A 230,686-nucleotide genomic window follows, 5' to 3' on the forward strand; every position below is an offset into this window, starting at 1 on the left:
GGAAATTCTCGACGAGACCGTCGTTCTGATGCGCGAAATCGTCGAGCGGAACCAAATCGATCCCGAAGATATCTGCAGCGTGTGGATCACGCTTACCCAGGACCTGGACGCGGCCTTCCCGGCCAAAGCGATCCGGGAGCTCGAAGGCTGGGAGATGGTGCCTTTGATGTGTTCCGTGGAGGTGCCGGTGAAGGGCAGCCTTCCGCGCTGCGTCCGGCTGATGGTACAGGTGAACACCGAAAAAAGCCAACGCGAAATGAAACACGTGTATTTGAACGAGGCCCAAAAATTGCGCCCGGATTTGGCAGCTCCCAAATCCTAACTTTTTTTGGAAGGATGCTTGCCAGGACAGGTTTCATCCTGTATAGTGTAGGTTAATGGTTCGAGCAACAGGGAGTCCTTTGCAGGAATCGAAACAGGATTGAACCGGGATGGAGATTCCGGTTAATCATGAGACGAGTAGAGTTTAGTTGAGCTTAGTTGAGTATAGAAGAGCCGAGTCCATATGAATCGCAACTTGGAACGTGTCGGGCATTCGTTTTAACGCCCCTTGAAGGTTTTTTGTCCGATTGCAGGCAATAGATCCGCAAGGCGCCGTTGAAGCCGATCTGCTGACGGACCCCTCTTTCCATATACTTAATGAACGTCAAACCCTCTACTTCGGTAGAGGGTTTTTTGCTGTCCAACATCAAAAAAACTCGATTCGCTGCCGACATGAAGTCCTTACAACCTGAAGGAGGGAATATGGCCAATGATGAATCCGGGCGTTGAACAGGTTTTGAAGCTGTCCCGCGAATACAATTTGATCCCCGTCGTAAAAAGGCTGCTTGCCGACATGGAAACCCCGATCCGAATTTTCCAGCGGTACGCCGGGCGCGACTGCGCGTTTTTGCTCGAAAGCGTGGAGGGCGGCAGCAGATGGGCGCGATATTCGTTTATCGGCACCGATCCGTTTATGATGATTTACGGCAAAAAGGGCGAAATCGTGCTGGAGCGCCAAGGGAGCAAGGAAACGATGAAAGGCAGGCCGGTGGAAGAGCTGAAGCAGCTGCTTCGCCGGTACCGCAGCCCGAAGCACGAAGAGCTGCCGCCGTTTACAGGCGGGGCGATCGGATTTTTCGGATACGATCTGCTGCAATATTACGAGAAACTGCCGGCGCATGCGGTGGATGACCTGGGCATGGACGACATCCGGTTTATGTTCTGCGATTCGGTCATCGTATTCGATCACGTGAAGCAGCAGATTTTGCTGGTAGGCAACGTGCATGTCAATCCGGGCGACACGGATGAGGACATCCGCCGCAAATACGCGGAGCTCGACGGGAAGCTGGACCGAATCGCGGAGCAGCTGCAAAGCCATGGGCCGCGGGAGAACGTGAACGGTCGTCCGATTCCGGCAGACATCCCGCTCGGCGACATCAAATCCAACATGACCAAAGAGCAGTATATGGCAAACGTGGAGCGCGCCCAGGAATATATACGGGCAGGGGACATTTTTCAGGTGGTGTTGTCCCAGCGTTTCCACATCGAAACCGAAGTTTCCCCGCTGCATGTATACCGGGTGCTGCGGACATTGAATCCGTCGCCTTACATGTACTACTTGAAAATGCATGAGGAGATCATCGTCGGCACGTCGCCGGAAGCGCTGGTCAAGGTCGAAGGCGACCGCGTGGAGACGAGGCCGATAGCGGGGACGCGCCCGCGGGGGAGCGACGAGCACGAAGACGAACGGCTGGCGCAGGAGCTCCTGGCGGACGAGAAGGAACGCGCCGAACATTTGATGCTCGTCGATTTGGGACGCAACGATCTGGGGCGCGTCTCGAAGTTCGGAACGGTCAAATGCGACATGTTCATGGAAATCGAACGGTACTCCCACGTCATGCATATGGTCTCGAACGTTTCCGGCACGCTTCGCGACGATAAGGACTTTTTTGACGCTTTCCTTTCCTGCCTGCCGGCCGGAACCGTCTCCGGCGCTCCGAAGCTGCGGGCCATGGAGATCATCGCCGAACTGGAGCGGGAAGCCAGGGGAGCTTATGCGGGAGCGATCGGGTATCTCGGATTTAACGCCAATATGGATTCCTGCATCACGATCCGGACGATCATTTTCCGCAAAGGAAAAGCGTTCGTTCAGGCCGGGGCGGGCATCGTGTGGGATTCGGTGCCCGAGAGGGAGTACGAAGAAACGCTCAACAAGGCGAAAGCCCTGCTGAAGTCGATACGCGTGGCCGAAGCGATGTTCCCGCAGGCCGATCAGGCGATGCCGGAGCAGCTGAATCAGGATTATTTTTATGAATATACGCCATAAACCCGAAGGAGGAGATGAGGTATGAGTACGGGCGGATTTATCCCTGCATGCTTAAACCGGTTGATCGAAGGGCGCGATTTGACGCGCGAGGAAGCGCGGCAGCTGATGTCGTCCATCATGGAAGGCAGCGTGACGCAATCGCAGATTGGCGCGGTGCTGATGGCGCTGCGGATCAAAGGCGAAACGGTCGATGAGATTACGGGCTTCGCGGAAGCGATGCGGAACGTGGCCAGCACGGTCAAGGCGGACAACGAAAAGCTGCTGGACACCTGCGGAACGGGCGGGTCGGGCATCCACAAATTCAATATTTCCACGGCGTCGGCCATCATCTCTTCCGCGGCTTCGGTGCGCGTGGCCAAACACGGAAACCGTTCGGCCTCCGGACGCGCCGGCAGCGCGGACGTGCTCGAAGCGCTCGGGGTGAATATTCATCTGAGCAGCGAGCAGGCGAAACGCTGCCTTGATGAAATCGGCATTTGCTTCTTGTTCGCGCAGCTGTACCATCCGTCCATGAAACATGCGGCGGCGCCGCGGAAGGAGCTTGGGGTCCGGACGGTGTTCAACATGCTGGGGCCGCTGACGAACCCGGCCGGAGCGGATCGGCAGCTGCTCGGGATCTACGACCGCAACCGGACGGAAACGATCGCGGAGGTGCTTCGCGAGCTCGGCTCCAAACGGGCGCTTGTCGTAACCAGCCACGACGGGCTGGACGAAATCAGCATTTCGGCGCCGACCCAGGTCTCGGAGCTGCGGGACGGCGCGGTGCGGACCTACCAAATCCACCCCCACGATCTCGGTCTCGATGTGCATCCGCTGGAGGCCGTTCTGGGCGGGGACGCGTTGCAAAACGCCAGGATCGTCGAGTCCGTGCTTCAAGGCGAACGAAGCCCGTACAGGGACGTTGTGCTCGCCAACGCCGGAGCATGCATTTATGTGGCCGGCCTTGCGGACAGCATCGCCGAAGGCGTTCATGCCGCCGCGAAAGCGATCGATAACGGAAGTGCTTATGCTAAATTGCAGCAATTGATTCAAATGACGGGAGAGCTGAGTTATGTATCTTGATCGAATTGTCGTGACGAAACGGGAGGAAGCAGCCAAGCTGGCGGAACGTTTATCGGTAGACCATGCGCTGCAAGCCATTGCGAACATGCCCGCGACCAAAGGTTTTGCGCGGGCGCTGACGGCCGGGAGAAAGCGGGACATGGGGCTCATCGCGGAAGTGAAGAAGGCATCCCCTTCCAAAGGGCTGATCCGCCCCGATTTCGATCCGGTCCGGATCGCGCTTGATTATGAAGAAGCGGGAGCGGACTGCCTGTCGGTCCTGACCGACGAGCCGTATTTTCAGGGCAAAGGGGAGTATTTGCAGGCGGTGCGCGAGGCCGTGAGCCTGCCGCTGCTCCGGAAGGATTTTATCATCGACGAGCTTCAAATTTATGAAGCCCGGCTGCTCGGCGCCGACGCGATCCTGCTGATCGCCGCCATTCTAACGCCGGAACAGATTTCATCGTATATGAGAACGGCGGCCTCCATAGGCCTCGATTCGCTGATCGAGGTGCACAGCGAGGAAGAGATGAAGCAGGTGCTTCGGCTTGACCTTGCGGACGGCGCGTTGATCGGCATCAATAACCGCAATTTGCACACGTTCGAAACCTCGTTGACAACCACCGAGACGCTGAGCAAGCTGGTACCGGACGGCGTGCCCGTCATCAGCGAAAGCGGCATTTCCGGGGTGCCCGACATGGAGTTCCTCAAGAAAACAGGGGCGACAGGCGTTCTTATCGGGGAGTATTTCATGCGCCAGCAGGACGTAGGGGCTGCGGTTCGGGATTTGATGGGCCCCGTTACGGAGGAAGGCGGCGTGTACCGAACATGAACAAAACGAAGGTAAAAATTTGTGGACTTCAAAGCGTTGAAGTGCTAAAATCTATGAATAACCTGCCGATCGATTATATCGGCTTCGTATTTGCCAAAAGCCGGCGGCAAGTATCGCCCGGCGCGGCAGCCGAGATGGCCGAAACCGCCAAGGCTTGGGAGGGCGTTCCCGCCCCGCGCACCGTAGGCGTATTCGTCAATCCGGACATGGAGCGGCTTGAGGACGTCATGTCCCGGGTCGCGCTGGACGTGATCCAGCTTCACGGACAGGAAAGCCCAGATTTTTGCCGGGAGGTCAAAAACCGTTTTCAAGCGGAGTTGTTCAAAGTCGTCTCCGTCGAGCCCCAGCACCGATCGGACGGGAATCCGATCCTTATTCAGGACTATGCAGGGGCGATCGACGCGCTGCTGCTGGACACGTTCGAACCCCAATACGGAGGCGGATCGGGGACCACATTTGCTTGGGATAAAATCCCCGCATATCAAAAATGGACCCGGAAGCAGGGAATTCCGCTGCTGGTGGCAGGGGGGCTGAACGCTTCCAACGTCGCGGGTTTGGTACGGGATTATGCGCCGGACGGCGTCGACGTATCCAGCGGCGTGGAAACGAACGGAACGAAAGATCTCGAAAAAATTGCAGCTTTTGTGGAAAGGGTGAAGCAGGCATGACTCAATTGCCGGATCAAAATGGACGTTTTGGCGAATTCGGAGGACGGTTCGTTCCGGAAACGCTGATGAATGCACTCATAGAGCTCGAGGAAGCTTATCATCGCTATGCGGAGGATCCTTCCTTCCAGGAGGAGCTTTCCTATCTGTTGAAGCAGTACTCGGGAAGGGAAACCCCGCTATATTATGCGGAGCGGCTGAGCAAACATCTGGGCAAGGCCAAAATTTATCTGAAACGCGAGGACCTGAACCATACCGGGGCGCATAAGATCAACAACGCGCTGGCGCAGGGCGTATTGGCGAAACGCATGGGCAAAAACAAGGTGATCGCCGAAACGGGAGCCGGCCAGCACGGGGTGGCCACGGCCACCGTCGCCGCGCTGCTCGGCATGGAATGCAAAGTGTTCATGGGCGAGGAAGACACAAAGCGCCAAGCATTAAACGTATTCCGGATGCAGCTTCTCGGGGCCGAAGTCGTACCGGTGACCTCGGGATCGCGGACGTTGAAGGATGCCGGCAACGAGGCGCTCCGGTATTGGGTGAGCAACGTCGACGACACCTTTTACATTTTGGGTTCCGCCGTCGGGCCGCACCCGTATCCGATGATGGTGCGCAACTTCCAGCGGATCATCGGGGACGAGACGCGCCGCCAGATTTTAGAAGCCGAAGGGCGCCTTCCGGATCATGTCGTCGCGGCCATCGGCGGCGGCAGCAATGCCATCGGCATGTTTTATCCGTTCATTGAGGACAAGGGCGTGGCGCTGATCGGAGTTGAAGCTGCGGGCAAAGGCGTCGAAACGGCTTTTCATGCGGCAACCATGAGCAAAGGGACCAAAGGGGTGTTCCAAGGTTCGATGAGTTACTTGCTCCAGGATTCGTTCGGACAGGTTCAGGAGGCATTTTCGATCTCCGCGGGCCTGGACTATCCGGGCGTCGGACCCGAGCATTCGTATTTGAAGGATATCGAACGGGCCAAATACGTGCCGGTTACGGACCAGGAGGCGCTTGACGCGCTGCAGCTGCTGTGCCGTACCGAAGGAATCATCCCGGCGCTGGAATCCGCGCACGCGATCGCGCAGGTGGTCAAAATGGCGCCAAGCCTCGGCAGCGAAGACCTCGTCGTCATTTGCTTATCCGGGCGCGGGGATAAAGACGTTGAATCCATTATGGCGTACACGGGAGGGAAACAGGCATGAACTTGATCGACCAAACCTTTTCCAGATTAAAGGAAGCGCGGGAGACCGCCTTGATCCCTTTCCTGACCATCGGCGATCCCGATGTGGAGACGTCGGTGGAGATCATCGCGCAATTGGAAGCGGCCGGAGCGGATATCGTCGAGCTGGGCGTCCCTTATTCCGACCCTCTGGCCGACGGACCCGTCATTCAGCGCGCTTCCCAGCGGGCTTTGAAGCATCAGGTCAACATCAGATCCTGCATGGAAGCCGCCGTCAAAGCGCGCAGCGCCGGGGTAAAGCTTCCTTTCATCCTTTTTACGTATTACAATCCCGTGCTGCAGTTCGGCTTGGACCGGTTTTTCGATGAGGTGAAGAAACATGACATCAGCGGTCTGATCATACCGGATCTGCCGGTGGAGGAATCGGCGGAGCTGCTTCGCCGGGCGGAAGCCGCGGAGATCCATGTCATCCCGTTGGTGGCGCCGACCTCGAAGGAAAGAATCAAGAGCATCGTGGCGGGGGCCAAAGGGTTCATCTATTGCGTTTCTTCGCTGGGCGTGACGGGGGAACGGTCCAGTTTCTTTGAAGGCGTCGAGGAGTTCATCGGCCAGGTCAAAGAATTTACGGACACGCCGGTCGCCATCGGTTTCGGAATTTCGAACAGGGAACAGGCCGAGCGTTTCTCGCGCATCTGCGACGGCGTTGTCGTAGGCAGCGCCATCGTGCGAACCATCGAAGAAACCATCCCCCTTCTGCAAAATGCGGACACTCGCCAAGATGGCCTCTTGCAAATACGCAAGTTTGTGTCACAATTAAAAGCATAAATTTGCTGAAAGTGAGTGGTTATTGTGAGACCTAAATCCCAAATTGGAAATCTTCCCGTGTATCAGCCCGGAAAACCGATCGAAGACGTCAAACGGGAACTCGGCTTGGACGAAGTCGTCAAGCTGGCGTCCAACGAAAACCCGTACGGCGCATCGCCCAAAGCAAAAGAAGCTATCGTGGCCGAGCTTGAACATATCAGCCTTTATCCGGACGGAGGCGCCGTCGAGCTGACTTCCGACCTTGCGAAGCACCTCGGCGTGAATACCGACCAAATCATTTTCGGCTGCGGCTCCGACGAGATCATCGCATTGATCTCCAGGGCATTCTACGTGCCGGGCGACGAGACGATCATGGCCGACCAAACGTTCTCCGTGTACAAGAGCAACGCGGATATCGAAGGGGCGGTCACCGTTGAAGTGCCGCTCGTGGACGGGAAACATGATTTGGATGCGATGCTGGCCAAGGTCAACGATCGCACGAAAATCATTTGGGTGTGCAACCCGAACAATCCTACCGGCACGCTTCTTTCGGAGCAGGAGGTCACGGCTTTCCTCGAGAAAGTGCCTTCGAACGTCATGGTCGTCCTTGACGAAGCTTATTTCGAGTACGTGACGGATCCTTCTTACCCGAACGGCATCCGATATATCGAAAAGTATCCGAACGTCGTCGTTTTGCGCACGTTCTCCAAAATTTACGGTTTGGCGTCGCTGCGCATCGGATACGGCGTCGCCCAGCCGGAGGTCATTCGTTTGATCAATCAGGTACGCGAACCGTTTAACACGACGCGCGTGGCTCAGGCCGCGGCGAAAGCGGCTTTGAAGGATCAGGATTACATTGCCAAATGCCGTGCGGCGAATCGGGCCGGCATCGAACAGATCCAGGCCGAATTCGACCGCCTTGGACTCGATTATTTCCCGGCTCACGGCAATTTCATCATGGTGGACGTGCGCAAGCCGGCCGGAGAAGTTTTCGAAGCCATGCTCCGCAAGGGCGTGATCATCCGGGCAGGCCACAGCAAATATCCGACCCATATCCGGGTGAGCGTAGGCACTCCAGAACAAAATAAAGCATTTATTCATGCCCTTGAGCAGGTCTTAAACGCGGAAACAGCTCATGTGCAATAGGATGCGAACAATGAAGTGAGGTACCATGACGACGAAAATCGCTATTTTCGGAGTGGGACTGATCGGCGGCTCCCTGGCCCTTTGCTTTAAAGGCAAGCCGGGGATTACCGTCGTGGGCCATGCCCACCGTCCCGCATCCGCGGATAAATATATAAGCCGCGGCGTTGTCGACCAGGCCACGCTGTCGATCGAGGAAGCGGCACTTGATGCCGACTTCATTTTTTTGTGCGTGCCTGTCGGCAATCTCGACGAATACTTGACGAAGCTCAGCACTCTGCCATTAAAAAAAGGCTGCATCATCACCGACGTCGGCAGCACGAAGGCCAGCATCGCGCTTGCCGCCGAGAAGCTGGCTCTGGAGGACGTTTATTTCATCGGCGGCCATCCGATGGCCGGCTCGGAACGCTCGGGGGTCGAAGCGGCGACGCCGCTTTTGTTCGAAAACGCCTACTACGTGTTGACGCCGCCGCCGGGTTTGCCTGAAGAAGTGTATGACTCGCTGGTCCACCTTCTCAGCTACACGCGGGCGCAGATCGTAAAAGTCGATCCCGTGGAGCATGACCGCATCGTGGGGGCGATCAGCCATCTTCCGCATGTCATTGCCGTTGCGCTCGTCAACCAGGTGTGCGACTACAACAAGGACAATCCGTTGTACCGGCAGCTTGCGGCCGGCGGATTCCGGGACATTACGCGGATCGCCTCGAGCGATCCGATCATTTGGCGCGACATTTTATTGAATAACCGGGACGTCATGCTGCAGATGCTTTCGGATTGGAACAACGGTATTTCGGCATTCGTCAACCTGCTGAAGCAGGAGGACGGGGAAGGGATCGTACAAGCCTTCGCCAAAGCGAACGACTTCCGGAGCGAGCTCCCGGAGCGCCGCAAAGGCATGATCGCTTCGACGTTCGACCTGTATATCGACGTTCCTGACCATCCGGGCATTATCGGCAAAATCACGACCATCCTCGGGGAAAACCATATCAACCTCAGCAATATCCAAATTATCGAAAGCAGGGAGGATGTGCCGGGCATCATGCGGCTGTCTTTCCGTCAGGAAAGCGATATGGAGCGGGCCAAAGAACTGCTGAACAACACGGATTACAGCATTTCGCTGTAATCCGGTTTTTTTATTTCTTTTTCTAAGGGCGGAAAAAACGTCTCAAAACGTGATGTACGGTACAATTTTTTCTTTATTTATAGCTTTTGAAATGAAGTTTGAATATAGGGTTGACAAAATGAAAACGGATACATATAATAAAAGTACAGTATGGTTTCTCTCCACTCCTATCCAAATAAATGGTTGTTCCGGAGTGAACAACGGACCGCGAATGATTCGCGGTCTTTTTTTTGTTTTTCTGCTAACCCGATGATTGTCCAAAGCGTTTTACATATCGTGAGCGGGTGTAGGATTTTTGATCGGTTCGGTCGCGGCGAGGTTAAACGTGGTTTGCTTTTTTGGCCGAAAGCTGTTTCCGAAAAAAATATGTATGTTCTAGTAACATTTTGCGAGGTTGTTCCGTCTATTGATATATTGGAATCATTTTTTATTCGGCAGAATTCCGGTTTCGGCGGGGGAAACGGACAATTTGCGCGCGGCTTTCCTGACGGTTATACTTGAATGTGCTACAATGATAGTGATAGTTTTGTAGAATCGTTGGGGAATTTGCCAATACATAGTGTTTGCGTGTCATGGACCGCCGACAACAAATATCGACCGCAACTTTTCGGATCCTGTTCGGTACTTATATACGACTGAATCGAACGGGGAGGTTTTGTACGGGCGAGGAGGTTACATAAAAATGACGGATTCCCAAATGATTAGGGAAATCAAGAAGGGCAACGTCGAGCTCTTCTCCGAATTAATGCGCCGTTATCAACGGAAAATTTTGGCTTTTGTTTACCATATGCTTCGAAGCTCCCACATGGAGCTCATGGCCGAGGACTTATGCTCCGAGACATTCTATAAGGCATTTCGCAGCCTGCATTCCTTCCGGGAAGTGGATGCATCCTTTTCGACCTGGTTGTATACGATCGCACGGAACACCGTGCTCAGCGAGCTGAGAAAACAAAAGGGCGCCCATGTTCCGATCGAGGAAAGCGGGGTGACGCCCGTTGCGCCGGCGGAGATTGCTCCGGAACAAGCCGTTTTGCGGAATGAGAAGGTGGAGCTTGTGCGCGAGGCCATCAACAATTTGCCGGAGAAACAGCGGTCTGCCTTGATCCTTCGGGAATATGACCAGCTCGACTATCAGGAGATCGCCGATATATTAGGACAAAGCGTCAGTTCGGTCAAATCCTTGCTGTTCAGAGCCCGATCCAGCGTGAAGGTACAGCTGGAACCGTATTTTTATGAGCAAAACTATGAACAATACGAAGGGATGAAAAGCAGATGACTTGCGATGAGGCTCAAGAATTATTCGGGCTGATATCGGATTTGAATGAAAATGATCCCAGATGGCGGCAGCTGGAAATGCACATGACGACCTGCAGCGATTGCGCGGCGGAATTCGATTTGTGGATGGAAAGCCACAGCTACATTTTGGAATTGCAAGAGGAAGCCTCCGAAGAAAAAGCGGAGGAGATCAACCGGAACGTTATGGACCGGATTTACCGGGAATCCCCGTGGCTCATTCCGGACAAGGGCAAGCCGTTTGACGTGCCTGCGGCGACGAGGAAACGGTTGTCGTTATGGATTACCGGCTTCGTGATGGTGTTCCTGTGCAGCGCGCTTTATTTCCTGCTTATGGATAAGCCGCATCCGAAGGAAACCGCCGACGCCGCGACGGGCATATTGCCGACGGGGATTGCCGGCAGCGCGGAATTAAGCCGTTTCAGCTACAATATTCCGGCAACGAACAGCGGGATCATCGAACCGTTTGTCGTCAGCATGGGACCGACGCATCCGCAATATTGGATGATTTTATCGTTGCTGGGCGTTGCGATGGCCCTGCTGTCGCTGCGGCGGCTGAGCCAAATGCGCAAATAAAGCGTTTGGATGCGCGAGAAGGCCGCGCGAAATCCGGAATATGCCTTTTCGCAGCCCTGAAGCAGCAGCGAGGCATTGGCGGACGGCGCGAGCGCCGAACGGATTTTCCCGCTTTTCCGCTTATAACATTTATACCGCTCGTTTTTCTTCATGCCAAAGAATAACTTGGACTTTCGTTCGGGTTATTTTTTTGTTTTTGCCGAATAAAAATTGTAATAATTCCCATAATGGTAGTAAAACGGCGAGGCGATCAGAGATGAATTTAGCGGATATGCTGACATATGCCGACATCGGCCAGCTGACGACCATTGCGGAGCATTACGAATGCGAGTGCAAGCGGAATTCCAAACATGAACTGATCCAGAGCATTTTGGTTATGCTAAACCGTAGGGAATTTATCGAGCAGCAGGTCAGCAGCAGTTCGGCAAAAGATTTGCGTTTTCTCAACACCCTTTTGTTTGACGGCCGCGGCTCCTACAGCCTGGAAGAACTGCTGGCCATCATCGGGCAAACCGCTTTTGATGCCGATCCTTCGGACAAGCAGCAGAAGGCGGAAAGTCCGCGCGAAGCCATCGCCAGGTATAAGCGAAGCGGGTGGCTGTTCAACGGCACGACCCAAAGCACGAGATTCCTGTTTCAGATGCCGAACGATTTAAAGGAAAGGTTCAGGCAGGAACTCGGCGCCATGCTTCGCAACCGGGTCAGGCGGTCCGGAGAACCCGGGGCCTACCGTGAGGAACAAAACTTGTATGCGGAGGATCTGCTGTTATTTTTGCGGTATGTCCGCGATCAGGAAATCGAGCTTAACCAGGAAGCGGCCATGTATCGCCGCCAGCAGCAGCAGGTCATGGACATGCTTCACGTAAGCGAACCTTTGGTCACGAAAGGCGGGTGGCGTTTCGGATACGGAAGATCATTCACCTCTTACCCGAGCCGGTTTGCTTTGCTGTACGATTTTGCATTCTATCAGGAGTACATTGCCGAAGAGGGAGGGCGCTTGCGCTTAACCCCGAAGGGAACGGAAATGATAGACGGCGGAATGAAAGAAAGCATGGTGCAAATTTTCCGTTTCTGGTTAAGGCTATATAAACAAGCGATCCCCAACCTGACTTCCCTGGTTTACTGGACAAGCGAATGCGCCAAGGAATGGGTGACCGTCTCATCGCTGCATCAGGCGATCGGCTGGTTGATCAAACCTTATTACTACGACACCGCGGAATCGATTCTCAATGAGCGGATTTTGAAGATGATGCTTCATTTGGGACTGCTGCGGATCGGAGAAAGCCAAGAGCAAGGAGCCGTGGTCCAGATGACCGCTTGGGGACTGAAACTTGCGGGGAAAAGCTTCGTTTTAGGCGGAGGGAATGCTTCTTTCGTCCATTGACAAAAGCTTGTAAAAGTTGTTAAAATCACTCCCAAAGTTAGGAGTGATGAGAAATGTTATTGCGTTACGGTCAGCATATGCCGAAGCTGCAGCCTTCCGTTTACGTGGCCGAAGGTGCCAAAATCATCGGGGACGTTAGAATCGGAGCGGACTCGAGCGTATGGTTCAATGCCGTTCTCAGAGGCGACATGGCGCCGATCGTGATCGGTGAGCGATGCAACATTCAAGACGGAACCGTCGGACATGTGAATACGGGTGAGCCGCTCATCGTCGCTGACGACGTATCCGTTGGACATTCCGCCATCATTCACGGATGTACGATAGGTAAAGGTACATTAATCGGCATGGGGGCCATTGTACTGAACGGTGCCGAAATTGGAGAATATGCTTTAATAGGTGCAGGCAGTCTCGTTACTGAAAACAAAAAAATCCCACCCTATACGCTATCCCTCGGTTCTCCAGCAAGAGTGGTCCGCGAATTGACGGAAGCGGATTTGCAGCGAATGTACCGCACGACTCAAAACTATGTGGAGAAGGGGAAAGAGTATAGGATGTTCTAAACAATGTTTGGAGGTGCATCCTATGGATAAAATGAAAGCTACGTATGAAGTCATGTTGGGGCTTGCTGCTGAAATGGTATGGGACGAAGCGTTGCGCAAACATCGGAGCGAGGAGCTCTATCGCGAAATCGATCGGGCGCTGGCTACCGGAGACGAATCGGCTTTCCGTAATCTAACGGATGAACTGAGGTTGTTGAATTAAACCGAGCGCATGATATTCGATCTATGCGACCGGCGTGGAAGGCAAGTTGGTTCCACCCTAAAAGCCCGTCACAAAAAGAAATGCAGGCAGCTTTCCGTTCGGGAACGCGGGACGTTTACCCGAGCGGAGAGACCGGCGTTTCTTTTTTTCTTCAGCCGAGGCATAATATGAAATATAATGGAGAAAAATGAGGGAAGGGTGAAACGAATGAAATTCAGCGAAGTGGACGAGTCGTCTTGGGGGGAACTGCAGCCCTATTTTGACACTTGTCTCATTCCCTATACGGGATTGACCGGGAACGAAAGCCCGGTCGAAGCCACGGCAGCCCTTGAACGTCTAAGGGATTTCATGGACCTGGTCGAAATTCCGTTTAAGGGAAGAATGATTACATATCCTGCATTCCAATACGGACTGCAGCGGGAAATGTCGCTTTTGAACGAAGTGTGCCGCAACGTGAAACAGGCGGGCTTCAAACATGTCGTCATCATGTCAGCGGACTGCAGCCTCCCGGCAAGCGATCTGCCGGAAGCCGATTTGATCTTGGCGCGACCAGCGATAGAAGCCGAGAGCGGGAAAGAATTGGCCGGTATCGTGCAGGGAGAAATTCATAAATTATGGAATTCCGGAACCGAAATGTAATTGTGACAGAAATTCAACAATTTAATTGGTTAATTCTTCAACTGTAGAATAAAAAGATCTGGTTATTCTTGACGGTCTTATAAGGCTAATATATTATTATTATGTCCTAGTAAGTCGTGTGATGATAATCATTGAAAGCACTTAAAGAATTGGTTGACAAAGGGGGTTGAAGACATTATGAGCAACCAAAATGACCACCATGAACCATCTGAGAAACCACCCGGGCGTAAAGAAATGTCCCGTCGACAATTTCTTGCTTATACTTTAGGTGGTGCAACCGCATTTATGGCAATGGGCCCAGTGCTCCCGATGGTGCGGTTTGCAGTTGATCCGATTCTGCATAAAAAAGGTGAAGGCGAATTCATTAAGGTCGTGGAAGAAAGCAAAATTACGGACGAGCCTCAGGAATTCTCTTTTGAACTCCAACAGCAGGATGGATGGTACGCGAGCAAGGCTACATTGACGGCCTGGATCCGTAAGGATGAGCAAGGGAAAATCTATGCGCTGTCCCCGATCTGTAAGCACCTGGGGTGCACGGTCGGCTGGAACAATGACAAAAATTTCCCTGACGAGTATCACTGCCCATGCCATGGCGCACGTTACAACAAACTCGGCAAGAACTTGGCTGTAGCGCCTAAACCACTCGATACGTATAAACTGAAATTGCAGGACGGTTGGGTGTATTTGGGGCAAGTAGAGCCAAATACTGAAGTGAAATAGGAGGCGTAGATTCGGATGTTTAAGAGTGTCTACAACTGGATTGATGAACGTCTTGATGTCACGCCGATTTGGAGAGACGTTGCTGACCACGAAGTGCCTGAGCATGTTAACCCGGCGCATCATTTCTCCGCATTCGTATACTGCTTTGGCGGATTGACGTTTTTTATCACGGTCATTCAAATCCTGTCAGGGATGTTCCTGACCATGTATTATGTACCGGACATCATTAACGCGTACAACAGCGTCGAGTACCTGCAAACGCAGGTGGCGTTCGGCCAAATCGTGCGCGGTATGCACCACTGGGGCGCGAGCCTTGTTATCGTCATGATGTTCTTACATACTATGCGCGTGTTCTTCACGGGTTCTTACAAAGCGCCACGTGAAATGAACTGGGTCGTTGGTATGCTTCTGTTCTTTGTTATGCTGGGTCTGGGCCTTACCGGTTACCTGCTTCCTTGGGATAACAAAGCTTACTTCGCTACGAAGGTTACGCTCGAAATCGCGAATTCCGTTCCTTGGCTCGGGCCAATCATCAAGGAATTCCTGCAGGGCGGTACCATCGTAGGCGCGGAAACGCTGACACGGTTCTTCGCGCTGCATGTATTCTTCCTCCCGGCCGTATTGCTCGTACTGATGGTGGGACACTTCATCATGATCCGCAGACAGGGCATTTCCGGTCCACTATAATAAGAAGGGAGGAATATCGATGGCACACGGGAAAAATTCGAAAGAAAAAGTTGTGTACGTAGGAGACTCCCGCGTTAAAAAGGGCGCAGGGTTCGTCACTCCTCCGGACTACACCGCGTATCCGGGCAAATCGGAAGCGTTCATCCCTAACTTTCTGCTGAAAGAATGGATGGTCGGCGTTGTCGTGCTTGTCGGATTCTTGGTACTTACCATCGCAGAGCCTGCTCCGCTGTGGTTCCCGGCGAATCCAAGCGCTTCGATCATTCCGATGCCGGACTGGTACTTCTTGTTCCTGTATCAGTACTTGAAGATGCCATACGCATCCGGCGATTACATCGTGCTCGGAACGATTGGCGTGACGGGCGTTGCCTTCGGTTCGCTGCTGCTTGCTCCGTTCCTTGATACGGGCAAAGAGCGCCGCTTCTATCGCAGACCGATCGCTTCGTCGCTTATGATTCTTTCTTTGATTGCGTGCGTATACCTGACGAACAGCGCCTGGACTCATTACAAAGCCGAGCTGGCTGAAACGGGCCAAGTCCCTGAAAACATCCAGCGCGAAGAAAAAGCGGCAGAAAACAGAGCCAAAGGCCTTCCAACGACAAGCGGCAATCAACAACAAGAAATTGCGATCGTCGATAAAGAAAACCCGGCGATGGAATCCTTCAAAAAAGCGGGCTGCATTTCTTGCCACGCTGCCGATTTGAAGGGTGCCAGCGGACCATCGCTGCGTGGCGTCGGCGACAAACATGATAAAGCAGCCATCCTCAAAATCATCAAAGAAGGTTTCGAAGGCAAAATGCCGGCGATGTACGACAGTGCAATCGCGGCAGGCCTGACGGACAAAGACATTGACAATTTGGCGGATTGGCTCTCCAAACAAAAGGCTGAAGCAAAATAAGCCGAAATATGTGATCCAAAAACCTGATCGTGAAAGCGGTCAGGTTTTTTTGGAAAAAAACGGCGAAAGGAGGACCGCCAGTTGTCTGTTTCGTTTTTTTGGAGCCGCGCTTTTTTAACCAACCGGGTGATTTTATGGCTGCTGTTTTGGTGCAATTTGATCGGAACCGTATACGGGTACATATGGTATGGAGACCAGATCGAATTTACGTTGGCCCACAACGCGTTATGGCAGGTTATTTTTGTCCCTGACAGCCCGACGGCAAGCCTCTTTTTTACGATCAGCGTGTTGTTTCTTTTGTATCCGCCGAAGTCGTCCTTTTTCGCAGGTTTCAGGCTTTTGATGGAATCGCTGGCCGTTGTGACCTCCGTCAAATACGGGGTATGGGCGGTGAGCATCATTTTTGCCGGGGCTGCCCAAGGGGATCAGTTGGTGTGGCAGGATTGGATGCTGGTTGCATCCCATTTGATCATGGCCATCGAAGCGCTGCTGTTCGTGCGGTTTTTTCGTTTTGGCGCGATCATGCTTATTCCGGCCGCAGCCTGGACGTTTCTTAACGATATCGTGGATTATACGTTTGGCGTCTACCCGTGGCTTCCCCGAGTCTTGGAGGACGATCTGCAAGGAGTTCAGAGCTTTACGCTCGGGCTTACGCTGTTCAGCGTTTTGCTCGCCTGGCTCGTGCTCCGTCTTGGCAAACGCAATTCTACATAGCTTGTTCTACCCGCATCCCTTCTGCCATACATTTACGGTAGGAGGGATGTCCTATGCTGCGGAGCATACCGTTAAAGCCCAAAACCCGTTGGTTCATCCTATGGCTCCTGGCCGTTGTGCTGTCATTGCAGCCGGTTATCGCGCATGGCCGCTCGGCTGACGACCAGGCTCCCGCAAAGCCGGAGGACGCTGCCCGGCAGGCGGCTCGCTTAAGCCAGGTGACGGAGCAAATGTACAACCATGTCCTTCAAGGCGACATTAACCAGGTCGGCAGGGAATTGCAGGAGGTGAACGCGATCTTCGAGTCCTCTTCTTTTCAAAAGCTGACCAGCGTGGAGGGGATTCATGCCCTGTCCGAAAGCATCATCGAAATGAAAGAAGCGGTGGCGCGGGTCCACCTCGACAAGAAGCAATGGCTTACGGCATCGGCCAAGCTTAGAATGGCGGCCGACAGTCTGAACAACCCCAAACAGCCGATATGGATGCAATATTACAAGGTGATCCGCGAGGAACTGAGCCAGATGAGGGCAGGATTGGGCAAAGGCGACGTATTGGCCGCCAAACAGGCATACGACCGTCTTCAGGAGCATTACGAGCTGATCCGTCCGGCGGTCACCATCCAGCGTACGCCCTCGGACGTGGCGATGGTGGATTCCTGGATTTCGTACATGGGAGGTTTGGTGAATGCCGTCCAGCCCAAACCCGCCGAAATCGAAAGCATGATCGGGCAGGGCGAGGAAATGTTCAACGGGCTGTTCGGCAAGAAAAAAGACCATCCGGCGTTGGCGCCGCTTGATCAAGTCGATGGTTCGTGGCCGTGGATGTTTTGGGGAGGGGCTTTTATTGCCGCCATTCTCGCTTATACCGCATACCGAAAATACAAAGGCGAAAAAAACAGCTTTAAAAAGGTGACGCCAAGGACGTAATGCTTCAAAAAGCTCCCTGAACAGCAAGTTCGACAGGAGCTTTTTTTGTTTTGGAGGGCATGCAACCAAACGCAAGCGGAAGCAGCAGGCTTTTGGTGCTATTACGCTTACAGCCGATGAGTCGCCGGGCTTGCCGGCGCCAATTCGTCAGGTCTCTTTGAAGCCTTCGCCAAGCACGTCATGGACGTCATTGATAATGACAAACGCGCGGGGGTCGATCGATTTGACGATTCCGTTCAGCCTCCGGATTTCGTGTCTTGCGACTACGCAATAGGCCATATGCTTCGCCTGTTTCGAATAAGCCCCGATGGCCGGAATCAGCGTTACCCCGCGCTCCATTTCGGCCGTGATTTTGTCGGCGATTTCCGGCGCATGGTCGCTGATGATGGTAAAGGCTTTGGCGGCATATGCCCCTTCTTGAATGAAATCGATCACCTTGGACGATATGAACACGGCGACAAGCGTGTATAATATTCGTTCTCTGGGGATAAAGAAAAGGGAAGCGCCGATAATGATGATATCGATTCCTAAAATGACCTGGCCCATGCTCCAGCCGAACTTGCGGTTGCAGATCCGGGCCACGATGTCCGAGCCGCCCGTCGTCCCGCCGAACCGGAACACGATGCCGAGCCCCGCGCCTAACGTGACGCCGGCGTACAGGGAAGCGAGAATGTAGTCCCGTTCGGTTTGGAACGGGGTGATCCAACCCCAGCCTATCATTTTTTCGAACACCCATAAAAAGAACGTGAGCGCGGCGATGCCGACGCCGGTATAGATCATTTGCCTGCCGCCCAACACTTTGAGTCCGATCAGGAACAGCGGAATGTTCAGCACCAGCGTCGAAAGCGCGGGCGGTACGGCGAAGGCGTAATTGAGCAGGACGGTGACGCCCGTAACCCCGCCTTCCATCAGCTGGTTCGGAATGATGAAATACAGCAGCCCAAAAGCATACACGGCGGTCCCGAGGATGATCGGCAGGACCATTTTCATGGGAGACAACCATTTCGATAATGTCATGAAACCCCTCGCATTAACCAAAAGTAGGAAGAACAAGCTCTTCGCTCCAACCATAGTATACCTTTTTCCAGGCGATTTAAAAAAGATTTGTGTTCATTTCGGCTTTGCGATAACATATGGAGTAAACTGATACCTTGTCTAATCGGGGTGAAAAATGCAGATTTAAGGGGGATGGTCCATCCGAAATGGAAAAGACACTGGCTGAAATGCAAAAGGAAGTCGACCGGTATATCTCCCAGTTCAAAGAAGGATATTTCAGTCCTTTGTCCATGCTGGCGCGGATGTCGGAAGAGGTGGGCGAACTGGCTCGCGAGGTAAACCACCGCTTCGGGGAAAAACCGAAAAAAGCCACGGAGGAGGAAAACTCCATCGAGCTTGAGCTTGGCGACATTTTGTTCATCACGATCTGTTTCGCCAACTCTCTCGGCATTGACCTGACGGAGGCGCATGACAAGGTCATGCATAAATTTAATACGCGGGACGCAAACCGTTGGACGAAAAAGGACACCGAATAAGCCCGTCATACATATGCTGTACAATAGCCTGTAATAACAGGGGGGAGTACGGCAGGATGAAATCCGAACAATTCGTTCGAAATGCTTACCAGTGCATTTTGCAAAATGATTTCGAAGGGGCTCTTCAGTGGTTTGAGGCAGCTGCTGCGGAGAATCCGGCGTCCGCTGAAATTCGTTACCGGTGCTCTGTGACCTATGCGCGAAGCGGAAAAATCGACAAAGCGCTCGAACATGCACAAAAGGCCTGCGAGCTGGAACCGGATAAAGCGGAATACGCCCTCAATCTTCAGCATCTGCAATCGATGCGAATCGTGCAGGATGCCAAAAAGGTGCTCGACTCAGGCGATATGGCACCCGCCAGCGAACTGTATCAAACGGTGTCCGTGCTGAAGGAAGCCGTACGCCTTGACCCGCTCTACGCGGAGGCGTACATTTGGCTTGCCGTGGCTTACAGCCAGCTTAACGAGCATGCGCTTGCGATCGCTTCATTAAAAGAAGCCATGGCTCTGCAGCCGCAGGATGACGGACTGCAAAGCATGCTTGACCAGTTCAAAAGCCGATTGAGCACCTATTTGCACGATTCCACTACGTAGCAAAGAAAAAAGCGGGGGGAAAAGCGCATGTCAAATCGAATCAAAGTTGCAGTCGCCGGGGCTGCCGGAAGAATGGGAAAAGAGGTCGTCAAGCTGGTTCTTGAGGATCCGGATTTGGAGCTGGCGGCAGCGGTCAACCGCTCCCAGCAAGGCACCGATGCCGGAACCCTGGTCGGTCTGCCGGCCTGCGGGGTCCAAGTGACAAACGATCTGGAGTTAGCGTTGGTAGAAACGAAGCCGGATGTCCTCGTTGATTTCACGACACCGCAATTTGCTTATGCCAATACGGCACTTGCGGTTGCTCACGGCGTTCGTCCGGTCATCGGGACAACCGGGTTCACCCCGGAGCAAATCGAAGAGTTGGACAAGCAGTGCCAGAGCAAAGGCATCGGCGGCTTGATCGCGCCGAACTTTTCGGTAGGCGCCCTTTTGATGATGAAATTCGCCGCGCAAGCGGCGAAATACTTCCCGCATCTGGAAATTATCGAGTACCACGGGGACCAGAAATTGGACGCTCCGTCCGGGACCGCAGTGAAAACGGCCGAATTGATCGCCCAGAACCGCGAAGAAATCCGCCAGGGAAATCCGAAAGAGGAAGAGACGATTGACGGAGCCCGCGGCGGTTATTATAACGGCTTCCGGATCCACAGCGTCCGGCTGCCGGGCGTGTTCGCGCAGCAGGAAGTGATTTTCGGGGGCTTCGGCCAAACCCTGAAAATCCGTCATGATTCCTATGAACGGGCAGGTTATATGCCTGGGGTGAAAATGGCGATCGAAAAGGTTATGGGTTATACCGGCATGGTTTACGGATTTGATCATTTTATAGAGTAGCTTCCGAAGGAGTGGGACAGGATGAAAATCGCATTTATCGCACACGACCGCAAAAAGGACGAAATGGTCAATTTTGTGACGGCCTATGAAAATGTATTTGAAGGACATGAGCTGTACTCCACCGGGACGACCGGCAAACGGATCATGGAGAACACCAATCTGAAAATCCACCGTTTTATGTCGGGGCCGCTCGGCGGCGACCAGCAGATCGGGGCGCTTGTCGCCCAAAACGAAATGGATTTGATCATTTTCCTTCGCGATCCGCTGATGGCTCAGCCGCATGAACCGGATATCAATGCTTTGCTGCGCCTTTGCGACGTGCAGGGCATTCCGCTCGGAACGAATATCGCGACGGCGGAAATTTTGGTGAAAGCACTGGACCGCGGCGATTTCGCATGGCGCGAGCTGGTACATAAATACAAGCCGGGTGTTGAGGAATGAGCGACAGGCTGGACATTCTGGTCTTCGGCGCTCATGCGGACGACGCTGAAATCGGCATGGGCGGCACGATCATCAAGCATGTGGACGCCGGTTACCGCGTGGGCATCTGCGACTTGACTTATGCCGAGATGTCTTCCAACGGCACCGTGGAGGGGCGCCGGCAGGAAGCCGAAGCGGCAGCAGGCGTGCTTGGGCTGGCGATGCGGAGCAACCTCGGATTGCCGGATCGGGGGTTGTTCGCCACTCCGGAGCACGTGCGCCGGATTACCGAGGAAATACGACGTTACGCTCCCCGGATCGTGTTCGCGCCTTATTGGGAAGACCGGCATCCGGATCACGTCGCTTGCAGCCGGCTGGTTGAGGAGGCGGTTTTTAACGCGAAACTCCGCCGCTATATGCCCGAGATGCCTGCCGTGCAGGTGGATCAGCTGTATTTTTACTTTATAAATGATATGGGCCGGACGGACGTCATGGTGGACATTACCGCCGAGCAGGAGAGAAAAGAACAAGCGCTTCTATGCTACCGTTCGCAGTTCGAGAGCGGGCTTGGCGAAGAGGATGCCGTTTCGACCCCGCTCAATCAAGGTTATATCGAACGCGTCCGTTCCCGGGACAAGCTGACCGGCCAGCGCAGGCTTATTCCGTATGCGGAAGGTTTCGCGGCGCGGTCGCCGTTCCTCGTGGACAAATTCATGTAGAGATGCCTTTCAATCAAAGTCAGGACTGATCTTCAGCCATGTTGCGGGGGGTCAGTTCTGACTATTTCACGCTTTAGGAACATACGGGTTCATATACTTCTCTTCATAAGGGAGGCAGGCAGAATTGAGTCAACCATTAAAAATAGGAATCACGTGTTACCCTTCCCTTGGCGGTTCCGGGGTCGTTGCCACCGAACTCGGGAAGCTTTTGGCCGAAAAAGGGCATCAGGTCCATTTTATCGCGAACAGCATACCGTTTCGGCTGGGAGGCACGTTTCACAAAAACATTTTTTATCATGAGGTGGAGGTCAGCGATTATTACGTATTCCGCTATCCGCCGTACGAAATGTCGCTGGCGACGAAAATGGCGCAGGTTGCCAAAATGCAGCAGCTGGACGTTTTGCACGTCCATTATGCCGTTCCGCATGCCGTTTGCGCATTCCTGGCCAAACAGATGGTGGGGGATCAATTGAAAGTCGTTACGACGCTCCATGGCACGGACATTACCGTTTTGGCCCAGGACGAGTCGCTTAAGGACCTGATCCGCCTGGCCATCAACGAAAGCGATGCGGTAACGGCCGTTTCCCGGGATTTGATCCAAGAGACGCGCGAGGTCCTCGACATCAGCCGGGACATCGACCTGACCTATAACTTTGTCGACAAACGGATATATTATCCGCGGGACATCAGCTCGCTGCGCGGAGACTACGCGGAACCGCACGAAAAAATATTGATGCATATTTCCAATTTCCGGCCCGTTAAACGGGTGGGGGATGTCGTGGACATTTTTGCGAAGGTCCAGGAGAAAGTGCCTTCCAAGCTGCTGCTCGTCGGGGAAGGTCCGGACCTGCCGAAGGTTCAATGCAAAATCCGGGAGCTCGGCCTCGAGGAAAAAGTGTTGTTCTTAGGTAAACAGGACGACATCGCGCAAGTGATTTCCCTGGCGGACGTGCTGCTGCTCCCGTCGGAAAAGGAAAGCTTCGGTTTGGTCGCGCTGGAGGCGATGGCTTGCGGCGTGCCGACGATCGGTTCGATTGCCGGCGGCATTCCGGAGCTAGTCGTCCATGGCGAAACCGGATTTCTGGCGCCGATCGGCGACACGAAGCGCATGGCGGATTACGCCGTTCAGCTGTTGTCCAACGATGCGCTTGCAGCCACGTTCAAGGAGGCCTGCGTCAAAAGGGCATGCGAACAGTTCTGCGACGGGCTGATTACCCAGCAGTACGAGAAAATTTATTATCGCGTTCTTGGGCGCGAGGTTCCGGAGCTCGATTCGGTGTGCGGCTGATCCGGCTTCGGACGAGAGGCAGGGAGGAACGATATTGGTACGATGGAAACAAGCCGATCCCGCGATGGCGGAGCAGGGCAAACAAGTGATTTCAAAGCTGCTTGAGCATGGTCATGAGGCTTTTTGGGTCGGCGGCTGCGTCAGGGACGAGCTGATGGGCAGGCCGGTCGACGACATGGACATTACGACCTCCGCGTTGCCAGAGGAAGTGCAGGACGTATTTGAACGGACCGTCCCGACGGGCATCCAGCATGGAACCGTTACGGTCCTGAGCGGGGACTGCGCCTTCGAGGTGACCACATACCGTGTTGAAGGAGCTTATGAAAAGCATCGGCGGCCTGCCGAAGTCGCGTTCGTGCGGGATTTGCGGGAAGATTTGAAGCGGCGGGATTTTACGATAAATGCGATTGCCAGGGATATCGAAGGCAATGTCGTGGATCCGTTTCACGGCATAAACGACCTGGAGGCCCGCATGATCCGCTGCGTAGGCGATGCCAAAGGACGCTTTCAAGAGGATGCGCTGCGCATGGTGCGCTGCATCCGGTTTGCCTCGGTGTTCGGATTCAACATTGCCTACCGCACTTGGAAAGGGCTGCTCGAGGAACGGGAAAACATCCGCTACGTAGCGATGGAGCGCTTCCGCGTGGAGCTGGAGAAGCTGATGGCCGGCAGCAAGCCGTCAAGAGGGCTGGGATTGCTTTACCGCAGCAAGCTGCCGGCTTATGCCAAGGTTCCTTTTCCCTATGCGGCCGAGGCAAGGCTCATCCGCCTGATCGACGATCTTTCTCCCGAAGAATCGGTGATCCGATTTGCGCTGCTGTTATATGCCTGCGCTGTGCCGGCTGAGAAAGCGAATGCGTACCTCCGGGATTGGACCTTTCCCAATACGGTCCGGGAGCGGATTGTCGGGATATTAAACGTCGGAGAAGCCGTCGAAGCCATGGACCGTACTTCCCCTTCCCGTCTGGAGTGGATCCGGATCGTGCTTCGGTTCGGGCGGGAAACCTCCGAATCTTGGCTGAGGCTGGCCGATGTGCTGAAGGCGGGGGAAGCCGCTGGGTGTTATCCGCAGGACGTATTGGAAAACGGACGGGCGTGGATGGAAGAAATGGCCGTATACCACATGTCCGAGTTGGCCGTCACGGGCAAAGACGTGCTTGCGTTGTCCGGGCGGAAAGGCGGGCCGTGGTTGGGCGAACTATTGAACGGGCTGCTTGTACGCGTTAGTTCGCGCGAGCTGCCGAACGACCATAACCGATTAATCGAAGAAGCGAAACAGGTGATATCAACCCATGAGTGAAAAAGAAACGCTGCTTGATTTGCTGCTCGCCAGCCCGCAGGAGTTCGTTTCCGGCGAGGAAATCAGCCGCAGGTTGTCCGTCAGCCGCACGGCCGTCTGGAAGCAGATCAACAAGCTGAGGGAAGCCGGGTACGAATTCGAGGCCGTCCCGAACAAGGGCTACCGGATCGTCAACAAACCGGAACGGATCGACACGCTGACGCTGCTGAAAACGTTAAAGACGAATACCGCGGGCAAGAAGCTGAAAGTGCTTGAAACGACGGTATCCACGCAGGAGGAAGCCAAGGCGCTCGCCGAGGCCGGGGCGCCGGAGGGAACGCTGGTCGTTGCCGAGGAGCAGACGGGGGGCAAAGGCAGGCTCGGGCGGAAATGGTTTTCTCCCAAAGGCAAAGGCATATGGATGAGCCTGGTGCTAAGACCGAAACAGCCGCTGCATTACATGCCTCAGCTGACGCTGCTGACGGGCGTCGCGGTGTGCAGGGCGGTACGGCGGACGACCGGCGTCATGGCCGGGCTGAAATGGCCGAACGACCTCCTGGTCGACGGCCGCAAAATCTGCGGGATCCTCTTGGAATCGGCGGTGGAGGACGAATATGTCCGTTACTGCATCGCCGGCATCGGCATCAGCGCGAACCTGGACCCCGGCGATTATCCGGATGAGCTCAAATCGGTCGCAACCTCTTTAAAAATAGAAGCCGGCCACCCCGTCGACCGCGTGCAATTGATCGCGGCGGCGATGGAAGAATTCGAAACGTTGTACCGGCTTTACCAGCAGGAAGGATTTGCGCCGATCGCCTCGTTGTGGGAAGCGTTGTCCGTCACTTTGGGCAAACGGGTCACCGTGGGGGCCGCATCGGGTCCCGTAACGGGCCAGGCACTGAAGCTGGACCCTCACGGCGCGTTGGTCATCCTGACGGAGGACGGGCGGGAATTGCCTGTTTTTTCCGGAGATGTCGAACTTAGACGATGAAATTTTGCGAAGGATTTGATATACTGACATGTAGAGGCGGTATCGGCAAGGGACCGAACTGCACTCTGCATGTGCAAGCAATCACAACAGCATAATGCATACGTTGGATTCTGCTCTGAGCCGAAGGGACCGAGACAGAAGGGACGATCGCAAGTGACTCTTTTTTGCCCTTTCGGAACTTTTTAGTGATCTGCTAAAAGGTTTTTTTGTTTTTCCAACACTATTCCGAAGGAAGGGGCTGCAAACATGGCAGTGAAACATCCGCTCAACATCGTTAAAATGAAAAAGATGAAAGAGGAAGGCACGGCGCTCAGCATGGTTACCGCTTATGATTACCCGACGGCGCGCCTCGCCGAAGAAGCGGGCGTCGACATGATTTTGGTCGGCGACTCGCTCGGCAACGTCGTGCTCGGGTATGATTCGACGCTCCCGGTCACCATCGACGACATGGTGTACCATACGCGTTCGGTCGTCCGGGGGGCGGGCAATACGTTCGTCGTCGCCGATTTGCCGTTTATGACATATCACGGGAGCATCGACGAAACGCTGCGCAACGTGCGCAGGCTGATGCAGGAAGGCCATGCCCATGCCGTTAAAATGGAAGGCGGCAAAGAAATCAGCGCAGCGGTCGAAACGATCGTTGCCGCGGGCGTTCCCGTTTTGGGCCATATCGGCCTTACGCCCCAGTCGGTGAATCAAATCGGGGGGTACCGGATTCAAGGGAAAGACGAAAAGGATGCGCAGCGCTTGCTGGAAGACGCCAAAGCGCTGGAGAAAGCGGGCGCGTTCGGGGTCGTCCTGGAACTGGTCACCGAACAGGTTGCGGCTTATATCACGTCGCAGCTGTCCATCCCGACGATCGGCATCGGCGCGGGCCGGGGCGTGGACGGCCAGGTGCTTGTTTTCCATGATATTTTCCAATATGCTTCCCCGTACCGCGCCAAGAAATTTGTAAAAACCTTCGGGGATGCCGGAACGATGATCCGCGAGGGTCTGGCTCAATACGTCAAAGAAGTGAAAGAACGTTCTTTCCCGGATGAGAGCCATGTATTTACGGCAGACGATCACGTCGTCGACAATCTATACGGCAGAGGCCGGGAAAAGGTGAACAACGCATGAAAGCCGTCAGAACGATTGCAGAGCTTAGGGAAGAAATACGAAGCTTGAAAGCGGCAAAGGATGTAGAAACGGTCGGGTTGGTGCCGACGATGGGATATCTCCATGAAGGGCATGCCAGCTTGATCCGGGCAGCCAAGGAGAAAACGGGCATCGTCGTCGTCAGCATATTCGTCAACCCGATCCAGTTCGGGCCGGGGGAGGATTTTGAAACATACCCTCGCGACGAACAGCGGGATTTGGCCGCGGCGGAACACGCCGGCGCCGATCTTGTATTTCTTCCGACCGTGGACACGATGTACCCGCAGCCGACCAAAACGAAAATCGCTGTATCCGAGGTGACCTCCGGACTTTGCGGCGCGTCCCGCCCCGGACATTTCGACGGGGTGACGACCGTGGTGGGCAAGCTGTTTAATATCGTGCAGCCGGATTACGCGTTTTTCGGCATGAAGGACGCGCAGCAGGTGGCCGTGATCCAGCAGATGGTTTACGATTTGAACTTTAACGTGACGATCGTGCCTTGCCCGATTGTACGGGAAGAGGACGGGCTGGCCCTCAGCTCGCGCAACGTGTACCTCAGCCCGGAAGAACGGACGCAAGCGCTGGTACTTTCCCGTTCCCTTCGCGAGGCGAGAGAAGCGGTCGAAAGCGGCCGAATCCGGACCGCGGGCGAGGTCAAACGATTTTTGACCACCCGAATCAGCGAATCCCCGCTGGCCGTCATCGATTACGTCGAAGTTGCCGCATTTCCGGCCCTTGCGCCGCTTGCGGACGGCGAGTCGGTGATCGAACGCAACGAATCCGTATTGATGGCGCTGGCCGTCAAATTCGGCAGAACGCGCCTGATCGACAATTGCCTGCTCCATTCGAAAGGGGAATGAGACATGTTCAGAACGATGATGAAATCCAAAATACACCGCGCCACCGTAACCGAAGCGAACCTTAACTACGTAGGCAGCATTACGATCGACGAAGACTTGATGGAAGCCGCCGACCTGCTCGAGAACGAAAAAGTCCAGGTGGTCGACAACAACAACGGCGCCCGGCTCGAAACGTACGTGATCCCGGGTCCGCGCGGGAGCGGCGTCATCTGCCTCAACGGGGCGGCGGCACGGCTGGTGCAACCGGGGGATACGGTCATTATTATGTCCTATGCCATGATGTCCGATGAGGAGATCAAAAACCATAAGCCGAGAGTGGTGTTCGTCAACGAGTCCAATCGGCCGCTGACAACGATGAGCAAGGAAGTGCACGCAACCATCATCTAATGTTTATGAAGACAAGGAATGGCAGGCTCCGCGGAGAATGAAAACAGCCCGTTCAACAAAAAATGAATGCAGGTGACCGCACTGATTTCATTTTTAGTTTAAGGGTGGGATGCAGCGATGTTCCAGCATGTTTTCGCGGAAATGAACCACATGTTAGATGAAATCATGAAACATTACCCGACGGCGGAGGAAACCCAGAAACATCAGTTGATCCAAAAATGGAATATGCTGAAGACGATGAGCGACGGCATTATTGATGAATGGTTATCTTTTGAGGAAAAAATGGGGGAATTCCGCCAGCATGTCGAGGTGCCTGCCACCTTGTTTTCAGATCAGAGCTCGCCCGAATTGGAAATGAACGCATTTGTGCGCGGGCAGGGGTATTTCAGGTTGTTGATGTACCGCCAAGCCGCGCAGCAGTTTGCCCAAGTCATCCGTCAATATCCCGACAGCCTTTTGGCCCGGATGTATCTGGCCATGTCCCATTTGCACCTGGACGAAACGGAAGCGGCCCAAGAACATTTCCAATGGATTTTGCCGCTCGCCAACAGCCAAAAGCTGAAAGCGATGATTTACAATGCTTTGGGATGCATTGCCGTGAAGCATGGAGCAACAAGCAAAGCCCAGGAGTTTTTTACCATTGCGCTGCAGTGCGATCCGACGCTGCCCGATCCGCTGATCAATTTGAAGGTGTGCCAGCAGAACCGCGGCCAGCTTCAATACGGCAGCCAGCTTATATCGATGATGTAGAAAGCAGCAAAAAGGCCGATGCATCATGCGCTTCGGGAAGCGCCTTGTGCATCGCCTTTTTGCTGCCCTTTAATTTTCAAATGTGAAATCTTCTGTTATGCTGGTAATTGAGACTGGAACGAAAGGATTAATTTTGATCATGAAATTTGCCGTACTGGATTTTGAGACAACAGGCAACCAGTCCGCCGATGAGATCATTCAAGTTGGACTTGCCATCATAGAAGAAGATTTGACGATATCCCGCGTGTACGGTTCCTACGTCAAACCGACGGTGGAAATCCCGCCGTTTATTACGGGGCTGACCGGTATAACCGAAGAGGATGTGGCGGATGCGCCGCCGCTGGAAGAGATGCTGATGGAGCTTGTGCCGATGCTGGACGACGTCGTCCTGGTCGGGCATAACGTCGCGTTTGACTTCAATTTTTTGCAAAACGCGCTGGACAGCTCCGGATATCTCCCGTTTTCCGGGCGCATTCTCGACACGTTGGATTTTCTTAAAATATGCTTTCCGTCCCTGACTTCCTACCAATTGGGCCAGGTCACGTCGCATTTCGGCATCCAGCATGACCGGCCCCATCAGGCGGACAGCGATGCATTGGCGACGGCTTATGTATTTTTGAAATGCCTGTCAGAACTCAGGGATTTGCCTCTCATCACGCTGCAGCGGCTCACCGAACTGTTTGCCGACGAAGACAGCGATTTGGGATGGTTTTTTGACGGCCTGTGCCAGGAAAAGGAACAGGAGCCGATTCAGGACCTGAACAGCCATACATTTTACCGTCAGTTTGCGTTAGCCGTCGAAGACTGGACGGAAATGAAACCGCCGCGGGACGAAACGGACGACAACCCTCTCGCCGGGGTGGAGTTCAAGGAATATTTGGGCGAAATTCAGAAGCGTCTTAAGGCTATTATGCCCCAATACGAGGAGCGCGAACCGCAGACGATCATGTTCGATCAGGTGATGAACGCGCTGAACGAGGACAAGCATTTGTTGATCGAGGCGGGAACGGGTACCGGCAAATCGCTGGGATACCTTATTCCTTCCATTTACCAAAGCGTCAAGCAGCAGCAAAAGGTGATGATCAGCACGCACACGATCAACCTTCAGGAGCAGCTGCGGGAGCGCGACGTGCCTTTGTTGACGCAGGTTGTGCCGTTCCCTTTCAAGGCGGCGGTCTTTAAGGGAAGACAACATTATTTGTGTTTGAGAAAATTTGAACATAAAATAAACAGAAGAGACTTTTTTAATCCCAAGGAAGATACGATTACCGCTGCGCAGATGATCGTATGGCTTGCGCAAACCGAAAACGGCGACGACGAGGAGCTGAATCTCGGGGGAAGGGGCGGCGACTTCTGGGAAACGGTGAGCAGCGATTCGGATTCCTGCCTGGGCCGAGCCTGCCCGTGGTTCCGCAAATGTTATTATCACCGCGCGAAACATGAGGCGGGCATCGCCGACGTCGTCATTACGAACCACTCCAAGCTGTTCACAGACGTTAAAGCGGGTCATCAGCTGCTGCCGTCCTATGAGCGCCTCGTCATTGACGAAGCCCACCATTTGGAGGATGTTGCCGGCAAACATCTGGGGCTGCACATGAAATATTTCAGCGTCGTCCACACCCTTACGCGTCTGTACAAAGATGCGCGGAGCGGACAGCTTATCGCCCTCCGCCAACAACTGCAGTCGTCCGGCCAGGAGCGGGCCGGCGACTGGATCGCGGCGATCGATCGCATCAGCGAAGATTTGGTCGACGTCAAGGAAACTTGGGACAAGCTCAGCGAATCCCTGTTCGCCCTGATGCCGGAAAGGAATGACGCCGCGCCGGGAGAATCCGGGCAATATGTGCTGAGGCTCCAGCCGTCGAAATGGCCGCAGGAATGGGAAACATTGAAGGCGATGGAGAACCAGATCCATGTGAAAATGAGCGAAATCGTCCGCCGCGGCGAAAAAATGCTGGCTGAATACAAGGAAAACGAAGACGATTACAGCGCGGACAGCCTGATAACGGATCTTAGCGGCCTGTTCAAGGACCTGGCTGCCGAACGGGACGATCTGCGGACGTTCATGAATCTGGACGATGCCACCGTCGTTTATTGGATGGAGGCAAGCAGCCATTTCCGCAGCAAATCGCTTCAGCTGTATGCGGTTCCGGTGGACGTCAGCAAACAGCTCAAGGAGTTGTTTTTCGATAAAAAGAAAAGCGTTATATTAACGTCGGCTACTTTGTCGGTGGACAAGTCCTTCCAATACATGATCGATAATCTGGGTCTGCAGGAAGACCAGGAGAGCGGCAGGCTGGTATCCGTGCAGCTTCCTTCCCCGTTCAAATACCGCGACCAGGCATTGCTGGTCATTCCGCGGGATTTCCCGAGCGTAAAAGGAAGCGTCGGCGATCCGGTGTTCGTGGACACCCTCGTGCGGTCCCTGGCCGACGCGGCGATCGCAACCCATGGCCGAATGCTGGTGCTGTTCACCTCGTACCGGATGCTCCGGCAGGTGCATGAACCGCTGAAAAACGCCCTTGCGGGCAGCGATATTACCGTGCTCGGCCAAGGCGTGGACAGCGGCAGCCGCACCAAGCTCATTCGCCGGTTTCAAGACAGCAGCGCTTCGGTGCTGCTCGGTACGAGCAGCTTCTGGGAGGGAGTCGATATCCCCGGCGAAGCGTTGACCTGCCTGGCGATCGTAAGGCTTCCGTTCCAGCCGCCGAATCACCCGCTGAACGAAGCGAAAGCCGAACTTTTGCAGCGCCAGAAGAAAAATCCGTTCATGAAGCTTTCCGTGCCGCAGGCGGTCATCCGCTTTAAGCAGGGCTTCGGCCGCTTGGTTCGTACGGCGAATGACCGCGGAATCGTCATCGTTTACGATACGCGCGTAATCGAGTCTTACTACGGGAAATATTTTCTCTATTCCTTGCCGGGGCCAAAGATGGAGCATATGAATACGGAAAAAATGGTTCCCCGTATATCTGAATGGCTTCAAGAAGGTTAAAACGACCCTTTTCATAGGATCGAACGATAGAAATTAAGCTGTTAAATAGGGGGAACATGCATGAAATCGGAGAAAATTTCCGAAGCGGTCGTCCGCAGATTGCCTGTATATTTACGTTATTTGAATGATTTGCACAAGCGGGAGGTAGCGACGGTCTCCTCCCAGGAGCTTGGCCAGCGACTGGACCTGAACCCGGCTCAAATCCGCAAGGATCTTGCGTATTTCGGGGATTTCGGCCGGAAAGGGATCGGATACGACGTTTCGTACCTGATCGAAAAAATCCGCCACATCCTGAACCTGGATCAGCAGATCAACGCGGTGCTGGTGGGCGCCGGCAACCTGGGACAGGCGCTTTCCAACTACAACTTTTACCTGCGCGAAAACATTAAAATCGTGGCGGTCTTTGACGAAAATCCGAAAAAAATCGGCAAAAAAATCAATACGCTGACGGTGCAGCCGATGGAAGAGATCACGGATACGATCAAAAACCGGAATATCCGGATCGGCATCATTACGGTGCCCGCCGTCGAGGCCCAGAACGTGGCCGACCAGCTTATTGGCGCCGGGATCGAGGCGATCCTGAACTTCGCGCCGACCATTCTGAAGGCGCCGGCCAACATCCGGATTCATGCGGCGGACTTTACGACCGACCTGCTGAGCTTGGCATATTATTTGGATAACGGAAAGGAAGGTTCTGCCGATGACGGAGAACAAGACAAAGAATAAATGGATCATTGCGAACGGCAGCTTTGCCGTGCCTGACAAAGACAAGCCCGTAATCCAGGGCTGCATGGTCATCGAAGGCGACCGCATTGCCTATATAGGGGAAGAAATGCCGGAGCTTGAAAACGAAGTTCCCGTATTCGACGGGACGCATCTGTTTTTTATGCCCGGATTGATCAATACGCACGGACATGCAGCGATGTCGCTGCTGCGGGGGTACGGGGACGACCTGGCCCTGCAAATTTGGCTGCAGGAGAAAATGTGGCCGATGGAAGCCAAGTTTACCTCCTCCGACGTCTATTGGGGAACGGCGCTGTCGGTGCTGGAAATGCTCAAGGGCGGGACGACGACCTTCCTGGACATGTATGACCATATGGACCAGGTCGCCAAGGTGACCGAAGAGTCGGGAATCCGCGCGTCCCTGATGCGGGGCGTCATCGGGTTATGCTCCGAGGACATTCAGCGTCACAAGCTGAACGAGGCGATCCAGTTCGCACGCGATTGGAACGGCAAGGCGGACGGCCGGATCACGACGATGATTTCGCCGCACGCGCCGTATACATGTCCTCCGGATTTCATCGAGAAATTCGTGCAGGCTGCGTTTGACCTGGATTTGCCGATGCATACCCATATGTCCGAAACGATTGCCGAGGTTGAGCAAAACGTTCGGGATTACGGCTTGCGTCCGGTCGCCCATTTGGAGAAGCTCGGCGTATTTTCAAGACCGTCCCTGGTCGCCCATGCCGTTCACTTGACCGATGAAGAAATCGGCATTTTGGCGCGCAACAACGTGGCCGTATCTCACAATCCGGGCAGCAACCTGAAGCTGGCGAGCGGCGTGGCCCGCGTGACGGATCTGCTCAAAGCGGGCGTAACGGTCTCGCTCGGCACCGACGGCGCGGCCAGCAACAACAATTTGGACATGTTCGAGGAAATGCGTCTTGCGGCGCTCATCCACAAAGGGGTGTCCGGCGACCCGACGGCGGTTCCGGCTTACGAGGCCTTGAAAATGGGAACGGTATACGGAGCGCAATCCCTTTTCCTGCAGGACGTCGGTACCCTTGCGCCGGGCATGAAAGCCGATTTTATCGCACTAAATACCGATCAAGCCCATTTTCTTCCGCATACCGATCTGATTTCCCACGCGATCTACTCGGCTAGCGGCAAAGACGTCGAACATGTGTGGGTGGACGGCAAGCAGATCGTGAAGCATGGCGCGTGCCTGACGATGGACGAAGAGCGCATCCGCCGGGAAGCCCAAGCCGCGTTCGAAGGTCTCTTGTCGCGGTAAGAACGGCCAAAGATAGGGGAACTTATGCTAAAGAACAAAAAGAAATGGATTTTTCTCGGCATCGTCGCGTTTCTGCTGATCGTGTTCGGGCTTTACCGTTATTACATATACGTAACGCAGGATATCCGCGCGCAAGAGACGGCGGCCATTCTGAAGGCCAAACAGGAGACAAGCCTCGTGAAGGTGACCGAAGCCCAAAAATCGGTATGGGATACGATCTGCTGGGCGATCGAAGGGTTGGACAAAGACAACCGTCCGATCATGGTGTGGGTGACGATGGACGAAAACGGCAAAGTGAAATCGGGCGAGGGCGCGGTGCATGAAGAGCTGCTCTCAAACGGCATGTCGGAAAATCAGATCAAGGAAAAAGCGACGAAGGAAATTCCGGACGTCAAAAAGCTGAAGGCCGTGCCCGGGATGTACAACGGCGAATACGCATGGCAGCTTTTTTACTGGTCCAAGGATCATTATTATTATCAATTCTACCGGTTCAGCGACGGCCAAAGCATCGGGGGACCGTTTACGCTGCCTAACCGGTAATCCGTCTAAACGCATTGATGCGAATCATTAGCTAATAAATGGAAAAGAACCTCATGAAAATGGGGTTCTTTGGCGTGCGCAGGATAATATTTTAAATACTTTCACACATTACCTTCGATTAAGTATATACGATGTGATATACTCTATATTGTGATTCAAAGATATACTCTCTGAAAATGGTGTGACCGTCGTGTTTAATGCAGATCGAAGAAGCTTGGAATGACCGTGTCTTAGAAGCTTTGTTTAAAGCTCCTTTGCCGCGGTTGTCTATTTTTCGTATGATATAGATAAGATAAGTTTTTTAGAATAAGAGAGGAGGACAACGTTTTGAAACTGCGTCCAATACCAATTGCGCTTACTGTTGTCATATCGGCGGCGGTGCTGTTCGGCGGATGGTTCGTTTATCGCCAGACGACGATGCAAGGGCCGCTGCAAAAAATCGTTCAAAATTATAAAGGCGTCAACAACGCCCAATTCGATATTACCCGCAATCAGATCAATCTGAAACTGGATTTGAAGCCTGACACGAACTTATCGGGACTTGTAAACCAAATTACGACCAAAGGAAAATCGGTGGTGGGCAACCGCAAGCTGAAATTCGATTTCGTGGACCATTCCTCCGAGAAGCTGAACCGTTTCTGGAATTCCGCGATGTTCTCCGTCGCCGAAGCGATGGACAACAAGAAATATACCGAAATTCCGGCCAAGCTGGAGCAGCTGGCCAAAGATTCCGGCATCAAAACCCAAACGGAGATGGATACCGACAACGTGTATATCAGCCTTAGCGACGGCGATTCCAGCAAGTTTATCGTGCTGCCCCGGAACCCCGCGAAGATAGGGGTGTGGGAATAATGCCAAGATGGACCAAAGAGGTGCTGGTCGGTTTCGTTCCGGTATTGCTCATATTTTTGGCTTATATCGGCGTCAATATCATTCCACTGATCATTGCGGCGCTGCTGATCGGCGGGCTGCTTTTCATGGCGAGCGTTCGCGGCGGACTGGCCGTAGGAGCCGGGGCGGAGCGCAAACGCAAAAAAAGAGGGCCCAAGAAGCTGACGTTCGAAGAAATCGGCGGGCAGGATCATGCGAAGCAGGAGCTGATGGAGGCCCTGGACTTTTTGATCAAGCATGAAGAAATCCGCAAGCTCGGCATCCGTCCTTTGAAAGGGATTCTGCTGACGGGACCTCCGGGAACCGGGAAAACGCTGATGGCGAAGGCGGCCGCGCATTATACGGATTCCGTATTCGTGGCTTCGTCCGGCAGCGAATTCGTCGAAATGTACGTCGGCGTCGGCGCCGGTCGCGTGCGCGAGCTGTTCCGCGAAGCGCGCAACCGCGCCGTGAAGGAAAACAAGCAAAGCGCGATCATCTTCATCGATGAAATCGACGTGATCGGCGGCAAACGCGAAGGCGGCCAGCAGCGCGAATACGATCAGACGCTGAACCAGCTGCTGACCGAAATGGACGGGATATATTCGTCCGACAGTCCGAGAATTTTGCTTATCGCGGCAACGAACCGCAAGGAAATGCTCGACAGCGCGCTGCTCCGTCCGGGACGTTTCGACAGGCATATCCAGGTCGACCTGCCCGATAAAAAGGGGCGCGAGCATATTCTCCGGCTGCATGCAAAAAACAAGCCGCTTAAAGAGGGCGTCGACCTCGGGAAAATCGCCGAGGAATCCTTCGGTTTTTCCGGGGCGCAGCTCGAGAGCGTCATGAACGAGGCAGCCATTTACGCGATGCGCGAAGGCTTAAAAGAAATCGAACAAAAACATTTGTCCATGTCCATAGACAAGGTGATGATGGGCGAACGCACCGACCGCGAATCGACGCTCGAAGAGAAAAAACGGGTTGCGATTCACGAGCTTGGCCACGCGATCATGGCAGAGCTTGTCCGTCCGGGCAGCGTCAGCCAGGTTGCGCTCAGCCCGCGCGGCAAAGCGCTTGGTTACGTGCGGCATAATCCGACCCAGGAACAATACCTGTACACCAAAACGTTCCTGGAGGAGCAAATTATGATCGCCCTGGGCGGCGCCGCGTCGGAGGAGATTTTCTACGGCGGACGCAGCACCGGCTCGAGCAACGACTTCGAGCAGGCGCTGAACATCGTGCAAACCATGATGAAATCCGGGTTGACGTCCCTTGGCATCGTCGATTTGGACATGGTGACGAAAGAAGAGCTGATGAAAGAAAACAATGCCATTTTGGAAGAGCTCATGAAACGGACGCGGACGATGCTGGAGGAACGCCGGACGATTTACGAACAGTCGCTCGATATCCTGCTGAAGGAAGAAACGCTGTCCGGAGACCAATTTCGTCGACTATTTCGTGAACATTCCCAATTACCAGCATAATTTGTGATGCTGGTTCTTTTTTTTTACTTTTTTTCTGTGCTAAGTTATTATTATAGTTTGGGTCACCATGTACCCTCCTACATTAAAGATACGGGTACGACATAGAAAATTCGCAAACAAGTGGCCATAGGAAGGTGGAAGAGAAACATGTACTTTAAAAAGATTGGCGTCATCGGCGGGGGCACGATGGGTCAAGGCATCGCCGAAATGCTGGCGACGCGCGGCCTGGACGTGCTGCTCGTGGAGAAAACGCCGGAAAAACTCGATTATTCGTATTCCATGATCGAACTCAGCTTGGACAAACAGCTCGAAAAATGGGCCATTACCCAAGCAGAAAAAAAATTGATTTTGGGCAGAATTCATAAAGTGGTGCATCTTGCGGAGCTCGGCACATGCGACATGGTCATCGAGACGATCTCCGAAGACCTGGACGCCAAACGCGTCGTATTCTCGCAGCTGGACCAAGTATGCCCTAGCCATATCATTCTTGCCAGCAACACGTCTTCGCTCAGCTTGACGGAGCTGGCCAGCTCGACCATGTATCCGGAGCGGGTGATCGGCATGCACTTCATCCATCCGGTAAGCAAAGTCGACCTGGTCGAAATCATCCGCGGTTTGAAAACTTCCGATACGACATTTACGGAAACCAAACGTTTCGTTGAGGAAGTCGTCCATAAAAAAGGCATCATGGTCTATGAATCCCCTGGTTTCGTTTCCAGCCGGATGATTTGCCTCATGATCAACGAAGCGCTGCATATCCTCCAGGAAGGCGTGGCTTCTCCAGAGGACATCGACGACGCGATGCGCATCGGATACCAGTTCCAATACGGACCGCTGGAGATGGCCGACCGTTTCGGCCTCGACTCCGTCCTTGCTGCGCTGGATCGGATGTTCCGGGAATTCGGCGAGCTGAAGTACCGTCCGTCGATCGTGCTTAAAAAGATGGTGCGCGCGGGGCATTTGGGCGTCAAAACAGGCGAAGGCTTCTTCAAGTACGACAAGGATGGTGACCGGGTATGAAAATTTTAGTCATTAACGCGGGAAGTTCTTCCCTTAAATACCAGCTGTACGACATGACCGACGAATCCGTGCTTGCCAAAGGGCTGGTGGAACGGATCGGCATGGATTCCTCCATCGTAACGCACAAACCTGCGGGACGAGCCGACGTGACGGAAGTGAGCGAAATTTTGGAGCATACGACGGCGATTCGCAAAGTGCTCGGACTGCTGACAAACCCTGAGCACGGCGTGATCGGTTCGATCGACGAAATCGACGCGGTTGGGCACCGCGTCGTTCACGGCGGCGAATATTTCGACGAGTCCGCGGTCGTGGATAGCGACGTGAAGTCCAAAATCCGCCAGCTCTTCGACCTGGCGCCGCTTCATAACCCGGCTTCCATGATGGGAATCAAGGCCGCCGAAGCCAACATGCCGAACATTCCGCAGGTTGTCGTCTTCGATACCGCCTTCCATCAATCGATGCCGGAACATGCGTACCTGTACGCCATTCCGAGAGTGCTCTATAAAAAACATAAAGTAAGACGCTACGGCGCGCACGGCACGTCGCATGATTACGTCAGCCAAGCCGCGGCGGAATTCTTGGGCCGTCCAATCGAAGATCTGAAAATCATCACCTGCCATATCGGCAACGGAGCCAGCATCACGGCCGTGAAAAACGGACGTTCCATCGATACCTCGATGGGCATGACGCCGCTTGAAGGCTTGATGATGGGCACGCGCAGCGGCGATTTGGACCCGGCGATCGTGCCGTTCGTCATGAACAAGGAAGAATTGACGGTCAACGAGGTCAACTCGATGCTGAACAAACATAGCGGACTTTTGGCGATTTCGGGCATCAGCAGCGACATGCGGGAAATTACCGAAGGAATGCAAAACGGCGACGCCAATTCGAAGCTGGCATTCGACATGTACGAATACCGTCTCCGCAAATACATCGGTTCGTATGCCGCCGTCATGAACGGCGTCGATACGATCGTCTTCACGGCAGGCGTCGGAGAGAATTCGGTTGTTTTGCGTGAAAAAGTATGCGAAAATTTGACTTATCTGGGCGTCGAGCTGGATAAGGAATTAAACGCGATCCGTTCCGGCGAACCGCGCCGCATTTCTTCGGCCGATTCCAAAGTGGAGGTTCTGGTAATCCCGACCAACGAAGAGCTTGTCATCGCCCGGGACACGAACCGCCTCGTACAAGGATTGAAGTCGTAGACGCGATATCATCGAATTCAAGCAAGTTATTGTAAAGGGAGAGATTTAGGCATGGCCACCAAAAGTGTGATTCGTGACGTGAACAAGCACGTAGGAGAGACCGTTACGATCGGCAGCTGGATTCATAACAAACGTTCGAGCGGAAAAATCCAGTTTCTGCAGCTGCGTGACGGCAGCGGATATATTCAGGGCGTCGTCGTGAAAAACGAAGTTTCCGAGCAGGTATGGAACGATGCCAAAAGCCTGACGCAGGAAAGTTCGGTATACGTCACCGGCGTCATTCGCGAGGAGCCGCGCAGCCAGTCGGGCTATGAAATGACGGTAACGGGACTTGAAATCATTCACTTGACCGAAAATTATCCGATTACCCCGAAAGAGCATGGCATCGATTTTCTGATGGACCATCGCCATCTGTGGCTGCGTTCGCCGAAGCAGCGCGCCATTTTGGTCATCCGCGGAGAAATTATCCGCGCCGTTCAGGAATTTTTCGATCAAAACGGATTCACACTGGTCGATCCGCCGATTTTGACTCCGACGTCCGCGGAAGGAACGACGAACCTGTTCCACACGAAATATTTCGAAGAGGACGCCTATTTGACGCAAAGCGGCCAGCTTTACATGGAAGCTGCGGCCATGGCGCTCGGTAAAGTCTATTCCTTCGGGCCGACGTTCCGCGCCGAAAAATCGAAAACCCGCCGCCACCTGATCGAGTTCTGGATGATCGAGCCGGAAATGGCCTTTACCGATCATGAAGAAAGCCTTCAGATCCAGGAGCAGTTCATCACGCATGTCGTGCAATCCGTCGTGAAAAACTGCAAGAAGGAACTGGAAGCGGTCGGACGCGATATTTCCAAGCTGGAAAACATCCAAGCGCCGTTCCCGCGCATTACGTATGACGATGCCATCAAATTCCTTCAGGAAGAAGGCTTCGACATTCCGTGGGGCGAAGACTTCGGGGCACCGCACGAAACGGCCATCGCCGAGAAATACGACAAACCGGTATTCATTACGCATTATCCGGCGGGAATCAAGGCGTTTTACATGAAACCGGACCCGAACCGTCCGGAGGTCGTGCTGTGCGCCGACATGATCGCGCCGGAAGGTTACGGCGAAATCATCGGCGGTTCGCAGCGGATCGACGATCCGGTCCTGCTGGAACAGCGTTTCAAGGAGCATGACCTGTCGATGGAAACGTACCAGTGGTACATGGATTTGCGCAAGTACGGAACGGTGCCGCATTCCGGATTCGGTCTGGGGCTGGAACGTACGGTAGCTTGGATCTGCGGACTCGATCACGTTCGCGAAACGATTCCGTTCCCTCGCACATTGTATCGCCTCTACCCTTAATAAAGAGAGGTGAAGCTCATGGACGGCGCAGGATGGAACGCATGGGCCGAGGGTGCTTCCTTCGGCCTGGGATCCGGCATGGCGGTCATTCCGTATGTGCTGCTCCGGCATTACCGCAAATTGAAGCTGAGCGATCAAGAGGTGCTGCTGCTCATCCATCTGATATCTTTCAAGCAGGTGGAGCACAAAGATTTCCCGACGCTGGAGGAACTTCAGGAGGTCATGGGCGTCTCGGCCCAAGCCATCGCCCAAAGCCTGCAGAAGCTGCTGAAAGCAGGGATGATCAGCATCGACGAAGAACTTGACGAGCTCCGCAACATTCAATACGAGCGGTACAATTTGTCCGGCTTGTTCGAGAAGCTGGGCGTGCTTTTGGTAGATCAGCGTAAAAACAGGTCCACTCCCGCGTCACGCCCGCATTCGGACACCGGTCCGGAGCAGGAGGCGGGCAAAAATCTGTTCGTCGTGTTCGAGAAGGAATTCGGACGGCCCCTGTCGCCGATGGAACTGGAGGCCATCTCCGGATGGATCGATCAGGACCGTTATCCGGAAGAATTGATCCGCATGGCGCTGAAGGAGGCCGTATTTGCCGGGAAGGTGCATTTCCGGTACATCGACCGGATTTTGCTGGAATGGAGCCGCAACCGGGTCAAAACGGTCAGCGATGCCAAAGCTTATACGCAAAAATTCCGCAACGGCGGACGAGCATAACATGACGGGCCGCATGCGGCGGGCGTTTTAATGGCGAGATGTTTTGAAATTCCACGTAAAGCGTGCCTTTCCGGTGCATTCGGAGGGCACGCTTTTGTGGTAAAATACATAGGAAACAAAAGTAAGGACTGATCGAAAATCGATGTTGGGAGGACATCCATGAAAAACATATTAATCTTGGGTGGAACGCGCTTTTTTGGCAAAAGGCTTGTCCGTTTGCTATTGGACGAAGGCTTTAAAGTGACGATCGCCACCCGTGGGAATACAAACGACGAATTTGGCGACCAGGTGGAACGCATCCAGCTGGACCGCAACGATAAAACTTCGCTGATGAAAGCGGTCGAAGCGGGGCAGGAATGGGATACCGTCTTCGATAATATCTGTTATTCTCCGCAAGCGGCCAAGGATGCCTGCGAAGTGTTTCAAGGCAAGGTTAGGAGATATATCCTGACTTCGACGTTGTCCGTCTATGACCCGGCTCCGCGTAAACATAAAGAAAACGACGTGAATCCTTATATTTATCCGGTAACGCTCGGCGGAAAAGACGATTTTTCCTACGGGGAAGGCAAACGGCTGGCGGAAGCGGTATTTTTGCAGCAGGCCGATTTTCCGGTCGCGGCGGCACGTTTTCCGATCGTGCTGGGCGAAGACGACTACACGGGCCGGCTGGAGTTCCATATCGATCATATCAAGCAGGGGCAGCCGATCGGCATCCCGAACCTGAAGGCGGAGATGTGTTTCATATCCTCCGGCGAAGCGGCGTCGTTCCTCGCCTGGCTGCGAAAGCAGCGCGTCGAAGGAGCGATTAACGCATGCTCGCAAGGGGTAGTGAAGCTGTCCGAGCTGATCGGGTGGATCGAAAAAGAAACCGGTAAAAAAGCGGTAATCGCCAAACAGGTCCGCGATGAGGATAAATCCCCGTTCGGCGTTCCCGATTCGTGGGTGATGGATACGAGCAAAGCGGAACGATTGGGCTTCGAGTTCCAGCCGCTCCGTGCTTGGCTGCCGGCGCTGATCGGCCGCATGTCTGCCGAAAGATGATGAAACTTCGCCTTGTTTAAGCCTTTTCCTGCGGGGAAAGGCTTTTCTTTTTGCAATCGTACGGGGAAATCTATCATGCTAAAAATTTTTTGAAAAAGATGCAGGGTTGGCAAAGCGGTTGTCGTCTATTGTTACGGGGAAGGGGGAGAGAAAGATTGACGAAGCACGATTGATCGATCAAATCAGGCGCGGCGACCAGGCTGCTTTCCGGATGCTTGTGGAGCAATACTCGCAGCATGTGTTCCAAACCGCCTATTCCGTGCTCAAAAACGCCAAAGAAGCGGAAGATGCGGCACAGGAAGTTTTTTTGCAGGTCTATAAATCTCTCCCGGAATACCGTTCCCAAGGGTTCAAAACATGGATTACCCGTATTAGCGTGAACAAGGCGATCGACGCCAAACGCAAGCTAAGCAGGCGGCGGGAAGAGCAGATGGCCGATGGAGAGCTCATCGAGCACTTGCCGTCGGCGGAAGAGGATGTGCTGAGGCAGCTGGTCCGCAAAGAAAAGCAGAAGCTGCTGGAGAGAAAAATGGACGGTTTGCCTGCCCAGCACAGGGACATTTTAGTTCAATTCTATATAGAGGAAAAAAGCTATGACCAGATCGCCAGGGAGCAAAACATTGCGGTAAAAACGGTAGAATCGAGGCTTTACCGGGCACGAAGCTGGATTCGGAAGCACTGGAAGGAGGAAGAATGGGATGAATGACAACCGGAAAGCGATGCCGTCCGTCGAGGCATGGGCCGCATACATCCGCGGGGACGAGTCGGTACGGGAGCAGGTGGAGCATATGGAAACGCTCCTGCTCGAAGATGAACAGGCGCTGGAGCTGTACATGCAGGCGCTGGAGCTGGAAGGCTCCGAACTCCCCGTTTTGGCGCAGCCCGAGCGGTTTGCGGACAATGTCATGTCGCGGATCGCGGAGCCGCAAGCCAAGGTCGTCAACATGGAGGCAAGGAACGACAGGCGCCGCTGGTACGAACATCGCTTGTTCCATTATGCTATAGCAGCTTGCCTGACGCTGATCTTCCTCTCGGCGGGGTGGTTCGATAAGCTGACGCCCGGTCCGGAACATGTCAAAAAACATGGCAACGAGGCATCCTTCAGCGAAGAGCTGGTTAAAGTTACGACGGGCTGGATCGACCGGCTAAAGCCTCAAGGCCGTTAAAGATAAAGACCGTACCGTTCAGGATGCCTTGGGCATCCTGAGGACGAACATTTTTTGAAAGGACAGATGAATGTGGAACCTTACCGCAATAAAATGACAGCCTTTATCCTGAATTTCATCCCTGGGCTGGGGCATTATTATATGGGCAGAAAAGGAAGAGGATTCGTTTATCCGTTTCTGTTTTTCGGGGGAATCTTGTTCGGTTTTATGCTGGCCGTCGCCAACACGCACGAAGCGGGTTTCTTTATCGTTTTGACCGCGATTTGCGCGATAGCGCTGTGGCTCGTCTGCATGCTGGATTTGGTCGTGTTTTTGCTGCGGCTGCCTGCGTTCCCGCCTCAAGGTTATGATCCTAACGGATACCACCCTGGCGGCCATCCGCCGTATGCCGATCTGAACGCGCCGCCTGCCGGCATGTTTGCGGGGCAGGATGAAACGGGAGGCGGCTATGCGTATCCGCCGTATCCGCCCCGTACCGGATCGTCCCAGAGCCCGGAAAGCGAACGTTTTTATACGATTTTGCTGTCCTTCGTGCCGGGACTCGGCCATTTGCACATGGGACTCATGCAGCGGGGACTATCGTTTTTGATCGCCTTTTTCGGCTTGGGCACGATCATGTTTTTCCTGACCGGACTTACGAGCCATACGATTTTCCTGTTGTTCCTCGGCGTGCTCCCGATCATCTGGCTGTACTGCATGTTTGACGCCGTTCAGCTTATACACCGCAGACAGGCGGGGGAAGCGCTTCGCGACCGTTCGCTGTTCGACGATATGGAGGCGGGCCGCGAGGAAGGCAAACGCAGTAAAGTGATCGCGACGCTGCTGTCCGCTTTTCCGGGCGCGGGGCATATGTACCTCGGACTGCAAAAACGGGGGCTGCAGCTGATGGTGATTTTCCTTGGCAGCGTGTATGTTTTGGATGTGCTGCATTTGTCCCTGTTTCTCTTTCTCATTCCGCTAGTCTGGTTCTTTTCGTTTTTTGACGGGCTTCAGCAAACGAGCCGTTATGGACGCGAGCCGCTCGTGGACCGTCCGATCGTCGAAGGCATTTCCGACCACCAGCGTTGGCTGGGCATCGGGCTGGTGCTGCTTGGACTGTATTACGTCGGATCCACGATCTTGGTCCCGTTCCTTGACCGGTGGTTCCCGGAGTGGTTTATCGAATATAAAATGCGTTATTTGAAGCCTGCGATCGTGTCGATCCTGCTCATTGCGGGCGGTATCAAGCTGATGACCGGTTCGAATAAAAGCCGCGCGAACAAAAATAGGAAGTTCCACTAAATGAGACCGCTGCGGAAACTTACATTCGACTGCTTGTCTCACCGGGGCTGCCCGGATTATCGGCATGATCGCGAGTACAAAATGACAATATGACGTTTACAAAGGGGGAGCGGCGGCTTCCCTTTTTTTGTTCGTATTTTTTTATTTAAACCATGCTTACGTTTGTGCATCTTTCGGACGATCTGCTAAGATGTGAAGGGATTGACAGATCGCCGGAAATGAACGAACAATAACTTGGAGTGTGAGCGTGATGGAAATGGCAACGATCGAAGATTTTTTGAAGCTGGATTTACGGATCGGCACGATCATAAAAGCGGAAAACTTTGCGAAAGCCCGCAAACCCGCAATCAAACTTGAAATCGATTTTGGCGACTTGGGAATCAAACGTTCGTCGGCGCAAATTACCCGAAGATATTCGCCCGGACAATTGGTGGGGAGACAAGTGGCAGCCGTCGTCAACTTTCCGCCCCGCAGGATTGCGGGTTTCGATTCGGAAGTGCTGGTCCTTGGAGGCGTTCCCGGGGAGGGGGACGTCGTGCTCTTGAAGCCGGATTTGGTTGTGCCCAATGGAACGCCGATTGCCTAAACGGCTGGAACACATTAGGGGAAGAGGCTCCGCTATGGTATAGTAAAGACATGAATTCAGGACAGAAACGGAGCGATTGACAGGATGGCCGAGAACAAACAAAACAAAGCAAAGGGAGCGGCAGGCGACCGGGGAACGGAACAACGCGATTTCAACCCGGCGGGCGTCCGCCGAGCCAAGCGACAGGCTGCCCATCCGAAAGAAACAGGCAAGCATGGAAAATCGGTAGAAAAATGGCATAGAGCAGCCCCAAGCAAAAAAGGGCTCTCCCCTAAAACTGAGCCTTCCGCGGAATCCGTGAAGGCAGGAGAAAAAATCGTCGTGACGATCAAACGGATCGGCATTAACGGGGAAGGCGTCGGTTACTATCGGCGGAAGGCGGTGTTCGTGCACGGCGCGCTGCCGGAAGAGGTCGTCAAAGCGAAAGTGACCCGCGTCGAGCCGGGTTATTTGACCGCGGAAATTCTCGAAATCGAAAAAAAATCGCCCCAGCGCAAAGAGCCGCCGTGCCCGATTTATTACAAATGCGGAGGCTGTCAGATCCAGCATATGACTTATGAAGCGCAGCTTCAGGCCAAAGAAGAGATCGTCCGGGAATCTTTCCAGCGTTACGCCAAGCTGGAGACGCTCCTGATCCGCCCGATCATAGGGATGGATAATCCGTGGGGCTACCGGAACAAAGCCCAGCTTCAGGTGGGGCGCGAAGGCAAAGACATCGTTGCCGGCCTGTATGCGATGGGAACGCACCGGCTCATCGATATCAGCGGATGTCCGATTCAGCATCCGGTGGTGAACCGGGTCATCGAGCAGGTCAAGGAAGTGCTGGAGGAGCTGGATATCCCCGTTTACGATGAACGGACGCGCGAAGGCGCAATCAAAACGATCGTGGCCCGCGTCGGGCAGACCAGCGGCAAGGTTCAGCTCACGCTGATTACCGCGACGGACCGGCTGCCCGATTCGAGAAGGCTGGTCGGGCACCTCCGGGCGCGCCTGCCGATGGCGACGACGATCGCGCATAATATCCACAAAGGGAAGTCGCCGCTCGTGTTCGGCAGCAAAACCGTCATTTTATGGGGCGAAGAACAGCTGGAAGAGTCTCTTGGAGACGTGCGGTTCGCGTTGTCGCCGCGCGCTTTTTTCCAGCTGAATCCCGAACAGACGGTGAAGCTGTACAATGCCGTCCAGGAAGCGGCCGGCCTTAACGGTTCCGAGCTTGTCGTCGATGCCTATTGCGGGACGGGCACGATCGGGCTGTGGCTTGCGCCGTTTGCGCGGGAAGTCCGGGGGATCGAGCTGATACCGGAGGCCGTGGCGGACGCGCGCGACAACGCCAAATCGACGGGCGTGGACAACGCGCATTTCTACGAAGGCCGCGCCGAACAGCTGCTGCCCGAATGGGTGAACCGCGGCATCCGCCCCGACGTCGTCGTCGTCGATCCGCCGCGTACCGGGTGCGAGCGTCCGCTGCTGGACGCCATCATCAAAGCCAAACCGAAGCGGATGGTGTACGTATCCTGCAACCCGGCCACTTTGGCCAAGGATTGTCAGGTGCTCATCAGCGGCGGCTACAAGATCGAGTGGGCGCAGCCGGTGGACATGTTCCCGCAGACGTCCCACGTGGAGTGCGTTTGCTCCTTGGTTTTACAAAGGTAGCGGATGGCAGGTTCACTGATCTTCGTTTGTCTCAAATAAAGTCATAGAAAAGGCCTCTTCCTACATCGTGGCGTAGGCGGGGCCTTTTTAAATTTATTCCTATCTGAATATCAACAATTGCCTGCAATTTTTTCATTATACTTACCGAATCGCCCCTTACCTGTTAATGACTATTACATAGGAAACAACGTATTCAAAATATACGAATCTATCAGAATAATAGTACAAGACTTTCCTCTTGTTTTTCATAGTATAGAACTATCCAGATAGAGGAGGTGAGGATCATGTCTCATAGCAGAGGCTCTAGAGGTCAGCGAAGCGCTGGTAATCGCAGCGTAGGGAATCGTAGCGTTGGTAACCGCAGCGGAGGAAATCGTAGTGTCGGTAACCGCAGCGCGGGGAATCAAAGCGCAGGAAACCGGAGCCGCGGAATCCAGGAATTTCTTGAAAATTTAAGCCCGGGAACTAGAATTAGAATTCAGTTTGACGGTGGAGGAATTCAAGGCGCTTTCCGGGGGACTTTTGAAGGCATGGATGGTTTCGGAAATGCTCTTTTTACCGATTTGAGAAGTTTGACAACTGGTATTCGACTTCGCAGACTTACTAGAATCAATATAAAAGATATTAATGCGATCTCGACTTAATTCCGTCTCACAAGAAATCGCCACGTTGCTTGAACAGCACGTGGCGATTTCTTTTTATTTGAATGTTATTCTGAAAAATTCGAATGATCGTTGAAGTAAACCGCCCTATGAAGCTGCAATGAGGCAGACCGACGAAATGATTCGTCAATATTTCCGCATTATTTTATGATGTTAGTTTTGAATGAGAAATATACAAAAAAATTTTGTTGAAACCGTTTATGCGAAAAAGGCAAGGTCGAAGGGGAAGTAGAAAAGACTAATGGGTGGAGGAATCATGAGATTCGTGGTATGCTAAGCTATTCACGATTGTTGTTGCTTATGCAAATAGTCCAATCGATATCCATCCCTGATTTCATTCCCTTTTTGGATGATTTCATTATTTGTACCGCTCGGAATCACGCTTGCACTTCAAATGATTCCATCGTCTGTCATTGAAGACTGCAGAATAAGGGCGAAGGAAATTGGAAAGAACGGGAAGCCGAAAAATTGGGTGGCTGGGGCAATATTGAAGAAGTCTGAACTTAAATCGAAAAAAGGCGGTGCCAACGATGAACTTTGAATCGGTCATGCAGGAGCTTGAAGCTCTCGGCAAGGAACGGCTTAAGAAACAGTACATGTCCAATGGAGCGCATGAGCCGCTTTTTGGCGTAGCGACGGGCGCCATGAAACCCATTGCTAAGAAAATCAAAATCAATCAGCCTTTAGCCGAGCAGCTATACGCGACAGGAAACTACGACGCGATGTATTTTGCCGGCATCATTGCGGATCCGAAAGCGATGACCCCGGCGGATTTTGAGCGTTGGATCGAGGGCGCCTATTTTTATATGCTATCCGATTACGTGGTGGCGGTGACCTTGGCGGAAACCGATATTGCCCAAGAAGTCGCGGATCAATGGATCGTAAGCGGCGATGAACTAAAAATGTCGGCGGGATGGAGCTGCTATTGCTGGCTTTTGGGCAGCCGGCCGGATGCCCAGTTCGCCGAAAGCAAAATTGCCGGCATGTTGGAGCGGGTGAAAAAGACGATCCACGATTCTCCAGAACGGACAAAATCCGCGATGAATAATTTTATGTACACCGTGGCTGTATCCTATCTGCCACTCCATGAATTGGCGGTCGAGACCGCAAAGGCCGTTGGCCCGGTAGAAATGAAACGCGACAACAAAAAAAGCAGCATCCTAAACGCTTCCGAAAGCATTCAAAAAGCGGTTGAAAAACAGCAGCTCGGTTTTAAACGCAAATATGATGTTAAACATCCAAGCGAAGTGTTCATGCTTTTGGTTGGATCGCGGGAAAACACGCCAATTGAAATACGTATCACTTGAAAATATCGAAGATGCAAGAGAGCGCCTAGTTGCGTTCTCTTTTTTATTTGCCTCTCAAGGCTCGCTTCCCATGCGAATGGCGAGGGGAACCTACGGGTGCCATTTGTTTTTAATAAATATCCTAAAGTTCCCATTAATTATATCTAAAAAATATATTTATTTATTATATTATTTTGATATAATAAAACCGATCGAACGAATAAGGAGGAATTTTATTATGTTGAAAAGCGGAAACGTGACGGTGATGGCAGCGGATATGAAAAAGGCGGTGCAATTTTACGTCGATACTCTGGGACTGGAGCTGCAGCACGAAGGGGATGGGCATTTTGCCCAAGTCGCAGCGCCGGGATTAACGATCGGACTGCTGCACCTGGCCGGAGATCATGGTTCCGAGCCGGTTAAATCGGGCAGCATGTCCATTGGTTTTGAAGTGGACGATATGGAGTCAGCCATCCAAACCCTGAAATCCCGCGGCGTCGAGTTCCATGATGCGGTGGAAGGTAAAGCGGCCCAAGTCGTGCACTTTAGCGATCCGGAAGGGAATACCCTCTATTTGGTTTGCAATCGTTAAGCCGAAAGGTTGGCGCAACCGTTGCTTCCCTGCCGCCAAATGCCGCTGACAGCGGTTCAGACCATTCGGAGGATTCACCTCACCGGCCGCAAACGGATGCGGCCCGGGAAAGCCGCGGCGACCGCGGCTTTTCTGTTTTTTCAGGCAGCCGTATGTTATACTGTTGATTGCTTACAAGCAGTAGAACTTACAAGGGAGGCCATTCGTTTTGTACGAATTGTTCATACTCGGCGAATTGATGAATAACCCGATGCACGGCTATTTGCTGCATCAGATTTTGAACGGAATTGTCGGTCCTACGCGAAAGGTGAGCTGGGGGGCGATTTATCCGCTGATCCACGGCATGGTGGCGGACGGGCTGATCGAGCAGGTTCCCGATGAACAAGCGGAAGGCGCCCGACAAGGAAGAGGAAAAAAGATCAAAACCTATAAACTTACGGACGAAGGCAGAATACGTTTTTTCCGGTTGATGGAAGAACCGATTCCATATTCGCCGGATTACGAGCTGCATTTTTATACGAAACTGAAAAACTTCGGATTGATCAGCAAGGAATTGCAGTTTTTGATTTTGCACCAATACAAGGACTACTTGCGGTACGAAATTCGTCACGAGGAAGAACGGTTGGAATATGCGAGCAAAGACGAACGGATTCCCGGCGGGGAGCAGCAATATATTCAGATCTTTTTCCGGCATCGGTTGGAAAAGCTTCGATTTGATGAAACGTGGGTTATGCAGTTAATCGAGAGCCATCGGGCCGATGGACAAGGGCTTGAGCGGGAGTGAACGCCAGAAAAGCTAATGCGAAGCATATATAGCGTCTGGAACGAAGGGGCGAGCTTATGCAGGCTGCGTCCTTTTGTTTTAGCGGGGGCGAATCTTCGTCTTGCATCAGATAGGCAAGCTGCTTTTATCGATCTTTTATCGAACGCCAACCGATGGCTCGGCAAATTGTATTTTTTGAGTGGTCCGTCTTCGCTTAAAGACCGATTTTTTAATCCTGATTATGGCTGGAGGTGCCAAGTTGTTCCCCATTTCCCTGCAAGAAATTCCCCACGAGATTCTCAATGCACTCGGCGCGGTCGGCAAAATCAGCTTTCCCAGGCAGGGGCATACCTCGGACGTCGGGATCATCGATACCGAAAAAGGGCGTGTTGTCCTAAAAAGAACGAAGGGAACACACTACAACGAATGGCTGAAAAGAGAATCGTTCATCTTAAAATGTTTGTTGCAAACGAATCTTCGCGTCCCCAAGGTCTATCAATATGTAGAGCGGGAAGATAAAAATCAGGAAATGCAGAGCTGGATCTTGATGGAATGCCTTCCGGGAGAAACGCTTCGCCGAACCTTAACCCATGAAAACGATCCTTCCGCCAGATATGACATTCTGTTTCAGGTTGGAAAAAGCCTGCGGAATCTTCACATGACTCCTTGTCCGGAAGAACTGAAAAACGAGGAAACATGGCTTGATCGTATGTTCAAACAAGCTGAACGCCATTTGGGGCATTTCGAGGTGGACGGCAGTCCGGCATTGCTTGAAAGTTTAAAAACCGCAAGGCCGGCGAAAATTGAACAAACGTTGATCCATGGCGATTTTACCATTGACAATGTATTGGTGCACGAGGGCAGCGTATCCGGAATGATTGATTGGAGCGGCGCAGCTTTGGGAGATCCTCGATACGACGTGGCCCTGGCGATCAGACCGAAACCGCATGTTTTTCAAACGCCCCTGGACTATCGCGCTTTTTTTGACGGTTATGGCAACCGGATTACCAAGGAAGAATACGAGTACTTTGCGAACGGCCTCTACGCCTTTTTCTAATGCCAAAATAGCGATTCGAAATTAAAATAGAAGAAGGTAAGCATACCTATTTGTAAACCGACCCAAGGAAGCCGAATATTTTATGTGGAGGTTCAACGATGAAAATCATCCCCCATTTCGTTCCGATGCTTCTTTTCATTCTTGGCATGAGCTTAACGGGCTGCACTAGCACTGAAAGCCAAGACTGGCAAGAGAGTCCGACTTTTGAAATCCCCTATACCGCAAGTGACGGAAAAAAGAGCAAATACGTCCTGCGGGGCGAAGAAGACAGGCTTGGCTTTTTGATCGACTCCTATTCCGAGGAAGATGGGAAGCCGGCTGAATTTATGCCCATTGTTGCAGGGCAAGGCAATAAATATATGTGGCATTTTTGGGGAAGTGCCGAAGAAGTGGCGGGAAAACTAAAAATCATCGGAATCAATGAAAAGGGAGAAAAACATCAAATATTGATTGCCTCCGACGGAAAAACATGGGAATATCCCGAATTTGGGGTGAACCCCCACAACGGCGCCGATACGCATGTTCCCTCTTTAATGGAGTTTCCAACCGCAGGCTTATGGAAGCTGGAAACTTACATCGGCGATCGGCTATTTGGAAGCGTTGTCGTAAACGTTCAAGATGGCCATTGAAATGAAGTTCGTAATCCTCTCATGCTGAATGGGAGTATCAAGAATGAATTCCAATAATTTACAATCTATAGAACATCTATGATAATAACGGTATATACTAGAATTTGAGAGGTGTTCTATGAATCAGGTTTATATTACAAGCGTTGGAAAATTCCTGCCGGGATCTCCGGTAAGCAACGATGAAATCGAGGATTATATCGGCAAAATCGGGGGCAAACCTTCCAAAACAAAACGGATCATTCTGGAGAAAAATCAAATCAAATACCGGTATTATGCGATGGATAAAAATCAAAAAAGTTTATATTCGAATGCCGAAATGGCTGCTTTGGCGATTCGCGACGCGCTGGAACGGAATACGAACGTAACGGAACGGGAGATCGGGTTTCTGGCGGCCGGGACGACCAGACCCGATTTGCTTTTGCCCGGTTTTGCAAGCATGGTGCACGGCGAAACCGGCTTGCCCGCGATGGAAATTGCCTCGCATTCCGGTTTATGCGTAAGCGGAACCCAAGCGCTTAAAAATGCATACGTACATATCAAATCGGGCGAGCATGACGCCGCCGTCTCTTGCGGAAGCGAGTTTTACAGCCGAGAGTTTAAGCATACCAAGTTTGAAGCGCAGGGGATCTACACCAACAGCCGCGTTCCGTTCGATACCGATTTTTTGCGGTTTATGATATCGGATGGAGCAGGGGCGGCCGTCTTGCAAAACACCCCGAACCGTACGGGCTTATCGCTGCGCATCGATTGGATGGATAACAGGTCCTTTGCGAATCAATACGAAGTCTGCATGTATTCGGGCATGAATAAGGAGGACGGACTTTCGTCCTGGCATGATTACCCTTCGATTCATGAAGCGGCGGACCGCGGTGCGCTTAATTTGCGGCAAGACGTCCGGCTGGTTAATGAAATCGTCAAAGTAGGCGTCTTCCGTTTCCTGGAGCTGATGGAGGAGGGGCGATTCGATCCGAAGGACATCGATTGGATGCTTTGCCATTATTCATCGCATTTTTTCAAGGATGAACTGTTCCGGATGTTTGAGCTTGGCGGCGTGAACATTCCGGAGGAAAAGTGGTTTACGAATTTGTACACGAAAGGGAATACGGGCGCGGCTTCGATTTATATCATGCTGGAGGAGCTGTTGAACGAAGGGCATCTTGCCGAAGGGCAGCGGTTGATGTGCATCGTTCCCGAAAGCGGAAGATTCCAGACCTCGTTTTTCATGCTGACCGTCGTGGGGCCTTCCCCGGAAGCCTAATGAGCTCGTACAGGTTTGACGGGCGGCCGTCTGCAGGTCAAGCATACAAACATCAACGTAAGGCTCATGCTGCGTTCTGCAGCGTGAGGTAAGCATTGGCTTGCTCGAATTCATGTTTGAATTTAGTTGAACCGCATAAAGTAATGACCTTCATCTTCGGATCCTTTCCCAATAATTGGCTGTGTTAGTTTCCGCTAAGCTGTCCATATCCATATTACCACATTAGAAAATGAACTCCGCCTTTGTTACAATAATCATCATTAAGAAGGAATACTCTGAAAATCGTTTTCATAGGGAGGTTTTCCAACATGTCCGCGCAATCGCTGCACAAGGGGCAACCGATTATCGAGCGAAAAATCCGCTATGATGCAACCGTTGCCTATCATGACTGCACACTTTTGAAGATGGAGCTCCCGAAGATCGTGCTGCTGCACCAGGTAGACAAGCCGTTTACGATGCCGGCCGGCGCAAGCGAACTCACGATACCGGAAGGAACGTATACCTTTGCTTATTATTGGATCGATCGGCCTTATAACCTTTATTTTTGGAGAGACCGCCAAGGGAACTATCTCGGCTCGTATTTTAATCTGGTGAGGAACACGACCGTTACCGATGAGGCCGTATCTTTTGAAGATTTGATCATCGATCTGCTGGTCCTTCCGAACGGGGAGCATTTCGTTTTGGACGAAAACGAACTGCCGGAGCCGCTGCATCAATTCGAAAACGGGTTTGTGCATGAGGCGCTCCATGCATTAATCGGCCAGAAGGATGCCATCCTCGAAGATGCCAAAAAGGAAACCGAACGGCTAGGAGGAGAAATGGATGGCTGAATCCAACCATGTCGTTCCCGTCATTTGCAGCGGAATCGCTGCCGTCCTATTGAAAAAAATCGATGATGAATACAAGGTGCTTTTATTGAAACGAGCCTCTTCGGTGCTGAACGGTGCATGGTGCTACATCGGCGGAAGCATCGAGGAGGGGGAAAAAGCATGGGAAGCCGCTTTAAGGGAAATTCGCGAGGAAACGGGGATTAGCGAGGTCTCGCTTTATACCTCCAATGCATTTGACGAGTTTTATTCTCCGGAAGGGAATTTCATTTACAAAGCCCCCGTATTCGTCGGATACGTCGCAGGCAGCCAGAACGTCGTTTTGAACGGCGAACATAGCGAATATCGCTGGCTCACTGGGTCGAATGATCAAAAGGGATATGCTTGATGACGCCTTTGATTCAGACGACAAATGACGATGATCATAGGAGCCATCAAAGTAACGGCTGCCCTGGGCAAGGAGGGGTTCAGCCGTTTTTTTCATCCATGTTCTTCAGCCGTCGTGGAAAGCGCGCCGCGGGCGTCATAACCTTTTGTCCCTTAGATCGCGCGGATTGGCGGATAGCGCATCCCATACGCTCATCAGTTGAGTGATGGCAGCGTCAATGGTTTCGTATGGGACACCGTCCCGGGCTTGTAAGGAAATTCCTCGAAGAAATGTTTCAAATAACGTCACCAGCATGGGGATATCCGTTGAATCGGGCAGCTCCCCGTTGACAACGGCCCGTTCGATGCAATCTTTCAGCCAACCGTGAACCTTTTCCCGTTCCTTGGCCAGGATCTCCTGAATGTGATGGTGCCCGGGAGAACAGTTTACCGCGGACAAAATCAACAGACAACCCAAAGGATGGGAGTGCTCCGTCTGCATCCGCGCCGATTGCCGCAAACCCTGTTCCATGGCTGCTCTTGATGTCAAGCTCGTATCCCTGAAACATTCCGACACTTGTCCATAAGTAGAGAGATATTTGTCCACCGCTTCGCGGAACAACGATTCCTTGGAATCGAATGCCGCGTAAAAACTCGCCGCCGATATATTTCCCATCGCAGCGCGCAGCTGAGCGAGTGAAGTGGATTCATAGCCGTGTTCCCAAAAAAGCACCATCGCGGCGGCAACCGCCTCGTCACGGTTAAATGCACGCGGGCGTCCCGTTCGTGGCATAAGAAGACCTCCTTTATTTTTTATATACTAATCGATCCATAAGTTCTTGACAAGGGAGCAAGGTTGAAATTAATATATGGAATGATCGATTCAGAATTCGTCATAAGTGAGGATGTTGCAAAAACTGAAGTAATTCACAAATGGTCTTTCTTCATTTCAAAGAAAGGGATGTGTTGACAGATGATAACGTTTAGAGATAAAACCTATCGCTGCACCTCCGAAATCGTCCTCAGCTTAGTCAGCGGCAAGTGGAAAATAGCTATTTTAAACGAACTGGCCAAGGGGCCGATCCGGTATAATGAGCTGCGGCGACTGCTTCCCGACGCGACGCAACGCATGCTTACGATGCAGCTAAGAATGCTTGAAAGCGACGGACTCATTAGCCGCAAGGTGTATCCGGTGTCACCGCCGAAAGTGGAATACGATTTGTCCGAGTTGGGCAAACAACTGGCTCCCATGCTCTTGATTTTGTGCGATTTTGGCACCGCTTATATCGAAAGCTACCCCGATGAAGTATCGCGCACCAATCAAAGGCATGCCTAAGAAATGTATTCAACGCGGCTCGTTGTCCGTTACTTGTTCACCATACCTGATTGATTAGCTGAAGGTACTGGAAGTTGAAGAGGTACCCAGGAAGGGTACCTCTAAACCTGATGTTCCTATATTACATGCTTTCCCCGTATTGGCCGCTTAGCCCTTTTTCCTCTTTAAATGCACTTGCGCTGCGGTCTCCTCGCTCCAAACGATAGTTGATAAAAGCCAGCACGGCTGCCAAGACGGCAACGATTCCACCGGACCAGGACAGATCAATAAGCTTCATATTCGTCGTGACAAACCCTCCCAAGGCGGATCCCATCGCAATGCCAACATTGATGGATACGGAGGTTAAGGACGAAGCCAAATCCCTGGCTTCCGGAACATGCCGACCGGCCCAATCAATGAAGTACAACTGCATCGTTGAGTTCATTAGGTAAACGACGAGAGCCATGCATGAGATGCTGATAAGTCCCCCGACAAGTGAGCCGGATGAGACAAAAAGCGACGCGAGAATGACGGCTTGAGCCAGGAATACGAAGCGTATTTTTCCCGTCCCATGACGAGCCGCCAGCTTTCCGCCAATTAACGTGCTGAAGATGGATACGACGCCATACAGCAAAAAGACGAGGCTGATATACTGTGCCGGAACCAACAGCACATCCTGAAGCAATGGGGCTAAATAGGTATAAACGCTATAAGTTGCTCCAATGCTTAACGCAGGGATAAAGAAAGCAAGCACAATTCTAGGATAGGCGAATAATCTGAGTTGTTTTTTGAGTGAACTCCGAGCTCCTTTTAACCCCTTAGGAATGGTTGCATAACTTGCCAACAGAGACACGATTCCCAATAACGTGGTAAACCAATAGGACAAATGCCATCCGCCCCATTGCCCGATGGAAGTGCCGAGGGGGACGCCGAGAACGCTTGCCACCGTAAAGCCCGTAAAGATGATGGAGATCACCGGCCCTCTTTTTTCTGGAGGCATCGTTTCGCTGGCCACCGCCATCGCGAGTCCAATCAAGACGCCCGTAACCACGGCCGTGATCACTCTGGACGCCAGAAGCAATCCGTACGATCCCGATATAGCCGTTATCATGTTCCCGAATATAAATACGCCGATCAAAGCAAGGATGAGCGGGCGCTTGGAGAACCGGCTGAATAAAGCCGTAAAGATCGGCGTGCCGATGGCAAAAGACAAAGCAAAAGCCGATACCAGGGAGCCTGCGGCCGAGATGGCGATCTTCATGTCCTCGGCCACTTCGGTTAATAATCCGACCATCACAAATTCACTGGTTCCCAGTACGAAGGTCAATAAAAATAAATTGAAAGTCAACAATTTTTGCTGCTTATTCACGGTAAATCTCCTTCCTGCTCCTGATCCGGATGACTGAATATCATCTTGTATATTTCGAAATAGCTTGATGTAGGGCTGCCGAATATGGACGTCAACAGCCATGGAGGTTCCCTTTACGGCACCGGCATTGCCGCTTTCTTGCGGCCGATATAAAAGCGTTGTCCTCTAAAAAGCTGACCGAGATCGACCGTAAACTCGCGGCCGTTCGCCAGGATATTTGCCAAAATAGAGAGGCTCAAGGTCGATCGCCTTCCCCCAAACCATCCGCTTCTCTTTCAAAGTCAGTTGATATTCTTGCATTTTCTCGCACCCCACACACCATTTTTTTAAACGACCGTGCCGTTTGTTGAAATCTGGATCGATCGTTCTGTTTGTAGGTTATCAGGTTCTATTACGCTTGAGTAGTACGCACTATTTTGTATGATCGGAACATTTTTGTAAGGTAGTATACATTTTGATACCGGGATTAAAGGCAACCGCACGCTATGGATCACCTGGTTGGGTTTACGCTCTTGTTATTGCTATTAGAGGGGAGGGAGCTTATGGGGGAACGTGATTTTTGGGAATACCATTTGGTCAACGGAAAATAAAAAAGAGGGGATAGGTCCCCTCTTTTTTGGCTGAAGATCAGCCTGTGTCGGTTTGAATGGAGCGATGAGCGGTTGCTCACGGAACGGACGTCATATAGTCGCCTTTCCCGATGAATGTAGCCGCCTATCCCTCACGCCTTATGGCTGCCAATTCACGTTAATGGTCGCGGTTCCGCTGGACGGCGCGGTGAAGGTGTGGTTGCTGCCGCCTTCCCACGTGACGGTGGAGCCTTGTTTTTTCAAAAACTTGAACTCGATCGTTTTGCCGGCCGGAACGCTGACGTCATAATACCAGTTCGGATATTGGTAAACGACCTGATTGTACATCGGCCCGATTGCTTTTGCCGGGTCCCAGTTCCCCAGCTCGCTGACACTGCCCGTCAGGTACACATTTTGCCCAAGGGCCGTCGTCGCGTTGTTGACCACGAAACGGACGCTGACCTGGTCTCCGGACAATACCTCGAAGTTGTCATACACATTGCTTGCCGTTCCAGCGGCGTTTGCGACTTTAATGTTGTAGTTGCCGCCTGCGACGGCCGGAATTTTCACTTTGATCTGCGTGTCTTCCCAAGACGTGATGTCCGCCCCGCTCACCGCCGTCGTACCGAAGTAGACGGTGCCTTTGCTAGAGCCGAAGCCGCGGCCGTCGATCGTGATCGTCACGCCCGGCTTGGCCATCATCGGCCCGACATGCCCGATGGTCGGCGTCGCCGTTGCCGCGGTGTACTGCCACACCGCCGTGCCGCCTGCCGCAAGCGTGAAATTGGAGGCGGCCCCGCCGGAGCCTACCGATAACGTGTTGCCGTTCAGAAGGCCGCCAAGGACGTCGTTGTAGCTGCCTTGCGGCAGGGAAGTGACAAGTCCCGAAATGGAAGCCGGCGCGTTCAAATTGCGGTTGACGGCAACGACGGCAACGTTGCTGCCGAATTTGCGCTCATAAATGAGCACGTCGTTGTTGATCCAGCGCTCCTGCGTCGATCCGTAGGCGATGGCCGGGTTGGACTTGCGCAGCGGCGCCAGCTTTTGAATGACCTGATAGGCGGTCGTCGACGTGGAGAAGGAAGGGATTCGCGCCCGGTTGTCCGGATCGGTCCCGCCCGACATGTACTGCTCGGTACCGTAATAAATGGCGGGGACGCCGCGCGAGGTCAGCGTGAACGCAAGCGCTTGCTCCAGCTTCCGGCGGTTTGCATTGCTTGCGTGGAAACGCTCCATGTCATGGTTGTCGATGAACGTCACCTGGTCATCCACCTGGGCGTAATCGGCTGCGGAGCCCTCCAGCATCGCCTTCAGGCCGTACATATTGTCGGTGTTGTCCCGGAACACCTGCCGCACCTTTTGGGCAAAACGGAAATCAAGCAGGCTCATGCCGGATTCGTTGGCAAACTTATGGTTTTCCGGGCTCACTTCATTTACGCCCAGGAACCATTCGCCGAAGGTAAAGACCGGCTTATAGTTGTTGACGGCAGCCATAAAGCTCTTCTGCCAGCCGAACGGCATATGCTTCACCGCATCCATGCGGATGCCGTCGATGCCGAGGTCCAGCCACATTTTGATCGCGTCCTTCAAGTAGACGTCCACGGTGCTGTTGTTATGGTTCAGGTCGGCGAGATCGTACAGGTTTTTATATATGCCGTTTTCGGTCGTGGAAAAGTCCGTGCCGCCGTTATGGTGGAACAGGTTCTGCGTATCGTTCGTGTATCCCCCAAGCAGCGTGCCGTTATCGTACAGCCGGCCGTTTTCCGCAAAGGAAGGCTGGTCGGACGAGGCGGGCGACGTATGGTTCGGGGCAAAGTCGATAATGACTTTGATGTTTTTTGCATGCGCGGCGGCGATCAGGTTCTGGAAGTCCGCAATCGTGCCGTAGGCCGGATTCGTCTTCTTGAAGTCCCGGGCCCAGTAGCCGTGATAGGCCGTGTTGTTTACGCCGGAATAATTGATGATGCTGTAGATGTTTTCGACCGGCTGGGAGATCCAGATGGCGGTAACGCCCATACCGGTCAGGTAACCGTCGTTGATTTTGTTGATGATGCCCTGCCAGTCGCCGCCGCAATACAGCCGGAGGTTCGTGCAGGTTCCGTCAAACGCCGCGCCGGTCGGATTGTTGGCGGGATTGCCGTCCGAAAACCTGTCGGTGAAAATTTGATAGATGACGTCGGTGCTGAAATTTTGCTTGTTGGATACCGAGGTATCCGGCGCCGCCTGGGCAGGGCTGAAAAGCCCGAACGTCAGCGATAATCCCAGGGCAAGCGCAGCTGTCGTTTTCAGAAATTTCTTCATGTTATACCTCCTATGTAATCGTTTGAATTCCAGGCTTGTCCGCTGTCGCCGCCGGATCACCTCCTAAAAAAGGGCGACAAAAAACCCCGGCTTCTCCATCGAGATACCGGGGTTGTTCCATACCGGGTGTGCGGTTACGGAATGCATGGCCCTTAAATTATATCGAGTATTGCGTTCCTCCATCATTGTAGATGAAAGCGAATACAACTGTCAATAAATAACAATAAAATTTTTTGGGCGCTTTCCCGCGATTTTTTTCTAAGCGTAGATATCGGGCGCAATGTGGGAATACATAAAATGTACCTCCAAAATAACAATCGCTACGAGGTTTATGATATGAAGGAAATTACTCTCTCTTCTTTGACTGTTGAGCTGATTGTCGGATTTTTTTTGTTGTTTATCGTCGTTAAAATCGTCGGAAGAAAGCTGATCCGGCAGATCACGCCGTTTGCCTTCATCGCGTCCATCGTGTTTGGGGAGCTGCTTGGCAACGCCTTGTTTGAACCCGGCATCGGGCTTATTCACATTTTATATTCCATTTTCTTATGGGGATTGCTGCTCATTGTCGTGGAATACCTTGGACAAAAATCGTTGTTTTTCCGCGGGATGTTCGAGGGCAAGCCGTCCGCGCTCATTAAAAACGGCGTCGTGGATTATGAAGCACTGAAAAAAAACCGGATGAATCTCAATCAGCTGCAAAGCCTGCTTCGCCAAAGCGAAACCTTTTCGATCCGGGAGGTGGCCTTTTGCTACCTGGAGGTCGATGGTTCCCTCAGCATTTTGAAAAAGTCCAAATATCAGAAAACGACGCAGGAAGATTTGAAACTCCAGGAAACCCCCGTTTATGTCCCGGTCACGCTTATTCGCGACGGAAACGTATTGTGGGACGAAATCCGAGACGCGGGCTTTGACGAAGCCTGGCTGCACAAGCAGCTTCAAACCCAGCATATTTCCGATTATCGGGAGGTTTTGATCGCCGAATGGCTGGAGGGGGATGGCATTTTCGTCCAAACCTACGCAGGTGGCCGAAGCCGTTAAAAAAATCCCCGTCTTACTTCGGGCATCCTCTAGGTTATAATGGAACCGAAAGCAGAAGAGGAACGAAGGGGATGGGGAAAATGACTTATCACATGCTGTGCCTGGACATCGACGGAACGCTGCTGAATTCGACCCATGAAATTTCTTCAGGGACCAAGCGGGCCATTCGCGCCTTGTCCGGCGACGTTCGGGTCGTGCTGGTTTCCGCAAGGATGCCCAAGGGCATTGCGTTTATTCATCGGGAGCTGGGTCTGGACACTCCGATCATTTGCTACAGCGGCGCATTGGTTGTCGAAACGGAGGAGGAAGGCTCCTACCGTGCGCTTTGGAACAAAACGATGACTATGGCTCAAATCGAGAACATATACCGGCAGGCGAAGCTCGGACGAATCCATTCCGGGTTTTACAAGGACGACGACTGGTATGTCGACAGCCTGGACGAGTGGGCGCTGCAAGAGCGGGATATCGCCAAAACCGATCCGGCCGTCATTGACTTCGAAGCCATGTTCCGTTTGCCGGCAAGTTCGCTTCATGGGGCCCACAAGGCGTTATGCATGGGCGGGGCAGATGAGATCGGGGCGCTGGAAAACTCTTTGAAAAAGCAGTTTGCGGAAGAGCTTGCCATCTACCGGTCCAAACCCACCTACCTGGAAATTATGGACCGTACCGTTTCGAAAACGTTGGCCATCCGGTTTTTGCAGGAACGATGGAACGTGGCGCGGGAGCAGGTCATCGCGGTCGGAGACAATTTCAACGACATGGACATGCTGGAATATGCGGGCCTTGGCGTAGCCATGGGAAACGCGCCCGAGTCTGTAAAAAACGCGGCGGATGAAGTCACGTTGTCGAATGATGACGACGGCGTAGCCAAAGTAATAGAAAAGTATTTTCATGTCTAGCGGCCAGCGGGGGTGTCCTCCGGATGAACCAGGGGCCGGTGCTTCAAAAAAATGAGGCAGTGCCACCGTATAAGAGAAATCCTATCAATGATGAGACCCTCTCAATCGCTATAATACGACAAAAGGAGCAAATTTTGACAAGGTGTTACCTTTGGAGTATTATGGAAACGTTATCAGTTAAGGATTTCTGCCTTAGTTAATTGGGCGATGTATTCCCAATCACCTTCAAAAAGATATGTGGCATTTCCATACATTGCACTTTCACAAATACTATAGGTTTAAGGCTTTAAAACCAAAGATAATGTATCCTCTATAACCATTCACACCGACCGTTCTAAAGTCTGGATAATAGATAGCAATAGTAGAAAGCCTTTCTTAAATAACATATTTGCCGCGCTCAGATGCCTTTTGAAGCATTCAAATGTTCCTGAAATTTCTCCCAAGGCATAACCCATCGTGGTAGTACTTCCTAGTTAAGGGTAATGAGCTTTTGTGGAACCTGGAATGTCTGCATACTGTTGGCCTCCATCAAGGATTGAGCCCTGTGCTTGCGGCAACCGCGGTTGCTGGGAGAAGTATGCTTCGGAGACACGCGTTCTCCGGAACATCCTGACGGCCGAACCTGGCGACGCCTCGGATGTTGAGTGGATCAGCCGGCGCATTGCAGAAGGCGACGATCTGCAGAGGATCCATAATCAACTCTATTCCCAAGTCAGCCATTACCGGGAGATCTCACTCGGGCATTGGGCGGAAATCCTAATGCCCGCCTCACTCCCTTTTCACAAGCCCGGTATAATACAACTGCCTATACAAAAAACAAGCCCGGATCCATCGTGGCTTGTTTTTTTTGTATAGGCAGTTTGATTTCGCTTTTTTACTAGGCTATAACCCCAGCCGTTTTCCTAAAGGAGTCGGCATACCGTCAATCGTGCTCCTATTTTTCTCCTGCCAGTAGTCGTGAAGCCCTTGTTCGCCTTTACGCTCTGCCCATCGATGAAGCGTGTCCCTCTCCTTTTCATAGGTCATGAAGGGGACGGCATATCCGCAGGACGTCTGCACTTTATGCACATCGACCGTTATAATCTGCCGGGCTCCGAGCATCGGATCAAACAAAGGGAATAACGTCTCCCACTCGCTACTCTCCGGTAAAACCACCGTGCCAGTTCCGTACAGGCGTATAATGTTCGCCGGCCCTTCAAACGCACAGAACATGATCGTGATCCGGCCGTTTTCTTCCAGATGGGCACTGGTTTCATTGCCGCTTCCGGTCAAATCCAAATACGCGACCCGGTGCTCGGACAAGATCCGGAACGTGTCATAACCTTTTGGCGACAAATTGACGTGCCCCTCCTTCGATAACGGCGCAGTACCAACGAAAAACATATGTTGCTTCCGGATAAAATCCATATGCTCAGGCAGCATAGCCGGAAATTGTTTCCCCATTTGATTTCCCTCCATTCATAAGCTGTCGCTTAATTAAATTCATTGTATGTTAATCCGCTGCATATTAAAATTATATTTTTACCGCGTAATCATACATTAAAGTTATGAGTGTTTGTGTTATGGGGGCTACCTGGTATTGTTTTTGGTTACCGGAAAGCCCCTTCATATAGAAGGGTTAGTTATTGAAGGCAAGAAGTATTTCTTAGACGAAGGCATCCATTTGTTCCCAGAACCGTCAGAGGAAACAAAGGAGTATATGAAGAAAATCCGGATTCTCACGAATCAACATCTTCTGAATGAGGACAAGACAGACCTTAAACACTCGGCAATAGTCGAACAATCAATAACCTACTTTCAGCGCTAGAACAAGTGAAGAACCATAGGCACGGCCAGGTCATCCGGCGCTTTTCTCTTCCGGAACGCTAACGGCATCCAGAACCGCTGGGGCGGACACGGCCATAAGACGGTGAAGAATCGGCACGCTGCTGCTCCCTACAATCTGGACGAGCAGAGCAGCCCTGTACCGGCCACCCGGCACGGTCAACATCCGGACGTCATAGGCCACTTACAGAAGATGTTCTATCTGAGATTGATTCAATGTGTTTATCAACTAATGGTTTGAAAACCAGATAAACAGTGTATCCAATAGAGGCCCCTAGAGTATTTAAGATAACGTCATCTATTTCAGCAACTCCGAGTATAGTAATAAATTGGAATATTTCTATAGACAAAACTATTCCAAGTGAGTACACAAATACCTTCCAAAAGTTAGACTTTGGCAAAAGTAATGCGATCAAGAAACCCATAGGTACAAATAAAATTATGTTGGCCATAAAATTAAATAATCCAGGCCCACCAATATCATATAAAATGTATAACTTAATTGCTGACCAGATCGTTCTAAAGGGGGTCAGTTGTATATGCCAGTATCCTTCTTTTATGAGTTCGAGCCTGTCCTTAATTCGGTTTATTAATACATCCGTATTTCCAGTAAACTTTACACCAACAAGAATAAAAATCAAGAATAAATACAAACGAAAAATCCACTTAATTTGTCTTTTCTTAATCTTCATTTCAACCTCCATCAAGTCATTTGTTATATATATAAACAATAGAAATCAAAAAAAGTTTAAAAAGCTATAACCGGCCTATGTTTCAAAAAGCATGCTTTTTGAGACGGTGGAATAACCGTCTTTATTTGCGTGTCAAAATACCTCAAAATTAGTTTTGAATCGTCTCTCTTAGAAATAGGACTTTTTGATACGGATATGGGGGGATGGGGAATTGAAGTTTGCTTATGGACGTGTAAGTGCTAAGGACCAAAATCCTGAACGGCAATTTGTCAAGTTTCGGGATCTAGGTGTTGAGGATCGCTTTTTATTCGTCGACAAGCAGAGCGGCAAGGACTTTGAGCGGCCTCGTTATCAGGTCATGCGAATGATGCTTCGGGAGGGAGACCTTGTTTATATGGATGGACTGGATCGCTTGGGGCGTGATTACGACGGAATTATAACGGAATGCCGACATTGTGTGCCTAGATAATGAGGCTTTGTTTGACAGTAGAAAATTCAAGACAATGGGGGACATCGGTAGGCTGCTGGAGGATCAATTTTTAAGTGTGTTGGCTTACGTGGCCGAGCAGGAACGGAAATAGAACCGACAGCGCCAGGCAGAAGGGATTGAAGTTGCTCGAACGGAGGGGGTGACGTTCGGCAGGCCAAAGCAGGAAATTGACAACAAGTTTGTTCAAGTATATAAGGATTGGAAATCCGGTACATTGACCGCGACTGCGGCCATGCAACAAATCGGAATGAAAAAGGCGACATTTTACCGACGTGTCAGGGAATACGAACTACATAGAGATTAACGGCAATTCGGATTTTTATTGAATGAACAAGTGTTGATGACAGCTATATTCACCCTGAAATGTTTTGCTTTGTATGAATATTTTTTATAGGGAGTTACAGCCAACCAGATGTCATAAAACCCTGGCTAAGAGATTTGCATGCGAAAAATCCGGTATTTCCTACGCTAAGGAACTACCGGGTTCTGTGTCTTGGATACGGAGTGGCCAAGTGTTATACGACTTTCCCACCTTTGTAGACATTCCCAGCGATACGGACAAAATTTCTTCGGATTGAATAAAAATAATAGATTTTATTTATTAACATACACACCATAATCTTCAATTAAAACCTTGTATTAGCAGTTAATTCTTTATCATTCTGTGAAATTTCAGAATCATCTAGGTTAGAATAATCATAGGTATTATTCTTAATAAATTCACCAAAGTCATTTACAATGAGAGAGGTATTCTTTTCAATTTGATCTATTTTTTCAGATGTTTTCATTATCCCCCCCACTGTTTCTACGCTTGGATTGATATATACGTTTGAGGGTTCTTCCGTTTCTGCAAAAGATTTTGCACCTACAATACTACCCATAACGATAATAATCCCGACAATTGTTCCAAGCAATATAGTAGACTTAGCTTTCATCTTCATTAATTACTCCCCTCTCGTATGTTTTACTAAAGTGTAAAATATTCATTCCCCTTCATAGCATAAGCGCTCGGATAGTTAGAAATTACAACAATATAGGTTCCTGCCAGTACGTTATTAAATGTATAGAAAAAATTTGTACTAGTGTAATTTTTACTGATTCGGACTCCACCACTTATCCAGTTATTTGTAGCAACGTCAACAAGTGTGTAATATACATCACAATTACCAGGAATAGATCCACCAGAGTATGGATACGGAACTAGCGTAAGAGTCGGCTTTTTTCCGGGTGGTAAATAAAAAGAAGGAGTTTCTATGGTTGGATCAGCAAATGCGCTTAAAGGAAGTGTGAACATTGCAGCAACTAAAGAGACAGATAGTAGCATGTGATTTCATAAAGCTTCCTCAATATTTAAATTAATTCTAAGAAACAATTATTCATAAGAGGTAGCTCTAGATGTGAAAGTTATATTTTCTCAATGTATCCTCTTTTAAAAAATACATTCAGAATATATAACACTTTCAACTATTAAAAAGTTACACCTTAATTCTTTGCTATTATAGGGTGAAGACGGTAATTCCTTAGCGTAGGAAATACCGGTTTTTTCGCATGAAAAGTCTCTTAGCGTGGGTTTTATGTCATTTGGTTGGCGATACCCCATAGGATTCTAAGACAGGCGAGGCTGTCTGGTTAAGCCGGCAGTTCTGCAGTTGCTCATTGTATTTCTGCCAGAATGGACAGTTAGAGGCGATGCAGAAGAGAAAAAACTAAAGCTGAGGGATGCCTTTAGGGATGAATGGAGAGAATGATGGTACTCCACTTGTGGGTGGGACAAGGATGGCATGAATACATCATATGGAATTCAGTCGAAAAAATATAAGGATGACATTTTTATACCAATTTGATAAAACCAGTTCATGGTATCAATCAAGGTTAGTAACAAATGCCAACCAACTAATCTTGTTGATAAACAAAAATATGTAATTACAACAGTATATGTAATGGATTATCAAGACGACGAAGTATCGAAATTATGTGGTGTATCACCTCAAGCGATCCGTAAAACTCGAGTCTCCGCGCTTAGAACTTCGTAAAGCAATGTCAGAGAGGGGGGGATTATTATGGGGGAGGGGCAACAATTCACATACCTGCTTAGTGCTATCAGCAGCCAAGTTGGATTTCCAATTGTACTTACGGGGTATCTTTTTACTCGATTTGAGAACTATTAAAGGTCAAAGGATTTAGTTCAACTTGAAGTAAATGGATTTAAGAGTGCTTCTGATCTAGATGGTAAGTGTTCGTCATTGGCTGTAAAATATGATAAGTATATACCGGAAAATATAATACTTTGTGAAGGGTTTTTCGGTTTTGTAAGTTCTTAAGATTAAGGGAGTGAGTGGCCATGATCGATAAAATTGTAATTGAGCCTGGAAAGTCAATTGGTGACTTTTATTTAGGGATGGATAAGGTTGAGGCAGAGAGGATCATAAGGACCACTCCCTTATTCTTCAAAATTGAGTGGGATATGAATGAATGTGCTAGTTTTATTGAAGTTGCTAGACACCCAGATTTCAATTTTGAATTATTAATTAACGGTTTTGATAGAATAGATCCATTTAAAACTAAAGTAAAAGAAATTATCAATAATCTTGATGTAATTTCTCCTTATGACAGAGGAGATGACTTAGGTTTTACCTACTCGTTTTTACAAATGGGGATAACTTTCTGGCGACCAAGTAATTTTAAAGAAGAAGATATGAATGAAGCATGGTTCAAAGAAATGCCGTTGGAAAACCAGAAAGAGGAACTAAAACAATTATATTTTGAATCGATCTCAGTATATAAGCCAAGTCAGCAATAGCGTGCAACGTGTTTTTTGAGGGAACCAACGCCAGTTTACAGCTTAGGTGTTTTTTCGATGTCGACTAAATGGGGTCTTGACCAGTTACTGGGTAGGGCTTTTCCGGGTGGTGTTTGTTTGGGAAAAGCGCCGGCTGGCTTTACGTTTTTATCAACTTGAGCATGGGAGGTATGCTGCCTTAGCTTATGCTTTGGACTTGTTCGCTGTAGATCCCGGATCCTTTATAACTATTCCAGTGGACGGCGCCGGCTGCCGTCCATGAATGAGGTGATGATTAAAACGGGAGATCTAAGGAAGACATAACTAAAGCGTTATTATCGCTTGAGAAGCAGCATTTTATTATTTGGGAAGATAAGCTGTATGTACAAACCGTTCAGATCCTCAGAGGCTGGGAGGACGCTAAGTCTAAAAGGTCAACAACAATCAATATCGATTATTGGACTCAATATTAAACAAAGTGGAGCTCAGAAAAAAAGTGGAGCGTCAATCCCAGTTCGATCAGCATTGAGCTTTAATGTCCCTTTCGGGGGGGCTAAGGGGAGTAGACATGTGGACAAAAGTCGGGATTTTGAACATTATGTTTTGAAGTTGACTTTAAATTTCCACTTTATATAAGTCATCAACGGGGCTAATTTTTTTGATTATTTTGTATTTTCTGTAAAAAAAGATTTATAATTATAAAAAAGGAGGGGATTTCTTGTTTGATAATATTCCAATAAAGGAAATATTAATTCGATTACTGGCCTTAATTTGTATAATCGTGGGTGCTCGGTATCTTCTAAATAGTACTAGTATGGGGGATGACCGTGCTTTAGAATTTCTAAGTAATGTGGGAGGAAGTACTGATTCTGCTGACCTCAAAGTGCATTTGGAATCATACATTATTGGATATCGTTTGTTTGGAGGTATATTATTATCTGTTGGATTATTTCGTTTTTTACAGAAATAACTAAAATGAGGAGGCTCACAAAAATGTGAACCTCCTTTTAAGTGTTTGAATTAAGAGTATATTACATCAAAACATACTCCTACAGGCTTATCTGCGTGACCGTACCCGACAGAGTCATCAAAGAAAAGGTCTTTTTCCCAAATGTCGTACTGATAAATATCATAAATAGGATGAGCTATAACTTCTGCTCTTGTTTTGCCAGAAGGAATAGTTACAGTTTGTGAGTCCGATACAGTATAAGTTGAAGTTACCGAAAAGTTGACTGCAGCAGAAACAATTTTTGCACTGACACTGACACTTCCTCCGTATGTTGCACTAACGCCTTGAGAAACAGACATTGTTCCTCCTGGAAGAGAATAAAAGGAGTGTCTAATGACTTCCTGACCACAACCTAGACGTGGGCCGGTAATGTTTTTAATATAATATTCTTTACCCCCAATTTCTTGTGGAGAGACAGAACCAACGGGGGAAACAGGGGACTTAGTTTCGCTACGATCAATGATAGGAGTGATGTGAACAATTTCAGCATCAGGTGAAGGTAGTGTAAAACCTGCCTCTTTCGCATACTCTTCTGTATTAGAAATTTTTAAAATTTGCTTGATATGCTTTCCATTTTCATCTTACTCGTAGCTAATATCACCTTTAGCAATATCAGTACAAATGATTTCGTCACCGTTTGCATTAGCTGAGCTTCCACCGGTGGATGTTCCTTGACTTGCAGAATCAGCAAATGCCGAAGCTGATCCCAACAGCGTTAATGATAGAGCCAGAGCCAATGTTTTTCCGATAAATAGACTTTTTAACTTCATACGACTATACTCCCAATATATGTATTTTATACTTTATTATATATTAAATTAGTCATCTAGTTAATATTTAGATTTTATCAAAGCTTGCTTCTTATATTTGTATAAACAATTTTTTGTACGAAAAGTTATTAGATTTCATCCCATCACTCATGAGCGCGCTCACGGATCTCTCACTTCGCTCATATCAAATCAGAGAACTTTTACATAAATAAGAGCGCAGCAGGAAGCTGCACTCCGTAATTAATCATCCATTCGAATTGAAAATGCCTGATTGCCAATGCCTGGCGGCAGTTTTCTTTTAGTTTACTCATCCGGATTCGTATTCGCTTTCTTTGGTGTTTCCGGTTCAACTGGGGCTTGGGGAAATTGGGCCACCGCATTGCTGCTGGCAGTCATGGTGTTAACATAATAAGCCGCAGCGAACTTAAGAAACCCGGCTTGATTACCGAACTTTTTCATGGCTTCAAGAATATCTGCATGCTTGTCTGTATTGAAGGTAACTTCAACCCTTACTTTTTCGCCCAATGTAATCACTCCGATCTAGCGGCTACCATGGCTTTTGCAAACTTGTAAAATCCAAGAGCATTGGCAATTTCAGAATCTTCAACAAAACGAGCAAACTTAAACTGTGCCCTTGCATCTTCCTGTCTAATAACATTCGATCTGCCGCCCGTAAATAGCATGGTATCGTTTCTTAGAGTTGCCTTGATAGTTGTATTAATCGTGTTTAAAACTTCCCTTGAATACTTCGTAATGGCTTTATTTACTTGATCCGTAATAGGGAATGATTCATTTTTGTTTGATTTGAAGAAGTAACCTTCTTTTGGGTTGGCTTCTCTTAAAATCCGTTCTACTTCATAGGAAGTAATGCCTTTAATTCCGGATTCTGTAACGAGATTCACGATACGATCATATAGATCATACACACCTGTCGGCTTTTGGGTTCTAGGGTTACTCAAATTCATATTTTTAAGCGTGTCAATCAGCAGTGTACCACCGCCGATGTCAACGACAACAACTTGCTCCTCCAATAAACTTGCCTGTTCCTCTTTGATAAAACCCTCGATATCCAGGACCTCGTTATATGCGGTTCCCACCGGCTGCGGATTTACATGCACTTCTTTGACCCGAATGTTAAGACTATCTCCATTTACCACAATGTTGTGGTCTCCTAAAAGAGCTGTAGTTATGTCTTTGATTGCAGCATCATTGAAATCATCTGTAGGTACCCCGGTCGAAACAATAACTTCCATGATACCGGACTTCGACTCCTCGAAATCAACCATCGTCGCCACGACCCGGTTCCCGGATTTCAGCAAGCCTTCACGTGCTAATCCAGCTAGGGCAAAATCAGTTAGTCGTAAGAAAGGTAGCCCAGAAGCTTGTCGATGCCGACCTGCAGCGTTTCGGACAACGCCGGCAACAGGGATAGCTCGGGCAACGACTGCGCATTTTCCCATTTGGATACGGCTTGAAAGGAGAGGCCAAGCCGTGCGGCCAGCTCCTCTTGCGTTAATCCCCGTTCTTTCCGGTATCTAACGATGTTTCTCGCCAAAGTTTCTTTCAAGATATGCCACGCTCCTTTATGTACCACATTGTAGCGGCGGGCATTGGAGCGGACAATAACTTTGAAATTGATTTTTTCCCCGGTTCAACCGCCGGTTGAGCCAGCCAGCCCCAAAAGCTCATTTCGAGGCGCTCACCACCCGGTTCCGGCCTTCCCTTTTCGCTTGGTATAACACATGGTCGACCGATTGGAACAGCTCGCTGATCAGGGTCATGGAGCCCGGGAACAAATCGAGCGGGAAACGATCGACGGACAACAGCCCGATGCTTACCGTTACGGATAATGCGTTTTTCAGGCCGGGCACCATCATTTTATTCGCTTCAACGGCCGCACGAATCCGCTCGGCCAGATCCAGCGCCGCTTCCGAACTGGTAAAGGGGAGATAGACGATGAACTCTTCGCCGCCGAAGCGGGCCAAAATATCGGTATCCCTAAGGGTTTGCTTTATGACGTTGACCGTGCTGCAGATGACCTCATCCCCGGTCAAGTGCCCGTACCGGTCGTTGATCAGCTTAAAAAAGTCGATGTCCAACAACAGGATGGAAAAGGGGATATGCCGTTCGATATGATTTCTGACTTCTTGCTCTAATTGCTGGGTTATGTAATTTCGATTGAAGCAGCCGGTCAGGCCGTCCGTAATTGCCATTTGCTGAAGCTTCTGATTCGTGAGGTGCAGCTCCTGCTGCATCTCGCTTAACGTTTGATTGCGTTCCTGCAGGATCTCGTTTTGCTTTGCCGTTTCTTCGATGAGCTGGCGCAGACGGCTGCGGTCCTGGAATGTTATGATCCGTCCGACGCGCGTCCCGCCGACGACGATGGGCGAAACGTGGATATGAACATGACGCCTGTCGCCCTTTTCGTATAAAACGTCGATTTCCGGGCTCTCGAGCGGATCGTTTTTGTATTTTGCAATGAACGTGCCCGACGTGCCGGTGCCTGCATCCGGCAAAATATCCGCGATTTCAAACCGGTCGCCGATGTGCAAATCCAAAAAGGCAGGCAGCGAACGGTTCGTCTCCACGATGATTTCGTTATCGTCCAGCACCAGGATGCCCAGATTGATGGTATTGATAATGTCTTGGTGGGCGATTTTCAGCAAATCAAAAACCTTGTCCCGATGTATGGCGACGATAAAAAAGACAGCCGAAAGCAAAATGCCCGCCGACGTCAGCCCGGGAATGACCATGGAGGAAACGCGAAAGACGACGTTCACCAAAATATCCGCACCAATAAACGCCATGACGACGACCATTCCGCGGAGCACTTGCGTGACCTGCTTTTTGATCCGGTCTGCCCGGCTGGCCGACAACGCGGAATGAATCACCCACAGCGAAACGACCCCATACCCAATCAGCACCAAAGACGTCAGCCAAAAAAGCGGTCCGTAACTACGTTCGGCGTATTGGCCGTACAGCGGCTGCACGAACATCCCGTTCGGATTCGAGATGACGATGGCTGCGGCTAGACATGCCGGAAGGGCGATCAGCACGGGAAGTCCTTTGCGGACGGGCAGCGTCCTTTTCGTCAGCAGAAGGGTAAAAAACAGCCACCCCACCGCCAACAGCGCCAAATCCACGAATGCGATCTTCACGTATAATAGTTGGAGCCTCGGGGAATCCGTCACCTGGATGGCGAACTGGCAAAGCGGCCATAACGTCATGAAGAAATGAAACATGAGATAAACCTTATGCAGGACGGTGATCGTGACGGAAATAAATACATACGCAAGCAAAGCCAATAAAAGGATGCAAACGAATAAATCGATCCATGCCATCACACGATGTACACCTCGAATGTGTTAAAGTAAAGTCGACTCATTCATTCTAACACGGAAAAAGATAAACGAACAAAATATTTCAGGATAAGAAAATTTTAGATAAGGACGCTGGGGCATGGCTGGGACAATACGGTATTTCTCGTCGGCGAAAAATACGCGTTCCGGTTTCCGAGAAGGAGCATCGCGGTCAAACGGCTTGGGATCGAAGGCTGGATGCGGCCGAAGCTTGCGGAGGTGATCTCCGTTCCATATTCGAAACCGCTTTTAGGAAAATCAGATTATGCTGAATCTAGTTTGAATGGCCTAATCTACTCAAATATGAAGCAGCTTAAGGGTGAACTTCCACCGCTTTATGTTACTTTTGCAACTACTTTAGGGGAAGGATTGCTTGTTATAATAAAGATTGTGTCCCATTTTTTTGGAAACCTGCCGTTTTCATGCGCATATCTCTATAAAAATCGTTTGTGGAATGAGGTAATTTTTCGTGACAATGATAGGCATCGATTTAGGAACAACGAACAGCCTTGCGGCCTGCTGGACGGAGGGCGGACCTGTGATTATTCCGAACGTGCTCGGAGAGCGGCTAACGCCGTCCATCGTCAGCGTGGACGAAAACGGGGAAATTTTGGTCGGGCAAATCGCCAAGGAACGGCTGATCACCCACCCCGAGCTGACGGCCGCGGCGTTCAAAAGATATATGGGGACGGAAAAGGTGTTCCGTCTCGGCAGATATTCGTTTTCGCCGGAAGAACTTTCTTCTTTTGTCGTCAAAGCTTTGAAGGCGGATGCGGAAGCCTATCTCGGACAAGAGGTGACGGAGGCGGTCATCAGCGTTCCGGCGTATTTCAACGATACCCAGCGCAAGGCGACGAAGCGGGCCGCGGAAATCGCCGGGCTGAAGGTGGAGCGGCTGATCAGCGAGCCTACGGCCGCCGCCATCGCGTACGGGCTGCATCAACAGCAGTCGGAAACGAAGTTTCTTGTATTTGACCTGGGCGGAGGCACGTTTGACGTGTCGATTTTGGAATTTTTCGAGGGCGTCATGGAAGTCCAGTCGATTGCCGGCGACAATTATTTGGGCGGCGAGGATTTTACCGAGCTCCTTGCATCCTGGTTTGCGGAAAGGCACGGCATCGACATTCATGCCTTGGAAGCGAAGGAACGATCCGCGCTGTTCAAACAAGCGGAAGTATGCAAGCGCGGCATCGGAAACGGTACATACGGGGAAATGAGCTTTACTTGGGGCGGGAAGGAATACGAATCGACCATTGACAGGAACGAATTCGAGAAAATCGCCGGCCAGCTGATGCTTCGGCTGCGACATCCGATCGAACGCGCGCTGCGCGACGCCTCGCTTACGCCGGACGAACTCGATGCGGTCATTTTAATCGGCGGAGCCACGCGTATGCCGGTCATCAAATCGGTCGTCAGCCGCATGTTCGGCAAGCTGCCCTTCAATCAAATCAACCCGGATGAGGCGGTGGCGTTGGGCGCGGCGATCCAGGTGGCCCTCAAGCAGAGGGACGAGGCGCTCAAAGAGGTCGTGCTGACGGACGTATGTCCTTATACGCTTGGCATCGAAACGACGAAGCCGCTGGGCGGCGGCCAATTCAACAGCGGCCATTTCAGCCCGATCATCGAGCGGAACACGCCGATTCCGGTGAGCAAGGTCGAAACCTACAGCACCATCCACGATCAGCAAAAAAGCATTCGCGTCGTGATCTACCAAGGGGAAAGCCGAAAAGTGGACAACAATATCCGCCTTGGCGAGCTGGAGGTCCAGATCCCGGCCGATGAAGCGGGGAACCAGTCGATCGACGTCAGGTTTACGTATGACATCAACGGAATTTTGGAAGTCGAGGTTACCGTGCTGAGCACAGGCCTCAAACAAAGAACCGTCATCGAGAAAAATCCCGGCAAACTGTCGCAAAAGGAAATCGAAGAACGGCTGCAGCAGCTGAAAGACATCAAAATCCATCCCCGCGAACGTGCGGAAAACCGGCTGCTGCTGGCGAAAGGGGAGCGGCTTTACGAGGAATCGCTGGGCGAAAGACGCTCGGAGATCGCGTTTTTGCTGCAAAGATTCGAGCAGGTGCTTGCCTCCCAAAACGAGCAGGACGTCAAAAAGGCGGCAGCGGTCTTAAAGAAACAGCTGGAGGAGCTTGAAAGGTGGCGTGACTATTAATGCAAGTTTGGAATATCCTCGGGATCGAAGCGACGGATGATACCGCCAAGATCAAAAAGGCATATGCGGCCAAACTGAAGCAGCATCATCCCGAGGACGATCCGGAAGGGTATCAGCGGCTCAGGGAGGCATATGATTTCGCCCTGAAGGAAGCAAAGCGGCAGCGGAAACAAACGGCAACCGCGGCTTCCGCGGAACCGGAAGGGCTGCGGGAGGAAGACGGGACATCGGCTTATTTTGAAACGGAGACGGAATTGGAGCAGCACCATAAAGCCTGGCATGGCGAGATGTTCGACCTGGACGAAGACGGACAGGAGGAGGTTGGGTCCGCTTCGGAGCCCGAGACCGAAATGACGTACGTTCACCGCCGCGTTGCCGATTTTGGCCAGCCCCTGCCCCACGAGCAGGCTGATCCGGCGGAATCCTTCATGGAACGGATCGAACGGCTGTACGAGGATTTTCCTTCGCGAATCGATCCGAACCGGTGGATGGATTTGCTTCATTCCGACGCCATCTGGAACGTAAGCATCCAGTCCAATGTATCCGGCCGGCTGCTTTATTTCATGGATGATCATCATTTTGTGCCCGAAGCCGTTTGGACGATACTGGAAGGCGCTTTTCATTGGAGCGAAATGGCTGCGGAGGATCCGGAAGAGTTCAAGGACGAATTCCCGAACGTATACGCCTATGCGGTGGAGAAACCGTCGCTGCTGCATATGGGATATTCGGCGCTTTTGCAGGCACAGGATGCCGATGTGGAGGATTTTTTGTGGTTGCGGGAAAAAGGGCTGCTGCTGATGCTGGAACAAGATTACGAGTCGGCGGCGGAGCTGCTTGAAGAAGCGGCAGGCATGTTCGGGGCCGATCCGGATGTCGTCCGGCTGCTTACGGAATGTTACGTGCAGACGGGAGAGCGGGATAAAGCGCTTCAGGCAAGCAGCGAATTGATCCGGCTTCAGCCTGACGAAATTGACGGATACCTGCACCGGGCACGGCTTTGGCTTGATCAAGGCAACCTTAACGAAAGCCTCCAGGACGCAAATCTCATTTTGGAGCGTAACCCTTCCAACAGGTTGGCGCTTTCCATTGCCGGGCGCTGTTACATGAAGCTTGGAGAGCTGGATAAGGCGCGCGGCATGTTCAAACGGATCGCGGACGAACAGCCAAACGATATCGAAGCCGTGTTGGCCCTGGCGGACATCGACATGCAAAAGCTGGACGCGCTGAAGGCCCGGCCTGCCAGCGGCAAACAATCGGAACGGAAAAAGCTGCTGCGGGCGCTGGGCAGCAAACCTCTTGGCCTGCGGCTCAAGCAGGGCGCTTATTTTCTGCTCTCGGGGAAATGGGTCAGCCTGGTCATCCTTGTCATTTTGCATCTTTATGCGGCATCCTCTTTTGCGAAGTACACAGGGGAAAGCCTGACCGGTTATTTCTCCCATGCCGATAAACCGCTCGAAATCCGAACGGTGGCTTCCGTCGACGAACTCGGCCGGCTGCCCGCGAAGGTGGACGGCGTTCGTCTCGCGCTTGAAAATGCGCAATATACCGGCGTGGTTCAAGTGACGACGAAGGAAGAGGATGAAGAGGATGAAGGGGATATCCGTTATTTGAAAGAAGAAGAAGCGCAAAAGCAGGGACCGGATTCGGTTATAACCGGATATGTATTTGTGGGAGAGTTGAACGGCAAGCAGTTGATCGTCCTTGCGAATCAAAAGCAGGCCGAACAGATGGGCGGCCGGGGCAAGATCGAGCTGGAAGGAACGGTTCGCGATACGGATGAGGATATCGTCAGCGAATACCAAGCATGGAGAAGCCATATGGCCGAAGCCGAAGCGGCCGCGGCGGCATTGCCGGAAAAAGACGAAGCGGACAAAATCAAGAACAGCCTTGAACGAATGAAAAAGGTACAGATGAATCTACCGTTTATGTATCCCAAACCGGAAACCTACGTCGATGCGGTTAAGACGCCGGCAAGCGACGGTCATGTCCGCATCCCCGTAAGGTTTTATATCCTGTTTTTCATTCTGGCGTTGTTTTACATCTCCGTCTTTGCCGAAATTCGAAGAATATGGCGGTTTCTGCGTTACAATTAAGGCTTGAAGGGAGGAATCGGCTTGCAGCAGACGATGGAGCTTGCCGGGGCTTTGCAGCCCTATGTCGATGCGATGACGGCGCTGTGCATCGAAGGGCGTTATGCCGACTATCACGTTCAAAACCCGAACAGGGTGTTTTCCAAAACAACGGATACCCGCAATACGTTAAAATTATGGAACATCGAAAATGCGGACGGATTAAAAGAAGCGCTGGAGTGGTTTTTGGCGGAAGGAATGAGGAAAGAGTTAGCGGATCTGGGCGGGACATTGTCCGTGCTGAAGGATGAAAAGCGGGCCGGATATATCGAGGAAACGCAGGACCCGGTCCTCCGGCATAAGCTGTCCGTCGCTAACCAATATTTGGGGCGGCTGCCTGCCGGGGGGATCGCGGCGTACGATTGCAGCTGGGGCGTGTTTATCAGCTGTGCCGCTAGGAAAATGGTTTATTTGACCGAACAGGAGCGGTGGGATTATGTCGCCCGATTCGTCGCGCTTGCGAAAGAAAACTATTCGGACTGGAACGATTACATGGCGGGTTTTGCGGCCGGGGCCGCCTATGCTTTCGGGCAAAAAAGAAGCAGCTATATCTCGGACAATCAGGCCGTTTTCGCGAAGCTGCTGCGGTCGCGCTTTAGCCCGTTCCGGAAAGTGCAGCTGAACTAAGCGATAAAAGAATCCGTACCCCTTGAGAAGCGGTCTCTTGCAGCGCAAAGAGACGTAAACATCGAGGGGCGGGTTCTTTTTTTGTCACGGGCCGAACTCTATGAAACCGCATAGCGAACCATGTTACATAAAGTTTTCTCTATAAAACAGGACTAGATTGGAAAATATCGCCATATACATGGTGTTGGACATGCTCGGTGATCCATTTTACGAGTCTGGGCTGCATGGCAGCAACATTTTTATTAGAGGAGGCTGTTTGGATATGGTATATGCTGAACCGGGACAAAACGGATCGAAGGTCACGTTTAAAAAACGCTACGACAATTATATTGGGGGCAGATTGGTTCCTCCCGTTCAAGGCCAATATTTTGAAAACGTTTCGCCGGTCAACAACCGGGTGTTTTGCGAGGTTGCCCGTTCGACGGCGGAAGACATCGAGCTGGCGCTCGACGCAGCGCATGAAGCAAAAACGGCTTGGGGACGGACTTCCGCTTCTGAGCGTGCGAATATGTTAAACCGGATCGCGGACCGGATCGAAGACAACCTCGAGCTGCTTGCGGTGGCCGAAACATGGGATAACGGCAAACCGGTCCGGGAGACGCTGGCAGCGGATTTGCCGCTTGCGATCGATCATTTCCGTTATTTTGCCGGCTGCATTCGGGCACAGGAAGGAACGCTCAGCCAAATCGACGATGATACGGTGGCCTATCATTTCCATGAGCCGCTCGGGGTCGTCGGGCAAATCATCCCGTGGAATTTTCCGCTGCTGATGGCGACTTGGAAGCTTGCGCCCGCGCTTGCGGCAGGCAACTGCGTGGTGTTGAAACCGGCGGAGCAAACGCCAGCTTCGATCATGGTGCTTATGGAGCTGATCGGGGACCTGATCCCGCCGGGTGTCGTCAACGTCGTGAACGGGTTCGGGCTTGAAGCGGGCAAACCGCTTGCATCGAACAGCAGAATCGCCAAGGTTGCTTTTACCGGCGAAACGACGACAGGGCGGCTGATCATGCAGTATGCCTCGCAAAACCTCATCCCGGTGACGCTGGAGCTCGGCGGCAAATCGCCGAATATTTTCTTTGAAGACGTCATGGACAAGGACGATGCTTTCTTTGATAAAGCGCTTGAGGGCTTTACGTTGTTCGCGCTGAATCAAGGGGAAGTTTGTACCTGTCCGTCCCGCGCATTGATTCAGGAATCCATTTACGATGCATTCATGGAACGGGCGCTGAAGCGAGTCGCCTCGATCAAACAAGGCCATCCGCTGGATCCGGCGACCATGATCGGCGCGCAGGTCTCTACCGAACAAATGGAGAAAATCCTCAGCTACATCGACATCGGCAGGCAGGAAGGCGCGGAGTGCCTGATTGGCGGCGGCAGAGCTTCGATCCCTGGGGAGCTTTCGGACGGGTACTATATCCAGCCGACGGTTTTGAAAGGGCAAAACAACATGAGGATTTTCCAGGAGGAAATTTTCGGACCGGTCGTCGCCGTGACGACGTTCAGGGATCGGGAAGAAGCGCTTGTAATCGCAAACGATACGCTTTATGGGCTTGGAGCAGGCGTTTGGACGCGAGACGTCAACACCGCGTACCGGGTCGGACGCGAAATTCAGGCCGGCCGCGTCTGGACGAATTGTTATCATGCGTATCCGGCTCATGCGGCGTTTGGAGGTTATAAGTCGTCCGGCATCGGCCGAGAAAACCATCGGATGATGCTGTCCCATTATCAGCAGACGAAAAACCTGTTAGTCAGTTACAGCCCGAAAGCGCTCGGATTGTTCTAAGCCTGAGGAGCCGCAGATGACGCAAGGGGACAGCGAAGTTCGCAAGGTCGTTGCGACGGAGGCCGCATTGGAACTGATTGAACGGCTTCGCTCGAAACACGGGCCGGTCATGTTCCATCAATCGGGGGGATGCTGCGACGGAAGTTCCCCGATGTGCTTTCCATTAGGCGAATTTATCGTCGGCGACAGCGACGTGCTGATGGGAGAGATCGGGGGCGCTCCTTTTTACATGAGCAAGGCCCAATACGAGTATTGGAAATTTACGCAGCTCATCATTGACGTGGTTCCGGGCCGCGGCGGCATGTTTTCGCTGGAAGGACCGGAGGGGCAAAGATTTCTGACCCGCTCCCGCGTTTTTACCGAAGAGGAGCAGCGAAAATTGAAGCTTTTGTAAAACGGCATCAAAGCTTGCAAAGCGCTTGCAATCCATGACCGGATCCAAGAGGACGAGCGGTCGACAAGAGCGGTTTTCTATGATATGGTTACCGGTAGATAAGGCATTTCGTTCCATGGAACGAAATGCCTTATCCCATATTCGGTTTTAAATGACATTAAATGTATAAAGGGCGGTGATGTGATGGTGCTCGTGCTTCCCCAGCTACGGGGGGCGAAATCCGTAGTCGAATAGACGATTGATTTTGGAGAGCATAAATGACCAATGATAAGAGGAGAGTTGTTAAAATGAAAACATGTTTTCAAGCTCTGCAGCGCACGCCAATGAATCGGACGGGCCTCAAACGTCTACGGAACTCGGGACGGCTGCCCGCGAACGTTTTCGGTTCGGGTGCAAATCATGTCCATATCCACCTGTCCGCAAGGGAATTCGCAAGATGGATCCGAAGCGGGGGAGACGGGATTGTCGAGCTGAATCTTGAAAATCATGGACCTATAACCGTTCTTCTGGAAGCGGTGCAGCGCGATCCGGTCACGCGGGAATACATTCACGCCGATTTCATCCGCGTCAAAGAAGACGAACAAGCGCAGACGCAAGTCAACGCCGGGTAGACCTCGTTTGGTCCTGTCCCGGTTGGGGTTTTTTGAATATAGCAGCACAAGAAGGCCTTCCGTACCGGGGGGCCTTTTTTAAAGAGCTGGAACAAGTCATGGGGGGATGTGGAGATGACGTGGGCCACGATCAGAGGCGATGCTCAAATTTTGAAAAAGGCAACTGCCGCCGGAACTCTTGGCCCGGATCGTTTAACTATAACCGTTTTCTCCCGCCTGCCGGCAAAAAGGCTGTGTTAATCTAATGGCATGACTACCGGTTACCTGAACCGGACCAAAAACCGAGGAGATGGACATGTACAATCGACCAACAGCTTTACGCTCCGTATTGGCTCCCGAATATTTGGAGCATTGCTTGAGCCGCCTATATGATATCGGGCCGTGGAAGCAATGCCTGTTTTGGTTAAGAGGTTTCAATGACACTTACCGGATCGAAACTCCCGACGGGTTTTATATTTTGCGCGTGTACCGTTCCGAGGTCAGTGAAAGCGACGTGAACTTTGAAGTATCTCTACTAACCGAACTCCAGGGAATGATGGATGCGACAACCAATGTATCAGAGCCTATCCCGAAGAACGATTCCACTTTGTATACCGTTTTGGATGCGCCGGAGGGGGAGCGGATTGCGGTCATTTTTCGTTATTTGAAAGGCATTGAACATCCGCTTGATGACGAAGCTTCCTGTTACGCCTTCGGCCGATCAGCCGCTGCCTTGCATGCCGCCATGGACCGGGTAACCATCGAGCAGCCGCGGTTTGAGTTGGATACGGATTTTCTTATTCAACAACCGTTAAAACGGATTAGCGAATACATAGGGATAGAACATCAAGCCGTTCCTTTTTTGCGGGAATTTGCCGTTTCATTGCAAAAACGCATCGAAATTGCGGCTGCATCCGGTTTGGATTGGGGGCTGTGCCACGGCGACATGCACGGCAACAATAACGCCTTTCTAGAAGGAGAGCAATTCACCCATTATGATTTCGAGTGGGCCGCAAAAGGCTGGAGAGCGTATGACCTTGCGCAGGTGAAGGCAAGGAAACGCCAGTCGCCGGAAAAGCAAGATGCCTTATGGAATTCGCTGATGAAAGGATATCGATCGGTCAGGCATTTCTCAGCCGAAGACGAACAAGCCATCGAGTTGTTTATCATGGCAAGGCGGTTTTGGGTGATGGGATTGGATGTCGCCTTTATCCATCAGGATACGGGGGCCCTTGATTATGGCGAAGGATGGCTTCACGGCTTTCTTGAGGAATTCCGTCACGCGGATCATCGGTAAAATATCCGGCAACGATTAACGGATGCTTACATATGCTTAAAAGAATGATTCAATCAAACCGTTAAGGAGCGAGCTAAGTTATGCAAGCGGGATTTTGGATTAGGCTCGGAGCGATGTTGTTGGATGCCCTCATCGTCGGATTGCCTTTGGTCATCCTTTCTTTGCTGATTACCGGCGGAAGACCCAATGAAGAATATGTGACCAATATATTGTCCTTTTTGTATTCGTTGCTGGTGCCTGTTTTTTGGGACGGATATACGGTCGGTAAGCGGATTTGCGGGATCAAAATTAGAAAAGTGCAGGACCATGCTCCGCCCGGGATCGGAACCATGCTGCTGCGCCATGTCGTTGGAGGCATCATCTATGGCCTGACGTTTGGGATCGGCACGATCATTAGCGCGTTCATGGTTGCGCTGCGGGAAGATAAGCGATCGATTCACGATTTTATTGCCGGGACGGAAGTCGTGCATGATGAGTTTTCGTAGACGGATCATTTTGGTTGGCCGTCCAATGTACCGATCAAGAATCCATAGCGGGCAAATATGCGGCCGACGACATGATGACAACGCTGGACGTATCCTTGAAAAACATCGATCTTTATTTTACACCAATCCGGATTATGTGGTGGAAAAGGGCTTATAATTGGCCCTTCTCCAATTTCTCAATTAAGGTGGGAAGGTCCATTCCAAGATTCTTGCGTTCCTCCTGATCTCGAACATAAATAGGGGGGATTTTGAACATTGGATAAGGTTTCCCAAAAGTCGCTACGCATCCACAATGAGGACAAGAAGAAGGTGGAGATGTTATCTTCACCTGTATTTGTAAGTCATGCTCGCTTTCCAATATACCGTAAATTTTTAAACGAGATAGATTGAGTATGTCCATTGTGATACCTTCTGTCTTACAAAAAAATGGGCTGCATGTCCATGACTTAGCCTTGCAAGGCTTTTATGACGATCTCTTTAAGAGGCGTTTGAAATCCAATTAGCTTTTGTAAATCATCGGTCGTTCTTGCCATTTTCCCCTCTGCAATTGTGTTATAGATAAAAGCCGTGGTTTCAGCAAAAGATTCCGGCATACCTGCTCGAACGAGTATGTTCTTCTCTTCTTCGAAGGAAACCGATTGATGGACAACACTTTTCCCAGAAACTTCGGAAAGAATTTCAGCCAAATCATCAAAGCTCCAAGGATAATTGGAAACAAGGTTGTATTCCTTGTTCTCATGTCCATCCTCTGTCAGAACTGTGGCGGCAGCAAGAGCCAGATCACTACGGCTAACCGAATTCACTTTTCCCTTATTGGCATTCGTAATGATCGCCCCGTTTTCTACGTTTGCTTTTAGTGATGGATTGACAAAAAACTCTGTATAACCGCCGTTACGCAAGAAGGTGTATGGAATATTCGTCGTGCGAATCGCATACTCCGTAGCCATATGAACGAGAGCGAATGGATTGTCCTCGGCAAAAGCAAAGCCGGTATAGGCAATTTGCTTAATACCTGCATCTCGGGCGGCTTTTACGACATTGGCATGTTGGACGACACGTAATGGATCATCCGTCTCTGAACTTGAGATAAACAGTAGTTTGGTTCCGTCAACAAATGCATTGTGAAGAGATTCTGGGTTATTATAATCTCCCTGACGGACTTCAATGCCAAACTCCGCAAGCGCAGAGGCTTTTTCGAGATTGCGTGCGACTGCAACAATTTGATTTGTCGGAACCTTTTTGAGCAAATGTTGAATAACGAGACCTCCAAGTTGACCTGTTGCTCCTGTAACAATAATCTTCATGGGCTGATTTTCCTTTCGTTATTTATCTATAATCAAGTTATAATCAAAATTGTTATAATGACTTTGATTATAACGAGATCAAAAAAAATGGCTCAGTAAAACACCATTCTATTTGCCCAATTCTGTAACTATTTGTCTCAATGAAACCTGAGCTAACCTCTGTTCCATTGCTGATTGAGCCGCTCTCATTTCTGACCGTAGAACAGCTACGATATTTTTTCCTATCGGACAATTTGGATCTGGTTCTGCATGTATATTGAACAACTCACCATTGTCAATAACTTCCACTGCATTGTATACGTCCAGCAACGTGATCTCTTCCAAGTTCTTCAGCAAAAATGCTCCTCCCACTCCTGGGCGTACATCAAGCAGTCCTGCTTTTTTGAGTTTGGCAAGAATATTGCGAATGATAACTGGATTGGTCTTTACGCTCGCTGCAATGAAATCCCCAGTACAAAGCGAGGGGCTTAAATGTATCAAACAGAGAACATGAACTGCAACCGAGAAACGACTGCTTAATTTTTTCATTTGTTTCACCCTCTTGTTATAACCATTATAGTTATACCGGATTCAAAATTCAATAACTTGTAGATCAGTCCACCACAAGTTCCGATTTTATCATACAACTACAAAAAAGTGGCTCCTGATTTTTTTCTGAAAAAAGATGCCAAAAGCGTTCCTGCCCCGAAGATTCGGTAATCCGAAGGGCTTGTCATCGTGTATAATTTTGGTAACAGATTCCGGAAAAGGCGGGGAACCCGAGCGTGATGAACGAGGAATACAAGCACAGGATCGATTCGGTGATCCGATATATCGAAGAACACAGCAGCCAAAAATTGACGTTGGAAGATCTGGCAAGCGTTGCGAATTTTTCAAAATACCATTTCTCCCGCATTTTTACGGCCATGACGGGCGTAACGCCGGTGGCGTTTTTGAGCCGGAAAAGGCTGGAGAAGTCGGTGCGGCTGTTGAGGGAAACGAATATGACGGTGTTGGCGATCGCGGGCGAATGCGGGTTCGAGTCGCTGTCGGCATATCACGCGCTGTTCAAAAAGCACTACGGAACAACGCCCAACGAGGTGCGGAAGGCACGAACCCAATACAGCAATATTTCGCAATGGGCAAGCAATATGCAGGAGGAGACCGCGTCCCAAACGGCCTACAATGAAAACCGTAAGAGATCATTGCTAGGAAGGACGTGGGATCGGATGATCGCCCTAAAAGAATTAACCCCCCTTAACGTCGCATATGTCCGCCATGTGGGAAGTTATCTCGACACGGGCGCCGCATGGGACAAACTTGGCCGTTGGGCCTACGAACGGGGGATAACCCCGCCAAGCCAGCAGTTTATCGGCATTTCGCTGGATGATGCCGGGCTGGTGGACGAATATTCCTGCCGGTACGACGCTTGCGTCACGCTGCCCGAAGGTTGGACGCCGGATTCCGCGGACCCGCCGGTGCAGTTTAAGTCGCTGTCCGGGGGCACGTATGCGGTATACCCTTTTTACGACACCATCGATAAATTCGTGTTGGCGTATCAAAACGTCTTCGGCCTTTGGCTGCCGAACAGCGGCTATGAACCCGACGACCGGCCATGCCTGGAATTTTGCCTGAACGATCCTGCGCGGGATGCGGAGGGAAAATGCAGGGTGGACTTGTACGTGCCGATTAAAAATAAAATTTAAAGACATTGCAAGGCAGAACGCCTGGAGCTTGGAGGAATGAAAATGAATTTCGAGGCGGCATTCGGCCGGTTTCCGGTAATCGCGTCAGACAGGCTCGTGTTAGGCAAAATCGGAGAGGAGCATTTGGAGGAACTGTTCGAAATCTATGACAATGACAACGTGTTTACATACTGCGGCATCATTCCGAAGCATAACAAAAATACGGTCAAGTCCATGATCGGACATTTCGAACGGGATTTCCTCAAAAAAAGCCGGATCAAATGGGGCATTTTTGCGGTGGAGGAACCCGGCAAGCTGCTCGGCATCATCGAAGCGTTCGATTGGAACCAGAAGGTCAATTCGCTTTCCGTGGGTTATTTTCTGGCGGAACGGCATTATGGAAAAGGCATTGCGACGGAAGCGCTGCAAATACTCACCCGGTTTTTGTTCGAGGAGGCCCTCGTCAACCGGATTCAGGCCGAAGTGATGCCGCCGAACGAAGCTTCCAAAAGGGTGCTTGCCAAAAACGGATTCCGGAAAGAAGGATTGCTGAGACAAGCTACGTTATGGTCCGGAAAAGGGGTCGTCGATCTTGAAATTTACGGCAAATTGAAGGAAGACGCCGCGAAAGAACCCGGATGGGCAAAAATATGACGTATCAACGCCGATTTTGTGCTATACTAGAGACAACTTCAAGCCGTGTGTGACTGGCGTAACGTGGGGAACCACGAGGGAGCACATGGATCATAACAGCCGTACGCCTGGGCGAAAGTATTTGGAGGGGATTCCTTTCCGAATGCTTTTTTTTGTTTGAAACCAAAATCGGAGGCGACAGAAATGAGCATGCTGCTAAAAACGAAACCGCTGGCGAGCGAGGTGTCGGAATCGATCATCGAAGAGGTGAACCGCTTCAAGGCAAAAGGGATTCACCCCCGGCTGTCTGTCATTTTGGTAGAAGGCGATCCGGCATCGGCATATTACGCGAAAGCCAAAGAGAAAAAAGCCCAACAGCTGGGCATCGCGTTCGACCTGATTTCGTTTACGCCGGAGGTGAGCGAGCAGCGCCTGCTGGACGAAATCGAAAAATTGAACCAAAATCCGGCCGTGCACGGCATCATGCTGGAGCTGCCGCTCCCCAAACATATCCGCCTGCAAACCTGCTGCGACGCCATTGCACCGGAAAAAGACGTCGACGGCATTTCATCGGCGAACAAGCTGGCCTGCATGACGGGGGCAACCGGCATTTATCCGGCGACGCCGCAGGCATGCATTCGGATCGTCAAACATTTCGGGTTTTCGCTGCAAGGGAAAAACGTGGTGCTGGTCGGGCACGGGGAAACCGTCGGAAGGCCTTTGATGCAGATGCTGCTCCGCGAAAACGCGACCGTCACCGTTTGCCATTATTACACGCAAAATCTCGCCAAACATATCGCGGGCGCGGATATTTTGATGACCGCCACCGGCTGCGCCGGGCTGATTACGGCCGATATGCTGCATCCCGAGCTGGTCGTGATCGATGCCGGCATTTCCGAAACGCCGAGCGGCATCGTGGGAGACGCGGTTCCCGAAGCGGTGGAAGCGGCCAAAGCGGTAACGCCTGTACCGGGCGGAGTGGGGACGTTAACGACCGTTCTGTTGTTCGAAAATTTGTTGCATGCCATCCGGCTGCAGCAGCCATCGAAAGAGGTGTAGCGCATGAACGGACAGAATCACGTTTTTGATCAGCCGATCCGCGAATTTTTGCATTCGGCCGCTTCCAGTGCGCCGACGCCGGGCGGGGGAAGCGTTGCGGCATTGGCTGCGGCCCTGGGGGCGTCCATGGGCTCCATGGTGGCGAACATTACGAGCGGACCGAAGTTTGAGCAGGTGCGGGAACAAATGGCGGAAATCGTGAAGCTGATGCAGGACGCAATGACCGAAGCCGAAACCTTTTTGAAAAAGGACATCGAATCCTTTAACGGTTACATGGCCGCGCTTGGGCTCCCCAAAGCATCGGAGGAGGAAAAGCGGCAGCGCTCCATCGCTTTGCAGCAAGCGGCGGTGCAGGCGGCTTCCGTGCCCCTGCATCTCATGAAACGCTGCCTGGAAGTCATGGCCGCCTTGGCATCGGTCACCGAACAAGTCAATAAAAACGTCATTTCCGATCTCGGCATCGCCTTGTTCATGCTCGACGCGGCGGTTCAATCGGCTTGGATCACCGTCGAGATTAATCTTGGCAGCATCAAGGATGCCGGCGTGCGAGCCACGTTCCAGGAAACGGGTGCGGAGCTTTCGGCGCGGTCGGCGGAGCTGAAAAATCAAGTATTGGAGCGGATCCGGGAGAGGCTGGCGTAACGGATCGATCGCAGGCTTGCGGGAGCAGGTCGTTGCTCGAATCCATTCGGAAGCCAAGCTGCCGCGGGCCCACTAGCTTGAAGCGGCGTGCCGGCCCTGGTAACGAGGCTTGAACGTACATTTCCGGGAGGCTGTGCGGGGAAGCTGCTTGCGTACCGGCATAGCGGAGCGGACCGAAACAAGGAATTTCGAAATTTCGTGCTTGAGGATGGCAAAAAAACGGGATATTCCACATACGTTTAGTTAAGACGTCTCATGGCGCACGGAATTCAATCGACAGGTGGTTCGTCAATGGGCACAACTTTTTTTCTGGTACGGCACGCCATAAAAGAAAAAGCCGTCGGGGACGTTCCGCTCACCCCTAAGGGCGTGCTGCAAGCTCAAGCGACGGCCGGCCGTTTTTGCCATTTGCCTATCTCAGCCGTCTATTCCAGCCCGCTTCGAAGGGCGCAAGAGACCGCCGGATGCATTGCCCAAGCGACAGCATCGGCCGTTCGCGTGGACAGTCGTTTGAGGGAGCGCGCGAATTGGGGGGATTTGCCCGGACAAAGTTTTGAAGCGTTTGTCGCCATGTGGGAGCGGTGTACGCGTGATCCGGAATATTTGCCGCCCGTCGGGGATTCGGCGAAGCAAGCGGGGGAGCGGTTAAACTCCTTATTATCGGAACTGGGCGCGGAGCACGCCGCTGAAAGTCAAATTGTATTGGTCACGCATGGAGGGCTGATCACCGACTTTTTGGTGCATGCCTTTTCCGAAGAAGCTTTGGAGGTTTGGCATCCGAATTTCGCTGCCGTCCAAAGCGAGTTGATTCCCGAATGCTCCATTACGACGCTTATATATGAATGCGGGACTTATGCCATCGCGGACTTTGCATCCGTCGATCATTTGAAATCAGTCCGCTAACTTAAAATCGGCGATATTTAACAACCGGCAATCCGCCGGTGTTTTTGTTTTTGAACAGGAAAATGGCGGTCGGACCCGGAAGTTACTATGAATCGGTCCTGAATGAAAATATGTACGTAAATCGCAAGGTTGGTTGGGCGTTATAAATTCTTACAGATTGGCAAAAAGCGTTCAACGGGCAAATCGCCTGCTAAAAGAGGTTTAATATACGGACATCAAAGGGGACGAACCGAACCGCCGGGACGCCCCTTTTTTCTTACTCGGCAGGGGGCTTAACGGTGGCCTGAGTTTATGGTTCATGTCAGTAAAAGCAGGCGTTTCCAAGCTTAGTCCAGCATGAGGCCAACAGCTCAAGGAGTTGACCGCTGCCGGAGACGAGGGATCGCTGAACCGAAGCGCAGATGCAAGGAAATCCGGAATAGCGATGATGGCGCTGGAAATGGACTTAGCGGTTTTATAGAAAAAAACCGTCCCGACATGAACCGATGAGTAGCGGCCGGGGCAAGGGCACTTTTGTTCAAAGTGTCCGTCTTTCGGGCCACGGTTCACGAGGCGGGACGGTTTTCTTCATTTCGCTGTCAACGGCGGCCGTCGGCGTTGATCTGAGGCACGCTGTTTTTCAGCAGGATGCTGCGGTACAAATATTCGAAAATGAATTCAAACGCTTCCAGATGTTTTTTCGCTTCAAACGCGTTTTGCCCCCAGGCGTAGATGCCGTGGTTGCGCAGCAGAATGCCAGGCACGTTCGGGTTCAGCACGTCTTCGACGCGTTCGGCGATCGACGGAATATGGGCGAAGTTGGGCAGCACCGGGATGGAGATGGCCGCGTTTTCCTCCCAAATGTTAAAAGCCTTGATCAATTCGATGCCTTGGGCCGGCACTGCGCCTTGATCGCCGAACCATTCGCTGATCAGGTTGTTGAAAACCGTGTGGACGTGAAACACGGCGCCGCAACCGGTCAGGCGGTAAATTTCGCAGTGGATCTGGGTTTCCGCGCTGGGCTTCAGTCTGGTCGTTTCGACGGCCCGGCCGCTTTTGTCCACGAACAGGAAGTCCTCCGGCGTGCTTACGGACTTGTCTTTGCCGCTGGCGGTGATCGCAAAATAAAACTGCTCCGGATCGAATTCGCCGACGCGGACGGACAGATTGCCGCTGGTTCCCGGAAACCAGTTTTTGGCCGCGAACTGCTGCTTGATTTGCCGGAGCTCGTCCAGCGCTTGCTGTTTATGCTCCAGGCTGATGTTCGCAAACGTCATAAATTACCGCACCCCCTGTTGTCGTTTCTGCTTCATATCGTTCATGATATCGAAAAAGTCTTGGAATGGTACGTGCTTGACGCCGAGCTCGGCGCACTTGTCGGTCAGGATGGAGCGGGAGTACACCAAATCGGCGATTTTGGCTCCTTCGAAATCCGTCAGGCTGTCCCCGATCAGAATCCGTTCGTACCGGTCCTCCGGAAAACGGCGCATGACCGTCGTCTTGCACATGCCGCAGCCGTTCCGACACGGCTCCTGGCATGGATGCGGCCACAATATTTCGATATGGTCCCCGCTAAAGTCCGCGCTGTTGCAGAAAATATGGCCGCTTGGGATGTCGAACGGCGCCAGCAGCGGGTCGATGAAAAAATCCATGCCGCCGCTGGTGACGTAAAAATCGATGCCTTCCTGCTTCACGTAGCCGAGAAACTCGCGAAATCCTTCGCGGATGCCTGCGCGGCTCACGACGAAATCCACGATTTCTTCCTTTTTGCCGGAAGGGAGGAGGGCAAACATGGCACCGACGCCTTCGCGCAGTGAAATTTCTTGGTTGACGGTCCGCTGCATGATCGCCTCATAGCCTTCGGGCTTGAACTCTTTCATGATGGCGACGATGTTGTCCGAAAGGGTAATCGTCCCGTCGAAATCGCAAAAAATGACGGTTTTTTTGCCTGATTTCATCGTTCTCCCCCCCAAGCTTCAAGGGCTGCCTTCAGCTCGGGATGGCTGTCTTCCGCGTAATCGGCCAGGCGAACGGAACGCTGCGCGGCTTCGATCGCCTGCACGAAAGCGCGTCCGCCGGCTTCGGTCCCCATCGGATGCCCGTGAATGCCCCCGCCGGCATTGACCACGACGTCCTGGCCGAAGTCGCGCAAAATGAGCGGGACGAGTCCCGGATGGATGCCCGCGGAAGGCACCGGCATGCTCGCTTTGACCGGCAGCCCGTCCGTCAGCAATTCGTCGCGGATCGCCATGTTTTCTTCGCGCGGCATCGTCACCGACCCGTAAGGCGAAGGGAACAGGACCAGGTCCGCGCCGGCCAGGCGCATCAATTGCCCGAGCAGCACCGAGGCGGAAATGCCGTAGTGGGGAGAAGGATAAAAAGCGCCGGCCAAGGCCGGATGCGCGGCAATCGGCACGGTAATTTCCGGATCGGAACTCAGCTCATGCAGGACGTCGTATCCATACGACAGCACGTTGAAAAGGAGAGCGTTGGCGCCGGCGTTGATCGCTTTAAGCGCCTGGGATTTGAGGTTTGACGTATGGCCCGTCAAATTGGCGGCGTACAGCAGTTTTTTGCCCGTCGCGCGGCCGGCTTCCTCTGCGGCTTTCAGGCAGACCTCGACGCGTTTTTCGATCGGCGTCAGTTCGTTTTCGAACAGGATTTCGTCGTCCTTGATCAGGTCGACGCCGCCGAGGGCCTGCTTGACGAATTGGTCCCGGAGCTCGTTCATGTCCAGCCCGATGACGGATTTGAAAATGCTCATGAGCAGCGGGCGGTCGTGAACGCCCAGCAAATCGCGAATGCCCCCGATGCCGAACTTCGGACCGGGGAAGGCCGAGAGATATTCGTCCGAAAACCCGAGACGGTTCAGCTTGATCCGCCCGTCCATCGAGATTTTGCCGAAAACGGTGACGAGCAGCGCCGGAATGTCCTTGCTGAAGTTGACGTCCGGATAGGCGATCGTTACGTCGGCGTAACGTTCACCCGGTTTTGCGCCTTCCGGTTCATGGACTTCGACGTTCAGCACCTGGCCGAGATGTTTTTGCATCGACTCGCGTTTGGCTTGCGGAAGCTCCGTCCAGCTGCCGACGGTCATGCCGACGGCGATGGACTCTGCTTTTTTGCGAAAATCCGCTTTGTCGTCGTACAAGCGGTATGTGGCCGTGCAATAACTCATGAAATTCCCTCCTTCAATGCAGCTCCCATTTCCCTTGAACGTTCCGCGCAGCGGGCGACCGCAGCGATGACCGTCTCGAAGAAGTCGCCTTTATCGAGGACTTCCAGCGCGGCTTGCGTCGAGCCGTTCGGCGAGGTGACCTTTGCTCTCAATGCGGCCGGTTCTTCGCCGGTCACCTGCACCATGCGGGCGGCGCCAAGCACGGTCTGCACTGTCAGTTCGCGGCATTGCTGAGGCGTAAGCCCTCCGCGGATGCCGGCGGCCATCATCGCTTCCATCATGTAATAGATGTAGGCCGGTCCGCTGCCTGAAATCCCGGTCAGAATTTCGAGCTTTTCTTCTTCGACGATCGTGACGGTGCCGACTGCGCCGAACAGCGTCATGACGGTTTGGCGCTGCTTGTCGGTGATTTCCTTGGAGTAGGCGATGCCCGTCGACCCGAGGCCGATGGAGCTGGACGTATTCGGCATCGTGCGGGCCACCGGCTGTTTGCGGCCCAGCAAATCCTGCATGGTGCGGATCGTAAGACCCGCGATGACCGATACGATCAGCGTGTCGTCGGAGAGCAGCGGCCCCAATTGTTTAAGCGCCTCCGCCGCGTCCTTCGGTTTCATCGCAAGGACGATAACCGGCGCATTTTGCAATATCCGGGGCAGCGCCTCCGCATCGTTGCTGACATTCACGCCGTATTTCTGCTGAAGCTCATCCAGGCGGCGGGTATTGCTGCGGTTAAGCATCGTAATGTCGGCAGCCTGCACCACCGATTTGTGGATCAGCCCCCGGACGATGGCTTCGGCCATCGATCCGGCGCCGTAAAAGGTAATAGGTTCCGCGATCATCGCTTGCTGTTGACTCATGTTATATCATCCTCCCTGCGGTGTATCGAATGGGCAGCCGGACCAAAGCCGCGGGATTAGCCGCGAATTTGGCCGCTGCCGTGAATGACGTATTTCGTTGAAGTCAGCGCAGGAAGTCCCATCGGACCGCGGGCATGCAGCTTTTGCGTGCTGATGCCGATTTCCGCGCCGAAGCCGAATTCGAAGCCGTCCGTAAAGCGGGTGGACGCATTGTGGTAAACCGCCGCCGCGTCAACCTCCTGCAAAAACCGGCGGGCATGTTCTTCGTTTTCCGTCACGATGCATTCGGAATGCTTGGTGCCGTAACGGGAAATGTGGTCCATCGCCTCATCGAGCGTATCCACCGTTTTGATGTTCAAAATATAGTCGTTATATTCGGTGGCAAAATCCTGTTCCGTTGCGGGCACGGCCCACGGCACCAGTTCCAGCGTTCGTTCGCAGCCGCGGATTTCCACGCCCGCTTGCCGCAGCGCCTCCGCGAGAGGGGCCAGCCGGTCGGCAGCAAAGCGGCTGTTGACCAGCAGCGTCTCCATCGAATTGCAGACGGAAGGGCGCTGGACTTTGGCATTGATGGCGATGGCTTCGGCCATGGCGCCGTCGGCCGTTTCATCGATATAAGTATGGCAGATGCCTGCCCCGGTCTCAATGACCGGAACGGTGGCGTTTTCCACGACATTGCGGATCAGCGCCTGTCCGCCGCGCGGAATGATGACGTCAAGCAGCCCATTCAGCTTTAGCATCTCGTCGACTGAGGAACGGTCCGCGCTTTCGATCAATTGGATGGCATCCGCGGGCAGCGCCGAAGCGTCCAGAGCTTCGTGAAGCACCTCCACGATTTTGCGGTTGGACGACAAAGCCGACGAACCTCCGCGAAGAACGACCGTATTGCCCGCTTTCAGGCACAGGCCGGCGGCGTCGACGGTCACGTTCGGACGCGCTTCGTAAATGATGCCGATAACTCCGAGAGGGACGCGGAGCTTGGAAATGTTCAGCCCGTTCGGGCGTTCGAACTCGTCCAGCACGTCGCCGATGGGATCGGGAAGCGATATGATTTGCTCCAGGCCTTCGGCAATCGCTTCGATCCGCTGCGGATTGAGCGCCAACCGGTCGAGCAGGGAAGCGGAGATGCCCTGGGCTTGGCCGCGTTCCAGGTCTTCCCGGTTGGCGGCGATGATGTCTTCCTGGCGCCGGCGAAGGGCGTCGGCCATCATCTGAAGGGCCTCGTTTTTCTGCTGCGTGGTCATCCGGTTTAATGCCGCAGCGGCGGCACGCGCTTTTCCGGCCTTTAATTTGACTTCACTCATGAAACATCCTCCTTATTTAAAGTAATGGAATACGCAAAACGGGCTATGACACTTGTCGGCCGCGATTCATGGTACCAAACGGATAAGGCTATTTTAAAGTGATCCATTCGTCCCTGTGGATCACTTCGAGACGATGGACCATATCCAGCGTTTGAATGACTTCGGCGCTGCTCATCCCTTGGATGCGCCGCAGCTGTTCGTCGTCGTAATTGACGATGCCCCGTCCAAGCACGGTGCCTTCGAGGCTGAGCACTTCCACGACGTCCCCCGCCTGAAAATGCCCCTCGACGACCTTGATGCCCACCGGCAGCAGGCTGTGGCCGCCGCTCACGAGCGCCTGTTCGGCCCCGGGATCGACCCGGAGGGTGCCGAGCGGTGTCGACATGAACCCGAGCCATTGTTTTTTCACCGGCAGCGAGTGGAGGGTCGTATCGAAATACGTTCCTTTGCCGCTTCCCGCCACCGCCTGCCGCAAATCCCCGCGGGAATCCACCTTGCCGACGAAGACGGGAACGCCGCCGCGCATGGCGATTTTGGCCGCATCCACTTTGGAGCGCATTCCGCCCGTTCCGACGGAAGAACCGGCTCCTCCGGCGATGGCGTAGATCTCTTCGGTAATTTCCTCGATATGATCGAACCGGACCGCATTCGGATGTTTGCGCGGATCGCCGGTATACAGGCCGTCCATATCGGTGAGGATGAGAAGGTTTTGGGCTTTGACCAAATTGGCTACGAGAGCCGATAACGTGTCGTTGTCGCCGAACTTCAGCTCATCTACCGAAACGGTGTCGTTTTCGTTGATGATCGGGATCGATCCTTGCTTCAGCAGTTCCTCGATCGTCATGCCGGCATTGTTCATCCGCTTCCGGTTGCCGAAGTCGGTACGCGTGAGCAGGATTTGCGCCGTCGTGATGCCATGGGCGGCAAATGCCTCCTGGTAGGCCTGCATCAGCAGCGCCTGGCCGACCGCGGCGGCGGCTTGCTTTTCGTGCAGGAGTTTGGGGCGGAATTGATAACCGATGGCCCGAAACCCGGCGGCCACCGCCCCGGAAGTCACCAGCAGCACTTCGGCGCCTTCCTTTTTCAAAGCTGCAATTTCGTTCGCAAAAAACGCGACGGCATCCCGGTTGAGTCCGCCTTCGGCGGACGTCAGCGAGCTGCTTCCTATTTTGACGACGACGCGCGTCGACATCATTCATCACTTCCATTTCATTAATTTCGCATCAGGCGCCGGAAACATACCAACGTAAAGTCGCGAAGGCGATGGAGAATGCAAAAAAGACTTTCGTCCTTGATTGCAAAGGACGAAAGTCTGAGCTTCCGCGGTACCACCTTTATTGATGACATAAATCATCCGGCTTTAAGCCCTGTAACAGAAGGCACTGTCCCGCAGGGGATGCGGGCCGTTCAGGGGTAGGTTTCGGAGGGCACCCGGGTAAATTCTTTCAGCCGCTGGAATTTACTCTCTGTTTGCGCGGATGGTTCCTCTTACTGGTCCCGTCGTCACGTTTCATTGGTATGGAAAACCCGTTATTTCCACTTAGAATACCACGGAAATGGCAGGTTTGCAAAATAAAGATTTATGCGAACAGGCCCAGCCCGCCGATGCGCCGGGCGGCTTCCCGCAGCCTGTCCTCGGATGTGAGCAGTCCGACGCGCACGTAGCCCTCGCCGTGATCGCCGAAGCCGATGCCGGGCGCGACGGCAACCTTGGCTCGTTCGAGCAGAAGATCGGCAAACGAAGCCGACGTATGCCCTTGAGGCACCGGCAGCCAACTGAAGAAGGAGCCGCTTGGTTTCTCGGCTTCCCAGCCGATTTCGGCGAGCCCTGCGAAGAAAGCATCCCTGCGGGATTCGTAACGCTGCACCAGATCGCGGACGCAGTCCTGGGAAGCCGTCAATGCTTCGGCAGCCGCAGCCTGAATGCCGCCGAAAAGGCTGACGTAGATATGGTCCTGAAGTTGGTTGATCATCGAGACGACTTCACGGTTGCCGAGGGCAAAGCCGACGCGCCAGCCGGCCATATTGTACGTTTTGGAAAGGGTGTAAAACTCGATGCCGACCTCTTTGGCGCCGGGCGCCTGAAGGAAACTGACCGGCCGCCGGCCGTCGAAGCCGATGGCGCCGTACGCGAAGTCGCTGGCGACGACGATGCCGTTTTCCGCGGCGAATTTGACCGTATCCTCGTAAAACGACAACGGCGCCGTGGCGGAAGTCGGATTGTTCGGATAATTCAAGAACATCAGCTTGGCCCGGCGACGGACGGACTCGGCGATGCCGGCGTAGTCCGGCAGGAAGGCATGGTCTTTTCGGAGCGGCATGAAGGACATTTCGGCCTTCGCAAGGGCGACCCCGGACCAGTAATCCGGATAGCCGGGATCGGGAACCAGGCAGAGGTCCCCCGGATTAAGCAAGATTTGCGGGAGCTGCACGAGGCCGGTTTTGCCGCCGAACAAAATGGCAACTTCCGTTTCGGGATCGAGCGCGACGCCGTAATCCTCGAAATAGCGTTTGGCGATCGCTTCTTTTAAAAAGCCGTATCCCGTAAAGGGGGAGTATTTATGATATACAGGGTTTGCCGCCGCTTCCTGCAGCGCTTGGACGACATGGGGCGGGGTCGGCGTGTCCGGGTTGCCCTGTCCCAAGTTAATGACGTCATGGCCCGCGGAAATTTCGCGGTTCACCTTTTGCACGAGCGTGGCGAAAAATTGCGTCGGCAGCTGCGTCATCACGTCCGCCGGTTGGATATGAAAAGCCGATCGATATTGCGCGGGGTCTGTCGATTTCATCGTATGATCACTCCGGTTTCCAGCATCGAATAGAATAAATTTAATCTAACATGATTTATCCGGGCTGTATAGAGGGAATAGCCGGCCTGCACCTGCCCTTGATGAATCGCTCCGCTGCATTTATGATGGAAGACAACGCAGGCGGGGAAGCTCTCCCGCCCTGATCCTAACGCGGAGGGCAAGGAGGAGAAACATGACACATACAGCAAAAACATTGGCCGTGGCGCTCATCCAAGCCGACATCGAAATCGGCCGCCCGCAAGCCAATAAGGCTCACTTGGGGGACTTGATAGAGAAGGCGGTTCAAGGCGATCCGAAGCCGGACCTGCTGGTGCTGCCGGAGATGTGGAATACCGGATACGCGCTGGAGCAAATACAGGAGATCGCCGATCCTGGCGGGGAGGACACGAGGGAATGGCTGTCGTCTTTTGCAAGGAAACACGGGGTCATGATCGTCGGGGGTTCCGCAGCCGTCAAGATCGAAGACCGCATTTACAACACGATGTACGCATTTGACCGGACCGGACGGCAGATCGGGGAATATTCGAAGCTGCACCTGTTCCGCCTGATGGACGAGGAGAAACATTTGACCGCGGGAAGCGAGCTCGTGAAGCTGGAGCTTGAAGGCCTGACGGCCGGCGCATCGATCTGCTATGACATCCGTTTTCCGGAGCTGGCCCGGAGCCTGGCGCTCGACGGCGCCAAAATGTTGATCGTTCCGGCGGAATGGCCGCATCCCCGACTTCGCCACTGGCGTACGCTTTTGGCGGCGCGGGCGATCGAAAACCAAATGTACGTCGTCGCCTGCAACCGGGTGGGCAGCAGCCGGGGCACCGACTTTTTCGGCCATTCGCTGATCATCGATCCTTGGGGCGAAATTGTCGCCGAGGGCGGCGAGACGGAGGAGATCGTCACGGGCTGCGTTTCGCCGGAGCTGGTGGACGAGGTACGGGGACGGATTCCGGTATTCGCGGATCGGCGGCCCGAGATGTACGCGGATAGAAAACAGGGGGCGGACATCGACCAAGGTTCGCAGCCGCAATAAATAAAAAAGGAACGAGCCTTTTGAAACGTTCATCAGGCCCGTTCCTTTTTTATTTGACCAATTCCCGCATCGTTTCCCGGAATGTCTCGATAAATGCTTCAGCCGCTTTGGACAGATAACGTCCGCGCCGGTAGGCGATCACCAGCGTCCGGCTGGGGACGGGCTCCGCGAGCGGAAGGTACACCGGAACGAATTCGCTTCTCGACGATCGGGAAATGAACCTTGGCACCAGCGTGATGCCCATCCCGGTCGCGACCAGCGACTGGATCGTTTCCATGTTGCTGCTTTCGAACACCACCTTCGGCTCGAACCCGGCTTGCTGGCACAGGTCGAAGGTGATTTTGCGGAAACCCTGGCCTTTTTTCAGCACGATAAACGATTCCTCGCTTAATTCCTCGATGCGCACGGGGAGAGGTTTGCCGTGATTCGTCCTTTCCGCCAGAGGATGCCCCTCAGGCACCGCAAGGTCGATGTCCTCCTCTCCGATGACCTCATAAGCAAGGGAAGGCTCCTGAAGCGGCAGCGCAAGCAGGCTCAGGTCGGTTTTGCCGCCGGCGGTAAGCTTCTCGAGATTCATGGATGAATCCTCGAGCAGCGTGATTTCGATTTCGGGATACTTTCGCTTGAACGAAGGAAGGACATGGGGCAGCAGATGCGCGCCGGTAATCGGCATGCTGCCCACGACCACCTTGCCGCCCCGCAGCTGCGAAATGTCCGACATTTCCTGGCGAAGCAGCTCCACCGCGTCCATGATCTTTTGCGCCTGTTCCATAAATGAAGCTCCCGCATGCGTCAGCTCGACCGTGCTTGTGTTCCGCTGAAAAAGCAGCACGCCGAGTTCCTTTTCCAGCTTGGACAGCTGCTGGCTGAGGGAAGGCTGGGCGATGTGCAGCTTTTCGGCCGCCCGCGAAAAATTGCGCTCCGCCGCGATCTGCAATGCGTATTGAAGTTGTCTCAGTTCCATGTTCACCGGTCCCATCGTCTTTTGAATCGTTCGAAATACGGATGTCCATCTAATAGTTATTTCCTATTACGTTTATAGATATTATATCTTGGAACTATGAAGAAACCAATGCTATATTTATTTCATTCAAGTCGCGCCGCTGACCCGGCGGCACGCTTAACCAAGGACGTTATAACCACGATGAGGTGAAAAAGATGAGTAAAAGAACAATGTTTGAAAAAATCTGGGATAACCACGTGATTCATCAGGAAGAAGGCAAGCCAAGCATCCTCTACATCGATTTGCATCTCGTCCATGAAGTGACTTCCCCGCAGGCGTTCGAAGGACTTCGCCTCAGCGGCCGCAAGGTCCGCCGTCCGGAGCTGACCTTCGCCACGATGGACCACAACGTGCCGACGAAAGACCGTTTCAACATCAAAGACCCGATTTCGAAGCAGCAGATCGATACGCTGACCCAAAACTGCCGCGATTTCGGCGTGACGCTGTACGATCTCGAAACGATCGACCAAGGGGTCGTCCACGTCATGGGTCCCGAGCTCGGGCTGACGCATCCGGGCAAAACGATCGTTTGCGGCGACAGCCATACCTCCACGCACGGCGCTTTCGGCGCCCTGGCCTTCGGAATCGGAACGAGCGAGGTCGAGCACGTGCTTGCAACGCAGTGCCTGCAGCAGGCCAAAGCCAAAACGATGGAGGTCCGCTTCGTCGGCAAACGCAAACCGGGCATTACGGCCAAAGACATGATCCTCGGCGTCATCGCCAAATACGGGACGGACTTTGCGACGGGCTACGTCATCGAATATACGGGCGAAGCCATTCGCGAGCTGACGATGGAAGAGCGCATGACCGTGTGCAACATGTCCATTGAAGGCGGAGCGCGCGCCGGCATGATCGCGCCGGACGAAACGACGTTCGAATATCTTCGCGGCCGCCAGTACGTGCCTGCGGGCGAAGAGTTCGAAAAGAGAGTGGAAGAATGGAAGCAGCTTGTCACCGACGAAGGGGCGACGTACGACAAGGTCGTGGAGTTCGACGTTGAATCCTTGATCCCGCAAGTGACCTGGGGAACCAGCCCGGGCATGGGCACGGACATCACGGCAAAAGTGCCGGTGCCTGCGGAGCTGCCGACCGAAAACGAGCGGAAAGCCGCTGAAAAAGCGATTGAATATATGGGACTCGTTCCAGGTACGCCAATGACGGACATCGAAATCGACTACGTGTTCATCGGCTCCTGCACGAACGGACGTATCGAAGACCTTCGCGCCGCCGCTGAGGTGGCCAAAGGCTACAAAGTTTCCGACCGGGTAACGGCCATCGTCGTGCCGGGCTCCGGACGCGTGAAGCTGCAAGCCGAGAAGGAAGGCCTCGACAAAATCTTCATCGAAGCGGGCTTTGAATGGCGCGATGCCGGATGCAGCATGTGCCTTGCGATGAACCCGGACGTATTGCAGCCTGGGCAGCGCTGCGCATCGACCTCCAACCGGAACTTCGAAGGACGTCAAGGACGCGGCGGACGTACGCATCTGGTTTCCCCTGCAATGGCTGCGGCCGCAGCGATCAAAGGGCGGTTCACCGACGTTCGCGACTGGAAATTCAAAACTGAAGTGGTTAGCTAAGGAGGACAACGAACATGGAAGCTTTTACTAAATTGACCGGACTTGTTGCCCCGGTAGACCGGGTAAACGTGGATACGGACGCAATCATCCCTAAACAATTTTTGAAACGGATCGAACGGACCGGCTTCGGACAATTCCTGTTCTATGAATGGAGATTCGACGAGCAAGGAAACGACATCGCCGATTTTTCGTTGAACCAGCCGCGCTACAAGGGCGCTTCGATCCTGATTTCCAGAGCCAATTTCGGCTGCGGCTCTTCCCGCGAGCATGCGCCTTGGGCGATCCTGGACTACGGCTTCAAATGCATCATCGCGCCGTCGTTTGCGGACATTTTCTATAACAACTGCTTCAAAAACGGAATTTTGCCGATCAAACTTTCCGAAGAGCAGGTGGAGGAACTGTTCCAGCGCACCGCGGCCAATGAAGGTTATGAGCTGAACGTCGATTTGGAAAACAAAACGATCACCGACAACCAAGGCCTGCACATCGGCTTCGATCTGGATGAGCACCGCCGCCAGTTCCTGCTCCAAGGCCTGGACGACATCGGTTTGACGCTGCAGCATGAGGACGAAATCGCGGCCTATGAGCAAAAGCACGCTTCGCGCCTGTTCGCTTAAGCAGCGGCGTAGTTTATCCGATTTGGGCCGTCTATCAACTTCGGCCTGCAAAGGCTCCTATTTTCCCTCAGGAAATAGGAGCCTTTTTTTGCGGCTTGTGCGAAACATGTCGTCATGGAAAACGCAAAAAGCCCGAAAACTCGCCATGATCCTGCACACGGTCGATTGGGCTGTTTATATGGCGGATTTTGCAACGGCGGAAAATAAATAAGCAAAAAATGAAAGTTCGGCAGGAAAAAGATGGGTGGGTGGCGAATATTGCCTGCATAGCGAAGATTATGAACATTTTTAGATAGATTTGTTTCATATTGCCTTTTTACCGGCAAAAAAATCAGATTGGCAGAGGTGTACAATGAAGAAAATCGGATTTTTACTGTTTTTGTTGTCGTTATTGATCCTGCTGGTTCCGCTTCAGAACCAGGCGTCGGCCAGCGAAGCGCGCGTCCACATCTTTTTGGACGGCAGCGAGCTGAACGTGTCCAAAGACGCCAAAGTAACGAACGTGAACGGAAGCATCATGGTTCCCTTTCGCGTGATCGGGGAGAATCTCGGCTTTGACGTGAAATGGGAGCAAAAATCGAAAAAGGTTCTGATCAGCAAAGACAAAACGTCGATGGAACTGGCCGTGAACCAAAAAAACGCCACGGTAAACGGAAAAAAGGTTAAGCTGGACACCCCGCCGCTGCTTGACAAAAACATCGTAAGCGTACCCGTCCGTTTCGTGAGCGAACAAATGGGACTCCACGTGAGCTGGGATAACGCCGACAAGGCGGTGTACCTGACGACGGCCGAAGCGCCGCCTGCCAAGGATAACGGAACCGGGGCGGGCGCGGGAGACGTGCCTGTGCCTCCGCCGGTAACCCGGCCGGATTCCACGGAAAAACCTTCGGGCGGGCTGGATGAGGGAACGCTTCCCGTTACGACGACGCCGGCCGTCGGCCAGGCGCTCATCAACGGTATCAGCTTCAGCGAAAATCGCCTGATGGTCTCTACGCAAGGCGGGGCGGTGACGCCGAAAGTATTCACGATGTCCGGCCCCGACCGGGTCGTCGTCGATCTGCCGAACACTTCCTTTTCGCCGGATTTTCTAAGCGGACAAGCTGCCGGCGTGGGCAACCAGAACAAACTCGACGTGAGCGGTTATCCGGACGTGTCGACGATCCGTTACTCCCTGTTCAGCGGCAATCCTGCTACGGTGAGAATCGTCATTGATTTGAATTACGCGAAGGATTATGCGGTATACAACGAAAATGATGGGCCGGATTCGGGATTGCTGATCGTAGACTTGAACAAAACGGGCAGCGCCGCACCCCCTGTAACGCCTCCGGTCGGCGGCAACGGCAAAAAGGTCGTCGTCATCGACGCGGGCCACGGGGACCAGGATCCGGGCACAACGGGATATTCGAAAACCAAAGAAAAGGATTTCAACCTGGCCGTCGCTTTGAAAGTAGGACAGCTGCTGGCCAACGAACCCGACATCGATTATGTGCTGACCCGCAGCGACGATACCTACCTGAAGCTTGCGGAAAGAGCGAAGATTGCCAACGATTTGAATGCGGACGTATTCGTTTCCATACACGCCAATAGTACCGGCGATAAATCGACGACGGCCAACGGCACCGAAACATACTATCAACGGGATGCAAGCAAGGAATTGGCCCGAGTGATCCATAATTATGTGAGCAAAGCCACCGGCCTTAAGGATCGAGGGTATAAGTACGGGAATTTTCATGTCATCCGGGAAACGAAGATGCCGGCCGTATTGATTGAATCGGGGTTCATCTCCAATCCGAAAGACGAAGCGGCGTTGTTCAGCGAAAGCGTGCAAAATGCCATCGCCCAGGCTATTGTGGACGGAATCAAGGAATATCTCGGCATTCAGTAATAAAGAGGTTTTGCAAGGAAGAAGGAGGCGGTTAAGTGAATAAAAAGCTATTAAGCGCGGCGCTTTTGGCCCTTGTCATGGTGGCGGGAGCAGGCTGCGGCCAAAAACCGGCGGCAGCGCCTGCGGCGCAGGACACCACGCAGCAGCCCGGCGATACGTCAGTCAACGCGGCCCAGCCCGATCCAACCGATCCGACCGAACCTGAACAGACAGGGAACGGACAGGAAGGGAAGGAAACGGCGCCGAACCAGACCGATAAGCCGGACGAGCCGAACAAGCAGCCGGACAAGCCGGACAAGCAGCCGCAAAAGCCGGAGGAACCGTCCGTTCAGAAGCAGACGATCGAAGTCTATTATACGGACCCGCAGGAGCTTGAACTGAAAAAAAGCGAAAAGGAAATCGAGTTCCGCCAGGATAACGATAAATACAAAGCGGCTTTTAAGGCGCTGCAGGAAAGCGGGGACGCCGATTTGATCCCGCTGTGGGGCAAAATGGAGCTGAAATCGCTGGAGTTCAAGGAAGGCATGGTAACGGTTGATGTTCATATGCCGGATGAAGCCCGCCTTGGCGCCGGCGGCGAACAGTTTGCCCTGGATGCGCTGACCAAAACCATGTTCCAATTCAAAGAGGTGGAATCGATCGAGCTGCTCGTGGACGGGCAAAAGCTCGAAAGCCTGATGGGGCATATGGATCTGGACCATCCGATCAAAAGAAACGGGAACTAATCCGCAAATGCAAACAAGACACGAAACGAAACGAAGACCGTCAGTTGAGGCCCAGGCCCATACGGCGGTCTTTTTGTTTATGCTTAAACAGTTCTGCGGAAGACGCACAAAAGCATCGATTTGTCTACCTTAAGCCATAGATAAAGTTTTGCATAAAGAGGAATATATTCGCAACTTTTCACAGCTTCCGACGTCTAACTTATGTCTGGTGATGTCGAAGGATAGCCAAAGCCGAAACGTCAGAGCTAACGACAAAAATTTAAGAATGGAAGGGTGAAGGATGAAAAAATTTGGTTTTATGGCAGTGCTCCTCTTTGTCTTCATTTTGGCGTTTCCTCACAATGGACAGGCTGCGGCGGGAAGTGCCAAAATTGTTCTGGACGACAAAGAACTGAGTCTGTCGGGAAATGCAAAAGTGGAAAATGTAAATGGCAATATTATGATTCCATTACGTGTCGTCGGAGAGAATCTGGGGTTTGACGTCGCATGGGAAAAAAAGACGCGCACGGTAACCATACAAAAAGATTCCAAAGTCATGAAGCTGGTCGTCGGTCAAAAAACGGCCGAAGTGGACGGCAAAAAAACGTCCATGAATATCGCCCCCATTTTACGCACGGATACGGTGATCGTGCCGATCCGCTTCGTCAGCGAAGAAATGGGTCTCACGGTATATTGGGACAATCAGAAAAAGATCGTAAACTTATATACCCCGAATTTCGGGAGCGGAAACGGGGATGCGGGAACCGGCGCCGGGAACGGAACGAATCCGGATGCCGGCAGCGGAGCCGCCGCGCAGGTTGACGGCATCAGCTTCAGCGACAACCGGCTGATGATCGCCGTTACCGGGAAAGCGAAAGTGAACGACTTTAAAATGAGCGGGCCGGACCGCATCGTCGTCGATCTCGAAAATACGGGATTTTCGGACACGTTCAGCAGCGCGTCCCTGGACCAGAACAAAACGGGCTCCCTGGACGTCAAAGGTTATCCCGATGTTTCAAAGGTCAGATACTCGTTATACAACAGCAATCCTTCAACCGTCCGGATCGTTATCGATTTGAATTATGCCAAAAATTATAAGCTGACGAACGACAACGGTTTATACATCGTCGATTTGAACACATCAGACAGCGGAACGCCGTCCAAACCCGGCACAAGCGGCAAAAAGATCGTCGTCATCGATGCCGGACACGGCGATCATGACCCGGGAACGACGGGCGTGACAGGCAAAAAGGAGAAGGACTTTAATTTGGCGATGGCCTTGAAGGTCGGCAAAATTTTGGAGCAGGACTCGAACTTCGAAGTGGTCTTGACCCGGAGCGACGATACGTTCCTTGAACTGAAAGAACGCGCGAAAATCGCCAACGACTTGAAAGCGGACGTGTTCGTATCGATCCACGCGAACAGCGCGGGTTCCTCGGCGGCAACCGGCAGCGAGACCTACTACCAGCGGGAAGCCAGCAAATCGCTTGCGAACGTGATGCACAAGCATTTGGTACAAGCCACCGGCTTGAAGGACCGCGGCGTACGTTACGGCAATTTCCATGTCATCCGCGAAACGAAAATGCCGGCCGTTTTGCTTGAAGTAGGATATCTGAGCAACAAAAACGACGAAGCCGCCCTCTTTTCGGAAAGCTTCCAGCAGCGTGTTGCCCAAGGAATTGCAGATGGAATCAAAGAATATTTGGGTGTTCAATAATGAATGTCCCTTTTTAGGAGGCGGTACAGAATGAGCAGAAAAATTTGGTGTGCAGGCATTTTGGCTTTGGTGATGGTCGCCTCGGCCGGCTGCGGCCAAAAGCCGACATCCGCACCGGAAAGCGGACAACAACAACAGGAGACCGTTCCGGGCGATCAGCAGCAGCAAACGACGGGAAGCGGCGGCGAGAGCGTCAGCGAACCGAAGACCGAAGGAAACGGAAGCGGAAGCGACGCGGGCAAAGAAACGTCCCAGGGGAACGTTTCTCCGGGCAAAGAGGTTTCATCGCAAAAGCCGCCGGAGTCGACGGCCAAAAAAGAAACGATCGACGTGTATTACACGGATCCGGAAGAGCTCGATTTGAAAAAATCCCGGAAAGAAATCAGCTATAAGGACGAAGCCGACAAATACGCGGAAGCTTACAAAGCGCTGCAGTCGAGCGGCAACGCCGACCTGATTCCGCTTTGGGGGAAAATCGAACTGAAAAAGCTTGACTTTAAAGACGGGCAAATCACCATGGACGTTCATATGCCGGATGAAGCTAGGCTCGGAGCCGGCGGCGAACAATTCGCCCTGGATGCGCTCACCAAAACAATGTTCCAGTTTGACGAAGTCAAATCCGTGGAGCTTTTGGTGGACGGAGCCAAGGTGGAGAGCCTGATGGGCCACGTCGATTTGGAACATCCGTTGACAAGACATTGAAAATATTCGGATAAAAGCAGGAGAATGCGTTCTTCTTGTCGAATAGCATAAAACGTCGCGATTTTTTTGAAGATCATCGGAATGCGCAACCGCTTCTGCGAAGCCGGACAAGCCGATGATCGCAAGAAAAAATTCCGCTGAATGCAGTCTGTCTTCGTTGAAGATGCTCACGATACGATGATAGACGGTTTTCTTATATGAATTGAACTAAAGTTTGCGCTCCGGGAGCGGCCGGGTTTCGGACAGAAGCCTGGGCGGGAGCGCAATCTCTTTAGTTCTTTTCTTGTTATTTTCAGGGTTATACCGGTAGCGGTACGACCGTCATTTCGAAAGGGGAAAAGTAAAGAATGGTCAAACGGCGCAGCAATTCATCATCTCATTCTAAAAAAGTAGTTTCGGCCGTCATCGCAGGCATGATGGTCATGGGTTCCGGAACGGCGGTGTTCGCCGACAACGCGTCCAACAATACGGCAGCCCAATCCACTGCGGCGAGCGCGCTGTTCAAAGACGTCAAAAGCGGATACTGGGCCGAAAAACATATTTATAAGCTGGCTTCCCAAAGCATTCTCCTGGGCAACAACGGACTTTTCCGCCCCAATGACAACGTCACGCAGCAGGAAGCGGTCACGATGGCGATCCGCTTTGCGGGGCTCGAAGGCAAGGTCGACAAAAACGCCTCGGTGGCGCTGCCGTCGAACATGCAGGTCAACAATTATTTCAAACCGTACGTCGCGCTAGCCATTCAGCAAAACTTGCTGGATAAAACGAGCGAAAACGCGGCTTCCGACTCCAAACAGACCTGGGGCGAACGCAAGGCAAGCCGCGAATGGATCACCGAGGTTTTGATCCGTGCGTTGGGCAAAGAAAGCCAAGCGGCGGCGCTTGCGAGCAAAGCGACCAATTTCGCGGACAACGGCAAAATTTCCGCAGCCAAAAGAGGTTTCGTCAACGCGGCTTTGGAGCTTGGGCTGACCAACGGCGTGGAAGGCAACCGCTTTGATCCTCAAGGCTCCGTCACCCGCGCCCAGCTCGCAACGTTTTTCAGCCGGGCCGAAGCTTATAACGACGTGAAATATGCCAACACGGCGGAAGGCGTCGTTACCGGGCTCAGCAGCAACAAGCTGGACCTGTACGTCGATGGCGCCATCCGTACATATGCATTGGACAATTCCACCATGTACTTCACGAGCGCGTCCGAAAGCAAAATCAGCTTTGCCGACCTGAAGCCATACACGAAAGTGCTGGTCATCGGCAGCGGATCGAAGGCGGCTTACGTAGAGGTGACCGATGCCAAAGAGCAGCTCGAAAGCGTAGAGGGCACGTTCCAGAAGCTTTCCCCGGGCAACATTTTGTGGCTGGAAACGAACAGCACCTTCAAACCATTCACGTATGACGAGAGCACGGCGTTCCTGGATCAAAACGGCGCCAAAATCGATCCTTCGGCCCTCGTCGTCGGCAGCAAAATCGTCATCCGCCAAGAGACGTTCACGTCGGCGAAAAAACCTGTCATCGTTCAGGTGAAATCCGGCGTCGTCAACAAAAACGGAACCGGCACGCTGCAGAGCGTGGATACGGCGACCAAATCCCTGGTCATTAAAAATGCGTCCGGCGACCTGGAAAGCTACACTTGGGACGACAGCCTGGTCGTCAAATACCAAAATCAGCTGCTGTCCCCATCCGAGCTGAAAAACGGCGCGGTGATCAAATACACCGTGAAGAACAATGTGCTCGAAACGGTGGAAGTGACGCAGAGCGTGGAAAGAACGATCCGCGGCACGTTGTATGAAGTCGGGGCGAACAATGCCACGATCACCTACAAACGCGACGGCGGACAGCTTGAAGTGAAGCTGCTTGCCGAAAAACCGGAGATCTTCATCAGCGGAATCGCCGCGCCGACGCTCAGCGATTTGAACGCGGACGAGACGAACGGAGATCAGGTGGAAATTACGCTGAATCCGCAGGATCAGGTAACGAAAATCCAGGTTCTGAACCGCCAGATGGAACAGAAAAAAGGGGCGACGGTCGTTCAATACGAACCGAAATCCAGAGTGCTGACGCTGATGGATGCCAATAAAAAGCCTTACGTCGTAACGCTTGACGAAAAAACCAAATTGTCTTACAACGCGTCCGAACCTACGCTGGACGGCATTGCGCCATACCTGACGAACGGCCGGAAGGTCAATATCACGTACCTGTCGAACCGGGCGCTTTCGATCGACGTCATTTACCAATATGAAGGCAAAGTATCCTCTTTGAACTTGACGACCAAAAAGCTGACGCTGCTCGGTGCGGACGGCCAAAGCATCACGCTGCCGTTCAACAATCCGGTCGTTTCGGTATACGGAAAAAGCAGCGGTTCGCTCTCCGACGTTAAAGTCGGCACCGACATTGCGGCCGTGCTGAATGCGACCCAGGACGCGATTCAGACCATTCAAGTCAAAACGAACGTGCAATTCGAGCTTCTCGGCGTGGATTATGCCAACTCCCGCGTAACGGTTAAAAAAGACGGCGTAACCAGCCAGTTCTATGTGGACAAAACCGCGCTGAAGGACGAAAACGGGCAGGCAATCACGGTTCAGGATCTGCGTGCAGGACAACTGCTGAACGTGACCTTCAACGGCACCGAACCGGCATCCGTTCAGCTGGTGAAGCTGACTACCGGCGAGGTGACCGCGGTCAATTCGTCGACTGCGCCAAGCATTACGGTCAAAACGTATGGCGGAACGACGGAAACGTTCAAGCTGGACAGCTCCTCCAAAATCATGAACGATGCCGGAAGCGCGCTGAGCATCACCAACGTTTCGGCGGGCAACCGCGTCGAGGTGCGCAAGGATGCGGACGGAAATTCGGTCGTCAAAGTGCTTTCCGTAGCCACCAAAGCATTTTGGAAATATGACAGTTATGCGAAGGAAATATATGTGAAACGCCAAAATGTCAATGACGTCAACCAATTCCCGCTTTCTCCGGCTGCATACATCCATCAGGGAGATACCACATTAACCGTGCAATCCCTGAAAGAAAATGATAATATTGTTTTGTATTTAAGCAATGGAACGATTGTCGAAATACAGAAACAATAGTATGCTTTGGGAATGGTCATGAGATACACCGTCTTGATACGGGGAGTCTTACCCGTATCAAGACGTTTTTTTTGCAGGAGGTACAAAAGCGATGAAGGCAGCCACCGTACGACATATACTGGATACGATCGGCGAAATGTTTCCCGACGCTCATTGTGAATTAAACCACAGCAACGCTTTCGAATTGACGATCGCCGTGCTGTTGTCGGCGCAATGCACCGATGAGACGGTAAACAAGGTCACGAAGGATTTGTTTCAAAAGTACAAGTCCCCCGAAGATTACGTTGCCGTTCCGCTGGAGGAGCTGGAGCAGGACATCCGCAGAATCGGACTCTACCGGAATAAGGCGAAACATATCCGCAATTTATGCATGCTGTTAATGGAGCAATACGGCGGCGAGGTTCCCAGCGAACACGACGAATTGGTCAAACTGCCGGGAGTGGGCCGCAAAACCGCCAACGTCGTGGTTTCGAACGCGTTTGGCGTTCCGGCGATCGCGGTGGACACGCATGTGGAACGGGTCTCGAAACGGTTGGCACTGGCCAATTGGAAGGATTCGGTGCTGGAAGTGGAAAAAAAGCTGATGAAGCAGGTGCCGCGCGAAGAGTGGACGCTGACGCATCACCGGCTCATTTTTTTCGGCCGTTACCACTGCAAAGCCCAAAACCCGAAATGCCAGGTTTGCCCGCTGCTTGACGTATGCCGCGAAGGGAAAAAACGTATGAAGACGTCCCAAATCAGAAAAGATAAGAAATAGCAATTAAGGATAGGACCTACAAAGATGGAGAAGGATGGGATTATACATGAAATGCATCTCAGTGTACACAGACAATTTTGAACTGTTTTCCGATATTATGGACCAAGTGATGGAGACCGAGCTGGCCGAAAACGAAGAAAAAGAATTCGAAGGCGTGACCGTCAGCCACTCCGGCGACGTTCCGGAACATTATTTGGACCGCATGTCGGTGAAGCCCGAGGTTGTCGTCATGAAGGACAAGTCCCGCGGCACGACCATTTTGCAGCATGGCAAAGTATTCGAAATTCTCGTTCCGGAAATCGAAAACGCCAACGCTTAAGGTTAGCGGCGCACAATTGAATCAATGGCTTGATCCCATAAAACCGAAAGGAATTTTCGGTTTTATTTTTTTGCCCGTCGCCGCCCAAAAAGGGGGGCTCCCGGCGAAAAATGTTTCTCATTCCGCTGCCGAAATGTTAAAATGTAACTATTTGAGGAATCTGGAAAGTGATCAACAGGATCATTCCGGAGTCACTGACAGAGCTAAGGGGAGAAACGCAGTATGTCGACATCGAGTCCGACCATTCAATCTCATACGGAGTCTTTGCAGGATTTGCAGCAAACATTGGACGGCTGGGGAGACCGCCAGTCGGCCCAATGGGTAAGCGATCTGATACGAAAAGCTGCGGCAGGGGAGATGACGATCGCGTTTTGCGGCCATTTTTCCGCCGGCAAGTCCAGTCTGATCAACTCCTTATGCGGCAAAAAGGTGCTGCCGTCGAGCCCGGTTCCGACGAGCGCCAACGTCGTTTCGATCCGCAACGGCGAGCCGAAAGCCTTGATTTATCCGGCAGCCGCTGCGAATAGGGCAGGGCAAACATCCGAACCTCAAACGGTTTCCCTGGACGAATTATACGCATACTGCACCAATGGCGGCTCGTATTCCTCCGTCGAGGTGTGGGACCGGATTCCGCTGCTGGGCGAGCGCGGCGTGCTCATGGATACGCCCGGGGTGGATTCGACGGACGACAGCCACCAGAAGGCGACGCATTCGGCGCTGCATCTGGCGGATACGGTGCTGTACGTCATGGATTACAACCATGTGCAGTCGGAAAATAACCTCGCTTTCGCAAAAAGCTTGTCCGATTGGGGCAAACCGCTGTATCTTGTCGTGAACCAAATCGATAAACACCGCGAAAGAGAGCTGTCTTTTGAAAGCTATCGGGCCGAAGTGGAGGCTGCGTTCAAACGCTGGCAGGTCCATTATGTGAGCCTGCTGTTTACGTCGCTGAAGGAACCGGAGCATCCGTACAACCAATGGAAGCAGATCAAGGAACTGGTCGTACGGTTGATCGAAAAGCGGGAGCCGATCCTAAGCTACAGCCTGGATTGCTCCGCTCGCCATATCGCCGAGCAGCATGTCAAGAAATATGCGGATTCGCTTGAGGAAACGAAGGAGCGGCTGCTGGAGGAAATGGGCGGCGCCGAAGCGGCGGCGAAGCTGGAGGGTGAAATCGCCGGCTACCGCAAAGAGCTGGAGCGGCTGAAGGAGCTGCCGCAAACGGAGCGCGAGCACATTCGCAAACAGGTCGATTCGCTGCTCGACAATGCCAACATTACCCCTGCGGAGCTGCGGGACCTGGCCGGCGCGTTTTTGGAAAGCCGGAAGGCCGGCTTCAAGAAAGGGCTCTTTTTCAGCGGCGCCAAGACGGAGCAGGAGAAGCAGGAGCGGCTGCGCAAGTTCGCGGCGGCGCTGCGGGAGCAGACATCGGCCCAGATCGAGTGGCATTTGCTGGAGCTGCTGAAGCAGTGGAGCAAATCGCTGAATGTCTGGACGGAAGGGCTGCAGGCAAAGCTGCAGGAGACGATGCCCGAGATCGGCGAGGGCATGCTGGAGAGTTCGGTGAAGCCGGATGCGGTTATGTCCGGCGAATATGTTTTGAATTACTGCCGGATGCTGTCGGCAGACATCAAGGGCATGTACCGCCGCGCCGCGGTGAACGCGGCGGAGGACGTGCTGGCGGATGTGGCCGCATCCGCCAAAGAGCAGCAGCAGCGCGTGATCCGCGACCTGAACGCGCTGCTGGAGAAGTCCGCCGCGATGTCCCGCTATCAGGAGCTGGAGCGGGACATCGCGGCGCGCGCGGCAGCCGCCGAGGCGCTGCTGCCGGCGCGCGTCACGCTCACCCCCGGCTTCCTGCCGGAGGTGAGCGCCCCTGCTCCTGCGGCTGCGCAGCCGCAGGGCATGGACGTGGGCGCGCGGGAGACCGCGCCCGCCGCCGCCCCGCGCAGCGGGGCGGAGCCGCTTGGCGGCGCGGCCTTCGGCCGCCGCCAGCGGCTGGACGCCGCAGCAGCCCGCCTGCAGGACGCGGCGGCGCTGCTTGCGCGTTATCCCGCGCTCGCTTCCGCCGCGCGGGGGCTGAAGAGCCGGGCCGAGGCGCTGGCCGGCGGCTCCTTTACGATGGCGCTGTTCGGAGCGTTCAGCGCCGGGAAATCGTCGTTCGCCAACGCCCTGCTCGGCGAACGCGTGCTGCCGGTATCGCCGCATCCGACGACGGCGGCGATCAACCGCATCCTCGCCCCGCAGGACGGCTTTGAGCACGGCACCGCCCAGGTGACGATGAAATCGCCGGCCGCATTCCGGGAAGACCTGGAATATTCCTTCTCCGTGCTGCAGCTCGGAACGCCGCCGGAGGAAGGCTGGATCGAGGCCGTCGAAGGGCTTCAGCCGGAAGGGATCCATCCGGCCGGGCTGCCGCATTACGGGTTCCTGAAAGCGGCGGCGGCAGGCTGGCAGGAGACCCGGGCGCTGCTCGGCACGGTGCAGACCGTGGATTTGGATCGCTACAAAACCTTTGTCGCCGACGAGACGCGCTCCTGTTTCGTCGAGCGGATCGATTTATATTACAGCTGCCCGCTGACGGAGCAGGGAATCGTGCTCGTGGATACGCCGGGCGCCGATTCGCTTCATGCCCGGCATACGGGCGTCACGTTCCAATACATGAAACATGCGGACGCCATCGTATTCGTGACGTATTACAACCATGCCTTCTCCAAAGGCGACCGCCAGTTTCTGGCCCAGCTCGGCAGGGTGAAGGACAGCTTTGCGCTCGATAAAATGTTTTTTATCGTCAACGCCTCGGACCTTGCATCCTCGGAAGAGGAGCTGGAGCAGGTCGTCAAACATGTCGAAGGCAATCTGAAAGCGCGGGGCATCCGGCTTCCGCATATTTACCCGGTATCCAGCATGAAGGCGCTGGAAGGCAAACTGGCGGGGGACCAAAGGCTGTATGCGGAATCGGCCTTTGAAGCTTTCGAAAACGCGCTTGGCGCATTTGCCGGCGAAGAGCTGCCAAAGCTGTCCTTGGCCGGCAGCCTGCAAGAGATTTCGGCCGTGCGCCGGCGGGTCGCCGAGTGGGCCGGGTTGGCCCGCCAGGACGAAGGGGCGCGCGAACGGCGCTGTCTGCAGCTGCAGGAGGTCGGCCGGCTTGCCCTGAAGCGGATCGAATCTTTTGCCGGGCAGGATCTTTCCGGCGATATGGAGCAGGAGACGCTGGAGCTGCTTTTCCATGTCAGGCAGCGGATCGGTTTCGGTCTCGGCGAGTTTTTCGCCGAAGCTTTCCATCCGTCGGTCCTCCGGGAAGATGCCGGCCAGTTGAAACGGATTTTCGAAGGCTGCGGGCGCGAGCTCGAACGGACCATCGTCCGCGAGCTGGAGCAGGAGCTCTGGGCGACGACGCTGCGCCTGGAGAACAAAGGCAAGGCGGTGCTGCGGACCGCTGCGGAAGAAGCGGTAAACGACATTCGGAAATACGACGCCGCGATGATGCTGACGCCGCCGGAGGAATCGGAATGGGCTTCTCCGCAGTGGGAGGAAGCGGGGGCGGTTCATTTCGTGGATTGGAACGCCTACTGGCCGCTCTTCAAGTCGCCTAAACATTTCTTCGAAGGGGGCGGCCGGGAGAAGCTGAAAAACGCCATCGAACCCGTGATCAAAGAAGCTTTAAGCACGGAAGCCGCCCAAAAGCAGGAAATCCTCGTGGAGTTCTACGGCAAATTGGCGGCCGCTGCCCAGTCCAGGCAAGCGGAAAGGCTGCGGGAACAGCTGAAGGAAGCGCTGGAGGCTGCTAACGCATCCTTGGCTTCCGGGGAGCAGCCTGAAGTTTGGGACCGCTTGGCGGCCCAGCTGGAGGAAATGGAACAAAACATCCATATATGACCGGCAAATCCGGCGGGAGAAAAAGGAAGCGTCATTGTCAGGCGCTTCCTTTTTTCGTTTTTTAACGGGGGATCGGAGAGACGAACCTTGCACGGTTGAAACGTCATTTTTCGAAAGGAAAGAGACCGTTTCGGGAACGGATGGCCCAATGGTTAACCGCGGTATTTCGCTTTTTGGAAAGCTTTTGCCAGCTGGAATGATCTTCTTGTTGGGTTCGGCAGAGAACGCGAGGATTTTCAATGATTTGATAAGTAATTCAGGATTAAGCCGAGGTAATGACCATTGATTGCCAATGCCGCGAGAATATGCCCGGTTATCCTCTTTGCCGCCTTTGGAAGAGGGTGATAAACTTCAAAATATTCGACGTCACTTCCGGGAAAAAATGCAAAAACGAGGGGAAACGGCCTGAAATCGCCGTTCGGTCGGCAGGATCCGCTTTGAAGGATATCGGGATAGGCGAATGGGCACGCATTCCGACAGATAGAAACGGCTTCCCGCGGGGGAACGGATTCCAAGGACGGCGTTTCGCCGGATGGATGCAATCCGGAACGTGAAGCGATCAAGTTTTGAGATGATATGAAGGAGGAGAACCATGAATGTTCTCAGGCAAATGCAGAGCTTTTTTTGGGAGAAGAGAAGTTTTTTATATTTATCTATACTCTGCCTCGCCATAGCTACTGCACTCGGGCTTGTAACCCCGAACCTGCTCCGCACGCTGATTGACGATGCCATCCAGGAGCAGCATTTTGAGAAAGTCCCCGCGCTTGCGCTGACCGTCATCGCGGTCGTGTCTTTGAAAGCGCTAATGCAATTTTTAAGCGGTTTCTTCGGCGGAAGAATGGGGAATTATTTGGCTTACCGTTTGCGGAACGGCTGTTACGAGAAACTCCAGGTTTTGTCTTTCCGTTATTACGACAAGGCCAGAACGGGGGACCTGATGTCCCGTCTGACCGGGGATCTCGAAGCGATTCGCCAGTTTATCGCCTTCGGCATTCCGCAAATTTTGAATACGATTCTGATGGTGGTTTTCGGCGCCGTCGTCATGCTGTCCATCAGCTGGCAGCTGACGCTCATCACGATGATCAGCATTCCGTTTCTGGTGATCGTGGCGCTGAAGTTCGAAAACAAAATTCATCCGGCTTTCCAGGAAATGCGCCTTGCGCTCAGCGCGCTGACCACGTCGGTGCAGGAGAACATCACGGGCGTCAGAACCGTGAAATCTTTTGCGCGCGAGCCTCATGAGGTGGATAAGTTCTCCATCCGCAACGAGCGGTACAAAAACAACCAGATCTTTGCATCCGGTTTGTGGAGCAGCTATTTTCCGTTAATGGAGCTTTTAGCCTGCATCTGCGTCGTCATCCTCCTTGGGGTCGGCGGCTCGATGGTCATCCGCGAATCGCTGACGCTCGGGAGCCTGGTCGCGTTTTTCAGCTTGATCTGGTACATCATCGGCCCGATGTGGAACATCGGTTATTTGATCAACAACTACACGCAGTCGGAAGCTTCCGGGGAACGCGTCATGGAGCTGTTGAACCAGCCGATCGACGTGAAGGATAAGGAAGGCGCCATCGCGCTGCGCGCGGAGGACGTCAAGGGGCACGTCACTTTTGAAAACGTCACCTTCGCTTACGGGAACAAGCTTCCGGCGATCAAGGACATCAATCTCGATGCGCCTCCGGGAACGGTCATCGGCCTGCTTGGCGGAACCGGCTCCGGCAAATCGACCATCATTCAGCTGCTGATGCATGCCTACAACGTGGACAGCGGCAGCATCAAGCTGGACGGCGTCAACATTAACGATATTCAAGTGCACAGCCTGCGGAGCCAAGTGGCATCCGTGTTCCAGGAAACGTTCCTGTTTTCCTCCAGCATCCGCAACAACATCGCATACGGCATGAAGGACGTATCGATGGACGAGATCATCCGGGCGGCGAAGCTCGCCAAAGCCCATGACTTTATCATGGAAATGGCCGAAGGCTACGACACGATCGTCGGGGAACGGGGAATGGGCTTGTCCGGCGGGCAGAAGCAGCGGATCGCGATCGCGCGCGCCCTGCTCAAAAATCCGAAGATTCTGATCCTGGACGATGCGACAAGCGCCGTCGACATGGAAACCGAACACGAGATCCAGGCGGGATTCCAGGAGGTCATGAAGGGACGGACCACGTTTATTATCGCGCACCGGATTTCCTCGCTCCGTCATGCCGACGAGATCCTCGTTTTGGATGAAGGCAAGGTCGTGCAGCGGGGCAGACACGATGAATTGATTGCGGTTCCTGGCCCATACCAGGACGTATACCATATACAATATGCAGACCACATTGCCCGGATGAATGGGGATGCAGGAGAGCAGGTGAGCTCATGAGTACGGCTTTTAACGCAGAGAAGCGTTCGCATCAAGAAGCGGGCAAAGCGAAGGGCAACGCCTCCGGCAAAACCGGGGAACGTTTCGTGTACCAGGACGACGAAGTCATCGAAAAACCGTTTAACTGGTCGCAGTTGACGAGATTGTTTTCCTACATGAAACCTTATGCCAAACAGCTGCTGCCGCTGGTCATTCTGATGATGGTTCTCGGCACGGTGACGAAGCTGACGGTTCCGTATTTGACGAGTATGGCGATCGACAAGGCGATCGCGCCGACGGACGGCAGCTCCCCGAGCTTGACCTGGCTTTATACGATTACGGCATGCGTCCTTGTGCTTTATATTATTCAGTGGCTGGCGAGCACGTTCCGCATCAAATTTACGAATATTATCGGACAACGCGTCATATATGATCTGCGGAGCGATTTGTTCAAGCATATCCAGAAGCTGTCGTTCAACTTTTTCGATAAACGTCCGGCGGGATCGGTGCTCGTGCGCGTCACGAATGACGTCAACTCGCTGCAGGAGCTGTTTACGAACGGCGTCGTCAACCTGATGATCGACTGCGTGCAGCTGATGGGCATCGTCGTCATTTTGCTTCTGATCAACTGGAAGCTGGGGCTGGCGGTCATTTTGACCGTGCCGATCATGTTTTTCATATCGACCAAACTGCGGATCAAAATCCGCCGGGCTTGGCAGGACGTGCGGATGAAAAACTCGCGGATCAACTCCCACTTGAACGAATCGATCCAAGGGATCCGCGTGACCCAAGCGTTTACGCAGGAGCAGGAAAACATCAAGTTCTTTGACAAAATGAACATGGACAGCAAAAAATCTTGGGACCGGGCTTCCGCCCTCAACCAAGGTTTCGGGCCGCTGATCGAAATTACGGGCGGGATCGGTACGCTGATCCTGTTCTGGTTCGGCGCTTATTTGATCCAGCATGACCAGTTGACCGTCGGCCTCCTGGTCGCCTTTTCGAGTTACGTCGGCAGCTTCTGGGAGCCGATCAACCGTCTCGGCCAAATGTACAATCAGCTGCTGGTCGCGATGGCTTCTTCCGAGCGGATCTTCGAGTTCATCGACGAGAAGCCGAGCATCGACGATAAGCCGGACGCCGTGCCGATGCCGAAAATCAAAGGCGACATCCGGCTGGACAACGTCGTGTTCGAATACGTCAAAGGCCGTCAGGCGCTGAAAGGGATCAACCTGGACGTCAAAGCCGGCCAAACGATCGCACTCGTCGGGCATACCGGTTCAGGCAAAAGCACGATCATCAACTTGCTCAGCCGGTTCTACGACATTTCCGGCGGGAAAATCACGATCGACGGCATGGATATCCGCGACGTGAAGCTGGAAACGCTGCGCAGCCAGATCGGCATCGTCCTTCAGGATACGTTTATTTTCTCCGGCACGATCCGCGACAATATCCGGTTTGGACGATTGGATGCGACCGACGAAGAAATCGAAGCGGTGGCAAAAGCCGTCAACGCCCACGAATTCATCGAAAAATTGCCGGGCGGCTACGATACGGAGGTCGAGGAGCGCGGCAACATGCTGTCGATGGGTCAGCGCCAGCTGCTTTCCTTCGCGCGCGCCCTTTTGGCCGATCCGCGGATTCTCATTTTGGACGAAGCGACGGCGAGCATCGATACGGAAACGGAGCTGAAAATTCAGGAGGCGCTGAAGGTGCTGCTGGAAGGCCGGACTTCGTTTATCGTGGCGCACCGTCTGTCGACGATCCGCCACGCCGACAAAATCGTCGTGCTGGATCACGGGGAGATCAAGGAAGAGGGCAACCATGCCGAGCTGATGCGTCAGCGCGGAACGTACCACGGCCTGATCGAAGCCCAGTTTAAATTCGTTTGATCCAGAAACGATTTGGAACATTTCACAACAAACTTCTGTAAAATCAATGAACTTCCTCACCGATTCGACAGCCTTAAGGCCTAAAAATGAGGAAAGTTTGTGAACATTAGAGGAAAATGTCGGAGCACTCTTGCAATCTTTCTCCTAAACCCCGAAAATAGTGATTGAGGTATACAGATGTGGTATACACTAGTAGGGGGGAATAGGGAAGTGGTGTGGGGTGCTCCTTTTTCTGCACATGCCAAGAAAATGCTGCTGCTGGGCAGCGGCGAATTGGGGAAAGAAGTAGTACTGGAAGCCCAGAGACTGGGCGTGGAAACCATTGCCGTGGACCGATACGAACATGCGCCCGCCATGCAGGTCGCGCATAGGTCCCATGTGATTGATATGCTCGATGCCGATTCCCTGAAACAGATGATTCATCAGGAAAAACCGGATCTGATTGTACCTGAAATAGAAGCAATCGCAACCGAGGCGCTGCTTGAGCTGGAGGAAGAAGGGTACCGCGTCGTTCCGACGGCACGGGCCGCGCGCCTGACGATGGACCGCGAAGGCATCCGCCGTCTGGCCGCCGAGAAGCTTGGCCTGAAGGTTGCGGATTACCGTTTTGCCGATAGTTTGGAGGAGCTGAAGAAAGCAGTTGCCGTTTTGGGAACGCCATGCGTGGTCAAGCCGATCATGAGCTCATCCGGCAAAGGCCAAAGCGTGTGCCGTACGGAGGATGATGTTGAAGCATGCTGGAACGCCGCCATGGAAGGCGGACGCGCCAAAAACAGCCGCGTCATCGTCGAATCGTTTGTTTCGTTCGAAAGCGAAATCACGCTGCTGACCGTACGCTCTGTAAGCGGCACCACCTTTTGCAAACCGATCGGCCACATTCAGAAAGACGGCGACTATGTTGAATCCTGGCAGCCTCATGAGCTCAGCCCGGATCAATTGAAGGAAGCGGAGCTCATCGCGAAAGCCATCACCGACGAATTGGGCGGTTATGGCGTTTTCGGAGTCGAGCTGTTTGTTACGAAAGATGGAATCATATTCAGCGAAGTTTCGCCACGTCCGCATGATACCGGGATGGTGACGATGATCACCCAGGATTTATCGGAATTTGCCCTGCACGTCAGAGCGATTCTCGGACTTCCGATCCCGTCGGTCGAATTGCTGACGCCGGGTGCTTCGGCAACTTTGAAAGCGGACGACGCAAGTACGAATTTTACTGTTGGAGGCATAGAGGAAGCGCTCAGCCTGCCGCGGACCCAAGTCCGGGTGTTCGGCAAGCCTGAGACGAGAGCCGGCCGAAGAATGGCTGTCGCCTTAAGCGCTGATGGGGATCTTCAGAAAGCACGGAATACGGCGAAACATGCCGCCAGTCTTTTAAAAGTGGAGGAATATGATCATGAACAGTAACATTCTGGCACCCGCCCTGCAAATACGTTTCTCGAATTGCGACAGCGACCTCGAAGCCGTCGTGGCTTTGATGCGGGAACTGAATTATCCGACAACCATTAACGTGATGCGCGAGCGGATCGAAGCTTCCGAGAGCAATCCGAAGCTTTGCACAATGGTTGCTGAACTTGACGGCAAGGTCATCGGCATGGTTGCGCTGAATCAGGTGAAGTCCTTTGCGAGAAACGAGACGGCGACGCAGGTGTCGGCTCTGATCGTGGCCAAGGAACACCGCGGTCAAGGCATCGGCAAAAGGCTGATCCGCAGCGCGGAAGAGTGGGGCAAAAAGCAAGGAAGCCAAACGCTTTTCCTGGTGAGCGGCAATCGGGTAGAAAGAGCACCGGCGCATGCATTTTATGAACATATCGGTTTCGAAAAAATCGGATATCAATTCGTGAGAAAACTGAACTAATTCACTATACATGATGATACGCTCGTCCCGTTTCGGGACGGGCTTTTTTGTCGTTTGCCCGCGAATTCCTGCCGGAGTCAGGGGCTGAAAAAAACTTAGGGAGGCTCACTCCCGTTGCCGTTTGGAGCTTCGGCGAGGCATACGGACTTTGTTTCGCCGAAATTCGACATAAACCCCGGTAGCGTCAAAGCCCCCCGCTTTTCGTATCAAGCCTGGAATCGGATTTCTGGAAATTCACTTCCAATATTTGAGGCCTACACAAGGAATACAAACATGTTACAATGTGGGAGTAAGAAATGACAACTTTGTAACCGGAATGGATCGGTTCGAGCAACAACACCATGAGAAGGAGATGTATCCATGAAGAACAATAAAGTGATGAAAACATTGGTCAGCACGGCATGTGCCGCCGTTTTGGCGGTGGGTCTGATTGGAGCAGGTCCGGCATCGGCAGCGTCTGCCCAGCAAAATTCCGTACCGGCGCCAAGCGGCTTCCAAAACCTGCAGGATCTGCAAAGCTATGTGGAGAAATGGCTGCAAAACAACGGCGGTGATTACGTATTCAAATATCAATTCCAATTCCCGGGCGCTGGCCAGGCAACGAACCCGCAGCCGACAACGCCGGCACCTTCGAAACCGACGCCTTCGAAGCCGGAAACGTCCAAGCCGCAGCCTTCCAAGCCTGCACCATCCAAGCCGGAAACGTCCAAACCGTCGACCGGAACGTCTTCGAACCCATCGGCTTATAACGCCGAAGTGGTCAAGCTGGTCAACCAGGAACGCGCCAAAGCGGGCTTGAAGCCGCTGACGGAAAATGCAAAATTGTCCAATATGGCGATGGATAAAGCGAAGGACATGAGCAACAACAACTACTTCGACCACAATTCCCCGACGTACGGCTCTCCGTTCGACATGATGAAAAAATATGGCATTTCTTTCAGCTATGCGGGCGAAAACATCGCTAAGGGCCAAAAAACCCCTGCAGATGTCATGAACGCCTGGATGAACAGCGAAGGACACCGCGCCAACATTTTGAACAGCAATTACACGACAATCGGCGTGGCTTACTACAACGGGTACTGGGTGCAAGAATTTATCGCGAACTAATTCTAATATTATATATCGTAAGCTTGCGGTTTTAAGAAAAAGTCCGTTTCCTGATGGAACGGGCTTTTTTTATTTGAAAAACGGATGGAACGCCAGCCCGTTTTTGCATGGAATCATGGTTTCAAGGCGAAATGAAAACGGTGCAAAACGACCGTCGGATTTGCAAATTGATCCTAGAAGATTTATGTTTATGTACATATGTATTGCCGGAAAAATGACGAATCGCATGACGTCGACATGGAGGGATCGGTTTTGAAATCATCGAAATGGATTTGGCGCAGCGTCAGTATTTTATCCGTATTTTCCACGCTGCTCCTGTTGGCAGGCTTTGTATATGCGGTAAAGGACATTCAGAATCCGCAGGCCGCAAAAGATCGGCCCGCCAAAGTCGCAACCCCGGAAAAGGAAACGGGCCCGGCAACCCCGGCAGCCAATAAAGAACTGAAATTTGCGGTCATCGGCGATTCGCTTGCAAAAGGCACGGGCGACAACTCCGGGATGGGGTTTGCGCGGCGAACGATCCGGGAGCTGACGGCTGCCGGCAGGAAAGCGACGCTCCTGAACAATTTGGGCATTAACGGCCTGACGACGACGGGGCTCCTGCCGAAGCTTGAAGAACGGGGGACGAAGTATGTGCTTGGAGAAGCCGACGTCATCCTCCTATCCATCGGAGGGAACGACCTGTTCCAGGGAGCGGACCTTGCGTCCACAGGCATTTCCGGAACGTCGACGACTGCCAAGGGGCAGGAGCTCGATCCGGAGGACCTGTTGAAAGGACTGCCGAAAGCTTCGACGCAGCTGAAAACGATTTTGGAACGCATCCGCGCGATTAATCCGGACGCCATGATCGTGTACGTCGGATTGTATAATCCGTTCGGGGATATCGAGGAGCTTCAGGTCCCGGGAAATCAGGCCGTTGCGAAATGGAATGAAGCGGCCCTCGACACGATCAATAAAAACGGCAATATGACGCTTGTGCCGACCTTCGACATTTTCCAGCAGCATTTGGACCGGTATTTGGCGTCGGATCATTTTCATCCGAACGGCGACGGGTACCAGCAAATCGCCGTCCGGATCGTTCAGGCCATCCGCTAATCAAGCATACGGAAGAAAGGAGAGGGAGAACATGTCAATGACGGTCAGTCCGGACCAAAGGGAACCCATCGTTTTATCGGTCGAACACGTCAAAAAAAGGATCGGAAAAAAATGGATCATCGAGGACGTGACGTTCGATGTCCGGGAGGGCGAAATTTTCGGTTTTTTGGGCCCGAACGGGGCAGGAAAAACGACGACGATCCGCATGCTGGTGGATTTGATCAAACCGAGCAGCGGAGTCATCAAAGTATGCGGATACGACGTGAACCGCCAGCAGGAACAAGCGCTCCGTTTCGTCGGCTCGATCGTTGAAAATCCGGAAGTCTATACGTATTTGACCGGATGGGAAAATCTGGAGCATTTTGCGCGCATGCAACCGGGAATCGACAAGCAACGAATTCAGGAAGTGGTGGATATCGTCCGGCTGGACCAGCGGATCCACGACAAGGTCAGAACGTATTCGCTCGGGATGCGGCAGAGGCTCGGCATTGCGCAAGCGCTGCTCGGCAGGCCGAAGCTGCTCATCCTCGACGAACCGACGAACGGGCTCGATCCGAAGGGTATTAAGGAACTGCGCCAATTTATCCGGGAGCTGGCGGACGGCGGACTGGCCGTTTTCGTATCCAGCCACCTGCTCAGCGAAATCCAGCTTTTATGCGACCGGGTGGCCATCATCAGCCGCGGCCGGGTGCTTGCGGTTGGAGAAGTCGGGGAGCTCGTGGCCGCTAACGCGAAATACGTCATTTGGGACGTGGAACCTGTTGAAGCCGGAAAACGGGAACTGGCGATGCGGGAAGGCATCGAGGTCATCGAACACGCTGAACAAGTGCTGGACGACGCGATCATAGCAGGGATGAGCGGACAATCGGTCGTAACGGCGATGGAAGAGGAACTGATTTCCGGAACGGTTTCGCATCTCGTCGCCATGGGCATCCGCGTCCGCGGGGTCCATAAAATCAACCCGACACTCGAGCAGCTGTTCCTGAAAATGACGGAGGGTGAGAGTATTGATTAGCGTGCTGCCCCTGATCAAAAACGAAACGATCAAAATCATCAAAAAGAAGCGCTTTTACGTCATTTTGCTCATCTTGCTTGTGCTGGTCCCGGTCTTTACCTATGCGCAAATGCGGTCCGCCGAACAAACGCGGGACAAATTCAAAGGCGACTGGCGGCTTGAAGTGCAGCAGCAAATCACGGATAATGAAAATTCGCTCGGAAGCGACCGGGTGCCGGACGAGTGGAAGAAATTCAGGAAAATCTTCGTGCAGCAGCTGCAATATTATTTGGAGCATGACGTGAACCCGAACGAACCGAACGGCGTGACGTTTACGCGCGAGTTTATGGCAAATTCCATAACTTTGTTCATTCCTCTTCTCATTATGGCGATCGCATCCGATATAGTATCGGGGGAACGAACGAGCGGCACCATCAAAATGCTGCTGACCCGCCCGGTCAAAAGGTGGAAGGTGCTGCTCAGCAAGCTGATCACGCTGTACATGTTCTCTTCGCTGATCATCGTGTCCGCTTTTGTCATCGCGTATCTCATTTCCGGGGCGGTTTTCGGATATAAAGGGTTTGATTTTCCGGTCTTCACCGGTTTTCGGATCCAAGGGTCCGATGTCGACATGTCCGCGGTGCACGCGGTGCCGCAGTGGCAATATTTGCTGATGGAAGGCGGATTGATCTGGTTCGTGAGCCTTGTCGTCGCATCGCTTGCGTTCATGGTGTCGGTGCTCGTCCGGAGCACGGCGGCAAGCATCGTGGTGATGATGGCCGCGCTGATCGCGGGAACCATTCTGACCAACATGGCTTCGGCCTGGAAAAGCGCGAAATATTTGTTTATGGTCAACCTGGAGCTGACCGATTACCTGTCCGGTACGCCGGCTCCGATCGAAGGCATGAACCTGGCTTTTTCGCTTGCGGTTTTGTCCGTTTGGGCGATTGCCGCGATCGTAATCTCATTCCTTGTCTTTACGAAAAGGGATATCTTGAATTAAAATGGACAAGGATAACAAAACAAAACATCTGTTTGCATTTTGGATGATATCCTACATAAAGAAACACAAAGGGGGAGCATGAATGGTCGAGCAGATCGATATGTTTGCAAAGTCGCCGGGCAGCAACGAAGCAGGCAGCGCCAGTTACGATGCAGACGACATTCAAGTGCTCGAAGGCCTGGTTGCGGTTCGCAAACGCCCAGGCATGTATATTGGCAGCACCAGTTCATCGGGGCTTCATCATCTGGTATGGGAAATCGTGGATAACGCCGTCGATGAGCATTTGGCCAAATACTGCACGAGAATAGATCTTACTTTGCATAAAGACGGTTCCATCACCGTCGTGGATAACGGACGGGGCATTCCGACCGGAATGCATAAAATGGGAATCCCTACGCCGCAGGTCGTATTCACCATCCTGCACGCGGGAGGGAAATTCGGCGGAGGCGGATACAAAAAATCGGGCGGCCTGCACGGCGTCGGGGCTTCGGTGACCAATGCGCTTTCCGAATGGCTCGAGGTCGAAATCTACCGCGACGGCAAGATCCACCGCCAGCGTTTCGAATACTGGCAGGACAAAAACGGCAAGGAGCATGTCGGCGAACCGGTGACGGGACTCGAAGTGTTCGGCAACACGAACAAAACCGGCACCAAGGTCACCTTTAAGCCGGACATTCGCGTGTTCCAAAGCGGAATCCAGTTCAACTACGATACGCTGGCGGAACGCCTGCAGGAAATCGCCTTCCTGAATTCCGGGCTTCGCATCGTCATTAAAGACGAGCGCTCCGACCGCATGGACGAATTTTATTACGAAGGCGGGGCAAGCCAGTTCGTCGAATTTTTGAACGAAGGCAAAGACGTGCTGCACGACGTCATTCACTTTTACGGCGAAAAGGACGACGTTGAAGTCGAGGTTGCGCTCCAATACAACGCGGGATATACCGAAACGCTCGCTTCGTTCGTCAATTCGATCCCGACGCGGGGCGGGGGAACGCACGAAACCGGTTTCAAGACGGCATATACGCGGATCATGAACGATTACGCGCGCAAAAACCATATGCTCAAAGAAAAGGACAAAAATCTTGAAGGCAACGACCTGCGCGAAGGCATGATGGCGGTCATCAGCGTCAAAATGGCCGAAGTCGAATTCGTCGGTCAGACGAAAGACCAGCTGGGAAGCGCATCGGCGCGCAGCACGGTCGACGCGATCGTGACCGAAAAAATGCAAATTTTCCTGGAGGAAAACCCGCAGGTGGCCCAGACGCTGATCAAAAAAGCGATTCAGGCTTCCAAAGCGCGCGAAGCGGCCCGCAAGGCCCGCGACGACATGCGGAGCGGGAAAAAACGCAGCGAGGGAACGAGCCTCGGCGGCAAGCTGAGTCCGGCCCAATCGAAGGACTTTACCCGTACCGAGCTGTTCGTCGTCGAAGGAAACTCCGCCGGCGGATCGGCCAAACAGGGCCGCGATTCGAAAATTCAGGCGATCCTGCCGCTGAAGGGGAAACCGCTCAACCCCGAAAAAGCCAAACTTGCCGATATCATGAAAAACGAAGAATACCGCACGATCATCAATGCGATCGGAGCCGGAATCGGAACCGAGTTTGAGATCGAAGACAGCAATTACTCCAAAATCATCATCATGACGGACGCCGATACGGACGGCGCGCACATCCAGGTGCTGCTGCTGACGTTCTTTTACCGTTACATGAAGCCGCTGATCGACGAGGGCCGCGTGTACATCGCCCAGCCTCCGCTGTATAAAATTTCGCGGAAGTCGGGCAAGCTGGAAACGGTCCGTTACGCCTACAGCGACGAGCAGCTGCAAAACTACTTGAAGGAATTCGGCAAAAATTACGAGCTGCAGCGCTACAAAGGACTCGGCGAGATGAATCCCGAACAGCTGTGGGAGACGACGATGAACCCGGAAACGCGCACGCTGCTGCAGGTACAGATCGAAGATGCGGCAAAGGCGGAGCGTCGCGTATCCACGCTGATGGGCGACAAAATCGACCCGCGCAAGCGCTGGATCGTGGAAAATGTCGACTTTAGAGAGTTCGAGGAATAGAAGGTGAATCGATGAGTTTATCAGAACAGTTTCTGCCGGCTTATCTCGAAGAGGTCGTCGGCGACCGCTTCGGCCGGTATTCCAAATATATCATTCAAGACCGCGCCATTCCCGACGTCCGCGACGGGCTTAAGCCCGTGCAGCGGCGCATTTTGTACGCCATGTACGAATCCGGCAATACGCCGGACAAAGCATACCGCAAATCCGCCAAAACCGTCGGCGACGTGATGGGTAATTACCATCCGCACGGGGACTCCTCCATCTACGACGGCATGGTCCGCATGGCCCAGCCATGGAAAATGGGGCATGTGCTCGTCGACGGGCACGGCAACTGGGGTTCGATCGACGACGATCCGCCGGCGGCGATGCGTTACACCGAAGCGCGCCTGTCGCCGATCGCGATGGAGATGCTTCGGGACATCGACAAACGGACGGTGCAGTTCAAGGACAACTTCGACAATTCCGCGAAGGAGCCCGTCGTGCTGCCTTCCCGTTATCCGAACCTGCTCGTCAACGGCGTCAGCGGGATTTCCGCGGGATTTGCGACGGAGATTCCGCCGCATAATTTGCGCGAAGTCATCGACGCCTGCGTGGCGGTGATGCAAAAACCGGAAATCGAGCTGGAAGAAATCATGACCTTCATCAAGGGTCCCGATTTTCCGACCGGCGGCCTGATCATGGGCGAAGAGGGAATCAAAGAGGCGTACCGGACGGGGAAAGGACGGATTTATCTCCGTTCCAAAGCCGACATCGAATTTTTGCGCGGCGGCAAACAGCAGATCGTCATTACGGAGATCCCTTACCAGGTCGTAAAATCGCGCCTTGTCACCCAAATGGAAAATATCCGGCTGGAGAAAAAAATCGAAGGCATTGCCGAGGTGCGCGACGAAAGCGGACGGGACGGTCTGCGGATCGTGGTCGAAATCAAAAAGGAGGCCGATGCCCAGGGCATTTTGGCTTATCTGCTGAAAAAGACCGATCTTCAGGTCACGTACAACTTCAACATGGTATCGATCGTCAACAAGGCGCCGCAGCAGCTTGGCCTGAAGGCGATGCTGGAGGCGTATATCGCCCACCAGCGCGAAGTGGTATCGAACCGTACCCGCTTCGAATTGGAAAAAGCCGAAGACCGGGCCCACGTGCTCGAAGGACTCGTGAAGGCGCTGAATATTCTCGACGAGGTTATCGCCGCCATCAAAGCGTCGAAAAACCGCCAGGATGCCCAAAACAATCTGCAATGGATGTTCGGCTTTACGGAGCGGCAGGCGGATTCGATTCTGACGCTGCAGCTGTACCGTTTGACGAACCTGGAGATCACGACGCTGCAAAAAGAGCTTGAGGATTTGCTGAAAAAAATCGACAATTATCGGTCCATCCTCGAAAGCGACAAGAAGCTGATCGCGCTGATCCGCAAGGAACTGCTTGAAATCCGCGACAAATACGGCATTGACCGCAGATGCGCCATTCAGGAGGAAGTCGAGGAAATCAAGGTCAACCTTGAAGTCATCGTCAGCTCCGAGGATGTGCTGGTGACGTTGTCGAAAGACGGATACATCAAGCGGACAAGCATGCTTTCCTTTACGCGGTCCGGCGGGGAGCTCAGCAGCTCGGGCGTGAAGGAAGGGGATTATATATCCAGGGTGTTCGAAATCAATACGCTGGACAATTTGCTCATCTTTACGCAAAAAGGCCAATATTTCCTGCTGCCTGTCCACCAAATTCCGGAATTCAAATGGAAGGACCCGGGTACCGCCATCGTCAATGTCATCCAGTTGTCCAAAGAAGACGTCATCGTCGACGTCATTCCGGTCACGAATTTTGAGGAACCGAACCGCTCCCTGGTGTTCGTCACGAAAAAAGGGCAGGTTAAACGCACGGAATTAAAAGAATACATGACCAATCGCTCAAGCGCGGTTGCCGCCTGCAAGGTCGGCGCGGAGGACGAGGTCATTTCCGTCACGCTGAGCGACGGTAGCAAAGACATTTTGCTTGTGAGCAAAGAAGGCATGAGCATCCGGTTCAAGGAGCAGGAAGTCAACGCCATGGGCCGCGTCTCCGCCGGCGTGAAAGGCATCCAGCTTCGCGACGGCGACGAGGTCGTGTCCGCGTTGTGGGTTGAGGATGACGAAGGCGAAGTGCTGACCTTGACCGATCTCGGATACGGCAAACGTTCCCTGCTCGCGGATTACCAGCCGCAAAGCCGGGGAGGCAAGGGGCTTGCGACGTTCGAATTCAAGGAAGGCAAACGCGTGAAGCCGAACGGCAGCCGCATTGCCGGAGCGTTTTATTGCCGCCAGCCGCTGCAAATTACGGCCATCACAAGGGACGGCTTAAGTTATGCGTTCAGTTCGGAGCAGGCTCCGATCGCCGAACGCAAATCGACAGGAAAACTGCTTGTTCACCTGGAGAAAAAAGATGAAATTTCGGCGCTGCTGGCATTCGAGGAAACGACGTGACATCGGATGCTGTCCGAACCCGGCGTTAAAGCGTGAAAAAAGGCATCTTCGCTCATTTGCGAACGATGCCTTTTTTGAGGCGATGAAACGTCCGTGAATCGTCTTTTGGGGAACGGTGTCGGACGATGTTTTTCTAAAAAAATTCGGAATTGCAGAAGGAATTGGCACGAAATGCGCGAAAGTTAATCCTGTAAAACATTGCTTGCGAAAGGAAGGTATAACCCGTGCATACTTCCGAATTTGCGAAAATATGGTCCAAACTAAGCAAAGATTATAAACTGCATATGGAGAACGAGTTGGCTCCGGCGCTCACCGAAGCTCAGTTGGCCGTGCTCGAAGTGCTGGGCGAAAACGAGCGGATGAAGCCTTCCGACCTGACGCCGCTCCTGGCGACAAGCCCGGCGGCGGTTACGATGCTGCTCGACCGGATGGAAAAAAACGGATTGATTCAGCGCGAACGGGACGGAAACGACCGCCGGATCGTTTGGGTGTCCATTTCCGCGAAAGGGAAAGCGGAGGTCGAACGCGGCGTGCAAATCCGCGATGCGTTTCTGGCGAAGGTATTGTCGCGAATTTCCGCGCATAATCAGCAGCTTCTGATCTATTTATTGGGCAAACTAACCATAACGCCTTAAAACCTGGGTTCAAAGATTAAAAGAATAAATGTAGAGGAAGTAGTCAACCAGATGAATGATGCAACGCTTATGAAACCAAAAACGAGAAAACTGCTTTTCAGCGCCGGCCTCAGCTGGTTATTCGACGCCATGGACGTCGGCATCATTTCTTTTATCGTGACGGCATTACAGCTGGAGTGGAAACTCTCCCCGCAGGATGTGGGCATTTTGACGAGCGTCAATTCCGTCGGAATGGTCGTCGGCGCGGCAGCCGCCGGGTATCTGGCCGATAAGTTCGGCCGAAAGAAGGTTTTGCTGTGGACGCTGCTCATCTTTTCGATAGCCAGCGGATTGTCGGCGCTCGCCTCCAGCTTCTGGGTGCTGTGCCTGCTTCGTTTTATTACGGGCGTCGGCCTTGGGGGCGAGCTGCCGGTGGCATCGACGCTGGTGTCCGAAAGCGTCCATCCGAGCCAGCGGGGACGGGCCGTCGTGCTGCTGGAGAGCTTTTGGGCGGGCGGCTGGCTGGCCGCCGCGCTCATATCGTATTTTTTGATTCCGGCTTACGGATGGCAGATCGCTTTTGTCATTGGTGCTCTTCCGGCCTTTTACGCGCTGTATCTGCGCCGCGCCATCGACGATTCGCCCGTATACCGGAACAATCGGACCCAAGCGGCATCCTTATCGTTTGCCGGCAAGCTGGCCTCCATCTGGACCCGCGAACATAGCCGCTCGACGTTGATGCTGTGGATTTTGTGGTTTACGGTCGTGTTTTCGTATTACGGGATGTTCCTGTGGCTTCCGTCCGTCATGACGATCAAGGGCTTCAGCCTGATCAAAAGCTTCGAATACGTGCTGATCATGACGATCGCCCAGCTTCCGGGTTATTTTACGGCTGCGTATTTCATCGAGAAATTCGGACGGAAATTCGTCATGATCACCTACTTGGTTCTCACCGCCGTCAGCGCCGCCTGGTTCGGCAACGCCGATTCGGCCGGCTCGCTTATCGCGGCGGGGATCTGCCTTTCGTTTTTCAACCTCGGTGCTTGGGGCGGCCTGTACGCCTACACGCCGGAGCTGTATCCGACTTCGGTCCGTTCGACTGGCGTCGGGATTGCGACCTCCGTCGGCCGGATCGGCGGCGTCATCGCGCCGTTCCTTGTGGGGTATTTGGTGCAGCGTCACGTCGAAATCAATGCGATATTTATCATGTTTTTCGTCATCATTTTGATCGGGGCCTTGGGCGTGCTTTTTCTGGGGAAAGAAACCAAGGGCAAGGCATTGGCCGATTAAACGGAAATATGGGGAAAAAGGCTGCCGCAAGGCAGCTTTTTTCGTTCAACGGGATGGGGCATAAAAAGCCGATTTTAGCAATGCGAAAACATCATGGTTCGCCGATCGGCTCCGCTATGCGGGCTAATTCGAGTACAAGTCGAGTTTTTTAACGGTATAGCCGGCCGGAAGAGGCAAAAGCATGTTTGTGAAAATGAAGTGCTTTGAATTATAATAAAATATGTTGCAGTTTGGACCTGCAGCATTCGGGATCGATCGAACCTGTTTTGCAGGGGGATTCGAACGATTTCGACAGACGTCTTGGAAACGGAGGGATTGGATTGCAGCTTATTAATCCGCAGATGGTTCAGGAGTTAATCGACAAACTGCAGGATCAGGATCTTTATATACATCTCGAAATGACGACAGGGGCTTATGCTTCGCATAACGACGAGTCGAAGTTTACGGCCTCGACGTTCATCAAAAACGGCATCGTCCGGTATACCCACGGGAAGATTCAAGGAACGGGGCCATACCGCGTCGGGCTTAAGATGGAGCAGGGCTGGATTTATTCGCAAGGATTGACGCATTTCGAGGAAACGGAAACCGAGCGGCTGATTATGGCGGGCCATGACAGCGACGGCAAGCTGGTCGTCGCGCTGCAGTTGGGCAAAGAACCGTTCTAAACAGCAAGTCTGCCGTCATCAAGTGAAAGGGTGATTATAGAAAATGGAAAATCATATATTGGTCGTATTTCCCCATCCGGACGATGAATCTTTCGGCACTTCCGGAACGCTGGCCAAACGCATCCATGAAGGCGCAACCGTGACGTATGCGTGCTTGACGCTGGGCGAAATGGCGAGAAACATGGGCAAACCGCTCGTGGCCAACCGCGTCACGCTGCCGGAGCACCGTCGGAAGGAGCTTGAGGCATCCTGCCGCTCGATCGGCATTCAGGATTTGCGCCTGATGGGGCTTCATGATAAAACGATCGAATTCGAAGACCGGGACATGCTGGACGGCATGCTGCGCAAGCTGATCGATGAAGTGAAGCCGTCCCTTATCATTACGTTTTACCCGGGATTCAGCGTCCATCCGGACCATGATGCCACCGGGGAAGCGGTGATCCGGACGGTTGCGGCCATGCCGAAGGAACAGCGTCCCGTCGTGAACTGCGTCGCGTTTGCGAAAGGCTGCGAGCAGATCATCGGCAAACCGGACGTCGCGGTCGACGTCAGGGATTTCCTGCCGAACAAATTCGGTTCCATCCGTGCGCACGCCTCCCAGTTCCGCTGGAATGAAATGCTGGGCACGTATACCGAAGAGGATGAACAGATCAAAAGCCGGTTTAGTACGGAAAGGTTCTGGACTTATCGATTCGAATAGGATAATATTTCCATAAGCACGGACTCATCCGTGCGGATGACATATTCGGAAAGGTGAGTTGAGACGAGATGAGCAGAGCAGAGGATAGCAGAGGGTTTAGCGCAAAGAGCGGACGAGACGCAGAGCCGGCGGAAAACATGCTGGAGCGGATCGTCTTTATCGGCAGAACGTACGAGGAATATATGCGTATGTTCTGCCTCGAGGAGCATCATATCCAAGGCAAAAGAATCTTGGACTGTCCGGCCGGCGCCTGCTCGTTTACGGCCAAGGCGGGCGAGCTTGGCTGCGAGGTGACGGCGGCGGATATCGCATATGGCCATAAGGCGGGCCGGTTGCTTGAAAAGGGCCTCCGGGATATCGACCATGCCATGGAACATGTGGCAACGCAGCGGGAGCGGTACATTTGGACTGAATTCCGCGATGTCGAAGCATTGCGCGCCGAACGTCTTCAAGCGCTGCGGTCCTGCACGGAGGATATGGAAAGGCGTCCGGAAAGGTACGTGCCCGTGACGCTGCCGTCGCTGCCCTTCCGGGACCGGCAATTCGACTTGACCTTGTCGGCCCATTTTTTGTTTACATACGCCGACAGGCTGGACGCGGAGTTCCATCGCGCCGCCTTGCGGGAGCTGCTTCGGGTCACCGGCAAAGAGTTAAGGATTTTCCCGCTGGTTGACCAAAGCGGCCGCAGGCCGGATGAAGCGGAGCGATTGATCGCGTTTGCCCAGAGCGAGGGATGGGACGCGGAAACGAAAGCCGTACCGTACCATTTTCAGCGGAATGCCGATCACGTGCTTATTTTGCGTGCAGGGAGTAACGGATCTTGATCACGGACACCCTGGCCGCTAACGCCCTTTCCGGCGCCATAAAGGACAGCAGCATGCTGCTGTCCTTTATGTTTAATCCGGATCCGGAGATGGCGGGGACGCCGATCGAGCCTGCCGCCCAACGAACAGGAACGTACAAAGGAAAACCGGCGAGTACCGGAAGATCATGGAGGATCAACATGGAACACGCATTTATTTTTGATATGGACGGGGTCATCATCGACAGCGAGCCGATTCATTTTGACGTCGATATCCGAACGCTCGGGCATTTCGGCGTGGAAACGAACGAGCAGGAGCTGGAACGGTTCGTCGGGATGACGAACCCGGAAATGCTGGGCATTTTTAAACAGGAACGAAATTTGCCCCACACGGTGGAGGAAATGATCGAATACCAATTGAACCTGAAAATGAACATTCTGAAGAATCTGGAGATTGAGCCGATCGCGGGGGTGGTGGCCCTGATGGAGCAGCTTCGCGAAATGAACATTCCCATGGCGGTTGCCTCCTCATCCCCGAGAGTATTCATTGAAGGCGTCTTGGGGAAATTCGGTCTGAGCCGTTTTTTCAAGACGGTGGTCAGCGGCGAAGAGGTTCCCAAAGGAAAACCCGCGCCCGATATTTACCTCGAAACGGCCAAGCAGCTCGGCGTGCAGCCGCAGCATTGCGTCGTGCTCGAAGATTCAAGAAACGGCATGCTTGCCGCCAAAACGGCCGGCATGAGATGCATCGGATACCTTAATCCGAACTCGGGAAACCAAGATTTGGCCGAAGCGGATCTACAGGTACGTTCCTATGACGAGATCCGGGTACGGGAACTGTTCGGGAACGATCTATAGCAAACCAAAGCAAAGGAGCGGGGATCCCCCGCTCCTTTGCGTCATGAAAAAAGCACATCAACCGAATCGTTGACGTGCTTTTTTGAGTTTAGAATCCAGTCGCCGGTTACAATGACCCGGCACGACTGCTTTACATCGTTTAGAGATCGTCCCGCAGACGCTCCAACACCGTGTCGGACCACAAATTCCAAGGGTGCTCCGCAGGGGGCAGGGAAGTCAGGACCACGTTCTCTTTGGTCACCGGATGCGGAAAACCGACCAAGACCGACCAAAGCGCGATTTGCTGCCCGGGTTTGTTGACGCGGCTTCCGTACTTTTGGTCGCCGTACAACGGGCAGCCTGCCTGATTCATCTGGACGCGAATCTGATGCGATCTTCCGGTATGCAGCTCGACCCGGACGAGGCTGAAGGAGCCGTCGGTGCCGAGCACCTCGTAATCGAGGACAGCCTCCTTGGCCCCCGGGGTTCCGGCCTTGACCACGGAGACCGTATTGGTCTTCGGATCCTTCAACAGCATATCCCTGAGCGTGCCCCGGGGAGCGGGGAGCCGTCCGTGAACGACGGCCGCGTATATTTTGCGGAAGCTCCTGCTGCGGACGGCTTCGGACAGGCGCGAAGCGGCTTTCGACGTTTTGGCGAAAATCATCGCGCCGCCTACCGGCCGGTCCAGCCTGTGCACGAGCCCCAAATAGACGTTTCCGGGTTTGTTGTAACGCTCCTTAATGTCTTCTTTCAGCAGCGTAAGCAGGTCGGGATCGCCGGAGACGTCGGCCTGGGTCGGAATGTTGACCGGCTTGACGATGCCGAGCAGGTGATTGTCCTCGTATAATATCGGCAATTGCGATGCATGTTCTTGGCTCATAACCCGGTCACGACTCCCAGCGGCCGAGGATGCCGCACGGCAAATGAAGCCCGGACGCCGTGATCGGAAGCCCCAGCTCTCCGCAGGAGATGGTTCCGCCGAAACGTCGGCCTGCGGTCATGCTTAAAACGTTGTGAAGCACGGTCGGCGAAATGCCGGTCGTATAGGAATTGATAAGCATGAACAGCGGATTGTCGGACATGATGCCCATGCAGCTTTCCACGAACGGGTACAGGCTCTGCTCCAGTTTCCACATTTCCCCGCCGGGTCCGCGACCATAAGACGGAGGGTCCATGATGATCCCGTCGTAACGGTTTCCTCTGCGGTGTTCGCGCTGCACGAACTTGAACACGTCATCGGTGATGAAACGGACCGGGCGATCGCCGAGGCCCGACAGCTGAAGGTTTTCTTTCGCCCACTGCACCATGCCTTTCGCTGCGTCGACGTGGACGACTTCCGCTCCGGCATAAGCTGCCGCAACCGTAGCGCCTCCGGTGTAGGCGAACAAATTCAGCACTTTGATCGGCCGTTTGGCCGCCGCAATCTTGTCCATCATCCAGCGCCAGTTGGCCGCTTGTTCCGGGAACAGGCCCGTGTGCTTGAAATTGGTCGGGCGGATATAAAATTTTAATTGGTCGTAAGAGATCGTCCAGCGGTCCGGAAGTTTCTTTTTCATGTCCCAGTGTCCGCCGCCGGAAGAGCTTCGATGATAATGGGCGTGAACCTCGCGCCACTTCACGCTTTCGTTTTGGATAGGCCATATGATTTGCGGGTCCGGTCTGCGGAGGATGACGTCCCCCCAGCGTTCCAGCTTTTCGCCGGATCCCGTATCCATCAATTCGTAATCTTGCCAATCACGGGCTACATACATTTTGCGATCCATCCTTCTAGGCATTTTTTTCATGAATTAACATAACCATAACCTCTATTGTACAACATTTTACGGTAACAATGCACTTGGTTCTGCTTCGTTTGACGGCATTTTGGCTTCCTATTAGGTTGCTGCCGCTTCCTGACGGAGGCCCTTCTGAATAGAATGGGATCATCCATTTTTCAAAGGAGGCTGCGCCTGTGCCGGCAAAAAACGGAAAACAGTTTATCGAGCGTATCGATCAGGCCAACCCCCGGGTTTGGATAGACGGAGAACGAGTGGACGGCAGGCTTTCGGATCATGCTGCTTTTCGGGGGCTGATGACTACGCAGGCGGAGCTGTACGATTTGCAGCATCATCCCGATTATAGGGAGCGCATGACCTATTGCTCCCCGTCCACGGGAGACGCCGTCGGATTGTCGTTTAAGCAGCCCGTAACGAAGGAGGATTTGGCGAAACGCAGGGAGATGATGACGTTATGGGGAGAGCGGCATCATGGACTGCTGGGAAGATCGCCGGATTACATGAATACCGGGCTGATGGCATTTTACGCGGCCGCCGGACTGCTTGGCGAAAAGAAACCCGAATTTGCGGATCGTATGCGAGCCTATTACGTCTATTGCCGGGAGCGTGACATCTCCCTTTCCCATGCATTCGTGCAGCCCCATGCCAGCCGTTTCGACGAATTGCTTGAGGACGGCAGCATATCCAGCTGCGCGGCGCGGATCGTTGAACGGAATCAGGAAGGCATCGTCGTAAACGGCGCTTTTTTGCTGGCAACCCAAGGCGTGACGACGGACGAAATTTTGGTATACCCTCCGGCCTCGCCGTATATGCCCGAAGAGGACAGTCCAAGAACGTTTGCGTTTGCCGTTCCGAACAATCTTCCGGGCATGCGTTGGATATGCAGGGAAAGCCTGGCGCAAGGCGTTTCGGCATACGACTATCCGCTCAGCTCCCGGTTTGACGAGATGGATACGCTGGTCTTGTTCGAAGACGTTCTTGTGCCGTGGGAGCGCGTGTTTATCCTGGGGGACGAGCGGCTGTCCATGCGATTTTTCAATGCAAGCGGTTTTCATGTCCACTGCGGCCATCAGGTGCTTTGCAGGTATGTCGCCAAAACGGAATTTGCGCTGGGCATTCTTTTTTATATGGCCGAGACGTTGGATCGGGCTTCTTATCCGTCCACCATCGATAAAATTACGGAAGTCATCGCGTTTTTCGAGACGCTGAAATCCCTGCTCATTGCCTCGGAAGCGGGAGCGGCTCCCGACCGTTTCGGAAGCATGCTCCCGGACCGGCGGCCGATTTGGACGGCAAACGTGCTGTTTCCCAAGATGTATCCGCGCATGATCGAACTGATTCAGCTGCTTGGGGGAAGCAGCGTCATCATGATTCCGTCCGAGCGCGATTTTGCGTCCGAATCCAGCGAAGCGATGGAACGTTACCTCCGGGGCGCAGGCATCGACGCATGTTCGAAAACGGCGCTGTTCCGCCTGGCGTGGGACCTCAGCTCGAGCGGGTTTGCCGGGCGGCAGACGCTGTACGAACGGTTCTTTTTCGGCGACCAATCGGTCGTTGCGGGCAGGCTGTACCATGCGTTTACGGACAAAGAGGCCTGCATCGGGAAAGTGAAGGCATTTTTGCGTCCAAAAGACGAATAAGCTGCAGGCGGCGCGAATAAGTATGTATGGGGAAACGTAACCAGGCAATCATGGGAGCAAGGAAACCGCCCGACAGAGCCATCCTGATTGCAGGGAGGCGGACGGTTATGACCATCGACCAGCTGATCGCGCTGCTGACGCTTGTCGTCATGATTATCACACTTGCCGTAAACCATGAAAAACCGAAGCAGTAGAAGCAGCAGGGAAAGGGAGCCGGGACCGGCTCTCTTTTTTTGTTCCCTCCCAAAAAAAGAAAACATAAACCCATCCCGTACACATACATATTTTAAAAAATGCTTCGCCAGATTCTGATCATGTCGTCAACATCTTAGCAAGTGCTGCGAACCGGAAGGAGGAAACCGGCTTGTCATTGAACGCAAATGTGAAAACGGATACACCCCTGGAACCCAAGGTCAAGCGGAAAAGGCGATTCACCCGGAACGACTGGATGGGTTACCTGTTCAGCGCACCACTGATCATCGGCGTGCTCGCTTTTGCGATTTATCCGATGATCGCTGCGCTGATCATGAGCTTCCATCAAACCTCGGGACTATCGATCGGCGGAACATGGGTCGGCCTAAGCAACTACGATTACGTGCTGTCGGATTCGCTGTTTTGGCAAGCGCTTACAAATACGCTTTTTATCGGCATTTGGTCGGTACTTCTCGGCATCGCCCTGTCCTTTATTTTGGCGAGCCTGATCAACAACCTGAAATGGCATATGGGCAAAAACTTTTTCAAGGCCGTATTTTTTCTGCCGAACGTCGTGTCCGGGGTGGCGACGACGCTGCTGTTTTCGTTTCTGTTTTACCCGTCCAAGGAAGGGCTGCTGAACTTCGTCATCGGCTTGTTCGGCATCGACCCCGTCGGCTGGTTCACGAATCCGCAGGTGTCCCGGTACAGCATCGTTCTGATGAGCTTATGGGGGGCGCTCGGTTACAATACGATCATTTTTTTGGCGGGGCTGCAAAGCGTTCCGCGGGATCTGTACGAAGCTGCCGAGGTCGACGGCGCGGGTACCTACCGCAAATGGCTGTATGTGACGATTCCGTATTTAAGGCCGATATTCGTGTTCATGCTCATCATGGGCACGATCGGAGGCATGAAACGGTTTACGGACGTGTGGCTGATCGGCGGCACGGCGGGCAATCCGGGCGGCAGCCTGATGACGGTGGTGCTGTATATTTACCGAAACGCCTTTCTCTCCTCGCAGATGGGTACGGCGACCGCAGCCTCGTATTTGCTCTTTATCATGATTTTCGTGCTGACGGCGGTCATGATGCTGCTGAACCGGCGGAAGGATAGCTTCGACTGATCGGGGGAGTTGCAGCAGCTTCAACCCGTCCCATTCTGAGTTAGGAGGTCAATCGATGAACACCGTGGATGCCAATTTCAAGCACCGGCGAAAAAAGATTTCCCTGAACCAATGGATATTGACGATCGTGCTTTCGCTCGGATCCTTCGTTATGATCGTGCCGTTTCTGTGGATGCTCGTCACAAGCTTCGACTGGGCTGCCCGTCTTCATATCAATTTCCCGCCGAGGCTGTGGCCGGAGGAACCCTCCATCAAAACCTTCGAGGCGGCGTTTACCAGCATCAAGATGTTCCGATACATTTCGAATTCGATTCTGGTGAGCGCCGGCGTCATCATCGTCAGCGCCTTGTCGGCGCTGCTCTCGGGGTACGCGTTATCCAAGCTGCGTTTCAAGGGGGCGAACATCGTGCTGCTGCTTGCCTTGAGCACGATGATGATCCCTTTTGAAATGACGATGATCCCGCAATATTTGCTGTTCAGCAAGCTGGGGCTTGTCGATAATTATTTGGCGTTTTACCTGCCCGCCCTGAACTATGCGTTCGGGACGTTTTTGGCCAAAGCCTTTTTCGATCAGCTGCCGACGACGCTCCGGGAGGCCGCCATTTTGGACGGAGCGAAGGAGGGGTCCGTGTTCGGCAGGGTGTACCTTCCGCTGTGCACGCCGATCATCGCCACCATGGTCATTTTGCTCTTTTTGGGCGTTTGGAACGACATGCTGTGGCCGCTTCTGATCCTGAAAAAAGCGACCAAATACACCATCCAAATCGGCCTCGCGATGTTCACCTACAACAACGGCATCGACAAACAGCCTTCCATCATTATGGCTGCCACGACTGTAAGCCTGATTCCGGTCGTCGTCGTATATATGTTTTTGCAGCGCTACATTATCGAAAGCATCGCTTTGTCGGGAATCAAACAGTAAGCAGCGTTTTGAAGTGCTTCCATTCCAGGTGTGATGAAAAAGGGGGAACGGATTCATGAAAAAGCTTCTATTGCTTCTCATGTCCAGCCTGCTGACGCTTTCGCTTGCAGCTTGTTCGGGCGGATCGGATACGGACGTCACGGGCGGCGTGGAAATCAAGAAGGTGTCCGACATGAAAGGGAACGTCAGGGTGGCGTTGGCAGGATGGCAGCTGGACAACGGCATCAACGCGCAGACGGGAAACCCGACCATCGGGCTGAACGAGTATCTCGAGCAGACGTTCAACAAAATGTATCCGAACATTAAACTCGAGCTGTATCAAATTCCATGGGAAAACGTCAAAGCCAAACAATCCGCGATGCTGCTTTCCGGCGACGTGGATGTGCTGTACACCGGCGGAGCTTTTGCGTCCCAGTGGTACCAGGACGGATTGCTCCGGGACTTGGATGACCTGATCAAGGAAGATGCGAGCTTTGACCCGAATATTTACCTGGCAGGCATCATGAACAATTCCTACAGCACCAAGTCGCCCGACGGCTCGAAACAATTCGGCATTCCGGTGGCGCTTGGGCGCAGAATGACCATCTACGACAAAAAGCTTTTTGAAGACTGGGGAGTGGAACCGCTTTCCGCCAAAGCCGATCCGGCCGAAATTCTTGAAAAGGCCAAAAAAATGACCGGCAAAAACCCGAAAACCGGCGAAGATAACTACGGACTGTACTGGAGCGGCAACTCGCTCAACGGATCGACGTTCGTCGCGTTGACGCTGGCGTTTGGAGCCAAAGGCGCCGAAGGCACGTTAAAGGACGTCAAGAACATCAAATGGCATTTGAACACGCCGGAAATGGTGAAGGTCATGGAATGGCTGAAGGAAGCGGCGAAACTGCCGCCGGCCGGCTTCGTGAACGCCCAGGGCGCGGAGAACTTCGGGCTTGAACGCAACAATATCGCGATCGCGCTGGATTCCACCGGCGGCTCCACGATGAACGAATATTTAAGCAAGAAAAACAAGGAGCTGCTGGACCGGTTTGAGCCGGTCATGAACATGGGACCCAAAGGGGAAGGTTGGGTGGCGGTCGACCCGTTTGTCATGGCGAAAAACGCCAAGGACGTCAAAGCCTCCTGGGAAGTGCTCAAGTTCCTGACGAGTCCGATGACCCAGCGGTACATGTACGAAAATTTTGCGCTGACGCCGACGCTGAAAAATGCGGATTTCGTCTCCCCTGAAGACAAATACGTCAAAAAGGCGCTGGAAATCGCCGAAGTGGGCCACTCGGAACTCATGGACGAAGCCAACCCCTTCTACATGAGCGACATCGTGCCCGCGGTGAACGGATTCATCAGCAAAGCGGCCACCGGCAACGCTCCGGATATCCAGTCATTCCTGGACGATCTGCAGCAGCGCGCGGAAAAATGGTCGGCAAACTTGAAGTGACAGCCAAGGTGCAAAGCTCCCCGCGGAGCTTTGCACTTATCCATTTCGTTTTCGGGTGACGGGCGAGAGATGGGAGGAGGACTGAAGATGAAGAAGGGAATCAATCAATGGTGCTTCCCGCCGGGGACTCCGCTGAGCAAAGTGCTGCGCACCAGCTCGGCGGCCGGATTTGACACGATCGAGCTGAATCTGTACGCTCCCGGCGGCGTGGGATTGACGATGGATACGACGCCTGAAGACGCGAAAGCGCTCGGGAGGCTGGTCCGCAGCTATGGGCTGACGATCAGCAGCCTTTCGACCGAGATGCTTGGAAAATACCCGCTTAGTTCCCCGGACAAAGAAACGAGGAGCCTTGGGGTAGAATCCATCCGCAAGCAAATCGAACTGGCGCTGGAGCTTGAAGTCGATACGATCCTCGTCGTGCCGGGGCGGATCGAAGAAAACGTCTCGTACGAGGAAGTATGGGAGCGCTCGACGATGGCTTTGCAGCCGCTGATCGACGATATCGCCGGCACGCCTTTAAGCATCGCCATCGAAAATGTTTGGAACCAGTTTCTGTGGAGTCCGCTTGAAATGGCCCGCTACATCGACCAGTTCGAATCGGAGCATGTCGGGGCTTATTTCGACGTCGGCAACACGCTGGCCTTCGGAAGACCGGAACATTGGATCCGGACGCTTGGAAGCCGCATCCGCAAAATTCACGTGAAAGATTTCCGGACGAAGGTCGGCAATTACCACGGTTTCGTGCCGCTGTTATCCGGGGACGTGGACTGGCTGAACGTCCGCCTGGCTTTGAGCGACATCGGATACCGCGACAGCTTGACCGCCGAGCTGGAACCCTACGCAAGTTTTCCGGACCAGCTGATCTTTGACACGTCCCGCCATTTGGACGTCATTTTGGGCAAAAATCCGTATTAACACGCGAAAAAAGCGAAGGGGAGGCAGGCAAATGATCAGAATCGGCGTTGTCGGGGCCGGGATCATCGCTGCAGAGCATCTGAAGCATATTCAACGGAATGAATGGGCCGAGCTGGCGGCCGTCTGCGACGTCGCGCCGGCTGCGGCGGAACGGGCCGCCCGGCAGTACGGGGGAAAGGCGTATGATGATTTCGACGAAATGTTGGACCGCGAAAAGCTGGACGCCTTATTTATATGCGTCCCGCCGTTCGCCCACGGGAACATGGAAGAAAAAGCAGCGGAACGCGGGATTCACCTGCTCGTCGAAAAGCCGCTTGGACTCCGCATGGATGAGGTCCGCCGGAAAGCGGAAGCATTGGAGCAATCCGGGGTCATCACCGGGTCGGGCTACTGCTTGCGTTATATGGAATCCGTTCAGCGGGCCAAACGTTACCTGGAGGGCAAAGAGATCGCGATGGTTCGGGCTTACCGTTTCGGAGGACTTCCGCCCAATCCATGGTGGGTGGACCATGCCAAGTCCGGGGGACAGCTGGTGGAGCAGACGACGCACAACGTGGATTTGATGCTGTATTTGGCGGGCGACGTCCGCAAAATATCCGCCGACATGGGGCTGCTGCTCAGCCGGGACGTTCCCGGGATCACCACCCCCGATGCGGCTTCGGTCAACATGGTGTTTGCATCGGGTGCCCTCGGGCATATCGATACCGGGTTTTTTCCGCAGCCGGACGGAAGGTCTTCGCTGGAAATGATGGGGCGCAACTTCAGGCTGACCTTGGAAGGCAGCCACTTGACCATCACGGAACCGGATCAAACTTGGGTATTCAAAGGCCGGGGCGATTTTTACCAGGCGCAGGACGATGCCTTCATCCAGGCGGTGGAAACCGGGGACCGCAGCCTGATTCTCGCCCCGTACGTCGAGGCGCTGCGGACGCTTGAAGTGACGCTGGCCGCCAACGAGTCCGCCAAAACGGGGCTGCCGGTTATTTTCTGATCAGGCCCGCCGCGGAATCAGGTTGCCGCAAACAGGGGACCGTACGTGACCGTTTCATCCGCCATATGGGGTGAAAACGGTCTTTTTTTGTCTTTGCGTGGGAAGCGCAATTCGCGATTTTTCGGCAAATCGGTTAAACGGAAGCGCGTATGCCGAACATCGCCGAAAAATGACGGTACACTTATGCCCGATGCGAATTTTGCAAAATCATGACTTGTATACCGCGCGGAGAAGTAGGATAATCAGTTATAACGGTTTGCCGCAAAATACCATCGACATTTTTTTTGCTGCTGGAGACAAAGGAGAGAAACGAATTGAAAACGGAAACAAACAACATGGCGCCGCCGTACCGCGCCGACCAAGTGGGAAGCTTCCTGCGTCCGCAAGTTCTCAAAGAAGCCAGAGCCAAGTTCCAGGAAGGGCTGATTTCGAAGGAAGAGCTGCGCGCAGTCGAAGACGCCGAGATCGTGAAGCTGGTGGACAAACAGAAGGCGGTCGGCCTGACGGCCGTGACGGACGGCGAGTTCAGACGCACATGGTGGCATCTGGACTTCATCGAAGCCATCCATGGAATCGAGGTGTTTGATCTCGATGCTTCCGGCTTGTTCCATGGAGCCATGAGCAAAGCCAAAGGATACACGGTTGCTTCGAAGCTGGCTTTTCCTGCGGATCATCCGTTTTTGGAGGATTTTAAATTCCTGAAGCAGGCTGCGGGGGATCATGTGGCCAAGTTTACGATTCCGGGTCCGAACATGATCTTTTATTCCGGCGTCGTCAACAGCCAGAAATATGCCGATCACCCTGCATACCCTGCTTTGGAAGATGCCGCGAAAGACATCGTGCAAGTATACCGTAACGCGATTCAGGCATTTTACGATGCCGGCTGCCGCTACCTTCAGCTCGACGATACAAGCTGGGGCGCGTTGTTCAGCGACGCGTTTCGGGAGAAAATCAGGGCGAAAGGCTACGATCCGGATGAACTGATGAAAACGTTCGCCGATATCACCATCGAAGCCGTCGAGCAAAAGCCCGCCGACATGGCCATCACGATACACATTTGCCGCGGCAACTTCAAATCTTCCTGGCTGTACGACGGAGGTTATGAGCCGATTGCCAAAGAGCTGTTCTCCCGCGTGAACGTGGACGGCTTTTTCCTGGAATACGACAGCGATCGTGCGGGCGATTTCAAACCGCTTCGCCATATCCGGGGCCAGCGCGTCGTGCTTGGACTGGTCACCACCAAAACCGGCGAGATGGAAAATATGGAAGACATCAAGCGGCGCGTGCGGGAAGCGGCCGAATACGTGCCGCTCGAACAGCTCTGCCTGAGCCCGCAATGCGGCTTTGCTTCGACGGAAGAGGGCAATGCGGTCGCGGATCAGGACCAGTGGAACAAGCTGGGGCTGGTCGTTTCGGCGGCAAAGCAGATCTGGAACTGATTTTCGGCTGATCCTTCAGCGGCATGCAAACAACACGAGGCGCAAACATCTGTGCTTCGTGTTTTTTGTAGCGCCATTCAGCCGCGGCCGCGGCGGCCTTCGGGGCTTGCCCTCCGATGGTTTCGGCTCCTCAAAAAAAAATCTCCCCGGTACCGGGGAGAACAAATTCGATCAGATCAACGCGATCGCGAGCAGAGTAAACAAGCTAAGCGGAATAATCGCTCTGCGGTAACCCCATCCGTAAGGCGAAAAAGCTGAGGTTCGGACAGGCCCGTCTTGCTCGGTTTCCAAATACACGCGCTCCCTGTCGACCTTCACGATTTTCCCTACATGCACTTTGCCGTCAGTCGTTAATATGCGAACCTTCCGATTCATGCAATGCAAACAGTTATAATACGCGTCCATCATATCACTCCTTTGCGCTGACAAAATATCATATGAAAGAAGAGGATCTACGGAAACGGCGGTTATACCTTCCGCCAGCGGCGAAAAACGATTTCTAAACGATAGATTTTAAGGGTCGCGGAAACGGGAGGGGTCGCATGTCCCCGCGAATAAGCGCTGACCCGGCATGTAAGGTTTATTGCAATTTTGCGCTCCGTAATATAAAATGGATTTAAATTTTAAATCGGCGGGTGAATTTTGAAATTTATTTTTATCCTGTCGAAAATTTCATGATTTTTCTATTTTTTCAATTATATTGATTAACCTCTTGTTTTTATGTACACTAGCGATTGACGCAATTGGATTCTATTAAACTGAGATGAGTAGGGAAACGTATGTCAATACACGATAACATTTTGATTAAAATTCGCGAAATGAAAGACAGCCTGACCCCGGTCGAAAAAATGGTAGCGGAATACGTTCTGCAAAACGTCGAAGAAATCCCCCATCTATCGATCAAAAACCTGGCGCAGCTGACGAAAACAAGCGACGCGTCCGTGCTTCGTTTTTGCAAAACGATGGGATATTCGGGTTACCGCAGCTTTATCGTCAGCATCTCGGCGTCGCTTGGTTCGATGGAGGAGCAAAAGGATCAGTATACGGACATCCAGCCGGGAGACGACCTGTCCGTCATCATTTCCAACACGTTCAGAAACAACATCAAATCGATCGAAGACACGTTAAGCGTCATCGATAAGAACGAAGTGGAACGAGCCGTGCAGGTGCTGCGGAAAAGCAACCGCATCGTCTTTTTCGGCATCGGCGCTTCGGGTTTGGTCGGCATCGACGCGGAACAGAAGTTCTCGCGGATCAATAAGATGTGCCATACGTACACCGACGGGCACAGCCAGTTGACCGCCGCGACGCTGCTCGACAAAGGGGACGTGGCGGTGTTCATCTCCAATTCGGGCAAAACCACGGAAATTCTGGACTCGCTTGAAATCGCCAGAAAAAGCGGGGCCACCATCATCGCCATTACGAAATACACGAAAAGCGAGCTGGCGGACAAAGCGAATATCGTGCTGAATATTTCGACCCCCGAAGTGACGATCCGCAGCGGCGCCATGGGTTCGCGCATCGCCATGCTGACGATCATCGACATCCTGTTTGCCGGGGTGGCAAGCGCCGAATACAAAAACGTGAAAAAATATTTGACCAAAACGCATAACATCATCGCGGCAAGCAAACACCGCTGACCGATGCGATCCAGACACCGGCCTTTCGCCCGAAAGACGGTGTCTTTTTTTGTTTTCCGTTGAAGGTCCGCAGGCGTACAAGCTAAAATTAAACAACAATAATTTATTTTATAATAAAATAATATTTCAAAAACTGTTGACCAAAATGAAATTTCTCGTTAATATGAAATCAAGAAGAGGATTTGGCAAATATCAAAAGTGCGGTTTTGATACACATGATGTAGGGAAAGACCATATAAAAAGAACTACATATTGTGCCTTGATCCGTCTTTGGAATTTGCGACTTCCCAGAAATGAATATATGGATAGGAGGATCGCAATGGATGAGTATCTGGCGGGGCTGACAACAGAGGGTATCAATGAGCAGACTCGGATGATCGATGAATGCAGCACAGAAGAAATGCTTCGTCTCATGAACGAACAAGATGCCAAGGTTCCGGCCGCCGTGGCTGCGGAAATCCCGCAGATTTCGAAGGCGGTGGACGTTCTGCACCGCGTGCTTAAAAATGGCGGCAGAATGTTTTATATAGGAGCAGGGACTTCGGGCAGATTGGGCGTTCTGGACGCATCTGAATGTCCGCCGACATTCGGCACTGATCCTTCGATTGTGCAAGGTCATATTGCCGGAGGCGATGGAGCGCTGAGACTGGCTGTGGAAGGTTCCGAAGACAGTGCGGAGGAGGGGGTTGCATTAATCGAGCAGTGCGGGATCACGGACAAGGACGCGGTGATCGGCATTACGGCGAGCGGCAGCGCGACATTCGTCATCGAGGCGCTTCGGAAAGCGCGCGAGATCGGAGCGGCAACGATTGGCGTCGTAAACAACAAACCGTCCAAATTAGAGAACGTCTGCGATATCTGCATTGCGCCGGTGGTCGGGCCTGAAGTGATCATGGGTTCAACGAGGCTGAAAGCCGGAACTGCCCAGAAATTGGTTTTGAATATGCTCAGCACATGTACTATGGTTAAGTTAGGCAAGACCTACAATAACCTGATGGTAGACTTGAAAGCGAGCAACATCAAGCTTCGGGATCGTTCGATCCGCATCATCAAATCGGCAACAGGGGTCGATGACGCCAAGGCTGCCGCCTATTTAGAAAGCGCTTCCATGAACTGTAAGCTGGCGATCATGATGATCAAAACCGGGCTTGCGGCAGGTCCGGCCGAAGAGGCGCTGAACCGGGCCGACGGCAGCTTGAAAAAAGCAATCCATGAGTTCAATCAGGTCGTTTAAGGATTTGGCTTAAAGAAACAGAAGGTCTAATACGATTTATATTTTCAAGGAGGCTTGTTTTTGATGATGAAAAAGAAAATGCGCGTATTGGCATCCGTCTTTGCCCTCAGCATGGCCCTGACCACATTGTCCGCTTGCGGCGGCAAAGACGACAAAGCTGCGAACGTGGACGATCCGAACGCAAAAGACACCATCACGGCGCTTTTGCCGCCGGTATCGGCAAACTTCCAAGACCGTTTTAAAGATATGGAAAAACAATTCAATGAAAAATATCCGAACCTGACGCTCAAAATCGAGCCTGCCAGCTGGGAGGACATGACGCAAAAGCTGGACACGCAGGTCAATGCAGGCAGCCCGCCTGACATCGCATTTATGGGCTCCGACGGCATTTCGAAATATGCGCAGAATGACATGCTGATGGATATTTCCGATGTGGCCACCGAAGATATGCTTAAAGATTATGACGCTGCACCGCTTGAATACATGAAAAACGGCAAAGGCCTGTACGGTTTCCCGGCATACATGGAAGCTCATGCGATCGGCGGCAACAAAGAGTATTTAGAAAAAGCCGGCATCGACTACAAAAAGGTGCAAAAAGAAGGCTGGACCTTCGACGAATTCCGCGAAGCGATCAAAAAGGGCGTCGTGACTGAAAACGGCAAAACTTCCCGTTACGGATTCGTATTCGCAACAGCCGGCGTCACCTCCAAAGATTACCTCGGCATTCTCGTGAAAAGCGCCGGCATGCCAGCCGCATTCACGAAGGACCTGAAATATGCTTACACAAGCAAAAACTTCCTGGAAGTGCTGAAGGACATCCGCGTGATGATCGACGACGGCTCCATGCCGAAAGAGCTGAGCTCCATTGATGCCGGCAAACGCTGGAACATGTTCCTGACAGGTCAAACGATGATCACCGGTAAAGGCCTCGCCGTATTCGAAAGATCCGCGAAGCTGAACAACGAAAAGCTGAAAAACAAAGACGACAGCGCTGTCAAAGGTTCCATTCCTGTTGAATATGTCGTGCTGCCTGTGCCGTCTTTTGCAGGTGCACAAGCGCAAGCAAGCGTAGCGGTAGACGGTTATGTTACATTCCAAGGCACCAAAGATCCAACCGCCGCCCACAAAGCAAATGTGGTTAAAGCAGCAAACTTCCTGTCCAGCGGCGAAATTGCGGCGACGACCAACAACGAGCTGTATGTAGCCCAAATTACGGAAAGCGGCAGAAAAGCGGCCGAAAACATGCCTAACGAACGCGATCCGGATAACAAAGCAGCGGTGGAAGCGATGCTGAAAACAGCGGTTCCTGCCCGTCCTGATATCCCTACGGATCTTGGTGCAAAAGCCATCAAGCTTGAAGATGAAGTTATCGTGCCGAAACTTCAAGCCCTGATCGCCGGCGAAATCACGCCAGAGGCGATGTACGAAGCGGTGAAATCCGCTGCGGTTCAAGCCTTCGGCGAAGACGGCATCGTAAAAGACTAGAGAATACAATTGGAAGAAAGCCGTATGACTTCCATACGGCTTTCACCCAATTGCCTTTGAAAAGAAGTATGAAAGGGGTTTCGCAAGATGACTGAATATGCCAAACCGATCAAACGGCGAAAAATAAAAGGCGATGCAGCATGGGGATATGCTTTTATAGCCGTGGCCCTTTTGGTTTTTGCGATGTTTACGTTATATCCGGTAATCAGCGCACTCATCATCAGCTTTCAACAGTATAAGCCGCGGGGTTCGGAGTTCATCGGGTTTGACAATTATACGGCCACATTCAAGGACTCGTTGTTCTGGAAGGCTGTCGTAAACACCATCGTCTATACGGTTTTGACCGTACCGGTGTCGCTTCTCCTCTCTTTTGCGGTATCGATCATGATTCTGCCGCTGAAGAAAAAAATGCAGACGGTATTCAAGGCGGTTTATTACCTTCCGGCCGTCGCTTCCGGCGTGGCGTTGTCCCTCGTTTGGCTGTGGATCTTCGATCCGATGCCTGTCGGAATATTTAATAAGGTGACTTCGTTTTTTGGCCTCGGCACGCATAACTGGCTTGGATCCAGCGCCTATGCCATGTTCTCGCTCGTTTTGATGGCTTGGCTGTCCAGTCACGGCACGAGTATCATCATTTATCTTGCCGCATTGCTCGGCATTGATGGTAGTTATTACGAGGCAGCTGAACTCGACGGAGCTTCGTTTTTGCAAAAGCTGTGGTACATCGTTGTGCCTTGCCTGAAACCGACAACCCTCTTCCTGCTGGTAACGGGCGTCATCGGTTCCTTCCAGGTATTCCAGAACGCCTACCTGATGACGGGCGGGGGACCGGACAACGCGACGACGATGGTAGGTTTGCTGATCTTCAACAACGCGTTCAAATATTTCGAATTCGGCAAAGCCGCAGCGCAGTCGCTTGTACTTGCAGCCATTATTGCGCTCATTTCGGTCATTCAATTCAAATTCCTGGGCAAAGACGTGGAATATTAAAGGAAGGAGATGCAGCATTATGTCGCTTTATAACCCTCATGCAGGGAGACCTCAGCTCCGGCTCGCCAGAAACACGGTTCTGATCGCCATTCTTCTGGTATTCGCGCTGGCAACCCTGTTTCCGATCTACTATATGATTATTTCTTCCTTTGGTGAACCCGTTGAAGCCGGGGCCATGGATTACAGACTGATCCCGGGCAGTTTTTCTCTGGAATCATACAAATTTTTCTTCGAATTCAGCGAATATACCTACCGCTGGCTGCTGAACTCCTTGATTGTGGCAACCACGGTTATGGTCACAAACGTATTGTTCGCCAGCATGGCGGGATATGCGTTTTCGAAAATCAAATTTAAAGGCAGAGCGCTCATTTTCTCGCTGCTGCTGATCGCCATGATGATTCCTTATCAGGTGACGCAAGTTCCGCTCTATATTTTGATCGTCAATATTTTTCATATTCAAAACACGTATACGGCATTGATTTTGCCGGGTCTGGTCACCGTGTACAACATCTTTCTCGCAAAGCAGTTCATGAGCAGCATCCCGAACGAAATTTTGGAATGCGCCAAAATCGAAGGCTGCAACCAGTTCCAAATCTATTTCCGTATCATTATTCCGTTATCCAAAACGGTACTTGCAGTCATGGCCATTTTGACCTTCATGGACAACTGGAACACGTTCTTCTGGCCGTTCCTGGTCACCAACTCCATGGATATGCAGACGATTCAGGTCGGACTGAAAAACTTCCGTTTTGCGAACACGACTTATTTTGCGCCAATGATGGCAGGCGCGACCATTTCCGCGCTGCCGATGTTCATCCTGTTTTTCAGCCTGCAAAAATACTTCCTTGAAGGCGTTACCGTAGGCGCGGTAAAAGGCTGAACCGATGAAGCGCGAAACTTTGGATATGCATGCAAGCCGCTATGCCGTAGGACTTATGTCCGGCACGTCAGTGGATGGAATAGATGCAGCCGTGGTACGGATCGCGGACGGTCCCGGAGGGGAGATCGCCGTTTCGCTGGTTGCCTTTGAAAACAGGCCGTATCCGGCTGCCGTCAGGCAGGAGATTTTCGAGCTGTTTGATCCGGTCAAGGCTACGATCGACAAAGTCGGAAGCATGAACGTATTGCTGGGCGAGCTGTACGCGGAAGCGGCGCTCGCCGTCATTAAGGCGGCGGGGCTGAAGCCCGCGGACATCGCCGTCGTCGGCTCGCATGGCCAAACGATTTATCATGCGCCGACCGCAGAAAAGCGCCATGGACATGACATACGTTATACGGTGCAAATCGGGGAAGGATCGGTCATCGCCGCGCGGACGGGAATTCCGTGCGTGACCGATTTTCGCCCCGCCGATATGGCGGTAGGCGGTCAGGGAGCGCCGCTCGTTCCGTTCACCGAATATTTGCTTTACAGGGAAGCGAATCGCACCCTCCTGCTGCAAAATATCGGCGGCATCGGCAACATGACCGTCATTCCCGCCGGCTGCGCGCCGGAAGACGTGTATGCCTTCGATACCGGACCCGGAAACATGATCATCGACGGCGTCGTCGAACGCCTGTATCCGGGACAGCTCACGATGGACATCGGAGGGGCGATTGCCGGCCGGGGGACGGTCGACGAGGAGCTGCTCGTTTTTTTAGCCAAAGAACCTTATTATGCGCAGCCGCTTCCGAAATCCACCGGCAGGGAGCTGTTCGGCTCGGCCTATATCGAGAAGCTGCTGGGCATTGCTGCGCAAAAAGGCATGAAGCCGGAGGATGTGGTAGCTACCGTGACGAAGCTGACGGCCTGGTCGATCGGCGACGCATACCGCCGCTACGTCCAAGGCCGCACGCCGGCCGATGTCCTGATCGTCGGCGGAGGCGGAAGCTATAATCCGGTATTGGTCGGTTTCCTGCGCAGCGAAATGGAATCCATGGGGGTCGAGGTGCTGACGCAGGAGGAAGTCGGCCGCAGCAGCGACGCGAAGGAAGCGGTGGCGTTTGCAATCCTCGCCGATTATGCGATAAAGCGGAAGCCGAACAATCTGCCGAACGTAACCGGGGCCGCAAGGCCCGTCATCATGGGAAAAATAAGCTACTAAATCTCTGACAGGGGACGGAGGTGCCGCTGAGCATGATTGATGCCTGGGATGAAAAATATACGCAGGCGGTCATCGATTTGTGGAATCAAGAGGCCGTAAAAGACGGGTACAAGGAGCTGACGGAGCAAAGCTTCCATCATATTTTCGCTTCCAGCCCTTATTTCGATAAGCTGAACGCATTCGTCCTGATCGAAGACGGACGGGTGACGGGGTTTGCCTGCGGGTGTACCGGCGACGATCTTCCGCTGGGGCAAACGGCAGGGTACGTGACCTGCATCGTGCTTGAGGAGGCGAGCCAGACGGACGAACAGTACAAAAAGCTGCTGCAAGCCGTCGAAGGCCGGTTTCGGGAGCTTGGCAAAAAGCAGGCGGACTTCCTGTTTTTTAATCCGATGATGCTGCCGTGGTACATACCGGATACGCCGCGGCATGAACATAACAACGCCCCGGGCGTCCCGACGGGCAGCAGGCTGCATTCCTTTTTGCTTGGCGAAGGTTATGCGGAACGCGCCCAGGAGTGCGCGATGTATTTGAATCTCGGGCAGTTTTCCATGCCGGACGAAATCCGGGCGAAAGAGCGGAAAGCCGCCGAAGAAGGCTATCGGGTGGAACTGTTCGACGGCGCGAAACACGAAGGCGTGGCCGGCATGCTTCAAGGGTTAAACAACCCGTTGTGGGAAAAGGAAATCGGCAAGTGCACGTCGGAAGGCACGCCGGTTGTCGTCGCGGCGCACGGGCGCCAGGTGGTCGGTTTTGCCGGGCCGGTCATCCGCCAGGATAACGGGCGGGGTTATTTTGCCGGCATCGGGGTGCATCCCGAGCACGAAGGGCACGGGCTGGGCACGATTTTGTTCTTCAAGCTGTGCGAAGCGTTCAAGGCGATCGGGACCGATTATATGTCGCTGTACACGGGCAGCACAAATCCGGCCATCCGGATCTATGAAAAAGCAGGCTTCCGAACCGTAAAACGATTTTCTATCATGAGAAGGGAGTTTTAGGAATGAGCGAACAGAAATTGACGATTATGGCCATCGGCGGACATGTCGGGGATGCGGAATTGACGGCAGGCGGGGTGCTGGCCAGCCACTCGCTGAAAGGGGACAAGATCGTAACGCTTGCTTTGACCGCGGGCGAACGCGGCGTGCCGGCCGGGCAGGACATGGCCGAATACCGCCGGCAAAAGGTCAACGAAGCGAAAGCTTTTGCCGATATGCTCGGCGGCGAATCGATCGTATTCGATATTCCGGACGGCGAACTGAAGGATAACGAGGACATGCGTTTGCGCGTCTGCGATTGTATCCGCCAAGTCAAACCGAACGTGATCATCACGCATTGGAAAAACAGCATGCACAAGGACCATGCGATTACCCATAACATCGTCAATGACGCCCGTTTCTTTGCGGGACTCGCTTCCTTCGAAAGAGAGCTGCCGGCGCATTTTGCCTCCAGGCTGTATTATGCGGAAAACTGGGAGGACGCGGTGGACTACAAGCCGTATGTATACGTGGATTTCTCCCAAGAAGCATTCGACCTGTGGGTCAAAGCAACGGAGCAGCATTGGTTCGTCACGAACAGCAAATCGTTCCCTTACCTGGAGTACTACAAACATTTGGCAAGGGTTCGCGGGATCGAAGCGCGCAAGGAATACGCCGAAACGTTCATGGTTCCGGAAGAAACGAAACGCGTGCTGAAAAGCGATCTGTTGTAGGAAAAGGATAGAAAAAATGACTGCCTGCAGGGCAGGATTCGGCAAGCTGGCGCTTGTTTGAATTCTGCGAAGCCGCACCATTTCCGGACGGAATGGACTTTTGCGGAGCGGCAGTCATTTTTTTCAAAAACGACATGCGATAGGGGGAAGCAGCGATGATTTTGAACGGAATCGACACGGTCATGGAAGCCGCCCATGTATTAAAAGGAAAAAGACTTGGCCTGATTACCTCGCCGACCGGACTCAATAAAGACTTTGTATCGACGATCCAGATTTTGCACGAGCATTTTCATTTGGCGGCAATGTTTTCGCCGGAACACGGCGTGCGCGGCGATCAGGCCGCAGGGGCGATGGTCGAAACGTATTCGGACCCGATAACAGGCGTGCCGGTATACAGCTTGTACCGCAAGGACTCCAAACGTTTAAGCCAAGAAATGCTGGACGAAGTGGACACGGTCGTTTACGACATTCAGGATGTGGGCACGCGTTATTATACGTTTATTTACACGATGCTGTACGCATTGGAAGACTGCGCGAAAGCAGGCAAGGAAATCGTCGTATTGGACCGGATCAACCCGCTGGACGGCGTGACGGTCGAAGGGAATATATTGAAACCGGGATTCGAATCGTTCGTCGGCAATTATCCGCTTGCCGTCCGCTACGGCTTGACCGCCGGCGAGGTGGCGATGATGGCCAACGAGCAGAAGGGCTGGAACGCCAAATTGCACGTCGTCCGCTGCCAAGGCTGGGACCGCCGCATGTTGTTCCCGGAAACCGGGCGCATTTGGGTCATGCCGTCCCTCGGAATTCCACGGTTCGAATCGGCGCTTGTTTATCCCGGCACCTGCCTGTTCGAAGGGACGAACCTGTCGGAAGGCCGGGGCACGACCGCTCCGTTCGAGATCATCGGCGCGCCGTTCATCCAGGCCGAGCGGTTGGCCGACGAGATGAATGCGCAGAAACATCCGGGGGTCATGTTCCGTCCGGTGTATTTCAAGCCGTCGTTTTCGAAATTCCAGGGCGAGCAATGCGGCGGGGTTCAGCTCCACATTACGGACGTCCGAGCGTTCCGCCCGCTGGAAACCGGCGTCCGCCTGATGTTTACGATCAAAAACAACTATGAACCGTTTTCGTTCCTGCCGCCGGTTAGAGAAAATTCCAGGCCGTTTATCGATTTGCTTGGCGGAGACAACATGTACCGGGATGAGCACGTGGACGTTCCGGCGCTGCTTGAGCAATTCCGCGAAGAAAGCCGCCGGTTCGAAAAGCTGAAGGCGGAATACCATCTGTATTGATTCGATAAAACCTAGCAAATCCGAAAAGAAATAAAGGAGCCGGTATCCGGATGAGACAACTGACATTAAGAGAAAAAATCGGCCAGCTGATCGTGGCGGGTTTTCCAGGACCTGAGATTGATGAAGAAACGCAGCGTCTGCTTGCGGAATATAAAATCGGCAACATCATTTTGTTCGCGCATAACGTCGTCAACCGCGAGCAGCTGAAAGGCCTGTGCGCGGAGCTGCAGCGAAGCATTACCGAACATACGGGGCACGCGGCGCTGATCTCGATCGACCAGGAAGGGGGGCGGGTCACGCGCCTGCCGAAGGATGCCGTCAACGTGCCGGGGGCGATGGCGATCGCCTCGACGGGCCGCCCCGAAAACGCCTATGCGGCAGGACGGATAACGGCCCGCGAAATGCGCGCGCTCGGAATCAACTTTAACCTTGCGCCCGTGCTGGATATCAACAACAATAAGCAAAATCCGGTCATTAACGTGCGCTCTTACGGCGATACGGCGGAAGTCGTGACCGAATACGGGCTGCAAATGCTGCGCGGGCTCAAGGATGGCGGCGTGCTGGCTGCCATCAAGCATTTTCCGGGGCATGGCGACACGGCGGTGGATTCCCATTTGGGGCTGCCTTCGATCGACAAATCGCTGGAAGCGCTGGAGGAGCTTGAACTAAAGCCGTTTCGGGCGGCGATCGACAGCGGTGCGGAATGTTTGACTAGCGCACATATTTTATTTCCCGCTATCGAAAACAATCAGGTTCCAGCGACGATGTCGAAAGCGATCATTACCGACCTGCTCAAACATAGGATGGGTTATGAAGGACTCGTCATTTCCGATTGCCTGGAAATGGATGCGATCCAGAAATATTACGGAACAGCGGAAGGGGCGGTCGGAGCGCTGAAGGCCGGGGTTCACCTGCTTTTTATCAGCCATAGCGCGCAGCTCGTGAAGGATGCGGTCCGCCGGATCGAACACGCGGTGGAAACCGGAGAGCTGCCGGTTGACATCCTTGACGAAGCCGTGGAAAAGGTGCTGTTTTATAAGGCGAAATACGGGGTGGTAAAAGACGGGGAACTGACCGAAGCGGAACATGAGGTGAATCGGCGGGCGGCGGAAGCGATCAGCCTGGAGAGCATCTGCCATGTCGGCAGTACGCTTGTGCCTGTGCGGAAGGATGCTTCGGATACGATCGTGATCGGCAGCCTGCCATATCGCCCGGATCAGGCTTCAAGCAAGGCGAGCGCCGAATTGTCCTTCCCGGCGGAAGCCGCGGCGGCTTTGGGCGTCGAGCATGTGATGACGGACATCAATCCGGACGACGCGGAGCAAAAGCGGATTGCGGACGAAATCAAACATGTTCCGAACGTCATTATCGGCCTTTACAACGGATGCGATCATCAGGGGCAAATCGGGCTTGCGAACCGGCTGCTCCGGGAAGGCCACCGGGTAACCGCGGTGGCGCTCGGCAAGCCGTACGATTTGGAGCTGCTGGAAGCGGGCGTTTGCGGATTGGCCGCTTTCGAATATACCCGGTCGTCCATTCGTTCGGTCATCCGCATTTTAAGCGGGGAAGCAGCGCCGACCGGCAAGATCAGCTTGCGCAACTAAAGATCGGCCGCAGCCGTTGTCGAAAATCAAACGAAGGATGTGATGAGAACGATGAAATATGCGGCCGGCTTGGACGGGGGAGGCACGAAAACCGCCGTCACGATCGTGGACGAAAACGGCAGGGCGGTAAAGACGTTTGCCTCCGGCGCCATCAACTATAACGGTCAGGACGAAGAAAGCGTCGGCGCTTCCCTGCGGGAGATGATGGAAACCATCGGGGCGGCATGCGGAGGGCTCGAAAACTGCGGCGAACTATGCGTCGGGGCAGCCGGAGTAAGCAATCCGAGCGTCGTCGGCAGGCTGACCGGACAAATCCGGGACGCGGGTTATCCGGGAGGTTTGCACATCACCGGCGATCACGAGACCGCTTTGTACGGGGCCCATCAGAAAAATTGCGGCATGATTCTGATCGCCGGTACCGGTTCCATCGGACTCGGCAAAAACGAAGCGGGGCAATCGCATCGAACGGGAGGATTCGGGCACCTGATCGACGACGAAGGAAGCGGCTACGCGATCGGGCGCGATTTGCTGGCTGCCGTCGTGCAGGCGCATGACGGGCGGATTCCGGACACGATCATTAAAGAGCTTGTCTACGGGCAGCTCGGCATCGGAACGGTACAGGACATCGTCGGTTTTGTCTACGACAAAAGCAGAAACAAAAAAGAGATCGCTGCACTGGCCCCGGTCCTCTCCGAAGCCTGCGCGGCGGGAGACGAGGCGGCGCTCGATATCGCCGATAGCTGTGCGTCATCCCTGCTGAAGCTGGTCATTCCGGTGGCCGAAACGCTTTCGCTGCAGGAAGGCAGCCTTGCCATGGCTGGCAGCGTGCTGCTCAAAAACGGCTTCGTTAGAACGAAGTTCCAAGAGAAGCTTCGCGCGCGTTACCCCAAGATGGAGTGCATCACGCCCAAAAGCGATGCATCCACGGGAGCTGCCTTGATGGCGTTGGAACGGATGCGTTCGAAACCGTGAATGCCGGCCCGGGACGGAAAATCATTTCCGCCCGGGCTGTTTTTATTAGAAGAGAGTCGGCTCGGAAGTTTTTACGTACATGGCTTGCGTTCCCGTGAGAAGCGTCGAAGATCTGCCGGAATCGATTGCGGCCAGGACGATTCCAAAAAGGGAGTACGTGGTCGTCGCCCATAAAGGCAAGCTGGATTCTTTGGGCAATGCTTTTGATCATATATACGGAAGCCGGCTGCCGAAATCCGGATATGACCTGGCCGAGGTCCAAAAAATCAAGGATTGACAGGACAATGTAAAAGGCTGCTTTGCGTATTTCCCTATGATGAAATAGGTGCATAGGCTGGAAGTAAAGACAACTTCAGGCCTATGTTTTTTTTGGCCAAAATGCGGCTGCGGTCCAGCCCCATACCGAAAAATTCAGGATATAATTGGAAAAAGTCGTGAATAGCCTGATGATGGATGCGTACGGCTGGTCGACGCGGCAAAAACGTCTCAAGCGAATACGCAGGAAAAGGAGTGAAGGCAAAACATGCGAGCTGTTTATAAGAAAACCGGCGCCGGATTGCTGCTGTTCTTCGCGTTGCTGCTGGCAACCGGTGTTTGGGGAATGAAGCAGGCTTATGCGGCTGCGGCGGCACCGATCAAGGTGGCGGTCGATACGCAATGGGTATCCTTTTCGGTCGATCCGCTGCTGGACGGCGGTTCGACGCTGGTCCAGATGCGCCCTTTGTTTGAAACGATGGGCATTGCATTGACATGGAATCAGCAGAACCAAACGATTACGGGACAAAAAGGTTCCATGTCGTTCACTTTGAAGGTAGGCAGCACAAAGGCCGTTTTAAACGGGAAAGAAATCAAGCTCGATAAGCCCGCCCGGGTCGTCCGAGGGAATACCTTGGTACCGCTGCGGTTCGTGGGGGAGGCGACGGGCGGTTTAGTGGTGTGGGATCCCAAAAACCGCGAAATCACGATATTTTCAGAGCAAATGCTGAGCCAGCTTGGCCTCACCAAAGAGCAGGCTGCGGAAATACTCGCTAAAAACGGGGACATGACGACATCGAACCCGCCGAAGGATCCTCCCGGAACGGGACAGACCGGAAGCGGCGATGAAGAAACCGCTCCGGCTTCCCCGGTCAAGCTCGACAAGCTCCAAGGCATGTACGTCGGCATGCGGCTCGATCCGGGAGGTTACGAATGCGGCGGTGCATGCTGGGATTATTACACGTTCCTTCCGGGGCAAAAAGTCGTCGTAGGCGAGCCCGTCTCCGGCGGGCCGGAAACGATCGACTGCTCCAGCTCCAAGCAGGCCTGCAGCGCCTACAGCATCAAAAATAACCGCCTGACGTTAAATAACGGCAAGTCCTATGCGATCCGGGTGTCGGCCAAAGGAAACCTATTCATCGAGGACGTTCAGCTGGAGCCCGTAAAACCCGTCGCAGCCCATTTCAAGCTTAGCGGCAGCTACGTCTACCGGGGTTATTCGGGCATGGCCGGCGCCAATTCGGCCTCTTCGGCTTGGGAAGAGTGGATCACCTTCCAAACGGACGGCACGTTCAAAAGCGACAATCTCGCTTTGGGGACGCTGGATACGGGGGCAGGCACAACCAATTCCTCATCGGGCGTAAGCGGCACGGGAACGTACGACATCTCGGGCAATACGATCACGCTTAAATTTTCCGACGGCAAAACGGAACGTTTCGTGTTTTTCGTCCACGCGGGAAAAGACGGGAAACCCAACCCGCAGGACATCCAAATCGGCGACCGCAATTTTTACGTGGATAACGATTGAAGTATTGAACGCAGGGACAATTTTGGAAATTGGAGGCGAAGGCAGCCTTTGGGAGACGGAGGCTGCCTTCGCCTGCATCGGGAGCACCGGTAAGGTTTCGCGTAAGAATGAGCGGTAAAAAAACTGGAGGTGGGGTCGGATGATTACGATCGGAACGGCGCGAAAACGGGCTGCCGAGTGGGTCCGGGAACATGCCTGCATGCAGGCGGGTTATATTGGGGCCTATTTCAGCGGCTCGACGGTGGGAAGGCCGGAGCAGGAGGCGCTGCCGACGGGTTCGGACGTCGATGTTGTCGTGGTCCTCAGTGGGGAGACGGTTCCGCCGAAGCCGGGAAAGATGATTTACAAGGATACCCTGATCGAGATCACCTACCTGCCCTTCAATCAGCTGGCTTCGGCGGAACAAGTGTTAGGCTCCTACCATCTGGCGGGCAGTTTCCGCCTGCCTGCGGTGATCGATGACCCGAGCGGATATTTGCATCAGCTGCAGCGGCAGGTTTCCGAAAAATTTGCGGATGAAAAATGGGTGAAACTCCGCTGCGAGGAGGCGTGGAATCGGGTGGACCAAGGGCTAAGGTCGCTGAATCCGTCAGCTCCTTTGTTCGAGCTGGTTATGCCTTGGCTGTTTCCGACGGGGGTGATGACGCATGTCCTTTTGGTCGCCGCGCTCCGCAACCCGACGGTAAGGCTGAGATATTTGGCAGCCCGCCGCGTGCTTGAGGACTACGGATTTGATGGTGCGTACCCGGAATTGCTCGGATTTTTGGGATGCAGCGGCTGGACCGCTGGATTGGCGGAGCGTCATCTGGAAGGGCTTGAACGGTGTTTTGAGGCTGCGGCCGCCGCGGCCCGGACGCCGCTAGCGTTCAGCTCGGACATCACGCGCGGGGCAAAAACGATTGCCATTGACGGCAGCCTTGAATTGATCCGAAGCGGAAATCCCCGCGAAGCGGTTTTTTGGATGGCGGTCACGCATGCGCGCTGCCACCACATTTTGTCGATTGACGCGAAGGCGGAGGTACGCCGCGCGAACGAACCTTTTTTTGCCCGTTTCCTGGCGGATTTAGGCATCCATTCGAGCGGGGATTTGCTTAGCCGCGCCGAAGAGGGGTTGCGTTTTTTGCCGAAGCTGCGGCAGATCGCCGAAAGCATCATGCATGCGAACCCGGAAATCACGGGCAAAGAATAATCGTCAATACCACTCTGATGATGTTCTATGGGATTGCTGGGACTCCGGCAGTCTTTTTTTATTGCCGATTTCATAAATACGCAATTTCAAGGGATATGAAGGGATGTTATCTTCAGGAATTTGTGATAACAGGCTGGATTCGATAAGGGGAGAGCTTGCAATTACCTGTTTTCATTGGATTTCGGAATAAGAATGTATGTTCTTAATTGGGTCTTTAGAGGGTAGGGACAGCCGCAATTATTAGGTATGATTTAGATATGAGGGTTAATATCATAAATTTGGTTGATCTGTAAACAGAGCGATGGTGGAGGGGAAACGTTTGATTGAGATCACGGAAACTTGGATCGACTCACTTGCGTCGAACAGCGCTGCGATAAAAAACGGGAGAGATCTGAATAAAAAAGGGAAGTTTACCGGGCTGCACCGATCCGAAGACGGTCAGGTGCTTTTTGGGGAATGCCAGGGAAGCGGGAAAACGCCTTATACGCCTTCGGCCGATTTTGTCACACCGGATAAGCCGGTCATGCGATGCAGCTGTCCGAGCCGGCAGTTCCCTTGCAAGCATGTCCTGGGCCTGCTCTACGCTTATGCCGAAGGCAAGCCGTTCGCGGCGGCGCAAATCCCGGACGATCTGGCGGCCAAACGGGAGAAGGCGGAGAAACGGGAAGAGAAAAAAGCGAAGGAAGCGGCAGCCGGGACGCCGGCCAAACCGAAAAAAACCAATAAAGCGGCTTTGAAGAAAAAAATCCTGGCGCAGCTGGAAGGCTTGGAGCTGCTTGAGAAGCTGACGCATTCGCTGATCCGCCGCGGCCTGGGCACCTTGGACGCCAAAGAGCTTAAAGCCGTTCAGGAGCACGTGAAACAAATGGGAAGCCATTATTTGAGCGGCGCCCAAATTCAGCTGCGCAAGCTTCATTTGCTTTTATCGGCGAAGGAAGACCGGGAAGACGCGTATTCGCGGGCGGCGGAGCAGCTTGCCGTCATCCATGCCTTCATTAAGAAGGGCCGGGCCCATTTGAACGCCAGGCTGGAAGATCCGGAGCTTGCGCCGGACCATGAATCCACGATCGAAGAGTGGCTGGGTCACGCATGGCAGCTGACGGAACTTAAAGAGGCGGGGCTTGCCGTATCCGATGCGGAACTGATCCAGCTTTCATTCATCAGCTATGACGACGTTTCCCGCCAGGAATTCGTCGATTGCGGTTATTGGATGCAGATGGACAACGGGGAAATCCACTTCACGGTCCAGTACCGCCCATACAAAGCGGCAAAATTGATGCGGGAGGACGACAGCTTTTTCGAGGTGGCCGCGGTGCCGGAGCTTTACCGCTATCCCGGCGACCTGAACCGCAGGGTCCGGTACGAGTCCTTCGCTTCCAGACCGCTTACGGAAAGCGACATGGGCCGGATTCGCCGGCACGCCGCCGCGTCTTATGCCGAGGTCGTCAAAAAGGTGAAAAACCAGCTTAAAAATCCGCTTGGAGATCCGAATCCCGTCGTGCTGCTCCGTGCGGAAAGCATCGTGACCGATTCGAACGGCCGGATTTTCATCGTGGATGCCCAAGGGGAAACGCTTGAGCTTCGCGACGTGCTCGAAGACGGGACCGTTCACCTGCTGAAGTATTTGGCCGAAGAACATTTGCGGGACGTTGCCCTGCTAGGGATGTTTAACCACGAGATGCGGAGCGGAAGACTGGTTGTCCAGCCGCTGAGCATCGTCAACGAACGAGAGCTGGTACGCTTGCTTTACTAACGAGCCGAATGGGAGGAACATGCAAAAATGAGCCAAGCATTGCTGATGGAGCTGAATGAAGAAATCCGGCGCCTGTATATCGCGGGGAGCGATTTGGCAGCCGGTGATTATAGATTGAAACGGCTGCTGCCGTCCTTTGAACAGCTGGGGGAGCGGGCCCCGGTGTTTAAAAAGCTGGCCGAAGGCATCGCCGCTTTGATCGACGAAGGCGCAGGGACGGATACGGCCCGCCGGTTGCAGGACGTGAATCTTCTGCTGCAGTCGGTGCTGCGCACCCAAGGGAAAGGGGCCGCGGAGGGCGAAACGGCTCCGCTGCGAACGCAGCCCGTCCGGTTGGAGGCGAATCTTTCTTACCGCAAGCTTTCCGCGGTCCGCACGGCGCTGACGACACGGGGCGGCGGACGCCACGAAGTCATCGTCGAAGCGTTCCGCGAAGGGCTGTTTCGCGATGTTCGCCTGGTCCCGCTAGCGATCGAAGCGTTGAACGATCCCTATGTGGAGATCGCGGAGTTTGCCATGAACGACATCTTGCCGTCCTACGGTCCGGACATCGTGCCGCATCTGCTCGAAAGCTTCCGGCCTGATGGAGGCAAGCTTGAGGCCCGCAAACTGACCGTCATCGCCAGAAACGGCGGAAAAGACGTGCTCGACGTCGTTTATGAAGCGTCCGTCTCAGGTTCGGACGAGGTTCGCACGACGGCCATCCGGCTTTTGGCGGGCCATCCCGAATATGAGCAGGCGCTGCTGGATTTCAGCCGCGACAAGAAAAAGAGCATCCGCGAAGCGGCTTTTCAGGCGCTTGCGGCCTCCGACCGGGAAAGCGCGGCCGAACGTTTATACGAGGCTTTTATGGGAAAAGACCGCGAGACGGTCTCGTCGTCCGTCATGCAATCCCGGTCGGAGCTGCTGAACGGCTGGCTGGTCCGCGATTTGTCGGAACTCGTGACATCGGTAAGGGAAGGGACCCCAAGCCAAGAGGAGATGGCAAACGTCTGGAACGAGGTAAAACGTTACCTCTGGGCGCTGCATCAAAAAACAAGCCCCGAACTTGGCCGGCTTTATATGGATGTGATGAGGAATTACAAGCTGTACATGTATAAACTGGGCTGGGCGTTTTTGGCTAACGAAGCGATGGCGTACATACAGCATGAGCATTCCGAAGAAGGACGGCAGCTCGTCCGGGCGGCGGTCGAACTCGACTTGAAAAAACATGCCCAAACGGCTTCGTTTGCCCGCGATATTTTCAAAAAAGCGCTGCCCGTGCTGCCTCCGGAACGGTTGTTTGAAGCATTCGGGAGTATCCTGGAGGAGCGGGCGAAAGCCTCGTCCCTGAGCCGGAGCGCCAACTTTGCCAAACAACTGATGGATACGATCGAAGATATGGTAGTCATCCGAAGGTATCGGGAAATCGAACAAAGCTGGTCCTACGGCGAAACGGGATATACCTACCATGTGGAGATGCTGCCGCAGGAGGAGATGGCCGGCAAGTGGGATCCGCGCTGGCTCGATCATTTCATCGCCCTCGACCGCCTGGCGCTGGTCAGCGCGTTTGCGCGCCCGGGACACGCGGAGGCGGCTTCCTATTTGCTCGATAAGCTGAAGCGATCGCCGGAGTTCCGCAACCGGTTTGCGAACTTGGCCGTCATGGGGCTTGTTCGCGCAGGCGTATCGGGAGAAGAGCTTCATGAAGCGCTGGTTCGGGCCGTTGAAGACGACAGGAATACGGAATGCCGCGAAATCGAGCCGTTCCTTTTCGATCAGCTCTGCCGGCTCCCCGCGTCGTACGCGGACCGAATCCGAGCGGCGTTGCCTAAATTCGGGTCCGCGAGCGCTGAACAGCTGGAATACGTTTTGAAAACGATGGAGTCATCCAATCGATCATAAAAGGAGCGAATAGGCAATGAGTAACGAATCCACGATGCAGGACATCATGCGCAAGCCTGCGGAGCTTTTATACCAAGATGAGCTGCAGGCTTTGATCCGCGAGGATCAGGGGAAAATTCCGGCGGGGTGGCAAATGTCTCCGCAGTCGGTGCTCAAGTTTATCGTCGGCGGGACCGCCGGCAAGCAGGTCATCACGCCCAAATACATCGGAAACCCGCGCATCGTCGAAATGGCCATTGCGACGCTGGTCACGGACCGGGCGCTGCTGCTGATCGGCGAACCGGGGACCGCCAAATCGTGGCTGTCCGAAAACCTGGCCGCCGCCATTTACGGCAACTCGGGTTTGGTGGTGCAGGGGACGGCGGGAACGACGGAGGAGCAGGTCCGTTATTCCTGGAACTACGCCATGCTCCTCGCCCAGGGGCCTACGCCCGAAGCGCTGGTGAAAAGCCCGATCATGCGGGCGATGGAGGAAGGCGGGATCGCACGTTTTGAGGAGATATCCCGCTGCGCGTCCGAGGTTCAGGATGCCTTGATTTCCATCTTGTCGGAAAAAACGATATCGATCCCTGAACTCGGCAAGGAGCTGAACGCGCGCAAAGGATTCAGCGTCATCGCGACGGCGAACACCCGCGACCGCGGCGTCAACGAAATGTCGACGGCGCTGAAGCGGCGGTTTAATATGATCGTTTTGCCGGCGCCGGCGGATCTGGAAACGGAGATGGAAATCGTGAAAAAACGCGTTTCCGAAATTGCCGCCTCCTACGACCTCCAGGCGGCGGTTCCGGCGGACGAGGCGCTGCTCAAGGTCGTGACGATCTTCCGGGAGCTGCGCAGTGGCATGACGCTCGACAAAAAAGAAAAGGTCAAATCACCGGCCGGGGTGATCTCGACGGCGGAGGCCATTTCGCTCCTCACCAACAGCATGGCGCTGGCAGCCAGCTTCGGAAGCGGCCACATCACGGACGGGGATCTGGCTGCGGGCTTGCAGGGCGCGATCGTTAAAGACGACGACAAAGACCGTCTCGTCTGGAAGGAATATTTGGACAACGTGATGAAAAAGCGGGGAGCAAGCTGGAGAGGCCTTTATGCCGCCTGCAAGGAGATGAATTCATGAAGACGGCCCGCGGCGCTGGCGTGCACATTTTCGGCGTCCGGCACCTGTCGCCGGCCGGCGCTTATCATGTCGCCGACTTTCTCGATCAGGCACAGCCGACGGCCGTGTTGATCGAAGGCCCCTCGGACGCCACTGCCGAAATCGCGCATTTGACGAACGCATCGACGAAACCGCCCGTCGCGATGCTGGCCTTTACCGAGGAGCTTCCGGTCCGTACCGCTTTATGGCCGTTTGCGGCATATTCGCCGGAATATCAAGCGATGCTGTGGGCACGGAAACATGGGGCGTACTGCGCGTTCATCGACTTGCCTTCGTCCTCCGTGATCGGACTGAAGGATATCCGTGGTTCGGCTGCGGCAACTCCTGCCGGCTTACGGGAAGACGAAAATTCCGACTTGCCGGCTCCGGCAGAAACCGCCGGCCGAGGCGCCGAAGGGCCAGAAGATGGACGGTCCGACGCGGATGAAGGAAACGAAATGACGGCATCGTCTCTATATGATCGAATCGCGAAAATATCAGGGGAGCCTGATTTTGACACGTACTGGGAGCGGAATTTTGAACATAACTTAAGCCCTGACGCGTACCGCCAAACGATATTGGCTTATTCCGAACGCATGCGCGAGCTGACGGAGGAGTCGGAGCAAACGTCCCGGCGGGGGGAATACGCTTATAACGCGATTCGCGAAGCCTATATGTGCCGGCAGATCGCGGATGCCATCGCGGCTGGGCACAGCCCCGACCGGATTGTCGTCGTTTGCGGGGCTTACCATGCTTCCGCCCTCGGCGACCTTGCCAATGCGATGAGCGATGAAGAGATGAAGCTCCTTCCTTCACGCAAAACGAAGCTGACGCTGATGCCGTACTCGTATTTGAAGCTGTCGTCGTTGACGGGTTATGGGGCAGGAAACGTCGCCCCGTACTATTTTGAGATGATGTGGGAACATATGCGGCGCGGAACGCTCCAGGAGCTGCCGCATCGTTATCTGGCATCCGTCGCCGCCGATTTGAGATCAGCGGGCACGCACCGTTCGACGGCCGAGGTGATCGAAGCGGTCAGGTTTGCGGAATCTTTGGCGGCCCTTCATGACGGTCTCGCCCCGACGCTCATGGACCTGAGGGATGCAGCCAAAACGCTGCTGGGCCGGGGGGAGTTGTCCGTGGTCGCCGAATCGCTTGCGAAAGCGGAGGTGGGCACGGCGATCGGATCATTGGCCGAGGGCGTCAGCCAAACGCCGATTCAGGAAGACATGAACCGGCAGCTCAAACGGCTCAAGCTGGAGAAGTATAAAACGGCGGTTGCCGCCGACCTTACTTTGGATCTGCGGGAAAACCGGAGAGTGTCTTCAAAGGATGCGGCGTTTCTCGACTTGAACCGATCATTTTGGTTCCACCGGTTATCCCTGCTCGGCATCCATTTTGTGAAGGCCAAAGCCAGGGGCGAGGAACAGGCGGCCTGGGCGGAGCATTGGATCGTTCAGTGGTCGCCCGAAGTGGAAATCGAAGTGGTGGAATCGAATTTGCTGGGCGAAACCGTGGAAACCGCCGCGGCATTTGTTCTGCAGCAGAGGCTGGAATTCTGTTCCACGATCAAGGAGGCATCCGAGCTCATCACGGCGGCATATGAATGCGGCATGATCCACCAGATGGAAGCGGGCCGGTCGGCGCTTCAAAAGCTGGCCGTGCAGAACCAGAACGTCGCCGAAATCGCGGAGGCGGCGAGAAAGCTGTCGCAGCTCGTCCGTTTTGGCGGCGTGCGCAGAATCGATACGGCCCCGCTCGTCCCGCTGCTTCAGCAGCTGTTCCTTCGCGCTTGCCTGTATTTATACGAGGCAAGCCAGTGCAATGACGAGGCAGCCAAGCCGATGGCCGCCGCGATGAACGAATTGAACCACATCGCTTCGGAACATAGCGGCGAGGTCGATGACGGGCTTTGGGTTCGGGAGCTGGCCAGACTGTCCGACCGGGACGACGCCAATCCCCTGCTCTCGGGACTGGCCTGCGCCATGCTGCTGGAGCGGGGCGAGCTTTCGGCGGAGCAGTGCGCCGCGGAGGTGTCGCGGCGGCTGTCGCCGGGAATCCCCGCCGAACTGGGCGCGGGATGGTTCGAAGGGCTAGCGCTGCGCAATCGTTACGCGCTGCTGTCGCGCATGAGCTTATGGCAGCAGCTTGACGAATACATTTCCACGCTGGAGGATGAGGAGTTCAAGCGTGCGCTCGTATTTTTGCGCCGCGCATTCAGCGCCTTCAGCCCGAAAGAAAAAACAATGGTTGCCGAACTGCTCGGAGAGTTGTGGGGCGTCGAGCCGGAGCAGGCGGCGGAAATCGTCATGGACGATCTTAAGGAGGAAGAAGCCCGGATGCTGGATGAAATTAACGATTTTGATTTCGAGGATTTTTAGGCCATGGCCGACACCGTAAATCGTCAGCCGTTATCCCGTTGGCGGCTTATTCTGGGCGAAGCCGCCGAAGGGGAACTTAGCCGGTATGGCCAAAACGGCATGTTGGAGCTGAGCAGCGACGAGTTGATCATGGATCGGGCGCTGGCGGCCATTTATGACCGGACGGAAGATGGAGGAGAAGGCCTGCCGGGTGCCGGGTCTGGCGCCCGCGGCGCGGGAAGGGGGAAATCCGCTCCCCGGCTGGCGCAATGGCTGGGGGACGTGCGCACGTTTTTTCCGGAGGACGTCGTGTCCGTCATTCAAAACGATGCCATGGAGCGCAAAGGTTGGAAGCAGCTTTTGTTCGAGCCGGAGGTGCTGGCCAGCGTCAAGCCGGACATCCAGCTCGTCGGAACGCTGCTTTCGCTGAAAGGGAAAATTCCGGAGCAGACCAAAGACACCGCCCGCATGCTTGTGCAGGCAGTGGTGGACGAACTGGTGAAACGCATGAGCCATGAGCTTCAAAGGGCGGTCACCGGCGCGCTGAACCGGAGGCGGCATACGCCGCTGCCGTCCCTTAGCGGGATCGACTGGAAACGGACGATCCAGCGGAACCTGAAGCATTATGACGTCGAGCGCAAACGGATCATACCCGAAAAGTTTTATTATTTTGACCGGGCGAAACGAAACAAGGAATGGACGGTTATCGTCGACATCGACCAAAGCGGTTCGATGGCCGAATCGGTGATCTGGGCGTCGGTGATCGGCTCTATTTTTGCCAGCATTCCTGCGCTGGATACCCGCGTTGTCGTGTTTGACACGGAGGTCGTCGACCTGACCGAGCAATGCGCCAGCGATCCGGTGGATATGCTGTTCGGCATTCAGCTTGGCGGCGGCACGAATATCGACAAATCCGTGGCATACTGCGAGCAGTTCATCAAGGAACCGAAAAAAACGCTGTTCATCCTCATTTCCGACCTTTATGAAGGCGGCAACCAGTCCAGGCTTATCCGCCGCATGCGGGAGATGAGGGAAGCCGGGGTCAAAACGCTCGGCCTCCTCGCTTTGTCCGATGAAGGCAAACCGTTTTACGACGAACGGCTTGCGCGGGTGTTGTCCAAGGACGGGACGCCTTGTTTTGCTTGTACGCCTGCGATGCTGCCGCAATTGGTGGAAGGCGCTTTAAAAGGGCAGGACTTGGCGGAGCTGGCAAAGCGGCTGGATACCCAAGGCAAATCGGGCGTTTAACATTGCTGCAGCAGATGCGCCTCTTTATCTTTTATAAGCGAAGTGAACGGATTTATTAAGCTTTGGATTGGACTTCCTGCGTCCCTGTAGGGTTATAATGGAGAATGGCAGAGTTGATGAACATTTTCTAGGGCAGGAGGTAGGTACCATGAATTACGCACCGGAAATCATAGAACGCAGTCACACGGATCGGGGAGATATCCAGCTTCAGAAAAGGGAAAATCACTTTGAGATCATCTACAACGGCACTTTCCTGATGGCCACGTACAACGGAGAGTCGGAAAGGCTGCTGGTGAGCAGCGCGCTCCGCCAATGCCCATATCCGCGCAAAGTGCTGATCGGCGGGTTGGGGGTCGGGTTTTCGCTGGAAGAAGCTTTATCGGATTCGAGAGTGGAGCAGGTGGATGTCGTCGAGATTGAGGAAGCGATCATTCGTTGGAACCGGAAGCATTTGGCTCCGTATTCCGGCCACGCGCTGGATGACCCGCGCACGAATGTGATTCATACCGACCTGGTAAAATGGATGAATGAAACCGATGCTTCCTACGATGCCATTTGCCTCGACATTGATAACGGACCGGATTGGACCGTGTCGGCGTCAAATACGGGACTTTATTCGGAGCAAGGCATAAAGGCGGCCATCCGGCTGCTTCGTCCGCATGGCGCCGTATCCTATTGGAGCGCCGGGGCGTCGCCGGAATTCGCTGAATATTTGAAACGGTTTTTCCATGACGTCGAAGCACTGCAGATTCCCCAGCAGCGGGGGGAACCCGACTATGTTTATTTGGCTTCTTCGCCAAAAAGCATACATTAACCCGTGTTTCTTCTCTCACTCCAAACGGTTTTGACACCGACACGGCGGATACCGTGCTTCATCATGCCAAGGGCGGCATTTGCTTTTGCAAGGCAACCGGCGGCAACATTGGCTTTTTGATGGATGGGAAAGTTTGGATAAAGTTTTTCGCATGAAGGCAGGATATCTGCCTTTTTGCGTTTTTAGATACCAAAAGCAGCAAAGGACGATTATTCCAGCCGGATCGAAGCCAACGCAACTTGTGGCCGCATCCGACCGCAGCTTGTTTTTTCTGGACGGCGGCAAAAGGTGATGTCGGTTGAAGAAGATGACGATACGGGGCTTCGGGGCGATCTGTATGACGTCAAAACGCAACAATTGCTGAAAAAAGTCCCGCTTCGTTCCAACCTGCATGGACAGCTTGTTTCAACCTATCAAAATGGGCGGTTGATTCTTGTTACCTTGGATGACAGCGATCAATTAAACATCCATGCGATCGATTCCGAGGGAGGCGTCAAAGAGTTGGCCCAGAAGACGGTGGAGCTAGCGATCATTATCCAGTATGCGGTGGCTTAACGAACGAAAAAAATCATCTGCAGAGATCTTGTCTGCAGATGATTTTTCATAGCGCATCGATCTAGGTTGCTTGGTGCATCAATGTTCTGCGCCGTGATCCAGCGGAGTGACGATGCCTGTGCCGGGAGCGGCCGAAACCGGAACGACGCTGATGACGGACAATACAAGAATGGCGGACAGGATAAGCTTTTTCATTCAAATCACAACCCTTTCCATAATATTGGCAATATGCAAATGAAATGTGTCGACTTGTTCCGGACTTGCAAATGGTCGAAGGGACTCAAAATAAACAATGGCCTGCTTATAATACTTATCGTTTTCCGTCTTATCGGTAGAGGTAAGCAGTCTTAACGTGTAATCGATTGCGGCGTTGTAATCGGCGTGGGCGATTTTGTACTTGATGATCCCGAGCAGGAAGTTATGGAGGTATGCGGTGTCGATCACGCCTTGCGAGCTGCTGTGAAGCAGGTCCGAGATTTGCCCGGAGAACAACGTAAGTACATGATCGATATTGAGACTGAATTTGTTGGCCGTCTTCAGGATCGACATCAGTCCGGGCAGCACTTCCTTGGGGTTGCGAAGCAGAAATTCAACGTAGTGCGGGAGGATGTCGCTTTCGCCTGAAAGCAGCAGCACTTCCAGCCTGTTCGGCTCGGAGATGAACTTGTAGTAGCGAATTTCCTGCAGCGCTTCCTCGTCCAAAGGCTGGAACCAGCTTAAATCGGCATACTGGTCGATGCATCGCAAAGCTTCGCCGTAATGCTCGAGCTCCTTGTAAGCCAGGCCTTTCATGAGTAGACTATATCCATAGTAATAGACCAGATGGCGGGAAGGCTTCAAAAATTGGTCAGAGGTACCTTGTTGATTTTCATAGAGGCTTTGAACCCGCTTGTAAAGCGAATCCGATAATTCCAATAGCTTGTCCCATAATTCGAAGGAGTAAGTCATTTTCAGCATTTTCGTGACCACGTCAAGGTCCATCTCATCGATTTCGATGAATTCGTCTATTTCGACTTCACCTCCTAATAATTACAAGATTTGTATATATAATACTAAAAGCGAGTCATAGGGTCAATAAAAATGTGAAAATAAGGAAGAAAATATTGAAACATGGAAATCAATGGGGGGGAAATCCATATGGACGCTTCATCTGCTATACAGTTATTACAATGCCATGCTTTTGCCCATGAAAATGTGCGGCACCATAAAATGACGTACGGTTTTCTCGGAAGTTTGAGGCCGTTCAGCGGGGAACTCCAGGAGAGCTATTTCCATGAACTCATGGCTGTTGTGCGCGCGCTTTCCGGAGAGCTTGGCAAGCCGGCGTTAAACCGGGAGCTCATCGCCTGCTTGTGGAGCATCACCCATTTGGCCCGGGCATGGGCGGTGGAGCCGGACGGAGTTTTGCGCCGCAACGGCCTGATTGCGGACGAGCAGGTCGCCCGGATGGAACGGTGGCTGGATCTCATCTCTTACGCGGTCATGATTTTGCTGGAGAACGGCGGCGAAGAAGAAGCGTTCTGGGGTTACCGCGAGTATATATCGGAACAGTTGGATCCCCTCATGGCCGAGCTCGATGTTTTGCTAAAGGAAAAAGCCGCGGACGCCGACATTCAGGAGCTGCATGCAAGCTATCAGCAACGCCCCGGAGCGGATGAACAGCAATTGGCTGCGTTCGAGGCGAAATTCGGGCTGCTGCCCGAGGATTTCCGCGCTTTTTATCGCCGGAAGGACGGCAGCGGGTATGCGTTTCACGTTTTGTACCCGGGCGATGGCGAATCGGATGAGGGCATGCCGTTTTATTTGATGTCCTTGGACGAAATCAAAGAGACCAAAAGCTATTTTTGCGAACGGGACGAATTGCTGGCAGAGCATTATTCCGAAGAGGAGGTCCGAAAGCTGGATCCGGAGATCAAACCTTTTTTATTTCATGAGAAATGGCTGCCGTTTGCGACGATGGCCGGGGGCTCCGTTTATTTGATGCTTGACCTCGATCCGTCCGAGCAGGGAACCTACGGGCAAGTCATCAGCTACGTGCATGATCCGGATTTTGTTTATTACGTCGCGGATTCCTTCATGGAATTGTTGAGGGAATCGAACCGGAATCTTGGCCTGATGGATGCCATCGAATATTAAGGCCCGCGGGGGAAAGGGGAGCATTATGAGCGGAAAACGCATAAACGGTCTTGCCGGTCACCCAACCGAAACCGATCCCGGAAAAACGGCCGGCTCCGTGTTGACAGACAAGCTCCGGCGTCTTCCCGACGCGCCCGGCGTATATATCATGAAAGATGCCCGCGGCGGCATTTTATATGTCGGAAAGTCCAAGCATTTAAAAAACAGGGTGAGTTCGTATTTCCATCGCTCCAAGTCCCATGCGCCCAAAATCAAAAGGCTCGTCCAGCATGTACAGGATTTGGAGATCATCCGGACGGATACCGAATTCGAAGCTTTGCTGCTGGAATGCAGCCTGATTCATAAATTCAAGCCGATGTACAACCGGAAAATGAAAAACCCTGCTTCGTACGCATATATCGTCATCCCGGCATCGGCGGGGCTGCGCCATTTCGAGACGACCCGCCAGCCAATGGCGGCTCCGGGAGACGAAGTGTTTGGCCCTTATCCGGCAAGCGAACTTGCGGTCCAAAAAGCGGTGCAAACGATTTTGGAATCCTTCAAAATCGCCTGCAGTCCCGCGGCAGCGGCAAACGCGCCCTGTTTGAACCACGACATCGGTCTGTGCCTGGGCATGTGCCTGGGCGGTCCGAAGTTGGCGGAATACCAGGAAAGGATGGACCGGTTTATCGGGATGCTTAAAGGCACCGACCGGAGCCTTTGCGATGAGGTGGAGCGGGAAATGGCGGCGGCAGCCGAACGCTTTGATTTTGAAGCGGCTGCCCGATACAGGGACGTGCTGCAGGCGATCCGATTTTTGGAGCGGAAAGAGAAAATCATCGGCTTTGCCGGAAACAACCCCAATGTGCTTCTTTACGAACCTGTGGACCAAAACGCGATCAAGCTTTTTCTCGTCAAGAGGCATACCGTTCTCTTTAGCCGGGTGTTTTCCATCGGAACCGAAAAGGAGGCGCAGCGGCTGGAAAAAGAAGCCAACGTACTGGTCCAGGCTTATTTCAAGCAAAAGGAGTGGGCGTTTACGTCGGAAGTCGGCAAAGACGAGATCGACGAAGCCCAGATCCTCTACAGTTATGTGCAGGCCCATCCCCGCCAAGCTTTGCTCATCCCGGATGAATGGCTCGAATCGGAATCGTCGTCGGCATTAGCCGATGCTTTGCATTCATTAATGTCGGGCATACCTAACGGGATGGACGAATACGATGATGGATAACCCGGTTGGAGGTGAAGCGGCTGCAGAGCATTGTAAAAGAGCAGTCGCGGGTCATCGAAACAATCCGGGAAGTGGTAAACGGACCAAACCAGAAGGGACAAACGGCCAAAAGAAAACGGAAAGTGATTCCCCTGACTCCCTGGCAAAGGGGCAGGGGACGCAGTTCTTTACAGAATAGGAGAGAAAACGATTGAAAGAAGTCATCGTGGATAAAATTCATGAAATCGAACGGGAGCATCAGGTCAAGATTTTGTTTGCGGTCGAATCGGGAAGCCGGGCTTGGGGCTTTCCGTCCCGGGATAGCGACTACGACGTGCGATTCGTCTATATCCATCGGCCGGAATGGTATTTGTCCATCGACGAGAAACGGGACGTCATCGAGGTGCCGATCAACGAGCAGCTGGACATCAACGGCTGGGATATCCGGAAAGCGCTGAAACTGTTTCGGAAATCGAACCCGCCGCTGCTGGAGTGGCTCGGTTCGGATATCCGGTATTACGAAGCCTACGGTTTTAAGGAAGACATGCTTGCGTTAAGAGACCGGGTGTTTTCTCCAAGGGCTTCCGTGCATCATTATTTGCATATGGCGACGGGAAATTTTCGGGGCTATTTGCAGGGGGAGCAGGTGAAAATCAAAAAGTATTTTTATGTGCTCAGGCCGATTCTAGCCTGCAAATGGGTTGAAAAATACAACGCGAACCCGCCGATTTTGTTTCAGGACCTGGTCGGCGATTTGGTTACGGAGCCGGAGCTGAAGGCGGCCATCGAAGATTTGCTGAAGCGGAAAATCGCCGGCGAGGAATTGGACCTCGATCATCGGGTGGAGGTCATCCATGAGTTCATCGAAAAGGAGATCGAACATTTGACGGCTTTTGCGCGGTCCGCGCATTCCGAGCTTGAAGATCCTACCCTGATGCTGGACGAGCTGTTCCGGAAATATTTAAAAATCGTATGGAATTTCGGATGAACATAGGAGCATAGGCAAGGGCGAAGCGGCCGGTCTTTAGGGATCGGCCGCTTTTTTTCGTTCTGCCACGCCTAAACTTGCGAATATTGATGCAGCAGCGTTTCAGCATGCGTCCGGATCAAGTCGATGACTTCCTGCGGTTCCAGCACTCTGGCTTCCTTTCCCAACCCGGCGAAAAAAGCGGCCGTATACCCGACGTCGCCGCGGTCAATGACCGTATCGATTTTGCCGGCCGCCCTGTTTCCAATCCCTTCCCCAAGGGGGACCGGATCGCACCAGGGGTAGCTTTGGCATTGCCGCATGCCCTCTTCGGTCAACTCGACCACCAGTCGGACAGGGGAAGATACCGTATAATTTTCAAGCCATTCCATAAGTCCGGTATGCACTTCATAGGTTTCATCCGAGATCTGAAGCGATTGGATCCGGTCTACGCGAAACAGGCGCACGTTGCCTTTGTCCACGTCGCAGGCGGGCATATACCATAATCCGTCATTGGCGTATACGCCGATCGGCACGGCATTCCTTGTTCGGGCTCCCGATTTGGAACGGTACGTCATGCAGACGATTCGGCGCTCCACGGCGGCTTCGATGAGTTCCTTCAAATAAGGGGCTTTGACGCTTCGTTTCGGATTCCAGAAAGACAGCACATGTTCTAGCCGGTTGATTTTCGGTTTCACGTCCGCCGGCAGGAGAGCAAACAATTTTCTCGATGCGGAGTCGATGTCGGCATCAAAGGGCAGCGAATCGTAATGCCTGAGTGAGCGGAACGCGAAAAATATGGCGAGCGCTTCGTTTTCGTCAAACGATACCGGCGGCAGCATCCGGTTGTTCAACGTCCGGTACCCGCCGTTTCGGCCCTGCTCGGTATAGACGGGAACGCCCAATTCGCTGATTTCCATCAAATAACGATGAGCCGTCCGGACGGATACCCCGAATTCATGGGCGACGTCCTGGGCCGTAAAATGGCGTTTGGAATTGACGTACATGATGAGATCGAACAGCAGCTTGGTTTTGGACATGATCCCTCTCCTCCGGGTGGCATTTTGTTTAAACTAGACAGCTATTGTCATGTTTAAAGTATATGCTAGGACTGATAAAGGATCAAAGGACGAAAGAGGAGGACAAACGATGAAAAGGCATCGACCTGACGAACAAGATCACATCCGCATCGTCGGAGCAAAAGGGAAAAATTTAAAGGATGTCGACGTATCGGTTCCGAAAAAACGGATCACGGTGTTTACCGGCGTTTCCGGTTCCGGCAAGTCGACGCTTGTTTTCGATACGATCGCCGCGGAATCGCAGCGCCAGTTAAACGAAACTTACTCGAGTTTTGTGCGCCACCGGATGCCCCATTACGGGCAGCCGAATGCGGATGCCATCGCCAATTTGCCGGTAGCCGTCGTCATCAGCCAGAAACGGATCGGCGGGAATTCGCGTTCGACCGTTGGGACCATCACGGATATCTACTCGCTGCTGCGGTTGTTGTTTTCCCGGATCGGAAAACCTTTCGCCGGCGAAGCTGAAGTCTTTTCGTTCAACAATCCGAAAGGCATGTGCCCGAAATGCGAAGGGCTTGGGACCGCCAAAGAGATCGATATCGACCAGCTCATTGACAGGGACAAATCCTTAAACGAAGGAGCCATTCGTTTCCCGACGTTCAGGCCCGGCGATTTTCGCTGGAAGCGTTACGTTTGCACGGGTTTGTTCGACAACGACAAAAAACTGAAGGATTTCACGGAGGAGGAGTGGGATACGCTGCTGTACAAGTCGGGCTTCAAACCTCCGCATCCGACGGAAGGATGGCCGCCAACCTCTACGTACGAAGGAGTCGTTCCCCGAATCGTTCGCAGCTTTCTCAGCAAAGATCTAAGGGATGCCGAGCTGTACAAGGAGGATATCGAGCGTGTGGTCAGACGGGGGACGTGCCCGGCATGCGGCGGCGCAAGATTAAATGCCGAAGTGCTGAAATGCCGGATTCAAGGGAAAAACATCGCCGACTGCACTGCGATGCAGGTCAGCGATCTCATCGATTTTTTGGGCATGATTCATGATCCGATCGTCTCGACCATCGTCGAGGCGCTGAGGTTCCGTTTGCGGCAGATGCTTTTCGTCGGGTTGGGATATTTGACTTTGAGCCGCGAAACGGCCACCTTGTCGGGCGGGGAATCCCAGCGGATCAAGATGGTCCGCCAGCTCGGGAGCAGCCTGACCGATCTTGCATATATTTTTGACGAGCCCAGCATCGGCTTGCATCCGCATGACGTTCGCAACATCAACGAGCTCCTCAAGCAATTGAGAGACAAAGGCAATACCGTGATCATCGTCGAGCATGATCCGGACGTCATTCGGATCGCGGATCATGTCATCGATATGGGGCCAAGGGCGGGCATCCACGGCGGGAACGTGGTTTACGAAGGGGATTTCCAGGGGCTGCTGGCGTCGGATACGCTGACGGGGAAATTCCTGAAGGAGAAACCCGCGCTAAAACAGGCAATCCGATCCCCATCCGGGTGGCTGTCCATTCAGGGCGCGAACCTGCATAATCTGAAAAACGTCAGCGTCCGCATTCCCCAAGGCGTCATGACGGTCGTAACGGGCGTAGCCGGATCGGGGAAAAGCACGCTCATCAATCAAATCCTCCCCCGGTACGCGCCGGATGCCGTCTATGTCAATCAGGATGCGGTGCATGCCTCGAGCCGTTCGAATCTAGCGACGTTCACGGGCATGTTCGATCTCATTCGGACGCTGTTCGCCAAACGCAATCGGGCGGATATTTCCCTATTCAGCTTCAACTCCCGGGGAGCTTGCCCGGAATGCAAAGGGACGGGGCTCGTAACGACCGACCTGGCGTTTATGGATTCCGTGGAAACGGTATGCGAGGTTTGCGGGGGACAGCGGTTTAAAATCGAGGTGCTTTCCTATACGGTAGACGGGAAAACCATCAGCGACGTGCTTCGCATGTCCGTGGAAGAAGCGGGTAACTTTTTTGCGGAACCCGATATCCTGGCGATTCTGGCCCGTCTCCGCGAAGCGGGAACAGCCTATTTGACGCTTGGCCAGCCGCTCAGCACATTGTCCGGAGGGGAGCTGCAAAGGATCAAACTTGCAAAAGAGATGGAACGTCAAGGAGGGATGTACGTTTTGGACGAGCCGTCGACGGGGCTTCATTTGTCGGATATCCGGCAGCTGATGCGGATGCTGGACCGTTTGACGGATCAAGGTTGTACCGTGGTGGTCATCGAGCATCACCTCGACCTGATCAGCAGGGCCGATTGGATCATCGATATGGGACCCGGAGCGGGACAGGAGGGGGGAGAGATCGTATTTTCGGGGACGCCGGAAGACATCCTTGCATGCGAAAGATCGGTTACGGGGAGGTATTTGAAAAAATATCTTCAAGATGGACAAGGCGCAAGCGGTTCGGGGACTCCGCCCAAACGATAGGGGTTAGCCCGCGGGAACCCTGTTTCGACACGTTGGGATCGCCGCCGCAGCCGACGCCGGCAGCTCAGGGCCGAGCAGAACCGTGACGACCGTTGTCGAGCGAAAAGCCGTCCTCATGTTCGATCGCCAGCGTCAGATAATTTTTTAATACGGCAGCGTATGTATCTCTTTGTTGCCTCGTCGCGTGCGACCTAAAAACTTCAAACAACGCCACCGATTTCTTGAAATGCTTGTGATCCTCGATTTTATCGGCAAATATCAACGATTTTATCGTGTAATGGATGGCTTCTTTATAGTTGCTTTTTTTCAAATGGTAGATCGAAATCAAATACAAAATCGAAAGATAATAGGAGCGGTCGGTCGGGTTCAGGTCCCGATGGTTCATTTTTTTGATGTATTCGAGCAGGGGGTTCACGATGGTGTCGACGTCAAGGTCATGTTTGTTGGCGCATTCCAAGATCGTGACCAGCCCGGGCAGCGTTTCGGAAGGATATTGATGGATGAACGATGCATACTCTTCGATGCTATCCGTATTTCCCGACGAAATTTCGAGGGTATACGAGTTGGCCTTGGCCAAAAAGCTGAAGTCTTCGATGATGCTGGCGTTGCTTTTGCTTCCGTCCGAAAACAGGCTTAAATCCCGGTACTGATCGATGCATTCCATCGCTTCTTTATATAGTTTCTTCTTCTGATAGGCTACGCCTTTCATCAGGTTGCTGTATCCCAAATAATAAACCAGCGGCCGTTCCATGACGGGCTTGGGTTGATCGGAGTCTTCCCTGTAAGGGCCGTACACTTTATCCAGCAGCTCATCCGCCAAAAGAATAAGATTGTCCCAGTTTTCAAAAGAAAAGGCCATACGAAGCATAGTCACTAATGTGTCTGCGTTGGTATTCATTGCGGATGCCCCTACTCCCATATGTGTCTCCTCCCTTTATATTCCATAGGTTGAGTGTATAGATAAATTGCATGGTGGTCAATTATTTTCACCTCATGCCGAAGGAGATCAGGGGAGCAGAACAAGCCGCTTACTTGGAAAAAAAGCAGGAGCGCCCGATGGAATTCGATCCGCTAAGCATAATGGCGATGCAGACGCCGGGAAGGGCCTCATGCAAAGGCATTCCCCGTCAAAGATTGTTTGCGCAAATAGGCGTAGCTGCCGATCACGCCCATATACATGGGCCGGATCAACTTTAAACCGCGAATGATGAAAAATGGATCGGGTACAGTACGAAGTATGCATGATGAGGGAAATGAGAGACAGCATGTGATAACCCGCGCACCGATCCGATCGCCGCCCATCCCGAAGGGGGATGCAAACCGCTGCAAACGGCGGCAAGCTGGCTGGATTCGGCGAACCAAGGAGCCTTTCTATAGCCGGAACAAGCGGCCTCGGGCATCAAACCAAAAGCTTGGACGTTTCCGAAAGGTCTCCCCGTTTCGCGTATTCCGTAGGGGACATTCCGGCGAGCTGTTTGAACATGCGGCAAAAATAGGAGGTATCGTAATACCCCAAATATTGCGCTATATCGGCAACCGTCATGGTGGAGCCGAGGAGCAGGCCGCAGGCTTCGAGGATGCGGAGCCGGTGCATGTACCGGATCGGGGAGTGGCCGCAAACCTCCTTGAACATGGCCGTCACGTAGTTGGGAGTAAGCCCGACGAGGCCGGCCAATTGTTCGATTTCGATCTGGTCGCGGTAATGCGTAAGTAAATGCTTTTTTATCGTTTCGGCATATTTCAGTTTGCTGGGCGTTAACTCCGGGGATTTTTCCATCTCGCGGGCAAGCGTGCCGACCAACTCCTGAAACAAGCCTAAACAGATGAAGGCGCGGTAGCTTTTGCCGCCCCTCATTTCCTCGTGCAATCTCTCGCAGAGGTCGAAGACCTGCAAGGGATCCGGCATGCGGAATTTCGCAAACCTCGCCTGATCGAGAAACGGGATTCCGGTTATCGGGGCGTTGTCGTAGGCGAACAAAATCGTGAATTTTTGATGGGCCGTCCCCATCCAATTACCGCCGGCCCGGCGGGTGGACTGCGGAATGAACAACGCATCGCTTCGTTCCCCGATCACTTCCTCTCCGTTAATGTCGTACCGGACTTTTCCTTCCTTCACGATCGAAAGTACGTTGTAAGGGATCGATTCAAGCTGCGTATGCCAGTTCGGAATATGGTTGTCGAAGTTTACGTTGATCAACTGGAACAAGGTAACCGCCCCTTTCAAGCAAGTTCTATCCCAAACCCTAACATAAAGAACATGGACCGTAAACATTCTTTTATTGTCGATGTCGGGTCCTCATGAATTATAGAATTGTACAATTAAAAAGGCATGTTGTTCAAAATCGTGAAAGCAGGGCGGTTGTTTTCGGCTAATGGCAATTGAGAAATAACTAGCGAATTGGCCTGCGTGCAGCAGGCTAGGGAGCGCGGGAATCATTCCAAATCATTGGAGGAATATACATGACGATCACGTCGCCTGTGGCCTATAATTTTTCTACAAACGGGGAGAGGATGGATGGAATGAAAATCTTATTGCTCGATTTGGATTCGACGAGACCGGATCATCTCGGATGTTACGGCTATCACCGGAATACCTCGCCGAACATCGATAGAATCGCCGCCGAAGGCGTCCGGTTCGAAAACTACTATACTTCCGACGCGCCTTGCTTTCCGTCTCGGACGGCGCTCATGACGGGGCGGTTCGGCATTCATAACGGGGTCGTCGGTCATGGGGGAACGGCGGCGGACGTTAGGCATGAGGGGGCCGACCGGGACTTTCACGATAAATTGACGACGGAAAGCTTTCCTGCGCTGTTCCGCAGGGCAGGCATGAAGACGGCGCTCGTCAGCCCGTTCGGAGAACGGCATTCGGCCTGGACCTTTTACGCGGGATTTAACGAAATCTATAATACGGGCAAATCCGGCATGGAATCCGCCGAAGAGGTGACGCCCACCGTTTTGGATTGGCTTGAGCGCAATGCGGATCAGGATGATTGGATGCTGTACGTAAACTATTGGGATCCGCACACGCCGTACCGCGCTCCGGAATCGTTCGGCAATCCGTTCGAAAACGAGCCGCTGCCGGCTTGGATCACGGAAGAGGTGCTGGAGCTTCATAAGAAAAAAGTGGGGCCGCACGGCGCCAACGAAATCAATATGTACAACAGCGACACGCTGCCCAAATATCCGCGCCATCCCGGCGAAATTCAATCGATGCGCGACCTGCGGAGGATGATCGACGGCTATGATTGCGGAATCCGGCATATGGACGATCACGTCGGCGCCATTTTCCGGCTGATGGAGCAAAAGGGGATTATGGATGACACGGTCATCATCATTACGGCGGACCATGGGGAAAACATGGGCGAGCTTGGCATCTACGGGGAGCATGGAACGGCTGACCAGGGGACTTGCCGCATCCCGATGATCATCCGGTGGCCGGGCATGCAAAAAGGGCTCGTCGATACCGGCCTCCACTACCATCTGGACCTGCCTCCGACGATGGCCGAACTGCTAGGCGTCTCCCCGGCGCCAAGCTGGGACGGCATGAGCTATGCGGGGACGGTCGCCCGCGGCGAACAAACCGGACGCGACTTCCTGGTCGTATCGCAGTGCGCCCATGTCTGCCAGCGGAGCGTTCGCTTTGGGGACTGGTTGTACGTTCGAACCTATCATGACGGCTATCATTTATTCGATAAGGAGATGCTTTTTAACATCGCCGAAGATCCGCATGAGCAGCATAATCTTGCCCGGCAGCGCAGGGATCTGTGCAAGGAGGCCGTTTATTTCCTGAATGAATGGCATGACCGCATGATGGAGACGATGAAGTTCGACGTGGATCCGCTCTGGACGGTTATGAAGGAAGGCGGACCGTACCATGCCAAAGGGCATTTGCCTATGTATATTGAGCGGCTGAAGAAAACCGGCCGCGGGGACGCGGTAGAGGAGCTGATGAAGCGCCATCCGCGGGAATTCGCCTAAACAAGGCGCAGGAAAACAAGTCACTTGACCGTTTCTTTCGGACAAGTGACTTGTTTTTTTCACGCATGGCTGATGATTCGCGTATACATGAACTATCAGACGATATTGACGCCGGCACTAGCATATCCGGCAACCGTAGTGACGAGCGTCGTTCCGGCTGCCGTTGCCGAAAATACCATCAACAGCCGGGTTTGAGGCGCTACCGGAATGTTCAGGCCGGTCGTAATGCCATTTGAAATGGTGCCGAGGGCCAATACCCCGGTAAGCGGAGGAGCCAGAGTTACGGAAGCTCCTGGGATGGCTGTGAATATATTGTTTGGCGTCGTCGAACTATAGAGCTGCGCCGTGATGGTAACGGTCGTTCCAAGCAGGCTGAGGGCTAGCGTGGTACTGAAGTATGCCGCAATCGACGTGATGGTTCCTGCGCGCGGAACGGAGAAGGCAAAGTTCAACAGCGTGCCGCCTGCCCCTGTCAGGTCGATCGTCGTTCCGGCCAAGGTGACGCCGGCAACCGAGTTTCCGAAGCCTACAAGGCTTGTAGTGCCGACCAAGCCGCCGGCAATGGTAGTCAAAATTGCAGGAATACCGGAAGCGAAAGGAATGATCGCGCCTCCGCCCGCAGGTCCCGTGGCTCCCGTCGCGCCGGTTGCTCCCGTTGCCCCGGTAGCACCCGTCGCGCCGGTTGCGCCGCCTGCTGGCCCTGGTGCACCGGTTGCACCTGTGGCGCCGGTAGCTCCGATAGGTCCGGCGAGTCCTACAGGCCCTTGGGGTCCTGCCGGTCCGACCGGTCCTTGCGGTCCGACGGGTCCGATGGCGCCGACAGGTCCCGGTGCTCCGACCGGTCCTTGCGGCCCTTGCGGTCCGACGGGTCCTCTGAAGCCTACCGGTCCTCTAGGACCTCTTTTGCCGATTTTTCCGCGGCAGCATACAAGTTTTTTTCCATCTATGCACTTGCGCGAAATTTTACGGATTTTGGGTTTGACGACATGTGGCTTATGGTCTTCTTTTTTACAGTGACTCAAGTACAATCGCCTCCTTTGGGTTTGGTTTACTATACGTTTGCGGGTACCGAAAGGTATAGACGATTGACGAGGGGTAATAGCGGATTCTTCGGCATCTATCCAAACCGGCGATGCCGAATGACGTATGGAATAGCGGGCCGACTGGCGGAAATGGCGGCTTTTTCGGCCTCTCGAATGTCGAGGGGCCGTTTAAATTATGGGCGGCGATTGCGGCCGGATTCCGGCCGAACATGAAACGAAAGACCATCCGGGGCTCCGGAATGCGCCGGTTAATCCGCTTTGCAGAACTCCCTGATCAGCTGCTCTTTGATGTCGGAAACGGGGTAATGCACCGGATAGGTGGAAATCATCAGCATGATGCCCTGCGGGCCACGTCCTTTTAGGGATTTATTGATCACAATGCACTATATTTTAAGACTGAATGTTTAGTCAAAGAAAAATAAATCGAATTTTGCTTAAAGCGTGTCACAGGATTCCATATGCAACGTTCGACAACGAAACGGCAAAATCGACAAAAACCGGCGGATGGGCGGATGTATCCATTGTAATATTTTGCTAGTTGTCCTATGATGTTCTTAATACTGCATGGGAGGATCGAACTGAAATGAAGAAGTCCATCTTGTTCTTGGTGTTGCTGCTGGTGCTGCTGCCTTACCAAAGCGCATTTGCGGCAAGCGTATCCACCGCGACCGTGGAGAAACTGTATTTCGAAAATTATAAAAGCAAGGTCAAAGAGGTGAGGGAAGCACAGAAGGCCCTTTACGGTTCGCTTTGTTCGGAAGTGCCCGCTTTGACCGCCAAGGCGAAAGCTTCGGCAACGCAGTATAACAACCTTGTCAAAAGTAAGGCAGGCAAGGAGGCGATGTCCCAAGCGAAAGCGGTGCGGGATCAAGATAAAAAAGCGCTGCTGGACGCCAAAAAGGCCTGCACGAAAAAAGTGAACGATGCCAAAAAGCGCAGCAGCCTCCAATTGAGGGAAGTGGACAAGTACAAGCGGGATTTATCCGCAATGATCAAAGCGCACTTGTCAGGAAAGGATCAGATGCGGGAGGACGAATTCAGCAAAAAGGTTCAGGAAGGTTTGACCTACATAAACGACAAGCTCGACAACATCGTCAGGGAGCTGAAAAACGCCCGTTAACGGGCCGCCCGCTTCCCGGAAGCAACCAAAAAATCCTCTTTCGTCCGTATGGGCGAAGAGGATTTTTTATCGTATCCGCATTATTTTGTGGTCAAATTGATATGGTCGAGGTCCGTGCTGCTGTTGAAAATGAATTCCAGCTTGTAATTTCCGCGGTTATAGGTCAGTTTGGTTTGCGTCGTTTTGCCGTTTTTGAACGTGGACGTGGAACTTGGAGCGTACCAGTGCTTTTTAAGCATGCTCATGGTGATGCCGCCGATATTGGTTTGGCGTTCCACGTTCGTGCCGAAATAACGGATTTCGCGGATTTTATTTTGTTTATAGGAAAAGGCGAAACCGGGGCTGCCCATATCGGCTCCGTACAAATCGAAAGCCCCTGCGTTTTTTCCGGGAAGCGTAGGCTCGCCGATCTTTTGGATCACGTCTTGCCGGGTGCTTTTTCCGACGGTAAGACCGCTCACGTATCCGGGAAATTGCCCTTTCAAGGCAGGCTTGTAAAAGCTGTTTAGGGTTTTAAGCGCTTGCTCGGCGGCATATCCGTCGGCACTTGAGGCTGAGGCGGCTTTTGCTTGCTGAACCGTATAAACGCCATCTCCGCTTCCGAAAGCTCCCAAGCATACAGCTCCCGCAACGGTAAAGGCCAATATGGATTTTTTTATCGTCTGATGGATCATCGTTGTTCCTCTCCTTTCGAGTTCTACTAAATCATAAGAGAGCCGTTGAAATTTTTGGTTACGAAGTCATGAAAATGAAATTTCAGTTTTGACACCCGAAGAAAGGGGCTTGGCGCTTCCCGTGACGCATTTGCGAATCGGGGCAAGCATTGCGATTTGGAAAATTCCTGCAAAGGTATCCCGTTCCGCGTCAATTTCCCCTTCCCCCGCGAGTTGCCGTCAAGATATATGAAAAACCTAATAAATTTTTATTTTTTGTATATTTTCCATATAGAAGCATTCGTGATAGCATCGAGATAGGCAAGGAAGGGAGGGAACGGGATTGTACCGATTTTTGGCTTCGTTTCTTTTCGTCGCCATGCTTTCCGGATGCGCTTCGATTTCCGCTCCCACGCAGCCTGTTCCGATAGAATTTGAATCTAAGGATAAGAAGGTGGATGCGATGGATCTGGATCAGCAGCTCATTTCGTCTGCGCAGAAAGGCGACACGGCAAACGTGCTGAAGCTTCTTCGAGACGGGGCGGATGTCAACGCTACCGACGAACGCGGCAGAACGGCCGTCATGGCGGCGACTTACAACAACAAAGCGGATACGGTCAAAGCGTTGATCGAACATGGCGCAGACATCAACATACGCGACCATAACCTGAATAACGTGTTTTTGTATGCCGGAGCGGAAGGATTCCTGGACATCCTAAGGCTCGCCATCGATGCCAAAGCAAATACGAAGCTGACGAACCGTTTCGGAGGGACGGCATTAATTCCCGCATCGGAACGGGGACATGTCGAAGTGGTCGAGGAACTGCTCGAGCGTACGGATGTCGACGTCAACCATATCAACAATTTGCATTGGACGGCTTTGCTCGAAGCGGTCATCTTGGGCGACGGCGGGGAACACCATCAACGAATCGTTCAACTGCTGGTGGATCATGGAGCCGATGTCCATATAGCCGACCGCGAAGGCGTCACCCCGCTGCAGCATGCGCAAAGACGGGGATACCGGGACATTGAACGGATTTTGAAAGAGGCCGGAGCCTGAAAGAGCCTGAAAATATGGGTTCGAACGAAGTGATGCCCGCATACGAAAAAAGCGAACGGACAGTCCGTTCGCTTTTTTGCTTGAAGCGTCCGGGTCTAAATCTGACGGGGACACATCATTGAAGACTCCGGCAAAGAACTAGCGATTGTTGCTCAACAAAGGGGCATCCTCGGAACGGACCGTTCGGATTTTTCGGTTGCCGATTTTCAGCTGGATCAAAATCATGATAACCACAACGATCATCAAACCGAAAAGCGCCGGCGGGAAACCGCCCGTGATGTCGTGGATAAAACCGACGCTCAGCGGTCCGAGGGAAGCGAAGATATAACCTCCGGACTGGGTCATTGCGGACAGCGCATTGGCTTCATCCGTGCTGGCCGACTCATCGATCGGCAGCATCAACGCCATCGGGAACAATCCTCCGGCGCCGATCCCCAGGAAAATGCACGTCAGCCAAGGCGTCACGTGAAGCTGGGTGAGCAGCAGTCCGGCAAGCTCCATCGCGGCGCATCCGACAAGCCATACGACGCGGTGCTGAAACCGGCTGACGAGAATGGGGAGCAAAAAGCTGACCGGAATTTGGATAAGCGTAAACAAAGTTAATATCATGCCGGCCGTATGTTTGTCATACCCTTGTTCCTGCACGATCGGAGGGAGCCAAGCGGTCAGCGAATAAAACATGAACGCCATCATCCCGAAAAAGCTGGTCAACAGCCAGGCACGCTTATTTTTTAACGGCAGCTTGAAGCCGCCGGCCGGATTCGTTTGCACGGAACTGACGGCTGCCGCCTCGGCCCGGGCCGGGGTTTTCTTGACGGGTCTCCACCATAACAGCAGCGCGATGACGGCCAGCAACGACCAGGAGGCGGCGGAAGCCTGCCAGGAATGGCCCAGCGCATTTTGGAGCGATACGGACAAACCCGATCCCAAGGCCGCCCCGACGACCATTGCCATGGAATAAACGCCGACGATCGCCGATGGGTTGGAAAAGTTCTTTTTGATAAAACCCGATAAAAGCGGCCCGATCACGGCAATGCCCGCGCCGGCGAGAAAAGCGGTGAGAAGCATCAGCCACGCGCTGTATGCGTAATACCTCGCCGCCGTAGCCAGACCGATCAGCAGCAGGCAGTACGCAATGGTCCGCTCGATGCTCAAGCGATTGCTCAGCTTCACCGCGGCGGGGGCGAAAAATCCCATGCAGAGCACCGGCAACGACGTCAGCAGGCTGGCTTCGGCGCCGCTCATGCCGAGCGAGTCCTGGATCGTTCGCAGCAAAGGAGACACCGAGGTGATGACGGGACGCAAATTGAGACAAGCCAGAAAAAGCGCGGCGATCAAATAAACAAAACGCATGATGTTTCATCTCCATCCGATATGTTCTAAGTCAATAAAGTCTAATCCAGTGTATAGGGAGAGCTTTGATTGATCAATATTATTGTTTCTATTGAAATCATTCGAATTTCGAATGATGACTCCCGGGCGAAAAAGGATCAAGCTTCCGCATACTTCGGTGAAGTTCGCATAGATGATGAATAACAAACGATGAAGGGAGATCGGAGATGGAGCTTGTTCAGCGGCAATTCATGAATCATCAGCTTTCCCGGCTGCGGGTCCAATTGCTTCTCGCCAAAAGGTCCGTATGCCATGCCGGTTGGCGGAGGCATCGGTTTATCCCTGCATACCACAAGCTTTATTTTATTTGCGACGGGGAAGGGTGGCTTCAGGTCGGAGGAACGCAGCTGCGGCCCAAACCCGGGGAACTGGTATTCATTCCCGGCGGATTGGAGCAGTCCTACTCGGTGACAAGCGGTCCGCCTTACACGAAATATTGGTGCCATTTTCGGGCCAACGTTCATTTTGAGCAATTGTTTCATCTATACGGCCTTCCTTATACGATCGATGCCGGCCATTCTTCCGAATTGTACGGCCGTTTTCAGGAGCTGGTCGAGCAGCGGGTCAGCGGGAATCCGGCAGCACCTCTCCGAATCCAGTCCGCGCTGCTGTCCATTATCGCTTATTTCCTGGAACGGGCGGTCCGGACCCCCGGTGCGGACGCAGCCTGCGCTTCGCCGGAGCTGCTTGCGACTCTCGATTTTATCGATGCCCATTTATCCGCTGAGCTTACCATTGAAGAACTGTCCCGGCATGCGCATTTTCACCCGAACTATTTCATCCGGATGTTCAAAAGGCATTTGGGCATGACGCCGATGCGTTATATCCGGGAGCGCAGGCTGGAACATGCGCAGGAACTGCTGGGAGCGACGGAGCTGCCCGTACGCGAGGTGGCTTACCAAAGCGGTTTCAGGGACGTATCCCATTTTTCCGCCGCATTTAAAAAGAAGTCGGGGGTATCCCCGTCCGAATATCGAAACGCATGCCTTCCGGATCCTGGATGACGACGCTGCTTTCGACATCGTCCGGAGCAAGTCGTTTGTTTTGCAACACTTCCGGTTAGAATGACCGCTATCGCCCGCCGGGAATGCGCTGTATGATGATGGGGCCCGCTTGGTTCAAGCGGAGATCCCATTTGCGAGGTGATCGGGTTGAGAGCGATGACCGGCTTGAAGCTGCTTGCGGCATTGGGCCTGATGTTCTGCGACGGCGCTTCCTTTTCCCCCGTGCTGGCCGATGCGGCGCCAGCGAAACAGGATGCCCAAACGCTGCTGTTCGTATCCAAAAACGGAAACGATGCCAACGACGGCACGAAAAACAAACCGTTTGCAACCTTGGAAAAAGCAAGGGACGCCGTTCGGGAGCGGATCCGGGGCGGCAAACTTCCCCCGGGCGGCGTCAAAATCCTCATTCGCGGCGGGGAATACCGGCTCACCCATACGTTTGAGCTGGATGAACGGGATTCGGGAACACCGGAGGCCCCGATAACTTATCAGGCGTTTGAAGGGGAAAAGGTGACGTTCGTCGGCGGGGACACGCTGAGCCCTTCCTTGTTCCGTCCGGTGTCCGATCCGGAAATATTGGCGAAAATTCCGCAGGAGGGGCGGGGCAGCGTCGTCCAAATCGACCTGAAAGCAATCGGCCTGACGGACTACGGCAAGCTTGGCAATCACCTCGCCGTTGCGCCGGAGCTGTTTGCGAGCGGCAATGTCATGACGTTGGCGCGTTGGCCCAATAGCGGTTTTACGACGGTGGATCAGGTGGTCGCCAAAGCGGATGACGCGGCCGGAAAAGGTTACACGTTTACGTATAAAGACGGCATGCCCCATGCTTGGACGGATGTCCGGGATGCCTGGATGCTTGGCTATTGGGGAAACGATTGGGCAACCAACGATTTGGAAATCCAAACGATCGACCAGCAGCAAAAGCGCATCGAAACCTACAAAGGCACCAGCTATGCCATGAAAGCCGGGCAGCGGTTTTATTTTTACAACGTGCTCGAAGAGCTCGACATGCCGGGCGAATGGGTATTGAACAGGGAAACCGGCATGCTGTATTTATTCCCGCCGGCGCCGCTTCGTCAAATCAAACTTCAATTGTCGCTGCTGGAGCAGGATATGATCCGGACGGATCGCACGTCCAACGTGATTTTCAGCGGCTTTACCCTGGAAATCAGCCGGGGAAACGGAATCACCATCCAGGGCGGGGAACATAATCTGATCCGCAACATGACGATCCGGAACATGGGCGGGTACGCGGTTAAAATCGACGGCGGCCGCGGCAACGGCGTGTACGGCTGCAGCATTTACGGCACGGGGAACGGCGGCATCTCCTTAAACGGCGGCGATTCCGGCACGTTGACGCCGGCGGGGAACTATGCCGACAACAACGACATATCCGATTATTCGCGGATCAAACTGACCTACGCTCCCGCGGTCGAAATCAACGGCGTAGGCAACAGGGCGACGCATAACAATATTCACGACGCGCCGCATTTTGCCATCCAGTTCCGGGGGAACGACCATCTTATCGCTTATAACGATATCTACGACGTGGTCAAAGAGACCGCGGACGCCTCCGCGATCTATTCGGGCCGGAGCTTCGTCTGGCGGGGCAATGCCATCAACTACAATTACATCCATGACATCGCGGCCAGCAACCTGCGCGTCTCCACGGCAGGCATTTATTTGGACGATTACATGAGCGGCGTGGAGATGCGCGGCAACGTCTTTTACAACATCGGCAAACAAGCGTTCAAGCTGGCCAACGGACGCGAAAACGTCGTCGAAAACAACCTCGTCATCGATTCCGGCACCGCGGTCGCGTTTATGGCGCGCAACTATAAGCCCGGCGAAAAAAATTACAACTCGCTGATGGGCAAATTCGACCAGGTTCCTTACCGGGGCGTCATTTGGAGCGAGCGTTATCCGACGCTGCCGAACCTATTGAATGACGAGCCGCTGCTCCCCAAACGGAATGTCGTGCGAAACAACATTTTCGTGAATAGCGGCCCGATCACCGGCGATCCTTTGAACATGCAGCTCGGGACGGTCGCAAACAACGTTTCCGTCGGCAAGCTGAGCGACATCGGAACCGTGGATTTGAAACGCAAAACCCTGGAGCTGAATGACGCTGCGGAAGCCTTTGCCGGCTTGACGGAGTTTCAGCCTATTCCGCTTCGGGAAACGGGAGTGCAAATATCCGGACTGCCCCGCGTCCCGGCCAGATTGTCCGCCCGCATCGTCGAGCATCCAAAAAACGGAGATGCAGCGTCGATCGGCATGGATTTAAACGGCAACCGGCTGGTGGCGATCCAAGACATTCGAGGCCCGTTGAAGGAAGGGACCGATTACATCGTCCGGGATGCCGCGGTCGTCCTGCAAAAGGCGTATCTTTCGACGCTTCCCGACGGTCCGCAGGCGCTGGCTTTTTCCTTTAGCGGAGGAAGCGGCGCGTTTGTGACGGTGCTTGTCAAACCTTGAGCCCTGCGGCGGCCTGGTTTGATTGCTTTTCTGGCCCTCTGGACAGGGGGCCTTCATGGCTTTTTGGTTACCCCCGAACCTGTAAAAGCACGGCCGCGGATCTTTTTTTGATTGATGTACATGATCGTTTTGCATATGATCATAAGTACTACGAATGAAAGTGAGTGGACCCGTTTGGAAATTCGCCAGCTTCATTATTTTATGGCGGTCTGCGAGGAGATGCATTTTACGAAGGCTGCGGAAAAGATCGGGGTCTCCCAGCCGACGCTGAGCCAGCAGATCCGGGCGCTGGAGGACGAGCTGCATATGCCGCTGTTTGACCGGATCGGCAAAAAAATTTCGCTGACCGAGGCGGGGGAGCTGCTGCTGCGCAATGCGGAGGCGATCATGGATACGCTGCAAAACGTCAAGGATTCGATCGCCGATTTGCGCCAAGTCCACGGCGGGAAGATCAGGGTCGGGATTATGCCGTCCGACCTGGATTACCGGATCACGCAGCTTGTCGTCGATTTTCATCGCGATTTTCCGCAAGTGAAGCTGATGGTGATCGCGTCGATCGACATTTTGCGGCAGGTCCTTGAAAGCGAAGTCGATATCGGGGTCGGCACGAACGTCCCGGAAACGGACCGGATTGTCTCGATCCCGCTATGCACCGAGGAGTACGTACTGACCGTATCGGCGAATCATCCGCTCGCCGCGCGGACAACCATCGATATCCATGAACTCCGGGACGTGCCGATGATCATATATCCCGAAGGTTTCATGGGCCGGGAGTTGGTGGAGGAAGCGGTGCGGCGCCATGGTTTCCGGCTGCATTCCATTTTGGAAACAAGCTCGGCCACCTCGATCATCAACCTGGTCAGGGAGGGGCTTGGCGCCACCGTACAGCCGTACCCGCTCATCCGACAAATGAACGATCCGACCCTTCGCACGATACGCATCGAGGGCGGGGCGCCATGCCGCAGCCTGTCCATCATTTACCGCTCCGACCGATATTTAAGCCAAGCCGCCAAGGCTTTTATGGAACGCATCCAAAACTATTTCCAACCACGGAGGTGAAAGCGTGTCGATCCGGATCAAATTGCTTCTCTCTTATACGGGCATGCTTGTCGTCAGCCTGCTGGTGTTCGTCCTGACCGCCGGCCTGTTTACCATCGCGGCAACGGGCGATATTCACAGCTTGAGGGATTTTTACAAGGTGCATTATCAACTGAACCCTCTCACGGAGCAGGAGGAATCGATTTTTCTGGAATTGAAATACATGGCGAAAAACGATCCGGACGGACTGCTGGACATCAATCTGCTGAAGGACTATGATTTTAAGCTTAAAACCGTTAGAGCAGGACTATACGTGCGCAAGGAAGACAGCCAGGTATTCGAATCGGGTACGTTTAACCAGCCCGCACTCCATCGCCATCTGCCCCCTTACGATTTGAATAATTACCGGATCCGCAATACGTTTAACATCGGGGAACGTTTTTACGCCTACGCGAAATATGATTTCCGCTTTGCGGACGGAGCCAAGGGCAGCGTGTTCGTCATCCGCGAACGGAGTCCGTTCGGCGAAGTGACGCGCAGGCTCCTCCCGATTTTGATCGTGGCGCTGATCGGCGTGATCGTGGTTGCGAATTTGCTGTTATACCGCTGGATCACCCGCAGCGTCGTCAGGCCGCTGGACAAGCTGCGCCATTCGGCGGAACGCATCCAGGAGGGGAACCTGCAGTTTTCGCTCGATTTGCGCTCCAAGGACGAAATCGGACAATTGAACGAAGCGTTTGAAAATATGCGGAAAAGGCTACAGGAATCGGTCCGGCTGAGGCTGCAGGACGAAGAGAACCGCAAAGAGCTGATTTCCAACATCTCGCATGATTTGCGCACGCCCATCACGAACATCAAAGGCTACATTGAGGGCATTCGCGACGGGGTTGCGGATACCCCGGAAAAAATGGACAAATACGTCAACATCATCTATAACAAAGCCGTCGATTTGGACAGGCTCGTCGACGAGTTGTTTCTGTATTCCAAGCTGGATTTAAACCAGGTTCCCTTCACCTTCGATAGGGTGGACATCGTGCGTTTTTTGGATGACTGCATCGACGAGCTGCATTATGCGATGGAGGAGAAAGGCATTGCGCTGCAATGGAACGAACGGCCGAATCACGGCATTCCGGTGATGGCGGATCTTGAAAAATTGAAGCGCACCGTGCTTAATATCATCGGCAACGCCCAGCATTTTATGGACAAGCCGGAAAAACGCATTGCCGTTTCCGTGCAAGCTTCCGCCGAGCGGGTTACCGTCGAAATCCGGGATAACGGCATGGGAATTTCCGCGGAGGACATGCCGCATATTTTCGATCGTTTTTACCGGGCGGAACGATCGCGCAATTCCGCGAAGGGCGGCAGCGGACTGGGGCTGGCGATCGCGAGGCAGATCATCGAAGGGCACGGGGGGCGGATATGGGCGGAAAGCGAACCAGGAGAAGGTACAAGCCTGTTTTTCACCTTGAAACGGACATTGGAAGAAGGGGGCTTGGTGAGCCATGACGGCACGCATTCTCATCATTGAAGACGAGGTGACGATCGCACAGCTGGAGCGGGATTATTTCGAGCTGAACGGGTATACCGTCGATTTATGCCATACGGGCGACGAGGGGTTACGGCTTGCCCTAAGCGGCGAATATAATCTCGTTATCGTCGATCTGCAGCTTCCCGGCGCGAACGGCTTCGAATTATGCCATCAAATCAGGCAGCGCAAAGAGGTGCCGATTCTGATCGTTTCCGCCAAAAACGAGGAGATCGACAAAATCCGGGCGTTTAACCTCGGCGCCGACGACTACGTCACGAAACCGTTCAGTCCAAGCGAGCTGGTGGCAAGAGCCAAAGCGCATCTGACGAGGTACGAGCGGCTTCTCGGCAAACGGCCTCCCGCGCAAAAAAACGAAATTCATATCCGTGGGCTCGTGATCGACCAAGCCGCGCGGCGAGTGTTCGTACGCAGCAAGGAGGTGGCGATCACGACCCGCGAATTCGACCTGCTGGAGTTTCTGGCGAATCATCCGAACCGCGTCTTCAGCAAACAAGAGCTGTTCGAACGGATCTGGGGGCTCGATTCGAACGGGGATATCGCGACGGTGACGGTGCATGTCCGCAAGCTGCGGGAAAAAATCGAAGCCGATCCGTCCAACCCGCAATATATCGAAACGGTTTGGGGCGCGGGGTACCGTTTTTCGGTGTAGTAGCGCAGTTTCACGATTTTTCAAAATCCTCGTTTAGAAAATTTTAATATTTTGTTTCGAAAACGTTAATCCCCGGTTTCTTGGGATTTTAGGTGTCTCCTTTATGATATACGTATACACCAAACAACGATTCTTGTTGATTCAAAGGAGGACAACCGAATGAATAAATATTCCATGAAATGGGCGGCGGTCATGCTGGCGGCTGCGCTGGGAACCGCCGCGTTTCCGTTCAACACGCCGAATGCCGAGGCTGCTTCTGTAAAACTGTCCGCGGAAGAGATACAACAAGCCATAAACGGGCTGGCCAAACTTCATGCCATGCAAGGTTATGAGGACGGCTCCATGGGGATTGAAAAGCCGATTACCCGGGCGGAGCTGGCAAAAATGGTCGTGGAGACGTTCGGGCTTCAAGGCAAAGCCGAATCGCCGGCAAGCTTCGCGGATGCAAGCCCCGGCCCCTGGTTTTATGATTACGCCGCCGAACTTGTCGGACAAAACATCATGCAAGCGAAAGACGGCCGTTTTGATCCGCGGGGCGCGGTAACGGGCGACGAATTGGTGCAAATCGTATCCAAAGCGCTGAATCGCGATTTGGTTACCGTGACCTCCTGGGCGGAACGCTTCTATGCAAAGGGAAGCCATGCCACGCGCGGTCAGGCGGCTTATCTGCTGAATCTGGCGCATGAAGCCAGTCTTTCGCCGAACGCGAAGCTCACGAAAGGTCAGGAAATGGCTAACATTCTTAGCAGCACCCATTGGCAGGGGACGAGGGTATACGACAAAAACCATAACGACCTGACGAAAGAAAATGCAAACTTTATCGGTCTGGCGAAATACGATGCGAAGTCCGGAAGATATGAATTTTTCGATGCCAAAACAGGCGCAAGCCGCGGCGATCAAGGCACCTTTTTTGTGACGAACGACGGGAAAAAGAGAATATTGATTTCGGAATCCATGAACTACCAGGCCGTCGTAGACATCACGGAGCTGAACCAGGACATCTTCACGTATAAAAGATGGGGCAAAGACGCGCAGGGCAACGATGTGGAGGTATACGTCGAGCATATCCCTTACCAAGGGAAAAAGCTTGAATTTACAAGCCCTGACAAAGTGTTGAATTCGACTACCGGCGATATCGTCAAAGACGTTGACGGGGATCGCATTTTAGGCGGCACGCTTTGGAACGGAACGAAGGTATGGGACGAAAACGGCAACGATGTCACCGCGTTTAATTCCAATTTTATAAGCCTGGCGAAATTCGACGACAAAACGAATCAATATGAGTTCTTCAACCTGAAAACAGGCGCAAGCCGCGGCGATTACGGCTACTTCGACATTGCGCATGAAAATAAAATCAGAGCCCATGTTTCCATCGGTACCAATAAGTACGGCGCCGTTCTGGAGCTAACGGAGCTGAACCCCGATAAATTTACGTATAAAAGAACGGGCAAAGACAAAGACGGCAAAGACATCGCCGTATTCGTCGAACATGAGCCGTATCAAGGCAGCTTGAATCCGAAATTCACGTTCTAAGGAATTGAATCTAGGGGCGTGAAGCCAAAAGGAGCTGTCCCGTACGGCAAGTGTGGATTGTAGACAGCCCGATCCGGTTGAAATAAGCGGAAATGAAAAAAGGCGGCATCAGGGAAGGGTCCCTGGGCCGTCTTTTTAAGTACGCTCGCCCAGCCTAGGCGTGATTTACTCAGCCGGTTGCGGCTCGACCGCGACCGGGCAAAAGCCGGGATTTGCCAAGCACATCAACTCTGCGAACTGCGGCTGAAGTTTGGCTAGTTCCGTGAAATAGCTGCTGATGACGTGGTTTCCGCCGATCGATCCGTTTTGGAATGTTAAAGGCGAAGAAGCGGGAACATGGCTGTAATAATATTTTTTCTCCCGCTTAGGCAGTTTGTAGACGGGCGGCGGGGCGTGGGTGACGACGTCAAACAGGTTGCAGGCCCGCCAGCTGTTGCGAACGTACTTCGGGAATACTTTTGCGAACGCCGGATCGCCGACCCGAGGAGACCCGTAAGTAAACAGGATCGGGGAGGCGAAGCAGGTGTTGGCCGCCACGTCGATTGCGCACAACGTCGCAAGCGCCGCGCCCAGGCTGTGACCGGTAATGTACAGCGTTTTGTCCGGCGACATGCCGGAGAGCGCGGAGATCACCCGGCTGCGTGCCGAGGCGTAAATGCTTGTAAACCCGCGGTGCGTGAGGCAGGGTTCCTTTACGTATTTGAAGTTTTTTTGCGAAGCGATGATGTCCGAAATCCAATTGCCCGCCGAACTGGTTCCGCGGAAAGCGATGATGATTTCCTTCGGAGCATCAAGGATGAAGCCAAAACGTTCCCACACCCCTGTAATGGATTTGGCCTCGATCACGTCCGTGACCGAATAGTTCGCCGGAACGACAAACAAGCCGTCCGGGTTGTTAAATTGCGCATACGTCTGTCCGCATACCGCCGCGAGAAAAATAGCCCGCTTTTCCTGATCCGGTTTTACGCTCAACACACCGATCCCGCCTTTCCCTTCCATACTATTAGGAAAGAGGGGGAGAGGTGCCTATGGCACGAGGATCAGCGTCCGCGAGATCAGCCGGCGTTTTTGCCGCAGCATCATTGTAAGTTCGGTTTGTGATACCCCGCGGACATATTAAGCATGCGGAACGGCCATTGCATCATTGAAGGCATTTCCTTGCATGGCGGGATGATTGCGTCTAAAATTTTAGACATTCAAAGTTTGACTGTCTAAGAAAGCAAACAAATGCCATCGTTTACAATTGAAGCCGTTTCAGTTTGTTGTACAACGTTGCCCTCGATATGCCAAGCTGCTTCGCGACCGCAAGCTTATTGCCGCCGGCTGCCTCGAGCAGCTGCTGCAGCAGGTTTCGTTCGTAATCATCGAGCCTTGCCTGGTATAGGGAGCCGTTGATTTCCTCCCCGGTTACAAGCGAATCGGGTCCCGGGTCGGCATTCGTATCCCCCGCATAAATGTTGGCCGGCAAATATTCGCGTTTCACCTCGCCGTCCGTCGAGAAAATGACGAGCCGTTCAATCGTGTTTCGAAGCTCGCGGATATTGCCCGGCCAATCGTATTGCAGCAAATCTTCGAGCACGTCCGGCGGGATGGTATGGATATGGCGGCCGTACACGATGGAAAATTCGTGCAAAAACGACTGCGTCAGCTCATAAATATCCTCCTTGCGTCGGCGCAGGGGAGGGATATCCAGGGAGACGACGTTCAGCCTGTAAAACAGATCCTCGCGGAAGGAGCCTTCGGCGATCATCTGTTTTAAATCGCGGTTCGTTGCCGCGACGATCCGGCAATCGGCATGCTTCAGTTTCGTGCCGCCTACCGCAAAATAATTTTTTTCCTGAAGCACCCTCAGCATTTTGACCTGCATATCAAGCGGCATTTCCCCGATTTCATCGAGAAACAGCGTGCCGCCGCTAGCCAGTTCGATTTTTCCTTTTTTTCCTTTCGGGTCGGCCCCCGAAAACGCGCCCTTTTCATATCCGAACAGCTCGCTTTCGAACAATGCGGCCGGGATGGCCCCGCAATTAATGGCGATGAACGGGGCGTTCGCCGCTTCGCGGCAGCGATGGATCGCCTGGGCGAACAATTCCTTCCCCGTGCCGCTTTCCCCCTGGATCAGAACCGTCGCTTTGGTCGTGCTGATCTTCCGGATCGCGTCGATGCTTTTTTTGATCGCCGAGCTGGTTCCTTTGATAGGCTGGAACGGATCGCTGGAAGGGTTCAGCAACGCGACTTCCTTTTGAAGGTGATGGACTTTGCTTGTCATATGCAGCAATTCCTGGTGAAGTTTCATCTGCGTGGTCAGGTCGGATTCGGCGGCGACCGCTCCGACGATCCGGCCATCCAGCATCACGGGGGCCGAGTTAATGAGAACGAACATGTCCGGCCTGGGCCGATGCAGTTTTTTCTGGACCGATTCGCCGGTTTCCAGCGTTTTCAGCGATTGCAGCCGATCGACGGGAAAAAAATCCGAAGCGGGTTTGCCGATGATTTCGTTTTTTTGTATGGAAAAAATATGCTCCGCGCCGGTTGTCCAGCCGGCCACGCGGCCTTCATCGTCAATGAGCGTGATGGCGACGTCCGGGTTAAGCGCTTCCAAGGTGGTCGAAAAATAAGCCTCCAGATGCCGATGGGCTTCGACGACAGCCTCGATGACATCGCTGGCGGCGACATAACCCGCCGGTTCGCCGTCCTGCAGCACGATCGCCAACGAACAGGAACAAAAAGCGGAAGAAATATTCAAGAATGATTCCTCTGCTTGAATCGTACTTACATCAATGATGCGAAGCCGTCCGTCCGCTTCCTTCGACGGGGCCAACAAGCCGTATGGACCGGATGGCTGCTTCACGAAAATCGGGAAATCCTCCGCGCCTGAGCGGCCCTTCTGATACAGCTCCAGGTCGGCCGGCCCGATGATACGGAATGTCGTACGGATTAAACGTTCCAGACTGGGCAATACGTGTTTCATTTTGCTGCCCCCTATGCAGGTGATGTTCTATCGTTAGGGCCATTATACCCAGCCTGTTTTTCGGTGTAAATCATCTTTCCGTTTCACTTAAACATGTTTTTAAGCACCATCCACAAATTCGCCGGTTTTTCCGCCAGCCGTCTGGTGTAGTAGGGATACCACATGGTTCCGTACGGCATGTAGCAGCGGATGCGGTAGCCTTCCTTGGCCAACCGTTCCTGCTCGCTCATCCGGAGGCCGTAAAGCATTTGGAATTCAAAGGCATCCTTCGGGATGCCGTTCGCGCGGGCATAATCCTTGACCCATGAAATGATGCGGTCGTCATGCGAGGCAATGGCGGTGTAAATGCCTCTGTCCAAATGCATGCGGATGATTTTTTTGTAGTTGTCGATTACTTCGCTCATTTGCTGGAAAGCGACCGTTCCCGGTTCTTTGTAGGCGCCTTTGACCAAGCGGAGATTGACGCCCGCCTCGATGAGCCGTTGGACGTCGTTTTCGGTACGGTGCAAATACGCTTGGATGACGGTGCCGACGTTGGTCAGCCCTTCCTTGTGGAGGCGCAAAACGATATCGATCGTCGCTTGGGTGAAAGGCGAGTCCTCCATATCGATCCTGACGAAATTTCCGTGTTTTTGGGCTCGGCTGACGACCGCCCGTATATTGCCGTAGCATGCTTCCGGATCCAGCGCCAGCCCCATTTGGGTCGGTTTCAAGGAGACGTTGGAGTTCACTTTCCTTTCGGCGATGCCGTCAACCAGCCTGAGATATTCCTCTTTGTAGCCGGCAGCTTCCGATAAAGCCTGGATGCCCTCGCCCAAATGGTCCAGCGTCACCATGATCCCTTTGCGGTTCAAAACTTCGATTTCGTCCAACGCTTCGCTCAGCGTATCTCCCGCGATGAATTTGCTCGCCAATTTCCTTCCATATTTAAGGGACAGCTTCTCGACCAGCTTGTTGCCGGCGATCGAAAGCAGCACCTTTCGGTATAGTTCGGTAGCGTCCATGGATCTTTCCCCTTTCGAATATATCGCTAAACGTTCTTTAACGATGATCCAAGCAAAAGGCATGCCAAAAAAAGCGGTTAATGCAGGCCGCTCTTCCTGTTTTTGCTTGGTTGCCGTTCGCAACGCACCGGGAGGATGGTTTGGCACGGATTTTGCTTGCATACCGTTATAGAAGCAGGATGAACTATCGAAACCGAAAAGAAAGGATGGTAACGATTTATGAGATCCGAATTCAAAAACGAGGTTTTTGTCAATTTCCAAGAAAAAAGCAACAACGAGGCATACGATGCCGCGCTGAAAAAGGCGGAAGCGGAACTGGGGAAGGCGTATCCCGTCATCATCGGCGGCGAAAAAATCATGACCGACCGCAAAATCGCTTCGATCAATCCGGCCAATAAGAAGCAGATCATCGGCAGCGTCTCGCAAGCCGACATTCCGCTCGCGGAGAAGGCGATTCAAACGGCGGCGGCGACGTTCGAAACTTGGAAGCGTACCGATCCGAACGAACGCGCGCGGTATTTGTTCCGGGCCGCCGCGATCTTGCGCCGGCGCCGCCACGAGTTTTCCGCCTTGATGACCTTGGAGGCCGGTAAAACAAGGGTGGAAGCCGACGTCGAAACGGCCGAAGCAATCGATTTCCTTGAATTTTACGGACGGGAAATGCAGCGTCTCAGCTTGCCGCAGCCGTTGACGGTCAGTGAAGAGGAAGAAAACGAGCTTTATTACCTGCCCCTCGGCGTCGGCGTCGTCATTCCTCCGTGGAACTTCCCGCTTGCGATTATGGCCGGCATGACCACGGCCGCGCTGGTCGCCGGCAACACGGTCGTTCTCAAGCCGGCCAGCACGACGCCGGTCATCGCGGCGAAATTCGTAGCTTTGCTCGAAGAAGTGGGCTTGCCGCCGGGGGTCGTCAATTATTTGCCGGGACCGGGCGGGGAGGTCGGCGATTACCTCGTGGATCATCCGCTTACCCGGTTCATCAGCTTCACGGGCTCGCGGGATGTCGGACTGCGAATCAACGAACGGGCTGCCAAAACGCAGCCGGGGCAAAAATGGATCAAACGCGTCGTTGCCGAAATGGGCGGAAAAGATGCCATCATCGTCGACAAAGAAGCCGACCTTGAGCTTGCAGCCGATGCGATCACCGCTTCCGCCTTCGGTTTCTCCGGGCAAAAATGCTCGGCCTGCTCGCGCGTCATTGTTCATGAGGATGTGTACGACATCGTCCTGGACAAAGTCGTCGAGCGCGCAAGCAAGCTGATCATGGCCAACCCGGCCGAAGCGTCCGCGAACCTCGGGCCGGTGATCGACGAGAAGGCGTATGCCAAAATACAGGAATACATCGAAATCGGCAAACAGGAAGGGCGCCTGGTGTTAGGCGGCGGCACGGGATCTCCCGACGGATTTTTTATCGAGCCGACCATTTTTGCGGACGTGGATCCGGAGGCACGCATTTCGCAGGAGGAAATTTTCGGTCCCGTCGTTGCGTTCACGAAAGCCAAATCGTTCGACGAAGCGCTGGAGTTCGCGAACAATACCGTGTACGGATTGACCGGAGCCGTCATTTCGCGTAACGGGGCCCATTTGGAAAAAGCGAGACGCGAGTTTTTCGTGGGCAACCTCTACTTTAACCGCAAATGTACGGGAGCGCTCGTCGGTACGCATCCTTTCGGCGGGTTCAACATGTCGGGAACCGATTCGAAAGCCGGGGGCAGGGATTATTTGCTGCTGTTTACGCAAGCGAAGCTGGTTTCCGATCGATTCTAAAATTTTAGACAGTGGCAGCGGTAGCCTTTTTGCATAAGGTTAAGTAGAATCAATTTCATAGTACCGTTATTGAGTATTGTAAAAAGCACCTTCATTCTTGGGGTAGAACGACCTGCGCGGAAGGGGGGAGGACGTTGTTAGGCTACCAACTGGCGCAAGACCAACGCTTGAAGCTGGCGGTCACTCCTGAACTGAAGCAATCCATCCATATTTTATCGTTGTCCACCGATGAGCTGCTGCAATATTTGCAGGAACAGGCGACGGAAAATCCGGTGCTGGAGTTTGAGTTTTCCCGAAGTCGGGAGGCGTTCGGAAAAAGGACCGGAACCGGAAAAGGCGGGGCGATGACGCCCGATCCGCTTTGGTGCGCCGCCGCCAAAGAGGATACGATGGAAGAAAAACTGCTGAGCCAGCTTCGGCTGCTTTCGCTCCCTTCCGACGTGTTTAAAGCGGCTGCCTATTTGGCCGGCAATTTGAACGAAAACGGGTATTTGAACGTTCCGCTAACCGAAATCGCCGGGAACTTAAAGGTTGCTGAAACGGTGGTCGAGATGGCGCTGGAAAAGCTGCAATCCTTGGAACCGGCGGGTATCGGCTGCAGGGATCTGCGGGAATGTCTGATCCTCCAGATCGTCCGCGATCCGCAATCCGTGCCGTATGCCTTCGAGATCGCCGACGGGTATTTGTCCGATGCAGCCGGCGGCAATCTCGGCCGGATTGCTTCGGCACTTCGGATTCCGAAGGAGCAGGCGGTCCGCGCGCTGCAATACATTCGGACGTTGAATCCGCGTCCGGGGCTGGATTTGGCGGCTTTCGAGCCGCAGTATGTCGTCCCGGACATGATCGTCGAACGTTATGCGGACTCCTTTTCGGTCACGCTGCATGCGATGAGTCGTCCCAAACTTTCCATAAGCGAAGAATACCGGAAATGGGCGGAACCCCGCTCATCGGCCGCGGCTTTTTCCTACGTAAAAGACTGCTTCAGGTCGGCCGAATGGCTCATGCGATGCGTGGAGATGCGGAAGACGACCTTGCTGAAAGTGGCATATGCCATGATGGAGGAACAGAAGGCATTCCTCGACGAAGGGATCAAAGGCATCCGGCCGATGACGTTAAGCACGATTTCAGGCAAGCTGGATATGCACGAGTCGACGGTGAGCCGCGCGATTCGCGGAAAGTATGCGCTTACGCCGCACGGCGTGTTTCCGCTGAAGTATTTTTTTGCCGCCGGGGTTGCGACTTCAAACGGGGGATCGGCTTCATCCAGGATGGTGAAAGCAAGGATCAAGGAACTCATCGCTTCTGAAGATAAACATCGACCGTTATCCGACCAGAACATCGCCGACGCGCTTTTTTCGGAAGGAATCCGGCTATCGCGCAGAGCGGTCACCAAATACCGGGAAGAATTAAACATTGCATCCTCGCCGGGCCGGAAAAACAAAATCTAAAAAATAGGCCGTTCCCGAAAACGCGGCTTCCGGGAGCGGCCTATTTTTGTCCCGCATGAAAAATGCCGCTCAAACGAGCGGCAATGATGCGCCGGATGGTCTTTCGAAGGATTCAATTTCATTGTCAGGGGGTGCTTGGCGTTACCGGCAGGAAGCTCTCCGTTCGGCATGGCTCTGGATCGCCGCCGCAAAGGCCTCCACGCCTTTATCCATCATGGTCAGCGATTCCAACAGGTTATAAGCGACGACGGGCGGGATGGCGCCGGGATCGAGCATGCCGGCCTCGGCGGCAAGGCCGAGGCTGTGATCAAACCCGATCGCCTGAAAAGCGATTTGGCCCAAGGCTTCGCTGGCGGCAACCTCTTTGCCGCTGATCCATTCGGGAGAATCGGCAAGGTTCTGCAGCGAGGCTGCGAGCCGGATGTCGCTGCACAGGTTGGACAGATTCAGCGCCAAGTGCCTTACGGCCGACGAAAGCCGGGTAAACGCTTCGTTGTTTCGCTCCGCCGCCCCGTTACCGTCTCCGATCGATTCGCCGATTTGGGCGGTATTGCGCAAATGGGATAACGTTTTGGAAGCGATGGCCTCATCCTCCATGCCGGCATTCGTCGTCGTCAAACTTGCGGCAAGCCGGGCGTTTGCGGCCGCTATGCGTTCCATACCCGACTCCAGCTGCCACGCGCCTTCATCCAGTCGGCGGCTGAACCACGCCGGCGTTCCCGGCTGTTCCTGATGGCCTTCAGGCATTGGCCGGCTGCCGATCTCCGTTTTTTTGGCGACCAGGGCGCCGATCAATTGGTCGACGGAGCGGATCAACCGCTCAGCTAACCGGTGGGAGGCAACCCGAAGGGCTATCGCGATGACGCCGTTTGCCGACTGCCCCCGGTTCACGTGCCGGACGGGATCAAGAATGGAATAACTGCCTTTGTCCTCCAGCATCAGTTCAAGAGCCCGGTTGGCTATAATCTCGTTGACGTTCATATTCAGCGATTCGCCCGTCGGGTCCTGAAGCCAATCGACGACGATATCCCGCGCATGTTGTCCTGCGATGACTTCTTCCGCCGCCTTGACGATGAGACCGCTGATCCGCGCCGGCAGCGTCCCCGATTCCAGATGCGCAAGTGCCGCGGCTTTTTTTACGCATGCCAGCGCCTTCATGAGTTCCCCATGGATCGGCATGCCCGCACCGTGCGGAACCTTTTCCGAGGCCCGGAGCGTACGAATTCCGTAATAAGCATGGGAGGGCAGCGCCCGCGCCCCCAACCCGTCTTGTTCGATTCTGATCATATGTTTCGCTTCCCCTTTCGCTTTGGACATCCACTCGCGTTTTACTTTGTCATCCTCTTACGCAAGCAAATTTCGTTCCAACAACGGGACGCATGCGAAAAAGAACTCCCCCCTCGAATAAAAACGACTCAAACGTTGTCTCTCGTCAGGCATTGCTGCGTATCGGTCGCCCCCGATTTTCATCTGATCGAAACGGAAGTGGAGCCGATCGGCGTCGGCATGGCTGGAGCGGATGAATTTGATCCTTATAAGGATTAAGGGGTGACCCCCCTTCGATTTCCGGAAACATAAAACAATGATTTCCTGCAGATAATGAATCGGTAACGATAACGATCAAAGGAGATCATATACAATGGGCATTCTAGACGGAAATCCAAAAGACGAGCCGATGCATTACGGCGAAGTATTTAGTGTATGGGAAGCTTCCAAGACGGCCAAAGGAACGGTATCCTGCTATCAGGCTTATCTGAACCACGCCGGCGACAAGGAATTGAAAAAAATCCTCGACGACTTGATCGACCAAGCCAAACTTGAAATCAAGGAATGCGACGCGCTGTTGACGGATAACGGCATTGCCCCCGCGCCGGTGCTCCCGGAAAGGCCCGATGCCAAGCTGGAGGACATTCCGATCGGCGCCAGATTCATGGACCAGGAAATCGCCGCCAAAATCGCGGTGGAAACCGCTGCCGGCCTGGTCGCCTGCAGCTCGATCATCGGCCAGTGCATCCGCGAGGACATCGGCGCATTGTTTGCGAAATACCATGCGACCAAAATGGCCCTTGGCCTCCGCATTCTTCGGCTCAGCAAGGAAAAAGGCTGGCTGATTCCGCCTCCGCTGCAAATCAAAAGACCTGTAGAGGAATAGCAGCATCATGACAAAAAGCCCTTGCCGGTATTTTGATGGCAAGGGCTTTGATGTATAAAGGTCGTGCATTTATTGAATGGCAGACGGGTCGTACGCCATGTTGCGCAATACGGAACGTTTGGGACCGCCGTTTATTTGATCGTGATTTTGAACGAATGGTCGCCGGAGCTGTAGTCCATGCCCGCTCCAAGTCCTTTGACGATCACTTGCACCGGCACGTATGTAATCCCGTGAATGATTTTGGGAGCCGCGCTGGCCGTTTCGGATTTGCCGTTGTAAAATACGGTGCTGCTTCCGATCGTTAGCGTGACTTTGGATTTGCCTTTGGCAACCCCGATCGTCCCGCTGCTTGGATCGTAATTCATGCTGGCTCCCAATGCGGTAACGAGATCCCGGAGAGGCACCAGATTGGTATTTTCAATGATCAAAGGCGCACTCGTAAAATTGATTTTGTTTCCATTGACGTATACCTTAAGCCCGGACTCTTTATAGGAAGGCGTTGGTTTTGCCGGTTTGGGCTTGGATGTTTGCGCACTGGAACGTTTCGGGGCCGAAGAAGAGCTGCCCGAAGACTTTTTGGAACCCGAAGAGGAGCCTCCTCCGTTATGGTAATGGTATTGGCCATATTCCAGGCCCCATCGGGAGCAATTGGTCCAGCAGGTATGGCCGCCTTGGGCATCGGTTCTGCCAGGGTGTGCAGATGCAAGAGTGCCGGAAAGCAAAAATAGTAATGCAAAAGAACTAGTTAACCATCTTTTTTTCATAGTATGAACTCCTTTCTGGTATAATATTCCTATCTATGATAGCATATATAAGCATAATAGGGAATATTTTGATAGATTTTGAAGCTAAGCCAAGTTTGGAAAGAGACAAAGTTTCCGGCTTTTTTGCGGTGGGCCCGAAGGCTTATGAACTACTTTCAGCGTGATCACAAAGGGGAGTCGTTTATATGGAGAACATCATCGTACGGAAAATGACGAAAGAGGATTGCAGGCAACGAATCGACATCGATGATCGGTTTACGGTGGACTCGATTTTTTGCTTCTGTCGCTGCGGGACAATCAGATTGAATATGCGGTTAAGCCCGTGCCAAGCTACGAAAAAAGCTATGAAGACGAACCATTTAAAGATATGGCGGAACCCGAGTGCTCGATGGAAATCGATCATCCGGATCAGGCCGTTTTTTTGGCGTTCATGGAAAACCAACCGGCCGGGCAGATTGTCATCAAACGCAATTGGAACGAATACGCATACATTGAGGACATTAAAGTGGACCGAAAGTTCAGGCGGAATGGGGTCGGAACGAAATTGGTGGAACAAGCCAAACGTTGGGCGAAAGCCAACGGAATGCCCGGTCTCATGTTGGAAACGCAAAACAATAACGTCCGCGCATGCAAGTTTTACGAACGCTGCGGCTTCTTTATCGGCGGATTCGACTTGCAGGCATATAAAGGGATCAACAAGGATACCGATGAGGTTGCGATGTATTGGTATTATATATTTTAAAGGGAGGAGGGTACGCGGCAACGTTTAGCGGCTATCGAGTATGGGTTCAAGCGGGTGCTTCGTCCGGATGGGGTTCCGTTTAAACCAAGACGTACGCGTTCTCCCGCATAAAATAAAAGCCTGGGACCTCGGTCCCAGGCTTGATCATTCCAAAGCGGTATATATCAGTACGCTTGTTCCATTTCCACGTCGACATGCGCGGTGATCTCTTCATCCAGTTCCAGCGTAATCTGCTCGCGGTACGCGCGAATATTGTATTCGCTGTACAGATAACGCATGATGGCTTCGATCATGTTCGATTCCACCAAATATTGGCTGCGCCCCTCAGCCCAGACCTCTGCGCTGTAACCGGTGTCTTCGTCCCAGAAAAGCTCGACTTGAACGTCTTGCGGACGAATTTGTTTGCGTTCGGCGATATGGAGGCAGATCGCGTTGACGATTTCATCCATGGACAGTACCAGCATGGCTTAATACCGTCCGTTGCGCGTATCCGGTTTGCGCCGGTTCTTGAACGCTCTGACCGCTGCGACGACGAGGGCGATGATAACGTAGATCGCAAGCAGGTTGATGAGAAGTCCAAGGATGTTGCCGAAGAAGCCCATGTTGCCGAACAATCCGCCGAACAGCATGCCGGCCAGGCCGCCGATCATCAGGCCTTTAAAGAAGCCGCCGCCGCTGAAGAATCCGCGTTTCTGAGGAGCGCTTGTCGAAGCGTTGCTCGTATTCGTGGATTTTTTGTAATTGTCCGACGTCGTCGATTTTTTTGGCGTGTTGGTGAAACCCTTCGTACCGGATCTGAAGCCACCGCCGCCGCCGCGACGGGCATCCGCGTTGTCCGCCGGTACCGTGACGGCGAAGATAAACGTAAACGCCATGACAATCATGATCCATTTCTTGATCGATTTGTTCATCATGAAGTAATAACCCTCCCGAATATTTTGCTGGCATGTATAGGCTGCCTACTATGCTTTACGTGCTTAGTATCTTAAAGTTTCATTTTTTAATAAAAAAATATACAACAACTTAATTTTTTTGCTTCAATTCACCGTTTGGGCCGGCGCTTCTTTGGCCTGCTGCTCCCTTAGCATGCCCAGAACCCATTCGCACCAATCTTTTCCCGCGGTCGCGTTGAATATGCCTTTTTGGATGAGAATGTAGTCATAAAACTCGCGATGGCCGAAAACGCGCTTTTCCTCCGGGATGCTTTCCATCATTTTATGGAACGATTCGAGCCTGCGCGTAAAATACACTCTTCTCGTCTCCACGATATCGATCGCGTTGTCGCGGTCGGTCAGCCACATGCAGAACGTTTTCATCGAAAGCTCATCCCGCGTGACCGGGTCGGGAAGAGGCATGTACATCCATTCCTTCAGTTTGCGAATCCCGCTATCTGTGATCGAGTAGATTTTCTTATCGGGCTTTTCCGACTGTTTGACCCAATGCGAAGTGAGGAATTCCTTTTCCTCCATTTGCGCCAGAAGAGGATAAATTTGACTGTGCTTGGCCTGCCAGAACGGCTGAATTTTCAGCATAACGTCATAGCCCGAGGAAGGTTCCCGCGCCAAAAAAGCCAATAATCCGTAGGATAACGTATTCATTTGCAATGTCTCCCATACGTGATATGTTCTTTCAACCCAAAGTGTACACTTAAACTGTATGGTTTTCAACCTGAGCAAACAAAAACACGGATACAGGTATCCGTGTTTTGACAATTTTATGAATGATACGTTATTTTGCCGATTTTTGCTCGTAGCCGTCGACGACCAGATCAAGCGCGCCGGTGTTCGGATCGATGATCATGCCGTGTACGGGCACGCCGGCCGGCAGGAGAGGGTGGTTTTTGATCAGGTCGACGGTTCCCGTCACGCCTGCTTTAATGTCCTTGAATCCGCGCAGCCAGCTGTTCAGATCGATGCCGGAATGTTCGAGCGTCGACAGCACTTCCTCCGAAATGCCGCGGTTTCTGATTTCCTGAATCATATGATCGCCGTCCAGCGCCGCCATGCCGCAATCCAGGTGGCCGACAACGATCACTTCGTCCGCTTTCAGCTCGTACAGGGCGACGAGAATGCTCCGCATGACGCTGCCGAACGGATGGGAAACGATCCCGCCGGCGATTTTGATGATTTTGACGTCACCGTTTTTCAGGTTCATCGCTTTCGGAAGCAGTTCGACGAGACGGGTGTCCATGCAGGTGATGACGACCATTTTTTTGTCGGGAAACTTGCCCGTCAAATATTTTTCGTATTCTTTGTCTTCAACGAATTGACGGTTATACTGCAAAATTTCGGATACTTGGCTCATGGTGCAACACTACCTTTCGTTAAAAAATATGATTCTACCGTTGATCCAGCAAGCGGATATTTTTGCCGTACAGCTGGCTGTCCCGAGTAAAGAGGCGGAAGGAAGGGAACGTTTCTTCGGAATCGAGATACAGGTTCTCTTCGAAGTATACCGCATGGTCCCGGTTGATGACAAAATGGAAATGCTCGCTATGTATCGGCAAATCGTCTTTGTCCCGCGCGGGCACGATCCATCATGCCGGAATGCCGTTCACTCCGCAGCCGCCTCCTCCCCGTGGTTTCGGCAATCCTTCTACGAACATTTCGTATTAAATATTGATTATACTTTCCGCAAAAAGTATCATCAAGAGGGAAGGTAAAAATACGTGGCGAGGTGAAACATAAAATGGAAACAGACTTGAAAGCGAAATTGGAAGCATTTATGGAACTTGTCCGCAAAATTAGCGCATATAACGAAGCGATCTCGCTGATGCATTGGGACCTGCGCACAGGCGCGCCGCGCAAAAGCGTGGAGCTTCGTTCCGGCGTCATCGGCACCTTGTCCGCAGAGCAGTTCAAGCTGCGCGTCTCGGACGAAATGGGAGAGTACATAGCCTTTTTTACAAGGCCGGAAGTCGACAGCCAGCTGGATGAAACGACCCGCCGCGTCGTAAAGGAATGCAAAAAGGACTACGACGAAAACAGACGGATTCCCGCGAAAAAAATCGAAGAATTCTCCGTGCTGTCCGCGCATACGCAAACGATTTGGGAAGAAGCCAAAGCCAACGACGACTTTGCTTCGTTCGAGCCGAACCTGGCCAAAATCGTCGATTTGCTGAAAGAGTTCATCGGATACTGGGGCGTGAAGGGAACGACGTACGACACGCTCCTCGATAAATACGAGCCGGATCTGACCGTAGCTAAGCTCGACGAAGTGTTCGGCCGGCTGCGCGACCGTCTGGTGCCGCTCGTTGCGGCCATTCAAGCATCTCCGAACAAGCCGGACACGACGTTCCTGGACCAAATTTTCGAACGGGAGCAGCAGGAAAAAATGGGGCTGTTCATCCTGGAGCAGATGGGTTACGACTTCGATGCCGGACGCCTCGACGAAAGCGTGCATCCGTTTGCCATCGGACTGAACTCCGGCGACGTGCGGATCACGACCCATTATTTGCAGGACGACGTGACCAGCGCGCTGTTCAGCTCCCTGCATGAAGGCGGACATGCCTTATACGAGCAAAACATCAGCAAGGATTTGGCGGGCACGCCGCTTGCGACCGGGACGTCGATGGGCATCCACGAATCCCAGTCCCGCCTGTGGGAAAACATCATCGGCCGCAGCCGCCCGTTCTGGGAGCGTTATTACCCGGACCTTCAAAAACATTTCCCACAGCAGCTCCAGGACGTCTCGCTCGACGACTTCTACAGAGCGGTGAACCGCGTGGAAAATTCCCTGATCCGGATCGAATCGGACGAGCTGACGTACAACCTGCATATCATTATCCGTTACGAAATCGAGAAAATGATTTTTAACGAAGGTTTGGAAGTGAAGGACCTGCCGAAGGTATGGAACGAAAAATACCGGGAGTACCTCGGCATCACGCCTCCGAACGACAGCCTTGGCGTCCTGCAGGACGTCCACTGGTCGGGCGGGGATTTCGGATATTTTGCGTCCTACTCCCTCGGCAACATGTACGCGGCCCAAATCATGAACACGATGAAAAAAGAGCTGCCGGAGCTGGATCGATACATCCGCGAAGGCAACCTGATTCCGATCAAGGAATGGCTGACCGAAAAAATCTACCGCTTCGGCAAAAGCCTTACGCCGGCCGAGATTATCATGCACGTAACCGGCGAAGAACTGAATCCGGATTATCTGGCCGACTATCTGGAAGAGAAGTATAAAGAAATCTACAAGCTTTAAGCGAAAAAACAGCGACCAAAACCCCTTGAGCCTTATTCGCGCATGCGTCAAGCCGCGGATCAAAGCTCGGGGGTTTTTTTGTGCATTCTGGGGCTGGCGAGGAAACATCCTGGCGTTGTTTCGTTTGCAGGGGCAGCCATTCATTGTTTCCTGGCATTCGAAGGAATAACCCTTTGCTGGGCGCCTGCATATGATGGCAGTAGGCTAATGAAGAGGATGGAGGAAGGCGTATGACGAAAGGCAAACGCGGAATCTGGATCGGACTTTTCTCCCTAGTCCTGTGCGGAATGGTATTTTCGGGCTGCTCAGGCAGCGACGCCGCCCAAAAGGTAAAGGTAGGGGAAGTCACGAGATCGGTTTTCTATGCCCCTGAATATGTGGCGCTGGAAAAAGGATTTTTTAAGGAAGAAGGGCTTGATGTCGAACTGCAGACGATTCCGGGCGGCGACAAAACGATGACGGCGTTGTTGTCAGGTGCCATCGACGTCGCCTTGGTGGGCTCGGAAACTTCGATTTACGTGTATCAGCAGGGATCGGAGGATCCGGTCATCAATTTCGGCCAAGTGACGCAGACGGACGGCACGTTTTTGATGGCGAGGAAGGCGGAAGGGGAGCTTGATTGGAACAACGTCAAGGGGAGCACGTTCCTCGGCCAACGAAAAGGCGGCATGCCGCAGATGGCGGGCGAGTTCGCGCTGAGGAAGCATGGCATCGACCCTCGTCAGGATTTGAATCTGATCCAAAACATCGATTTTGCCAACATCGCTTCGGCGTATCTGTCCGGAACCGGAGACTACGTGCAGCTGTTCGAGCCGCAGGCATCGATTTTCGAAAAAGAAGGCAAAGGACGCGTCGTGGCTTCCTTCGGGGAAGAAAGCGGCAGACTTCCTTATACGGTGTTTATGGCGAAGCAGAGCTACATCAAAAAACACGGCGACACGGTGCAAAAATTCACGAACGCGCTGCAAAAAGCGCAAAACTGGGTGCAGCAGCACAGCCCGGAAGAAATCGCCGATGCGATTGCTCCTTATTTTAAGGACACGGACAAAGGCATCATCGCTTCGGCCGTCAAACGCTACAAAGATCAAGGAACGTACGCGGCGGACCCCGTCGTGGACGAGGAGGAATGGAACAACCTGCTGGAAGTCATGAGCCAGGCGGGAGAACTGAAGGAGAAGGTGCCGGCAAACGCAATCGTCGACAACAGCTTTGCCGAAAAAGCCAAATCTTCCGTCAAATAGCATTCCGAACGCCGAAAGGAGAATGGAAGCATGGAGCCGGTAGTCGAATTAAAGCATATCACACACGTATACGTCAGTGACCGCGAAGCCTCGCTGGCCCTGGACGGTTTGGATTTGCAGGTATATCCGGGGGAGTTCGTGAGCCTTGTCGGACCCAGCGGGTGCGGCAAGACGACGCTGCTCTCGATCATCGCCGGGCTGATGAAGCCCACGAAAGGCGAAGCATTCGTGTACGGACGGAAAGTGGATGGACCTACGGCCGAGGTTGGATATATGCTGCAGCAGGATTATCTCTTCCCGTGGCGTACCATTTTCGAAAATGCCTCGATCGGTTTGGAGCTTACGGGACGGCTCGATCAGGAGCATCTGGCGCGCACCGGCGCTTTGCTTGAAGAAATGGGCCTTTCGGAAGCCCGCAATCTTTATCCGCAGCAGTTGTCGGGGGGCATGAGGCAGCGCGTCGCGCTCGTGCGCACCTTGACGACCGATCCCGGCATCCTGCTGCTGGATGAGCCGTTTTCCGCGCTCGATTACCAGACGAAGCTGCAGCTCGAAGACCTGATCGCAGGGACGCTTCGCGAAAAAAACAAAACGGCGGTACTGGTGACGCATGATTTGTCCGAGGCCGCCGCGGTCAGCGACAGGGTCGTCGTGCTCGGAAGCCGTCCGGGCAAAATCCGCAAATCGTTCGAAGTGCCGGAACATATTCGCAGCGCAAGACCGCTGCTTGCAAGGGAACAAACGGGTTTTAACGAATTGTTTCATGACATTTGGCGCGAAATGGAGAGCGCCGGAGATAAGGAGTGAGGGGAATGTCAGCTGTGGACGGCCGCATCGGCGCAAGAGCGCCCGCTCTTTCGGAAGACGGCATACAGGCGCTGCATGCAGCGCATCTCAAACGCCAAAAAAGACAGCGGCTGCAGGTGTTTTCGGTTCAGATAGCGATTCTGCTGTTGTTTTTTGCGTTGTGGGAAATCGCCGGCAGGCTGAAATGGATCGACGTGCTGCTGTTCAGTTACCCGTCGAAAGTATTCGCCCAGATCGGCAAGGACGCCGCGAGCGGCGAGCTGTGGGGACACCTCGGCATCACGGTCGGCGAAACGGTGGTCGGATTCGTGCTTGGGACGCTGCTTGGCACGCTCATTGCGGTGCTGATCTGGTGGTCCCCGTTTTTGTCCAAGGTGCTTGACCCGTACATGGTCGTTTTCAACAGCATGCCGAAGGTCGCCTTGGGCCCGATTTTTATCGTCATGTTCGGGGCGGGTTTTTTGTCCATTACGGTGACGACGCTGTCGATTACCGTGATCGTGACGACCTTGGTCGTATATAACAGCTTCTGCGAAGTCGATGCGAATCTGATCAAGGTGGTGCGCGTTTTCGGAGGCACAAGGACGCAGGTGTTCCAAAAAGTGATTTTGCCCGCATCCTTTCCTACGATTATATCCACGCTGAAAGTCAACGTGGGCATGGCTTGGGTCGGCGTCATCGTCGGCGAGTTCCTGGTGGCGAAAATGGGGCTCGGTTACTTGATCATTTACGGCTTTCAGGTGTTCAATTTTACGCTTGTGCTGTCCAGCCTGGTGATCATTGCCGTCGTTGCGACGGGCATGTACCAGCTTGTGGTTTACGTCGAACGCAAGCTGCTGACGCACCGATGACAGCCTGGGATCGCTGACTTTATCGAAGAGTTTGACTTTGCCGAAAGAGCTGACAGGCCTGCGTAACATTGTGTTGACCGCCGAAATCCGATACCATGGAATACGTCAAAAGAGGAGAGGATTGTTCAAATCCTTATGCAAAAGAAAGAGGCGGTTTCATGGGCTTTCGGGTCATTAAAACGGCGATTGCGACCCTGATGGCGATCCTGGTGGCGGATGCGCTTGGCGTGACGGGACCGCTGTCCGCAGGTCTGCTGGCCGTGCTGGGCGTGGACGTCACCCGCAAACGGAGCATCAAAACGATTTCGGCCAGATTTTTCGCGTCGCTTCTGGGTCTCGTTTTCGCCTGCGTGTTGTTTGAAATTTTGGGCTTCCATTATTGGGTGCTGGCGATTTATATTTTGGTCGCTTTTCCGGCCATCGCCCGCGCCAATTTCAAGGAAGGCATCGTCACGAGTTCGGTCGTGGTATTCCGGGTGTACGGGAACGGCAGCATCACGATGCAGTCGCTTTGGACGCAGATCGAGCTTTTGGTAATCGGGCTCGGCTCGGCGCTGATCGTCAATTTGGCGTATATGCCGCGAGCATCCGACCAAATGGTTGAAATCCGCAAACGGGTGGATAAGCAGTTCTCGATCATCTTTTCCAAGATCGCCGAGTCGCTGCGCAATCCCGACGATATATGGGACGGAAAAGAAATCATCGAAGCAGGCAAGGAAATCCGGAAGGGAAAGGAAGCGGCGCACCGAGCGATGGAAAACCAGATGCTTCATCCGGACGAAACCTGGAGCATTTATTTTTACATGCGGAAAGAGCAGCTGGAGTCGATCCAGAACATGATGCAGCTGGTTTCGCATGTTTACCGGAAGCTGCCGCAGGCCGACGACGTCGCCGAACTGTTCGATCAGCTCAGCCGCGACGTCACGGAGGAGATCTACACCGGACGGACGGAATTTCTGCTGAGCCGTCTGGAGGAGGAATTCAAGCGGATGGAGCTGCCCGCAACGCGGGAGGAGTTCGAAATCCGTTCGGCGATCCTGCAGCTGAACCGCGAGCTCTCGCTTTATCTCAAATTGGCCAAAAAAAATAAGGCGCCGACCTCGGTGGCCGCAAGAAAAGCCGCCATCGCGTCGAAATGAAAGGCCATTGTAAAACCCCTGCCCCAGGATTCCGAAGAACCTGACCGGGCAGGGGTTTTGTTTGCAACGGGCGCGTTCACTCCACATGATCCGGCGGGAAATCCCCGCCCTCCGACACCAGCTTGACTCCCGCGGGACTGACCTCGTACTCCCAGGAATAACTTAAATTTCCCTCCGCAGGCGCCCCTTCAGGCCTGAAATCTTTCGCGTTCCACGTTTCCGTCAGCTTGACGATGTAGACCGTGCCGCTTCGTTTTTTCGCGGCGGACGCGAACGTACCGGGAACGCGCATTCCCGGATCCGGACCGCCCCCGTGGATGATGCCTTCGATTTTGCCCTCCGTTTTGGGGAAATGGATGCGCTGCTCTTGGCGGATCACCTTGGCGATGGCGTCATCGGCCGAAAACGGCTCGTCCCCAGGCGGCCCGGACGCGGCGAAGCAGCCTCCCAGAATCCATCCGAAGAGCGGCAGCAGGCAGGCCATTCTTTTTATCTTCTTCATTCGGCTTCACGCTCCATAAGAGCTAGGCTCTCTTGAATTTTTATTTTCTAAAACGCGGCGTCCGGCGGAAATGTTGCGTTTTTTCGAGAATCGCCCTCATTCTTTTTCGGAAAGGAAGAATAATATTTCATACATTTATGCTCGTTTAATCAACAAATGCCTATGTCCTGCATACACTTAAGTGAATGATTGTATGGAGGAGGTTCAAAGATGTCATTAAGCGATAAACATCAATGTAGAGAGATCATCACGAAAGCGATCTGCGGCAAGGGTCGTAAGTTCTCTACCGTAACACATACCGTGACACCGCCTCATAATCCGACCAGTATTTTGGGGGCTTGGATTATAAACCACCAGTACGAAGCGGTTGCCGCAGGCGACGGAATTGAAGTTATTGGTACTTACGATATCAACATCTGGTATTCCTATGACAAAAACTCTCAAACCGACGTCGCGAAAGAAACGGTATCTTATGTAGAATTAGTCCCGCTTTCGTACCTGGATCCGAAACACCGGGCTTCAACCGTGGAGGTTTCAGCGGAGGCCACGCAGGAACCGAGCTGCGTTGAAGCCAGTGTTTCGTCAGGGGGAGGCAATGTCATCATCCGGGTAGAACGCGAGTTTCGTGTGGAGCTGGTGGCCGAAACCAAAGTTCGTGTGCTCGTGTGCGGCAGAGGCCATGGCGATTACGAAGACAAGGAATTCGATTTCAGCGACGACGGGGATTATGAAGATTTGGATCCTGATTCGCTGGATGACGATGAATTGTAAATCGCGGAAGCTGGAAAAGAGGTATGGTTTAATATATGACGAGAGGGCGGCGGCGTAGAGGGCGGATGCCCTCCTTTTTTATTTTTTTGCCAAAAAAATTTCGTTTGCGAAGGGAAGGGAGCCCATGGACAGTCGGGAAGAAGCGGAACGTTTCGGAAGCTGGTCCGTCCAGCTCAGGCATTCGCGCTTGCAAAGATCGGGAATCGGCTCGCTGCTCGTTCAGGGCGGTAAGCGGGACGGTCAGGAGGTGTACCGGCGCAGGTACGCGGTTCATGCCTCGGGACTGCAGGCGATCGAAATCGCAAGCGTGGAGGGAGCGAACCGGAATTTACGCACTCCGATCGCGTTAAGCCGGGATCGGGCTTCCTCCCCTTCCCTGCTGAGGCAGCTGGAAAAAATGGCGATTCGCAGCCTTTATACGCTGGGGCTCAGCGCGGGCGAGGTGATTTTGGTTTCCGCCGGAGGCGAAAGGAGATATGCGGTCGAGGAAGTGACGCCTTCCGCTTGGATCGGAAGCCGGCGGCTGAGATCGCTTTACGAGCGGGCGCAAAAGGAGCAGGAGCGCAGGCAGGCGGAGGGTCGGGAAGGCGGCTTGCCCCTCATGCTCGGCATGGATCCGGAATTCCTGATCGTGGATCCAGCGAGAAGCGGGGAGGTGGTGCCCGCATCCCGGTTTCTCGATAAGGATGGGGAAGTGGGGTGCGACGCCGTTCACGGGGAAGGCGGGATATCGTATCCGATCGCGGAGCTGCGCCCGGAGCCGAGCGAAAGTCCGCGCGGCCTGCTCATCGGGCTGATGCGGACGCTCCGCATGGCAGGCGAGATGATCGGCGACCGTTCCCTCCACTGGCTTGCCGGAGGGATGCCGAAATCCGGTCTGCCCCTTGGGGGACATTTGCATTTCAGCGGGATTGCGCTGACCGCGGAGCTGCTGCGGGCCCTCGATAATTATTTGACGCTTCCCGTTTCCGTCCTGGAGGCGCCAAGCAGCCAGAATAGGCGCCCGAAGTACGGATACCTCGGGGATTTCCGCAGGCAGCCCCACGGCGGCTTCGAGTACCGCACGCTGCCGAGCTTTCTCGTGTCTCCGATGTTGACGAAAGGCATCGTGTATACGGCGCATTTGATCGCCACGAATCACGCCGAGCTGACGCGCCGCCCGCTGGATGAAGAAGAGCGGCTCCACAGGGCGTATTACGCCGGGCAGCGGGACGTTATCCGGGAATATTTGGAGCCGCTGCTTGCGGACCTGGAGTCCCTTGCGGAGCAAAAAGAGGCCCAAAAGCACATCCTGCCTTTGCTGAACCGCATCCGGCAGGGCGGGACGTGGAACGAAAGCCGCGACATCCGGCCGCTATGGAATATTCCATTTCGCCCCTGATGATGAACTCCCTCCGATTTCTGCTATAATAGGGCGTGAGCAAAGTTCGAGTGTGGAGGTAAGTCATGGCAAAATATACGCCAATGATTGAACAATATTTGGCAATCAAGGAACAAGCACAGGATGCATTCCTTTTTTTTCGTTTAGGCGATTTTTACGAAATGTTTTTTGAAGACGCGGTGAAGGCGTCCAGGGAACTCGAAATTACGTTAACCGGCCGGGAAGGCGGCGGGGATGAGCGCATTCCGATGTGCGGGGTTCCGTATCATTCGGCCGAAGGCTACATACAGCGTTTGATCGAAAAAGGATATAAGGTCGCGATTTGCGAGCAAATGGAGGATCCCGCCGTCACCAAAGGGATGGTGCGCAGGGAGATCGTCCGGGTGGTCACGCCGGGGACGATCATGGAAGGCAAAACCGTTGCCGACAAATCCAATAACTACCTGGTGTGCGTCACGGAAAGCGACCGGATGATGGCGCTCTCCGCATGCGATATTTCGACGGGCGAATTGTACGTCACCTCGGTGCCGTCCTCCGTCGAATGGCTGCGCGACGAAATCGGCATTTACGAGCCGGCGGAAATCATCGGCGACAGCCGCATGCTGGAGCTGATCCAAGCGGAGCAAATCCAGTGGAGCCGCCCGATCGTATATACCCCGTGGGAGAAAAAAGAAGAAAACCTGGTGCGGAGCCAATTCGGGGAAGCGGCGTGGGCAAGGCTGGATCCGGAGCGCCGCCGCTGCGTCGCCGTTCTAATCTCGTATTTAAGCGAGACGCAGCGCCGCTCTTTGGGGCAGCTGACGCAGATCGCGCCTTACGAACCGGGCAATTACATGATCTTGGATCCGTTCACGCGCCGGAATCTGGAGCTTGTCGAGACGGTGCGCGACCGTTCGAAAAAAGGCTCGCTGCTCTGGCTGCTGGACCGCACGCAGACGTCGATGGGGGCGCGCCTCCTGCGGAGATGGATCGACAAACCGCTTCTGCAGCGGGGAGCGATTGAAGAGCGCCTGGAAGCGGTCGATCACTTGTACAACCAGTTTATCTTGCGGGAAGACCTCAAAGCTTCCTTGGACGAAATTTATGACCTGGAACGCCTCGTGGCCCGAATCGCGTTCGGAAGCGCCAACGGGCGCGATTTGAACGCGTTAAAAGTGTCGCTTCGGCAAATTCCAGCCCTGAAGGAGCTTTGTGCGTCCTCGGCTTCCTCGACCTTGCGCCGCATCGCAAGCGAAATGGACGACTGCCGGGATTTGGGCGAAGCCATCGAACGGACCATCGTCGAGGATCCTCCGGTGTCCGTCAGGGACGGAGGGCTGATCAAGCCGGGATGCAGCGAGCGGCTGGACGAACTGAGGGAAGCAAGCACCAACGGCAAAAAGTGGATCGCCGAGCTGGAAGCGAAGGAACGGGAAGTTACGGGGATCCGGTCGCTCAAAATCGGATTCAACAAGGTGTTCGGCTATTATATCGAAGTGACCAAAGCCAACGTAAGCTCCCTGCCCGAAGGCCGGTACGAACGCAAGCAAACGTTGACCAACGCGGAGCGGTACGTTACGCCGGAGCTGAAAGAGAAGGAAGGCCTGATCCTTGAAGCCCAGGAAAAAATGGTCGATTTGGAGTACGCCCTTTTCGCCGAGTTAAGGGATAAGCTGGCCGCCGAGATTTCGAGGCTGCAGCACCTTGCCGAGAAGGTGGCGGAGATTGACGTTTACCAGTCGCTCGCCGCGGTCAGCGCCGAGCAAGGGTTCGTGAAGCCGGAGCTCACGGACGGATACGATCTTATCGTTGAAGCCGGGCGCCATCCCGTCGTGGAGGCGGTGATGAAGGACGCTTCCTTCATCGCCAACGAAACGCGGCTGACACGCGACGATGCGGCGATTCTGCTCATAACCGGCCCGAACATGGCCGGGAAAAGCACGTACATGCGCCAGGTGGCCCTTATTTCGATCATGGCCCAAATCGGCAGCTTCGTGCCGGCGGGCAAGGCCGAAGTGCCGATGGTCGACCGGATTTTCACCCGGATCGGCGCGGCCGACGACCTGATCGGCGGGCAGAGCACGTTTATGGTGGAAATGGCCGATATCCAGGTCATGACCGAAAAAGCGACGCCGCGAAGCCTGATCATCATCGATGAGCTCGGCCGCGGCACGTCGACCAGCGAAGGCATGGCCATCGCCCAGGCCGTCATCGAATACGTGCATGACACCATCGGCTGCAAATCGTTGGTTTCCACGCATTTCCATGAGCTGGCCCATCTGGAAGAAAGCCTCCATCGTTTAAGAAATTACTCGATGGCCGTGCAGGAAAGCGGGGAAAACGTTCACTTCCTGCGCAAGTTGGTGCCGGGCCCCGCAAGCAGCAGCTACGGCATCTATTGCGCTCGCCTGGCAGGGCTCCCTTCTTCGATCATCGGACGGGCTTACGACTTGCTGCAAGGGATCGAGCACGGGGCGGCCCAAGCGGCTGCGGCCGCGGAAGCTGCGGAAGCTGTGGAAGCTCCAAAACGCCCGCCCGTGCCGAGCCCGGTTGCGGAAGAACCGGCCAGTCCGGAGGCCCCGGCCGGGGCAGTCGTGCAGCTGTCGATTTTCGGCGAAGAAGAAGCGCTGCCGGCGCCTCAAACGGCACCGCCCGCCGATAAGCCAGATCCGGCGATCGGCCAGATCGTGGACGCGATCAAAAGCGTGGACGTCATGAACATGACGCCGCTTCAGGCCATGCAGCTGCTCAACGAGCTCAAGATGAAGGCCAAGGATTTGTAACGGACGGATTTTACGGCAAGCAAGAAAATGAAGGGGTGACGGATATGGCGAAAATTCATATCTTGGACGAGCATATTGCCAACCAAATAGCCGCCGGCGAAGTGGTGGAGCGCCCCGCTTCCGTCGTGAAGGAGCTGGTGGAAAACTCGATCGACGCCGGGGCGACCCGCATCGACGTTCACGTCGAAGAAGGCGGCCTGGAGAGCATCCGGGTAACCGACAACGGCTCGGGAATCGAGCCGGATGACCTGCAGACGGCTTTCTACCGCCACGCAACGAGCAAAATCGGCAGCAGCCGGGATTTGTTCCATATCACGAGCCTCGGCTTCCGGGGCGAGGCATTGCCCAGCATCGCGGCCGTCGCCAAAGTGCAGCTGACGACGGCCAGCGGCGACGACGGGCTGGGCCGCCGCATCCGCGTCGAAGGCGGTAAGCTGCTGGCGGAAGAAGATTCGCCGGCGCCGCGGGGGACGGATATCCAGGTAAAAGAGCTGTTTTTTAATACGCCTGCCCGATTGAAATACATGAAAACGATCCAGACGGAACTCGGCCACGTGTCCGATTATATGTACAGAATCGCCCTTTCCCACCCGGAAATTGCGATTACGCTCCGGCACAACGAAAACCAGCTGCTCAAAACGCTCGGCAACGGGGATCTGCTGCAGGTCATCGCGGCCATCTACGGGACGCAGGCAGCCAAAGCGATGCTGCCGGTCCAGGCGGAAAACCTCGACTTCGAGCTCAGCGGTTTCGTCAGCCTGCCCGAATGGACAAGATCGAACCGGAACGGCGTGTCGACGATCGTCAACGGCAGATACATCCGCAATTACGGGTTGAATCAGGCGATCCAGCGGGCCTACCATACGCTGCTCCCGATTAACCGGTACCCGCTTGCGGTGCTTGAGATCAAGATGCACCCGTCGCTCGTGGACGTGAACGTGCATCCGGCCAAGCTGGAGGTTCGCTTCAGCAAAGAGCAGGAGCTGTATCCGTTCATCGAGGAGAGCATCCGCCGGGTTCTCCGGCAGGAGGTGCTCATTCCTCAAGCGGTGAAGCAAAACATCGGCGGAAAAAACAGCGGTTCCTTCATCCAGGAGCAGTTCCATTTTCCGAATCGGAGCGCTCCCGCGCCTTTGGCGGACCCAAAAGAGGAGGCGGCGGCCGCGCTGGAGGCCGGACCCGGCCCCGTTTCGGCCGTTCTGGAAAACCGCCCTGCGCCCGAGCCGATGATCGCCACCGATTCCCAGGCTCCGGGTCAAAAGCTTCAGGAACGTCCGGCTGCCGGGAGCGGCGGTTCGTACGGAACTGCCTCCCAGGACGCGTGGACGGCCGGAAACGGAATGGTCAGGGAGACGCGCCCGTCATCGTACCGGGAATGGGCTGCCCCTTCCCAGCAGCGGGTAAGCCCCGGCTCGAATCCCGGGCTGGCAAGCCGGCTGTTGGGGGCATCGGCGGACGCTCCCGCTGACATTCCGCCGTTTCCGGAACTGACGCTGATCGGGCAGCATCACGGCACGTACCTGATCGCGCAAAACGATCAAGGCTTGTACCTGATCGACCAGCATGCGGCCCATGAACGCGTCAACTACGAATACTATTATGAAAAATTCGGGCAGCCTGCCGATGCTTCCCAAGAGCTCCTGCTGCCGATCACGCTGGAGTTTACCCCATCCGAAGCGGAGCAGCTGAAAGACAAGCTGCAGTGGTTCGAACAGGTCGGCGTTTATTTGGAACATTTTGGCGGCCAAACCTTCCGCGTGCGCTCCCTCCCGTATTGGTTCCCGAAAGGCGAAGAAAAATCGCTGATCGAGGAAATGGCGGAGTGGGTGCTCGGTGAACGCAAAATCGACCTTGCCAAGCTGAGGGAGAAATCTTCGATCCTCTGTTCCTGCAAGGCTTCGATCAAAGCCAACCAGAAGCTGACCGAGGATGAGGCCAAAACGCTGATCGAACGTTTGGGAGCGTGCAGGCAGCCGTATACATGCCCTCACGGGCGGCCGATCGTCGTTTCATTTTCCACCTATGATTTGGAAAAACTGTTTAAACGGGTCATGTAAAACGGCGGCCCATTTTGAAGGACATCACCGAAAACTATACAAGCAGGATTGGAGAACGTCATGATCATTACAACAGGGGATAAGGCAGGGGAAGCCGTTATTCGCCGGGCCGAGGCCCTGGCCTCCCGAACCGGGGGCATCTACGTCCCGAGGCGCCATACGCCGCTCGGCAAAATGTCCAGGGCTTACGGGGAAGACGACATCATCGTCGTGCTGGACGGCGGGGCGAGGCTGGTCAGACCCGGGGAGGAGCCGATGGAATTTCATCCCAGCATGGGGTTCATCCGTGCGAAACGAATTTTGAAGGGCGAAAGCGACCCGATGCTCGATGCCGCTTCCATGGATCCGGGAGACAGCGTGCTGGACTGCACCGCCGGGCTTGGAACGGATACGCTCGTGTTTTCCGTCAAGGGAGGGCCAGGTTCCCGGATTACTGCGGTGGAGAGCTCGGCTTCCCTGTCGGCGCTTCTGGCCGAAGGCTTGGCCCATTATACCTCCAACGTGGAAGAGATCAACGAAGCGATGCGCCGCATCCAGGTCGTCAGCGGCCATCATTTGGACGTGCTGCGCTCGATGCCGGACCGTAGCGTGGACATCGTTTATTTCGACCCGATGTTCCGCGAACCGCTGATGGATTCCTCGGCGATTCGGCCGCTAAGGTGGTTTGCGAACAGCGATCCGCTTTCTCCGGACAGCATCAAGGAAGCCGTCAGGGTTGCCCGGAAAACGGTGGTGCTGAAAGAAAAAAGAGGCAGCGGGGAATTCGCCCGTCTCGGGTTTGCGGAGGAAACCCGGGCACATTCAAAAATTTCTTATGGAGTGATCACCGTTGACAGGGATAAATGAGCCCCGGAACAAACCGAAGCTGCTGGTGCTCGTCGGACCGACGGCCGTCGGTAAAACGCGGCTGAGCATAGAGCTGGCGAAAGAATGGAATTGCGAAATCATTTCCGGCGATTCGATGCAGGTATACCGGGAAATGGATATCGGCACCGCCAAAATCGCGAAGGAGGAGATGGAGGGAATCCCCCATCATCTGATCGATATCCACAATCCGGACGAGCCGTATTCCGTGGCCGAGTTTCAAGAGGAATGCCACCGCCTCATCCAGGAAATTCATGGACGGGGCAAGCTGCCTTTTATCGTCGGCGGAACCGGCTTGTACGTCGAATCGGTCTGCTACGACTATCAATTTGCCCAGGTGGGGGAAGACAAAGCTTTTCGGGACGAACAGGCGGCATTCGCCGACAAAAACGGGGCGGAAGCGCTGCATGCCAAACTGAAAGCGGTAGACCCGGCCAGCGCGGAAAAACTCCATCCCAACGACCAGAGACGAATTATTAGGGCTTTGGAAATCTTTCATTTGACGGGCATCCCCCTATCGTCCCAACTTGAGGGGCAAACCCGGGAGTCTCCTTACCGATTATGCCTGCTCGGTTTGACAATGGATAGGCAAATGCTATATAAACGTATTGAAGCCCGCATTGATGAAATGCTGAAGCAGGGTTTGGTAGAAGAAGTATCTTCGCTGCTGAACAAGGGCTACGGAACCGACCTGGTCTCGATGCAGGGGCTGGGTTACAAACAGATCGCAAGCTATCTTCAAGGTCGCGAATCCCTCGAAGACGCGGTTGCGGTCCTCAAGAGAGACACCCGCCGGTTTGCCAAACGCCAGCTGTCCTGGTTCCGCCACATGAAGGAAATTTCATGGGTGGACGTCACGGAGCCCGTAAATTTTTCTGCTAAAATGGCGGAAATCCGTGATATAATAGCAGGAAAGTTTCTCTCAAATCTTGAATATACTTCAAAACAATCTAAATGAAACGTTGGGGGTACGGATAAATGAACAAATCCATTAATATCCAAGATACATTCTTAAACCAGCTGCGCAAAGAAAATATCCCAGTGACCATTTTTCTCGTGAACGGATTTCAGATTCGCGGCACCATCAAAGCATTTGACAACTTTACCGTTGTCGTGGATACTGACGGTAAACAGCAGATGCTGTTCAAACACGCGATCTCTACGGTTACGCCTCAACGCAATGTTTCATTGATGCAGGAGACGCAAAACGAGGGCTAACGGCCGGAATTTGAAACTTTTCTGGATGATTTTCGTTTAAGTATATAGACAGCAAGGGGGAGCGGGGCGGCCGAACCGCACGCTTGTCGGAGATGTCTGTAGGCATAGAAAATGGAGCGGAGCAACCTTGACAAGGTTGTTCTTTTCATTCCAAAACCGAAAATCGTCCTAAAGGGAGTCAGGAGGCACCATGGATAACAATAAACTGTCGCGGACGGGCAACAGAAACAAAGAACAACCGTCCAAGACGCCCAAAAAGAAGAAAAGAAAGCTGTCGGGCAAACGCATCTTTTGGACCTTGTTTTTTACGTGCGCCATTGCCGTATTTTGCGCATTGGCAGGGTACTTGTACATCTCCGTCAACGGAGAGCGGCTGTATCAGGCGAATAAAGACAAAATTTCGGTTCACGAAACGTCCAAGGTTTACGACCGAAACGGAAACCTGATGGGTGAACTGTCTTTGCAGAAAAGCGACCCGGTCAACAGCGAGGACATTCCGAAGCTGCTCAAGGAAGCTTTTGTCGCGACCGAGGATAAACGGTTTTACGAACACAGCGGTGTCGATCTTTGGTCGATCGGCCGTGCGGCGGTCAAGGACATCATCGCCCGCTCCAAGGTGGAGGGCGGCAGTACGATCACGCAGCAGCTGGCGCGAAACATTTTCCTGACGCGCGACAAGACGTTTTTCCGTAAGGCGACGGAAGTGTCGATCGCGCTGGCATTGGACCGGAATTTGTCCAAAGATGATGTGTTGACGATGTATTTGAACCGGATCAACTTCGGCGGTCAGATTTACGGCATCAAGGAAGCGTCGAAGTATTATTTCGGAAAAAGCAATTTGAACGATTTGAAACTTTGGGAAATGGCTACCCTCGCGGCGATGCCGAAGGGGCCGTCGAAATACAATCCGCTCCGTAATCCCGAGCTGTCCATGCAGCGCCGTGCGGTCGTCTTGAACTTGATGGCCGAGCAGGGCTACATTACGGCCGAAGAAGCGGAGCAGGCGAAAAAGGCCGTTTACGACTACGAGCCGCCGAAGAAAAAGCAAAATTACCAGAACTTTATGGATTACGTCATGAACGAAGCCGAGGATGTCACTGGCCTAAGCGAAGACGATCTGAACATCGGCGGCTATAAAATTTACACCACGATGGACGCCAACGCCCAGAAAGTGCTCGAAAAAGAATTCGCCGATGCGTCGAATTTCGAGAAGGGCAAAGACGATCAGCTCGTGCAGGGCTCGATGGTCATCATGAACCAGGAGAACGGCTCGCTCGTTGCGCTGCTCGGCGGACGCGATTATGAACGCAAAGGCTACAGCCGCGTCACGAACAGCCGCCGCCAGCCGGGTTCGGCATTCAAGCCGATCGTCTCTTATGCGCCGGCTATCGATTCAGGGGATTTTAACATGAATTCGCGGCTGAGCAACGAGAAACAGTGCTTCGGCAATTATTGCCCGACGAACCTTCACGGGTATTCCGGCACGATCAGCATGGAGGACGCGATCACGAAATCGGAGAACATCCCGGCGGTATGGCTGCTGAACCAAATCGGCGTCAAAAGGGGATTTGATTTCGCGACGAAGCTGGGCATTCAGCTGACGGAAGAAGACAAAAACCTGGCGATGGCGCTCGGCGGCATCAGCAAAGGCACCAACACGCTGGAAATGGCGCAGGCATACGGGGCGTTCGCTAACGGCGGTACCTTCTATAAAGCTTATTCGATTAAAAAAATCGTGGACAGCGACGGCAAAGTCGTCTATGAACACAAGGACAACGGCGAACGGGTCATGAAAGAAAGCACGGCTTACCAAATGACCCAAATGATGCAAAACGTCGTCAACAGCGGTACGGGCCGCAAAGCCCGGATCGACAGACCGGTTGCGGGCAAGACGGGGACGACCCAAAGCGGGATCAAAGGTTACAAGTCCAACCGCGACGTCTGGTTCGTCGGCTACACGCCGGAACTGACGGCCGCCGTATGGATGGGTTACGATAAACCGGACAAAGACCATTTGCTCCACAACAGCAGTCCGCTTGCCGCGGCGTTCTGGGGCAAAGTGATGAAGCAGGCGCTTGAAAACTTCCCTGAGAAACAGTTTAAAGTGCCTGAAGATGTGAAGGTCGAGGAACCGGAACCGCCTGCTCAAGAGACACCTGAACTACATGTCAGCGGGCTGATCGCAAGTTATAGTCCGGACACTCAAACCGTGTCTTTATCATGGAACGGAGAGGGGAACGAAAACGCCGTTTACCGCCTCTACCGCAAAGCATCGTCCGAAGCGGACTTCTCGGTGCTGCAGGACGGCATTCCGACGACGAGCATCGATGATATCGGAACGGTCGCCGGCGAAACTTACGAATATTACGTCGTCGCGGTTTCTCCGGAAACCGGCCAGCAGTCCGATCCGTCGAATACGGTGAAAGTCACGATCGAGCCGCAGCCGGATGATCAGCTGCCGCCTCCGGATGAAAACACGGGGGATAACGGGCAAAACGGCGACGGAACGAACGGACAGGACCCTAACCAGGGCGGCGGCTTCGATCACGGTCAAGGGAACGTTGATCAAGGCAGCGGCCAGGACCAAGGCAACGGCAATAACAGCAGCGGCACTAACGGTAACGGGAATCATGGCAACAACGGCAACAATAGCGGCAGCAACGATCATTCAAACGGTAACGGTAATGGAAACGGCAAGGGTAGCGGAAACGGTCAGCAAGGCGGCAATGACGGGTCCGGCTTCGGAAACGGAGACTCGGGCGGCGTAACCGTACCGCCGGACGGCGGCGACGGCAGCACAACCGACCAGGGAAGCATCGAAAGTTTCCAAACCCCGGACAATACCGGTACCGTTCCGATTCAAAACGAAAGCAATAACCCGTAAGGCGGATCAAGAGCCTCCCATCGTTTGGGGGCTCTTTTTCTTTTTGCCGGAGAGGACTCAGGGCGGCGGCATACCGTGAGGAAACGGTCAATCGCCTTGCCAAAGAAGCGGCATCCGCAGTTTTTTCTTCTACTTTAGCCTGCGGTTGCGCTATATTAATGGTATATATTTTGAGTGTGTTTCCTAAATGTGATAAGCTGAAGCTAACATATTGGAGAGGGAAATTTCCATGAAACGAAAATTTGGAGATCGCGCGAACTGGCGCCGGATTTCCCGCCGGCGTTTTGCCTGCCGTTATGTGGAAAGCGAGAAATTTACCGGCTACATAACGCTCTACACCATTTACAATTTAAAAGAGCCGCTGTGGAAGCATTATGGAACCCATACGTACCGGATTGCCGATAAAGGGTACTCTTGGCTGCAATATTTTCCGAAAAACAGCCATTACATCGTGACGGCGATGTTCGATGAACGCCAGGAAATCATACAGTGGTACATTGACACCTGCAAAACGCAGGGCGTGACCGAACAGGGCGTCCCTTGGTTTGATGATCTGTATTTGGACATCGTCGTCCTGAGAAACGGAGAGGTATTTCTGCTGGACGAGGATGAGCTGGAGGAAGCGCTCGCCCGCGGCGTCATCACGAAGGAAGATTACATGCTGGCGACGACGACGGCCAGGGAGGTATTGCATGCGATCAATGCCCATACGTTTCCGTATTTCCTGATGTCGTTGGACCATCGCAAGCGGCTGTTCGAGAATGGAGATTTCAGGAGGAAAACATGAACGGTTATGAACAGGGACCTATCGTCCTGGCGAAAAAAAGGCGCTCCCCTTTGAAACTGGCGCTTGCCATCGTTGCGGCGATGATCATCGCCGGGCTTTTGTGGTCCGGTTACGTGTATTGGAAAATGGACCGCGCGGCAAGCTCGGTCCTGAACGGGCCGCGCGACGTCGGCATCGTTTTGGGTGCCTCCATGTGGGGGGATGCCCCCAGCCCGGGGCTGAAGGAAAGGCTCGACGAAGCCCTGAAGCTGTACAATGAAAAGAAATTCAGCTATATGATCGTCAGCGGCGGATTGGACAAACCCGGCAATAAATATACGGAAGCGGAAGGGATGAGAAATTATCTCGTTCAGCATGGCGTTCCCGAATCGGCCGTCATTTTGGAAAATAAGGCGCGCAGCACTTACGAAAACCTGCTGTACAGCAAACAAATCATGAAAGAGCGGGGATTCCAAAATGCGGTGATCGTCACGCACCAATATCACGGAATGCGCTCCAAGGATATCGCGGATTTTTTGGATTACGAGGATCCCAAGCTTGGCCTCACGGAGTCCAAAACGCTGCAAATGAAATACCATAAGCCGCGCGAGGTACTCGCCTATACCAAATGGAAGGTCGATGAGCTCCTGCTGTGGCTCGGCTGGAAAAAGGGCTGAAACTGCTAATAACCGTCACCGAAGTAGAATACATTGAATAGAGAAACCATCTTGCGGAAGAATATGAGGTGATGGATGCATGAACGGGCGTGTTGCGGCCGCGAACGGCCGGCCGGAAGGCAGGCCATCCAGACAAATCAATGTGATTTTACGCAGCCAGGAGCCTCCTGTACTCAACAGCGCCGTCCCGGAAAAGGAACCGGTGCAGGCGCAAAAAAACGTTGTACAGCACACCTTGTACCAGGAAATCATTCAACGAAATTTATAAAACTCATGGATATAGTCCTGCATACTCTAAATTGGCTCTAAGTGAAGGGAATGATGAGGGGCTATAAGATCTCCCTTATACATCAAAAATTGAAAATAGGGGCTCTCTAGCCCGTATTAGGTGGATATGGTCATTGAAAAAACGAATACGAACCACTGTAACTGATAATTTAACATCCGAATACACCGATAACAATTTAAAAATTGTTGTGTTAGTCAAAAACGCAGAGAAAAATTTTTAGTTTGTATACGAATTGCATGATGGTGTACAGCAATTGCATACAATGTTGTTATGAGGTGATAAATTTGGGTGCAAACTCAAGACAAATTACAATTAACGACTCCAGAATGAATATCACGTTTAAAGCTCAAGAAGAAAAAATGTATGGAACTGCTGAGCCTGCAGTGACTCTCCCTGACCATTTGGAGTCAATAAAGGATATCTTTCATGAACTCAATGGGATGATTGGACTTGAGAAAGTAAAAGGATTGATATTTGAAATATACGCTTTCCTTCAGATTGAAAAAATGCGAAAGGAAGCTGGTTTAAAAGTTAACACGCAATCTTTTCACATGCTTTTCAAAGGGAACCCGGGCACCGGCAAAACAACGGTAGCGCGGATCATCGCCAAGCTTTTTCAAAAGATGGGAGTGCTCAGCAAAGGGCATTTGATCGAGGTGGAGCGCGCGGATCTGGTAGGGGAGTACATCGGACACACCGCCCAAAAAACAAGGGATTTGGTCAAAAAGGCGCTTGGCGGCATTCTTTTCATTGATGAGGCTTACAGCTTGGCCCGCGGCGGAGAGAAAGATTTCGGAAAAGAAGCGATCGATTGTCTTGTTAAAGTTATGGAAGATAAGCATGATGACTTGATTGTAATCTTAGCTGGGTATCCAACTGAAATGGATATGTTTATGGAAACAAATACTGGACTTCCTTCACGTTTTCCAATTAAGATTGACTTCCAAGATTATACTGTTGATGAGTTGATTCAAATTGCTAATAAAATGGCTAAAGAAAGGGACTATAACTTAACGATCGAAACCAGCAGGAAACTTAGAGATATTATTCTTGATGAAAAAATTAGTGAATATAATTTTAGCAATGCGCGTTTTGTGCGCAATGTAATTGAAAAATCTATACGTCATCAAGCGGTAAGATTAATGAGCAAGCACGTTAAGCTAACAAGAGAAGATTTAATGAATATTCTCCCTCGAGATATTGTTACTACACAAATCAACACTGAAAATAACAACAATCAAGAAAATGCTGCCATTTCTTAATAAGATATCAGAATTAAAAATAGCCTTCCCCAAGATAATGTCTCAAAAAGCCATCTTAACTGGATGGACAATTGAAATTTACTTGAGGAAGGCTATTTAATCATCCTGAGTCAATCGTTCGATTTGAAGAATCAATAGTTTTTTATTTATTATTTTGGCTCTTTCGTTTTATGATAGTAACTATTTTCAGTAGTCGGATTGTTATAGTATCCAATATCATTAAAATTTATATATAAACGTCGAATAATTATCTTCAGAGTGATTTAGAAACTATTGGAAAATTACATAATTTAGGATACGATATAATATATTAGTAGTATTTCCTTAACTAGTTCATTGGATAAGGAAGTGCATCTAAAAAACTATATTGGGTGAACTATAGAAGCAATTAACTGGACGATACCTAATATGACATACAAGTCAAATGGCGCACTCAAGAATGTAACTTTTTCTAATGATCAAAGAAGCTACAACTATTACGATACTACTGCACATAGAAATGGCTCTCTTGCTGTTGCCGCATATCTTGACCCTTATGCGCCATATCGTAAAAAATAAGATTTGTGTCGGAGTGTGACTTATGACTTCGCACAAATCTTATTGAATTTTTCTGAAAGAAGAAGGTGCTTCTATGAAATCCAAGGTATTTAAAGTAACAATATCTTTTATAATTATTTTAGGAATAATAACAACACTCATTTTATTTTTCTATCCATTCCCTAAGAAGGTGAATGTGGTTTCTCCTGCTGTAAGTTTTTACGAGAACGACCCTTCTTCCGCCAAGCAAACTTCAATAAGTATATCAGGAACATTGAACCGACCTTTGTTTCGCCAACATATATTCAAAGGCACAGTAACGATTGATGGCTTAGAATTTACTAAAGAGAATGAAACCCTCGATACCTATGTACTTGATAAAAATAATGGGATCAATATGGGGAATCTTGTCTATCATAAACCCTCAAAGCAAGGGGAATTTGTCACTTCAAGTATTATCTGGTTCGATGACACTTTTGAACATATAAATATTGTGAGTGATTGGGGGGGGATTAACAAAAAGTCGTTTTTCATCGTTTCTGCTTCAACATATGAAGAGGCGATCGACACACAAAAAAAGATGAGGGAAAAGTATGGTTCAACTTTTGTTCCGCGAGAATAATTCCTTGACCCTTGGACATCCTGAGTTCAGGTTTGTTCCAAGCAAAAGTGCACGATAATTAAGGATTATAAGTCGCGCTTAGTTGCGACTTTTTTTGTTTAGCTTTATCAGCAGTGTTGCACGAAAAAAATGACATTGAAATGGTGCAAAAAAACCTAAAAAGTATGATAGCATTATCCGAGACAATAGTTTGTCAATCGAAAAGAAAAGAATGATTACCAATCTTTTTATAAATAGAGTAGTATTAAATGAAGGGAATCGAATCGGCATCTATCTAAAGCTTTCGAAAAAGACATTGAATACATTCGACAAATCTACATAAAAATATAGTAGCACGATCAAAGCGATGGAAGACCATAAAAACCAATTCGTGCTGATTTTGGCGGGGTATTCGGAGGAGATCGATTATTTTCTGCAGACGAATCCGGGACTGCCTTCCCGTTTTCCCATTCAGGTAGAGTTTCCGGATTATTCGGTGGATCAGCTGATTCAAATTTCCGAACTGATGTCAAAGGAACGGGATTACATTTTGATGCCGCAGGCGATCATGAA

The 230,686-nt window shown here is 53.2% G+C and carries 210 protein-coding genes, 7 pseudogenes and 1 riboswitch (2 of these 218 only partly in view); of the genes and pseudogenes, 170 read left to right on the forward strand and 47 right to left on the reverse strand.

Going from position 1 to position 230,686, the window contains the following annotated elements; all coding sequences use genetic code 11:
- The 20 genes from aroH to MKY58_RS09600 all read left to right on the forward strand — a co-directional run.
- On the forward strand, window positions 1–322 hold the 3' portion of the coding sequence (aroH, locus tag MKY58_RS09505; protein ID WP_339324321.1) for a chorismate mutase. It extends 53 nt beyond the left edge of the window; the window shows 322 of its 375 coding nt (coding positions 54–375); its start codon lies beyond the left edge, outside the window; its stop codon occupies window positions 320–322.
- Window positions 323–751: 429 nt separating this feature from the next.
- On the forward strand, window positions 752–2,308 hold the full coding sequence (trpE, locus tag MKY58_RS09510) for an anthranilate synthase component I (RefSeq protein WP_339324322.1): 1,557 nt from the start codon (window positions 752–754) through the stop codon (window positions 2,306–2,308).
- Between the two features lie 21 nt (window positions 2,309–2,329).
- A complete protein-coding gene (gene trpD, locus MKY58_RS09515; RefSeq protein WP_339324323.1) occupies window positions 2,330–3,370 on the forward strand; it encodes an anthranilate phosphoribosyltransferase in 1,041 nt (346 codons plus the stop codon).
- The gene (gene trpC, locus MKY58_RS09520) at window positions 3,360–4,181 is read left to right on the forward strand and encodes an indole-3-glycerol phosphate synthase TrpC (RefSeq protein WP_339324324.1); all 822 of its coding nucleotides are present in this window, start codon (window positions 3,360–3,362) and stop codon (window positions 4,179–4,181) included. The genes trpD and trpC overlap by 11 nt, the downstream gene beginning before the upstream one ends.
- Window positions 4,178–4,849: a phosphoribosylanthranilate isomerase gene (locus tag MKY58_RS09525; protein ID WP_339324325.1), complete on the forward strand. Its 672-nt coding sequence runs from the start codon at window positions 4,178–4,180 to the stop codon at window positions 4,847–4,849. Before trpC ends, MKY58_RS09525 begins: the two co-directional genes overlap by 4 nt.
- A complete protein-coding gene (gene trpB / locus MKY58_RS09530; protein ID WP_339324326.1) occupies window positions 4,846–6,042 on the forward strand; it encodes a tryptophan synthase subunit beta in 1,197 nt (398 codons plus the stop codon). Before MKY58_RS09525 ends, trpB begins: the two co-directional genes overlap by 4 nt.
- Window positions 6,039–6,845 carry a tryptophan synthase subunit alpha gene (trpA, locus tag MKY58_RS09535; RefSeq protein ID WP_339324327.1) on the forward strand — a complete coding sequence of 269 codons (807 nt, stop codon included), beginning with the start codon at window positions 6,039–6,041 and terminating at the stop codon, window positions 6,843–6,845. The genes trpB and trpA overlap by 4 nt, the downstream gene beginning before the upstream one ends.
- Before the next feature lie 24 nt (window positions 6,846–6,869).
- Entirely contained in the window at window positions 6,870–7,970 is a 1,101-nt protein-coding gene (gene hisC, locus MKY58_RS09540) for a histidinol-phosphate transaminase (protein ID WP_036710040.1), read from the forward strand.
- A 25-nt stretch (window positions 7,971–7,995) separates the two neighbouring features.
- On the forward strand, window positions 7,996–9,090 hold the full coding sequence (locus MKY58_RS09545; protein WP_339324328.1) for a prephenate dehydrogenase: 1,095 nt from the start codon (window positions 7,996–7,998) through the stop codon (window positions 9,088–9,090).
- A gap of 682 nt (window positions 9,091–9,772) precedes the next feature.
- On the forward strand, window positions 9,773–10,366 hold the full coding sequence (locus tag MKY58_RS09550) for a sigma-70 family RNA polymerase sigma factor (protein ID WP_036710045.1): 594 nt from the start codon (window positions 9,773–9,775) through the stop codon (window positions 10,364–10,366).
- Window positions 10,363–10,959 carry an anti-sigma factor gene (locus tag MKY58_RS09555; RefSeq protein ID WP_339324329.1) on the forward strand — a complete coding sequence of 199 codons (597 nt, stop codon included), beginning with the start codon at window positions 10,363–10,365 and terminating at the stop codon, window positions 10,957–10,959. Before MKY58_RS09550 ends, MKY58_RS09555 begins: the two co-directional genes overlap by 4 nt.
- A gap of 256 nt (window positions 10,960–11,215) precedes the next feature.
- On the forward strand, window positions 11,216–12,343 hold the full coding sequence (locus MKY58_RS09560; protein WP_339324330.1) for a hypothetical protein: 1,128 nt from the start codon (window positions 11,216–11,218) through the stop codon (window positions 12,341–12,343).
- Between the two features lie 53 nt (window positions 12,344–12,396).
- Complete coding sequence (locus tag MKY58_RS09565) at window positions 12,397–12,903, forward strand: gamma carbonic anhydrase family protein (RefSeq protein ID WP_339324331.1); 507 nt, start codon at window positions 12,397–12,399, stop codon at window positions 12,901–12,903.
- 22 nt (window positions 12,904–12,925) lie between these two features.
- Complete coding sequence (locus MKY58_RS09570) at window positions 12,926–13,105, forward strand: IDEAL domain-containing protein (protein ID WP_036710053.1); 180 nt, start codon at window positions 12,926–12,928, stop codon at window positions 13,103–13,105.
- Between the two features lie 207 nt (window positions 13,106–13,312).
- Window positions 13,313–13,744: a DUF2487 family protein gene (locus MKY58_RS09575; protein ID WP_036710058.1), complete on the forward strand. Its 432-nt coding sequence runs from the start codon at window positions 13,313–13,315 to the stop codon at window positions 13,742–13,744.
- Window positions 13,745–13,921: 177 nt separating this feature from the next.
- Window positions 13,922–14,464, forward strand: a complete 543-nt coding sequence (locus MKY58_RS09580; protein WP_212946797.1) for a ubiquinol-cytochrome c reductase iron-sulfur subunit — start codon at window positions 13,922–13,924, stop codon at window positions 14,462–14,464.
- A 15-nt stretch (window positions 14,465–14,479) separates the two neighbouring features.
- The gene (locus MKY58_RS09585) at window positions 14,480–15,151 is read left to right on the forward strand and encodes a cytochrome b6 (RefSeq protein WP_212946792.1); all 672 of its coding nucleotides are present in this window, start codon (window positions 14,480–14,482) and stop codon (window positions 15,149–15,151) included.
- A gap of 19 nt (window positions 15,152–15,170) precedes the next feature.
- A complete protein-coding gene (locus MKY58_RS09590; protein ID WP_339324332.1) occupies window positions 15,171–16,049 on the forward strand; it encodes a c-type cytochrome in 879 nt (292 codons plus the stop codon).
- An 81-nt stretch (window positions 16,050–16,130) separates the two neighbouring features.
- Window positions 16,131–16,763: a DUF1405 domain-containing protein gene (locus tag MKY58_RS09595; RefSeq protein WP_036710068.1), complete on the forward strand. Its 633-nt coding sequence runs from the start codon at window positions 16,131–16,133 to the stop codon at window positions 16,761–16,763.
- 53 nt (window positions 16,764–16,816) lie between these two features.
- Window positions 16,817–17,689: a sporulation protein YpjB gene (locus tag MKY58_RS09600; protein WP_339324333.1), complete on the forward strand. Its 873-nt coding sequence runs from the start codon at window positions 16,817–16,819 to the stop codon at window positions 17,687–17,689.
- Window positions 17,690–17,836: 147 nt separating this feature from the next.
- On the opposite strand, the gene MKY58_RS09605 is transcribed toward MKY58_RS09600, so the two are convergent.
- Window positions 17,837–18,706, reverse strand: a complete 870-nt coding sequence (locus MKY58_RS09605) for a YitT family protein (protein WP_036710076.1) — start codon at window positions 18,704–18,706, stop codon at window positions 17,837–17,839.
- A 185-nt stretch (window positions 18,707–18,891) separates the two neighbouring features.
- Here MKY58_RS09605 and MKY58_RS09610 point away from each other — a divergent pair, with 185 nt between their 5' ends.
- The 38 genes and pseudogenes from MKY58_RS09610 (at window position 18,892) to MKY58_RS09795 (ending at window position 53,848) form a co-directional block, all read left to right on the forward strand.
- The gene (locus MKY58_RS09610; RefSeq protein WP_212946789.1) at window positions 18,892–19,221 is read left to right on the forward strand and encodes a nucleotide pyrophosphohydrolase; all 330 of its coding nucleotides are present in this window, start codon (window positions 18,892–18,894) and stop codon (window positions 19,219–19,221) included.
- Between the two features lie 56 nt (window positions 19,222–19,277).
- Window positions 19,278–19,814: a tetratricopeptide repeat protein gene (locus MKY58_RS09615; RefSeq protein WP_036710083.1), complete on the forward strand. Its 537-nt coding sequence runs from the start codon at window positions 19,278–19,280 to the stop codon at window positions 19,812–19,814.
- A 27-nt stretch (window positions 19,815–19,841) separates the two neighbouring features.
- Window positions 19,842–20,645, forward strand: a complete 804-nt coding sequence (gene dapB, locus MKY58_RS09620; protein WP_339324334.1) for a 4-hydroxy-tetrahydrodipicolinate reductase — start codon at window positions 19,842–19,844, stop codon at window positions 20,643–20,645.
- Between the two features lie 21 nt (window positions 20,646–20,666).
- The gene (gene mgsA, locus MKY58_RS09625; RefSeq protein ID WP_036710090.1) at window positions 20,667–21,086 is read left to right on the forward strand and encodes a methylglyoxal synthase; all 420 of its coding nucleotides are present in this window, start codon (window positions 20,667–20,669) and stop codon (window positions 21,084–21,086) included.
- Window positions 21,083–21,784: a bacillithiol biosynthesis deacetylase BshB1 gene (gene bshB1, locus MKY58_RS09630; RefSeq protein WP_339324335.1), complete on the forward strand. Its 702-nt coding sequence runs from the start codon at window positions 21,083–21,085 to the stop codon at window positions 21,782–21,784. The genes mgsA and bshB1 overlap by 4 nt, the downstream gene beginning before the upstream one ends.
- Window positions 21,785–21,908: 124 nt before the next feature.
- A complete protein-coding gene (bshA, locus tag MKY58_RS09635; RefSeq protein ID WP_212946783.1) occupies window positions 21,909–23,072 on the forward strand; it encodes an N-acetyl-alpha-D-glucosaminyl L-malate synthase BshA in 1,164 nt (387 codons plus the stop codon).
- A gap of 34 nt (window positions 23,073–23,106) precedes the next feature.
- The gene (locus tag MKY58_RS09640; protein ID WP_339324336.1) at window positions 23,107–24,372 is read left to right on the forward strand and encodes a CCA tRNA nucleotidyltransferase; all 1,266 of its coding nucleotides are present in this window, start codon (window positions 23,107–23,109) and stop codon (window positions 24,370–24,372) included.
- Entirely contained in the window at window positions 24,365–25,342 is a 978-nt protein-coding gene (locus tag MKY58_RS09645; protein WP_339324337.1) for a biotin--[acetyl-CoA-carboxylase] ligase, read from the forward strand. Before MKY58_RS09640 ends, MKY58_RS09645 begins: the two co-directional genes overlap by 8 nt.
- 246 nt (window positions 25,343–25,588) lie before the next feature.
- The gene (gene panB, locus MKY58_RS09650; protein WP_339324338.1) at window positions 25,589–26,461 is read left to right on the forward strand and encodes a 3-methyl-2-oxobutanoate hydroxymethyltransferase; all 873 of its coding nucleotides are present in this window, start codon (window positions 25,589–25,591) and stop codon (window positions 26,459–26,461) included.
- Window positions 26,458–27,339, forward strand: a complete 882-nt coding sequence (gene panC / locus MKY58_RS09655) for a pantoate--beta-alanine ligase (RefSeq protein WP_339324339.1) — start codon at window positions 26,458–26,460, stop codon at window positions 27,337–27,339. Before panB ends, panC begins: the two co-directional genes overlap by 4 nt.
- Window positions 27,340–27,342: 3 nt before the next feature.
- On the forward strand, window positions 27,343–27,726 hold the full coding sequence (gene panD / locus MKY58_RS09660; RefSeq protein ID WP_036710102.1) for an aspartate 1-decarboxylase: 384 nt from the start codon (window positions 27,343–27,345) through the stop codon (window positions 27,724–27,726).
- 117 nt (window positions 27,727–27,843) lie between these two features.
- Window positions 27,844–28,476, forward strand: coding sequence for a tetratricopeptide repeat protein (locus MKY58_RS09665; RefSeq protein ID WP_339324340.1), 633 nt, complete (start codon window positions 27,844–27,846; stop codon window positions 28,474–28,476).
- A gap of 139 nt (window positions 28,477–28,615) precedes the next feature.
- Window positions 28,616–31,468 carry an ATP-dependent DNA helicase DinG gene (gene dinG, locus MKY58_RS09670; protein ID WP_339324341.1) on the forward strand — a complete coding sequence of 951 codons (2,853 nt, stop codon included), beginning with the start codon at window positions 28,616–28,618 and terminating at the stop codon, window positions 31,466–31,468.
- A gap of 60 nt (window positions 31,469–31,528) precedes the next feature.
- The gene (locus MKY58_RS09675; RefSeq protein WP_339324342.1) at window positions 31,529–32,194 is read left to right on the forward strand and encodes a redox-sensing transcriptional repressor Rex; all 666 of its coding nucleotides are present in this window, start codon (window positions 31,529–31,531) and stop codon (window positions 32,192–32,194) included.
- Complete coding sequence (locus MKY58_RS09680) at window positions 32,169–33,482, forward strand: amidohydrolase (protein WP_339324343.1); 1,314 nt, start codon at window positions 32,169–32,171, stop codon at window positions 33,480–33,482. Before MKY58_RS09675 ends, MKY58_RS09680 begins: the two co-directional genes overlap by 26 nt.
- Window positions 33,483–33,506: 24 nt before the next feature.
- Window positions 33,507–34,022 carry a DUF5590 domain-containing protein gene (locus MKY58_RS09685; protein WP_339324344.1) on the forward strand — a complete coding sequence of 172 codons (516 nt, stop codon included), beginning with the start codon at window positions 33,507–33,509 and terminating at the stop codon, window positions 34,020–34,022.
- A 327-nt stretch (window positions 34,023–34,349) separates the two neighbouring features.
- Window positions 34,350–34,874 (forward strand): hypothetical protein, encoded by a 525-nt coding sequence (locus MKY58_RS09690; protein ID WP_339324345.1) that lies wholly within the window; start codon window positions 34,350–34,352, stop codon window positions 34,872–34,874.
- Entirely contained in the window at window positions 34,874–36,376 is a 1,503-nt protein-coding gene (locus MKY58_RS09695; protein WP_339324346.1) for an AAA family ATPase, read from the forward strand. Before MKY58_RS09690 ends, MKY58_RS09695 begins: the two co-directional genes overlap by 1 nt.
- A 147-nt stretch (window positions 36,377–36,523) precedes the next feature.
- Window positions 36,524–37,396 carry a 3-hydroxyacyl-CoA dehydrogenase NAD-binding domain-containing protein gene (locus MKY58_RS09700; RefSeq protein WP_339324347.1) on the forward strand — a complete coding sequence of 291 codons (873 nt, stop codon included), beginning with the start codon at window positions 36,524–36,526 and terminating at the stop codon, window positions 37,394–37,396.
- Window positions 37,393–38,601, forward strand: a complete 1,209-nt coding sequence (locus MKY58_RS09705; protein WP_339324348.1) for an acetate kinase — start codon at window positions 37,393–37,395, stop codon at window positions 38,599–38,601. The genes MKY58_RS09700 and MKY58_RS09705 overlap by 4 nt, the downstream gene beginning before the upstream one ends.
- A gap of 51 nt (window positions 38,602–38,652) precedes the next feature.
- Window positions 38,653–39,948: an asparagine--tRNA ligase gene (gene asnS / locus MKY58_RS09710; protein ID WP_036710124.1), complete on the forward strand. Its 1,296-nt coding sequence runs from the start codon at window positions 38,653–38,655 to the stop codon at window positions 39,946–39,948.
- A gap of 18 nt (window positions 39,949–39,966) precedes the next feature.
- Window positions 39,967–40,659, forward strand: coding sequence for a DnaD domain-containing protein (locus MKY58_RS09715; RefSeq protein WP_339324349.1), 693 nt, complete (start codon window positions 39,967–39,969; stop codon window positions 40,657–40,659).
- Window positions 40,660–40,818: 159 nt separating this feature from the next.
- Window positions 40,819–41,700 (forward strand): NAD-dependent epimerase/dehydratase family protein, encoded by an 882-nt coding sequence (locus MKY58_RS09720; RefSeq protein ID WP_339324350.1) that lies wholly within the window; start codon window positions 40,819–40,821, stop codon window positions 41,698–41,700.
- Between the two features lie 169 nt (window positions 41,701–41,869).
- Window positions 41,870–42,406, forward strand: a complete 537-nt coding sequence (locus MKY58_RS09725) for a sigma-70 family RNA polymerase sigma factor (protein ID WP_339324351.1) — start codon at window positions 41,870–41,872, stop codon at window positions 42,404–42,406.
- On the forward strand, window positions 42,399–42,866 hold the full coding sequence (locus MKY58_RS09730; RefSeq protein WP_339324352.1) for a hypothetical protein: 468 nt from the start codon (window positions 42,399–42,401) through the stop codon (window positions 42,864–42,866). Before MKY58_RS09725 ends, MKY58_RS09730 begins: the two co-directional genes overlap by 8 nt.
- A gap of 66 nt (window positions 42,867–42,932) precedes the next feature.
- Window positions 42,933–44,147 (forward strand): hypothetical protein, encoded by a 1,215-nt coding sequence (locus tag MKY58_RS09735; RefSeq protein WP_339325101.1) that lies wholly within the window; start codon window positions 42,933–42,935, stop codon window positions 44,145–44,147.
- A gap of 256 nt (window positions 44,148–44,403) precedes the next feature.
- Window positions 44,404–44,733: a chaperone CsaA gene (gene csaA, locus MKY58_RS09740; protein ID WP_339325102.1), complete on the forward strand. Its 330-nt coding sequence runs from the start codon at window positions 44,404–44,406 to the stop codon at window positions 44,731–44,733.
- 84 nt (window positions 44,734–44,817) lie between these two features.
- Window positions 44,818–46,386, forward strand: coding sequence for a 23S rRNA (uracil(1939)-C(5))-methyltransferase RlmD (rlmD, locus tag MKY58_RS09745; protein WP_339324353.1), 1,569 nt, complete (start codon window positions 44,818–44,820; stop codon window positions 46,384–46,386).
- Between the two features lie 284 nt (window positions 46,387–46,670).
- Window positions 46,671–47,030 carry a hypothetical protein gene (locus MKY58_RS09750; RefSeq protein WP_339324354.1) on the forward strand — a complete coding sequence of 120 codons (360 nt, stop codon included), beginning with the start codon at window positions 46,671–46,673 and terminating at the stop codon, window positions 47,028–47,030.
- 284 nt (window positions 47,031–47,314) lie between these two features.
- Window positions 47,315–47,589 (forward strand): annotated as a pseudogene (locus MKY58_RS09755) (DUF1232 domain-containing protein); the annotation flags it as partial.
- Window positions 47,579–48,355 (forward strand): DNA alkylation repair protein, encoded by a 777-nt coding sequence (locus tag MKY58_RS09760; protein ID WP_339324355.1) that lies wholly within the window; start codon window positions 47,579–47,581, stop codon window positions 48,353–48,355. The pseudogene MKY58_RS09755 and the gene MKY58_RS09760, both read left to right, overlap by 11 nt.
- 217 nt (window positions 48,356–48,572) lie before the next feature.
- Window positions 48,573–48,926, forward strand: coding sequence for a VOC family protein (locus MKY58_RS09765; protein ID WP_339324356.1), 354 nt, complete (start codon window positions 48,573–48,575; stop codon window positions 48,924–48,926).
- A 208-nt stretch (window positions 48,927–49,134) separates the two neighbouring features.
- Window positions 49,135–49,710 carry a PadR family transcriptional regulator gene (locus MKY58_RS09770; protein ID WP_339324357.1) on the forward strand — a complete coding sequence of 192 codons (576 nt, stop codon included), beginning with the start codon at window positions 49,135–49,137 and terminating at the stop codon, window positions 49,708–49,710.
- A 238-nt stretch (window positions 49,711–49,948) separates the two neighbouring features.
- Window positions 49,949–50,746, forward strand: coding sequence for a phosphotransferase (locus tag MKY58_RS09775; RefSeq protein WP_339324358.1), 798 nt, complete (start codon window positions 49,949–49,951; stop codon window positions 50,744–50,746).
- Window positions 50,747–50,844: 98 nt separating this feature from the next.
- Window positions 50,845–51,375, forward strand: coding sequence for a DUF4871 domain-containing protein (locus MKY58_RS09780; protein ID WP_339324359.1), 531 nt, complete (start codon window positions 50,845–50,847; stop codon window positions 51,373–51,375).
- Window positions 51,376–51,493: 118 nt separating this feature from the next.
- Window positions 51,494–52,633: a beta-ketoacyl-ACP synthase III gene (locus MKY58_RS09785; protein ID WP_339324360.1), complete on the forward strand. Its 1,140-nt coding sequence runs from the start codon at window positions 51,494–51,496 to the stop codon at window positions 52,631–52,633.
- A 308-nt stretch (window positions 52,634–52,941) separates the two neighbouring features.
- Complete coding sequence (locus tag MKY58_RS09790; RefSeq protein WP_339324361.1) at window positions 52,942–53,463, forward strand: DUF402 domain-containing protein; 522 nt, start codon at window positions 52,942–52,944, stop codon at window positions 53,461–53,463.
- Window positions 53,456–53,848 (forward strand): NUDIX domain-containing protein, encoded by a 393-nt coding sequence (locus MKY58_RS09795; protein ID WP_339324362.1) that lies wholly within the window; start codon window positions 53,456–53,458, stop codon window positions 53,846–53,848. Before MKY58_RS09790 ends, MKY58_RS09795 begins: the two co-directional genes overlap by 8 nt.
- 135 nt (window positions 53,849–53,983) lie before the next feature.
- Here the strand turns inward: MKY58_RS09795 and MKY58_RS09800 are convergent, their stop codons facing one another.
- Window positions 53,984–54,619, reverse strand: coding sequence for a TetR/AcrR family transcriptional regulator (locus tag MKY58_RS09800; protein WP_339324363.1), 636 nt, complete (start codon window positions 54,617–54,619; stop codon window positions 53,984–53,986).
- A 180-nt stretch (window positions 54,620–54,799) separates the two neighbouring features.
- Between MKY58_RS09800 and MKY58_RS09805 the strand changes: the two genes are divergently transcribed.
- Complete coding sequence (locus MKY58_RS09805; RefSeq protein WP_339324364.1) at window positions 54,800–55,162, forward strand: helix-turn-helix domain-containing protein; 363 nt, start codon at window positions 54,800–54,802, stop codon at window positions 55,160–55,162.
- 121 nt (window positions 55,163–55,283) lie between these two features.
- On the opposite strand, the gene MKY58_RS09810 is transcribed toward MKY58_RS09805, so the two are convergent.
- From MKY58_RS09810 to MKY58_RS09820, 3 genes are all read right to left on the reverse strand, one after another.
- Window positions 55,284–56,510, reverse strand: a complete 1,227-nt coding sequence (locus MKY58_RS09810) for an MFS transporter (RefSeq protein WP_339324365.1) — start codon at window positions 56,508–56,510, stop codon at window positions 55,284–55,286.
- A gap of 113 nt (window positions 56,511–56,623) precedes the next feature.
- Entirely contained in the window at window positions 56,624–56,749 is a 126-nt protein-coding gene (locus tag MKY58_RS09815; RefSeq protein ID WP_339324366.1) for a hypothetical protein, read from the reverse strand.
- A 489-nt stretch (window positions 56,750–57,238) separates the two neighbouring features.
- On the reverse strand, window positions 57,239–59,380 hold the full coding sequence (locus tag MKY58_RS09820; protein WP_339324367.1) for an alpha-amylase family glycosyl hydrolase: 2,142 nt from the start codon (window positions 59,378–59,380) through the stop codon (window positions 57,239–57,241).
- 336 nt (window positions 59,381–59,716) lie between these two features.
- Between MKY58_RS09820 and MKY58_RS09825 the strand changes: the two genes are divergently transcribed.
- Window positions 59,717–60,418: a DUF421 domain-containing protein gene (locus MKY58_RS09825; RefSeq protein ID WP_339324368.1), complete on the forward strand. Its 702-nt coding sequence runs from the start codon at window positions 59,717–59,719 to the stop codon at window positions 60,416–60,418.
- Between the two features lie 80 nt (window positions 60,419–60,498).
- On the forward strand, window positions 60,499–61,317 hold the full coding sequence (locus MKY58_RS09830; protein ID WP_339324369.1) for a Cof-type HAD-IIB family hydrolase: 819 nt from the start codon (window positions 60,499–60,501) through the stop codon (window positions 61,315–61,317).
- An 882-nt stretch (window positions 61,318–62,199) separates the two neighbouring features.
- On the opposite strand, the gene MKY58_RS09835 is transcribed toward MKY58_RS09830, so the two are convergent.
- The 3 genes from MKY58_RS09835 to MKY58_RS09845 form a co-directional block, all read right to left on the reverse strand.
- Window positions 62,200–62,760: a pyridoxamine 5'-phosphate oxidase family protein gene (locus tag MKY58_RS09835; RefSeq protein WP_339324370.1), complete on the reverse strand. Its 561-nt coding sequence runs from the start codon at window positions 62,758–62,760 to the stop codon at window positions 62,200–62,202.
- 394 nt (window positions 62,761–63,154) lie between these two features.
- Window positions 63,155–63,325, reverse strand: coding sequence for a hypothetical protein (locus tag MKY58_RS09840; protein WP_339324371.1), 171 nt, complete (start codon window positions 63,323–63,325; stop codon window positions 63,155–63,157).
- Window positions 63,315–63,833: a VanZ family protein gene (locus MKY58_RS09845; protein ID WP_339324372.1), complete on the reverse strand. Its 519-nt coding sequence runs from the start codon at window positions 63,831–63,833 to the stop codon at window positions 63,315–63,317. The genes MKY58_RS09840 and MKY58_RS09845 overlap by 11 nt, the downstream gene beginning before the upstream one ends.
- A gap of 211 nt (window positions 63,834–64,044) precedes the next feature.
- Here MKY58_RS09845 and MKY58_RS09850 point away from each other — a divergent pair.
- Window positions 64,045–64,627, forward strand: a pseudogene (locus MKY58_RS09850) (recombinase family protein).
- Window positions 64,628–64,949: 322 nt separating this feature from the next.
- Here the strand turns inward: MKY58_RS09850 and MKY58_RS09855 are convergent.
- Both MKY58_RS09855 and MKY58_RS09860 read right to left on the reverse strand, forming a co-directional pair.
- Window positions 64,950–65,264, reverse strand: a complete 315-nt coding sequence (locus tag MKY58_RS09855) for a hypothetical protein (RefSeq protein WP_339324373.1) — start codon at window positions 65,262–65,264, stop codon at window positions 64,950–64,952.
- Between the two features lie 26 nt (window positions 65,265–65,290).
- Entirely contained in the window at window positions 65,291–65,647 is a 357-nt protein-coding gene (locus tag MKY58_RS09860; RefSeq protein WP_339324374.1) for a hypothetical protein, read from the reverse strand.
- A gap of 1,017 nt (window positions 65,648–66,664) precedes the next feature.
- On the opposite strand from MKY58_RS09860, the gene MKY58_RS09865 reads away from it, so the two are divergent.
- Both MKY58_RS09865 and MKY58_RS09870 read left to right on the forward strand, forming a co-directional pair.
- Entirely contained in the window at window positions 66,665–67,123 is a 459-nt protein-coding gene (locus MKY58_RS09865; RefSeq protein WP_339324375.1) for a hypothetical protein, read from the forward strand.
- 697 nt (window positions 67,124–67,820) lie between these two features.
- The gene (locus tag MKY58_RS09870) at window positions 67,821–68,072 is read left to right on the forward strand and encodes a hypothetical protein (protein ID WP_339324376.1); all 252 of its coding nucleotides are present in this window, start codon (window positions 67,821–67,823) and stop codon (window positions 68,070–68,072) included.
- A 50-nt stretch (window positions 68,073–68,122) separates the two neighbouring features.
- Here MKY58_RS09870 and MKY58_RS09875 read toward each other — a convergent pair whose 3' ends face one another.
- The 6 genes and pseudogenes from MKY58_RS09875 to MKY58_RS09900 form a co-directional block, all read right to left on the reverse strand.
- A complete protein-coding gene (locus tag MKY58_RS09875; RefSeq protein WP_339324377.1) occupies window positions 68,123–68,410 on the reverse strand; it encodes a hypothetical protein in 288 nt (95 codons plus the stop codon).
- Window positions 68,411–68,692: 282 nt separating this feature from the next.
- Entirely contained in the window at window positions 68,693–68,881 is a 189-nt protein-coding gene (locus tag MKY58_RS09880; protein WP_339324378.1) for a hypothetical protein, read from the reverse strand.
- 303 nt (window positions 68,882–69,184) lie between these two features.
- Window positions 69,185–69,406: a hypothetical protein gene (locus MKY58_RS09885; RefSeq protein ID WP_339324379.1), complete on the reverse strand. Its 222-nt coding sequence runs from the start codon at window positions 69,404–69,406 to the stop codon at window positions 69,185–69,187.
- Between the two features lie 5 nt (window positions 69,407–69,411).
- Window positions 69,412–70,134, reverse strand: coding sequence for a hypothetical protein (locus MKY58_RS09890; RefSeq protein WP_339324380.1), 723 nt, complete (start codon window positions 70,132–70,134; stop codon window positions 69,412–69,414).
- Between the two features lie 110 nt (window positions 70,135–70,244).
- Window positions 70,245–70,448 (reverse strand): annotated as a pseudogene (locus MKY58_RS09895) (helix-turn-helix transcriptional regulator); the annotation flags it as partial.
- 118 nt (window positions 70,449–70,566) lie between these two features.
- The gene (locus MKY58_RS09900; RefSeq protein ID WP_339325103.1) at window positions 70,567–72,222 is read right to left on the reverse strand and encodes a diguanylate cyclase; all 1,656 of its coding nucleotides are present in this window, start codon (window positions 72,220–72,222) and stop codon (window positions 70,567–70,569) included.
- Between the two features lie 487 nt (window positions 72,223–72,709).
- Between MKY58_RS09900 and MKY58_RS09905 the strand changes: the two genes are divergently transcribed.
- The 8 genes from MKY58_RS09905 (at window position 72,710) to MKY58_RS09940 (ending at window position 81,715) form a co-directional block, all read left to right on the forward strand.
- A complete protein-coding gene (locus MKY58_RS09905; RefSeq protein WP_339324381.1) occupies window positions 72,710–74,410 on the forward strand; it encodes a molecular chaperone HscC in 1,701 nt (566 codons plus the stop codon).
- On the forward strand, window positions 74,410–76,503 hold the full coding sequence (locus tag MKY58_RS09910; RefSeq protein ID WP_339324382.1) for a tetratricopeptide repeat protein: 2,094 nt from the start codon (window positions 74,410–74,412) through the stop codon (window positions 76,501–76,503). Before MKY58_RS09905 ends, MKY58_RS09910 begins: the two co-directional genes overlap by 1 nt.
- A 21-nt stretch (window positions 76,504–76,524) precedes the next feature.
- The gene (locus MKY58_RS09915; protein ID WP_339324383.1) at window positions 76,525–77,166 is read left to right on the forward strand and encodes a DUF1266 domain-containing protein; all 642 of its coding nucleotides are present in this window, start codon (window positions 76,525–76,527) and stop codon (window positions 77,164–77,166) included.
- 262 nt (window positions 77,167–77,428) lie between these two features.
- Window positions 77,429–78,949, forward strand: coding sequence for an aldehyde dehydrogenase (adh, locus tag MKY58_RS09920; protein ID WP_339324384.1), 1,521 nt, complete (start codon window positions 77,429–77,431; stop codon window positions 78,947–78,949).
- Between the two features lie 16 nt (window positions 78,950–78,965).
- Window positions 78,966–79,343: a DUF779 domain-containing protein gene (locus MKY58_RS09925; protein WP_339324385.1), complete on the forward strand. Its 378-nt coding sequence runs from the start codon at window positions 78,966–78,968 to the stop codon at window positions 79,341–79,343.
- A gap of 287 nt (window positions 79,344–79,630) precedes the next feature.
- Window positions 79,631–79,954, forward strand: coding sequence for a hypothetical protein (locus tag MKY58_RS09930; protein ID WP_339324386.1), 324 nt, complete (start codon window positions 79,631–79,633; stop codon window positions 79,952–79,954).
- A gap of 295 nt (window positions 79,955–80,249) precedes the next feature.
- Complete coding sequence (locus MKY58_RS09935; RefSeq protein WP_339324387.1) at window positions 80,250–81,230, forward strand: phosphotransferase; 981 nt, start codon at window positions 80,250–80,252, stop codon at window positions 81,228–81,230.
- 80 nt (window positions 81,231–81,310) lie between these two features.
- Complete coding sequence (locus MKY58_RS09940; RefSeq protein ID WP_339324388.1) at window positions 81,311–81,715, forward strand: RDD family protein; 405 nt, start codon at window positions 81,311–81,313, stop codon at window positions 81,713–81,715.
- 446 nt (window positions 81,716–82,161) lie between these two features.
- On the opposite strand, the gene MKY58_RS09945 is transcribed toward MKY58_RS09940, so the two are convergent.
- Both MKY58_RS09945 and MKY58_RS09950 read right to left on the reverse strand, forming a co-directional pair.
- Window positions 82,162–83,019, reverse strand: coding sequence for an SDR family oxidoreductase (locus MKY58_RS09945; RefSeq protein WP_339324389.1), 858 nt, complete (start codon window positions 83,017–83,019; stop codon window positions 82,162–82,164).
- A gap of 108 nt (window positions 83,020–83,127) precedes the next feature.
- Window positions 83,128–83,547, reverse strand: coding sequence for an Rrf2 family transcriptional regulator (locus MKY58_RS09950; RefSeq protein ID WP_339324390.1), 420 nt, complete (start codon window positions 83,545–83,547; stop codon window positions 83,128–83,130).
- A gap of 239 nt (window positions 83,548–83,786) precedes the next feature.
- Between MKY58_RS09950 and MKY58_RS09955 the strand changes: the two genes are divergently transcribed.
- From MKY58_RS09955 to MKY58_RS09975, 5 genes are all read left to right on the forward strand, one after another.
- Window positions 83,787–84,704 (forward strand): AraC family transcriptional regulator, encoded by a 918-nt coding sequence (locus MKY58_RS09955; RefSeq protein WP_339325104.1) that lies wholly within the window; start codon window positions 83,787–83,789, stop codon window positions 84,702–84,704.
- A gap of 42 nt (window positions 84,705–84,746) precedes the next feature.
- Window positions 84,747–85,337: a GNAT family protein gene (locus MKY58_RS09960; protein WP_339324391.1), complete on the forward strand. Its 591-nt coding sequence runs from the start codon at window positions 84,747–84,749 to the stop codon at window positions 85,335–85,337.
- Between the two features lie 39 nt (window positions 85,338–85,376).
- Window positions 85,377–85,457: riboswitch (ZMP/ZTP riboswitch) on the forward strand.
- 63 nt (window positions 85,458–85,520) lie between these two features.
- Window positions 85,521–86,375, forward strand: coding sequence for a bifunctional 5,10-methylenetetrahydrofolate dehydrogenase/5,10-methenyltetrahydrofolate cyclohydrolase (locus MKY58_RS09965; RefSeq protein WP_339324392.1), 855 nt, complete (start codon window positions 85,521–85,523; stop codon window positions 86,373–86,375).
- A gap of 3 nt (window positions 86,376–86,378) precedes the next feature.
- The gene (locus MKY58_RS09970; RefSeq protein ID WP_339324393.1) at window positions 86,379–87,017 is read left to right on the forward strand and encodes a cyclodeaminase/cyclohydrolase family protein; all 639 of its coding nucleotides are present in this window, start codon (window positions 86,379–86,381) and stop codon (window positions 87,015–87,017) included.
- Window positions 87,018–87,308: 291 nt separating this feature from the next.
- Complete coding sequence (locus MKY58_RS09975) at window positions 87,309–87,920, forward strand: histidine phosphatase family protein (RefSeq protein WP_339324394.1); 612 nt, start codon at window positions 87,309–87,311, stop codon at window positions 87,918–87,920.
- Window positions 87,921–88,498: 578 nt separating this feature from the next.
- Here the strand turns inward: MKY58_RS09975 and MKY58_RS09980 are convergent.
- From MKY58_RS09980 to MKY58_RS10010, 7 genes are all read right to left on the reverse strand, one after another.
- Window positions 88,499–89,176, reverse strand: a complete 678-nt coding sequence (locus tag MKY58_RS09980) for a methylthioribulose 1-phosphate dehydratase (protein ID WP_339324395.1) — start codon at window positions 89,174–89,176, stop codon at window positions 88,499–88,501.
- Window positions 89,177–89,179: 3 nt separating this feature from the next.
- Window positions 89,180–89,857 (reverse strand): 2-hydroxy-3-keto-5-methylthiopentenyl-1-phosphate phosphatase, encoded by a 678-nt coding sequence (locus tag MKY58_RS09985; protein ID WP_339324396.1) that lies wholly within the window; start codon window positions 89,855–89,857, stop codon window positions 89,180–89,182.
- Window positions 89,854–91,077 (reverse strand): 2,3-diketo-5-methylthiopentyl-1-phosphate enolase, encoded by a 1,224-nt coding sequence (locus MKY58_RS09990; RefSeq protein ID WP_339324397.1) that lies wholly within the window; start codon window positions 91,075–91,077, stop codon window positions 89,854–89,856. The genes MKY58_RS09985 and MKY58_RS09990 overlap by 4 nt, the downstream gene beginning before the upstream one ends.
- A complete protein-coding gene (gene proC / locus MKY58_RS09995) occupies window positions 91,074–91,934 on the reverse strand; it encodes a pyrroline-5-carboxylate reductase (RefSeq protein ID WP_339324398.1) in 861 nt (286 codons plus the stop codon). The genes MKY58_RS09990 and proC overlap by 4 nt, the downstream gene beginning before the upstream one ends.
- 56 nt (window positions 91,935–91,990) lie before the next feature.
- Window positions 91,991–93,238 carry a glutamate-5-semialdehyde dehydrogenase gene (locus MKY58_RS10000; protein ID WP_339324399.1) on the reverse strand — a complete coding sequence of 416 codons (1,248 nt, stop codon included), beginning with the start codon at window positions 93,236–93,238 and terminating at the stop codon, window positions 91,991–91,993.
- A gap of 88 nt (window positions 93,239–93,326) precedes the next feature.
- Window positions 93,327–94,430 carry a glutamate 5-kinase gene (proB, locus tag MKY58_RS10005; RefSeq protein ID WP_339325105.1) on the reverse strand — a complete coding sequence of 368 codons (1,104 nt, stop codon included), beginning with the start codon at window positions 94,428–94,430 and terminating at the stop codon, window positions 93,327–93,329.
- Window positions 94,431–94,818: 388 nt separating this feature from the next.
- The gene (locus MKY58_RS10010; RefSeq protein WP_339324400.1) at window positions 94,819–96,027 is read right to left on the reverse strand and encodes a pyridoxal phosphate-dependent aminotransferase; all 1,209 of its coding nucleotides are present in this window, start codon (window positions 96,025–96,027) and stop codon (window positions 94,819–94,821) included.
- 193 nt (window positions 96,028–96,220) lie between these two features.
- On the opposite strand from MKY58_RS10010, the gene MKY58_RS10015 reads away from it, so the two are divergent.
- A complete protein-coding gene (locus MKY58_RS10015) occupies window positions 96,221–97,072 on the forward strand; it encodes a carbon-nitrogen family hydrolase (protein WP_339324401.1) in 852 nt (283 codons plus the stop codon).
- Between the two features lie 49 nt (window positions 97,073–97,121).
- Here the strand turns inward: MKY58_RS10015 and MKY58_RS10020 are convergent, their stop codons facing one another.
- The gene (locus MKY58_RS10020; protein ID WP_036715031.1) at window positions 97,122–98,036 is read right to left on the reverse strand and encodes a LysR family transcriptional regulator; all 915 of its coding nucleotides are present in this window, start codon (window positions 98,034–98,036) and stop codon (window positions 97,122–97,124) included.
- Window positions 98,037–98,230: 194 nt separating this feature from the next.
- On the opposite strand from MKY58_RS10020, the gene leuC reads away from it, so the two are divergent.
- The 26 genes from leuC (at window position 98,231) to MKY58_RS10150 (ending at window position 133,049) form a co-directional block, all read left to right on the forward strand.
- Window positions 98,231–99,652, forward strand: a complete 1,422-nt coding sequence (leuC, locus tag MKY58_RS10025) for a 3-isopropylmalate dehydratase large subunit (protein WP_339324402.1) — start codon at window positions 98,231–98,233, stop codon at window positions 99,650–99,652.
- A 14-nt stretch (window positions 99,653–99,666) separates the two neighbouring features.
- Window positions 99,667–100,269, forward strand: a complete 603-nt coding sequence (gene leuD / locus MKY58_RS10030) for a 3-isopropylmalate dehydratase small subunit (protein ID WP_036715016.1) — start codon at window positions 99,667–99,669, stop codon at window positions 100,267–100,269.
- Between the two features lie 352 nt (window positions 100,270–100,621).
- Window positions 100,622–102,154: an N-acetylmuramoyl-L-alanine amidase family protein gene (locus tag MKY58_RS10035; protein ID WP_339324403.1), complete on the forward strand. Its 1,533-nt coding sequence runs from the start codon at window positions 100,622–100,624 to the stop codon at window positions 102,152–102,154.
- Window positions 102,155–102,189: 35 nt separating this feature from the next.
- Window positions 102,190–102,879, forward strand: coding sequence for a GerMN domain-containing protein (locus MKY58_RS10040; RefSeq protein ID WP_339324404.1), 690 nt, complete (start codon window positions 102,190–102,192; stop codon window positions 102,877–102,879).
- A 280-nt stretch (window positions 102,880–103,159) separates the two neighbouring features.
- Window positions 103,160–104,575 (forward strand): N-acetylmuramoyl-L-alanine amidase family protein, encoded by a 1,416-nt coding sequence (locus tag MKY58_RS10045; RefSeq protein WP_339324405.1) that lies wholly within the window; start codon window positions 103,160–103,162, stop codon window positions 104,573–104,575.
- A gap of 30 nt (window positions 104,576–104,605) precedes the next feature.
- A complete protein-coding gene (locus MKY58_RS10050; protein WP_339324406.1) occupies window positions 104,606–105,277 on the forward strand; it encodes a GerMN domain-containing protein in 672 nt (223 codons plus the stop codon).
- A gap of 347 nt (window positions 105,278–105,624) precedes the next feature.
- Window positions 105,625–108,357, forward strand: a complete 2,733-nt coding sequence (locus MKY58_RS10055) for an S-layer homology domain-containing protein (RefSeq protein WP_339324407.1) — start codon at window positions 105,625–105,627, stop codon at window positions 108,355–108,357.
- 91 nt (window positions 108,358–108,448) lie between these two features.
- The gene (nth, locus tag MKY58_RS10060) at window positions 108,449–109,114 is read left to right on the forward strand and encodes an endonuclease III (protein ID WP_036715557.1); all 666 of its coding nucleotides are present in this window, start codon (window positions 108,449–108,451) and stop codon (window positions 109,112–109,114) included.
- A 46-nt stretch (window positions 109,115–109,160) separates the two neighbouring features.
- A complete protein-coding gene (locus MKY58_RS10065) occupies window positions 109,161–109,433 on the forward strand; it encodes a hypothetical protein (RefSeq protein ID WP_036715558.1) in 273 nt (90 codons plus the stop codon).
- Window positions 109,434–109,655: 222 nt separating this feature from the next.
- Window positions 109,656–113,312 (forward strand): dynamin family protein, encoded by a 3,657-nt coding sequence (locus MKY58_RS10070; RefSeq protein WP_339324408.1) that lies wholly within the window; start codon window positions 109,656–109,658, stop codon window positions 113,310–113,312.
- 592 nt (window positions 113,313–113,904) lie between these two features.
- Entirely contained in the window at window positions 113,905–115,677 is a 1,773-nt protein-coding gene (locus tag MKY58_RS10075) for an ABC transporter ATP-binding protein (protein ID WP_339324409.1), read from the forward strand.
- Complete coding sequence (locus MKY58_RS10080) at window positions 115,674–117,545, forward strand: ABC transporter ATP-binding protein (RefSeq protein ID WP_339324410.1); 1,872 nt, start codon at window positions 115,674–115,676, stop codon at window positions 117,543–117,545. The genes MKY58_RS10075 and MKY58_RS10080 overlap by 4 nt, the downstream gene beginning before the upstream one ends.
- A 213-nt stretch (window positions 117,546–117,758) precedes the next feature.
- Window positions 117,759–118,949: a formate-dependent phosphoribosylglycinamide formyltransferase gene (gene purT, locus MKY58_RS10085; protein WP_339325106.1), complete on the forward strand. Its 1,191-nt coding sequence runs from the start codon at window positions 117,759–117,761 to the stop codon at window positions 118,947–118,949.
- Window positions 118,939–119,400, forward strand: a complete 462-nt coding sequence (locus tag MKY58_RS10090; protein WP_339324411.1) for a GNAT family N-acetyltransferase — start codon at window positions 118,939–118,941, stop codon at window positions 119,398–119,400. The genes purT and MKY58_RS10090 overlap by 11 nt, the downstream gene beginning before the upstream one ends.
- Window positions 119,401–119,760: 360 nt before the next feature.
- Window positions 119,761–120,507 carry a CAP domain-containing protein gene (locus MKY58_RS10095; protein WP_339324412.1) on the forward strand — a complete coding sequence of 249 codons (747 nt, stop codon included), beginning with the start codon at window positions 119,761–119,763 and terminating at the stop codon, window positions 120,505–120,507.
- Between the two features lie 252 nt (window positions 120,508–120,759).
- A complete protein-coding gene (locus MKY58_RS10100) occupies window positions 120,760–121,602 on the forward strand; it encodes a GDSL-type esterase/lipase family protein (protein ID WP_339324413.1) in 843 nt (280 codons plus the stop codon).
- Window positions 121,603–121,633: 31 nt separating this feature from the next.
- Window positions 121,634–122,617, forward strand: coding sequence for an ABC transporter ATP-binding protein (locus MKY58_RS10105; RefSeq protein ID WP_339324414.1), 984 nt, complete (start codon window positions 121,634–121,636; stop codon window positions 122,615–122,617).
- Complete coding sequence (locus MKY58_RS10110; RefSeq protein ID WP_339325107.1) at window positions 122,610–123,599, forward strand: ABC transporter permease; 990 nt, start codon at window positions 122,610–122,612, stop codon at window positions 123,597–123,599. The genes MKY58_RS10105 and MKY58_RS10110 overlap by 8 nt, the downstream gene beginning before the upstream one ends.
- Before the next feature lie 82 nt (window positions 123,600–123,681).
- Complete coding sequence (gene parE / locus MKY58_RS10115) at window positions 123,682–125,664, forward strand: DNA topoisomerase IV subunit B (RefSeq protein WP_339324415.1); 1,983 nt, start codon at window positions 123,682–123,684, stop codon at window positions 125,662–125,664.
- Between the two features lie 11 nt (window positions 125,665–125,675).
- Entirely contained in the window at window positions 125,676–128,120 is a 2,445-nt protein-coding gene (gene gyrA, locus MKY58_RS10120; protein ID WP_339324416.1) for a DNA gyrase subunit A, read from the forward strand.
- 224 nt (window positions 128,121–128,344) lie between these two features.
- On the forward strand, window positions 128,345–128,755 hold the full coding sequence (locus tag MKY58_RS10125) for a MarR family transcriptional regulator (RefSeq protein WP_036708097.1): 411 nt from the start codon (window positions 128,345–128,347) through the stop codon (window positions 128,753–128,755).
- A gap of 51 nt (window positions 128,756–128,806) precedes the next feature.
- The gene (locus MKY58_RS10130) at window positions 128,807–130,024 is read left to right on the forward strand and encodes an MFS transporter (RefSeq protein WP_339324417.1); all 1,218 of its coding nucleotides are present in this window, start codon (window positions 128,807–128,809) and stop codon (window positions 130,022–130,024) included.
- Between the two features lie 320 nt (window positions 130,025–130,344).
- Window positions 130,345–130,689 carry a YojF family protein gene (locus MKY58_RS10135; protein WP_339324418.1) on the forward strand — a complete coding sequence of 115 codons (345 nt, stop codon included), beginning with the start codon at window positions 130,345–130,347 and terminating at the stop codon, window positions 130,687–130,689.
- 43 nt (window positions 130,690–130,732) lie between these two features.
- Window positions 130,733–131,389, forward strand: coding sequence for a bacillithiol biosynthesis deacetylase BshB2 (gene bshB2 / locus MKY58_RS10140; RefSeq protein ID WP_339324419.1), 657 nt, complete (start codon window positions 130,733–130,735; stop codon window positions 131,387–131,389).
- A 68-nt stretch (window positions 131,390–131,457) separates the two neighbouring features.
- Complete coding sequence (locus MKY58_RS10145; protein WP_339324420.1) at window positions 131,458–132,213, forward strand: SAM-dependent methyltransferase; 756 nt, start codon at window positions 131,458–131,460, stop codon at window positions 132,211–132,213.
- Window positions 132,210–133,049 (forward strand): HAD family phosphatase, encoded by an 840-nt coding sequence (locus MKY58_RS10150; protein WP_339324421.1) that lies wholly within the window; start codon window positions 132,210–132,212, stop codon window positions 133,047–133,049. The genes MKY58_RS10145 and MKY58_RS10150 overlap by 4 nt, the downstream gene beginning before the upstream one ends.
- Window positions 133,050–133,188: 139 nt before the next feature.
- Here the strand turns inward: MKY58_RS10150 and MKY58_RS10155 are convergent, their stop codons facing one another.
- Both MKY58_RS10155 and MKY58_RS10160 read right to left on the reverse strand, forming a co-directional pair.
- Window positions 133,189–133,911 (reverse strand): RNA pseudouridine synthase, encoded by a 723-nt coding sequence (locus MKY58_RS10155; protein WP_339324422.1) that lies wholly within the window; start codon window positions 133,909–133,911, stop codon window positions 133,189–133,191.
- Window positions 133,912–133,918: 7 nt separating this feature from the next.
- A complete protein-coding gene (locus MKY58_RS10160) occupies window positions 133,919–134,782 on the reverse strand; it encodes a class I SAM-dependent methyltransferase (RefSeq protein WP_339324423.1) in 864 nt (287 codons plus the stop codon).
- A 200-nt stretch (window positions 134,783–134,982) separates the two neighbouring features.
- Between MKY58_RS10160 and MKY58_RS10165 the strand changes: the two genes are divergently transcribed.
- From MKY58_RS10165 to MKY58_RS10200, 8 genes are all read left to right on the forward strand, one after another.
- Complete coding sequence (locus MKY58_RS10165; RefSeq protein ID WP_339324424.1) at window positions 134,983–136,446, forward strand: 4-hydroxyphenylacetate 3-hydroxylase N-terminal domain-containing protein; 1,464 nt, start codon at window positions 134,983–134,985, stop codon at window positions 136,444–136,446.
- Window positions 136,447–136,496: 50 nt separating this feature from the next.
- Window positions 136,497–136,640, forward strand: coding sequence for a hypothetical protein (locus MKY58_RS10170; RefSeq protein WP_339324425.1), 144 nt, complete (start codon window positions 136,497–136,499; stop codon window positions 136,638–136,640).
- A 254-nt stretch (window positions 136,641–136,894) separates the two neighbouring features.
- Window positions 136,895–137,761 (forward strand): sugar ABC transporter permease, encoded by an 867-nt coding sequence (locus tag MKY58_RS10175; protein WP_339325108.1) that lies wholly within the window; start codon window positions 136,895–136,897, stop codon window positions 137,759–137,761.
- Between the two features lie 55 nt (window positions 137,762–137,816).
- The gene (locus MKY58_RS10180; protein WP_339324426.1) at window positions 137,817–138,683 is read left to right on the forward strand and encodes a carbohydrate ABC transporter permease; all 867 of its coding nucleotides are present in this window, start codon (window positions 137,817–137,819) and stop codon (window positions 138,681–138,683) included.
- Between the two features lie 55 nt (window positions 138,684–138,738).
- Complete coding sequence (locus tag MKY58_RS10185; RefSeq protein WP_339324427.1) at window positions 138,739–140,118, forward strand: extracellular solute-binding protein; 1,380 nt, start codon at window positions 138,739–138,741, stop codon at window positions 140,116–140,118.
- 87 nt (window positions 140,119–140,205) lie between these two features.
- Window positions 140,206–141,036: a sugar phosphate isomerase/epimerase family protein gene (locus MKY58_RS10190; RefSeq protein WP_339324428.1), complete on the forward strand. Its 831-nt coding sequence runs from the start codon at window positions 140,206–140,208 to the stop codon at window positions 141,034–141,036.
- 31 nt (window positions 141,037–141,067) lie between these two features.
- Window positions 141,068–142,027: a Gfo/Idh/MocA family oxidoreductase gene (locus MKY58_RS10195; RefSeq protein ID WP_339324429.1), complete on the forward strand. Its 960-nt coding sequence runs from the start codon at window positions 141,068–141,070 to the stop codon at window positions 142,025–142,027.
- 335 nt (window positions 142,028–142,362) lie between these two features.
- Complete coding sequence (locus MKY58_RS10200; protein ID WP_339325109.1) at window positions 142,363–143,466, forward strand: 5-methyltetrahydropteroyltriglutamate--homocysteine S-methyltransferase; 1,104 nt, start codon at window positions 142,363–142,365, stop codon at window positions 143,464–143,466.
- Between the two features lie 171 nt (window positions 143,467–143,637).
- Here the strand turns inward: MKY58_RS10200 and MKY58_RS10205 are convergent, their stop codons facing one another.
- Window positions 143,638–143,871: a hypothetical protein gene (locus tag MKY58_RS10205; RefSeq protein ID WP_339324430.1), complete on the reverse strand. Its 234-nt coding sequence runs from the start codon at window positions 143,869–143,871 to the stop codon at window positions 143,638–143,640.
- 374 nt (window positions 143,872–144,245) lie between these two features.
- Here MKY58_RS10205 and MKY58_RS10210 point away from each other — a divergent pair, with 374 nt between their 5' ends.
- From MKY58_RS10210 to MKY58_RS10310, 21 genes and pseudogenes are all read left to right on the forward strand, one after another.
- Window positions 144,246–145,106, forward strand: coding sequence for a MurR/RpiR family transcriptional regulator (locus tag MKY58_RS10210; protein WP_036708118.1), 861 nt, complete (start codon window positions 144,246–144,248; stop codon window positions 145,104–145,106).
- Window positions 145,107–145,425: 319 nt separating this feature from the next.
- Entirely contained in the window at window positions 145,426–146,340 is a 915-nt protein-coding gene (murQ, locus tag MKY58_RS10215; RefSeq protein ID WP_212948354.1) for an N-acetylmuramic acid 6-phosphate etherase, read from the forward strand.
- 66 nt (window positions 146,341–146,406) lie between these two features.
- Entirely contained in the window at window positions 146,407–147,825 is a 1,419-nt protein-coding gene (locus MKY58_RS10220) for an extracellular solute-binding protein (RefSeq protein WP_339325110.1), read from the forward strand.
- Between the two features lie 87 nt (window positions 147,826–147,912).
- Window positions 147,913–148,815 carry a sugar ABC transporter permease gene (locus MKY58_RS10225; RefSeq protein WP_339324431.1) on the forward strand — a complete coding sequence of 301 codons (903 nt, stop codon included), beginning with the start codon at window positions 147,913–147,915 and terminating at the stop codon, window positions 148,813–148,815.
- Between the two features lie 19 nt (window positions 148,816–148,834).
- Entirely contained in the window at window positions 148,835–149,695 is an 861-nt protein-coding gene (locus tag MKY58_RS10230) for a carbohydrate ABC transporter permease (protein WP_310859170.1), read from the forward strand.
- A gap of 4 nt (window positions 149,696–149,699) precedes the next feature.
- A complete protein-coding gene (locus MKY58_RS10235) occupies window positions 149,700–150,896 on the forward strand; it encodes an anhydro-N-acetylmuramic acid kinase (protein ID WP_339324432.1) in 1,197 nt (398 codons plus the stop codon).
- A gap of 32 nt (window positions 150,897–150,928) precedes the next feature.
- Window positions 150,929–151,894 (forward strand): GNAT family N-acetyltransferase, encoded by a 966-nt coding sequence (locus MKY58_RS10240; RefSeq protein WP_339324433.1) that lies wholly within the window; start codon window positions 150,929–150,931, stop codon window positions 151,892–151,894.
- Between the two features lie 2 nt (window positions 151,895–151,896).
- The gene (locus MKY58_RS10245; RefSeq protein WP_339324434.1) at window positions 151,897–152,604 is read left to right on the forward strand and encodes a PIG-L family deacetylase; all 708 of its coding nucleotides are present in this window, start codon (window positions 151,897–151,899) and stop codon (window positions 152,602–152,604) included.
- Window positions 152,605–152,759: 155 nt separating this feature from the next.
- Window positions 152,760–153,899, forward strand: coding sequence for a DUF1343 domain-containing protein (locus MKY58_RS10250; protein WP_339324435.1), 1,140 nt, complete (start codon window positions 152,760–152,762; stop codon window positions 153,897–153,899).
- 50 nt (window positions 153,900–153,949) lie between these two features.
- A complete protein-coding gene (locus MKY58_RS10255; protein WP_339324436.1) occupies window positions 153,950–155,503 on the forward strand; it encodes a glycoside hydrolase family 3 protein in 1,554 nt (517 codons plus the stop codon).
- 42 nt (window positions 155,504–155,545) lie between these two features.
- Entirely contained in the window at window positions 155,546–156,475 is a 930-nt protein-coding gene (locus MKY58_RS10260) for a BadF/BadG/BcrA/BcrD ATPase family protein (RefSeq protein WP_339324437.1), read from the forward strand.
- A 73-nt stretch (window positions 156,476–156,548) separates the two neighbouring features.
- Window positions 156,549–156,752: pseudogene (locus MKY58_RS10265) on the forward strand (GyrI-like domain-containing protein); the annotation flags it as partial.
- 246 nt (window positions 156,753–156,998) lie between these two features.
- Complete coding sequence (locus tag MKY58_RS10270) at window positions 156,999–158,258, forward strand: stalk domain-containing protein (protein ID WP_339324438.1); 1,260 nt, start codon at window positions 156,999–157,001, stop codon at window positions 158,256–158,258.
- A 139-nt stretch (window positions 158,259–158,397) separates the two neighbouring features.
- Window positions 158,398–159,447 (forward strand): hypothetical protein, encoded by a 1,050-nt coding sequence (locus MKY58_RS10275; protein ID WP_339324439.1) that lies wholly within the window; start codon window positions 158,398–158,400, stop codon window positions 159,445–159,447.
- Window positions 159,448–159,766: 319 nt separating this feature from the next.
- The gene (locus tag MKY58_RS10280; RefSeq protein WP_339324440.1) at window positions 159,767–161,200 is read left to right on the forward strand and encodes an SWIM zinc finger family protein; all 1,434 of its coding nucleotides are present in this window, start codon (window positions 159,767–159,769) and stop codon (window positions 161,198–161,200) included.
- Between the two features lie 27 nt (window positions 161,201–161,227).
- Window positions 161,228–163,084 (forward strand): HEAT repeat domain-containing protein, encoded by a 1,857-nt coding sequence (locus MKY58_RS10285; RefSeq protein WP_339324441.1) that lies wholly within the window; start codon window positions 161,228–161,230, stop codon window positions 163,082–163,084.
- A gap of 16 nt (window positions 163,085–163,100) precedes the next feature.
- A complete protein-coding gene (locus tag MKY58_RS10290; protein ID WP_339324442.1) occupies window positions 163,101–164,201 on the forward strand; it encodes an AAA family ATPase in 1,101 nt (366 codons plus the stop codon).
- Window positions 164,198–166,600, forward strand: a complete 2,403-nt coding sequence (locus MKY58_RS10295) for a DUF5682 family protein (protein ID WP_339324443.1) — start codon at window positions 164,198–164,200, stop codon at window positions 166,598–166,600. The genes MKY58_RS10290 and MKY58_RS10295 overlap by 4 nt, the downstream gene beginning before the upstream one ends.
- A gap of 3 nt (window positions 166,601–166,603) precedes the next feature.
- Window positions 166,604–167,827, forward strand: coding sequence for a VWA domain-containing protein (locus tag MKY58_RS10300; RefSeq protein ID WP_339324444.1), 1,224 nt, complete (start codon window positions 166,604–166,606; stop codon window positions 167,825–167,827).
- A 148-nt stretch (window positions 167,828–167,975) separates the two neighbouring features.
- Window positions 167,976–168,641: a spermine/spermidine synthase gene (locus MKY58_RS10305; RefSeq protein WP_339324445.1), complete on the forward strand. Its 666-nt coding sequence runs from the start codon at window positions 167,976–167,978 to the stop codon at window positions 168,639–168,641.
- 291 nt (window positions 168,642–168,932) lie between these two features.
- A complete protein-coding gene (locus MKY58_RS10310; RefSeq protein ID WP_339324446.1) occupies window positions 168,933–169,196 on the forward strand; it encodes a hypothetical protein in 264 nt (87 codons plus the stop codon).
- 195 nt (window positions 169,197–169,391) lie between these two features.
- Here MKY58_RS10310 and MKY58_RS10315 read toward each other — a convergent pair whose 3' ends face one another.
- A complete protein-coding gene (locus tag MKY58_RS10315) occupies window positions 169,392–170,165 on the reverse strand; it encodes a hypothetical protein (protein ID WP_339324447.1) in 774 nt (257 codons plus the stop codon).
- A gap of 168 nt (window positions 170,166–170,333) precedes the next feature.
- Here MKY58_RS10315 and MKY58_RS10320 point away from each other — a divergent pair, with 168 nt between their 5' ends.
- The 3 genes from MKY58_RS10320 (at window position 170,334) to MKY58_RS10330 (ending at window position 173,509) form a co-directional block, all read left to right on the forward strand.
- Entirely contained in the window at window positions 170,334–171,332 is a 999-nt protein-coding gene (locus MKY58_RS10320) for an SMI1/KNR4 family protein (RefSeq protein WP_339324448.1), read from the forward strand.
- A gap of 25 nt (window positions 171,333–171,357) precedes the next feature.
- A complete protein-coding gene (locus MKY58_RS10325) occupies window positions 171,358–172,542 on the forward strand; it encodes a GIY-YIG nuclease family protein (RefSeq protein ID WP_339324449.1) in 1,185 nt (394 codons plus the stop codon).
- 190 nt (window positions 172,543–172,732) lie between these two features.
- Window positions 172,733–173,509 carry a nucleotidyltransferase domain-containing protein gene (locus MKY58_RS10330; RefSeq protein ID WP_339324450.1) on the forward strand — a complete coding sequence of 259 codons (777 nt, stop codon included), beginning with the start codon at window positions 172,733–172,735 and terminating at the stop codon, window positions 173,507–173,509.
- 71 nt (window positions 173,510–173,580) lie between these two features.
- Here MKY58_RS10330 and MKY58_RS10335 read toward each other — a convergent pair whose 3' ends face one another.
- Complete coding sequence (locus MKY58_RS10335) at window positions 173,581–174,528, reverse strand: YafY family protein (RefSeq protein WP_339324451.1); 948 nt, start codon at window positions 174,526–174,528, stop codon at window positions 173,581–173,583.
- A 109-nt stretch (window positions 174,529–174,637) separates the two neighbouring features.
- Between MKY58_RS10335 and MKY58_RS10340 the strand changes: the two genes are divergently transcribed.
- Window positions 174,638–176,953, forward strand: a complete 2,316-nt coding sequence (locus tag MKY58_RS10340; RefSeq protein WP_339324452.1) for an excinuclease ABC subunit UvrA — start codon at window positions 174,638–174,640, stop codon at window positions 176,951–176,953.
- A gap of 64 nt (window positions 176,954–177,017) precedes the next feature.
- On the opposite strand, the gene MKY58_RS10345 is transcribed toward MKY58_RS10340, so the two are convergent.
- Window positions 177,018–177,851, reverse strand: a complete 834-nt coding sequence (locus MKY58_RS10345) for a hypothetical protein (protein WP_339324453.1) — start codon at window positions 177,849–177,851, stop codon at window positions 177,018–177,020.
- A 501-nt stretch (window positions 177,852–178,352) separates the two neighbouring features.
- Window positions 178,353–179,159, reverse strand: a complete 807-nt coding sequence (locus MKY58_RS10350) for an AraC family transcriptional regulator (RefSeq protein WP_339324454.1) — start codon at window positions 179,157–179,159, stop codon at window positions 178,353–178,355.
- Between the two features lie 314 nt (window positions 179,160–179,473).
- Between MKY58_RS10350 and MKY58_RS10355 the strand changes: the two genes are divergently transcribed.
- Complete coding sequence (locus tag MKY58_RS10355; protein ID WP_339324455.1) at window positions 179,474–180,934, forward strand: sulfatase; 1,461 nt, start codon at window positions 179,474–179,476, stop codon at window positions 180,932–180,934.
- Between the two features lie 95 nt (window positions 180,935–181,029).
- Here MKY58_RS10355 and MKY58_RS10360 read toward each other — a convergent pair whose 3' ends face one another.
- The gene (locus MKY58_RS10360) at window positions 181,030–181,956 is read right to left on the reverse strand and encodes an exosporium glycoprotein BclB-related protein (protein WP_339324456.1); all 927 of its coding nucleotides are present in this window, start codon (window positions 181,954–181,956) and stop codon (window positions 181,030–181,032) included.
- Between the two features lie 604 nt (window positions 181,957–182,560).
- On the opposite strand from MKY58_RS10360, the gene MKY58_RS10365 reads away from it, so the two are divergent.
- Window positions 182,561–183,097, forward strand: coding sequence for a hypothetical protein (locus tag MKY58_RS10365; protein WP_339324457.1), 537 nt, complete (start codon window positions 182,561–182,563; stop codon window positions 183,095–183,097).
- An 80-nt stretch (window positions 183,098–183,177) separates the two neighbouring features.
- Here the strand turns inward: MKY58_RS10365 and MKY58_RS10370 are convergent, their stop codons facing one another.
- Window positions 183,178–183,711 carry a YjgB family protein gene (locus tag MKY58_RS10370; protein ID WP_339324458.1) on the reverse strand — a complete coding sequence of 178 codons (534 nt, stop codon included), beginning with the start codon at window positions 183,709–183,711 and terminating at the stop codon, window positions 183,178–183,180.
- Between the two features lie 508 nt (window positions 183,712–184,219).
- Here MKY58_RS10370 and MKY58_RS10375 point away from each other — a divergent pair.
- Window positions 184,220–184,810, forward strand: a complete 591-nt coding sequence (locus MKY58_RS10375; protein ID WP_339325111.1) for an ankyrin repeat domain-containing protein — start codon at window positions 184,220–184,222, stop codon at window positions 184,808–184,810.
- Window positions 184,811–184,948: 138 nt separating this feature from the next.
- On the opposite strand, the gene MKY58_RS10380 is transcribed toward MKY58_RS10375, so the two are convergent.
- Window positions 184,949–186,163 carry an MFS transporter gene (locus tag MKY58_RS10380; RefSeq protein ID WP_339324459.1) on the reverse strand — a complete coding sequence of 405 codons (1,215 nt, stop codon included), beginning with the start codon at window positions 186,161–186,163 and terminating at the stop codon, window positions 184,949–184,951.
- 206 nt (window positions 186,164–186,369) lie between these two features.
- Between MKY58_RS10380 and MKY58_RS10385 the strand changes: the two genes are divergently transcribed.
- From MKY58_RS10385 to MKY58_RS10415, 7 genes and pseudogenes are all read left to right on the forward strand, one after another.
- Window positions 186,370–187,206, forward strand: coding sequence for an AraC family transcriptional regulator (locus MKY58_RS10385; RefSeq protein WP_339324460.1), 837 nt, complete (start codon window positions 186,370–186,372; stop codon window positions 187,204–187,206).
- A gap of 156 nt (window positions 187,207–187,362) precedes the next feature.
- Window positions 187,363–189,684 (forward strand): right-handed parallel beta-helix repeat-containing protein, encoded by a 2,322-nt coding sequence (locus MKY58_RS10390; protein WP_339325112.1) that lies wholly within the window; start codon window positions 187,363–187,365, stop codon window positions 189,682–189,684.
- A 174-nt stretch (window positions 189,685–189,858) separates the two neighbouring features.
- Complete coding sequence (locus MKY58_RS10395) at window positions 189,859–190,743, forward strand: LysR family transcriptional regulator (RefSeq protein ID WP_339324461.1); 885 nt, start codon at window positions 189,859–189,861, stop codon at window positions 190,741–190,743.
- 4 nt (window positions 190,744–190,747) lie between these two features.
- On the forward strand, window positions 190,748–192,250 hold the full coding sequence (locus MKY58_RS10400) for a HAMP domain-containing sensor histidine kinase (RefSeq protein ID WP_339324462.1): 1,503 nt from the start codon (window positions 190,748–190,750) through the stop codon (window positions 192,248–192,250).
- Entirely contained in the window at window positions 192,225–192,920 is a 696-nt protein-coding gene (locus tag MKY58_RS10405; protein WP_339324463.1) for a response regulator transcription factor, read from the forward strand. The genes MKY58_RS10400 and MKY58_RS10405 overlap by 26 nt, the downstream gene beginning before the upstream one ends.
- 192 nt (window positions 192,921–193,112) lie before the next feature.
- Window positions 193,113–193,463: pseudogene (locus tag MKY58_RS10410) on the forward strand (S-layer homology domain-containing protein); the annotation flags it as partial.
- Window positions 193,464–193,520: 57 nt separating this feature from the next.
- On the forward strand, window positions 193,521–194,453 hold the full coding sequence (locus MKY58_RS10415; protein ID WP_339325113.1) for a DUF4822 domain-containing protein: 933 nt from the start codon (window positions 193,521–193,523) through the stop codon (window positions 194,451–194,453).
- A 165-nt stretch (window positions 194,454–194,618) separates the two neighbouring features.
- Here the strand turns inward: MKY58_RS10415 and MKY58_RS10420 are convergent, their stop codons facing one another.
- The 3 genes from MKY58_RS10420 to MKY58_RS10430 form a co-directional block, all read right to left on the reverse strand.
- Entirely contained in the window at window positions 194,619–195,425 is an 807-nt protein-coding gene (locus tag MKY58_RS10420) for a lipase family protein (RefSeq protein WP_339324464.1), read from the reverse strand.
- 265 nt (window positions 195,426–195,690) lie between these two features.
- Window positions 195,691–197,421, reverse strand: a complete 1,731-nt coding sequence (locus MKY58_RS10425; protein WP_339324465.1) for a sigma 54-interacting transcriptional regulator — start codon at window positions 197,419–197,421, stop codon at window positions 195,691–195,693.
- Between the two features lie 83 nt (window positions 197,422–197,504).
- The gene (locus MKY58_RS10430; protein WP_339324466.1) at window positions 197,505–198,425 is read right to left on the reverse strand and encodes a proline dehydrogenase family protein; all 921 of its coding nucleotides are present in this window, start codon (window positions 198,423–198,425) and stop codon (window positions 197,505–197,507) included.
- Window positions 198,426–198,644: 219 nt separating this feature from the next.
- Here MKY58_RS10430 and pruA point away from each other — a divergent pair, with 219 nt between their 5' ends.
- Entirely contained in the window at window positions 198,645–200,192 is a 1,548-nt protein-coding gene (gene pruA, locus MKY58_RS10435; protein WP_339324467.1) for an L-glutamate gamma-semialdehyde dehydrogenase, read from the forward strand.
- Between the two features lie 134 nt (window positions 200,193–200,326).
- Window positions 200,327–201,640: an RNA polymerase factor sigma-54 gene (rpoN, locus tag MKY58_RS10440; protein ID WP_339324468.1), complete on the forward strand. Its 1,314-nt coding sequence runs from the start codon at window positions 200,327–200,329 to the stop codon at window positions 201,638–201,640.
- A gap of 141 nt (window positions 201,641–201,781) precedes the next feature.
- On the opposite strand, the gene MKY58_RS10445 is transcribed toward rpoN, so the two are convergent.
- Window positions 201,782–202,927 carry a lyase family protein gene (locus MKY58_RS10445; protein WP_339324469.1) on the reverse strand — a complete coding sequence of 382 codons (1,146 nt, stop codon included), beginning with the start codon at window positions 202,925–202,927 and terminating at the stop codon, window positions 201,782–201,784.
- Between the two features lie 352 nt (window positions 202,928–203,279).
- Here MKY58_RS10445 and MKY58_RS10450 point away from each other — a divergent pair, with 352 nt between their 5' ends.
- Window positions 203,280–203,792, forward strand: coding sequence for a DUF3231 family protein (locus MKY58_RS10450; RefSeq protein WP_339324470.1), 513 nt, complete (start codon window positions 203,280–203,282; stop codon window positions 203,790–203,792).
- Between the two features lie 131 nt (window positions 203,793–203,923).
- Here the strand turns inward: MKY58_RS10450 and MKY58_RS10455 are convergent, their stop codons facing one another.
- A complete protein-coding gene (locus MKY58_RS10455; protein ID WP_339324471.1) occupies window positions 203,924–204,556 on the reverse strand; it encodes a copper amine oxidase N-terminal domain-containing protein in 633 nt (210 codons plus the stop codon).
- Between the two features lie 185 nt (window positions 204,557–204,741).
- Between MKY58_RS10455 and MKY58_RS10460 the strand changes: the two are divergent.
- A pseudogene (locus MKY58_RS10460) lies at window positions 204,742–205,298 on the forward strand (GNAT family N-acetyltransferase).
- 164 nt (window positions 205,299–205,462) lie between these two features.
- Here the strand turns inward: MKY58_RS10460 and MKY58_RS10465 are convergent.
- From MKY58_RS10465 to MKY58_RS10485, 5 genes are all read right to left on the reverse strand, one after another.
- On the reverse strand, window positions 205,463–205,759 hold the full coding sequence (locus MKY58_RS10465; RefSeq protein WP_339325114.1) for a YxcD family protein: 297 nt from the start codon (window positions 205,757–205,759) through the stop codon (window positions 205,463–205,465).
- A gap of 6 nt (window positions 205,760–205,765) precedes the next feature.
- On the reverse strand, window positions 205,766–206,212 hold the full coding sequence (locus MKY58_RS10470) for a hypothetical protein (protein WP_339324472.1): 447 nt from the start codon (window positions 206,210–206,212) through the stop codon (window positions 205,766–205,768).
- 123 nt (window positions 206,213–206,335) lie between these two features.
- Complete coding sequence (locus MKY58_RS10475) at window positions 206,336–206,896, reverse strand: PadR family transcriptional regulator (RefSeq protein WP_212948431.1); 561 nt, start codon at window positions 206,894–206,896, stop codon at window positions 206,336–206,338.
- Window positions 206,897–207,026: 130 nt separating this feature from the next.
- Window positions 207,027–207,602, reverse strand: a complete 576-nt coding sequence (locus MKY58_RS10480; protein WP_339324473.1) for a carbonic anhydrase — start codon at window positions 207,600–207,602, stop codon at window positions 207,027–207,029.
- Window positions 207,603–207,636: 34 nt separating this feature from the next.
- Window positions 207,637–207,828 carry a hypothetical protein gene (locus MKY58_RS10485; protein WP_339324474.1) on the reverse strand — a complete coding sequence of 64 codons (192 nt, stop codon included), beginning with the start codon at window positions 207,826–207,828 and terminating at the stop codon, window positions 207,637–207,639.
- A 158-nt stretch (window positions 207,829–207,986) separates the two neighbouring features.
- On the opposite strand from MKY58_RS10485, the gene MKY58_RS10490 reads away from it, so the two are divergent.
- From MKY58_RS10490 to MKY58_RS10510, 5 genes are all read left to right on the forward strand, one after another.
- A complete protein-coding gene (locus MKY58_RS10490) occupies window positions 207,987–209,504 on the forward strand; it encodes a carboxypeptidase M32 (protein ID WP_212948436.1) in 1,518 nt (505 codons plus the stop codon).
- Window positions 209,505–209,734: 230 nt separating this feature from the next.
- Window positions 209,735–210,745 (forward strand): ABC transporter substrate-binding protein, encoded by a 1,011-nt coding sequence (locus tag MKY58_RS10495; protein WP_339324475.1) that lies wholly within the window; start codon window positions 209,735–209,737, stop codon window positions 210,743–210,745.
- Between the two features lie 30 nt (window positions 210,746–210,775).
- Window positions 210,776–211,552, forward strand: a complete 777-nt coding sequence (locus tag MKY58_RS10500) for an ABC transporter ATP-binding protein (protein WP_339324476.1) — start codon at window positions 210,776–210,778, stop codon at window positions 211,550–211,552.
- A gap of 5 nt (window positions 211,553–211,557) precedes the next feature.
- Entirely contained in the window at window positions 211,558–212,403 is an 846-nt protein-coding gene (locus MKY58_RS10505; RefSeq protein ID WP_339324477.1) for an ABC transporter permease, read from the forward strand.
- A gap of 158 nt (window positions 212,404–212,561) precedes the next feature.
- Window positions 212,562–213,542: an aromatic acid exporter family protein gene (locus MKY58_RS10510; RefSeq protein ID WP_339324478.1), complete on the forward strand. Its 981-nt coding sequence runs from the start codon at window positions 212,562–212,564 to the stop codon at window positions 213,540–213,542.
- 76 nt (window positions 213,543–213,618) lie between these two features.
- Here MKY58_RS10510 and MKY58_RS10515 read toward each other — a convergent pair whose 3' ends face one another.
- On the reverse strand, window positions 213,619–214,044 hold the full coding sequence (locus MKY58_RS10515) for a hypothetical protein (protein ID WP_339324479.1): 426 nt from the start codon (window positions 214,042–214,044) through the stop codon (window positions 213,619–213,621).
- A 210-nt stretch (window positions 214,045–214,254) separates the two neighbouring features.
- Here MKY58_RS10515 and MKY58_RS10520 point away from each other — a divergent pair, with 210 nt between their 5' ends.
- The 14 genes and pseudogenes from MKY58_RS10520 to MKY58_RS10585 form a co-directional block, all read left to right on the forward strand.
- The gene (locus MKY58_RS10520) at window positions 214,255–214,815 is read left to right on the forward strand and encodes an outer spore coat protein CotE (protein ID WP_036708252.1); all 561 of its coding nucleotides are present in this window, start codon (window positions 214,255–214,257) and stop codon (window positions 214,813–214,815) included.
- A 124-nt stretch (window positions 214,816–214,939) separates the two neighbouring features.
- Window positions 214,940–216,196 (forward strand): hypothetical protein, encoded by a 1,257-nt coding sequence (locus MKY58_RS10525; RefSeq protein ID WP_339324480.1) that lies wholly within the window; start codon window positions 214,940–214,942, stop codon window positions 216,194–216,196.
- A 65-nt stretch (window positions 216,197–216,261) separates the two neighbouring features.
- Window positions 216,262–218,958 (forward strand): DNA mismatch repair protein MutS, encoded by a 2,697-nt coding sequence (gene mutS / locus MKY58_RS10530; RefSeq protein ID WP_339324481.1) that lies wholly within the window; start codon window positions 216,262–216,264, stop codon window positions 218,956–218,958.
- Between the two features lie 44 nt (window positions 218,959–219,002).
- Window positions 219,003–221,015 carry a DNA mismatch repair endonuclease MutL gene (gene mutL, locus MKY58_RS10535; protein WP_339324482.1) on the forward strand — a complete coding sequence of 671 codons (2,013 nt, stop codon included), beginning with the start codon at window positions 219,003–219,005 and terminating at the stop codon, window positions 221,013–221,015.
- Window positions 221,016–221,075: 60 nt separating this feature from the next.
- Complete coding sequence (locus MKY58_RS10540) at window positions 221,076–221,861, forward strand: class I SAM-dependent methyltransferase (RefSeq protein ID WP_339324483.1); 786 nt, start codon at window positions 221,076–221,078, stop codon at window positions 221,859–221,861.
- A complete protein-coding gene (miaA, locus tag MKY58_RS10545; RefSeq protein ID WP_339324484.1) occupies window positions 221,845–222,837 on the forward strand; it encodes a tRNA (adenosine(37)-N6)-dimethylallyltransferase MiaA in 993 nt (330 codons plus the stop codon). Before MKY58_RS10540 ends, miaA begins: the two co-directional genes overlap by 17 nt.
- Window positions 222,838–222,857: 20 nt before the next feature.
- Window positions 222,858–223,097, forward strand: a complete 240-nt coding sequence (gene hfq, locus MKY58_RS10550; protein WP_036708256.1) for an RNA chaperone Hfq — start codon at window positions 222,858–222,860, stop codon at window positions 223,095–223,097.
- Window positions 223,098–223,287: 190 nt separating this feature from the next.
- Window positions 223,288–225,981 carry a PBP1A family penicillin-binding protein gene (locus MKY58_RS10555; protein WP_339324485.1) on the forward strand — a complete coding sequence of 898 codons (2,694 nt, stop codon included), beginning with the start codon at window positions 223,288–223,290 and terminating at the stop codon, window positions 225,979–225,981.
- Between the two features lie 229 nt (window positions 225,982–226,210).
- On the forward strand, window positions 226,211–226,768 hold the full coding sequence (locus tag MKY58_RS10560; protein ID WP_036708258.1) for a DUF402 domain-containing protein: 558 nt from the start codon (window positions 226,211–226,213) through the stop codon (window positions 226,766–226,768).
- A complete protein-coding gene (locus MKY58_RS10565) occupies window positions 226,765–227,424 on the forward strand; it encodes a YdcF family protein (protein WP_339324486.1) in 660 nt (219 codons plus the stop codon). Before MKY58_RS10560 ends, MKY58_RS10565 begins: the two co-directional genes overlap by 4 nt.
- Window positions 227,425–227,503: 79 nt before the next feature.
- On the forward strand, window positions 227,504–227,692 hold the full coding sequence (locus MKY58_RS10570; protein ID WP_339324487.1) for a hypothetical protein: 189 nt from the start codon (window positions 227,504–227,506) through the stop codon (window positions 227,690–227,692).
- A gap of 380 nt (window positions 227,693–228,072) precedes the next feature.
- A complete protein-coding gene (locus tag MKY58_RS10575) occupies window positions 228,073–228,975 on the forward strand; it encodes an AAA family ATPase (protein WP_339325115.1) in 903 nt (300 codons plus the stop codon).
- 631 nt (window positions 228,976–229,606) lie between these two features.
- The gene (locus MKY58_RS10580) at window positions 229,607–230,134 is read left to right on the forward strand and encodes a hypothetical protein (RefSeq protein ID WP_339324488.1); all 528 of its coding nucleotides are present in this window, start codon (window positions 229,607–229,609) and stop codon (window positions 230,132–230,134) included.
- A 337-nt stretch (window positions 230,135–230,471) separates the two neighbouring features.
- Window positions 230,472–230,686 (forward strand): annotated as a pseudogene (locus MKY58_RS10585) (AAA family ATPase) (its annotated part continues 205 nt past the right edge of the window); the annotation flags it as partial.

It is taken from the genome of Paenibacillus sp. FSL W8-0194 (assembly GCF_037969745.1).
In the GTDB taxonomy this organism is placed as follows: domain Bacteria; phylum Bacillota; class Bacilli; order Paenibacillales; family Paenibacillaceae; genus Paenibacillus_AQ; species Paenibacillus_AQ cookii.

Coding starts and splice junctions, on each gene's coding strand:
- trpE (WP_339324322.1), top strand. CDS start 752: ATGATGAATCCGGGCGTTGAACAGGTTTTGAAGCTGTCCCGCGAATAC.
- trpD (WP_339324323.1), top strand. CDS start 2,330: ATGAGTACGGGCGGATTTATCCCTGCATGCTTAAACCGGTTGATCGAA.
- trpC (WP_339324324.1), top strand. CDS start 3,360: ATGTATCTTGATCGAATTGTCGTGACGAAACGGGAGGAAGCAGCCAAG.
- MKY58_RS09525 (WP_339324325.1), top strand. CDS start 4,178: ATGAACAAAACGAAGGTAAAAATTTGTGGACTTCAAAGCGTTGAAGTG.
- trpB (WP_339324326.1), top strand. CDS start 4,846: ATGACTCAATTGCCGGATCAAAATGGACGTTTTGGCGAATTCGGAGGA.
- trpA (WP_339324327.1), top strand. CDS start 6,039: ATGAACTTGATCGACCAAACCTTTTCCAGATTAAAGGAAGCGCGGGAG.
- MKY58_RS09545 (WP_339324328.1), top strand. CDS start 7,996: ATGACGACGAAAATCGCTATTTTCGGAGTGGGACTGATCGGCGGCTCC.
- MKY58_RS09550 (WP_036710045.1), top strand. CDS start 9,773: ATGACGGATTCCCAAATGATTAGGGAAATCAAGAAGGGCAACGTCGAG.
- MKY58_RS09555 (WP_339324329.1), top strand. CDS start 10,363: ATGACTTGCGATGAGGCTCAAGAATTATTCGGGCTGATATCGGATTTG.
- MKY58_RS09560 (WP_339324330.1), top strand. CDS start 11,216: ATGAATTTAGCGGATATGCTGACATATGCCGACATCGGCCAGCTGACG.
- MKY58_RS09565 (WP_339324331.1), top strand. CDS start 12,397: ATGTTATTGCGTTACGGTCAGCATATGCCGAAGCTGCAGCCTTCCGTT.
- MKY58_RS09570 (WP_036710053.1), top strand. CDS start 12,926: ATGGATAAAATGAAAGCTACGTATGAAGTCATGTTGGGGCTTGCTGCT.
- MKY58_RS09575 (WP_036710058.1), top strand. CDS start 13,313: ATGAAATTCAGCGAAGTGGACGAGTCGTCTTGGGGGGAACTGCAGCCC.
- MKY58_RS09580 (WP_212946797.1), top strand. CDS start 13,922: ATGAGCAACCAAAATGACCACCATGAACCATCTGAGAAACCACCCGGG.
- MKY58_RS09585 (WP_212946792.1), top strand. CDS start 14,480: ATGTTTAAGAGTGTCTACAACTGGATTGATGAACGTCTTGATGTCACG.
- MKY58_RS09590 (WP_339324332.1), top strand. CDS start 15,171: ATGGCACACGGGAAAAATTCGAAAGAAAAAGTTGTGTACGTAGGAGAC.
- MKY58_RS09600 (WP_339324333.1), top strand. CDS start 16,817: ATGCTGCGGAGCATACCGTTAAAGCCCAAAACCCGTTGGTTCATCCTA.
- MKY58_RS09605 (WP_036710076.1), bottom strand. CDS start 18,706: ATGACATTATCGAAATGGTTGTCTCCCATGAAAATGGTCCTGCCGATC.
- MKY58_RS09610 (WP_212946789.1), top strand. CDS start 18,892: ATGGAAAAGACACTGGCTGAAATGCAAAAGGAAGTCGACCGGTATATC.
- MKY58_RS09615 (WP_036710083.1), top strand. CDS start 19,278: ATGAAATCCGAACAATTCGTTCGAAATGCTTACCAGTGCATTTTGCAA.
- dapB (WP_339324334.1), top strand. CDS start 19,842: ATGTCAAATCGAATCAAAGTTGCAGTCGCCGGGGCTGCCGGAAGAATG.
- mgsA (WP_036710090.1), top strand. CDS start 20,667: ATGAAAATCGCATTTATCGCACACGACCGCAAAAAGGACGAAATGGTC.
- bshB1 (WP_339324335.1), top strand. CDS start 21,083: ATGAGCGACAGGCTGGACATTCTGGTCTTCGGCGCTCATGCGGACGAC.
- MKY58_RS09645 (WP_339324337.1), top strand. CDS start 24,365: ATGAGTGAAAAAGAAACGCTGCTTGATTTGCTGCTCGCCAGCCCGCAG.
- panB (WP_339324338.1), top strand. CDS start 25,589: ATGGCAGTGAAACATCCGCTCAACATCGTTAAAATGAAAAAGATGAAA.
- panC (WP_339324339.1), top strand. CDS start 26,458: ATGAAAGCCGTCAGAACGATTGCAGAGCTTAGGGAAGAAATACGAAGC.
- panD (WP_036710102.1), top strand. CDS start 27,343: ATGTTCAGAACGATGATGAAATCCAAAATACACCGCGCCACCGTAACC.
- MKY58_RS09665 (WP_339324340.1), top strand. CDS start 27,844: ATGTTCCAGCATGTTTTCGCGGAAATGAACCACATGTTAGATGAAATC.
- dinG (WP_339324341.1), top strand. CDS start 28,616: ATGAAATTTGCCGTACTGGATTTTGAGACAACAGGCAACCAGTCCGCC.
- MKY58_RS09675 (WP_339324342.1), top strand. CDS start 31,529: ATGAAATCGGAGAAAATTTCCGAAGCGGTCGTCCGCAGATTGCCTGTA.
- MKY58_RS09680 (WP_339324343.1), top strand. CDS start 32,169: ATGACGGAGAACAAGACAAAGAATAAATGGATCATTGCGAACGGCAGC.
- MKY58_RS09685 (WP_339324344.1), top strand. CDS start 33,507: ATGCTAAAGAACAAAAAGAAATGGATTTTTCTCGGCATCGTCGCGTTT.
- MKY58_RS09695 (WP_339324346.1), top strand. CDS start 34,874: ATGCCAAGATGGACCAAAGAGGTGCTGGTCGGTTTCGTTCCGGTATTG.
- MKY58_RS09700 (WP_339324347.1), top strand. CDS start 36,524: ATGTACTTTAAAAAGATTGGCGTCATCGGCGGGGGCACGATGGGTCAA.
- MKY58_RS09705 (WP_339324348.1), top strand. CDS start 37,393: ATGAAAATTTTAGTCATTAACGCGGGAAGTTCTTCCCTTAAATACCAG.
- asnS (WP_036710124.1), top strand. CDS start 38,653: ATGGCCACCAAAAGTGTGATTCGTGACGTGAACAAGCACGTAGGAGAG.
- MKY58_RS09715 (WP_339324349.1), top strand. CDS start 39,967: ATGGACGGCGCAGGATGGAACGCATGGGCCGAGGGTGCTTCCTTCGGC.
- MKY58_RS09720 (WP_339324350.1), top strand. CDS start 40,819: ATGAAAAACATATTAATCTTGGGTGGAACGCGCTTTTTTGGCAAAAGG.
- MKY58_RS09730 (WP_339324352.1), top strand. CDS start 42,399: ATGAATGACAACCGGAAAGCGATGCCGTCCGTCGAGGCATGGGCCGCA.
- MKY58_RS09735 (WP_339325101.1), top strand. CDS start 42,933: ATGAATGTGGAACCTTACCGCAATAAAATGACAGCCTTTATCCTGAAT.
- csaA (WP_339325102.1), top strand. CDS start 44,404: ATGGCAACGATCGAAGATTTTTTGAAGCTGGATTTACGGATCGGCACG.
- rlmD (WP_339324353.1), top strand. CDS start 44,818: ATGGCCGAGAACAAACAAAACAAAGCAAAGGGAGCGGCAGGCGACCGG.
- MKY58_RS09750 (WP_339324354.1), top strand. CDS start 46,671: ATGTCTCATAGCAGAGGCTCTAGAGGTCAGCGAAGCGCTGGTAATCGC.
- MKY58_RS09760 (WP_339324355.1), top strand. CDS start 47,579: ATGAACTTTGAATCGGTCATGCAGGAGCTTGAAGCTCTCGGCAAGGAA.
- MKY58_RS09765 (WP_339324356.1), top strand. CDS start 48,573: ATGTTGAAAAGCGGAAACGTGACGGTGATGGCAGCGGATATGAAAAAG.
- MKY58_RS09780 (WP_339324359.1), top strand. CDS start 50,845: ATGAAAATCATCCCCCATTTCGTTCCGATGCTTCTTTTCATTCTTGGC.
- MKY58_RS09785 (WP_339324360.1), top strand. CDS start 51,494: ATGAATCAGGTTTATATTACAAGCGTTGGAAAATTCCTGCCGGGATCT.
- MKY58_RS09790 (WP_339324361.1), top strand. CDS start 52,942: ATGTCCGCGCAATCGCTGCACAAGGGGCAACCGATTATCGAGCGAAAA.
- MKY58_RS09795 (WP_339324362.1), top strand. CDS start 53,456: ATGGCTGAATCCAACCATGTCGTTCCCGTCATTTGCAGCGGAATCGCT.
- MKY58_RS09800 (WP_339324363.1), bottom strand. CDS start 54,619: ATGCCACGAACGGGACGCCCGCGTGCATTTAACCGTGACGAGGCGGTT.
- MKY58_RS09805 (WP_339324364.1), top strand. CDS start 54,800: ATGATAACGTTTAGAGATAAAACCTATCGCTGCACCTCCGAAATCGTC.
- MKY58_RS09820 (WP_339324367.1), bottom strand. CDS start 59,380: ATGAAGAAATTTCTGAAAACGACAGCTGCGCTTGCCCTGGGATTATCG.
- MKY58_RS09825 (WP_339324368.1), top strand. CDS start 59,717: ATGAAGGAAATTACTCTCTCTTCTTTGACTGTTGAGCTGATTGTCGGA.
- MKY58_RS09830 (WP_339324369.1), top strand. CDS start 60,499: ATGACTTATCACATGCTGTGCCTGGACATCGACGGAACGCTGCTGAAT.
- MKY58_RS09835 (WP_339324370.1), bottom strand. CDS start 62,760: ATGGGGAAACAATTTCCGGCTATGCTGCCTGAGCATATGGATTTTATC.
- MKY58_RS09845 (WP_339324372.1), bottom strand. CDS start 63,833: ATGAAGATTAAGAAAAGACAAATTAAGTGGATTTTTCGTTTGTATTTA.
- MKY58_RS09855 (WP_339324373.1), bottom strand. CDS start 65,264: ATGAAGATGAAAGCTAAGTCTACTATATTGCTTGGAACAATTGTCGGG.
- MKY58_RS09860 (WP_339324374.1), bottom strand. CDS start 65,647: ATGCTACTATCTGTCTCTTTAGTTGCTGCAATGTTCACACTTCCTTTA.
- MKY58_RS09865 (WP_339324375.1), top strand. CDS start 66,665: ATGATCGATAAAATTGTAATTGAGCCTGGAAAGTCAATTGGTGACTTT.
- MKY58_RS09875 (WP_339324377.1), bottom strand. CDS start 68,410: ATGTCTGTTTCTCAAGGCGTTAGTGCAACATACGGAGGAAGTGTCAGT.
- MKY58_RS09880 (WP_339324378.1), bottom strand. CDS start 68,881: ATGAAGTTAAAAAGTCTATTTATCGGAAAAACATTGGCTCTGGCTCTA.
- MKY58_RS09890 (WP_339324380.1), bottom strand. CDS start 70,134: ATGGAAGTTATTGTTTCGACCGGGGTACCTACAGATGATTTCAATGAT.
- MKY58_RS09900 (WP_339325103.1), bottom strand. CDS start 72,222: ATGGCATGGATCGATTTATTCGTTTGCATCCTTTTATTGGCTTTGCTT.
- MKY58_RS09910 (WP_339324382.1), top strand. CDS start 74,410: ATGCAAGTTTGGAATATCCTCGGGATCGAAGCGACGGATGATACCGCC.
- adh (WP_339324384.1), top strand. CDS start 77,429: ATGGTATATGCTGAACCGGGACAAAACGGATCGAAGGTCACGTTTAAA.
- MKY58_RS09925 (WP_339324385.1), top strand. CDS start 78,966: ATGACGCAAGGGGACAGCGAAGTTCGCAAGGTCGTTGCGACGGAGGCC.
- MKY58_RS09930 (WP_339324386.1), top strand. CDS start 79,631: ATGAAAACATGTTTTCAAGCTCTGCAGCGCACGCCAATGAATCGGACG.
- MKY58_RS09935 (WP_339324387.1), top strand. CDS start 80,250: ATGTACAATCGACCAACAGCTTTACGCTCCGTATTGGCTCCCGAATAT.
- MKY58_RS09940 (WP_339324388.1), top strand. CDS start 81,311: ATGCAAGCGGGATTTTGGATTAGGCTCGGAGCGATGTTGTTGGATGCC.
- MKY58_RS09945 (WP_339324389.1), bottom strand. CDS start 83,019: ATGAAGATTATTGTTACAGGAGCAACAGGTCAACTTGGAGGTCTCGTT.
- MKY58_RS09950 (WP_339324390.1), bottom strand. CDS start 83,547: ATGAAAAAATTAAGCAGTCGTTTCTCGGTTGCAGTTCATGTTCTCTGT.
- MKY58_RS09955 (WP_339325104.1), top strand. CDS start 83,787: ATGAACGAGGAATACAAGCACAGGATCGATTCGGTGATCCGATATATC.
- MKY58_RS09960 (WP_339324391.1), top strand. CDS start 84,747: ATGAATTTCGAGGCGGCATTCGGCCGGTTTCCGGTAATCGCGTCAGAC.
- MKY58_RS09965 (WP_339324392.1), top strand. CDS start 85,521: ATGAGCATGCTGCTAAAAACGAAACCGCTGGCGAGCGAGGTGTCGGAA.
- MKY58_RS09970 (WP_339324393.1), top strand. CDS start 86,379: ATGAACGGACAGAATCACGTTTTTGATCAGCCGATCCGCGAATTTTTG.
- MKY58_RS09975 (WP_339324394.1), top strand. CDS start 87,309: ATGGGCACAACTTTTTTTCTGGTACGGCACGCCATAAAAGAAAAAGCC.
- MKY58_RS09980 (WP_339324395.1), bottom strand. CDS start 89,176: ATGACGTTTGCGAACATCAGCCTGGAGCATAAACAGCAAGCGCTGGAC.
- MKY58_RS09985 (WP_339324396.1), bottom strand. CDS start 89,857: ATGAAATCAGGCAAAAAAACCGTCATTTTTTGCGATTTCGACGGGACG.
- MKY58_RS09990 (WP_339324397.1), bottom strand. CDS start 91,077: ATGAGTTATTGCACGGCCACATACCGCTTGTACGACGACAAAGCGGAT.
- proC (WP_339324398.1), bottom strand. CDS start 91,934: ATGAGTCAACAGCAAGCGATGATCGCGGAACCTATTACCTTTTACGGC.
- MKY58_RS10000 (WP_339324399.1), bottom strand. CDS start 93,238: ATGAGTGAAGTCAAATTAAAGGCCGGAAAAGCGCGTGCCGCCGCTGCG.
- proB (WP_339325105.1), bottom strand. CDS start 94,430: ATGTCGACGCGCGTCGTCGTCAAAATAGGAAGCAGCTCGCTGACGTCC.
- MKY58_RS10010 (WP_339324400.1), bottom strand. CDS start 96,027: ATGAAATCGACAGACCCCGCGCAATATCGATCGGCTTTTCATATCCAA.
- MKY58_RS10015 (WP_339324401.1), top strand. CDS start 96,221: ATGACACATACAGCAAAAACATTGGCCGTGGCGCTCATCCAAGCCGAC.
- MKY58_RS10020 (WP_036715031.1), bottom strand. CDS start 98,036: ATGGAACTGAGACAACTTCAATACGCATTGCAGATCGCGGCGGAGCGC.
- leuC (WP_339324402.1), top strand. CDS start 98,231: ATGAGTAAAAGAACAATGTTTGAAAAAATCTGGGATAACCACGTGATT.
- leuD (WP_036715016.1), top strand. CDS start 99,667: ATGGAAGCTTTTACTAAATTGACCGGACTTGTTGCCCCGGTAGACCGG.
- MKY58_RS10035 (WP_339324403.1), top strand. CDS start 100,622: ATGAAGAAAATCGGATTTTTACTGTTTTTGTTGTCGTTATTGATCCTG.
- MKY58_RS10045 (WP_339324405.1), top strand. CDS start 103,160: ATGAAAAAATTTGGTTTTATGGCAGTGCTCCTCTTTGTCTTCATTTTG.
- MKY58_RS10050 (WP_339324406.1), top strand. CDS start 104,606: ATGAGCAGAAAAATTTGGTGTGCAGGCATTTTGGCTTTGGTGATGGTC.
- MKY58_RS10055 (WP_339324407.1), top strand. CDS start 105,625: ATGGTCAAACGGCGCAGCAATTCATCATCTCATTCTAAAAAAGTAGTT.
- nth (WP_036715557.1), top strand. CDS start 108,449: ATGAAGGCAGCCACCGTACGACATATACTGGATACGATCGGCGAAATG.
- MKY58_RS10065 (WP_036715558.1), top strand. CDS start 109,161: ATGAAATGCATCTCAGTGTACACAGACAATTTTGAACTGTTTTCCGAT.
- MKY58_RS10070 (WP_339324408.1), top strand. CDS start 109,656: ATGTCGACATCGAGTCCGACCATTCAATCTCATACGGAGTCTTTGCAG.
- MKY58_RS10075 (WP_339324409.1), top strand. CDS start 113,905: ATGAATGTTCTCAGGCAAATGCAGAGCTTTTTTTGGGAGAAGAGAAGT.
- MKY58_RS10080 (WP_339324410.1), top strand. CDS start 115,674: ATGAGTACGGCTTTTAACGCAGAGAAGCGTTCGCATCAAGAAGCGGGC.
- MKY58_RS10090 (WP_339324411.1), top strand. CDS start 118,939: ATGAACAGTAACATTCTGGCACCCGCCCTGCAAATACGTTTCTCGAAT.
- MKY58_RS10095 (WP_339324412.1), top strand. CDS start 119,761: ATGAAGAACAATAAAGTGATGAAAACATTGGTCAGCACGGCATGTGCC.
- MKY58_RS10105 (WP_339324414.1), top strand. CDS start 121,634: ATGTCAATGACGGTCAGTCCGGACCAAAGGGAACCCATCGTTTTATCG.
- parE (WP_339324415.1), top strand. CDS start 123,682: ATGGTCGAGCAGATCGATATGTTTGCAAAGTCGCCGGGCAGCAACGAA.
- gyrA (WP_339324416.1), top strand. CDS start 125,676: ATGAGTTTATCAGAACAGTTTCTGCCGGCTTATCTCGAAGAGGTCGTC.
- MKY58_RS10130 (WP_339324417.1), top strand. CDS start 128,807: ATGAATGATGCAACGCTTATGAAACCAAAAACGAGAAAACTGCTTTTC.
- bshB2 (WP_339324419.1), top strand. CDS start 130,733: ATGGAAAATCATATATTGGTCGTATTTCCCCATCCGGACGATGAATCT.
- MKY58_RS10145 (WP_339324420.1), top strand. CDS start 131,458: ATGAGCAGAGCAGAGGATAGCAGAGGGTTTAGCGCAAAGAGCGGACGA.
- MKY58_RS10155 (WP_339324422.1), bottom strand. CDS start 133,911: ATGAGCCAAGAACATGCATCGCAATTGCCGATATTATACGAGGACAAT.
- MKY58_RS10160 (WP_339324423.1), bottom strand. CDS start 134,782: ATGTATGTAGCCCGTGATTGGCAAGATTACGAATTGATGGATACGGGA.
- MKY58_RS10170 (WP_339324425.1), top strand. CDS start 136,497: ATGGGAGCAAGGAAACCGCCCGACAGAGCCATCCTGATTGCAGGGAGG.
- MKY58_RS10175 (WP_339325108.1), top strand. CDS start 136,895: ATGGGTTACCTGTTCAGCGCACCACTGATCATCGGCGTGCTCGCTTTT.
- MKY58_RS10180 (WP_339324426.1), top strand. CDS start 137,817: ATGAACACCGTGGATGCCAATTTCAAGCACCGGCGAAAAAAGATTTCC.
- MKY58_RS10185 (WP_339324427.1), top strand. CDS start 138,739: ATGAAAAAGCTTCTATTGCTTCTCATGTCCAGCCTGCTGACGCTTTCG.
- MKY58_RS10190 (WP_339324428.1), top strand. CDS start 140,206: ATGAAGAAGGGAATCAATCAATGGTGCTTCCCGCCGGGGACTCCGCTG.
- MKY58_RS10195 (WP_339324429.1), top strand. CDS start 141,068: ATGATCAGAATCGGCGTTGTCGGGGCCGGGATCATCGCTGCAGAGCAT.
- MKY58_RS10200 (WP_339325109.1), top strand. CDS start 142,363: ATGGCGCCGCCGTACCGCGCCGACCAAGTGGGAAGCTTCCTGCGTCCG.
- MKY58_RS10205 (WP_339324430.1), bottom strand. CDS start 143,871: ATGGACGCGTATTATAACTGTTTGCATTGCATGAATCGGAAGGTTCGC.
- MKY58_RS10210 (WP_036708118.1), top strand. CDS start 144,246: ATGTCAATACACGATAACATTTTGATTAAAATTCGCGAAATGAAAGAC.
- murQ (WP_212948354.1), top strand. CDS start 145,426: ATGGATGAGTATCTGGCGGGGCTGACAACAGAGGGTATCAATGAGCAG.
- MKY58_RS10220 (WP_339325110.1), top strand. CDS start 146,407: ATGAAAAAGAAAATGCGCGTATTGGCATCCGTCTTTGCCCTCAGCATG.
- MKY58_RS10225 (WP_339324431.1), top strand. CDS start 147,913: ATGACTGAATATGCCAAACCGATCAAACGGCGAAAAATAAAAGGCGAT.
- MKY58_RS10230 (WP_310859170.1), top strand. CDS start 148,835: ATGTCGCTTTATAACCCTCATGCAGGGAGACCTCAGCTCCGGCTCGCC.
- MKY58_RS10235 (WP_339324432.1), top strand. CDS start 149,700: ATGAAGCGCGAAACTTTGGATATGCATGCAAGCCGCTATGCCGTAGGA.
- MKY58_RS10240 (WP_339324433.1), top strand. CDS start 150,929: ATGATTGATGCCTGGGATGAAAAATATACGCAGGCGGTCATCGATTTG.
- MKY58_RS10245 (WP_339324434.1), top strand. CDS start 151,897: ATGAGCGAACAGAAATTGACGATTATGGCCATCGGCGGACATGTCGGG.
- MKY58_RS10250 (WP_339324435.1), top strand. CDS start 152,760: ATGATTTTGAACGGAATCGACACGGTCATGGAAGCCGCCCATGTATTA.
- MKY58_RS10255 (WP_339324436.1), top strand. CDS start 153,950: ATGAGACAACTGACATTAAGAGAAAAAATCGGCCAGCTGATCGTGGCG.
- MKY58_RS10260 (WP_339324437.1), top strand. CDS start 155,546: ATGAGAACGATGAAATATGCGGCCGGCTTGGACGGGGGAGGCACGAAA.
- MKY58_RS10270 (WP_339324438.1), top strand. CDS start 156,999: ATGCGAGCTGTTTATAAGAAAACCGGCGCCGGATTGCTGCTGTTCTTC.
- MKY58_RS10275 (WP_339324439.1), top strand. CDS start 158,398: ATGATTACGATCGGAACGGCGCGAAAACGGGCTGCCGAGTGGGTCCGG.
- MKY58_RS10285 (WP_339324441.1), top strand. CDS start 161,228: ATGAGCCAAGCATTGCTGATGGAGCTGAATGAAGAAATCCGGCGCCTG.
- MKY58_RS10290 (WP_339324442.1), top strand. CDS start 163,101: ATGAGTAACGAATCCACGATGCAGGACATCATGCGCAAGCCTGCGGAG.
- MKY58_RS10295 (WP_339324443.1), top strand. CDS start 164,198: ATGAAGACGGCCCGCGGCGCTGGCGTGCACATTTTCGGCGTCCGGCAC.
- MKY58_RS10300 (WP_339324444.1), top strand. CDS start 166,604: ATGGCCGACACCGTAAATCGTCAGCCGTTATCCCGTTGGCGGCTTATT.
- MKY58_RS10305 (WP_339324445.1), top strand. CDS start 167,976: ATGAATTACGCACCGGAAATCATAGAACGCAGTCACACGGATCGGGGA.
- MKY58_RS10310 (WP_339324446.1), top strand. CDS start 168,933: ATGTCGGTTGAAGAAGATGACGATACGGGGCTTCGGGGCGATCTGTAT.
- MKY58_RS10320 (WP_339324448.1), top strand. CDS start 170,334: ATGGACGCTTCATCTGCTATACAGTTATTACAATGCCATGCTTTTGCC.
- MKY58_RS10325 (WP_339324449.1), top strand. CDS start 171,358: ATGAGCGGAAAACGCATAAACGGTCTTGCCGGTCACCCAACCGAAACC.
- MKY58_RS10335 (WP_339324451.1), bottom strand. CDS start 174,528: ATGTCCAAAACCAAGCTGCTGTTCGATCTCATCATGTACGTCAATTCC.
- MKY58_RS10340 (WP_339324452.1), top strand. CDS start 174,638: ATGAAAAGGCATCGACCTGACGAACAAGATCACATCCGCATCGTCGGA.
- MKY58_RS10345 (WP_339324453.1), bottom strand. CDS start 177,851: ATGAATACCAACGCAGACACATTAGTGACTATGCTTCGTATGGCCTTT.
- MKY58_RS10355 (WP_339324455.1), top strand. CDS start 179,474: ATGAAAATCTTATTGCTCGATTTGGATTCGACGAGACCGGATCATCTC.
- MKY58_RS10365 (WP_339324457.1), top strand. CDS start 182,561: ATGAAGAAGTCCATCTTGTTCTTGGTGTTGCTGCTGGTGCTGCTGCCT.
- MKY58_RS10380 (WP_339324459.1), bottom strand. CDS start 186,163: ATGCGTTTTGTTTATTTGATCGCCGCGCTTTTTCTGGCTTGTCTCAAT.
- MKY58_RS10385 (WP_339324460.1), top strand. CDS start 186,370: ATGGAGCTTGTTCAGCGGCAATTCATGAATCATCAGCTTTCCCGGCTG.
- MKY58_RS10390 (WP_339325112.1), top strand. CDS start 187,363: ATGACCGGCTTGAAGCTGCTTGCGGCATTGGGCCTGATGTTCTGCGAC.
- MKY58_RS10405 (WP_339324463.1), top strand. CDS start 192,225: ATGACGGCACGCATTCTCATCATTGAAGACGAGGTGACGATCGCACAG.
- MKY58_RS10425 (WP_339324465.1), bottom strand. CDS start 197,421: ATGAAACACGTATTGCCCAGTCTGGAACGTTTAATCCGTACGACATTC.
- MKY58_RS10430 (WP_339324466.1), bottom strand. CDS start 198,425: ATGGACGCTACCGAACTATACCGAAAGGTGCTGCTTTCGATCGCCGGC.
- pruA (WP_339324467.1), top strand. CDS start 198,645: ATGAGATCCGAATTCAAAAACGAGGTTTTTGTCAATTTCCAAGAAAAA.
- MKY58_RS10445 (WP_339324469.1), bottom strand. CDS start 202,927: ATGATCAGAATCGAACAAGACGGGTTGGGGGCGCGGGCGCTGCCCTCC.
- MKY58_RS10450 (WP_339324470.1), top strand. CDS start 203,280: ATGGGCATTCTAGACGGAAATCCAAAAGACGAGCCGATGCATTACGGC.
- MKY58_RS10455 (WP_339324471.1), bottom strand. CDS start 204,556: ATGAAAAAAAGATGGTTAACTAGTTCTTTTGCATTACTATTTTTGCTT.
- MKY58_RS10470 (WP_339324472.1), bottom strand. CDS start 206,212: ATGATGAACAAATCGATCAAGAAATGGATCATGATTGTCATGGCGTTT.
- MKY58_RS10475 (WP_212948431.1), bottom strand. CDS start 206,896: ATGAATACGTTATCCTACGGATTATTGGCTTTTTTGGCGCGGGAACCT.
- MKY58_RS10480 (WP_339324473.1), bottom strand. CDS start 207,602: ATGAGCCAAGTATCCGAAATTTTGCAGTATAACCGTCAATTCGTTGAA.
- MKY58_RS10490 (WP_212948436.1), top strand. CDS start 207,987: ATGGAAACAGACTTGAAAGCGAAATTGGAAGCATTTATGGAACTTGTC.
- MKY58_RS10495 (WP_339324475.1), top strand. CDS start 209,735: ATGACGAAAGGCAAACGCGGAATCTGGATCGGACTTTTCTCCCTAGTC.
- MKY58_RS10500 (WP_339324476.1), top strand. CDS start 210,776: ATGGAGCCGGTAGTCGAATTAAAGCATATCACACACGTATACGTCAGT.
- MKY58_RS10505 (WP_339324477.1), top strand. CDS start 211,558: ATGTCAGCTGTGGACGGCCGCATCGGCGCAAGAGCGCCCGCTCTTTCG.
- MKY58_RS10510 (WP_339324478.1), top strand. CDS start 212,562: ATGGGCTTTCGGGTCATTAAAACGGCGATTGCGACCCTGATGGCGATC.
- MKY58_RS10515 (WP_339324479.1), bottom strand. CDS start 214,044: ATGAAGAAGATAAAAAGAATGGCCTGCCTGCTGCCGCTCTTCGGATGG.
- MKY58_RS10520 (WP_036708252.1), top strand. CDS start 214,255: ATGTCATTAAGCGATAAACATCAATGTAGAGAGATCATCACGAAAGCG.
- MKY58_RS10525 (WP_339324480.1), top strand. CDS start 214,940: ATGGACAGTCGGGAAGAAGCGGAACGTTTCGGAAGCTGGTCCGTCCAG.
- mutS (WP_339324481.1), top strand. CDS start 216,262: ATGGCAAAATATACGCCAATGATTGAACAATATTTGGCAATCAAGGAA.
- mutL (WP_339324482.1), top strand. CDS start 219,003: ATGGCGAAAATTCATATCTTGGACGAGCATATTGCCAACCAAATAGCC.
- MKY58_RS10540 (WP_339324483.1), top strand. CDS start 221,076: ATGATCATTACAACAGGGGATAAGGCAGGGGAAGCCGTTATTCGCCGG.
- hfq (WP_036708256.1), top strand. CDS start 222,858: ATGAACAAATCCATTAATATCCAAGATACATTCTTAAACCAGCTGCGC.
- MKY58_RS10555 (WP_339324485.1), top strand. CDS start 223,288: ATGGATAACAATAAACTGTCGCGGACGGGCAACAGAAACAAAGAACAA.
- MKY58_RS10560 (WP_036708258.1), top strand. CDS start 226,211: ATGAAACGAAAATTTGGAGATCGCGCGAACTGGCGCCGGATTTCCCGC.
- MKY58_RS10565 (WP_339324486.1), top strand. CDS start 226,765: ATGAACGGTTATGAACAGGGACCTATCGTCCTGGCGAAAAAAAGGCGC.
- MKY58_RS10570 (WP_339324487.1), top strand. CDS start 227,504: ATGAACGGGCGTGTTGCGGCCGCGAACGGCCGGCCGGAAGGCAGGCCA.
- MKY58_RS10575 (WP_339325115.1), top strand. CDS start 228,073: ATGTATGGAACTGCTGAGCCTGCAGTGACTCTCCCTGACCATTTGGAG.
- MKY58_RS10580 (WP_339324488.1), top strand. CDS start 229,607: ATGAAATCCAAGGTATTTAAAGTAACAATATCTTTTATAATTATTTTA.